Here is a 230,686-nt window from a genome sequence, read left to right on the forward strand (position 1 = left end):
GATCTGTCCGTACCAATACACAAAAAAATAATATCACGATAAGAGCTTACTGATTTAAGTTCAGAAGTAAGATAATTACTGAATTTGTATAAAATATTTTCATCATTAATGTTAAAAACTAATTTTTTTTCCATATATAAACCTCCCTAATGTGTAAGTATGGACAAATAAAAAAAAATTATGCATTTGAACCTATAATTTTATAAAATTTATTGAAATAAGTCGTAAAAATAATATATATTATAAGTACATTTATTTATTGGAGGAATATTAATGAATTTGCTAAAGAAAATTAATTTTGATGTGGAAACAGGTAAAGCACAAATACAAAGTTTAAAGTTTAATGTATACGATGGATTTGGAATAATTTTAAGGATTCTGATTGTAATAGTATTGATGTATATTATAGTAAAATTGGTCAATAAATTTATTGATAAAACATTAAAAAAGCAGGAAGATTTTAGATTTTCACTTGATAAAAAGAGAAGTAAAACAATAGGTGCAATACTTAAAAGCGTAGTTAAATATTGTGTGTACTTTTTTGGAATTACTATAATCTTGACATTAATGTTTGGAAGTAAGTTGTTTTCAACTGTTAGTTTAACTTTTGCCAGTATAGGTGGTGTAGCATTAGGTTTTGGATCTCAAAATTTAGTTAAGGATGTTGTAAACGGATTTTTTATATTATTTGAAGATCAATATTCGGTAGGTGACTACATAACAATAGATAAAAGTTCAGGTATTGTAGAAAGTATTGAGCTGAGGGTTACAAAAATAAGAAGTTTTAAAGGTGACTTACATATAATACCCAATGGAAAAATATCAGAGGTCACTAATCATTCAAGAGGGCCTATTTCAATAAATGTAAATGTTAGTATAGCATATGAAGAAAACATTGATAATGCAACAAAAGTTATAAACGATGCTTGCGAAAAATTTTCTAAGGATAATGAAGATGTGGTAGAGAGTCCTAAAGTTGTTGGAATAACTGAGCTTGCATCTAGTGGTGTAAATATAAGAGTATCTGGAAAAGTAAAGCCTATGAAACAATGGTCAAATGAAAATCAGTTAAGAAAGTATGTAAAAGAAGCTTTAGATAACGCTAAAATAGAGATACCTTATAACAAACTTCAATTTGTAGGAGGAGATAAAAATGAATAAGGAATTTGATTTGGGTTATATTGTTGAAATGAAGAAACAGCATCCTTGTGGAACAAATAGATGGGAAATAATAAGAGTTGGTGCTGATGTAAAAATAAAATGTGTAAATTGCGGTAGAATAATAATGCTTCCAAGAAGTAAATTTGAGAAAAGATTAAAAAAAGTTTTAGAAAAGAAAGAAGAAAATTGATTTTTTTAAAAATATGCGATATAATTATAAATTGTGAGTCCCTGCTGTGATGAAAAACTTTTCACAGCCGTCAAGACCATAGGGAGGAGGTGAATGGTAATGAATAAGTATGAAACTTTATTTATACTTAACCCATCATTAGATGAAGAAGGCATAAATACAAATGTAGAAAAATTTAAGTCTGTAATCACAAATGGTGGTGGAGAAGTTGAAAATGTAGATTTATGGGGCAGAAGAAAGCTCGCTTATGAAATTGACAAAGTTAATGAAGGAATCTACGTTTTAGTAAACTTTCAGTCTGATGCACAATTACCAAAAGAATTGGATAGAGTGTTCAGAATTACTGATAGTATAATAAGACATTTAATTATTAGTTTGGAAAAATAAGAGCCAAAGGTGATGTTTTAATATGAATAAGGTTGTTTTAATAGGAAGATTAACTAAGGATCCAGAGTTGAAATTTACTCCAGGTACAGGAACAGCCGTTGCATCATTTACCTTGGCTGTAGATAGAAGATTTAAAAAAGAAGGTCAGCAGGAAGCTGATTTTGTTCCCATAGTTGTATGGGGAAAACAAGCTGAATCTACAGCTAATTACATGAGTAAAGGAAAACTTATGGGAGTTAGCGGAAGAATACAGACTAGATCATATGATGCTAAAGATGGTACTAGAAGATATGTAACTGAAATTGTAGCTGAGGAAGTTCAATTTCTTGAGTGGGGATCTTCTAATAACAACACTATGGCGAATGATCAATTTAGTAATGGAAATGAAAATGGTTCAATTGGGTTACCAGACAACAATGATATAACACCAATAGATGATGGTGACATCCCATTTTAATTTCTTAAAGTAAGGAGGGAAAATGAAATGGCAAGAGATAACGGAAACAAGGAAAGAGACGGAAGAAGACCTGGTGGCAGAAACAGAAAAATGAAGAGAAAAATCTGTGCTTTCTGTATGGATAAAAGCGAAAGTATAGATTACAAAGATATAAACAAGCTTAGAAAGTACGTTACTGAAAGAGGAAAGATTCTTCCAAGACGTATTTCTGGAAATTGTGCTAAGCACCAAAGAGAGTTAACAATCGCAATAAAGAGAGCAAGAAATATTGCTTTACTACCTTTTACAACTGAGTAGTTTTAAAGGTAACTGTCCCAAGATATTTAAAGGTATCTTGGGACAGTTTTTTTTATTATTTACATATATTTTGAATTAAAAGTTAATAGATTTCACTAGTGTTGATTTATGTTAAGGTAATGTGTTAAAATAGAAAACAGTGATTTAAATAAATTATCTGAATGTAGGTGGGATAACAGATGAAAAAACTCTTTTCAGTTATAGCAGCGATAACAATAAGTGCATCGTTAGCTGGATGTGCAAGTAATAGTTCAAGTAGCAAGGCAGGTAGTAGTAAAAAGTTAGTTACTAAAGATAGCGGTTTAACAAAAATTATAGAAGATAAAACTAAAGCAATTAATGATGGCAAATTTGATGATTACATGAAAAACTATGATGATAAATCAGCAATATATAAAACTGTTAAAGATGATAAAAAAGATGATTTTTCAAAATATAAGGTAAAAACAACTATAGAAGATGTAAAAGTATTAAATAAAGGTTCTAAAACTGCACAAGTTCAAGTAGTAGAGAGTAATTCAAAAATAAAAGGACCAGGCTTTCTAGATAATAGAACTATGTATGTAGATTATCTAACAAATATAGATGGAACTTGGAAAATAACAAATGAAGATATAATGAGAGTAGAGTATAAAGAACCAGTTTATGATACATTATATAAGAATGTAAAAGAAGCCAATGATAAAAAGCTTGATGATTATATGGATACCATAGATCCTACAGATAATGATAATTACAATAAGACAAAGGATTCTATGCTTGATTCATTTAATAAGTACAATATAGTATATACTCTTGAACAAGCAGATATAAAGAGTAAATCGGATAAAGATACAACAGTTGAATTTGTAGAAACAGCAATAGATAAAAAGACTTCAGATTACAAGGACAATAGAACTACAGGTGTATATCATCTTAGGATTGTAAATGGTGCTTGGAAGATATTCAAAACTGAAATTAAGACTACAGAATCTATTGATAAAAGCGGAAATACTATAAAAACATCAGGAAAAACATCAGGAAAGAAATAAGTAAGGAAGTCCCTCTTGCAATTATACGCAAGAGGGTTTGCTTATTAGGCGACCTTTTAATAAAATATAATATAATAATGTTGTTTTAAGTAAGATTAGTTTAGAATATATAATTTTAATAAATATCAATTATTGTTTAAATTATATTGCATAAATAGGAAAAGATAACTAAAATATAGTTAAGATAGGGGGGAGTATATATGAAAAAAGAGGATTTTAAAATAATGTCTGATATAAAAACCATAGAAAGTTTGAAAGCAGATTTGTTATGCGTTGTTGGTGAATTTTTTAAAATTTTAACAAAGGGTACAAATGCAGCTCAAGATGCAATACTAAATTGTATCTCAAGTGCAATAATATTATTATATATACTTGGTGGAAGGTTAGGGTATTCTCATGTAGAAATAGATGAAACAATGAAGAAAAAATTGAAGCTAGGTATAGTTGAAGAGGATGATATAGAAAAGGACGGAAAAGATCTTACAAAGTTATACAGACATTTAAAAGATAGAATTTGATAGTATGTGGAGGAAATATTAGTGCAAAAGTATAATATAAAGGCTATAGGTGAAGTAATAGTAATGACTGTTAGTTTATTCGCTTTGGTGATGCTAGGAGTATATGGATATGGCTTAATTCAATTCTTAATGTTTCTTGTACCACTGCCAGCGGTAATAATATACTTAAAATACGGAATTAAGTATTCAGTGATAGGAATATTAATAGGGACATTATTAAGCTTCATTTTTATAGATCCGAGAGTAGCAGGATTAATTGTTATAATGTTTTTAATACCGACAATTGCATTTATGATTACACGTAAAAAAGAAATGAATTTTATAAGTACCTTCATTATAATGACTATAGCATATGTAGCAGCGACAATATTTGAATATACAGTGATATTAAAGATAGTAAGTAATACTAATTTTATCAGTATAATTGACACAATAGTAAATTCTTCAAAAGCTAGCATTGACAATGTTAGAAAAATGTATTTGGATGCTGGTATGAATAAAGATCAAGTAGATAATACTTTGAATGTTTTAAGGGAAAGCTTTACAAAGAGGAATATACTTATAGTTGTCCCAGGAATTCTTTCAATAATATCAATAATTTCATCATATCTAACTTGTTTTGTTTCAGAAAGGATGTTTAAAAGATTAAAGATAAAAACAAATTATGAAGTAAAGGTTTATAATATATATATCAATAATTTATTTTTAGCATTTTCAATAATTCTTGGATGTATAGGATTATTACTTTCAAATAGAAATATAATTTTAGGAGACTACATATATGAAACTGTAGTAATGGTGGTAGGTTTTTGGTTGATTGTAACTGCATTTTCATTAATAGTTCATTACTTAAAATACAAGCAAAAGTTTAAAAATTGGCTAATTGTATTAATTGTAATATTTGCACTCTTTTTAGTTCAACTTTTAAATTATTTATATGTTGCAGCAGCATTTATTGATTCATTTGTTGATTTTAGAAAAATTGGATTTAAAAAAAGTAATAAAAAACAGGGTGAAGAATAATGAAAAAAAAATATAAGGGTTTTTATAATCAAAATTCATCATATATTTTTATTAGCTTAGTTTTAATAGTATTAATGCTTGCGTATGGGCATTACAAGGAAGGTATAGTTGCAGCAATAATTTTGTTATTTTTTATTTTATATGATGTTGAAAAGGTTAGGCTAAAAAAAGATGAATGGAAAAACTTTATAGAAGACTTTTCATCAAGCTCAGATATAGCGGCAAGAAATATCCTTATAAACTTACCATTTCCAGTTATAATAGCAAGTGAAAAAGGTAATATTTTATGGTACAATCAAAGTATTTCTAATGTATTTAACGATGATATATTAGGAAATAATTTGGAATCATTAGTACAAGATAAAAATTTAAGTAATCTTTTAGAAAAGAACAGTAAACCCTGCAAAAATTTTAAAATAAAAGAAAAGTATTATGATATATACAGTAGTACAATGAAAATTTTTGAGAAAAATAAAGAAATATTTTTAATATACTTTTATGATGTAACGGATAAGCATGAATTTGAAGAGGAAGTATCAAATTGTAAGACTTCCGTACTATTAATAGAAGTAGATAATCTTGATGAGGTTATAAAAAGTACGCCGGAAGATAAGAAACCGTTACTTAAAGCACAAATTGAAACAGCTATAAATACTTATGCTAAAAATATAAGTGCTATGTTTAAAAAGTATTCTACAGGTAAATATGTTCTTGTACTTCAAAATAAAAGGCTTAAATTGGAAGCACAAAAGAAATTTGAAATATTAGACCAAATAAGAGAAATAGATATGGGAAACAGTTTAGCGGTTACATTAAGTATAGGTATTGGTAAATCAGGTAAAACACCTATTGAAAATTATAATTATGCTGTTTTGGCTAAAGAATTAGCACTTGGTCGTGGTGGAGATCAAGTTGTAATAAAAGACGGTGAGCAGTTACTGTTTTATGGTGGCAATACGAAAGAGGTTGAAAAGAGAACCAAGGTTAGAGCAAGAGTAATAGGTCAATCGTTAATGGAATTAGTGAAGGAAAGTAGCAATGTTTTTATAATGGGACATATAAATCCTGATATAGATTGTATAGGTGGTGCAATAGGATTATATAGTGTATTAAGTAGTAAGGTAGAGGGTAAAGTACACATAGTTCTTGATGAAGCTAATTCAAGTGTTAAGGGCATTGTAGATAGGCTTGTAGAAAATTATGATGAATACAAGGATGTTTTCGTAAAAAGTAGCGATTGCTTTGAGCTTATTGATACTAGTTCCTTATTAATTTTAGATGATGTTAATAGTAGAAATTATGTATTAAATGAAAAGATTTTAGAGGAAATTAATAAAATTGTTGTTATCGATCACCATAGGCGTGCTGTAAATTATATAAAAGACACTATTTTAAGTTATATTGAGTCATATGCATCGTCTACTTCTGAATTGGTTACAGAAATGATACAATATATGAATGAAAATCATAAATTGAAACCTATTGAGGCTGAAGCCTTGCTTGCAGGTATTGTAGTTGATACAAAGCATTTCTCATTTAAAACAGGGGTAAGAACCTTTGAAGCAGCGGCTTTTTTAAGAAAAAATGGAGCAGATACAATAGAAATAAAAAAGCTTTTTTCAAATGATTTGGAAAATTATATAAAGAAATCTGAAATAATTAAATCAGCTAGAATTGTTCATGATAATATTGCTATTGCTGTATGTCCCAAAGAAATAGATAGTAATATTATGGCGGCACAAGCTGCTGATGAACTTTTAAATATAACCGGAATGAAAGCATCATTTGTTCTTGTTAAGATAAAAAATAATATACTTATAAGCGGAAGATCCTTTGGAGATATAAATGTACAAATAGTACTTGAAGCTCTTGGTGGTGGGGGACATATTACTATGGCAGGAGCTAAGATAAAGGCTTCTTCTGTAGATGATGTTTTAAACAATCTGGTTAATGCGATAGACAAATATTTAGAGGAAGGTGAATAAATAATGAAGGTAATATTATTAAAGGATATAAAAAGCATAGGAAAAAAAGGTGAGGTTATAAACGTATCAGATGGATATGCAAGAAATTTTTTATTTCCTAAGAAATTAGCAGAAGAAGCAAACAATGCTAATATGAGAGTTTTAAATTTGAAAAAGGAAGCAGAAAGAAAGCAAAAGCTTGAAGAAACAGAGGCAGCACAAAAGCTTGCAAGTGAACTTAAAGGAAAAGAATTAAAGTTAACTGCAAAAGCAGGAGAAAACGGCAGATTATTTGGAGCAATAACAAGTAAGGATATAGCAGCCGAAATAAAAAAACAATTTAAAGTAGATATAGATAAGAAAAAAGTGAATACAGAAACTATAAGACAATTAGGAAATTATGAAGTTGAATTGAAGTTATATCCTGAAATTTCAACAAAAATAAAAGTATTGATTTTAGAAGGTTAGTGAGAGGGGTTAACAGGTGAAATTACAGAGTGATTCAGAACAGATAAGAAAAGAAGATAGAAAGACTATCCCTTTAGATGTTCAAATAGATGCATTATATGATACTATAAAGAATATTTTAGACGACAAAACAATTAGATCAAGAATCATTAAGTATAAGCTTAATAAATATTTATCTAGCAAAGATTTGGCAAAAAAAATATATGCAGTAAATAAAATTATAAGTGAAGGAAAGGGAATAGATGTTATTCCTTCAAATGAAAATGAAACTTATGAGGCAGTAGAGGATACTACTAATTGGATTGTTGAGAGCGTAGCTAAGAGATATGTTCAAAATGAAATTGAAAGTGATGTAGAGGATGCATTAGTTAAAAGACAAAATAAATATTTGGATGAAGTAAGACTTGGGATAATAAGAAAGAAGAAAGGTCCAGAAAATAAAAGTACTCTAAAGAAGTTTGATAAGCTAAAGAAACTTGAAAAAATCAAATTATCAAAGAGTATACAGAGTTTATTAAGACCACAGGCCTTTTCAGAGATAGTTGGACAAGAAAGAGCAATAAAAGCACTTGTGTCAAAATTAGCATCACCATATCCACAGCATATAATACTTTATGGTCCTCCAGGAGTAGGAAAAACTACAGCTGCTAGAATAGCACTAGAGGAAGTAAAGAAACTTAAGTATACTCCATTTAAAAAGGATGCAAACTTTGTTGAAGTGGATGGTGCGACTTTAAGATGGGATCCTAGAGAAATAACGAATCCTCTTTTGGGTTCAGTACATGATCCTATTTATCAAGGAAGTAAGAGAGATCTTGCAGAAACAGGAGTACCAGAACCTAAAAGTGGTCTTGTAACGGATGCACATGGAGGAGTTCTATTTATAGATGAAATAGGAGAACTTGATGTTATGCTTCAAAACAAGATGCTAAAGGTTCTTGAAGATAAAAAAGTAGAATTTTCATCGTCTTATTACGATCCAGATGATGAAAACGTACCTAAATATATTAAATACTTTTTTGAAAAGGGAGCTCCAGCAGATTTTGTTTTAATTGGAGCTACAACTAAGGAGCCATCTGAAATTAATTCAGCACTTAGATCAAGATGTACAGAAGTTTATTTTGAGCCGTTATCATCTTCAGATATTATGGATATAATTGATAATGCGGCAGAAAAACTTAACGTTACCCTTGAAGCTGGTGTCAAGGAATTAATAAGTCAGTATACTATACAAGGTAGAAGAGCTATAAATATATTAGCAGATGTTTATGGTTATGTACTTTATAGTCAAGAGCTAGAACCAAAAGATAAGATAGAAATTAAAGTTAAAGATGTTGAGACTATAATTGGGATAAGCAGATTAACACCATATGAAAAAAATAGCTTTGATACAGAGTACGAGGTTGGGCATGTTTTTGGACTTGGAGTTAGTGGCTTTATGGGTTCAACTATAGAAATAGAAGCAGCTGCCTTTGAAGCGAAAGAGAAGGGCAAAGGAACTATAAGGTTTAATGAAACTGCTGGAAGTATGGCAAAGGATTCTGTGTTTAATGCGGCATCAGTTATAAGAAGATTAACCGATAAAGATATTAAGGATTATGATATACATGTAAATATAGTTGGTGGAGGAAAGATAGATGGTCCTTCAGCTGGAAGTGCTATAACTATATGTATACTCAGCGCTATTTTAAATAAAGAAGTTAGACAGGATGTTGCTATGACAGGTGAAATTTCTTTAAGAGGAAAGGTAAAACCTGTAGGCGGTGTATTTGAAAAGATATATGGAGCAAGAAGAAGAGGAATAAAATTAGTAACAGTTCCTGAGGATAATGCTAAAGATGTTCCAGAAGGTCTTAAGGATATAGAAGTTAAAAGTGTAAAGACAATAGATGAACTTATGAATATAGTTTTTAAGAAGTAGGAGGAATGTAAAAAATGGAGGCACCTCTTAGGGTTATGCCGCAAAATTTAGAGGCAGAACAGAGTGTATTAGGTTCCATGATAAGCGATAAAAATTGTATAGCACAGGCTGCTGAAACCTTAAGAGGAGAAGATTTTTATCGTGAAAATCATCAAATCATTTTTAAAGCAATGTTGGAACTTTTTCAAAAGGATATACCGGTAGATTTGATAACTCTTCTAGAGCATTTAAAGTCTACTGATAAACTTGAAGCATCAGGTGGAATAACATATGTAACACAAATTAGAGATTCTATCGCATCGACTGCAAATATTCAATCCTATATAAAAATAGTTAGGGATAAAGCAATACTAAGAAGGCTTATAAAATCTTCAACAGATATAATAGAAGATAGTTATTCTAAACAAAATGATGTAGAAAAGGTATTAGATAGTGCAGAAAAAAGAATATTTGATATAGCAGAAAATAAAGTTACAAGTGATTTTGAAGCTATGAACGTGGTACTTGAGCGAGGCTTTGAACAAATAGAAAGACTTTATAATAATAAAGGGGAAATAACAGGTATTCCATCTGGTTTTCCTGAGCTTGATGATAAAACCTCTGGCTTTCAAAAGGGGGATATGGTTCTTATTGCAGCAAGACCATCAATGGGAAAAACTACATTTGCACTTAATATAGCAGAATATGCGGCGTTAAGGGCTGGAAAAAGTGTAGTAGTATTCTCTCTGGAAATGTCAAAGGAACAGCTTGCATACAAATTACTTTGTTCAGAAGCAAATGTGGATATGTTAAAGCTGAGAACAGGAAATCTTGAAGATGAAGACTGGGATAATATAGCTAGGGCATCAGGACCACTGGCAGATGCTAAGATTTTTATTGATGATACAGCAGGTGTTAGTGTAATGGAAATGAGATCTAAGTGCAGGAGATTAAAAATAGAGCATGGTATAGATCTTATAGTTATTGACTACTTGCAACTTATGTCAGGAAGCGGAGAGAGCAGACAACAAGAAGTATCAGAAATATCAAGATCCATAAAAGCACTTGCAAAGGAAATAGAGTGTCCAGTTATTGCTCTTTCACAGTTATCACGTGCGCCAGAGCAGAGAAATGATCACAGACCTATGCTTTCAGATTTAAGAGAATCTGGTTCTATCGAGCAGGATGCTGACCTTGTTATGTTTCTTTATAGAGATGAATATTACAATAAAGAAACAGAGCAAAAGAATGTTGCTGAATGTATTATAGCAAAACAGAGAAACGGTCCTACTGGAACTGTTAATCTTGCTTGGCTTGGTCAGTACAGTAAGTTTGGTAGGCTAGATGTAATTCATCAAGAATAAAAAAACAACTTGTGGATAACACAAGTTGTTTTTTTATATATTAAGTTATCAACAATGTTAATATGAAAACTATACTATTGTGGATAACGTAGGGGAGAAAGTTTATCCACAGTGTATAACTTTTTTTTATTAGTGTATATCAATTCGTTTTGTATCATTTTTCCCTTTGGACTTTTTAGGTAAAGTTACTTTAAGGACTCCATCAACAAAAGCTGCATCTATTTGAGTGTCATCAATGTTATCTACATAAAAGCTTCTTCTTAATTCTCCATAACTTCTTTCACGTCTTACAAAATTATTTTGTTCATCTTTTGTTTCGGTAACATCTTCTCTTTTAGCAGCAATAGTTAAATAATTATTTTCATATTCAAGTGAAATGTTATCTTTTTTTACACCAGGTAAATCAGCTGCTACAGTATATTTATCTTCATCTTCTTTAACGTCTACTTTAAAACTTTGATTACCTGTAAACATAGTTGATGGAAAAAAGCTATCTGAGAAAAAGTTATCAAACATCTTATCGAAAAAATCATCTCTTCTCATTAAACCACCGTTATTATTTCTTCTAAAAGGAACCATTCCAAACATAATTAAAACCTCCTAAAAAATATAATATAATTTTATTTTGCTTATACTAAAAGTTTTATTCATTTATAGTAAAGAGAAACAAAGAAAATATTTTTAGAAAATACTGAAAGTTTGACTTTCTCTTTCTTTCACCTTACAAATATATAATAATGCAAAAGTCAAAGAAAGTCAAAATCAAAATAATTTTAAAAATAAGAGGTTTCACGAGAAAAATAAAGGTAAAAAGAGTTAAATTAAAATTTTGAAAAAATACAAAAAAATTTAATGAGATTTGCTTGAAAAGTGGAAATACAATATATTAATTTCAATATTTTTCATAAAAAGTTGTGAAAAAGAAATTAATGTAGTAAAATATATTTCGTAGATATGCTCCTGTAGCGCAGTTGGTAGCGCAGCTGATTCGTAATCAGTTGGCCGTAGGTTCAAATCCTATCTGGAGCACCAGTAAAATCAAGGGTTTTAGGAATTTTGTATTTTAAAATAATTATAAATACACTTAAATGTATACCTATTGGTGAAAAAATAAGGCGTTTTATAAAAAAATTAAGGGGCTGTTGCAAAACTAAAAAAATAGTTTTGCAATAGCTCCTTTGTTGTATATAAAAAATGTGAGTTCCGAAGAACTCACATTGATTGTATAATTAAATTATGAACGTAACTAAATTATACACAAAAAATTATAATCAATTTAATGATAATTTGCAACTTATATTACCATTAAATTTAGAAAACTTAATACCAGAAGATGATTCGGTTCGTTTGCTAAGCTATTTGTTGGAGGGATTAAATTATAAAAAATTGTACAAGGCGTATTCTTCCGTAGGAAGAAAATCAGCAGTTGAACCCAAAATCATGTTCAAAATAATATCTTATGCTTATTCTCAAAATATTTATTCAAGTAGAAAGATAGAAAAAGCATGCAAAAGAGATATAAATTTCAAATGGCTACTTCAAGGCTTTAAAGCACCTGATCACGCTACTATAAGTAGATTTCGAAAAAAATATCTTTCAAATGAAGTGATTGAAGATTTATTTTATCAACAAGTTAACTATTTAGCTAAAGAAAAAGAATTATTATTTGAAAATGTATTTATCGATGGTACTAAAATTGAGGCAAATGCCAACCGATATACTTTTGTTTGGAAGAAAGCTATTTATAAAAATGAAGGTAAGATGTTTGATAAAATTATTGCTCTTGTTAAAACCATTAATCTTGAAAGATTAATGAAATTCACTATTGAGAGAGAAACTTTGATTGATGATATAAACAAAATTCTTCAATGGCTTTTATTTGAAAAAGAAAAAAGAAATATAGAGTTTGTTCATGGAATCGGTAAAAGAAAAACTGCAATTCAAAAGTGGATAGAACAACTATCACAATATAAAGAAAGACAAGAAAAATATAATTTAAGTAAGAAAATATTTTCAAAAAGAAATAGCTATTCTAAAACTGATACTGATGCAACTTTCATGCATATGAAAGATGATCATATGAGAAATGGTCAATTAAAACCTGCCTATAATGTACAAATAGCAGTTGATAGTGAATATGTAACTGGTGTTGGAGTATTTGATGATAGAAATGATATAGCAACATTAATACCAATGATTACTAATATGCAAGAAAAAATTGGTCATAAATATACTAATGTGATTGCAGATTCTGGTTACGAAAGTGAAGAAAACTATTTGTTTTTAGAGTCTAATAATCAAATACCATATATAAAACCTCAAACTTATGAGAAATGGAAAAAAAGAAGTTTTAAAAACGACATCAGTAAGCGTGAAAATATGAAATATGATGTTAAAACAGATACATATATTTGTCATAATAATAGAAAATTATTCCCATCATATATTATTCATAAAAAATCTGCAAGTGGGTATACGTCTGAGGTTACTGTTTATGAATGTGAAAATTGCGATAACTGCACTTTGAAATCAAAGTGCACAAAAGCAAAGAATAACCGAAAAATGCAGGTTTCAAAGACTTTTATTAAAAAGCGTCAAATTTCATACAACAATATCAAAACTGAATTGGGAACTAAATTGAGAATGAACAGATCTATTCAAGTTGAAGGTGCGTTTGGAATTTTAAAAAGCGACTATGAATTCAAAAGATTTTTAACACGTGGAAAAAATAGTGTAAAAACTGAATTTATTTTGCTTTGTTTTGGATATAACATTAACAAATTACATTTAAAAATCCAAAATGAAAGAACTCAAAAGTATCTTCACGAATTAAAAACTATTTCCTAATTATGGAATAATACAGTTAGGTTTATTTTAGTGCGTCAAAATCTCATGGAAATTCAAATAATTAATATAGTATTTAAAATATTAGGCAATTTTATAGCTTAAATAAAAAAAGAGCATCGCTCATGATTAATTTTAATCATTTTGCGACACTCCCTTGATTTTTTTATTTGGGAATGTAGATAGATTTGTGTAAACAAATCTACTGCATTCTTTTTTTTGAATGATTTAGTGGTAGATTTGGAATAATATACTTAACAAAGATTAAGGAGGATTCCCAATGAAAGTTCCAGATATTGATTATCAAAAAGAAATAAAAAAGTGTAAGACAATGGATGATGTTGTAGGTAAGAATGGGTTGATGCAGAAATTATTGAAAGACGTCATGCAACAATTACTTGAATCCGAGATGGATGAACACTTAGGGAGAAAAAAATACGAACGCACAGATGAGGATGAAGACGCAAACTATAGAAATGGTTATTCAAATAAGTCTGTTAGAAGTAGTTACGGAGAAGTGCCTTTAGATGTGCCAAGAGATAGAAATGCTCAGTTTGAACCTATAGCTATAAAAAAGTATGAAAAAGATTGTAATGAACTAGACAAAAAAATAATAGGACTGTACGCAAGAGGAATGTCTACAAGAGACATTCAATCAGAACTTGAAGAATTATATGGCATAGATGTGTCACCTTCAATGATTTCTAAAATAACAGATAAAGTTATGGATGCAGCGGCTGAATGGCAAAACAGAATGTTAGATCCAGTTTATCCTATTGTATATATGGATGCTGTTCATTTCAAAGTAAGAGATGAACATAGAATTGTTACAAAAGCTGCATATATTTGTATGGGAACCGACATGAAAGGATATAAAGATATTTTAGGAATTTGGATTGGTGAGGCTGAAGGCGCTAAATTTTGGCTTGGGGTATGTAATGATTTAAGCAATAGAGGTGTTAAAGATATACTTATTGCATGCATGGATGGCTTGAGAGGATTGCCTGATGCAATAAAATCTGTATTTGTATCTAGAATACCACAGGTTTTACCTGTGGTTCCGGAAAGCTTATAGCTATGAGTAGAAAAAAGAAAAACTCCAATATAAAATAGAAGTGGGTTTGCCAACCACAACTAAAATATATTGGAGGTGTGTCCAAAGTGGACAATAGTAGTTTAGCACATAGCAAGTGGAATTGTAAATATCATATAGTATTTGCACCAAAGTATAGAAGACAAATAATATATGGAAAGATAAAAGTGGATATAGGAATAATACTGAGAAAACTATGTGAGCAAAAAGGTGTAGAAATTATTGAAGCTAATGCATGTAAAGATCATATACATATGCTTGTAAGTATACCGCCTAAATTAAGTGTATCGCAGTTTATGGGATATTTAAAAGGGAAAAGTTCACTGATGATTTTTGATAGACATGCAAATTTAAAATATAGATATGGTAATAGGCAATTTTGGTGTAAAGGATACTATGTTGATACTGTAGGAAGGAACAAAAAAGTCATAGAAGAATATATAAAAAATCAAATACAAGAAGATTTGGCATATGAACAGATAAGTTTGAAAGAGTATATTGACCCGTTTACGGGTGAGACAGTAAAAAAAGGCAAAAAATAAGCACCTTTTAGGTGCAGCCTGTAAAGGTATGCGGTTGGCAGACCGTTCAGTGTGCGAGTAGCACTGCCAGTAACATGCCCTTATAGGGCTAGAGCAAACTACCCGTTTTACGGGTAGTTATGATTCCAATGGTATGTATTCAAAATTGTATAATACATCAGATAAGAAATTCTATTAAGTATATAGCTTCTAAAAATAAAAAAGAGTTTATGAGAAATCTGAAACTTGTTTATAAAGCTGATACAGAAGAAATAGCACTAGCTCAACTAGATGAATTAAAGAAAAAATGGGATAAAACCTATGAATCTGTTATAGATTCATGGTATGAAAATTGGGATAAATTATCTACTTATTTTTCTTATACAAAAGAAATTCGAAAAATTATTTATATTACAAACGCTTTAGAAGGCTTTAATAGACAGCTTAGAAAATTCACTAAGACAAGGACTGTTTTTCCTACTGATGATTCACTTCGTAAATCGCTTTATCTAGATACAGAACAGGTAATGAAAAAATGGATTTCTCCAATGCCTAATTGGGGAATAACGCTTTTAAAATTAGAAATAATGTTTAAAGAAAGAATTAATGAAGCTTTAGCAATTTAGTTTGTACAAATTTTAAAATTATAGTATAAAAGTCACTTTTTTGCACAAACTAAAAATATAATATTACTTATTTTTAGTATTTCTAGAAGTGTTAAAAAATATAACTGAAAGCTAAATTTCCCAGTTGAGCATGTGAAGAAAAGTCTGTAAATAAAAATAATAAGGCTTTCTATGGTAAAATAAAATCATAGGAGGCCTTTTATTATGGCAAGAAAAAAAGATATTTATAAGGTAAAACCAATGAATGAAGGAAAAAGAAATATTATATCAGCTCTTATAGACGAGTATGATATTCAGTCAGCTGAGGATATTCAGGAAGCTTTAAAAGATCTATTAGGTGGGAACTATTCAATCTATGCTTGAAGGTGAAATGGACGAGCATTTAGGCTATGAAACATATGAACGAGCCGAAACTATAAACTCAATAAATGGAAAAAAAGGATTCGAAGCAAATATGGGGAGATGAATATAGATGTACCACAGGATAGAGAAAGTTCTTTTGAACCTAAAATAGTACAAAAACACCACAAAGATATTTCTGGTATAGAAGAAAAAATTATTTCTATGTATGATAAAGGATTAAGTACCAGACAAATTTCAGAATAAATTGAAGATATATATGGGTTTGAGGTTAGTGAAGGAATGGTTTCAAATATAACCAATAAACTTCTTCCTGAAATAGAAGCATGGTAACATAGACCTTTATCTACAGTATATCCAATTGTTTTCATTGATGCAATTCATTTTTCCGTAAGGGAAAATAACGTTATACGTAAGCTTGCAGCTTACATTATTCTTGGTATAAATAATGAAGGCAGAAAAGAAGTACTTTCTATAAATATTGGAGAAAATGAAAGCAGTAAATATTGGCTTAGTGCTCTCAATGAATTAAAAAATAGAGGTGTTCAAGATATCCGTATCCTTTGTGCAGACGGTCTTACAGGGATAAAGGAATCTATATCAGTAGCTTTTCCAAATACTGAATATCAACGTTGTATAGTTCATCAAGTAAGAAATACATTAAAGTATGTTGCTGATAAAGATAAAAAAGAATTTGCAAAAGATTTAAAAACTATATATCATGCACCTTCTGAGGAAATTGCATATAAGCAATTAGAAGAAATTACTGAAAAATGGGAAAAACATTATCCTAACTCAATGAAAAGCGGGAAATCAAATTGGGATGCTATTAGCCCTATTTTTAAGTTCTCTGCTGATGTAAGAAAAGTTATTTATACTACAAATGCAATTGAAAGTCTCAACAGCACATACCGTAGATTAAATAGACAAAGAACTGTATTTCCAAGCGATACATCACTTTTAAAAGCTTTATACCTTGCTACTTTTGAAGCTACAAAAAAATGGCGTTTGCCACTAAGAAATTTGGGTAAAGTGTACGATGAATTATCCATTATGTATGAAGGACGACTTACTGAATAAAAAGCTTAATATGCCAGAAACGCCTGTTTTTAAAGGCGTTCTTGACATACATATTTTTAGAATGTATATTTAAAACAAGATAGAAAGTCACTTTTATGACAATCTTGTCTTTTAAAACTTACCATAGAAAGTTATTTTACAGAAAGAATTTTACACGCTCCTGATATCCCTTATATTATGCACAAAGTGTATATCATAAATTAGTTTATTTACTGAATAACTTATAAATTGTTCTAATGATAATGAAAGTTCATTACATATCGTAGTTACTTCTGATATAAGCTCAATATTATTTATAGTTATATTGATGGTTACAGATGTTTTAATATCATTCATTTTATATACCTCTCCAATTATTTTTTATAGCGTTCCATTTTCTTTTAAGCTATAGTATTTACATTCTGATCCAATTATAATATGATCAAGTAATTCTATTCCGATTAACTTGCCTGCTTCTTTTAATCTTTTAGTAATAGTTATATCTTCTTGGGAAGGTTCAGTATTTCCAGAAGGATGATTATGAAATATTAATATACTTGCTGCATTTGATAATATGGCTGCTTTAAATACTTCTCTTGGATGCACTATAGAACTATTTAATGGTCCAATACTTACTATATTAATAGATATAGGCTGATTTTTTGTATCCATGCAGCAAGCAATTAACTTTTCCCTATCGGCATCTTCAAGAAAATATTTTCCTAAGTTTACTGCGTCTGAAGGTGAAAGTATTTTTCTTGTATTATATAAAATACTACCTTCTCTTATCATTTTTATTGATACTATACTTACTCTTTTTGAGGGAGTAGTGCTATTGGGTTTATTACATATATCCATTACCAGTTGATGTTCTGTTTGTTTTCCTATACAGTATAGTGATTTTGACATGTTTAAATCATTCCTTTAAAATACATTTAATAATTTTATTGGTATTAAAGGATATAATATATATTTGAAATTTTTAATAAAGACGATTAATTTTAAGATACTGATAAGTGATAAAGAATTGATTATTCCACATCTAGGTGAATATAACTTTTGCTTTTAGTTTAATAATGAAGGTAATTGGGATATAATATATTATGGTATAATTTAAATAAATTTTATTATAAAAAGTACAGGTTGGTGATAAAATGGAGTATGGGAATAATTTGATTATAAAGAGATTATTTACTAGAAATATCATGAATGATCTTATAAAAAACAGAAAAAATGATACATTCACATATGCTATTAATCGCTATCTGAATGAAACTAAATCCAAAAAATACAATGATTTAATTTCTGAGATATATAAATTGGCAGGAAAGCAATATAGAATGGAATATTTTTATAAAAATACACTATTAAATAAGCTATTATTGGGAAAACACAGTTTGAAAACGACAACCGCATTAACAGAATTAGCTATATGCAAATCTAAAGCTGATTTTGTAATGATTAACGGAAAGGGTGTTGTTTATGAAATAAAGACAGAATTAGACACTTTAGAGCGACTTGAAAATCAAATACAAGATTATTATAAAGTTTTTAAATATGTATGTGTGGTTACATGTGAAGAGCATTATGAAAAATTAAGGGAAAAATTATTAAATACAAAAGTAGGAATTTATGTTTTAACGAAGAAAAATACAATTAGCGTAAAAAAAGAACCAGAAGAGGAAGATTCTTTTTTAGATAAAAAAGCAATTTTTAAAGTATTAAGAAAGAAAGAATATGAGGAGATCATTTTCGAAAATGTTGGATATTTGCCTGAAACGTCTCAATTTAAATACTATAATGAATGCTACAAGTTATTTCAAGAGATAAGTATAAATGTTATACATAAGAGTATGCTAGATAAGTTAAAAAAGAGAATGAATATTGAGATTCAAGAGTATAAAAATTGTGTACCATATGAATTGAAATTTTTAATTTATTTCTCACAATATAATAAGGAAGACTATGAAAATTTAGAAATATTTTTACAAAGTGAATTTGGAGGATGAGCTTATGTATTTACCATATTTAAGAGGAAGACAGTTTGAATTACTTGCGCTAAGAGAGCTTTTAGAAAAGAAACTAATTGGAACTAAAATTATACCTATTATTGAGCCTATAAAGCCTACATCAACATTGATAAAGACCCTTAAATTATATACAGTAAACCAAAGAAGTTTAGCAATAATTATGAATCCAAGGGTTGGTAAGTTTTCAGCAGAAGTAAGAAAAATGAGGGATACTAATAAAGATAATAATATTATTAAATCATTATATGATAGTATGAATCAAGAAAATGCTATTAAAGCATACATTATGACGGGGAAAATAGCAGAAAAAATAAAGTCTAAAGAGGATAATAATAAATTTATAATAATAAATGATAATAGAGATACTTTGGATTATTATTTAGATGTATATAACGAGGAATGTCCAATGTTTACTTTGATTCCAGACGATAGAATCTTTAGGATAAGTGTAGAGAATGGAAGAGTGCTATTTTCAGATAGATTTAAAAAGAAAGAAAGAAATGTAGATTATATAAAAAAAGACGATGAATTTTTTTCAGATGATCATTTGTTCTTTATGGAGGAAGGATATAAGGGATTCTCTGATTATTCAGTAGTTGGACAAGAATTTAATGATTCAGGATTTGCCCCTTTGGCTGTTGCCATTCATATAGCCTATTTTGATAATAAAAAAAATTTAAGAATAAAGCATTTTGTATCAGACTCTAATGAAGATATTAGTGATCCAGCAGGAAAGTTTGGAGAGGCATTAGAAAAACTAGTTTTTTGGGTAAGAGATAACGAAATTCCTTTAACAGAAGCTTTAAAAGAGTTTAATGAACTTTATTATACAGGTAAATATCCAGGATTGGGAACCGTAAAAAAATTATCAATAATGCATCATATTGAATTAATCAATAAATATTTAGAGGGAGAAGTATAAAAGATGATATGTTGTATTGAATGTTTTAGAGATACGGAGTTAAAATCAATGATTTCTTCTTATGAAAAAAAGGGAGATTGTGAAATTTGTGGAGCTAAAGATACATATATTTATGATACTGTAAATGATAATTATTTGGCGGAATATTTAGATGAATTATTAGATGTATATACTTATAAAGAGAGATTACCATGTGACTATCCTGTGAACTTATTAAATAATCTCAGTAAGGAACTTGTTGAAAAATGGAGAATGTTTAATATATCAGAAGAGAAAGTAAGAGAACTAATTATAAATATATGTAAAGAAAAATATGATTCAGAATCAAAATTATTTATTGAGCCTATAGGTATATTAGAGTTATATGATAAAGATTACTTAGAAAAAAATTGTATATTAAAAACTCATCAATGGGAAAGTTTCAAATATTCAATAACTAATATAAATAGATTTCATTCAGACCATATTAATACAGAAGTATTAGGCAAGCTATTTGGCAATATGTGTTCAGAATATAAAACAGGTACTATATTATATAGAGCAAGAATCTCAGATGAAAGTGGCTATAAATCAAAAGATATGGGGGCACCACCTCCTAGATTGATATCAGCAGGTCGAGCCAATTCAGAAGGGATAAGCTGTTTGTATTTAGCGGATAATATTGATACAACAATTCATGAAATAAGGGCACGTGATTTAGATTATATATCAGTGGGAAGCTTTGAACTAAAAAAGAATATTAAAGTTGTTGATTTAAGTTATATAGAAAACTTTAGTCCGTTTTCAACTGGATATGATCTTACATGGCTTGCAGTAAACATAGAACTTTTGAAGAAAATTGGAAAAGAGATATCCAAGCCACTGAGAAGGCAAGATAGTATTTTAGATTATTTACCAACTCAATATATAAGTGATTTTGTTAAACATTTAGGATATGATGGAATAAAATATAAAAGTACTCTTAGTTCTGATGGAAATAATTTTGCTATTTTTAGTGAGAAGAATTTTAAGTGCAATAAAGTTGAAGTATATCATATAAACGAATTGGAATATCATAAGAAAAAAGTAAAATAAGTTTAATTTAATAGGTTAAAGTATAATTACATGAGATGAGTGGATTTAAAGCTATTAAATTAGAATCAATAGCTTTGCCACTCTCTTTTATATGGATTTATATGGAGTTTTAGAACATTTTTCAATATGGCAACCATTATGGCTAAGAGATAGTATTGGAAAATATGAAAAAAGATTCAACTTCTTCTCCGATTGTATCAAAATCATCCATAGTAAATATCACCTACTTTCAATGTAATTAATATTAAATTCTATAATATTTTTTTAATTCCTTTTTTATAGGGGTAGAGTTTACCAATAAGGATAGATTTAATGATATATAAAATTGTTAAGAGAGTAACAAAAATAAAATTTATTATATAAACAGCAGAGAAATGTTTTAAAATAATATTTTGGTAAATAATAGTAAATATAAAATGGCAAAGAGATTAAAGTCGTATAGAAATGAGATGCCAAGTACTTGCAATAGGCTTAAAAATACGACATATAATCGAGAAAAATAAATATTAAATGATATTTGGATTTTTAATAATGTGATTTTATTAGAGATTTGTAAAAAAGTTTATGGTAAAATTAAGAAGAAATGATGAAATTCCACTATTATTATACATAAAAATTGTTGATTAAAATATGTAATATTTAATTAGGATTTTAAAATTGAGTAAGAAGGAGAAATTGTATATGTCAGATAGTTTATTTTATTGTGATATAAAAAATGGTAGTAAAATATCAGGATTTATTTCAGCATTCGAGGAATACTCTCAAAAGGAATCAAAACAAGCATATATAATAAAACAAGCATTAGGAACAACTAAGGATAATGATTATAATTATGATGATGAAGCAATTATTTTGGTTCCAAAGCATAAAATTATTGTAATGAATTATGGCATAATTGATAGTAAAGATTTTGAGCATTTTTTGGAAGATTTCACGGAGGATTTAGGCTATCTATCTGATAAGTTTAGTTACAAGAAAATATTGGGACGACCAAGAGAATGGCAAAAATTAATTACAAGTGAAGATTTTCATGAGGATATGGCTGATGATATTTCAGGTTTCTTAGAAGATAAGTCAGTACAATCTGATGATGAAAGAAAGATAGATCTTCTTATATCTTTATTAATAGGAAGTATAAATGACATAGAAAAATTAGGATTAGAAAATCCTGAAACTTTATTGGACAAAGTAAAAAAGAAAATTATACTATTTGATGGTATGCAAAGTAGATTTATTTATGAAAAAGTTGATAAACCACAAGTAGTAATACAGGGATTAGCAGGCACTGGAAAAACAGAATTGCTATTACATAAATTACGTGAAACATATATTGAAAATAAAAATAGTAGAATTGTATTTACTTGCTTTAATAAAGTTTTAGCAGATGATATGAAAAATAGAATTCCTAGATTTTTTAATTTTATGAAGGTTGAGGAGCAGATTGAATGGGATAGTCGCCTTTGGGTTTTTTCAAGTTGGGGATCACAGAGTGTACCAAATTCAGGATTATATAGTTATATATGTTCAAAATATGGTTTGCAATTCAAAAGATTTTCGTATATTAATACTTTTGACAAGGTATGTGAGGATGCCTGCGAGCAACTTAAATTGATAGAAAACCTTGAACCTTGTTTTGATTATATTTTTATTGATGAAAGTCAAGATTTCTCACAGAGCTTTTTTGATTTATGTAGCTTAGTAACAAAAGTAAGAATTTATATTGCAGGAGATATATTTCAAAATATTTTTGATATGAATATTGAAAATTCTGTAGAATGTGATTATTTACTTAATAAATGTTATCGTACAGATCCTAAAACTTTAATGTTTGCTCATTCCATAGGTATGGGATTGTATGAAAAACCTGTAATACGTTGGTTGGAAGATAGAGAATGGGAATCTTGTGGGTACGAATACGAAAGAAAGAATGGAAAATTTATACTTAACAGAACACCAATTAGGCGGTTTGAGGATGTTGAATCCATAAATAGTATACAACTTAGAGGTTGCTCCATTGATTATTTTACAGAAGAAATTTTAACATGCATTGATGAAATAAGACAAAATAATTCTACTGTTTCACCTGATGATATTGCCGTGGTTTTTGTAGGTAATACAAAAAATAATTATGAAATAGCAGATAGTTTGATGGTTGAAATAGATAAAAAATATAATTGGGAAATTAATAAGGGCTATATAACAAAGACTAAAGTAAAAGATCAATTATTTGTAAGTAATACTAATAATATAAAAGGTTTAGAATTTCCATTTGTAATTTGTGTAGAAACGAGTAAAATAACAGATCGTATACATCAAAGAAATTCCATATATATGATTCTAACTCGTTCATTTTTAACGTCATATTTTATTGTGAATAGTGATAATACTGAATTTATAGAAATATATAAAAATACAATTGATAATATTAATAAAGATGGCTTTATGAAGTTAAGGGAACCAGATAAGAAAGAAAAAGAGGAGCAGGAAGAAAAAATTAAAATTATGGCTCAAGCTAAAAAGAAATCTGTTGAAGATATAATAAATCAAGTATGTAAAGAAGATTATCCCAAACTATCACGTAAATATGTAATAATGTTGTATAACACTATACCAACTATTATTGAAAATGAATCCGAAGAAGAGGTTATAACTAAAACAAGAGGAATGATAAAAGTTATTTTGGGGGATTAATACTATGAAATCATATCAATTCAAAGTGAATGAGTATTTGATCGGTGGTAGTACAGCTATTAGAGAAAAAGTTGATGTTATAAAACTGTTGATAGGCACTATTAAATATATTAGCTCGGTAACACTAGATGATTTACACTCTAGGCTTGAAAATGATATTACAGTAATTATATATGTAAATAAAATGAGCAGAATATTTTATTGTCAGGATGAAAAAATGCATACAGTTCAATTTCCGTTTTCTATTTTAGAAGAAGATAAAAAATTAAAGGTATACTACGATAAATATGAATTAGACAGTAAAATTACTACAATTCTAGCTGATATATTTAATCATCAAATTGAATTTAATGAATCCTTAGAATCTATGGCAGAAGTATATTATAATACTATGAAGGAATATGAAGTTGAAAGTGGAATTTATAACGAATTGTGTTGGGAAATACTTTTGTATTTATTATCATTTGAACCTGGATATTTAAGGTATGATTATGATTTAGAAAGACAAGATCCAATAGTACATCCATTAAATCATCTGGATGTTTATTATTCAGGTAAAAATACGTTTAAAATAGGATTAGATAAAAAAATTAATAAAGAGGATTTAATTGATATATTAGATATTAATACTAATTGCAAATTTTTAAAGTGAAAATTAAGTATAAAACCAATTAATACAGGCATATTAAATCTATAAAAGTACACCTATTTATACACCTATACAATTAATAATAATATAATTGTATAGTATATAATATAATAAAAAAGTCTATGAATATAGATAAAATATAACACGATATAACCATAAATAACTACACAAAATCTATATGCACGGATTCGTAATCAGTTGGTCGTAGGTTCAAATCCTATCTGGAGCACCAAGGTAAATAATGCTAAAGCTTTTAGAGCTTTGGTATTTTTTTATGTAGTAAAATATATACTACCGTATTCTAGTAAAGATAAAGCAGGGAATTATAAAGTCAAAGGCATATATTAAGATATAGATAATTTTAATATTACTAATAGATTTAAAATTAAAGGTGTAGGAAATTCAGTAAAGGTTGTAACTGATTTTGGAACACTCTTTAAGGTTAGTTCAAATATATTAGTAGATAATGATATTAGATACATCCATATTTCAAGGGTAGATTAAAAGTATCATCCTATTTTTCTAAACGGAAATCTATACAATGATGAAATTAAAAGAAATTATTTTGAAAAGTGTTTAACTATTTAAGATAGGTATGTTGACATAAAAAGACAATATTAATGATTTCATTATAATTATCAATAAGCTGTAAACTGTTGAAAACCCTTGAAATAAATCATTGACAGTCGAAGACGAGAGTAATATAATAAATCTGCAATGGGAAAAGTTTGGTAATGAAGTACGAATAATATTAAATTTCGTATTTAACTGTAGCCAACAACACTAAAGATATATAAAAGGAGGAGTTATTATGGCTCAAATCTCTGTAACACCCGAAGAGTTAAAATCTCAGGCACAGGTTTACATTCAATCTAAAGAAGAAATCGATCAAGCAATTCAAAAAGTGAATTCAATGAATAGCACAATTGCTGAAGAATGGAAAGGTCAAGCCTTCCAAGCGTATTTGGAACAATACAATCAACTTCATCAAACTGTTGTTCAGTTTGAAAACCTTCTTGAGAGTATTAATCAACAATTGAACAAATACGCAGATACTGTTGCTGAACGTGATGCACAAGATGCTCAGAGCTTCGGTTTCTAATAAATCAAGATGCTACTTTTTGTGGCATCTTTTGTTAAAAAATAGACTATTACTATTCATCTGTATGGTTTTGGGGCTATTTTTTTTGGCGAACCCTCCATGTTTTGCAGATGATAATGGAAGCCTTCAGCTTAATCCTAATGTGATTACCAATTCAGATGGAGGTATTGGAACAACAAGCGACTTCTCAATACGAAACCAGCTTTTTACTCCTACAATTGACAAGCTTGCAAAAGAGCAGGCTCAGGATAATGTTCCAAAACAAAGAAAGACACTCGATTTCTCAAAGCAGACAACCAATACACTCTACAATGCAAATACAAAAAAGGTTGTAAAACAGCTATTTGTGGACTATAAGCCGCAAGTTATTGCAGCTAGTACGAGCACGAGTTATTCTAAAACAACGATTTGGTATTGGATCATTTCACTAGCTGCGGTTCCATTGATTGTTTTAGCTATTTTCTTAGGACGAAAAAATGCAAAAAGGAGATTAAGAAAGAAAAATGAGCGAACGCATTGATATAAGCATTGAGCTTAATGGGCAACAGTTGGATTTCTGTATTCCTACAGAAATAACTATGGGGCGTTTTATCGAACTCATGCATCAAGTGCTTAAGGGTGGAGTAATGCCCAAAAGTTGGACGCTTAAGCTGAAAGACAAATACATAAAAGTGGATGATACTGATTTGATAAAAGAACTGCCAATAGGCAGTGGGGACGTATTTTGCATTATTCCCACGAGAGAAAGACAGGAGAATTTGAATGAAAATATCTAACAGTAAGATGAGTCTTGAGTTTGAAAGAAATAAAAATTTTTTTCAAGTACGCTTAGAAAGTACGCAATTTAAGGAAGCAGTGCTCAAAGAACTTTCTGACAAAGTGACTGTTAATGAAGACAATGAGACATGGGTACTTTCTTACACTGTTCCTGAAGCGGCTAAAAGTCTGGCCTCTGCTACAAGGCTTACGAAAACGCGTCTTGAAAGATTAAAATTGGCACAAAAACTTGTTACACTTTCTGGTTTGGAAAATCAATTTAAAATTCCTTTTCTTCATCCAGAAAATATATTATTAATAGGAGAAAAAATATTTGTTGTTCATTTTGGTATGCATCAGCTCATTGCGCCATTTGATATCACTTCGATGGATTTTTTAAAGTCGTATAAAGCTCTTATTTTTTACATATTCAATTCTAAAGTACCATTTGAGTCACTTGTTTCTGGCTCACTAGCAATGAATGATAAGTTTAGTCAAAGGATTAATAGTTTTGAGAGCATACAAGAAATAGCTGAATTTATTGATCAGGAGTTACAAAACGAAACAGAAAAGATTAATCGAAATATCGCTTTTGTACCCAAAGGTCGCTATCGCTTCTTTAAATACTTTGGAACTTTGGCTATTATCCTTGCACTTATTTTAGGTTGGTTTACTTACTCTTATTACAGTAACAATAAGAAGCAAAATGCTATTATTACTGCACAGACTGATTTCTTGACCAATAACTATGACAAAACGCAGACTGACTTGCAAAACTATGCTCCTAATAAACTACCAAAGGCAGCACGTTATATACTAGCTGTAAGTTCTGTTAATTTGTCAGACTTAACAATGGCACAGAAACAAGCCATATTGAATAATATTTCCACTAAATCAGATGATAATACCTTAAATTATTGGGTTTATAGTGGTCGTGGTGACTTTAAGCAAGCCTTGAACCTTGCACAAAATTTGGGTGATGTTCAGTTGACTTTATTAGCATACACTAATCTTTACGAGACAACCAAGCTTAATACCACAATGGATGGTGCGAAGAAACAACAACTTTTGGATGAGTATAATAAGAAAATTCAAGAGCTAACAAAAAATCTTGGGAAATAGGAGGTACTTATGAGCAGTAAAGGTTTTGAAATCGGAGAAGAGATACAAGAACAAAATTTCTTTATTGATAATCGCTTGAATGGGAGTCAGCTTCTCTTTGTAATTTATCTTTTAGGAGAGAAGCTCCATACTATTAGTTTGTCAGAAGAGCGTCCGTCTATTAGGTATCAAGAGTCAATCTTTGGTGTTATTGGTGGAACACTGTTTATAAATGGTGCCACCGTTACTAAGGGATACTCTAAAGTGGGAGAGCTTGAAGTTTTGGTTGTTTCTCCGCAAACTGCTGAGACAATGTTCTTTTTAATTAATAAAGAGGAGTATTTTGTTCTGGGATCAGACGCAATTGCAAGTATCCAAACCCAAGGAAATGTACAAGTGGTTATTCATGAGGACACTTTTATAATTGATGACAATGGAGACTTTGTTTATTTCAACAATGATCCAATCAAAGGGCATCATTATGTTAAGGGCATTCAAACAGGTAATCAAATATTGACACATGATTTTTTGCTTGAAAAGCGTAAAGCTCAATGGAAGTTAACTACATTTTCAGATACTATTAATTTTGATAATGAGTGTTTTTTAAGGCAGCTTCCTGAAGTTGAATTCCCAAAAGATTTTCCTAAATACAGACGTAGTCCTAGGCTTCGATTAGAGCCTCCTTGTGGTAAATTTAAGATTCAGAAAATCGTGGAAGCACCAAAAGCAAGTAAAAATGGAGTTTTGAGGGCAATTGTTCCGCCTATCGGTATGCTTGCTGTCACAGGGATGACTAGTGTTCTTTCAGGACGTAATCCACTCATGATGTTAGGTATGGGCTTTATGAGTGTTATAACGGCTACTTTTACTGTCTCTCAGTATATAGGAGAGAAAAAAGAGCAGAAGATCGAGAATAAAAAGCGAAAGGAAAACTATGAGCAATATCTTATTAAGACAGTAGCTGAAATTTCTGATAAATATGATGAAGAAACAGAAGTATTGAATTTTAGAAATCCTTCGCCTAGAAGATTATTTGAAATGATCGAAACATACAATTCTCGAATCTATGAGCGAATGGCAAATGACAAAGATTTCTTAATGGTCACGCTAGGCATAGGAAATCAATCCTCTCATTTATCCATTGATTCAGATATTAATGACAGAGACACGGATGAGGATTCGCTGCGTGTAAAACGTTTAGTCGAGAGTTTTTCGATGCAACATGAAGTACCGATAACGCTTAAGTTGACAGAACAAACTTTAGGATTAGTTGGAACCTATCCTGTACTAAAAACTGCAGTTGCTAATTTATTATTGCAAGTGGCTTTCTTTCATTCTTATCGAGATGTCAATTTCTTGAGCCTTGTGCCAGAGAAGAGTTATCTAAAGGATTGGACACAATGGCGACTTCTTCCTCATTTTAAAATTCAAGAGTTGAATATGCGTGGTATTGTTCATAATGCTCACACACGCGATCTTCTCTTAAATTCGTTCTATCAGATTTTGAATAAACGTAAGCAAGTGCTAAAAGATGCGGGAAAAGAAAAACCGAAGTTTGCACCACATTATATTTTTACAATTTTCGATGATTCTTACCTATCAGGTCACGGTATTAACGAATTTTTGGCAGAGGATATGAGTGAACTGGGTGTAACAGTTATCTGGTGTAAGGAAGACCAAAAACTCCTTACTGAAACAGTTACCGCACTTGTGGAATACAAGAACCAAAGTGCAGGCGAAATTATTAATGATAATAAAGTCTATGTGGCTAAATCTTTTGAACCATATGGAGAGGTACCATTCCTTGAAAAGAGCCTTCGTAAGCTTACGAACTTGGAACACGTTGAAGTAGAGAAAAATGCGATTCCTGAAAGTTTGAGTTTGCTTGACCAATACGAAGTGAAAAAGGTTGAGGAATTGGATATAGAGAAGCGCTGGGTAAGTGCTGAGCCTAATAAGTCCATTAAATCCCTTATTGGTTGGCGTGGAAAATCAGAATATATGTATTGGGACTTACATGAAAGGGTGCATGGACCGCACGCTCTGGTCGGTGGTACTACAGGTTCAGGTAAGTCTGAATTCTTAACCACTTACCTTATTGGGCTTGCTATTAACTTCTCTCCAGAAGACATTGGAATGCTTATCATTGATTGGAAGGGTGGCGGTATTGCTAACACCTTGGATAAGCTACCACATTTTATGGGTTCTATTACCAACTTGGATGGAGCAGGAACTGCAAGAGCATTGGCAAGTATTAAGGCTGAAATGGATAAGCGTATGAAAGAATTTGCTAGGTTCGGAGTGAATAACATCAATGGCTATATGAGTCTTTATAAGAGTCGACTTAATCCTAAACCTGACACAAAATATCCTCAAAAACCCATTCCACATTTGATTCTAGTCTCTGATGAATTTGCAGAATTAAAATCAAATGTTCCTGAGTTTTTAGATGAATTGACTTCTGTAGCACGTATCGGACGTTCACTTGGAGTACATTTGATTCTAGCAACTCAAAAGCCAAGTGGCGTTGTCAATGATCAAATAGAAGCTAACTCAACAAGTAAAATTGCCCTTAAGATGGCAAGCGAGCAAGATTCTAATGAACTTTTAAAAACACATGATGCAGCACATATAACACAGCCGGGACGTGGATATATAAAGGTTGGTCAAAATGAGGTTTATGAGCTTTTTCAAAGTGGTTATGCAGGAATTCCTTATGATCCAGATGCTGAAACGGTAGAAACCGCGGATGAGCGTATTTATCAAATTAACGGTATTGGTCAAACGGAACTGGTTTATGATCCGGGCGAGGAAGTGGTTCAAGTGCATGACACAAGTGATCTACCTACACAACTTGAAGCGGTTATTTCAGAAGTAAATCGTGTGTTTGAGGAATCACAATTAACGCTTCCGGCTAAACCTTGGTTACCTAATTTAAAAAGTCAGCTTCCAACACCAGAGTTAACTCAAGCACCAGAACTCAATACAAAAATTCCATTGGGACTCCTTGATATTCCAAGTAGCCAGACTCAAGAGAACTACACTTTTGATATTACAGATGCTAGTCATACGATTATCTTCTCAAGTCCAGGTTATGGTAAATCAACAGTACTTCAAACCATTGTTATGAATTTGGCAAGGCAAAATACACCTGAAAGGATTCAATTCAATCTTATTGATTTTGGAAATAATGGATTATTGCCACTGAAGGGATTGCCACACGTGGCAGATATTGTGATGTTGGAAGAAGTAGAGAAACTTGAAAAAATGATGGAACGAATTTCTTCTGTATTATTCTATCGAAAGAGCTTGTTCAAAAAAGTAGGAGTTGCATCTCTTTCACAATATGAGTCAAAAACAAAAGAAAAGCTTCCAATCATTATAACTACGCTAGACAGTTATGATGGCTTAAGTCAACAAGACCGCAGGAAAGAAGCTATTGATAATTTACTCATTCAACTTTTGCGTGAAGGAGCAGCCTTAGGACTATATCTTATTATGACAGCAGGACGAGTAGGTGGAGTACGCATGAGCATGATGTCAAATATTAAAACCAAGATGGTACTTTATCTTAATGATGAGTCTGAAGTTGTAGCAGTTATGGGACGTGATCGAGTGACTCAAGAAGAAATTGTTGGACGAGGTCAAGTCATGCTGGATACCCCAACAGCGATTCAGTTTTATTTGCCAAGTCACGATGGAAATGTTCTTAAACTTCTTGAAGCTATTGAAAATGATGTGATCAAATTGGATAAAGCATGGACAGGCGAGAGACCTGAAAAAATTCCAATGACCCCTGAAGAATTAAGCTTAGAGGCTTTTGAGGAGCTTCCAAAAGTTATTCAGTGGAGAAAGTCACAAAGAATTCCAATGGGGATGTCTTATCAAACGACAGAAATCCTTGGAATTGTACCAAGTACCCAGCCGTATTTCTTGTTTGCGCCAATGGATGATGACCAGATGTTACTTTTCCAAAGTCTTTTATTGACTGAAATTGCTAAAATCAACACAGATGTCTTATTGGTTGATTTCAATGAAAGCTTTGAGGAAGTACTTATGCAGCACTCCTTAACAGAAAATGTTACACTCGTTACAGATAAAAATGATGCTAAAGATGTCATTGCAGGTATGGTTGGTTATGTGAAGCTTGCGAAAAAACATGAAAATGGTGAGCCAATGCTTCTTGTGATTAGCAACCTTCAAGATTTTATTCAAAAGACAAACCTTCCTGCCAATGATTTTGTTTTAGCTTTGAAAAATGTTTACAAGGCAGGTTTGGATATCTTGATTTTCACTCCGCATGAATACATTGCGAAGAGTTTTGACGAAGTGCCAAAAGCTATTAGGCAATTGAAATTTGCAGGAATGATTGGATCAAGAGCTTATGACACTCCTCTAATTAAGACCACAAGCACTTCTAGAGAACCTGAGCTTTCAATTCAAGATGCTTACTTTGTGTTAAGGGGTGGCTCTAGTTTTGATAAGATGAAATTGCCTCAAATCACGAAAGGAGAGAATAATGACTAAAAGTTCACCAGTATTATTACCTCTAGGGACAGCAGTAAGAATAAAAGATGATGATAGTATATATATTATTATTTCAAGGGGATTTCAAAAAAGGGGAGAGGAGACCATTGCAGGTTATCGTGGAGTTCCCCATCCCTTTGGAGAAAATAGCAAATATAAAACACTTGTGATTTCAAGCAAAGCTATTACAGAAGTGGTTCAACGGGGTTATGAGGACAAGCTAGATGAAAAATTTATAGATGAACAACTCTCAAAAGTCCTTGACGCTCCAGTAGGCTCCACAAAAAAAGAACCTGCCAAAGTTGTGGAGTCTGCTATGCCAAAGACAGAAGTAGAGGTAAAGACGGTGCCCCAAAGTACTCCAGTAAAGAAGGAGACTGAACATCCTTATGATCCATTTTATAAACTCAAACACAAAAGAAAGGAAGTTAAAAAATAATGGAAGAAAAAAGTTTTTTACCACTCGGAAGTATTGTAATTCTCAAAGGTGCAATCAAAAAATTGATGATTGTCAGCAGAGCTAATGTAGTTAATAATAATTATTTTGATTATGGTGCAATTCTTTATCCAGAAGGGATGGTTGATGAAAATGTAGCTTACTTCAATAGCAAAGATATTTTTAAGATAGTTTCAGAAGCATATACAGATGAAGATGATGCATTGATAGTGGAACAACTAGTACAAGCTAAAGAAGAATACTTAGCGTCTAGCGTTAAGGAAATTGAAGAAAATGTTTCAGCACAAGAAACAGTGTCAACAGAGGAAGCTGACCTTGAGGATGATCCTTTTGCAGCTGTGCGAGATATGGAGGATGAAGATGAGTGATTCAGAAAAATATGATCGAGTCATACGACTAAATGGTTATGTTAATCGACTGGAAGATTTATTAGATGCTACTTGTGAACTGGATTTTACACAATTCGAAACAGCAGGAACAACGAATTGGTCGGGTAAAGTAAAGAAAAGTAATTTTGACAATGAATATAAAAATGCCAGCGACCAATTAGCAAAGGCAGCACCAGAAATAGAAGAAGCGATTTCAACATGTAAGAGCAAGATGTACAGTTTGGCTTGGTCCATTAATGATAAATGGATGAAGACAAAAGCTCTTGCCATTACAACTTTCTAGGAGGGGCAAGATATGGGAAATAAAGTAGGTGTTAACACCCATAAACACAAGACTGAGATAATGAGTGTTGGAAAAATTGCGGCTAAGGTAGCAGGCGTTAGAAATGGTTTGGATACTAAAGATGATCATCTCAAAGTGGATAAAATCCAAACAATTTTTAAAATATATGATGATCTCACAAAGTTGGTAAGTTCTTATGGAGAAATGGCGGCACATGACTTAAAGGAGTTTAACCAAATTGGTATTAATATAGAGAAAACAGATGAGGAGTCAAAATAATGAGTAATACAGAACTATATTATGATGCGCTCACTGACCTTTCTGTTAGGATTGCAGCGGGAATAAAAAATCGTACACAGCCACTTGACGAATTGAATCAGGCAATGACTCAATTAAGCCAAACTGATGCCATAAAAGGTAACGCAGCTGATGCAATGAAAGCATATATTAATGAAGTACATATGACTTTAATTCAAACACTTGAGTTGCTCCTTAACAATTATGAAATGACACTTGGCAAGTATGTCAAAGGTTATTTAGAGGTAGATAGCAGCGAGAGCTTCAAGCTAGTTAAGGAAGACTTTGATGCTCATGTGCGTAATCTAAGCTCACACCGCTCTGATTTTACTTCTATTGGAGATAAATTAAAAGCTATTTCAGATGAAGCGGAGGATATTCTATCACTAGGAGGCGCAGGCAGCAAACGTCTCTTCAATGTTGTGAGTGAGATGGATTCCATGAAAAAAACGGTGAGTAATCTTGACGATAGCTGGAATAAATACGAAAATGGATACAAAGAGTTTGATCAAGTTCAAGATTTAATTGCACAAACAAAAGCTCTTTTAAAGAGTACACTTTCGGTTCCACGTGGCTATTCCTATAGTCCAGGAAGCTTTAGCAAGCTTATAAGTAAGGATTTTGTTAATGCTTTTGAGGCTAATGTCAAGTATGCACAAAATAAGGATAATCAGAAAGAGTTTAAGAAGGATTGGGATAGAATTTGTAAGGACTACACTACTGACCAGAAACGAATGGCTGAGGAGGAAAAGGAGAAAGCTCAGAAGGAGGGAATCATCGGACTTGTTTGGGATACACTGCAAATTGCTGCAGGAACAGTCCTTGTTGTGACAGGAGTTGGAACGGGTTTTGGTGTTGTTCTCATTGCAGGAGGAGTCAATGGTTTCATTAATCATGCATCAATGGCGACAACAGGAAAGAGTTTCAACATAGTCGGAAATTTGACAAATGAAGTAGGACAATGTTATAACAAGAGTATTGGAAAATCTCTAGGAAAAACTGGCGCTTATGGCCTTGTTAATGGGTTTATATCAGGAACAGGGGAAATGGTCTCAGGTATGGCTCAGTTTAGCGTGTATGACACAGGAAAAGCAGTTCATACTTTGTTGACAAACCCTCAAGCAGCAGCACAATTTAAGGCGGAAGCTAAAAATTGGTGGAACCAGGTTCGTAGTGGAAATACTTATGTGATAGGACAAACAACTGCGGTAGCTGCAAGTGTACTTGTGGCTCCAGAAGATATTGGTGCTGCAGCTAGTAAAGCAAGCAAGGCAGAAAGTTTACTTGGTAAAGTAGGTACGTTCTCAAAATATATCTCTATTTCAAGTGCAGAAAATGCGAAGAATATCCTTACATTACCAGGGAGAACGATTGGTAACCTTGGAAGTAAGGTTGCAGATTTGCGTACAGTGCTTAGTGAAGGTAAGGGGATTGTAGGTAATTTCACAAAATCTGTTGTTGTTTCAAGTGCAAAAAATGTGAAGAGTCTCGTTGCTTTGCAAGGGAAGATACTTGATGACCTTGGGAGTAAGTTTACAGATTTGCGTACAGCACTTAGTCAAGGTAATGGTATCAGATATGCATTTGCGGATGCAGGCGATGGACGATCAATTTTCAGCGAAATAAGTAAGGAAAATATAGAACATGTAGATGCAGACAAAATATGTCACGATAGGTATACACAGTGGATTAATGGTGAGTCGTCTGAGAGTATTGCTAATGTTGAAATTAAAATAGGTAATGCTGATTTAGATGCATATAGGGCTCAAATTGGAGTCCCTGAGAGGAATACAGTTTCCGTAGGAAAAACCGATGTAAAAGGATTAGAAGGTAAGAAATTTAATGGGGCATCACCAGAAGTTAGAAAAGAAGGAGGATTACAAGGGTTAGATGACATGTTTCCAAACCGCGGGATAACAGCTCCATATGATAAAAGTATACCTGGTCATAAACAATTTATGGAACATGCAGAAGAAGGCTCTATTGCTGAATTTGAGGATGCTGTTGAGAAAGCTGGACTAGAACCAGAAGACGTTAAAGGAACATTCTATATCCACCAATCTAATCCAAGAGGTGTTTGTGATAAATGTACTTTAGGGCTGTTTAAACCTGATATTTACGGAAGAAAGGGTATATTTAAGCAATTAACTGATAAGTACCCAAATTTAACAATAAAGGTTACAACACAAATGGATTATTCTATTGAATTTCCTAGAGGTACTTTGTCATTTGAAGTTAAAAATGGTGAAGTATTAAACGCTGTACAAGTAAGAAAAAATCCCAAAAATAAATTTCAATTTTCGCATTATCCAGAACAGGAGTGATAATTAATGACAACCTTCATAAAAAAAATTAATGAATATGCAAAAGTTACTATAGGATTAGTTATTGCCGAAAAAGTGTTTAATCTAATAGATAAAAATGATTATGGATATAATCTTGGTAGGGAAGCCTTAGATAATAGTTGGAAGTGGCTTGAAGGTCAAGAAATAGATGCTGATGAATTATGTGATTATATTGATAATATAGATGGTGAAGAGGACATATCAGGAATTGCTTATATTACAAAAAAAATGAAATATAAGCATATGTGGTATGTACTATACTATGCTGTAGCATATACATCTTGGATGGCATATATTAATGAAGACAGCTGTCCACCTGAAGAACTAGATAATGTTAGTGATGATACACTAATATATATCATTGAAAATGCAATTAAAACTGAATTATTTAAGATTGAAAGCATTAATAGAATAAAGGATTATTTATTAGAAAATTATCCTCTAAGTAATATGTCAAAAGAAAAAACTATTAATAAAAGAGAAATCATGAAAATGTTAGATGATAATTAATAGTTGGGCATAATAGTAAAGATAAAGTTATAGAACTGAGGAGACACATATATATTTATCAAATTCATCCTAACAATCTGTGTATTGAGTTAAATTTCGGTTTGTCAGGATGAATTTTATTTTTGGTGCAAGCAAGGCGGAAAGTTTACTGGGTAAAGCAGGTACGTTCTCAAAATCCGTGGCTGTTTCAAGCGTAGAAAATGTGAAGAGCCTATTGCCTAAAGTAAAAGGCGCATTAAGTGACGTTGGGACTGTTTCATCTGCATTTGCTAGGAGGCGCAGGCAGCAAACGTATTGATAATGTTGTTGAAGAGATGAAAAAAATGAAAGAAACGGTGAGTAATCTCAAGGACAAGTGGAATAAATACGAAGATGGATATAAAGAATTTGATCAAGTTCAAGATTTAATTGCACAGACAAAATCTCTCTTGAAGAGCACGCTTTCAGTTCCACGTGGATATTCTTATAGTCCGGGAAGTTTTAGAAATCTGATGAGTAAGGATTTTATAAGTGATTTTCTAGCGAATGCCAAATATGCACAAGATCCAAAGAATCAGAAAGCCTTAAAGTCTGGTGTGGATAGAATTATTAAAAACTACAAAGTTGACCAGGATCGAATGGTCGAGGAGGAAAAGGAGAAAGCTAAGAAAGGGCTTATTTGGGATACACTGCAAATTTGCGCAGGAGTAGTCCTTGTTGCTACGGGAGCTGGATCGGAATTTGGTGTTATGCTCATTGTTGGTGGTGTTAATGGTGCTATCAATCATGCTTCAATAGCAGAGACTGGCAAAGGTTTTAATATAATCGGAAGCTTGGCAGATGGGGCTGAGCAATGGTATAACAAGAATATTGCGGAGCCTTTAGTCAAAACAGGAAATCCTGTTGCACAGGTTGTGGCTGGTTTAGGCGATAGTGCTATTCAATTTGCGGGAGCAAAGTATCAGCTCGATGTATATGACATAGGAGATACAGTTCATACTTTGTGGACTAATCCTCAAGCACAAGCACAATTCAAAGCAGGAATTGGGAACTACTGGAATAGACTTAGTAGTGGAGATGCTTATACAATAGGACAAACAACAGGGACGGTCTTAAGTTTTATTGTGAATCCAGGAGATATTGGTGCTGCGGCTAGTAAGGCAAGCAAGGCAGAAAGTTTAATGGGTAAGATAGGTACGTTCTCAAAATCCATGGCTATTTCAAGTGCAGAAAATGCAAAAGTATCCTTAATTTGCCGGAGAGGATGGTTGATAACCTTGGAAATAAGCTTACAGATTTGCGTACAGTACTTAGCCAAAGTAATGGTGTCATAGGTGATTTCACAAAATCCGTTGTTGTTTCAAGTGCAAAAAATACAGAAAATTTAGGGATTAAAGTAAAAGGCGCATTAAGTGACATTGTAACTGCGTCAGCTACATTCGTAAAAACTTTTGGGAAAACTTTTGCGGAGGAAAGTGGCAAATATGCAAACACTTGTTTTTCTGTATCTGGTGCAATGGCAACTAGTGCAAAAGTTTCTGGTAAAGCAATTGTTAAAGTAGCGAAAGAAGCTAAAAGTGCTCTTGGAACGGTTAAAGCTGGTAAAAATGGTTTAGTTGATGGGCTAAGTAACCCTGAAGCACATAATTATGTTAATTATATAAAATATAAGGGTGAGTTAGCAAAATCTGAATTAAAAGAGATGTATCCTGATTTCGTTGCAAAGAAAAACAGTAGAATTGCTCAAACTAGCGATGCTTTACTGGATAAAGAGTTGGAATTTGCACCATATGGAAAATTGGAAAGGATACCATTTGATAATTTAACAGGTCATCATATGCCATCAAATTATTACATGAAAGAAAAATTTAATATAGATATGGATGATAGTTTAGCATTCAATTTAGAACAATTAAGTCCAGGAGTGGGAGGCAGACATAGAAGAACTTTCACTTATGGATTTAAGGGAAGAGGAAAAGAACTTTACTTAAATTTAATGCCTAGAGATGCACTTGCATTTGATATTAATGATATTAGAAGAATATTAAAAGAAGATGGTTTATATAATAGTGAGTCAAGAAAAGCTCTTTCCGAGTATATAAACTATTATAAGAAGATGGCACCAGGAGTATTTAAAAAATAGAAAGGATGAAAATCTTAATATGGGTTCAATAGCAGAGGATATTAAAATATTAAAGCAGATGAGATTATTAGGAGAAGATGATGATATAGATGTATTTGATGAGGCGGTATATAGGATATCATTAAATGGAGATAACAGTGTAATTAAGGAATTATGTCAAGTATTGGACGATTCAACATCAACTCCATCAGCAATGGATAATGTAATACAATGCATTTTTACAATAGCGAATAGATGTGGATTAGAGGATGGAATATATGAAATATTATGCAATGTAGATAAGATACTTATTAACGGTAAAAGGTGTTTTATACAAATTAACAGAATGATATTAAACTATGAACCATTTAATAATGCATATATTTCTGCCATAAAAAGGCTAGGAGATGAAGAATTAAGTTCACTAGTAGATATATTATATCAACTTAAAGATAAATATTCGGATAAATATGAGAAAAAAATAGATCTAATAATTAATCAGCTATAATGTTGATTCAAAATTAAGGAGTAACTAGCTACAAAATGAGAGTTTATTAATGAAATGCTATTAAGATTATAAAAACATAGTTAAAAATAGACTTCATAATATTAATAATGCAGTAAAAGTATGAAATGAATCAGCTGAAATTAAGTAGGCTGATTCAATTTTTTTAGTAGTTAACGTATATTATAATACATTCGTCCTCAAGCAAGGCAGAAAGTTTACTTGGTAAAGTAGGTACGTTCTCAAAATATATCTCTATTTCAAGTGCAGAAAATGCGAAGAATATCCTTACATTACCAGGAAGGACGATTGGTAACCTTGGAAGTAAGGTTGCAGATTTGCGTACAGTGCTTAGTGAAGGTAAGGGGATTGTAGGTAATTTCACAAAATCTGTTGTTGTTTCAAGTGCAAAAAATGTAAAGAATATTATTACTTTATCAGGAAGTACGCTTAATGACCTTAAAAAGGCAGCAGTATTTGTAAATGAAAAGTTGATACCAGCGTCAGGAAAAGCAGTAAAAGATTTTGGCAAGGTATTAAAAAATACAGGTGAGGATTTAAGGGGATTAACTCGTCAAGTAGAAGTTGAAATGTCTGGTGTAGGTCGAGTTGGTGTAGGATCTAATATAGAGTTTAGTAAAGTAATGGATAACATTAGGAGATGGTGAAAAAATAACAATTAAACGTCATGGATATCAGAAAAATGATGCTGAAGGACAATCGCATCATTTAAATCAAGATGCTTCATATAGGAAGGTTATTCCAAGAGAAGAAGGGCTAGCAATTGATTTAGATGGAAATGTTTTTATAGAGAAAGAAAGTAGCCATTATAAGGCACATGAAACAATGGAAAAGTTTTGGGATAGATACAGAAGAGGTGGAGAGTTCTGGAAAAGTAAACCAACAGTTGGAGAATATAATTCTGTATTAAAAGATTCCATGATTAATGCGGGATTTTCAGAAAGTGATGCTGATTTAATTACTGAAATAGCAGCAAATCAGCAAAGAGCATATGGAATTACAGAAGCGGATAAGGTGCCTAGAATACCAGGGAGAATAAATGCTATAGAAAGGCGATGATTTAATGGAGCAATTAGTTAAAAAATCAGTTGAAGATATGGTAAAAAGGTTAAAAAATATATCATGGTTTGAGAATTGTGAAAGTACGAATGCAACATCTAAATATGCAATAAGCTATGCAAAAGATGTAGATAGTGTGATTAAACATTGTTCAAGTACAAGATGGGAGAATTTACTACTGGATAAAGAGCAAGACGTAAGTTCCTATATTACAGTATATCGAGTAAAAACTAAATATCCCTGGGATGATGTTGTTACCATAATAAAAAAAGAAATATTACCAGAAATATTGGAGATTATAGAGGAGAAATGGAATAGTAAATACGGAGAATCAAAAGAAATCAAATTGGAAATATATTCAACTATATTTACATTTTTAGTATTATATGCATTCCGTGAATATAAGGAAGAACCATTTCATAATGAATTATTAAGTATTTATGAGCAAGGCTATTTTCCTTGTGGTTGGAAAGGAACTTATCCAAGAGGAAAAATAATTATTTTTTAGGAAAAAGGTGGGTAATAAAATGGAGAAAGGTGTTTTTATTAAAAATTGTGAAAGTATGTCTTTAAAATTATTTGAAGTAATGGAGATAGAATTTGAAGATTCCACAGAATTTGATAGGCAAATGTTAGCGATGTTTTCTTTTGGCATGATAAGTGCATATGGAATGGAAGAAAATGCTGAAGTTGATATAGTTAGTGTAGCATCTGAATATGTGTTAATAAAGGTTTTTAGGTATTCAAAGGAACAAGCAAGGGATTTTCTTAATTTATTAATCGATAGTACAAAAAAAGAAAAAAATCCAACATACTATAGAATAATCCATGAAGGAATAGATATGTATTATGAGTATGCAGAGGGTGAAAGTGATAAAATGTTTGATAGAATGATGAGGATGTATTTAGCTTTTAATAAAAAGTAATGAATACTATAAAGTATAGGAGTTAAGATAAATGGGAGAAGAAAAGTTTTTGTTAGAGAGTAAGGAATTGGTTGAAAATTTATTTGAGATTCTTGAGGTTGATTTAGAAGAATTAACGGAGCAGGAAAAGCAATTATTAATTGGTTATTCATTTGGAATGATAAGTATAATGGAGGAAGAAAATAAGATTTTATTAAGTAATAAATATGTTGCTATTGAAAAAGTTATAGTAGAAGTTTTTCAATATTCTAAAGAAAAAGCAATTAATACTGTAAAGGATATAGAAGATAGCACTGAAAAAGATGATAATGAGGTATTAAGGATTATGATACATCAAGGAAAGCAGATATATCCTGAATATAAAAAGAAAAATTATAATGAAGTATACGATAGACTTACAAATCTAATAGATGTTATTGTTACTGGTGAATATAAAAACTATTAAAATTAATATATTTCGGATAGAAGTAAATTAGGTGTAACAGGTGATTTGAGAATCATTCTACTACACCTAATTTTATCTTTATTGATTTTTAATAGTTAAATATAGATGTATGACAAGAATGTCATTGAACATCTTTAGTTCAATATAAAAATTACCCAAAATACTAGTTGATTATACATCAAAATCCTATTTCATTTTAAAATGAAAAAAGCTGACATTTGCCAACTCCTTAGGGTAAATACTTTTACATAATATCATGGATTTTCTTATAATTAAAATAAGCTGAAACATGCAAAGCTAATTACCGCTAATACAAGAAAAATATCTATAAATATTTGTGGAAGAATAATGGTTTAGGAATAGTTTTACTATAAAATAAAAAAACTACTTATTATAGCAATGGTTGGGAGTATTGATAATAGAAAATTTTTAAGCTATAATATTGTAACTAGTGAAACTTTTTGAAAAAGCAGTGTATAACAGACATTAAAGGAGAATACAAATGAGAAATAAAACAAAGATTAGAAACTCTAAGATTCTTTGGGGAGAATTTGATAAGAAAATGAAAAAGTTTCGTCTGATTGAATCAGGTGTTATCCTTTTTCTAATTGTTTGTGCGGCTGGTCTTATGTTTTTGCTGAGTAGGAATTTTCATAAACAAGTACAAACCACAAAGCCTATTATTGCTCTCGTTAATGAAGATCAGCCCCAAACGTTTAATGGAATAAATTATAACTTTGGTGAAACCTTCGTGAATCTTGTTTCCAATGACAATAAGTATAATTGGCAAGTCTTGTCACGTTCGGTTGCAAACAAAGCCTACGCTGATGGTTCTGTTGAAGCTGTCATTTATCTTCCACAAAATTTCACGCATAATATTTTGACACTTCAGGCGTTGAATCCTCAAAAAGCAGAGCTGGATTATAAAGTTCTTGCCTCTAAGTCACAGATAAACAGTAAACTCTTGCAAGATAAAATCGTGAATGTGCTTTATGATTTCAATACTTCCATTGTTAAGATGTATTATGCTTCTGTGGCAGGAAATGTCGCAAATGCACAAACGAAAATGGGGAATGTTGTAAAGAGCCAAGGAACACTTCTATCATCACTTAATGATAATGTGTATGGACCTGTTCAAACAACCAATGAGTCTTATAGTTCGGTTGTTTCCATTGCTAATGGCTTGAAATCTGAAAATGACAGTTGGATTCAAGCACAAAACAGCTTTACCAACTCAGTCGTTAATATGTTGAACGGAAGTAGTTCTTCATTCAACGGAATGTTACCAAGCCTTACTAATTATTTTGATACGCAAAAAAAGATTGTGGATACCAACCTTTTAAATGGAAATCAAGCCATTACCAATCAATCAAACTCAGATAGGAGCTACTATTATGATCAGTACACGGCAGCCTATAACAAAGCTGTGGAAGCCATGCAGCAGTTTCATAATACAGATGCTTCTGGTAATGAAACAGGTGTCTATGCAAACTTGAAAAATCAAATTTCAAGTTATAATACTTTGATTAGTGGGGTACATGATGACATTGGCACACAGATTGATAGCTTGAAAAGCAAACAAACAACACTATTAAACCTTGAAAAAGACCTGTATTCACAATTCTTTGGACAAGATATTAACCCAACACCAGATAACACTAATTTTACTAGTCTTGAAACAGCAGATAATGCGAGAAGCACAATGACTAAAATGCTTGAGACTTACTTTGATAAAAGGGACAATATCTCGGGAACGGCTTATCCTAAAACTATAAGCAATCTGTTAAATAATTTGTCCGTAAATATGAAGGACTATGATACTCTCTTAGCTACACTAGTGAGGAATAGTTCTTTGACGCAACAACAAAAGGATAACTACGAAGCTAAGCTTAATGTTCTTAAAAATTATGCAACAGCCTTTGGAATTAAAACAGCTACTACAGATTTCAGTGCTGCTCCAACAGTAAATAATGGAGATCAAAATTTTACAAAGAAAATTACGATTACAGTACCCAAAGCTGCTGAATATACGTTAAGACTCCAGGCTTCAAATGGACTTTCTAACTCGGCGATTTCTATCGTTGGGCAACCTACTGGGAAAGGTGCAGTAGTTAACCCAGATAATTCTGTGACTTTGGATAATCGAACTACAAGTACCACCGATAGTAATGGCAATGTTGCAGCTTCTCCTACTACTAGTCCCATGACTTACGTTGTTACGTATAAAGTGGATCTAGGTCAAGCAGCAAGTGGAACGGTAACAGCAAGCGTTGATAATGGTTCAGGTGGAACAGATTCATCTGTTGAGAATTTTGGGCTTATTCCTGGAAATACTATTTCTGAATATGCAGGAGGCAGTCAGTTTGGTTATATCTCAACCTTACTTAATAACATTGATACTGCAAGTAGTATGATTACTTTCCTCTATGGAGCACCAGGGGCGACTTATTCTGATATGGAAAACTGTACTAAGGTTTCTGATTTTCAAGAAGCAAGTCAAAAATCTATTTTCAAGATGTATGGGAATATAGACGTTACGCAAATTTCTAATCGATTGAGCAAAGATGATGTGAATCAGTTCATGAGTTACGGAAAAACAAACATAAAAAATGTTGTGGATACCATAACAACTTTGAATTCAAGTATCGCAAGGCTCCAAGCTAACCAAGCAACCTTGAGCAATAATTTGCCAAGTGATTACTTTAGTCAAGTGTCAAGTAATTTGCAGGCTTGGTACGATCAAACCATGGATACACTGAACGCAGAATACAAAGCGTGGACAACAAATAATACAACATTACTTCAAGAAAAACCTTGGGAGGAATATAATCAGAACGATATTGCACTTTGGTATGATAAGGCAGGTGGTGATTCACTTTATAGCACTATTTCTAGCATGGTGACTTCAACAGCTAAACAAGCTAATGAGACAGCATCAAGTGCGCAAATAATCAAGAGTAATGCGTCCGAGTTCGATGAAATGGTGAATACGGTCACCAAGACACAGGATGATGCAAAGAAAGTCATTGATAATACGAATAATTTGTTAAGTACAGGTAACGGTGACTTTAAAAATAGCCAAGATTACTATAAAAACTTTGCAACCATTTTAGCTAACACTCGTACAGATGGTGTAAATGCAAATAATATCTTTAATTTCTTTGCTAAGCCATTGTCCACAAAGGATATTACACCAAAAGTAAGAAGTGTTGCTCAGAGCTTTGATTGGCGATGGGTTATTATCTTCGTAATAGGAATTCTTATTGGCGTTTTGGGTAAAACTTGGATAAGGCGTAAGCCAAAGGTTGAAGAAAAATAATAAGAGGATGGGAAAATGACTCCCATCCTCTTATTTTGCAACCAGTATTCATGATATTTCACCAATATAATATTATTTAAAACTTAGTTATATTTCTAGGTTTTATTTTTAATACATTGAATAAAAATACATAATAAGAATTGAATTATAAGTTTTATATAGTAAGTATGTGGTATATTAAAGATAATTAAAAATTACTAAACGTGGGGGAATAAAATGAACCAGAGTAAAATCAAATTGGTTTGTATTAGTATTGTTATATTATTGATTATAATTACTGGAGTATATGCATATAAATACAATCAATATAAAATCGGTTTTAACAAAGCTATGAGTCAATTAGAAAACGAGAAATATGATAATTCAATAAATTTATTAGGGGATATTATCAATACTTATTTTGGAAAAAGCAATTCAGGTGAAATAAAAAAGGAGATTGAAAAAGCTAAAAAATTCAAGGCAAATAAGAAAGTTTATGATGAAGCGTTAAAATTATTTAATAATAAAAAATATTTGGAGGCTATTGATAGCTTTAAGAAAATTCCTAAGTATGATAAAAAAAGATATGAATTGGCGCAAAAGAAAATTAACAAATGTAAAAGTTCATACGTATCATTAAATATTGAAAATGCAAAGTATGAGGCTAAGTGTTATGATTATGATTCGGCTCTAAATTCTATAGCTTTAGTGTTGACGTTGGACGCTGCTAACAGGGATGCTAGTATTCTTAAAGATGAATATATAAAGAAAAAGAAATTAGGTTTTGACTATGTTATTAAAGATGATTCTATAAAAATAATTAAATGCTTAAATTATGGAACGGATATAACAATACCCGAGGAGATTGAGGGTAAAAGCGTTAATAATATTGGTGAAGAATCTTTTTTTCAACATAAAGATATGATATCTGTGACTGTTCCACAAAGTATAACATCTATAGAAGGAAGTGCCTTTTACCGTTGTTATGCATTAGAAAAGATAACGATACCTAAAAATGTTAAACAAATGGGCAATAATCCATTTTTTCGCTGTAGTTCGTTAACCCACATTTCTGTCGCACTAGATAATAAAAACTTTTCGGAATTAGATGGAGTTTTATATAATAATGATAAATCAGTTTTGCTTGCATATCCTGAGGGAAAAACAAATGAAAGTTTTACAGTTCCAAGTTCTGTAATAAAGATAGATGGTCCAGCATTTGGATATCACTGTGAAAAGCTTAAGACTATAATTATTCCTTCAAATGTGATCGATTTTCCAGATTATAATATGTTTGTTTATCCTGATCAAATAACTTTAAAAGTTAAATCAGGATCGGCAGCTGAACAGTATGCCAAAACAAACAATTTGAAGTTCGAAAATTATTAATTTATTTATACACCATAAAGTGAGTACAATAAAAACAAGGCAATTTTCAGCCTTGTTTTTTTATTATATATAAGATTGGAGCGATTTATTATAGTAGCTTAGCTGCATTTTCATCTAAAATAATAGTTACATTTTGATGCAACTGTAAAATTGATGAAGGAACTTCTGGTGAAATTTTACCTTTCACGGTATTATATATAGCTTCTGCTTTAGATTCTCCATAAGCCAATAAAATAATCTTTCTTGATTGAAGTATAGTCTTTATTCCCATGCTTATAGCTTGTTTTGGAACTTCATCAATTGAATTAAAAAATCTCGCATTTGATTTAATAGTTTTTTCATCTAGATTTACAAGGTGAGTTTGTGCTTCAAAATTTACATTAGGTTCATTAAAACCTATATGCCCATTCACACCTATTCCGAGGACTTGTACATCTATTCCGCCAGCAGCTTTTATTTTTCTTTCATAATTTAAACAATTCTCTTTAATATTGTTAGAAGTACCATTTGGTATGTTTACATTATTGCTATCTATATTTATAAATTTAAAAAAGTTGTTCATCATATAAAAGTGATAACTTTGAATATTATCTTTTGTAAGTCCATAATATTCATCTAAATTAAAGGTTTTTACTTTTGAAAAATCCACTTCATTTTCTTTATATTTATTTATTAATTCCTTATACATACCTAATGGTGTATCTCCAGTGGCTAAACCTAAAACGCTGTTTGGTTTTATAATCATCTGACTTGCTATAATTGCTGCGGCCTTTTTACTCATTTCTTCATAATCTTTTACAACTAATAATTCCATAATAACACCCCTTAACTCTTTTTATTTTTCATATGCTGTTTGCCCGTCAATAATAGTTCTTTTTATATCAAAAGCATCATCAAATATTGTAATATCTGCAGTTTTTCCTATTTCGATGCTTCCAGTTTTGTCATCAATTTTAAGATATTTTGCAGGGTTTAAAGAAGCCATATTAACTGCTTCGTATATTTTTATATCAGTATGTTCCTTAAAGTTTCTTACCGCTCTATTTAAAGTTAAAATACTTCCTGCCAGTGTTCCATCTTCTAATCTTGCAGAATTATTCTGCACAATAACTTTTTGTCCACCCAGTTCAGAAACACCATCTTTTAAACAACCAGCTCTCATGGAATCTGTTATTAAAATTAATTTGTCTAATCCTTTTATTCTAACAAGTATTTGATAAATTGCTGGATTAATATGAATAGTATCAGCTATAAGCTCACAATAGATATCGCTATTAAAAACAGCACTTATGATGCCTGGTTTTCTATGATGAAGAGGACTCATAGCATTAAATAAATGAGTTGCACTATCTAATCCTGCATTTATTGCGTCTATAGCTTCCTCGTAGGTTGCATCAGAATGACCAATAGATAAATTAATATCTGTTTTTGCTTTTATTTCCTTAACAAAGCTTAAATTAAAATCTTTTTCTGGTGCCAATGTAATTACATTGATAATATCCTTGTACTTTTCAATAAAATTATACTCAGGTTTTATTATATAATCCTCTTTTTGAGCACCTTTATATTTTTCATTTATAAAAGGACCTTCTAGATGAGCACCAAGTATTCTTGAACCTTTATGCTTTAATTTCATACATTGTTTTACATTATCCAATGCTTTATAAATCTTTTCTTTAGACATTGTCATAGTAGTAGGTAAAAAAGAGGTTACTCCATTTTTTACTATAACTTCACTAATTCCAGTTAGTGCTTTTATTTCTGAATCCATAGTATCGTATCCGCCAGATCCATGAATATGTACATCGATAAATCCTGGTGAAACATAATTTCCCTTTGCATCAATTATTTCTATATTTGAATTTTTATCATAATTAAAGTTTTTCATAAAGTCGTTTTTATCAATTATCTCCTCAATTGTTTCATTGAAAAGTACTATTTTATTTTCAAGTACATTGCTCGGAGTAATAATTTTTCCATTAATTATAGCTTTCATTTATAATCACCTTCTTAATATTTATTATAGTTTTGTAGAACCGTAGCTATTCTTCCGTGATATTTTTCTAGCATTGATTTAGCTTCTTTTATATTTAGTCCTGTTTCGATAATAATTATTGCAATTTTAGGGTCGTAATTACACCTTTTTAGTATTTCATCGATTGTAGCTGCATTAGCATCTGTGGCTAAATGAACTATCTGTTTTACTCTCTCTTGAAGTTTTTTATTAATAGGCTTAACATTTACCATCAGATTTAAGTACGTTTTTCCAAGCTTTATCATAGATGTGGTACTAAGCATATTTAAAATCATTTTTTGCGCAGTCCCAGCTTTCATTCTTGTAGATCCCATTATAATTTCAGGACCAACATCTACAGCTATTGTTAAATCACAAATATCTTTTATTTTTCCTTCAAGGCAGCACATTATTCCAATTGTTTTACATTGAAGTTCTTTTCCATATTCTATAGCCCTTCTTACATAGGGGGTATTACCACTTGCAGTTATTCCAACTAAAACATCATTTTTATTCAAATTTATAGATTTTAGATCGTTAATTGCTAAAGCTTCATCATCTTCAGTATGTTCAAGCCACCCGCTTAAAGCGTTAGTACCACCAGAAATAATTCCTTGTACCATAGAATCATCAACACCAAAAGTTGGAGGGCATTCTGAAGCATCCATTACAGCAAGCTTTCCACTAGTACCGCTGCCTACATATATTAATCTTCCTCCAAGTTCAAAACCTTCTACAATTAGGTCAACTGCTTTTGATATTTGCTCTAACTCCTTTTCTACTAAGTAAGCTATTTTTTTATCTTCATCATTTATTTTCTTTATAACTTCTAAAGTACTTAAATCATCCAAATTATTTTGTGTATTCATATTTATCATCTCTCTTATAAATTTATACTAGAAGTATATATGTATAGTTGTATATACAAGAATTTGTTAAGATAAACTGAATAAAAACTTAATACAGTAATCATTAAATATTTATTCAGCAACTTATTTATTCTAAAATAACTTCATATTTATACTTATCACTTCTGTAAATTGCATTAGTGTATTCTAAATGAATTCCATCTTTTGTGTAAGTACTTCTTTTAAATAGTAGTGCCAAGGAAGTACTCGGTTGATTTAAAAGTGTACGCTCATACTCGTTTAACATAATAGGTTCTATAGTTTGCTTAGCCTTATCAGGATAATATTTATATTTATCTCTAAAGATATTGTATAGTGATTTACCTTCTATCATTTCTTTAGTCATATCTGGACATAAGTTATGGGGAATATATGCAGTTTCTATAGCAACTGGTTCGTTATTACTTATTCTTAGTCTTTTGATTTCTATAACTTTATTATCTTCTTCTGCCATGTTAAGCATTATTTTAACTTGTTTTGTTGCTTGCTTAACTTGAAAAGATAGAATTTTTACCTCTACATCTAATCCCTTTTCTTTCATTTCTTCTGTAAAACTCTTTAAATATTTTAATTCTTTCATTTCTTTTGGTTTAGCAACAAAGGTACCTTTCCCCTGTTCTCTATACAATATACCCTGATTTACAAGTTCAAGAATTGCCTTATTAACAGTCATTCTACTTACACCTTGAAATTCACATATCTCTCTTTCTGTTGGTATTGTATCGCCATATTTTAATTCTTCATTTTCTATCATTTCCAAAAGTATTTCTTTAATTTGATAATAAATAGGTACTGGATTATCTTTTGAAATCTTTCTCAAATTGAGAACCTCCCTCTATATTAAACAAGTTGTAATTATCAATAATATTAGATTGAAAAATATTTATACTGTATAATACAATTATAATATATAGTTGACATGTTGTATATACCAATATGTATTAAAGTTAATAAAAATATATATGAAATTTTAAGATGAAAAATGCTCTATAAAAAATAAATAAAGGAGATTTTTAAAAATGTATTGCATAATAAAAAATAGTATGTTAATATGAAAACGTAATCAAGATGGGGATGTATAAGTGAGGGTTCCCAGTGAGATTCAAATAAAATATTATATCTAGCGTGTTACTGATTCGATCAGGCATAAGCATAGGTAAATAAAATAACTTAATATGTGTTTACTATATCACAGGCTTTGTGCACTCTTACAAGGTATTATTAATATTTCGTTTTTTATCATTTAATTTAATGTGCCAGTGGTGTGATGAAATTTAAACATATATTATTAAGTTTTATTTCCAATGCTCATGCCTTTTGTTTTTGTAACAAATAAAGGATAGGAGGTATAAAGATGGTAGGAATTATTCTTGCTAGTCACGGAGAATTTGCTAAAGGTATCTTGCAATCTGGTAAGATGATTTTTGGAGAACAAGAAAATGTGCAAGCGGTTACATTAATGCCTAGTGAAGGACCTAACGATATTAAAGCAAAAATGAAAGACGCAATCGCATCCTTTGACAACCAAGAAGAGGTTTTATTCTTAGTTGATCTTTGGGGTGGTACGCCATTCAACCAAGCGAATGGTCTATTTGAAGAACACAAAGATAAATGGGCAATAGTAGCTGGGTTAAATCTACCAATGCTGCTTGAAGCTTATGGTGCACGTTTTTCAATGGAATCTGCACAAGAAATAGCAGCTAATATTATAAAATCTGCTAAGGAAGGCGTTAAAGTTAAGCCTGAAGAATTGGAACCAGAAGATACTAGTAAAGCATCTGAGGCACCAATGAACCAATCCAATATGGGAGCACCAGGATCCTTCGAATATGTTTTGGCACGTATAGATTCCCGTTTACTTCACGGTCAAGTAGCTACTGCTTGGACAAAAACTGTTCAACCTACAAGAATTATTGTTGTATCAGATGCAGTAGCTAAAGATGAACTTCGTAAGAAATTAATTCAACAAGCAGCTCCTCCGGGCGTTAAAGCTCATGTTGTTCCAATTAATCACATGATTAAACTTGCAAAAGATAATGAGCATTTTGGAGGACAACGTGCAATGCTTCTTTTTGAAAATCCAGAAGACGTACTTAGAGCAGTAGAGGGTGGAGTACCTTTAAAGACAATTAATGTTGGTTCTATGGCTCACTCTATAGGTAAAGTTCAACCAAATAAAGTACTTGCTTTCAATCAAAAGGATATTGATACTTTCAATAAGCTTAAATCATCAGGATTAAATTTTGATGTTCGTAAGGTTCCAAATGATTCAAAAGGAAATATGGACGAAATATTAAAGAGAGCACAAGAGGAATTAAATAAATTAAAATAATCTAACTATTTATAAAGAAAAGGAGGATTAATAATCGTGAGTTTAAATATAATTCAAATGATATTAGTAGTTATCGTGGCATTTTTAGCTGGTACTGAAGGTATTTTGGATGAATTTCATTTTCACCAACCAGTAATTGCGTGTACGTTAATCGGCTTAGTTACAGGTAACTTAGTACCATGCCTAATATTAGGCGGTACGCTTCAAATGATTGCCTTAGGTTGGGCAAATATAGGTGCTGCTGTAGCGCCTGATGCAGCATTAGCATCTGTTGCATCTGCAATTATTCTAGTTCTTGGAGGTCAAGGTAAAGCAGGAGTTTCTTCAGCTATTGCTATTGCTGTGCCATTAGCTGTTGCAGGACTATTATTAACAATTATTTGTCGTACTATTGCTACAGCGTTCGTACATTTCATGGATGCTGCTGCTAAAGAAGGAAATATAAGAAAAGTTGAAATGTGGCATATTATTGCTATTTGCATGCAGGGTGTTCGTATTGCAATCCCAGCAGCTTTAATTTTAGCAATTGGTGCTGGTCCTATTCGTACATTACTTCAATCTATGCCTACTTGGTTAACAGACGGTTTATCAATCGGTGGTGGAATGGTTGTTGCTGTTGGTTACGCAATGGTAATAAACATGATGGCAACAAAAGAAGTATGGCCATTCTTTGCAGTTGGATTTGTATTGGCAACTGTTTCACAAATTACACTTATCGGATTAGGTGCAATTGGTGTAGCTATAGCTCTTATTTACTTGGCACTTGGTAAACAAGGCGGATCAGGTCATGGTGGAGGATCAAATACTGGTGATCCATTAGGTGATCTTATTGATAAATATTAGGAAGGGAGAGAACACGAATATGTCACAAGAATTAAAATTAACAAAAAAAGATCGTATTTCTGTTTGGTTTCGTTCATTTTTCCTTCAAGGTTCTTGGAATTATGAAAGAATGCAAAATGGTGGTTGGGCATTTGCTTTGATTCCCGCAATCAAAAAATTGTATAAGACTAAAGAAGAACGTGCAGCTGCATTGGAACGTCATCTGGAGTTCTTTAATACTCATCCATATGTAGCTTCACCAATCATAGGTGTAACTTTAGCCTTAGAAGAAGAACGTGCAAATGGTGCACCAATCGATGATGTAACTGTTCAGGGTGTTAAGATTGGTATGATGGGACCTTTAGCTGGTATCGGAGATCCAGTTTTCTGGTTTACTGTTAAACCAATTCTAGGAGCATTAGCTGCGTCTCTTGCTATGAGTGGTAATATACTTGGACCATTTATATATTTCTTTGCTTGGAATATTATTCGTATGTCATTTATGTGGTATACACAAGAGTTTGGATATAAAGCAGGTTCTCGTATTACTGATGATTTATCAGGTGGTTTATTACAAGATATTACAAAGGGAGCATCCATCCTTGGTATGTTCATATTGGGATCATTAGTTAATAGATGGGTATCTGTTAAATTTACACCGATAGTATCATCTGTTAAACTAAGTGATGGTGCGTTTATTGATTGGAGCAAGCTTCCTGCTGGAGCGAAGGGTATTCAACAAGCGTTGACACAACAGGCAGGCGGAATGTCATTAACTGATCATAAGATTACAACGCTTCAAAATAACTTGGATTCATTGATTCCTGGACTGGCAGGATTAGTAGTAACACTTATTTGTATGTGGCTGCTTAAGAAGAAAGTATCACCAATTATAATTATTCTTGGATTATTCGTACTTGGTATTGTTTTCCACTTAATCGGTCTAATGTAGTATTTTATTAAGCCGGGGTTCTGTTAAAACACATTAATTGATTTAATATGTTTTACTGAGCTCTGGCTTTTCTTAAAACGTAAGGTATCATCTGATTGATATGGACAAATAAAAAATATATAATATAAATAAATGTGTGTATAAGTAGAAAAGAGGTAGATCCGATGGTTCAATCGCTCAATACAAAAGTGGATTTAGTAATGGATGCAACAGCTTTTACGGGTTTTTCAGATTATGGGAAAATTATGATCGGTGACAAAGGTTTTGAATTTTATAATTCTCGTGATTCTCATAAATTTATTCAAATTCCTTGGGAAGAGGTTGACTATGTTATTGCATCTGTACTTTTTAAAGGAAAGTGGATTCCACGATATGCAATTAAAACGAAGAAAAATGGTACCTATACGTTTTCTTCTAAAGAAGCTAAAAAAGTACTTCGTGCTGTTAGAAAATATGTTGATCCAAGTCGTATGGTTCAATCGTTAAGTTTTTTTGACGTTATAAAAAGAGCAGTAAAATCCAAATTTAAAAAGAGCTAATTATGGGTGGGAAGCTTTTATATAAAGATAAATAAGTGTTTATAACTTTTTAAGCAAAGTTGTAAACACTTATTTTTATAAGGATAATTCAATTTAATAAAGGATATATTAACAGAGGAAATATTTTATTAAGGAAAGAGGCAAAGGAATGGCTATACAAGCGTATGTAAATTTTAATGGTAATTGTCGTGAAGCTGTTGAATTTTATGCAAAGGTTTTTAGAACAGATAAGCCTAAAATTATGCTTTACGGTGATATGCCACAAAGAGAAGGCTTTAAACTTGATGATAAAACAAAAAGCCTAATACTTAATGCAGAACTTGAGGTAAAGGGTAGTAAAATTATGTTTTCTGATATTACGCAAGGTATGGAGCTAGTTGTTGGAAATAATATAACTCTTGTGGTTACAATTAATAACATAGAAGAGACTAAATCAATTTTTAATAAACTTAAAGAAGAAGGTACTGTAGTAATGGAACTCCAAGAAACCTTTTGGAGTAAAAGCTACGGATATGTAATAGATAAGTTTGGAATAGGTTGGCAAATCAGTTATGAAGATAAATAATGGTAGTGAAAAGGTAAGGAAAGACTATACTCAAAAGATAGTTCCTCATTTATGGTTTAATAATGAGGCAGAAGAAGCAGCGAATTTTTATGTGTCAATTTTTAAGAATTCAAAGATATTAAATATAAGTTATTATGGTGAAGCAGGAGCAGAGGTTTCTAGTATGTCAAAAGGTAATGTTATGACAGTACAGTATGAAATTGAAGGGCAAAAATTTATTGCTTTGAATGGAGGTCCAGTATTTAATTTTACACCAGCAATATCGTTTTTTGTTAACTGTGATAATCAAGATGAGATAGATGAGTTATGGAATAAGCTTTCAGATGGTGGAGAAGAAGTACAATGTGGGTGGCTTAAGGATAAGTATGGTATATCATGGCAGATAGTTCCTACTGAACTTGAGAGGATATTAGAAAGGTGCAATAGTGAGGATAGTGAGAAAGTTATGAAGGAATTATTCAAAATGAAAAAAATAGATGTAAAAAAGTTAAAGCAAGTATATTTAAGGTAATTATATACATTTGGAGCTATAAAAGGGCTCTTTTTTTATTTATAAAACATACAAGAATTCACATATAAACCCAGTAAAATTGTTAAGTTAAGCCAATTCATTAATACATATTAGCTGAGTTAAATAATGAACGATAAATATTCTACAGGTGATTTGAGAGAGAAGGAGGATAAGTCTATAGTTCATTAACAAAAGAAAAATAAACCAAGGAGGAAAATTTATGAACAAGCTTTTTGATCCCGGAATCAAGCTTATGAATAAATTAAAATATTCTAAAAAGTTTTTATTGATTTTTATGATATTTTTACTACCACTTATAGCTATCCTAAGCTTTTTCCTTAATAAGCTGAATAATGATGTTGCAGTTAGTAATAATCAAATTAAGGGATTAAAGTATATTAATGAAACCACTATATTATTGAAGCATGTACAACAGCATAGAGGTTTTACTTTGATGTTTATAAACGGTAATTTAACTGTAAAAGAACAAATAATTAAAAAGGAATCAGAAATAAAAAATGATATATCAGCTATTGATAAAATAAATGAAGAATATAAAAGTAAAATTGATGTTACTGATGAATGGAATAGTATAAAAAAAGACTGGTCATTGTTAGGAATACAAGATACAAATTATAAAGGAAAGGAACTTATAGACAAGCATAATGCTTTAATAAGCAAGGTAATGAATTTCGATTATAGTATTTCAGATAAATCAAACTTAATATTAGAGCAAAAGGTAGATAAGTTTTATTTGGTGGATACTATAGTGAATAAATTGCCTATTGTAGCTGAAAATGTTGCATTAGCAAGAGGTACAGGTTCAGGAGTGGCAGCTAAAAAGTCCATAACAAGTGAGGAAAAATTCAAGCTGTTATATTTAACTCAAGTAGCAACCAGTAATCTTAATTCATCTATAAGGGGTATGGATATAGTATATAAAACTATGCCTGAAATGAAGGGAAAATTAAGTTCACAGACAACAGAGGTATTTGGAAGTACAAAGGATCTTATAAGTTTAATCAATAATGAATTATTAAACAAGAGTCAAATAACTATCGATTCAGGAGAATATTTTAATACAGCAACTACAACTGTAGATAAAATATATACATTGATAGGAAATGAATCTACTCAGTTAATGACTATGCTAAATAAGGATAATATTTCAGTGAAAAATTTAAGAGTATTTGTTTTATTAATTTCCCTGTTAACGATGCTTGTTTTGATTTATATATTTATATCTTTTTATCAGGCAATAAAAGGAACAATGCAAATAATCGAGAGCAGTACAAGTGCTATTTCTAAAGGAAAATTAGATGAAGAAATAGTACACGAGATAAATGATGAAACGGGTCTTATAATTAAGGCATTAAATAATATGTTAAGGTCTTTTTCATCTATGATAAGGGCAAGTAAAAATGTTTCTAGTGAGGTTATTAACTCAACGCAGGTTTTAGCAAAAACAACAGAAGAAACAGCTAATGCCGCAAATGATATTGCAAATTCAATTCAAAATATAGCAGCAGGTGCAGAATCACAGGTTCAAATTACAAAGGATGCATCGCTTGAAATGGAAAAAGTGTCAAAAGATATAGAGCATATTAAAGAGAAGTCAAATAAAGTTTTACAGTCATCAAACCAAATGGATGAGTTTGCTAAAAAGGGTAATCAATCTGTAATGGAAACAATTAATATGATGAACAATATAAATGATTCGGTTATAGAGTCTAATTCTACTATTTATAAGCTAGGGGAAAGATCAAAGAATATAGGAGAAATTATAACTAAAATTACAGACATAGCAAATGAAAGCGATTTATTGGCGTTAAATGCATCCATAGAAGCTGCTAGAGCAGGAGAAGCAGGTAAAGGATTTGCAGTTGTTGCAGATGAAGTAAGAAAACTTGCTGAACAATCAGCTTCTTCAGCAAATGAGATTTCAGATATAATACATTTAATACAAAAAGAAAGTAACGATTCAATAAATAAAATGGAAGCTGTCACTAAAAATGTAGATGATGGATTAAAAATAGTAAGTGAAGCAGGAGAGGATTTTAAAAGAATACTAGAGTCTGTAAAAGATATTACAAAGCAGGTTGAAAGTGTAACGTCAGTAACAGAGGCTATATTTAATAATTCAAGGAAGGTAACAGTTAAAGTTAATGATGTAAGGCAAATAGCTTCAGATTTTTCAACTAGTGTTCAAGAGGTTGCAGCAGCTTCTGAAGAAGAATTGGCTGCTATGGAACAAGTATTTGCCTTAGCAGCAGGACTTAATAAAAAAGCTAATGAACTTGAGGGACTTATAGAAAGGTTTAAGGTTTAAGAACAGGTTTATGAACACATCTTAACATAAACTTAACTCATTTAAATCATTTCTTAAAGTTTATATAACATTTCACTTATATAATAATAAGTGAAATGAGCCTAGTTAATTTTGTTGATTTATAAGTGTAAAGTTATTGTTGTTTCTCCTTTTGAATTTACGAAAAAACATTTAGTAATTTCCATTTCGTAAATTCTGACAGCATAAATTAGAGAAAAGTTAAATTCTCTAATTTTATAGCTGTTTTTTTTATACACTAATATATTTTTTTATCATAGTTATAAGTTCATCAATTAGAACTGTTTTGTTTACAGTAGTTTGCGAAAAGGCAATTATATGTACAGTGTTTTCAATAGTATTATAAATAAGAAATAGAGCTTCTTCTAAATTATCAAACTTAAAAATATCTTTGTAAGGTTCAACTAATTCTTTAAAAGATTCAAATTTGATTTTTTCATGCTCAAGTACTAAATTACATATATCATTATCAGAAAGCTCCATTATACTTACTTCTCTATGAAATCTAGGATAATATTCATGAGCTTTAAGTGCAAGGTGTATAGAAGAATATATAAAATCATCAAAATTATTAATATCATCAATGGTTCTTGAAAATGATATTTTTGAGATATTATCATAATAGTTATTTAAAACTTCTATAAAAAGTTGCTTTTTATCTTTAAAATATGAATAAAAGCTTCCAATAGCAACTCCCGCCTTTGAAGCAATTTCATTAGAACTTGTGCCATTGTAGCCTTTTTCTGAAAAGAGTTCGAAAGCAGCAGTTATTATTTTTTCTTTTGTTTGTTTTCCACGAGCTTGTTTAGGTGTCCTCAATTTTTAGCCCCCCGATTTTATAGGTTTCATTAAAATAGTTTATCATTAGTGATTAAAGTAGTCAATAAAACATGAGCAATAACTCATGTTTTTGTTGACTACTTTACGATATAATAGTATATTTAAAATATGAGTATTAGCTCATATTTTAAAATAAAGGGGAGTATAATATGAACGTATTGAAGCTGAAGTTAAGTGTAACAAACGATTATTTATTAAAAATAGAAAATGAAAAATATGTACTTATAGATACAGGATATAAGGAAGACTGGGAACTTTTCAATAAAAGACTTGAAGAAAGTGGTATTAAAGTAGGTCAAATTTCATATGTAATACTAACACATCATCATGATGATCATGCAGGATTTCTGAGTTTATTAGTAAATAAAAATAAGGCTATTAAAGTTGTTATGTCAGATAAAACAAATGAACTTATTAAAGTAGGAGAAAATGATCAAACTCATGGTGGAGGTCTTTTAAACAAAAGAATAGAGTTTTTAATTAAATACAAAAATCTTTATGTTTCGAAGGTTTTAGGAGTAAAAAAGGAAAACAATTTTAAATTTCCTCCATATGAAAGTAGAGAAAATGATATTATTTTTAATAAAGAAGTTACGCTAAAAGAATTAGGCATAAATCTACCAGGCAAAATAATAGAAACTCCAGGACATACTATTGATTCGGTTTCCATATTGTTTGAAGATGGAGATTGTTTTGTTGGAGATGCAGCAGCTAGTATGCTTAGGTTCTGTGGAACTAAGAATTGTGTTATTTTTATTATGGATAAAAAGGAGTATTATGAGAGTTGGAATAAGATAATAAAATTAGGAAGTAAAAAAATATATCCTGCTCATGGCAAAGAGTTTTATATAGATAAGCTCAAGAAAAATATTTGGAAAAATTTATAATGTTCTAGGTTTGGAGGAGTAATATGAATTTTGAGGGTATCATTATAGCAGCAATTTCATTTATTATAATAGGATTATTTCATCCTATTGTAATAAAAATGGAATATTATTTTACAAAGAGGGTATGGCCTTTATTCTTGGTGTTAGGGGTTATTTTTATAGGAATTTCTTTAGTTCAGAAGCAAACAATAGTAGCTACTATTATGGGAGTTATTGGAGCAACATGTTTATGGAGCATTAAAGAAATATTTGAACAAGAAAAGAGAGTGGAAAAAGGCTGGTTTCCATCAAATTCTAAAAGAAAGTAATAAAAATAACTTAACAAGTGAGAATGAATACGTATACTATAGCTAAGTAAGGGTTTTTGGGGAGTAATAAATCTAGATTATTTTTTAGCAAGTTGAAGTAATTTTTAAGGGTTAGTAAAATATATGTATAGTATAGTTATTAAAGGGGGATTTAAAAATGTTAGGGAAATATAAAATACAAGCAATACTAGCTACTGCTTTCTTGTTATTTAGCACTTCAATTGTTAACGTTAACGGAAATTCTGTTAAAGCTGACTCTATAAGTAATGTACCTCAAAATGTTATCGTTCCAACTTTAGGGTATACAGATAATTCTGTTACTGTTATATGGGACAAACCAACCGACTATTCAAAAGTTGCAAGTTATGATGTTTATGTAAATAATTCTTTGGTAGCAAATACAAAGAAACTAAATTATACAGTTACTAATTTAAATCCTAATTCAAGTTATACATTTAAAGTTAGAGCTAAATACTCTGACAATACTGAATCACAGGATAGTACAGTTGTCACTCAAAAGACTGCTCCAGCTTCTCAAATTTTTGATGTAACTAAATATGGAGCTGTAGGAGATGGAAAAACTTTAAATACTGACAAAATTCAAGCGGCGATAAATGCTTGCACAGATGGAGGTACAGTTGTAATTCCACAGGGAACATTTTTATCAGGCGCTATTTATTTAAAAAGTAACATGTCACTTAGGATAGATGGAACACTTCTTGGCAGTGATAATCCTAGTGATTATGCATTTACAAGTAAGAGATTCCCATACTATTCAACTAGTAATTACATGGGATTAATAAATGCATATACAAGTAATTATGGAAGCATTTCAAATGTAAAAATATTTGGAAATGGTACTGTAAATGGAGGAACTTATGCAAGCGGAAACCTTACAAAATTGGGACAAGCTGAAACCAAATTAGAGGGAGATAAGGGAAGAGGAGATTTAATTACAGCCAAGGGCGTAACTGGTCTTTATCTTGGCGGAGTTAATATCGTAAATCCAGCTGAACATGCTATATTTATAAGCTATAGTAAAAATGTAACGGTAGATGGTATATCTGTTAAGACTTACGGCATACACAATGCAGATGGTATTGATTTAGCTAATAGTGATACAGCAAATATATTCAACAGCTATTTTGATAATGGAGATGATTGTATAAATCTTAATTCAGGCTATGGTCAAGATGCAGTTAAAGAGAATATGCCTGATAATAATATAAGAATATTCAACTCAAACACTGGTCGTGGTCATGGCGGTGTAGTTTTTGGTAGTTACACTGGCTCATGGATTCAAAATGTTTCTGTTGAGGATTGTGATTTTAATGGAACAAATATAGGACTTAGATTTAAGACAAGCAAAAACATAGGTGGAGGAGCTAGATTTGTAAAGGTAAGAGATATTACTATGGAGAACATTGTTAATGATGCAATATCTTTTGATAGTAATTATGGATTAACTCCTGTTGATAATCCAGCACCAGTACCTGGATATTTCCATGATATAGATGTATCAAATGTTACTTGTCAAAAGGCTGGTGGTTATGGAATATGGGTTAATGCACTTCCATCACAATATAATTCAAACATAAACTTAAACAATATTACATTAAACAGTTGTAAAAAGGGTGCATCTATAAATTATCTTCAAAACAGTACATTTACTGGGGTTAATTTTGTTAATAGTGGAGCAGCACCATGGACAAGTTCAAATACTAATAATGTTAATTACGTTAATTGTACACCAAGTCCTCAAGCAGCTAAAAAAGGCAAATAAGGAGATAGTAAAATGAATAACAAAAGATTAAAAAGTATTTTAGCAGCATCAATGTTTCTTTTTAGCATGACAGCATTTACAAACATTAAAGCCAATGCAAGTGTATTAATGAATCAACCTCAAAGCTTAGAGGTTCCAACTTTAGGATATACAGATACACAGGTGACACTTATATGGGATAAACCTGCTGATTATTCAAATGTTGCAAGCTATAATGTTTATAAGGATGGACAATTTGTAGCTAATACAACTAATCTTAATTATACAGTTACAGGTTTAAATCCAAGTACTAAATACAAATTTACAATTAAAGCAAGGCTTAAGGATAATACAGAATCAAAGGAGAGTAAGATTGTAGAGCAAAGAACAGCTAAAGACGCTCAGATTTTTGATGTAACTAAATATGGAGCAGTAGGAGATGGCAAAACTTTAAATACAGATAAGATTCAGGCTGCAATAAATGCTTGTACAGATGGCGGAATTGTTGTTATTCCACAAGGAACCTTTTTATCAGGAGCACTTAATTTAAAAAGTAACATGTCACTTAGAATAGATGGAACACTTCTTGGAAGTGATAACCCTGATGATTATGCATTTACAAGCAAGAGATTTCCATACTATTCAACTAATAATTATATGGGACTTATAAATGCTTACACTGAAAATTATGGTAGTATATCGAATGTAAAAGTTTATGGGAGCGGTACTGTAAGTGGTGGAAGTTATAATGGAGGAAAGCTTACTACGCTTGGACAGATTCAAACAAATTTAAAGGGAGACAAGGGTAGAAGTGATTTAATTACAGCAAAAGGTGTAAATGGTTTTTATCTTGGAGGACTTACTTTAATAAATCCATCTGAACATACTATATTTGTAAGTTATAGTAAGAAGATAACTGTAGATGGAATTTCAGCAAAGACATATGGAATTCATAATGCAGATGGTATTGACATAGCTACAAGTCAGCACACTAACATATTTAACAGTTATTTCGATAATGGAGATGATTGTATAAATCTTAATGCAGGCTATGGACAAGATGCTGTAAATGATCCAAATTCAGCAGACAGTTATTTAAGAATATTCGATTGTACAACTAAAAGAGGACACGGTGGAGTAGTTTTCGGAAGTTATACTGGTGCGTGGATTAAAGATGTTTCTGTTGAAGATTGTGATTTTAATGGAACAAATATAGGTCTTCGTTTTAAAACCAGTAAAGAGATAGGCGGAGGAACTAAAAATGTTGTTGTAAGGGATGTTACTATGGAAAACATAGTTAATGATGCAATATCCTTTGATAGCAATTATGGATTAACACAGGTTGATAAACCAGCAGCTGTTCCAGGATATTTTAAAAATGTTAATATATCAAATGTTACATGTAAGGGTGCTGGTGGCTATGGAATATGGGCAAATGCTCTCCCAAGTCAGTACAACTCGAATATACAGCTAAATAACATAAATTTAGATTCATGTAAGAATGGCGCATCAATAAATTATTTGAAGAACAGTGTGTTTAATAACGTTACATTTACAAATAGTGGAGTTAATCCATGGACAAGTTCTAATACAACAAATGTTAAATACATTAACTGTTCACCACAAAATTAATAAATAGTATTTATATTTAAAGACAGCATTTATAACGAGTATAGATGCTGTCTTTTTGATGTGTAAATATTGTAGTCACTATAAATTTAAGCTGTAATCAGAGTAAATAAATTGATATAATCATATATAATATTAAAAGTTTTAGGTGAACAAGTAGAGGAGAGTGTATTTGTGAAAAAGCGGTGGATAGTTTACATTATAATAGGGATTGTATTTGGCATATTTGATTTTTTTTATCAAGAAGTTACTGTAGGGGCATTAAAAAATTCGCATTTATTACTTTTTATAATAGATTGGGCAGTTTGGTTAGTTCCAGCTATACCTATAGTTATATATGAAACTAAAATTTCTAATTCTAGAAAAGCAGCGGTGTTTTCTAATGTTCTAGTGTGGAGCTTAGCAATTGTATCATACTCTCTATACATGATTTTCAAGCTGGTTTTTATAGGACAAACATCTATGAAATTTTTATACATATCTAATTATAGAGATAAATTTTATATTAGCAATGTGGAGAGCTTTTTTGTGGGTAGTGTTTGGACTGAAATTTATAGCTGGCTTCCTGTGGCTATAATTGGAGGGGCTGTTACAGGTTTTTTGATAAATTATTTATATTTAAGAATAAGGAAGCAAAGAATATAAATCCTAATTTTTGTATTATAAATGAGAGGTGAATACTATGTCGGTAATAAAGAATAAGTATCCTATATTAGAGCGTGATACAGACAAATTAGCGGTGATAATGGCAAATAGCGCAGGTGAAAAGAACTTACCACAAAAATGTGTTTTTGCTTTTTTAGGTGAGACTATTGAAAATTATGCTAGTAAAATTCACGCAATAAAAATAGATGAATACGAATCTATTATAAGAAGGTATCCAGTCTATAAAACAATATATAAGGGAGAAAAGGTGTGTTTCTGTGAGTCTCCAGTTGGTGCGGCGGCTTCAGTTCAGATGTTAGAATTTTTAATATCAAGAGGAGTCAATGAAATTATAGCCTGTGGTAGTGCTGGTGCTCTTCTTGATTTTGATGAAAATGAAGTAATAATACCAGTAAAAGCACTAAGAGACGAAGGAACTTCTTATCATTATTTAGAGCCATCAAGGGAGATTGGACTTAATTCTAAAGCAATTGAAGCTATTAAAAAGGCAAGTAATAAACTAGGGCTTAAGTATGTAGAGGGAAAAACTTGGTCAACAGATGGATTTTTTCGTGAAACTAGAGAAATGGTTAAGTATAGGATAGAAGAAGGCTGTATAGTAGTTGAGATGGAATGTTCTGCTTTAGCTGCTTGTGCTAGTTTTAGAAATAGTGTATTTGGACAAATCCTTTTTACTGCGGATACTTTAGCAAATTTAGATAGCTATGATAGAAGAGCTTTTGGAATTTCAGCACATGAGATGGTTTTGAAATTGGCTTTTGAAGCTGTTACCATGTAGGAGTGGGTTACACAACTAATTAGTTGTACAATACCCATCCTTAGGAAGTTTAATTTTAGTCTTCATTAATAATTTCTATAATATCTCCTGCTTTGATTCTTCCACCAGTTATTACTCTGGTAAATATACCTTCTTTAGGCATTATGCATTGACCAACTTTATTTTTTATGGCACATCCAGTATGGCATTCTTTACCTATTTGAGTTACTTCATGAATAGTTCGTCCAATTTTTAATTTAGTTCCAACAGGAAGTGTGTATAATACTATACCTTCTGTAGTTATGTTCTCGGCAAATTTTCCAAAGCTTAAATCCATAACGCCCAGAGCTGTCATTTTATCTATACTTTCCTTTGCTAAAAGGCTCACCTGTCTATGCCATTTTCCAGCATGAGCATCATCCTTAAGCCCATAATCTTCAATAAATTCACCTTCATTAATGGGAGTTTTTACTACTCCTTTTTTGTCGCTAATGTTAATTGATACGACTTTTGCCATAATGCATTTCTCCTTATTTATATTCTTTATAAAAATCTCCGCTTCTTCCGCCAGTTTTTTTTACTAGAGTTATATTATCAATAATCATTTCCTTATCAACTGCTTTGCACATATCATAAATAGTTAGAGCAGCAGCTGATACTGCTGATAGTGCTTCCATTTCAATACCAGTCTTTCCTACAGTTGAAACTTCAGCTTCTATTTCAATATAGTTATCAAAAATTTTAAAGTTAATATCTGAACCTGTGATTATAATATTATGACACATAGGAATCAGATCAGCTGTTTTTTTTGCCCCCATTATTCCAGCAACTTGAGCGACAGCTAGAACATCTCCCTTTTTTATACCATTGTCTTTAATTAATTTAATAGTTTCTTTTTGTAATCGTATTTTTCCCTTTGCTACAGCAGTTCTAACAGTGTCTTTTTTTTCGCTTACGTTTACCATTCTAGCTCTGCCATTATCATTAAAATGTGTTAACTCCATAAAGTTATCCTCCTATTTCTGACATTTGCCTATATATATACCTGCCATCTTCCAAATAATGTTCTTTAGGTTTGTTAATTATTATATCCTGTATAAAATCATCAATATTTTTTCCTGCTAATATTAACTTTCTAATATCAAACTCTGTATTAGAATGAAGACAGGGTTTGAGTTTACCATCAGCTGTAAGCCTAATTCTATTACAGTTACTACAAAATTTACAGGATATAGGATTTATAAGTCCAATACGTCCTTTGGCACTAGGTAAACTATAGTATTTTGCTGGTGATGATATATCTAGTGGTGCTACTTCAATTAAGTTAGGAACCTTTTTAAAAACTATATGGTTATTAAGGTACTTTGAAAGTGACCAATCTTTAAGTGTTCCTATAGGCATAAGTTCAATAAATCGTACATCTATATCTTCATATTTAGTTAAATTAATAAAGCTTATAATGTCTTCTTCATTAAAGTTCTTCATTAATACTACATTTAGTTTTATAGGAGATAGACCAGCTTTTTTAGCAGCTTCGATTCCCTTTAAAACCATTTTTAGACTACCACCTTTTGTTATCTCAAAATACTTTTTTGAATCTAAGGTATCAAGACTTACGTTTACGCGATTAAGTCCAGCAGACTTTAAATCTTTAGCATATTTACTTAATAGCAGTCCATTAGTAGTCATAGCTAAATCTTTTATGCCATCTATTTCGTGAATTTTTTCAACTATTGTAAGAATATCATTTCTTACAAGCGGCTCACCGCCAGTTATACGTACTTTATCTACGCCAGTTTTAACAAAGCCCTTTACAATTGTACATATTTCTTCTAATGTAATATTATTATTTTTTTTATTTGAGATTGTATATGGTCTACAGTATTTACAATTTAGATTGCAATTGTCTGTAACAGATACTCTTAAATAATTTATTTTTCTACCATAAGAATCAAGCATACGTCCCTCTTTTCTCACAAAGTTTTACCTTTAGTATTTAAAAATCTATATAATTCTGCTTTTGTATTAATATTAGTGAACATCTCTAAATTATTAGAGTATGCCCTTGCTTCATATTCTTCAACATAAAAGGTATCTATACTGTCAACTAGAGACAGCATAGATTTCTTGTTCCCTTTTAATAGATTTTCTATTGTATTTATAATACTTATATTATAAAAAGCATTAAAGGGTTCAATACCTTTATTAGTTTTTGTAATACAAGCATTACTTTTCTTTTCAAGGAGTTTTTTTTTCATAAATCTTATATAAGGAAGACTTACGTTAGGCATATCACAAGCAATAAAATAAGCATATTCACTTTGACTACTTTTAAGAGCTGAATGAATACCAGATAAAGGTCCCATAGAGGGAAGTTCATCAGTTTTTATTCTAAATGGTGGATTGCTATATTTATAAGGTTTATTAGTAATAACTAAAACGTCATTAAATTCTTTTTTTAGGATTTCATAAAGAACATCTACAATAACGTTATTTTGTATTTCCATGAATTGCTTATCGAAGCCCATACGACTACTTTTACCACCGGCTAATATGACTGCAGTACCAAAATATTTCATTTTTTAAATTTACACCATTCTTCCTAAGCTTTCAGCAGTTTTATTTCTTTTTTCATCTATGATTTCCTTTAGTTTATCAGCTTCTATAAAATTAAGAGCTTTTGTTGGGCATACCTCTACGCAAGCAGGACCTCTTTCTCTACCATCACATAAATCACATTTGTTTGCAATAACTCGTCCTTTATTTTCGAGAGTTCCTTCATTTTTTTGTTTAAGTCCAGCTTGTAATACTATTTTACCATCTTTTTTATCTTCAATCATATCTATTGCACCAAAAGGACAGGCCACAACACAAGATTTACAGCCTATACAGGTATCTTCATTTATTAATATTTTTCCGTCCTTGTTATATATTGAACCATTTGGACATGCATTTGCACAAGGAGCATCTTCGCAATGTCTACATTGAATAGGTGCACTTACATTATCAGTTTTTATAACCTTAAGGCGAGGATTAAATTTTAAGAGATCTTTTTTCTTTACTAATATGTCACCATCAGAGTGTGCCATAACACAAGCAGCTTCACAGGTTCTACATCCTATACATTTTTTTGAATTTGCTATTACAAAACTATTCATTTTTTTTCCTCCTTAAACTATCTTTTTGTATATTGTGTGTGTAATAAATGATGAGATTTTTTGCCTAAAGGCGCTCCAAGAAATTCTTTATAAATCTTCTTTACATAAGGGTTTTCATGGGATTTCCTTATAGGTAGATTTTTATCATGTTCAAACATAGAGGTTCTTCTACTTATATAAGCTTTTTCTCTATCCTCTACGGTAAAGAATTTAGGCTGTCCACCACCACTAATACAGCCTTTTGGGCAAGTCATTACTTCTATAAAATGATATTTACACATACCATTTTTAACACTTTCTAAAATTTGAACTATATTCTTAAGACCACATACAACAGCCACTTTAAGAGTAATATTTCCAATTGTAATAGAGGCATCTATAATCCCTTCTGTTCCTCTAACCTCCTCTAGATCAAGTTTTGGAATTTCTTCTTTTGTGATTAGGGAATACCCCGTTCTTAATGCTGCTTCCATAACACCGCCTGTGACTCCGAAGATATTACCAGCACCACTATATTTTCCAAGGGGAGTATCAAAATTTTCATCTTTTAAGTTTTTAAAATCTATTCCTTTTGCCTTTATTAATTGGGCAAGTTCTCTTGTTGTAATAATAGCATCTACATCTTTATAGCCGCTTGCTATCATTTCTGGTCTGTCACACTCAAACTGTTTGCAGGTACAGGGCATTACTGCAACGCTGTATATTTTTTCACTTTTAACACTATCAAGTTTAGCGCCATAGGTTTTAAATATTGAACCTGCCATTTGTTGAGGTGATCTGCAACTTGAAAGGTGGTTTAAAAGTTCTGGATAAGTTTGTTCTATATATTTTACCCATGCAGGACAACAGGAAGTAAACATTGGAAGATTTTCTCCTGAGGTAACTCTACGTACAAGTTCACTTCCCTCTTCCATAATAGTTAAATCTGCTGCAAAATTTGTATCATATACTTTGTCAAAGTTAAGTAGACGAAGAGCAGCGGCAAGTTTCCCTGGAGTTAGACTTCCAGAGGGAAAACCAAATTCTTCTGCTAAAGAGACTCTAACAGCTGGTGCACATTGAACTATTTTATAAAGTTCTTTATCTTTTAGTTTTACTTCAACATCTGTTATTTTTCCTTCATAAAAAGCTGCGAACATTGGCTCATTAACTGTTTTAAGTATTTTTCTTTCATTTTTTTTCTGTTCTGTATACATGGAGTAAGATGAACAAATTTGTACACATTGTCCACAGGAAACGCAAATATCACTATCAATATTTTGAGGCTCTCCCTTTTTTCCTTTTATAGCATTTACAGGACAAACTATTTTGCATTGCTCACATCCTGTACATAAATTTTTATCTATTTTAACCAATGTGAAGCCTCTTTCTATTTAATTAAAGTTTTAGTGTATAACCTAGATAGCAGGTAAGTTTTCTACTGCTATACTGTTTTTGGATTTCTTATCTTCATCAACATTAAAAACTCTCAATGCTTTTTTAGGACAGGCTTTTACACAAGCTTGTTCATCTTTTGCTTTACACATATCACATTTTAAAGCTACATTTTTTCCTTGTTCATTTTTGCCTATTTCAATTGCACCAAAAGGGCATGCAACGGTACAAAGTTTACACCCAACGCACTTGCTTTCATCAACTACAATTATATTATCTTCTTCTCTAATTGCACCTAAGGCACATGCTTTTGCACAAGGTGCGTCTTCACAATGTCTGCATTGCACAGGGGCTTTTCCTTCATTAGTTTTTATAACATGAATTCTTGATACTAAATTTTTTCTCATATTGCCGATAGTAGTTTCTTGGCTATTGTGTGCCTTATGACATGCCATTTCACACATTTTACACCCAACACATTTTTTAGCGTCTGCTATTACAAAAGAATTACATTTCATAGTTTTTCACCACCTAATTATTTTCAATTCTAAAATTATTAGCATATATATTCATTTTATTTCCACGTACAAAGCCCACTAAAGTTATATTAAGCTGATTAGCTAATGCCACAGAAAGACTTGTGGGTGCAGACTTTGAGATTATTATTGGAATTTCAAGCTTTGCTGCCTTTAATATCATTTCAAGGGAGACTCGTCCGCTTAATATTACTATTTTATCTTTTAAATAAAGTTTTTTAACAATAGCTTCACCAATTACTTTATCAAGGGCATTATGTCTTGCTACGTCCTCATATACTATAAGCATATCTTTATTACTACAAAGAGCAACGCAATGAACTCCTCCAGTTTTTTTAAATACTTCTGAATAATCAAGATCTTTCTTCATAAACTCGAAGATTTTAGAAACGGAAATAGTAGTATTACTTTCTACAGGGTTACAGTTTAATGACTTTAAAAAATTTTGAATTCCTGTTGTATTGTTGGATTTTATATTTTCTAAATCTATTTTTTTAGAAAAGAACCTTTCTTCGCTAACTCCATTTTGTGTAGATACATAAGCCATGCCTTTTTCTTCGTTTAAATCTATAGAACTGATATCATCAATACTTTTTATTAAACCTTCTGTTCTTAAAAAACCTATAGCTAATGATTTTAAGTTTTCGGGGCTGCAAAGAAGGGTTGCAAGTTTTTTCTTATTCAAAAATATGGTCAATGGATATTCACGAACTAAAAGCTCATCTATTTGGGATTCTCTTCTATCTTCTATTTTATAAACTTTACATGTTTGTGTTTTATTCATTTTGAAAACTTCTCTCTTTTATAAATTTTTCTTCTATAAAGCCTGCTATTTTTTCTATGTCGTTTATATCTAACTGAATTAAATTAATATCTAGAGCCTCATTTGTAGCGATTGCTACAAATGAGTTCTTATTTTTTGCAGTACTATAAATTAATTCGGAATTTACTTCTTTTCTATAGACTTCTATTTTAGGATAATCATTATTTTTATAGCCTTCTATTATTATTAAATCTTGGTAGCCAAACATTGAAATAATATCTTTAAGTTCTTTTTCTTCTTTTAAGTTTTCAATTAGTGCTAATTTGTCCTTTGAAGACACTATTGTTACATCTGCACCTGCTTTTGAAAATCTATAGCTATCTTTTCCTTCTTTATCAATTTCAAATTTATGAGCATCATGTTTTAGAACACCAATACTATAATTTCTAGTTTTTAGAACTTTAATAATACCTTCTATAAGAGTTGTTTTACCTGTATTTGATTGCTTAGCGATTATTGAAACTATAGGGACAGTTCCTTTTTTAAAATAAATACTTTCCATATAAAAATTCTCCTACATTAGCTTTATTACTTTCTTTTGGCAGTATTACTACACCATTGGCCTTTGTTGAAGTCATTAATGCATTAGAACTTTGAGAGCCAATTTTGTAGGCAATATTTTTTCCGTTTTTATTTTCAATTCTTACAAGTATGTATTTATCTCTTCCGGTTTTTCCTTTGAAACAATCACCTAACATTACAGGAAAAAGTTCTTTTTTATTGTATTTATTCATTATTTTTTCTATAGCAGGTTTTATAAATTCCTCAAAGGTTATTAATGCTGATAATGGGTTGCCAGGTAGACTAAAAATGTATTTATTATTAAATTTCCAAAAGCTTATTGGTTTTCCTGGTTTAATTGCTACTGAGGAAAATAGTTCTTCACAATTAAGTTCTCCTAAGACCTGAGAAGTAAAATCATAATCTCCAACAGAAGCGCCACCTGAAGTTATTATAATATCTGAAGCTTCAAGAGCGTTTTTTATACTATTTTTTAGTACTTCTTTTTCATCCTTAATAATCCCATAGGATAAGCTTTTAGCACCTGTTTTTGCTATTAGTGCTTTTAAAGTATGTTCGTTACTATTTCTTATTTTTCCTAAGGTAAGATTGTTAGTTATATCAACTAATTCATCACCAGTTATAATAAGGCATACTACGGGCTTTTTATATACATTTACTGAGCTATAACCTAAAGATGCAAGCATTCCAATTTCCATTGGCCTAATACATTGATTTTTCTTTAAAGCAATTTGTCCTACTTCTATTTCCTCACCTTTTTTTATTATGTTTAGACCTTCTGATAAATTTTCAGGTACAGTAAGTTTAGAACCATTTACTTTAACCTTTTCGATTTGTATAACACAATCTGCGCCTGCTGGAACAGGGGCACCTGTCATGATTTTATAGGCTTCACCATTATGGACAACTCCATTAAAAAAATCGCCAGCCTTTATTGTTTTAATTATATTAAAGGTTAAATTCTCTTTTGTAGTGTCAGAACTTTTTATTGCGTATCCATCCATGGCTGATTTATTAAAGGGAGGCAAATAATCCTTTGAATATATATCATCTGCTAAAACCATATCTAATGAGTTTTCTAAAGAGACAGTTTCTGTTCCTATAGGTTTTACAGTATTTAAAATTAAGTTTAAAGCTTCTTCTTTTGAAATCATTTTATATCAATCCCCATATCTTTTCTTAGCTTAGAATACTTGTTTATTAATTCTTCTTCTGCTTTCTTTTGATTATCTATTCTTTCAACTCTAACAGCACAATATTTAAATTCTGGAGTTTTAGAAATTGGATCTAGGCTTCCTATTGTAAGTTCATTGCATGCACCAATCCACCATTGGTAAGTCATATAAGTTGCGCCTTTTTTAGTTCGTCCACTAATCCAAGCTCTGCTTATTACTTTACCCCTTTTTGATGAAACTGTTACTAATTCCTGATCTTTTATTCCAAGTTCTTTTGCATCTTCTATACTCATTTGAATATATCCTGGCTCATCAGCTAAATTTTGAAGCGCACGACAATTTCCTGTCATAGTTCTTACAGAATAATGACCTACTTCTCTAACTGTTGAAAGTACTAATGGATAGTCTTTACTAATTTTTTCAGCAGGTTCTCTCCACTCAGTTGCAAATAATTTACCCTTTCCATTTTCAGTGGCAAATTTGTTTTCAGCATATAGATAAGGAGTACCGTTATCCGCTTGTGATGTACAAGGCCATAAAACAGTTCCTTGCTTTTCCATTTTTTCATAACTTGCACCAGCGAATTTAGGTGAAAGACTTCTCATTTCATCCCAAATTTCTTTTGTATCCTTATATTTCATTGGATATCCCATAGCTGTTGAGATTAAAGAAATTATTTCCCAATCTGGTTTTGCATCGCCAATTGGATCTACTGCTTTTCTTATTCTTTGAAAGCCTCTATCAGCAGAGCTATAAACACCATCATGTTCACCCCAAGAGGTTGCTGGAAGTACAACATCAGCATGAAGGGCTGTTTTATTCATAAATATGTCTTGCACAATTACGAATTCCATCTTGTCTAATGCCTCACGAATTTCTTCTGCATCAGGATCACTCTGTACAGGATCTTCACCAAATATATAGTATGCTTTTAATTTGTCTTCCTCTAAAACTAGCTTTGGCACTTCAGTTAAAACATAACCATTTTCCTTTGGTAGTTTAACACCCCAAGCTTTTTCAAACTTTTCTCTAATTTTTTTATCTATAACCTTTTGATAGCCGGGGAAATAGTTTGGGAGAACTCCCATGTCACAAGTTCCTTGAACATTATTTTGACCTCTTACTGGTCCAATACCAACGCTTTCACGTCCAAAGTTTCCTGTTAGTAAAGCTATGGAGGCAAGACCTTTTACAACATCAACAGCTTGTGAAAATTGACACACTCCCATTCCGTAGAGAATCATAGCATTTTTTGCTTTAGCATAACTTCGCATAGCACGTCTTATATCTTCAGCTTTAACTCCTGTTATTTTTTCTGCATATTCTGGAGTGTATTTTGCTACTGTTTTTTTATATTCTTCAAAACCTTCAGTATAGTTTTTCACATACTCTTCATCATATAAGTTTTCTTCAATAAGTACATTTCCAAAAGAATTAACTATTGCCATATTAGTTCCATTGTTTAGTTGAAGCCATTGGTCTGAAAGTCTTACAGTATCTGTTTTTCTTGGATCTGTTACAATTACCTTTGCGCCATTAGATTTAGCTTCTACAATTCTTTTTGCAACAATCGGATGAGTTTCTGTAGGATTATAGCCAAATACAAATATTAAATCTGCATTGTTTATTTCAGGAATTGAGTTAGACATAGCACCATCACCTAAAGAATAACTAAGTCCTGCAACAGAGGGGCCGTGACAAACTCTTGCGCAATGGTCTATGTTATTTGTTCCTATAGCAGCTCTCATAAATTTTTGCATTACATAATTAGATTCATTTCCTGGTCCTCTTGCAGAACCTGTTCCCATTATTGCATCTGGTCCATATTTTGCTTTTATTTTTATTAGGTTTTCTGCTGTGAACTTTACAGCTTCATCCCAACTCACTTCTTCTAATTCACCATTTTTTCTGATCATTGGTTTCTTTATTCTTTTTGTTAAAAGCTGAGGATCATTTAAGAAGTCCCAACCATAGTATCCTTTTAAACATAAACTTCCTTTATTATTTGTTCCATCAGCTGGTTCTGCTCTTACAATTTCACCATCTTTAACAACTAGGTATAGGTTACATCCTGTGCCACAATAAGGACAGACTGTTAATACTTTTTTCTCCATGTCATTTATCTCCTTTTTCAATTTTATTAAAAACAAAAAACCAGCATAAACATACTTTCTCTGTGAAATAGCACGTTCATACTGGTTTATTTATAAGCTAAGATAAATCTTTCTTAAAAAATCTAACCATTTTAACTTTTATATTAACTTTATATTAATTTCTATTGTTCTTTCTTTATTTTTGAAATTATATATTTTCCAAGCATACTGAAAGCCTTGTCCTAATTCCGCTTTTACATCATCATAAAAGCTTTTTTCCAAATGAGGCTTCATAACCTTCCAGTAGTTAGTAACTAAATCTGTTGCTCCCTCATCTACCAATATTTCAGATAAGTTTGAAAGAATACCTTTTATTTCTATGTTGAAGTTGTTATCATCTATGATTTTTACTTTAACATAGTCTGGTCCTTTGCCTCTATAATGTTTTACTATTTTGACCACAAGTCTCTTTATTCTTTCTTGAAATTCAGTTTTTTCATATTTTTGTAACATAAATAACACTTCTTTTTACGTTAATAGCTATAAAAATTTCATTTTATAGTTTACTTCATTTTAATATTTTAGTCTGGATTAGTCAATTAGTATAAATCTAAAATTTACTCATAAAGTTTTATATAATTCTAAATTAATCCAAAAATTTATGATATTTTCTCATTTTCTCTAAAAATCGAAAGCTTTCTGTATTTTTTTGTTTATTGCAATTTTGATAAAATAAGCATAATATAATATTAAAGTTTTAAATATAGGAGGAAAAAATGATTAAAACGGCAATCTTGACTATTAGTGATAAGGGATATTCTAAGGAAAGAGAAGATTTAACAGGACCGTCAATAGCAAAAATTCTTCCTGAAGATTCCTATACAGTAGAATATTTTAAAATAATTCCCGATGAAAAGGATATTATTATAAAAGAATTAAAGCATTTATGTGATGATGTTAAAATCAATCTGATTTTGACTAATGGTGGTACTGGCTTTTCAAAACGAGATATTACTCCAGAAGCAACTCTTGAAGTGGTAGAAAAATTAACCCCAGGTTTTAATGAGGTTATGAGAGCCGAGTCATTAAAAATTACACCACATGCTATGCTTTCTAGAGCGGTAAGTGGTATACGCAAATCCAGTATAATAATAAATTTGCCGGGAAGTCCTAAAGGAGCTGTGGAAAATTTGCAAGCAATATTAAGTGCTATTCCTCATGGCGTGAAGATTTTGACAGGAGAAGCCTCTGAATGTGCTAAACTAAGAGAGTAATAAGAGTCTATTTTAAGTTGATTTATAATAAAAGCTTTATACATTTTTCAAATTTATTTAGTTGTAATACATTAAAGAAAGGATTTATAGTTTTGAGAAATTGTTTTAAAAAACATGTTAATTTTGCTTTGATACTTTTAGTTTTATTACTGCTTTTTATATTTTTGATTTCTTTTAAAATGGGAAGATATTCTATTAAAATTTCTGATGTATTATATGCTTTTTATACAAGTTTAATGGGACATCCTAACAGTATATCCACAACAATGAGTACTGTGATTTTTAATATTCGTCTCCCAAGAATACTAGCTGCTCTTTTAATTGGAGCTTCCCTTGCACTGGCTGGAGTAACTTATCAAGGATTATTCAGAAATCCAATGGCATCTTCTGATATACTTGGGGCTTCTGCAGGAGCAAGTTTTGGCGCAGCTGTTGCGCTTTTACTTTCTTTAAATTTATTTGCAGTTCAAATATCAGCTTTTATTTTTGGAATGCTAGCTGTTATCATTGTTTTTTTTATCAGTAGATTTATAAGTCATAATAACAATATGATTCTGATTTTAGTATTAATTGGACTTGTTGTTTCATCTTTATTCCAATCTTTTGTATCTATAATAAAGTATGTTGCTGATCCAGACAGCAAACTTCCAGCTATAACTTTTTGGCTTATGGGAGGACTTTCAAACATAACTTTTAAAAATATAGTGATGATTTTACCAGCATTTATTATTGGAACTGTGCCCATATTTATGCTTAGATGGCGTCTTAACGCGTTAACCTTTGGAGAAGAAGAGGCTAAAGCCCTTGGCGTTAATGTAGAAAAAATAAGAATTATTTTAATATTTTGTTCTACAATACTAACTACTTCGTCTGTAGCAATTGGAGGTATTATTGGTTGGGTTGGACTTGTGATTCCACATGTTGCAAGGATACTTGTGGGATCAAACTATAAGAAACTTGTACCTTGTTCAATTTTACTTGGAGCAAGTTATCTTTTGTTAATTGATGATTTAGCAAGAAGCATGTTTTCTATGGAAATACCAATTGGTATACTAACGTCACTTATAGGTGCTCCATTTTTTATTATTATTTTGCTAAAAAGAAAGGATAAATTTATATGAAATTAGAGCTTAAAACTTTATCCTGTGGATATAAAGAAAATTTAATAGTTAACCAAATTTCTTTGAAAATAATTTCTGGGGAAATAGTTTGCTTACTTGGACCTAATGGCGTTGGAAAAACAACTTTATTTAAAACCATTCTTGGTTTTTTGAAATCCAAGAATGGAGAGATCTTATTGGATGGTGAGGATATTACTAAGTTTTCTAGAGAAAAACTGGCTAAATTAATAGCATATGTCCCACAAGCGCATACTCCTCCTTTTTCTTTTAAGGTAATAGATGTTGTAATAATGGGGAGAACAGCACACTTAAAAACCTTTGAAGCTCCAAAGAAAATTGATTATGAAATAGCTGAAAAAGCATTAGAGGATTTAAATATTGGATACTTAAAGGATAAGTCATATACAAATATAAGTGGCGGTGAAAGGCAGCTAGTTTTAATTGCAAGAGCTCTTACTCAAGAACCTAAACTTTTGGTTATGGATGAGCCTACTTCAAATTTAGATTTTGGAAATCAAATAAGAGTGCTTGCCCAAATAAAAAGGCTCTCAGAAAAAGGATTAGGGGTATTAATGACCTCACATTCTCCAGATCATGTATTCTTGTGTTCATCAAAGGTAGTATTACTCCAAAGAGATAATAAGTTTACAGTTGGAACAATTGATGAAGTTATGACAGAAGAAAATTTATCGTCGTGTTATGGTGTTAAGATTAAAATTATTTCCACAAATATTAATGGTGCTGTTGTAAAATCTTGTATTCCAATGTTAAATACCGACGAAGGAAAAGGAGTTTTTAAATGAAAAAAATTAAAATTTTATCCAGTGTAATGGTTACATTACTTTTATTTACTGGTTGTAGCAATACTTCAAATAGTACAGATTCAACAAAAAAAAGTACAAAAAAAAATGCTTTTCAAACAATAACTGATAGTTCAGGGAAAAAAGTTAAAGTGCCTACTAAGATATCAAAAGTAGCTGATTCTTGGAAAGCTCATAATGAAATATTACCTGTATTAGGCGCAGGTGATAAAATAATTTCAACGTCTTTAACAAAGAAAAATCAACCCTGGTTATACAAAGTAAATCCAACTATGAATAAAGCAACATCAACTTTCGGTACAACCTTTAATGCAGAGGAATTATTAAAAAATAAGCCTGATATAGTTTTTTCAGCTGATTCAGATACCTTTAAGGATAAAATCTCCAGCATTGGATTACCAGTAGTTACAGTATCGTTTAAGGATTTTGATTCAATGAAAAAATGTATCTCTTTAACTGGAAAAATTCTTGGAGGGAATGCCGTTCTTCGTGCAAATAAATACAATACATATTTAGATAAGAAATTAAAAATAGTAAAAGGTATTACTTCTCAAATACCAGATAACAGTAAACCGAAAGTACTGCATCTTCAATCATTGACGCCACTAAAAGTTGATGGGAGCAATACTATAATTAATGATTGGATTGAAGCCGCTGGTGGAATAAACTCTGCGAAGGAAATAAATGGGAACATGAAGGAAATTTCTACAGAACAAATTTTAAAATGGAATCCTGATGTTATTATAGTTGGTGCAAATGGAACTCCAGCGGATTTAAATATACTTTTAAAAGATTCTAGGTTACGAAATGTACCTGCTATAAAAAATAATAGAGTGTATCAAAATCCAGCAGGTGCTTTCGATTGGGATCGTTACGGATGTGAAGAGGCATTACAAGTTCAATGGGCAGCTAAAATGTTATATCCTTCAAAGTTTAAATCTTTAGATATGGTTTCTGAAACTAAGTATTTTTATAAAACATTCCTAAATTATAATCTTACTACTGATCAGGCAAATAGAATATTAAAAGCTGAAACACCTGAAAATTAAAGTAAAAAGAGCATTACGAAACTAATTAAGTTTTCGTAATGCTTTTTTTTATTTACCAAAGTTTTGGAATATAGTTTTTACATTAGGTACAACGTAAGCGCTGCCGCCTTTGCCTTTTACATTTTCGTACATTTCAAGTACAAGAAGTTTTGGATTACTTGGATTTACAGCTATAAACCATCCATTTTCTGTTCCATTAGTATCTGTCTGAGATTTTTTTATTTCAGCGGTACCAGTTTTGCCAGCCAGAGGTAAGTCAGCCATATACGCACCATGCCCTGTGCCTTCTGGACTAGAAACTACTTGTGTAAGGTCATTTAATATAGTATTTACAGTATCAGACTTAAAGGCACCTTGTACCAGAACTTTTCCTTGCGCTGCTTTACTGGAATCTAAATATGGAGCAATTATGTTTCCGTTATTCACAAAAGCTGTATAAATTGAAGCAAGCTGAACGGGATTCATAAGAACTTCACCTTGTCCGTAACCTGAATCTGCAAGTTGAATATCATCTTTAATGGAACCGTTAGAAGTTATTTTTGAAGGTTCAAGTCCATATTCAAATGGGAAATTATCACCTATTGAAAGTTTCTTTGTTTCTGATAAAAAGTTATCTTTTCCAATGCTAAGAGCTGTTTTAGCAAAATATATATTATCTGAATGTACAAGGGCGTTTACAAGATTAGCAGGTTCAGAGTAAGCTTCATCACGAGTAACGGAATAATTTCCCCAGCTGCTGTTTTCTTGCCACTTAAGTCCTGAAATCTTTTTATCTTCATCTATATTTAATTTTCCTAAATCAAGTGCCATAGCAGCAGTTATTGGTTTAAAGGTTGAACCAGGAGCAAAGGTTGTCTTAAAACGATTTAAAAGCGGTTTATTTGCATCGTTCTGAAGTGAGTTCCACTTATCGCTAGACATACCTAAAATAAAATCATTAGGATTATAAGAAGGAGCACTTACAAGAGCAAGCACAGCACCCGTTTTTGGATTTAGTGCAACAGAAGCACCAGAATCAGATTTATATTCGTCGTATAAAGCACCTTGCAGATTAGTGTCTATAGTTAAGTTAATATCTTTTCCGTTTTTAGGAGCTTTCTTAGCTATGGTTTTTACTTTTTTGTTATAATTATTGTCTATATAGATTTCAGCTCCATCAGTAGCTTTTAACTGATTTTCATATATTTTTTCAAGACCGGCTTTTCCAATTACACTGTCTCTGCTGTAGCCTTTTGTTTTTAACTTCTTTAGTTCATCAGCACTTATATTTTGAACATAACCTGTTAACATTGCAGCTTTTTCTTTTAGAGGATAAACTCTAGCTGGTGTTTTGGTAATCATAATTCCTGGTATTTTTAAAAGATTTGACATTTTATCAGTATCGTCAGCGGATAGTTTAGCTATAGATATAAACATATCAGGTTGAACGTAGGAAGCTGAAAGTTTTTTTGTAATGTCATTGGCATCAATATTTAAAATGCTGGCAATTTGCTTTTTTGAATTTTCAACGTCACCAGTAAACTTTTGAGGTACAATACCAACGTTTTCTATGTAGCTATTTTGAGCAAGGAAGGCTCCATTTATTCCTTTTATTTCACCACGTTTAGCAGGAGTCTTTTCAATTCTTATCTTATAATCTTTTTTTAAATCAGGATAAATCATTTTGCTTGACCAATTTAAAGACCAAGTTTTATCACTTTCTTTAAAGGAAGCAGTATCATTAAAGGTTACGTTCCCAGCTATTGTAGACATAGTAACCTTAAAAGGTACATCTACGTTCCCAGCTGAATCTTTTTTATAGGAACTTGGATACTCTGGAGTGACAGTGACTTTATTTAATTCAATGCCGTCGTAAATTTTTTCGTATCTAGTTAAAAAGTCCTTTTTGGAAATAGATTTTTTACTATCAGAACTTAGAATACTGTACATAGATGCATAATCATTTTTACTCCAAGCATTTATGTATTTGTCAAAGGATGCCTTTGGATTGTCAGAAGAACTGCATCCGAAGGCAAGAGGAATAAGTAGAAGAATAATAGAAAGTGATAAATATCTTTTTTTCATGTTGTATCTCCTTAATATATACGTTGTAATAAAGTTAGAACTTTCACAACTTATTTCTTTAAATATTTTTTCGGCTTTCGTCAGTATTAAAGGTTTTTCTGAAGTGTTTTTCATTAATAAAAAGCAGTATTTCAATTCCAACGAAATATAACATTGCATCGTTTCTTGTAGCACATATACATTAATTATAATATTATATTTAAGCTTTGAAAATACAAAGTTGCTTTATTATTTAATAAATGTAAAAAAGTTGTTAAAGAAACATTTTAATTAGAATAGTATATTTGTTGATAATACACACAGAAAACATAAAATATATTGATAATACATCAAAAATATATTAAAATTGATAATAAAATTATAATAAGATGAGGAGGACAAGGCATGAAGATTAATGTTTCTTGTGTCCAAATGAAGCCAGTATTAATGGATATTCAAGCTAACGTAAGAAAGATGGAGAAATTTATTAAGGAAATAGCAGAAGAAAATAAAAATGTTAATTTGATAATATTCCCTGAACTCATCACATCCGGATACGAATGTGATGAGGGGTTTTATAATTTAGCAGAAAGAATATATGATGGATTTAGTATAGAGAAAATAAGTAAGCTTGCAAAAAAATATAAGGTAAGTATAATTTATGGATTTCCAGAGAGAGATGAACAAAGGGATAATGTTATTTATAATTCTTCTGTTTATATTGACAATAAAGGTGTTGTATTAGGAACATATAGGAAAGTTCATTTGTTTGATTCAGAAAAGAAATATTTTACTCCAGGAAGTGAGTTTCCTATTTTTAATACTGATTTTGGTAAAGTTGCAATGATGATATGTTGGGATACAGCATTTCCAGAAGTTGCGAGAATATATGCCTTAAATGGAGCAGAGCTTATTGCGATAAGTACTAATTGGGAAAAGCCATATTCTGAAGATTGGGATCTGGTTACAAGTGCAAGAGCTTTTGATAATTGCATATATATAGCGGCAGCCAATAGAATAGGACAAGATAAAAAGTTAAGCTTTTTTGGACATAGCAGAATTGTAAGTCCACTGGGGAAACCTATTAAAGAATTAAACGAAGAAGTTGAAGGTGTGATTTCTTCCCAACTTGATTTAGAAACAGCCAAAAAGTTAAAAAGAGATTATTATACCTTGTTTGAGGATAGAAGACCGGAGCTTTATAAAAGAATATTGGAGTAGAGGAAAAAGGGGCTGTTGCAAAACTAAAAAATAGTTTTGCAATAGCTCCTTTGTTGTATATAAAAAATGTGAGTTCCGAAGAACTCACATTGATTGTATAATTAAATTATGAACGTAACTAAATTATACACAAAAAATTATAATCAATTTAATGATAATTTGCAACTTATATTACCATTAAATTTAGAAAACTTAATACCAGAAGATGATTCGGTTCGTTTGCTAAGCTATTTGTTGGAGGGATTAAATTATAAAAAATTGTACAAGGCGTATTCTTCCGTAGGAAGAAAATCAGCAGTTGAACCCAAAATCATGTTCAAAATAATATCTTATGCTTATTCTCAAAATATTTATTCAAGTAGAAAGATAGAAAAAGCATGCAAAAGAGATATAAATTTCAAATGGCTACTTCAAGGCTTTAAAGCACCTGATCACGCTACTATAAGTAGATTTCGAAAAAAATATCTTTCAAATGAAGTGATTGAAGATTTATTTTATCAACAAGTTAACTATTTAGCTAAAGAAAAAGAATTATTATTTGAAAATGTATTTATCGATGGTACTAAAATTGAGGCAAATGCCAACCGATATACTTTTGTTTGGAAGAAAGCTATTTATAAAAATGAAGGTAAGATGTTTGATAAAATTATTGCTCTTGTTAAAACCATTAATCTTGAAAGATTAATGAAATTCACTATTGAGAGAGAAACTTTGATTGATGATATAAACAAAATTCTTCAATGGCTTTTATTTGAAAAAGAAAAAAGAAATATAGAGTTTGTTCATGGAATCGGTAAAAGAAAAACTGCAATTCAAAAGTGGATAGAACAACTATCACAATATAAAGAAAGACAAGAAAAATATAATTTAAGTAAGAAAATATTTTCAAAAAGAAATAGCTATTCTAAAACTGATACTGATGCAACTTTCATGCATATGAAAGATGATCATATGAGAAATGGTCAATTAAAACCTGCCTATAATGTACAAATAGCAGTTGATAGTGAATATGTAACTGGTGTTGGAGTATTTGATGATAGAAATGATATAGCAACATTAATACCAATGATTACTAATATGCAAGAAAAAATTGGTCATAAATATACTAATGTGATTGCAGATTCTGGTTACGAAAGTGAAGAAAACTATTTGTTTTTAGAGTCTAATAATCAAATACCATATATAAAACCTCAAACTTATGAGAAATGGAAAAAAAGAAGTTTTAAAAACGACATCAGTAAGCGTGAAAATATGAAATATGATGTTAAAACAGATACATATATTTGTCATAATAATAGAAAATTATTCCCATCATATATTATTCATAAAAAATCTGCAAGTGGGTATACGTCTGAGGTTACTGTTTATGAATGTGAAAATTGCGATAACTGCACTTTGAAATCAAAGTGCACAAAAGCAAAGAATAACCGAAAAATGCAGGTTTCAAAGACTTTTATTAAAAAGCGTCAAATTTCATACAACAATATCAAAACTGAATTGGGAACTAAATTGAGAATGAACAGATCTATTCAAGTTGAAGGTGCGTTTGGAATTTTAAAAAGCGACTATGAATTCAAAAGATTTTTAACACGTGGAAAAAATAGTGTAAAAACTGAATTTATTTTGCTTTGTTTTGGATATAACATTAACAAATTACATTTAAAAATCCAAAATGAAAGAACTCAAAAGTATCTTCACGAATTAAAAACTATTTCCTAATTATGGAATAATATAGTTAGGTTTATTTTAGTGCGTCAAAATCTCATGGAAATTCAAATAATTAATATAGTATTTAAAATATTAGGCAATTTTATAGCTTAAACAAAAAAAGAGCATCGCTCATGATTAATTTTAATCATTTTGCGACACTCCCTTTTTTTAAATAAATCTTTGAAAACATTATCATTTCAAATCTTTATACTATCTTAACACCTACCATTAAAATCTTAACTCAAATTTTATATTTATGATGCTAATATGAAAACAGAAACAAGTACCAGGGGGGAGAGAGTATGCTTGATGTTATTTTTTTAGCAGTCATAGTTTTAGGATTTATATTTTTAAAATATTTTACCGTTTGGTGTGAAAATACCATAAATAAAAAGTAGTTTAAGGGGGATTTAAAATGATACTTTTAGCAATTATAATCATATTTTTGTTTATTTATTTGTGCTATGAATTATTTAATCCTGAAAAATTTTAGGTAACGGAGGCCTTAATATGGAAATATTACAAATTGCAATCATTATTATTGTGTTTGTGCTTCTTTGTATACCCACAGGAAAATATATGTACAAGGTTGCAGAACACAAAAAAACTTTTTTAGATCCAGTATTAGATAAAGTTGATGCTTTAATCTACAAGATTTCGGGGATACACAAAGAAGAGGAAATGAACTGGAAACAATATATTTTTGCACTTTTAATGTGTAATGCCATTCCAGCAATTATTGGATATATAATTTTAAGAATCCAGTCTATAGGAATTTTTAATCCTAATCATATAAAGGGAATGGAGCAGTCACTTAGCTTTAACACAATAATAAGTTTTTTGACTAACACTAACCTTCAAGATTATTCAGGTGAAGGTGGAGCATCCTATTTATCACAAATGATAGTATTCACTTTCTTTATGTTTTTTGCAGCAGCAACGGGAATAGCAGTAGCGCTTGCGTTTATAAGAGCGCTTGCAGGGAAAAAGAAGCTAGGGAACTTTTATGTTGATCTTGTAAGAATCATAACAAGAGTACTACTTCCACTATCAATAATAGTAGCTGTATTTTATATTACTCAGGGAGTACCACAAACACTTTCAGCAAATAAAACAGTTATAACAATAGAAGGAAAAATCCAAAATATACCCTTAGGGCCAGTGGCTAGTCTTGAAGCAATAAAGCTGATTGGAACTAACGGAGGAGGATTTTTTGGTGCTAACTCAGCGCACCCATTTGAAAATCCAACACCGCTTACTAATGCAGTGCAGATGATAACCTTGCTTTTGCTTGCGGGTTCACTAGTAGTATGCTTTGGACACATGATAAAGAAGAAAAAACAAGCGGTAGCTATATTTTCAGCAATGCTTGTATTACTTTTAATAGGAACGGCAATATGTTATAACGCTGAAAAGGCAGGAAATCCTGTGCTTAGTCGTATAGGCTTAAATCAGAGTATGGGAAACATGGAAGGGAAGGAAGATAGATTTGGAGTAGCCGCTTCAAGTTTGTTTACAACCGTAACAACAGATACCTCCTGTGGCGCAGTTAACAATATGCATGATTCACTAACGCCCCTTGGAGGAACAGTACCTCTTATTAATATGATGCTAAACGTGATTTTTGGCGGTGTTGGAGTAGGCTTCATGAACATGATAATGTATGCTATATTAACAGTTTTTTTATGTGGACTTATGGTAGGAAGAACTCCAGAGTTTTTAACTAAGAAAATTGAAGGTAAGGAAATAAAATTAGTAGCCTTTGCTATAATAATTCATCCGTTTTTAATATTGATGTCCTCTGCTATAGCTCTTTCAACTAAACAAGGACTAGCAGGGATATCTAATCCCGGTTTTCATGGACTTACACAAATTTTATATCAGTTTACTAGTTCAGCAGCAAACAATGGTTCTGGCTTTGAGGGTTTAGGAGATAATACCATGTTTTGGAATGCTTCTGCAGGAGTAGTTATGTTTCTAGGAAGATATTTATCCATAATAATACTTTTAGCAGTGGCAAGTTCTTTTGCATCAAAAAGAGCAGTACCTGTATCCCAAGGAACCTTTAAAACAGATAATAGTGTTTTCACCGTTACACTAATAGTCATTATAGTTATAATTGGAGCACTTACATTTCTTCCGGCAATTGCGCTAGGACCTATTTCAGAATATTTGACGTTATAGAGAGGGGGAAGCTATTATGGAAAATAAAAAATCAAAGTTTATTACCAAGGAAATATTAAAAGAAGCTATAATTGAATCCTTTAAAAAGTTGAATCCCAAATATATGATGAAAAATCCAGTTATGTTTGTGGTGGAAGTTGGATTTTTGGTTACAATTCTCTTAACTATTTTTCCAAGTATTTTTGGCGACAAGGGAAATAATTTAAGAATATATAATTTAATTGTTACAGTGATCTTATTTATAACAGTGTTATTTGCTAATTTTGCAGAATCTGTAGCTGAGGGTCGTGGAAAAGCTCAGGCAGATGCGTTAAAAAAGACACGTAAAGATACTCTAGCAAAGCTTATAGGAAAAGATGGCAGTACGAAAACTATAAATGCGACCGAACTTAAAAAAGGTGATATAGTTCTTGTGGAAAATGGAGATGTAATACCAAATGATGGTGAAGTTATTGATGGAATTGCATCTGTAGATGAATCAGCTATAACTGGAGAATCAGCCCCTGTTATGAAAGAACCAGGAGGGGATTTTGCATCAGTAACAGGAGGAACAAAGGTTGTAAGTGATTGGTTAAAGGTAGAGATAACAGCAACTCCAGGAGAATCCTTCTTAGATAAGATGATTAATCTTGTAGAAGGGGCATCAAGACAAAAAACTCCTAATGAAATCGCACTTAACACCATACTTGTAAGTCTTACTTTAATATTCTTAATCGTTTTAGTTGCTCTTTACCCTATGGCAACATACACAGGAGTAAAGATTCCCATGTCAACTTTAATAGCGCTTTTAGTATGTCTTATTCCAACAACTATAGGAGGACTTTTATCTGCAATAGGTATAGCTGGAATGGACAGAGTTACAAGATTTAATGTAATAGCAATGTCAGGAAAAGCGGTAGAGGCTTGTGGCGATGTTGATACAATGATTCTTGATAAAACAGGAACGATAACTTATGGAAACAGATTGGCAGCTGACTTTATAACAGTTGGAAGAGAAGATAGACAACAATTAATAGATTACGCAGTTATGTGTTCTTTAAAGGATGATACTCCTGAGGGTAAATCAATAGTTGAGCTAGGTAAAAAAATAGGAATTACAATAGATACTGAAAAGTATAAAGACATAGAATTTGAAGAATTCACAGCCCAAACAAGGATGAGTGGAGTGAATTTAGACAATGGTTCAAAGGTTAGAAAAGGAGCATATGATGCCATAAAGAAAAGAGTACAAGAATTAAAAGGCGTTATTCCAAAGGATTTAGAGGAGAATGTAAATAAGGTGGCAAAGCTTGGGGGAACTCCACTAGTAGTGTGTGTTGATAATAAGATATATGGAGTTATATACCTTAAGGATACAGTAAAACCGGGTTTAGTTGAAAGATTTGAAAGGTTACGAGAAATCGGAATAAAGACAATAATGTGTACAGGAGATAATCCTTTAACAGCGGCAACAATAGCCAAAGAAGCCGGTGTTGATGGATTTATTGCGGAATGTAAACCAGAAGATAAGATAAAAGCTATAAAAAAAGAACAGGATGAGGGAAAACTTGTTGCAATGACGGGAGATGGAACTAACGATGCACCAGCACTTGCTCAGGCAGATGTTGGTCTTGCAATGAATAGTGGAACAACAGCTGCAAAGGAAGCGGCTAATATGGTGGATTTAGATTCTGATCCGACTAAAGTACTTGAAGTTGTAGAAATAGGAAAACAGTTATTAATAACAAGAGGAGCACTTACAACCTTCAGTATAGCTAATGATGTAGCTAAGTATTTCGCTATAATACCGGCTATATTTACAATTGCAATACCTAAGATGCAGCTTATGAATATAATGCAGTTATCTACACCATATAGTGCAATACTATCAGCGCTAATATTTAATGCAATAATAATACCAGCCTTGATACCTATTGCAATGAGAGGTGTAAAATATAAACCTATGAAATCAGAAGCACTTCTTTTAAGAAATATGCTTGTGTTTGGACTTGGAGGAATAATAGTTCCTTTTGTTGGGATTAAGATAATTGATATGTTAATAACACCTATAGTTAGAATCCTTAACTTAGGATAGAGGAGGTATGATTTAAGTGATGAAATATTTAAAAAATGCTCTTAGATTAAGTGTTGTTTTGATAATTGTATGTGGACTTATATATCCACTTTTTATAACAGCAGTAGGTCAAACAATTTTTCATAATAAGGCAAACGGAAGTATAGTTACCTTTAAAGGAAAAGAGGTTGGTTCTTCGCTTTTGGGCCAAAACTTTACAGATAAAAGATTCTTTAGGGGGAGAGTTTCATCTGTAAATTATAATACCTACGCTGCAAATGATCCTAATAAAGATTCTGTTAGCTCGGGTTCACAAAATTTAGCACCATCTAATAAGGATTTAAAAAGCAGGGTAAAGAAGGATATTAGTGACTTTTTGAAAACCCATCCAGGAGTAAAAAAGGAGGATATACCAACAGATCTTTTAACTAGTTCTGGTTCTGGTTTAGATCCTGATATAAGTCCCAAAGCAGCTGAAATTCAAATCCAAGCCGTATCAAAAGCAACAGGTATAAGTGTAAGAGAGCTTAAAACAATAGTTAAGAAAAATACAGAGGGAAAAACCTTTGGAGTATTTGGAGAGGAAAGAGTAAATGTACTTAAGGTTAATTTAGAAGTTTATTCAAGGCTAAAAAAATAGTAAATTATATAACGCTAAAATTCTATTACAGTCTAACTTGTAAAAGATTCTGAGCAAGAATTTTAGTGCGTTATATAGAGGTGAGATTATGAAGAAAATGGCTCTTAAAGTGACCTTACTATTTATAATTGGTGCAATTGTATATAGTATATTTATAGTGGTTAAGCATGGAAAAGATAATCCTTATTCGGGTAAATATACATCAAAAAGAGGAAATATTGTTTTGATATTGAATAATAACAATGACGATTGTACTATTATAGATAGTGAGTATAGAGATGTTTTTTCTACAAAAGCAAAATATTCTATAAGGGATAATAAAATAAAAATAAATATAAAAGATAAATATAATTATACAGGAAAAAGAGTTTTTAAGGGAATAGTTCAAGGTAATACAATAAAGTTGGAGAAGGATATTTACTATAGAAAATAAAATATATTTTAAGGGTAAACTTAACTAAAATAAAGAAGTTTACCCTTAATTAAAATGGGGTGATTTATATAGATACCAATTATGAAAGGCCTGATCCATATTATCTTTTAAATAAAATAGATAAAGAAGAGAAGAGCAAAAATAGAGGCAAATTAAAGATATTTTTTGGTTATGCAGCAGGGGTTGGTAAAACTTATGCCATGCTTAGAGCAGCCCATGAGATGAGAAGGTTAGGTAAAGATATAGTTGTAGGATATATAGAACCACATGCAAGAGTTGATACTATGGAGCTTGCAGAAGGGCTTGACCAGATACCTGTAAAAAATATTGACTATAAAGGAGTTACCTTAAGAGAATTTGATATAGACAAGGCACTTATTAGGAAACCAGAAATAATATTAGTAGATGAATTAGCTCATACCAATGCCAAAAGTCAAAGGCACATAAAAAGATGGCAGGATATAGATGAGCTTTTACAAGCAGGAATTGATGTATACACTACTTTAAATGTACAGCATATTGAAAGTTTAAATGATATAGTCTTTAATATAACGCATGTTTCTGTAAGGGAAACCATACCAGATAAGGTATTTGATGATGCAGATAAGGTTGAATTAATAGATATTGAACCAGATGAACTTTTAAAAAGATTTGTAGATGGGAAAATATATAAGAAAGAACAGGTTAAAAGAGCATTTAATAACTTTTTTAATAAAAATAACTTATACGCTTTAAGAGAAATTGCACTTAGAAGGACTGCAGATAGAGTTAATTTTGAAATAGAAATTGCAAGATTATCAAAGGGACAAATTACAGTACTAGCTACATCTGACCAAATACTTGCCTGTATAGGTACGTCTCCATCATCAGCCAGGATAATAAGAACTGCGGCTAGAATGGCAGAATCCTATCATTCAAAGTGGATAGCACTTTATGTTGATACAGGAAGAAGCTTAAGTAAAACTGACAGAGAAAATCTTAATTCAAACTTCAGACTAGCAGAGGGGTTAGGAGGAGAACTGGTTACAGTTCAAGGGGAAAATATAGCAGATCAAATAATACGATATGCAGAACTTAGAAATACAACAAAGATAATAATAGGAAAAAATCATAAAAAAACAGAGACACTTCTACATTTTTATGCTAAGGATGTAGTTGATAAACTTATGGATTCAAATTCATATATAGATGTATATATGATACCTAATTCATCATATTACAAAAATCAAAAGAAGAGTTTTCTATCAAAAATAAAAATAGAGACTAAGGTAACACCTAAAGATATATTAAAAACCATAATGATTATGATAATAACTATTTTAATAGCAATAATTTTTGATAAAATGGGTTTTACAAATGTTAATGTTATAATGATATTTATACTTGGAGTTATAATCGTTTATATGGCAACAAAAGGTCAAATTACGGGAATAATATCTTCAATAGTAGGTGTGCTTATATTCAATTTCATGTTTACTGAGCCTAAGGATTCCTTCAGAGTTTATGATAAGAGTTATTTTATTACCTTTCCTATGATGATGCTAGTGGCATTTATAGTAGGAAGTCTCACTAACAAAGTTCAAAAGGAAGCTCAAAATTCTAATATGAGAGAAAGAAGGACACAAACTCTTTATCTTGTAAGTGGTAAGCTATTAAGTGCAGTGGGGACTTATGAGGTTGTGTCTATAGGTATAAAGTATATATCGAGGCTTGTAAATAGAAATGTGATATGTTATGTTGCGGAAGATAATAAGCTTTCTACCCCTTTCGTATATAAAAAGGATAAAGGTGACAAGGAAGAAATTATTCTAAGTAAGGATGAGAATGCAGCCGCATATTGGACATTTCTAAATGGAAAGGAATCTGGATGTGGGACGAGTACATTTTACAGAGCAAAAGGCTATTATATTCCAATTAAAAGTAAAAATAAAATACTAGGGGTAATAGGAGTATCTTGTCCAAGTGGAGAACTTAGGCCTCAAAAGAAGACTTTGGTAGAAACTGTAACGGGACAAATATCTATTGCGCTTGATAGAGAAATTCTAGCGCGTGAGCAGGAGAAGTCTAAGGTTGAAATAGAAAGAGAAAGGCTTAGAAGTAATCTCTTAAGATCAATTTCCCATGATTTAAGAAGCCCTCTTGCAGGGATAAAAGGAGCAGCAAGTACTATTTTAGAAAATGGTGAACTTATAGATGAGGCTACCAAGAATAAGCTCTTAAATGGCATATACGAAGATACTGAATGGCTCATCAGATTAGTTGAAAATTTACTTAGTATGACAAAATTTGATGAGGGTAATACAAAAATAAAAAAGAATGTGGAACTAGTTGAAGAGGTTGTTTCTGAAGCTGTACAAAGAAGTTCAAAGTATTTTAAAAACCATAAAATAAGGGTCAGTGTACCAGAACAAGTTATAATGGTATCAATGGATGGAAGTCTAATAGAGCAGGTTATAATAAATCTTTTAGATAATGCATCAAAGTTTTCACCTAAAGGGTCAATTATAGAAATAAAGGTGTATGAAAAGAAAAATGATGTTGTCTTTGAAATAATTGATAATGGTCAGGGAGTAGCAGAAGATATACTACCTAATATATTTGATAGATTTTTTACAAATGGGAGTAAAATATCGGATTCAAGAAGGGGAGTGGGACTTGGGCTTGCTATATGTAAGTCAATAGTAGAAGCTCATGGTGGTAAAATAGAGGCTATTAATAAAAAAAGCGGAGGAGCTATTTTTAAATTTAATATACCTAAAGACTGATTTATGGAGGGGTTAAAATGGATAATAAACCTTATATTCTTGTGGTAGAGGATGATAAACCTATACGAAATTTTATAACTACAGCACTTAGAACACAAGGCTATAGATATACTGAAACAGAGAAAGGTAATGAGGCAGTTGCACTTGCTATGTCTAATAGCCCGGATATTATAGTTTTGGATTTGGGGCTTCCAGATGTTGATGGAATTGAAGTTGTAGAAAAGATAAGAGAATGGTCTAAAATCCCTATAATAATTGTTTCAGCTAGAGATAATGAACGCCAGAAGGTTGAAGCACTAGACAAGGGAGCGGATGATTATATTACAAAACCATTTTCAATAGGTGAACTTCTTGCAAGAATAAGAGTATCCCTAAGACATGCAAATATTAATAGAACAGAAGATAAAACTGTAGATTTTTTTAAGGTTAAAAATTTATCTGTAGATTTTAATAAAAGGCGTGTTACTATTAATAATAAGGAAGTTCATTTAACTCCAATAGAATATAAGATAATGTTTTTACTATGTAAATACTCAGGTAGGGTTTTAACTCATAATTTTATAATAAAAGAAATATGGGGGGCTTCTGTGGGCAATGAAAATCAGTCACTTAGAGTTTTTATGGCAAACTTAAGAAGGAAAATAGAAAAAGATCCTGCTCAGCCAGAGTATATTTATACTGAAGTTGGAGTAGGATATAGATTAGTTGATGAATAAATAGAATATGCTGCAAAATAGATTAACTATCTTGCAGCATATTTTTATTTGCAAAAAAGAGAGTGCAAATTAAAAGGTATCAAAGTATGCTGGAGTTCCGATTGCTATTTTAGGTGCTTTATTTGGATTCATCCATTTTAAAATTTGTACTAAAGGAGCTTCAGGAATAGCTATACATCCAGCAGTACCATTACCACTAGCTGATTCTATGTGAAAGAATATTGCAGAACCATTTCCGATAACCTTGTTAACACCATAATCATAATCTAGTGCAGCAGCATACTTGTATACAGAAGTTGTGTAGAGATTTTCATAGTTACCATGTCCAAATCTAATTTCAGGATCACCGTTATATGTAACCCAAGTATTGTATTCTTCTTGAGTTGGTACAGAAGACCAGTAGTCACCTGGATGAGTTTGTCTGTACTCCATTTTAGTACCAGGACTTGGAGCACTTCCAAATTCAAATAAAAAGCCGAATATGCCTTCGGGAGTCTTTAAATCGCCCTCCTTTTTATTTAGGCTTATACCTTTTAGACCAACAACACCATTTGTAGTGAACTTTAAATGCCAAGTGTGACCTGTTTTTTCATAAGCATTGAGTACCATATTTACACTTGACTCTGTAGGTGTAGTAACTATTATAGCTTGTTTACTATTTCCTAAAGGTAGCTTATCAGGTATTTTGTTTTGGTGTTTTGAAGAATGATTAAGATCAAGAGATGTAGATTTAATTTCAGCAGCTAAAGTAGTATTACCCAAATATGATACAAAGTAAATAAAGCATGTACATATAAAGCAAAGGGCTGTAAAAGTAGAAATTGGGGTCATAAATTTACTTTTCAAAATACTTCACCTCGATACTATTATTTATGTATAAATATTAACACTTTGTGAATAAAAATACAATGCATAATTGTAAAAAAAAGAATTGTAAGTATTTAAATGTAAAAGGAATAATAATTTTTAAAGTGCTTAGAATAATATATAACAAAATAAGAGCTTACTAAAATATAATAAGTAAGCTCTTCAAAAATTCAGAAGGTAGATAAATAGTGGGTACTACCAATTACTATTCTTGGGTTTTTGCTTGGATTCATCCATTGTAAAATTTGTACTAGGGTATTTTCAGGTATTCCAACACAACCAGGAGTACCACCGCCATTAGGTGGCTGTATATGAAGAAATACTGCAGAACCATTTCCTATGGTTTTGTTAGGGCCATAATTGTAATTAATTGCAGCAGCATATTTATAACATTTGTTTGTATAAAGATTTTGGTAGTTTCCGTGCCCGAAGTATGAGTCCGGTGAAGATTTACCTTTATATGTTACCAATGTATTATATTCTTTAGCATTAGGTACAGAGCACCAGTAATCACCTTTGTGGATTTGTCTATATTCCATTTTAGTACCTGGACTTGGAGCACTTCCAAATTCGAATAAAAAGCTAAATATTCCTTCAGGGGTTTTAAGATCTCCTTCTTTTTTATTTAAACTAATACCTTTAACACCAACAACACCATTTGTTATAAATTTTAGGTGCCAGGCATTGGAATTATCCTTTTCATAAGCTTTCAATTTCATAATAGTACTAGCTTCAGAAGGAGTTTCCACAATAACAGCTTGGCTACTATTTTTTAAGGGTAACTTGTTTATAAAATTTATTTTATTCGAATATAACTTAGTGCTTTGCTTTTTTTCTTTAGGTTCTACTGAAGGTTGAATTTGTTCTTTTAATGAAGCTTTGGTAATTTGAGTTTTTAATTTTTTGTTTTCTGAAGATTTGTTAAGTTTTGAATTAGGTTTAGGCTTTGCTGACAAACTGTTTGCTGTAATGTGGCTATTTTTGTGGTAAGATGAAATAAGTATTGAGCCTATAGATATAATGCAAAGAACCATAACAATAGAAATAGCTTTTTTATTGAAAGATAATGTTCTTATAATGGACTTCATAAAATTATTTTTCAAAACATATCACCTCGATAATTGATTTCATTAGTTGATATTAACATAAAAAGTAATAAATTACAATATTTAACATAAAATAATTAAGGAGGGGTTTTACGACTATGAAAAAACTAAGAATAAATATTCCAATTATTATAATTATTTTAATAATAGTAGGGGGAATATTTGCATTAAGACCAATAAAAGATATATCACTTCCTAAAAGTAAGGGTAGTATAAATCAACAAATTACTAGATTGAATCCTAAAATGAGTATTACAAGCGATAGAATAAATACAAGTATATCAATAAGTGAGGATGATCTTAATAATATTTTGTATACATATATAAAGGATAAGGTCAATTTGACGGGATTAGAAACAACAGTTGATAGCAATAGAATAAAGATATATGCGAATACAGACATATTGCAAGTTTTGCCAACTCAAGCTATATTTGAATTTGTTCCATATATGAAAAATGATACTGTGAATTTTAAGTTAGAAAAGGTTTCTTTAGGTAGAATAACCATTCCTAAAAGTTATTATCCAGATATATTGAAGAAAATTAATTCAGATTATATAAGTGTTAGTGACGATAGCATAACCGTTAAAAAGGAAGCAATATCACCCTTAGTAATAAGTAATTGCAAGGCTAATAATGGAAGAGTTGATTTAAGTGTATATTACTTAACAAAATAGTGTTAACAAATGTGATTAGTAATAAAAGGGCTAAAGTTATGGTTGGTATCAAGTGATAAAAGAATAAAAATATCAAAGTATAATTTAATACAACTAAGTGGTGATAAATCATTAAAAAAGTTGAATAAAAATTGATAATGTGTTAAAATATCATTAGGGCTATTCGTACATAAATAATGATATACTGAAGTTTTATAAGTTTACATTATTTTTTTATTTTTGTTTTAAGTAGTTTAAACGAACGTAAGTTATTAGTTTAAAAAGCCCCTATTTTTATGAATAGCCCCTGATTTTTTAACAGGATAAGCTAAGCGTATATTATAAGGCAAAATTCTGTTGTAAATCTGTTATTTGTATGCAAGACTTACTAGTTATGTCTTGGTTTTAAATAGCAGATTATTTTTTTGAAATTAAGCTTGGACTTTTGATATAACTATGATAACATAAAGTTGAAATTTGAAATTTTGAACTGTATATGGTAAATTAAAACAAATATAGTGATTCAAAAATAATAATAAAGACTTTATAAAGAATGAAGATAAGTACTTCAGCAGTATATACAAATATAAAGTTAATATTCATATAAAGTTAAAAAATAGTTTATGAAAATTAAAAAAAGAACTAGTATGATGTATATATAATACAGTAAAATTCTAACATTGTGGCTCATAAAATATTCCTGCCAAAAAGGTTCGACCACAGAATCTTTTATTGGGCAGAATGTAATAGAATTATAGTATTATATAAGAGATGCAGTAAAATTGTAACATTGTAAATTATAAAGTATTCATGCAAAAGAGGTTTAATTATAGAAACGTTTACAGAACACAATGTAGCGATATAGGGGGGGAATATACTAACATTAGGATATTATATCAGCGAAGAATTAAAATATATATGTTATGTGGTAAGGCAATTAAAAAGAAAAGAGGTTAAAGTCTATGAATATAGCATTTTTTTTAACTCCTAAGAATGAGGTTATATGCGAACAAATAACTTCTACTATGAGACAAGCACTTGAAAGGATGGAATATCATAGATACACGGCAATTCCTATATTAGATGAAAAGGGAAGATATATTGGAACATTAACAGAGGGAGATTTATTATGGAAACTGAAAAACACTCCAGAACTTGACTTTCAAACAACAAATAAAGTTTCCATTAGCGAAATACCAAGGCATATGAATAATAAACCAGTGCATATAGATTCTGATATAGAAGATCTGATATCAAAATCTGTAAGTCAAAATTTTGTTCCAGTAGTAGATGATAATAATGTGTTTATAGGGATAATAAAGAGAAGTGATATTATGAATTATTGCTATTCAGAAATGTTTAAAAAAGCTAAAAAAGAAGCTTAAATAAATAGTAAGAAGGGAAATCACGTATATTATAATTTCCCTTTCTTTTGTTTTTTGAAATATTTTACTTAATAAAGTAGCTTTATAAAATGGCTTTATAAAGCTGTAAATATGTGGTATAATATAAATATAAAACATCTGATACAGATAAAATATACAAGGTTGGTGTAATATGTTTGATATAGACCAAAATTCGAATAAAGGTAAGATACTAAATTTGTTATATAGAAAAAGGGAACTAACTAAACTCGATATATCAAATGAGATTGGGGTAAGTGTTCCGACGGTAATATCTAATGTAAATGAATTAATACGAGAAGGGTTTGTAGAAGAATCGGGAGTTGCAATTTCTACAGGAGGAAGAAAACCTATAATTGTAAGTTTTCTTCCTAATAGTAGGTATGCTTTTGGAGTAGATATAAATCCAGATAAGGCAAGAGTAATTTTGACTAATTTAGATTTGGATATTAAATATGATGCTGAATTTTTAATTAATGAAGTTAGAGATATAGAGTCAGCTATGAAGAAGATTTCAGAGATAATTAAAGAAGCGTTAGAGTTTACAAAAGTCGATGAAAAAAAAGTACTTGGTATTGGATTTTCACTTCAAGGAACAGTAGATGAGAAGGAACTTGTACTTAAAAGCGCAATCAATATAGGAATAAAGGATTGGAATTTTAGAAAATTTGAAAACCTCTTTGAATTCCCTATGTTTATTGAAAATGAAGCTAATGCTGCAGCGCTTGCAGAGCTTAAAATAGGAATAGCAAAAGAAGAAAGAAATTTAGTATATATATCAGTTTCCAGCGGTTTAGGTACGGGTATAGTAATAGAAGGACAGCTTTATAAAGGAAAAAACAAAAGGGCAGGAGAAATAGGGCATATGACAATAGTACCACATGGGAAATTGTGTAGATGTGGAAGAAAAGGCTGCTGGGAAATGTATGCATCCCAAAAAGCGCTTTTAAACGAATTTAATGAATTAAGTGATACAAAGATTGAGAAATTGGAAGACTTTTTTAAACTTTTAGATGCAAGAAATGAAGTTGCAGAAAAATGTATGGAGAATTATTTAGATGCACTTGCAACAGGGATACAAAATATAGTTCTTATTTTTGATCCGCATTATATAGTTTTGGGTGGAGAAATAAGTGGATATTCAGATGTTTATTTAGACAGACTTAAGGATAAAATTTTTATCAAAAATGAATTTTATAGTAGAGAAGATTTTAAGTTACTTCCATCTAGACTTAAAAGTAATTCTTCGATTTTAGGAGCATCATTATTACCTATACAAAAGGCCTTTTTAATAGAAGAGCAAGTAATATAGAGTTAAAATACAATATCTTAAATTTATTAGGTATTGTATTTTAATAGCTCACCACAAGAGAAAACGATACCATCTTATGTAAACGATTAAATTAAATTCATGGGGGAATGTTATAATGAGTAAATTGCTAAAAAGACTGTGTTTATTTTGCATTGTAACGTGTTTGGTCACCACTACTGTAGGATGCAATTTCATAAAAAGTGATGATTATGATGTAGACTTCTTTGTTGAAAAATTTGAAATGTTGGATACTTTTAAAGCTATAGCGGCAGATTTTGAAAAAGAAACAGGGTATAAGGTAAAGGTTGAATCACCTTCAAAGGCAGCAACAATAATAAATGATCGTGTTAGAAATGATGTTGCACCTGATATATTTCAAGTTTATCCTGGACAAACAGCTTATAATATATTTCAAAAAGAAGGTAAATTAATGGATGTAACTAATTTATCATGCAATAAAAATATAGATAAAGGTGCATTAGATATGTATGCTGTTAAAGATAATAGAGAAAAAAATCATTACTATACATTACCTTTAAGCTTCTCTTGTGAAACTTTATATTACAATGAGACATTACTTCATAAGTATGGATATGACAAGCCAGGGCTTTATGGAAAAACAGAAAATGAGGCGGATAAAAATGGTCAGTATCTACCAAAAACTTGGGAGGATATGAGAAGGCTAGCTGATAAAGTAAACTCAGATAGAAAAGCAGGGATTAATAAACTTTCATTATTTGCTTTAAGTGGCTCTGATCCATATCTAATCCATGGTATGCACGAAGCTCTATGGCAGCAAGTTCTTACTAGCACAGAAGATACAAATAAGTATTTTTTAAATTCACCTAAAGGAAAGGTAGGTAAATACGAACTTGAGGTATCTGGAAAGAAGCTATCAAATATTGAGTCAAATGGGTACGATTCAGCCTTTAATAAGGTATCTGATATATTAACTTTTGTTGCAGATAATTCACAAAATAATTATGGAACAGCAAAGGCAGCGGATGCAATAACAGCATTAATAAAGGAAGAAGGACTTATATTTCCAGCAGGAACTTTTTCTCTTCCACTGATAAGACAGGCTAAGCCTAAGGATGAGATAAGAACTATGCCATTTCCAGGGACTACAGATAATAATGCAACCATAATTTCTACAGCCGATTTAGCCTTGTCTGTTAGTAAACAAGCTAAAAACATAAAAGCAGTTAAGGCATTTTTAAATTATCTAACTAGTGCTAAGGTATTCCAGAAATATTATGATGTAGATGGAAATAAGACGTCTGTAAAGGGAGTTAACACCAAAGGGAAAACACCTGAGCTTGAAGGCATAGAAAAATTGTACACAGATCCAAAACACCATGTACCATGGATACACCAATACTGGAAACAAGGTGAATCTCAAATACAAACTTTAACAATAAATTTTATGATAACTAAAAATAAAAAAGATTTATACAACAGTTTAAATCAGTATTTTGATGTAGAAAAAAGAATGGCAGATGAGAATTAAAATTGGGAGGGGTAATTATGAAATTGGCAAATAAATATTGGAAGTATGCATTTGTATTACCTATGGTTGTATTATATTTGATATTCTTCATGTATCCTCTAGTACAAGGCATAATTGTAAGTTTTACTAGTTGGGATGGATTATCTAGTGTAAAGCATTTTATAGGATTAAAGAACTATATGAACTTATTTAGTGATAACGATTTCGTAAAAAGTATATCTTTTACCTTAGAACTTACAATTGTGCTTATAGTGATTGAAATTGTTGTTGGACTTGGTATTGCAGTTTTATTAGAAAGAAAAATAAAATTTAACAGCTTTTTTAGGACAGCATATTTTTTCCCAGCAGTACTAAGTGGTATGACGGTAAGTCTTATATTCAGTCAAATATTTCAATATGGGATTCCCGAGGTAGGAAATGGACTTAATATAGCAGCATTAAAATTAAATCCATTATCAAATCATACGGGAGCTTTTATTGCAATTGCATTTGTAATGTTATGGCAAGGGGTAGCGCTTCCTATATTATTGTTCCTAGCAGGACTCATGAGTGTACCAAAAGACATAATAGAGGCTGCATCTGTTGATGGGGCTACATCAAAGCAGATCTTCTTTAAAATAAAATTACCATTTCTTTTGCCAACACTTAGTATTGTGTTTATATTAGCATTAAAGGCTGGACTACTTGCCTTTGATCAAATAGTAGCTTTAACTTATGGTAGTGTAGATACACAATCGATTGGATTATTATTATATAATGATGCAGTAAGTAGTTTTAGATTTGGATATGCAAATTCAATGGGAACACTTTTATTTATTGTAATAATAATTCTCTCATTAATTCAAATAAAAGTTTCAAGTAGATATGAGGTGAGACAATAATGAAAAGTATGGTGGAAAATAAAAAGACAAATATATTAGCCTATAGTATATTGACATTAGGCGCACTACTATTAATATTTTTACCTATATATTTGACCTTGATAGGTTCATTTAAGACAGGTGCAGATACTATTGCAGATTTTTTTAGTTTCCCAAAATCCCTTTTCATTAAAAATTATTCGGATGTCTTTAGTTCAGGATTTTCAGGATATTTTTTAAATACAGTGGAAATAACGGTTTTTTCGGTTATATTAATATTATTAATTGTTCCGTTAGGTTCCTATGCAATAGTTAGAAGTAAAAATAGTAAATTGTTTAAGTGTATATATATTGGCTGCTTGCTGGGATTATTTGTGCCTTTTCAAGTATTTATGTTACCACTTACAACTGTTGCAGCTCACCTTCATGCTATGAATAAAATAGGTCTTATATTTATATATGCAGCTTTAGCAATTCCTCAAACTATGTTTTTATATATAGGATACATGAAAGCAAATCTTCCTATGGAACTTGAGGAAGCAGCATCAATAGACGGGTGTGGTAGATTAAAGACATATATAAAAGTTGTGTTTCCACTTCTAAGACCTATAAACGCTACCATAATAATTTTAAATGCACTTTGGATATGGAATGACTTTTTACTGCCATTCTTAATACTTGGCGGGGATAATGGAAATTGGACTCTTACACTTTTCCAATATAATTATGTAGCTGCGAATCAGATGAATTATGGCCCAATGTTTGCGCTGTATATATCATCTATAGTACCAATAATAATTGTTTATATATTATTCCAAAGGCATATTATTGGTGGGATGGTAGAAGGGTCTATAAAATAGTTAATATAAATATAAAGTGTTCATAACAGCTAGTAAAAAGTTCTAGCTGTTTATTTTTTGTAGATGTTTTCATATGGTTGACTAATCAACTATTTTATGATAATTTATATTATGGAAGGAGAAATTATGGATATAAATAACTTAGTTAAATTAATTAATTGCATATATAGATGCAATCAAGTTCATCTTGATAAAAAACTCAAGGATTTAGATCTTACAGTTGGAACATACCCATATCTACTTAGGTTAAGCCACGTGGAAGGGATAAGTCAAAATGATATAAGTAGGGAACTTAGTGTTGACAAAGCTATGTCAGCTAGAAGTATAAAGAAGCTTATAGAGCTAGGATATATCACAAAGAAGGAAAACGAGGATGATATACGAGCATATAAGCTTTATTTGACGGATAAAGGTAAAGAAGTAATTCCTAAAATTCTTAATATAATAGGAGAATTGCTTGATATTTTGCTTCAAGGAAGTGATGAAAATGAAGTAGAAATGTCTATGGAGTTTTTGCAAAAGGTTTTAAATAATGCTAAGGAAAATAGGAAAAATTGTTGTGAAAGGGTGAAAAAGACTTGAATAAGGAGCAGAATGAATTATATAAAAAAAGATGGATAATTTTAGTTACAGTATTGTCAGCAACGCTTATGTCAACCCTTGATGGAAGTATTGTAAATGTAGCACTTCCAAGTATGGCATCAAGGCTTAATGTTAGTACAGCCTCAGTTCAGTGGGTTGTTACAAGCTTTCTTATAACTGTGGCAGCAACTATATTGATATTTGGAAGACTTGGAGATATAAAAGGGAAAACGAAAATATTTAAATTTGGAGTTGTTCTTTTTACTCTAGGTTCTCTTTTATGCGGACTTACAAACTCGCTTTTAATACTTGTTATAGCTAGAGTAATACAGGCAATAGGAGCAGCAGCTACAATGGCAACTAATCAGGGTATAATAACTCAAACTTTTCCTGCAAATGAAAGAGGAAGAGCACTTGGACTTTTAGGAACATTTGTAGCATTAGGAGCAATGATAGGACCTCCACTTGGTGGTTTCATAGTTTCTCTTGCAAGTTGGGAATATATATTTTTAATTAACATACCAATAGGAATAATTGTTTTTATATTATGTATTAAAGTATTTCCTAAGACAAATGAAAGAATGAATGAAAAAGTAGATGGAGTAGGAGCAGTTTTATTTACTATATTTACAGTACTATTATTCGGAGCGTTAGTTCAAGGAGAAACTATAGGCTATAGCAATATATATATAATTTTGGCATTTGTTATTTCAGCAGTAGCACTTATATCATTTTTAATTATTGAAATGAAAAGGAAGCAGCCTTTATTGGATTTAAGTATATTTAAAAATAGTTTGTTTTCTGTTAGTGTTATATGTGCATTTACATCATTTACAGCAATTAGTGCTTCAAATATAATACTTCCGTTTTATTTCCAAGATACCTTAAAGTTTTCGGCAGCTATAACTGGAATATTCATGGTGGTTTCACCAATAGTTTTAGCTATAGTGGCACCATTTAGCGGATATCTTTCAGATAAAATTGGGTCTGAAATCTTAACACTTATAGGATTATTTTTGACAAGTGTAGGTTTATTTCTTATAAGTACATTAACAGCAGCATCACCAGTAGCACTTTTAATGACTTATATAGTAGTGATGACAATAGGAAATGGAATGTTCCAAGCACCTAACAATAGTTTAGTTATGTCTACAGTGGATAAAAGTAAGCTTGGAATTGCAGGAAGTGTTAATGCCCTTATAAGAAATTTAGGCTTTGTTGTTGGTACGTCTTTTGCAACACTTCTTTTATATAACAGAATGAGCAGCAAAATGGGTTATAGAGTTGTAGATTATATAAAAGGTAGAGACGATGTTTTCATGTATGGAATGAAATGGGTATATATTGCCGCAGGAGTTTTTTGTATGATGGGAGTAATAATGACAGCTGTTAGATTTTTTAATAGTAAAAAAAAATCTAAAGATAATTTAGAGAAGTTAAGAGATAAGGCGGTATAGTAGATTTTTTATAGTATAAATGATAAAATAGTTAAAGATATTTAATTAAATGTCTTTAACTATTTTTGCTTTAAGGGGGTGAAGGTTATGGAAAAGAAGATAGCATTTATAGCTAATTATATGTGGGGACAGTCTATTAAAAACATTAAGGATGTATTATCAGAAGCTGAGATAAGTAATTTTAATATAAATGATTATTATTATTTAACTATGATTTATGAACTTAAAAATCCTAAAATGAGTGAGGTTGCAGAGAAACTTAAATTAACAAAGCCTGCAATATCAGCTTTGGTTAAAAGACTCTCAAAGAATGAATTAATTACAAAAGTACAATCGGAAAAAGACAAGAGGATCTACTATCTAAAATTAACAGGTAAAGCATTAGAAATAATCGAAGGTGATAATAGGATATATGAACAGATATTCAATACCTTAGTAGGAAAATTAGATAATAGTGAAATTGAAAAGTTAGATAGCTTTCTTGAAGAAATAATTAAGAATATAAAAACTGTTTAAGGGAGATGTTTTGATGAGTTGGATCTATTTACTTTTAGCTATAATATTTGAGGTTTCAGGAACAACATTTATGAAACAATCTAATGGTTTTAGTGATTTTAAATATGCTATTGTTATGCTAATTTTTTATGTTTTAAGTTTAAGTATGCTAACCTTAGCGTTAAAGAAAATAGATATAGGAGTAGCTTATGCTATATGGTCCGCTGTTGGTATAGTTTTAATAGTAACAATAGGTACAGTGGTATTTAAAGAGACTATTAATTTGTATAAGATAATATTTATTGGATTAATAGTAGTAGGAGTAATAGGACTTAATTTAACCTCAAAGATTCATTAATAAAAATATAAAAGTATGGATACTATTTCAACGCATTGACAAAAACTCTCTCTAATCGTATACTAAATATATATGATTACTAGGTAAAAGCTCAGGGGGGATTAAAATGCAGAAGACAGTTGAAATAGAGAGTGAAAATTTAACGTTAAGGGGAGTAATCCATATACCCAATAATATAGAAGAAAAAATGCCAATTGTTATAATATATCATGGATTTTGCGGAAATAAGATGGGACCTCATTTTATATTTGTTAAACTAGCACGGACACTGGAAAAATTAGGTATAGCAAGTATTAGATTTGATTTTGCTGGAACGGGTGAAAGTGATGGAGATTTTGTAGATATGACTTTTAGCAAGGAGGTATATGATGCTAATGTCATATTGGATTATGTTAAGACTTTAGATTTCATCGATAAAGAAAGAATTGCTATACTTGGTTTTAGTATGGGGGGTGCTATAGCAAGTGTTGTTGCGGGAGATAGAGGAGATGAAATAAAAACCTTATGCCTATGGGCACCTGCAGGAAATATGGAAGAGGTTATATTATCAGATGCTTATATTGGAGATAGTTACAATAAAGTTATTGAAACTGGGACTTTTGATGTAGAGGGATTATTGCTAGGAAAAGAATTTTTAGAGGATATTCATACGATAGATATATTTGATAGAGCAGCAGCTTACAATAAGGAATCTATAATCATTCATGGAAGTAAAGATGAAATAGTACCACTAAGTACATCGGAGAAATATTTAACATTATATAAAGAAAAATCTTCACTAGAATTAGTAAAAGGGGCAAATCATATATTTGAGAAAAATAGTTGGGAAAATAGGGTTATTGATATTACAAAACAATATTTAAAGGATAAGTTATGATATTTAAAATACTATAATTACACATAAACTATTGAATGTACACTACATATATTCATTAGTTTATTTTTTTATAAAAATTAAGATAAAAGTTAGTTCAAATTCACATATTTTTCACATGGGTTTTTAAAATATATGTGATAAAATTTTATTTAGCGATATAAAATAGGGGTGATAATTTTGGGAAAGAGAATATATTTAGTTGAAGACGAACAAAGCTTGAATATTCTACTTGATAAATATCTTACCAAAGAAGGATACAGTGTAACTACTTTCTCAGACGGTAATTCTGCAAGAGAAAAAATAAAAGACATGCCAGATTTATGGATACTTGATATAATGCTTCCAGATATAGATGGATATGAGCTTATTAAAAACATTAAACAAAATGATAAAAATACACCTGTAATATTTATGTCTGCAAGGAATGAGGAATTAGATAGAGTGGTTGGATTAGAACTTGGAAGTGATGATTATTTATCTAAACCCTTCCTTCCAAGGGAGCTTGTCATAAGAACAAATAAGCTTATGGAGAGGTTATACGGAGATTTCAAGGAGAAAAATGCAGATGATATAAAGATAGGAGAATATACAATAAGTAAAAAACAAAGATTGGTGCTTTTTAAAGAAGAAGAGTTGCAGCTTACTAATAAAGAATTTGAATTATTAAGCTACCTTGGAGATAATAAAAATAATGTTATATCAAGGGAACAAATCCTAATAAACGTTTGGGGTAATGATTATTTTGGATCTGACAGAGTTGTTGATGATACCATAAGGAGACTTAGAAAAAAAGTAAGTAAGATAACAATAGAGACAGTTTATGGCTTTGGTTACAAGTTGGTGATTAGATAATGAAAATATTTAAAATAAAGACTATAACAATGAGGATATGGATAACATTTACCATAATGATTTTGATAATAGTTTGTAGTATTTCATTATTGTATATATCAGCGTTTAGAGCCTTTGATGAAAGCCAAAAAATGCAGGATTTAAAGACCGCTCATGATACAATAATTAAAAATCCTAGTACGGATAAACCCTTAAGATTTGATAAAATAAAAAACTTGGAGAGAAGTAAAAGTTTCTTAGTAACAGTAAAGTCTGATGAATATGAAATACAAGATGTAAATAAGTCTCCAAACGGTGGACCAATGATGCCAGACAACAATATGAGAAAATGGATAATTGGATATTTAGATAAGGCAGGAAATTCAGAAAAACAGTTTAAAGACTACTATAATGGAATGAAGGTTCTTTTTATAATAAGTCCTGCAAGTAGTTATGGGAAGGATTCATATTTTGTAACCTACATGCCTTATTTTGTTGATAATAGAATACTGTATCAGGTGTGCTTAGTTGGACTTGTTTTTATAATAATAGGTTTTTTTACAGCTAAAATTGTAGCTGGACATATATCAAAGCCACTTAAGGAGTTAGAAAATTACACTAAAAGGATAGCTAATAAGGAGTGGAAAGAGCCTATAGAGGTAAGTAGTGACGATGAAATAGGGAGTTTAGCTAATTCGATGAATATTATGCAAAAACAATTAAAGTATGCAGATGAAAATGAAAAAATGTTTTTACAGAGCATATCACATGATTTGAAAACTCCTGTTATGGTTATAATGAGTCACGCAGAAGCAATTATTGATGGCATTTATATTGATTCAGTAGAAAAAACAGCAGAAATAATAAAAGATGAGGCTATTAGACTTGAAAAAAAAATCAAGCAAATGCTGTATCTAAATACACTTGACTATATATTAGAAAATGATGTGGAAAATAAGATTATAAATTTAAATAATTTACTATATAATATGGTGGACAGATTTGAGATATTCAATTTTGATATTAAAACGGATATAAGTGAGGATGCAATTAATTTTTTGGGGAACGAAGAAAAAATTAAAATAGCTATAGAAAATATATTGGATAATGCTTTAAGATATGCCAGAAAGGAAATAGTATTACGATTAAAAAGGTATAAAGAAAATTTAGCTGAAATAGAAATATATAATGACGGAGAGAATATTTCAGAAAAGAGTATAGAAAAAATATTTGATAATTTATACAAGGACAAAAAAGGCAAGTTCGGACTTGGACTTGCAATATCCAAGAAGATAGTAGATTTTTATGGAGGAGAAATTAAGGCAATTAATAGGAAAGTAGGGGTTAGTTTTTTAATAAAATGTCCAATATATAAAGGAGAGGCTTAATTTACTAATTAAAAATATATAAATCACACAAAGTTCACATAGATATTTGACATTGTAACTGTATTTTTCTAGTATAATTTAGTCAAGAAAATAGGAGAGGTGAAGTGCTATGGGATACAGAGTAGTTTATAGTGTGGTTGTGCCCATATTTAATGAGGAACTTGTTATTCTTGAAAGTTATAAAAGACTCAAAGAGGTTATGGATAAAACGAATGAAGAATATGAGTTAGTGTTTGTCAATGATGGAAGTAGAGATTCCACAAAGAAAAAAACAGAGCTAATTTGTGAAAAGGACGATAGAGTCAAACTTGTTAATTTCTCAAGAAATTTTGGACATCAAGCAGCAATAACAGCTGGAATGGATGTAGCAGTTGGAGATGCAATAGTAGTAATTGATGCAGATCTTCAAGATCCACCAGAAGTAATATTACAAATGATTGAAAAATGGAAACAAGGATACGAGGTTGTTTATGGAAAAAGAGCTAAAAGAGAGGGAGAAACTTTTTTTAAGAAAATTACTTCAAGCATGTACTATAGAATATTAAAGAGTATGACCAATGTGGATGTACCAGTAGATGTTGGGGATTTTAGACTTATTGATAGAAAAGTTTGCGATGCGTTAGCTTCGCTTCCTGAAAAAAGTAGATATGTTAGAGGACTTGTTAGTTGGGTTGGCTTTAAACAAACTTATGTAGAGTTTGTAAGACACGAAAGATTTGCAGGTGAAACAAAATACCCATTAAAGAAAATGGTTAAGTTAGCACTAGATGGTATAACATCACTTTCATACAAACCGCTTGCATTTTCAAGTTATATGGGTGTGATTTTTTCAATTATAGGTGTAATTGCTGCTATTAGTATAATTATAAGAAATGTAGTGTTAAAGGCACATGTTTTAAGTTTAGGTTTACTACTATCATTAATTGTAATTATGTTTGGTATGTTATTTGTTACTAATGGTATTATGGGGCAGTATATTGCAAGAATATTTGAGGAAAGTAAGGAGAGGCCTGTCTATATAATAGATAACATAGTAAACTATAAAGAGCAGGATATGCAACGAAAAAAAGTAAATTAACTTATAATATGCACTAATATGGCAGGATAATTATTAGACTGTCTTATTAGTGCATATTATGGTTTTAATTATGTTTTTCAGCAGTTAAGGTAAAGGTTTTTGGAATACCCTTATCAAAGTTATCACAGGATAGGTTTGGTTCCTCATTAAGTGATTTGATTTTAAAACTGCCTTCTGCAACAGCTGTTACAATTTCACCAAGGGTCCATTTTCTTAGAAGTACTTTTTCAGGGGTACTGTTATCAAGAAGATATTTTGAAAAAGCGGCATCTTTTTCTTCTAGAGATGTATCAAAATAATCTCCAGTAACTTTATGCTTTCTAATTTTTGCAGTAGAGCCCCTAGAAGTAATTAATTTAGTAGATATAGGATGAAAGTCTCTAAGTACAAATAATCCATTAGTTTTAAGCAGTTTATTTATTATTTCTATAAATGGTTTCAAGTCAATAAAATAGTGTAGTATACCCATTTCAGCAAATACTATATCATAATCCTCTGTTAATTTATCTTTAGGTAGTTTTAATATATCACTTAGAATATAATTTATATTAGCATTAGCTTCTCTTGCTAAATCAAGAGCGTAATGCATATTCCCTTTTGAAAAATCCACAACAGTAACATCAGCACCAAGTAAAGCTAAAGCAACAGCTTTACTGCCATTTGACCCCATAATATTCATTATTTTTTTGCCTTTTACATCTCCAAACTTTTCATGCAAAACTGATAAGATTTTATAAGGGTTTTTAGTTATTCTTTCTGCTGCATTTTTGGGAGTTCCAAAGCGCTGAACCCATGCTGAGTATGTTTCTTTATTCCATGCATCTTCGTTTATATTAGAAGTTATTTGCTTATTAATATCGTCTTTCATATAAGTTTAAGCCTCCATAATGATTTAAGTGTTTTAAATAGGTTATCATTAAAATCTACAATAAGCTTATTATATAATAAAAATAATCTCCTTGAAAACAGGAGACTATTAAAATTCTATGCATTTTATAAATGGATAGTCCTGAATTAGTAAAAGAAAATCAGAAGTATCGTAAGAGTAAGGTACTTTTAGAATAAGATTCATAGTTATAAGTTTTTGTTTTTCACAATTACCTTCAGTAGTATTTTTTATTTTAAAGCTTAAAATAAAAATGTCATTCTGGTCAAATATATTACGAAGTTTACTTATTACATCAGGTTCATTTAATACTTTAATGCTTAATTCTTCAGTCTTTGGCGTTGAAAGCCAAGAAAAATTACTATGAAGAAAAGTTTGACCTAATAGTATTATGAAAGAAGAAAGTAAACCTATAATATAAAGACCTGAACCAATAGCAAGGCCAACTCCAGCAGTGGCCCAAACTCCAGCAGCAGTAGTTAGACCTTTAACAGATTGCCGCCTCATAAATATCATTCCAGCACCTAAAAAACCAATACCACTTACAACTTGAGCAGCAACACGTGATGGGTCTATTGAGATATTTAGTACACCAACTTGATCCTGAAAGCCGTATTTAGATACTATCATTATTAGAGCTGAACTCAAACAAACGATAAAGTGAGTACGTATGCCAGCCTCTTTCATTCTATTTTTTCTTTCATATCCAATAAGACCACCACATACACCTGCAATTAATATTCTAATAAAATAAGTTAATTCGGTATTATAACTAAACATAATAAAGCATCTCCAGTAAATTAATATACAATTACTATGTTTATTATAGTTATAGTAAAAATGTGAATAGTTTTTAAAAAATTAGGGAAATAAAGTTCACATGTGTGGATTTATTTCCCTGGAAGGTTATATATTTAAAACTATGGATTTATGTCTTGTCATAGCTTCTATACTGTATCTAACACCTTGAGTTCCCATACCAGAAGATTTTGTGCCAAGGAATGGAAAGTGATCAGGACCTCTTTCAGGTTTATTATTTACTTGGACGGTTCCGACCTCTAGTTTGTTTGCAATATAAAAGGCATCATGCATATTTTCAGTAAATACTGCTGCTTGAAGACCATATTCAGACCTGTTTGAAAGGTCTATTGCCTCATCTATACTTTTTACACGGATGATAGGAAGTACTGGACCAAAAGGCTCTTCCCAAGCTATTCTCATATCTTCAGTTACATTATCAAATAGTGTTGGATATATTAAGTTTTTTTCACGCTTATTTCCCACAACTAAAGTTGCACCTTTATTTATGGCATCATCAATAAGAGTTTGAACATAGTCAGCAGCTTTGTTATCTATAAGGGGAGTTATAGTTACATTTTCAGAAGGTTTACCAACCTTTAATTCTTTTACTTTCTCCTTGACTAGGCTAACTAGTTTATCAGCAACAGAATCCATTACAAGAACTCTTTTTACAGCAGTACATCTTTGACCGGAGTATCCATAAGCTCCAGAGACTATACTGTTTGCAGCAGCACTTAAATTAGCATCTTCAAGAACAATAGCAGCATCTTTTCCACCTAATTCTAAAACCACAGGTATCATACCTGCTATTTTAGAGATGTGTTTACCTACGGCAGAGCTTCCAGTGAAATTAATTAGGTTTACAGCTTCATGAGTGATAAGGTAGTCGCCTATTTCAGAACCTCTTCCAGTTATGGTATTTAAAACACCTGCAGGTAGACCTGCGGCATTAAAAACTTCCGCAAGATGAAGTGCGCTTATAGCACCAACTGTAGGTGGTTTTAATACAACACTGTTACCAGCTATAAGTGCTGGAGCAACTTTAGAGGCTGATAGATTTACAGGGTAGTTAAAAGGAGATATTGCTAAAACTACACCTAAAGGAACTCTTTCTACTAAAGAAATTTTACCTTTTTTTGAACCTGGAAAATTATCAGAGCTAATAGCTTCACCTTCCATGTGAGTGCCTTCATTAGCAGTATATCTTATAAAGTCAGCTGTTCTTTTAACTTCTGAGAGAGCAGAGTTAATATCTTTTGCTATTTCATTTGATAGAACTTTAGCTAGATATTCTGCATTATCATCTAATATGTCAGCAGCTTTACGCATAATGCTAGCACGTTCATTTATTGGAGTATCACTCCATTTTTTTTGAGCAGCCCTTGAATTCTTAAAAATCTCATCAACTTCATCTTTTGATACAGCTTGAATTTTTCCAATTAAACTTTCATCATATGGAGAGTGAGTTTCTATAGTATTTTTTGTTTTACTTTCAATCCAGTTTCCATCAAATAAATTTTTATAAATTCTATTTGATGATATATTTTCAAACATAAAGTACACCACCTTTAAATAGATAATTCATTTTTAGTATCACAATTTATAAGAAAAATACTCAAACTATTGATAATTGTTAATTTATACAAGTTAAGTATATTTATAATATACTCCATAACAGAAAAATAGTCAATAATAATTATTAAAAAATAATAATTGTTTAAATTACTTTACTTGACAAAAAATGATTGTGGTGCTATTTTATAAGAAAAGGACACTATAGGGGGGAGGGGTATACTTGAATAAAGAAAAAGAAAATGCAGTTAGAGCTTTAAAGACATCAAAGGGACAAATTGAGGGAATAATAAAGATGATAGAAGATGGTAGGTATTGTATTGATGTATCTAATCAAATAGTTGCTGCTTCTGCGCTTTTAAAAAAAGCTAATATGCTTATATTGAAACAACATCTTAATAATTGTGTTAAAGAAGCATTTCTTCATAATAACGGAGAAGAAAAAGTCAATGAAATTATGGAGCTTCTTTCTAGAATAAATAATAAATAAAGAAGGGATTTTAGATGGCAAAGGAGACTTTAAGAATAGAAGGAATGACATGTGCTGCGTGTGCAAGAGCAGTTGAGAAGGCCTCAAGTAAGTTGGAAGGCGTTTCTGAAGCAAATGTAAATCTTGCATCGGAAAAGTTAAGTATAAGTTTTGAGGAAGCTAAGGTAAATATATCAGATATTCAAAATGCAATAGAGAAAGCAGGGTATAAAGCATTAACGGAAACTGTAAATAAAACAATCTCCATTGGAGGAATGACATGTGCTGCTTGTGCGAGAACGGTTGAAAGAGTAACGGGTAAATTAGATGGTGTAACTAGTTCTAATGTGAATTTAGCAACAGAGAAGTTAAATATAAGCTTTGAAGAGTCTAAGATAAATCTTAATGGTATAAAACAGGCAATAGAAAAAGCAGGATATAAGGCATTAGACGAAGGTTCAGATATAGATGTTGATAAAGAAAGAAAAGAAAAGGCAATAAAAAGCTTATGGAATAGATTTAAAATATCAGCCATATTTGCAGTTCCACTGCTTATAATAGCAATGGGACCTATGATATTTAAAGCAATGGGTTTAATGCTACCTTCCATTATTGACCCAATGGAACATGCAAAAATTTATGGTGTTTTAGAACTTATACTAGTTATGCCGATTATATTTGAAGGAAGAAAATTTTTCAAGGTAGGATTTAAAACGCTTATAAAAAGAAGTCCTAATATGGATTCTTTAGTAGCTATTGGTTCGGGAGCTGCATTTTTATATAGTTTATTTGGATTGTATCAAATATTTAGTGGTAATCATAATGCAGAACTTTATTTTGAATCAGCAGGAATAATATTAACCTTAATAACTCTTGGTAAATATATGGAGGCTGTATCAAAGGGAAAAACCTCAGAGGCAATAAAGAAACTTATAGGATTAACACCTAAAACTGCGCTTATTGTAAAGGATGGAATTGAAAAGGAAGTAGCAATAGATGAAGTTAAACCTGGTGATATAGTAATTGTTAAACCAGGAAGCAGATTGCCAGTGGATGGAATAGTTGTAGAAGGAAGTACAGCTATTGATGAATCTATGCTTACAGGAGAGAGTATTCCTGTTTTAAAGAAGCCAGGAGATAAAGTTATAGGAGCAAGTATAAATAAAAATGGGTCTATAAGGTATAAGGTAACTAAAGTTGGTAAGGATACAGTGCTTTCACAAATTGTAAAACTTGTTGAGGATGCACAGGGCTCAAAAGCACCTATTGCTAAATTGGCAGATGTGGTATCAGGTTACTTTGTTCCAGTGGTAATAGTTCTTGCAATAATAGCAGCATTGGCTTGGTTTATATCAGGTAAGGATCTAACTTTTACATTAACAATATTTATATCAGTTCTTGTTATAGCTTGTCCTTGCGCACTAGGATTAGCTACACCAACAGCTATTATGGTAGGAACAGGAAAAGGTGCAGAGTATGGAGTACTGATTAAGAACGGTACAGCACTTGAAAATACTCATAAAATACAAACTATAGTATTTGATAAAACAGGTACTATAACTGAAGGAAAGCCTGAGTTAACAGACATAAAGGTAGTTGGAGGAATTTCTGAAGAGGAATTACTTAAAATAGCAGCTTCTGTTGAAAAGACATCTGAACATCCACTGGGAGAGGCAATTGTAAAAGAAGCAGAAAGCAGGAAGCTAGAACTTATAAAGATTAATGATTTTAAATCAATTACTGGTCATGGTATTGAAGCCATTGTAAATGGCAAAAAAGTATTTTTGGGAAATAAAAAATTGATGGAAGATAATGATATAAACATAAAAAATATATATGATTATGTAGACAATTTAGCAGAGCTTGGAAAAACACCAATGTATATTGCTATAGAAAAAGAAATAAAAGGAATAATAGCAGTTGCAGATAGCATAAAAGAAAATAGCTATAAAGCAATAAAAAAACTTCATGAAATGAATATAGAAGTGGCAATGATAACTGGAGATAATAAGAAATCTGCGAGTGCAATAGCGAAGAAACTTGGAATAGACAAAGTACTTGCAGAAGTTCTTCCAGAGGATAAGGCCAATGAAGTAAAAAAGCTTCAAGAGAGTGGTAAAAAAGTTGCTATGGTAGGTGATGGAATTAATGATGCGCCAGCACTAGCTCAAGCAGATATAGGGATGGCAATAGGTAAGGGAACTGATATTGCCATGGAATCAGCAGATATCGTGCTTATGAAAAGTGATCTTATGGATGTTATTACCGCTATAGAATTAAGTAAAAAAACTATAAAGAATATAAAAGAAAATTTGTTTTGGGCATTTGGATACAATGTAGTAGGAATTCCTGTGGCTATGGGAATTTTGTATTTATTTAATGGACCGCTGTTAAATCCAATGATAGCAGCAGCAGCTATGAGCTTAAGTTCAGTTTCCGTGTTAACTAATGCATTAAGATTAAAAAGGTTTAAAATATAATTTAAATATATAGGAGGAGATTAAAATGGCAAAGAAAATATTAATAGAAGGAATGAGTTGTGAGCATTGTGTAGCACATGTAAAGGAGGCTTTAGAGGAAATTGGTGGAGAAAACATCAATGTAAATTTAAAGAAAAAGTTAGCATTAATAAGTAACGACATAGAGGATAAGAAAATAAAAGCAGCCATTGAGAATGCAGGCTATGAGGTTATAAAAGTAGAGGAAACATCTGATAGTGGCGAATCCAAATTAAAGGGCTTCTTTAAAAAGATTACCAAATAGCAATAAAAAATCCACTTTAAATAAGCTTTAATATATACGAAAAAATAAATAAGGAAACTGAAGATGAAATTAATTCACGCTTTGGTTTCCTTATATTTATTGTATAATAAGTATATATAGGCTTTAATTATAATATTCAGTAAAGTAAGGAGAGTATAATGGAAAATGAAGTAATACTTGTAGAAGTATTTGGAGTCAAGGAAGAGGTCTCTTGTGGCGGATGTCCAAGTAAAAGTGAGAATAGTTCTTGTTCAAACTGTAATACTTGCACTAAAACTTGTAGTGGTGGATGTTCGTCAGGATGTGGCAATAATAAATCAATGTATGATTTATACAAAGATTTTAAAAAATATATAGAAAAAACAGATGTAGGGCAAAGTGTTGAGGTTCAATTTATAGATGTAAAGACAATGGATGCTGAACAATATGAATATGTTAAAAAAGCTACTGAAAAAAAATATATGCTACCAGTAATTGCTATAAATGAATATATAAGATTTTATGGAGGAATGAAGGATAAACTTATATATGATGCAATTAAAAAAGAATTGAATAATCAGTATATGTAAAATTCAAAAAAACATAAATTGGAAATAACTAGTATGGATTTTTTTATAGTTTTTTGTGTTGATAAATCTATATATTTTCAGTATTTATTTTGAAAAAAAGTAATTTAATGGGTAAAAATTCCTGATAACTTGATTAATTTAAAAAAAACATTGACAAAAGATAACAGCAATTATATATTTAAATATTGTCAATTAGAGGTATTTTTTTAAAAAATAATTTAGATATAGAATAAGGGGTTAATATCTATGAGTGAAAATTTAAAGCAAGATAAGGATTCTGAAATTTCAAAAATTGGGGATGACGAAAAAATCATGACTACAGCTGAATTGGTTGTAAAGTGTTTAGAAAATGAAAATGTGGAGTATATATTTGGTATACCAGGAGAAGAAAATTTAGCACTTATAAAGGCGCTTACGAAATCGTCTATAAAATTTATAACTACACGTCATGAGCAGGGTGCAGCTTTTATGGCAGATGTATATGGAAGATTAACAGGGAAACCTGGAGTATGTCTTTCAACGCTGGGACCTGGAGCTACAAATCTTATGACAGGAGTTGCGGATGCAAATCTTGATGGAGCACCTGTAGTTGCTATAACTGGACAAGTTGGAACAGATAGAATGCATATAGAATCACATCAACACCTTGATTTAGTTGCTATGTTTGCTCCTGTGACTAAATGGAACAAACAGATAGTGAGACCCGATACTGCACCTGAAATAATAAGAAAAGCATTTAAGACAGCAGTAAGTGAAAAACCAGGAGCATGCCATATAGATATTCCTCAAAATATTGCAGAGATGCCAGTAGAAGGAAGACCGTTAAGACATACAGTTACGGATAAAAGTTTTGCAGCCTATAGCAGCATAGAAAAGGCAGCTATAGCTATCTCAAGGGCAAAGAATCCATTAATACTTGCAGGTAATGGTGCAATACGTTCAAAAGCAAGTAAAGCTGTTTTAGACATGGCAGAGGCACTAAATATTCCGGTTGCAAACACTTTTATGGGTAAGGGAATAATACCTTTCGATCATCCTCTTTCATTATGGAGTATGGGACTTGCACAAAAGGACTTTATAAATAGAATTTTTGAAAAAACGGATCTTGTTATTGCTATAGGATATGATATAGTTGAGTATTCACCTAAAAAGTGGAATCCAAAAGGACAAATTAAGATAATTCACATAGGTGAAAAATTAGCAGAGGTTAATAATAGCTATCTTCCAGAGGTCGAAGTTATAGGAGATATTTCAGATTCTATTCATGAGATAGTTAGACGTTCAAATAGAATAGATACACCTAAACAGGCTCTCAAGGTAAAAGAAGACATGCACAAAAATTATGAAGAATACAGTGAAGATGATGGTTTCCCAATAAAGCCACAAAAAATACTATATGATTTACGCAGGGTTATGGGAAAAGATGATATAGTAATATCTGATGTAGGAGCTCATAAAATGTGGATAGCTAGAAATTATCACTGTTATAAGCCTAATACATGTATAATTTCAAATGGATTTGCATCAATGGGAATAGCTATTCCAGGAGCATTGGCAGCTAAGCTTGTGAATCCAGATAAAAAGGTAGTTGCAGTCACAGGTGATGGAGGTTTCATGATGAATTCGCAAGAACTTGAAACTGCGCTTAGAATAGGAACACCTTTTGTAACACTAATATTTAATGATAGCAACTATGGACTTATAAAGTGGAAGCAAGAAGAGAGATACGGAGAATCTGCTTATATAAACTTCACTAATCCTGATTTTAAAATGTATGCGGAAAGTATGGGACTTAAAGGTTATAGAATAACTAAGGCTGAGGAGTTAATACCTACACTAGAAGAAGCCTTTAGTCAGAAGGTTCCAGCAGTAATTGATTGTGCTGTAGACTATAGTGAAAATCTTAAATTATCACATAAATTAGAAGAGCTAAAATAGTTAATTAGAGTATATATAATGCGTTTATGTATTATATATACTCTAATTTATTTTTTAAATTTGAAATAATTTCACCCATTATTTGAAAACCCATCTTAATTTGAGCTTCATTAACACGTGAGAAGCCAATTCTAAAAGTATCTTTACCTTGATTATCAGTGTAAAAAATATCACCAGGGGTAAAGGCTATGCCTTTTTTATAACATTCACTAAGTAGTTCTCTTGAGTTTATACCTGTTACTTTAATAAATATGTGTAGTCCGCCTTCACCCCATATTTTTGCATATGGTAAATACTTATTTGCATATTTTATTGTTAGTTCATACTTATTTTTGTAGTATCGTTTAGCCTTTTTTACATACTTACTAAAATTTTTGCCACGTAAATATTCATAAAGTATAGCTTGGTCTAAAAAAGAGGTATGTATATTTGTGCTGCGTTTTATACTTTCTAAATAATTAATTAGTTCTGTGTCAGCCATAACCCAACCTATGCGCATGCCAGGGAATAAAATTTTAGATAGGCTGCCTATGTATATTACATTATTATTATTTGAATTTAAGGCTGCTAGGGAGGTTATATTTGAATTTGAATACCTAAGTTCTTCATTAAAACCATCTTCGATTATAGGAACATTAAAAGAATTAATTAGTTCTATGACTTTTAAACGTTTTTCTGATGACATAACAATTCCTGTGGGATTATGGTATGTTGGAATTAAAAACACTGCCTTTGGAACTTCCTTTTCTAACTCGTTTTTTAGAGAAGAGATGTTTATTCCATCATCATCCATATCAATGCCCTTTATATTTAGATTATGAAGCTTCATAATTTTTAAAGAAGTATTGTGTGTAGGATTTTCGCAGAGTATTCTATCACCTTTTTCGGTTATAGAGGATAAAACTATATTAAAACCTTCTGTAAAACCGTTGGTTATAAGAATATCTTTGTTATCAAGGTTAATACCTTTATGGGACATATAAGTTTTTAGATATTCAATTAAAGGCTTGTAACCTTTAGCATAACCATAATTTAATATATTGTTACCTTCAATAGATATTATATTTAAAAAATCTCTTTTAATTTCATCAATATCAAATAAACTTTTGTTAGGAGAAATACTATCAAAAGGAATAATATCATCTGTCCCTCTCAGTTCATGTTTAGTCGTATCAAGCTTTTCTGCCATTATAGCATGTGCACTTATAAAGTTATTCCAATTTAGGTTTTTGGATATTTTAGAGATAACTTTTTTGCTTGAAATGAAAGTGCCTTTTCCTTTAATAGTGTCAGTAAAACCTTCATTTGTTAAATTCTCATAAACATCTATTATGGTATTTCTGCTTACATTAAGCATTAAACTCATTTCCCGAGTAGACGGTAGTTTTTCGTTTTTTTGAAGTATTCCTGTTTCAATTAAATTTTTTATGTAAGTCTCTATTTGAAGTTTTTTATGAGTTTTTGATGTGAATTTTAAATTAAAAATCATATTTTCACCTCTAATTTACTATTAAAAAATACTAAAGCATTCTGCTCCATAAAAGATTCTAAGGTCGAACCTTTTAAGTAGGAATATTTTATGAATCACAATGTAAGTATTTTATTGCATTATATACTATTCTTACATAAATGCAAAGTTTAATAAAGAGTTAGTTGCATAGTTTTTTTGTGTGGAAGAAGCTTGAGCTTTAATGTTTATTAATTCGCATACTATTAAGATTATGGAAAATAATACGATTATATTAAAATAAAATAAAAAAACATATATAAAAGTTAAGTGTTAAATGTTGATATTTGTTGTAAAAATGAGAAATTTAAAAATGCTCAATGATTTTTGTAAATGGTCGAAATTAAAGTTAAAGAATCGGGTACAGGTCATGGTAATACTAGGTAAGAAAACAATTATTTATTGTAAATATTAAAAATTAAATTGTAATTATATTAGGGAAAGCAACGATTTTGTTAATTTGATTAAATATAATTATTGAAAAATCTAAATAATAAAAAAATTCTAATAAATTATATCAAAAAATGTTGAATTGTTGTATAATAAAAAACAATACAGTATAATAATTTAAAAGTATTTTTGAATTATTTATAACTTAAAATACGGTGGGAATGCGAATAACAAAATTATTTTCCAATATTTTAGGATAGGGTGAGAGAATTGAATAAGTTCAAAGTAAATACCATTGATTGCGACAATAGTTATATTCTCGCAGAAGATATATATTCGTACAATGATGTCAAATTTATTAGCAAAGATACACCGATTAATAGTTATATAAAAAGTAAGCTTTTAACTAGTGGTATAGGTAAGGTTAATGTTTATAAAAAAAATGAGGCAAAGCAGAAAATTCCTAAAAAGAGAGAGTACGAGGAATTCAAAGCAGAGTACGAAGAAAACGTATTAAAGCTCAAGGATCTTATTGTAGGGGCTTGTAATGGTAAGAAAATTGATCAAGAAGCAATACAAAATATGACACAAAATATTTATGATGATATTGTTAATACAGATTGCTTAATTAAGTATGCAGGTAATATAAAAGATAAAGACGAGTATACTTTTTATCATAGCATGAATGTAGCTTTCTATGGAATGTTAATAGCTAAGTGGATGAATTTATCTGAAGAGCAAATTAAAGAGGTAATATCTGCAGGACTTCTTCATGATCTTGGAAAAATAAAGATTAAAGATAGCATTTTAAACAAGCCTGGAAGGCTTACTGATGAAGAATTTGAGGAAATGAAGAAACATCCACTTTATGGGTATGAAACAGTTAAGGATGATCCTACTATTAAGGATGATATAAAGAATGTTATATTACAACATCATGAAAGAATAAATGGTACAGGATATCCATATGGAATCAAAGCTGATCAAATGGGATTATATTCTAGAATTATATCAATAGCAGATGTATATGATGCAATGACTTCTGATAGGGTTTATAAAAAGAGAAAACCTCCATTTAGAGCTTTTGAAATGTTTGGTTCTGAAGGTATATCTATTTTTGATACGGACATACTCAGAGTGTTTTTGAGTAACATAAATGTTTATTTTATAGGTGCGGAAGTGCTTCTTAATGACGGAAGAAAAGGGGAAATAGTTTATATACCACCTAATAACCTTCTTCAGGCAATAGTTAAAATAAATAATGATTACATTGAGGTTTCCAGAGGGAGCGGTAGTTATATAAGTGAAGTTATTAGAATGAACGTTCCGTAAATTTAAAATACGATGAAAAGGAATCTATTATCTTTTTCATCGTATTTTTAATTATATAAAGATATTTATTTTGCTGTGGTTTGAAGTTCTTCTTTGCATTGCTTACATACACGTACGCCCTTAAAGTAGCTTATATCACTTAAAGAATTACAGAAAGTGCATCCTGGTGCATATTTTCTTAGAACTATATGGCTTTCAACTTCGTCGATGAAAATTTCAAGAGAATCTCCTTCGTTTATATTGAGCTGAGATCTAGTTTCTTTTGGTATAACTATTCTTCCAAGTTCATCTACTTTTCTAACAATTCCAATTGAATTCATTTTATTCACTCCTATTAATTTATACTATATTACAATTTTATAAAAAAAATTCAAAATATCAAGGTACAAATTTTCATTATATGGGAACTATTATGAAAAAACGTAGAAAAATTAATAAAATTTATAAAATTTTTTTAAATTAAGTTTAAATCAATGTTAAAATAAGTAAAACAATAAAATAATATTATAATCTTGACTATATAGTTTATATTTGCTATCATGAGTTTAAAATATATGTTAAAAGCTTTGATAAGAAGGAGTATATGTATCTTTGAAATAAAGAGAGGAAATAAAAGGTGAGAGATTTCCATGATGGATATGTAGAAGGTAGTCTTGGAGCTTTGATATGAACGTCAAATTGATTATTAAGTATCAACGAAATTCCATCGTTAAAGGGAAGTAGTATCGGCTAAGGCCCGTACTATATTAAGAGCGTATATATACGAATATAGGTGGTACCGCGGAAAGTAATCTTCGTCCTAATTAAGAAACCAGTATGAAGCTTTGTTCTTTGAGTAGAACATAGGTTAGTAGGTTTTTAAACTAGGAGGGAGTTTTTTTTATATAAAAAATTAGGGGTGAAAAAAATGAAATTAAGTGGGGCAGAAATTATAATTAAGTTATTAGAAAAGGAGGGAATAGAGGTTATTGCTGGAATACCAGGAGGTTCAAGCCTTCCAATGTATAATGCACTTAGTAAGAGCAGTATAAAGCATATTCTCGCAAGACATGAGCAAGGTGCAGGATTTATAAGTCAAGGTATAGCAAGGACAACAGGGAAAGCAGCAGTATGTTTTGCAACGTCAGGTCCAGGAGTTACTAATTTATTAACAGCAATTGCAGATGCTAAATTAGATTCAGTACCAATAATAGTTATAACTGGCCAAGTTCCATATAAATCAATGGGAACAGATGCATTTCAGGAAGTAGATACCTATGGTCTTACAGTACCAATAACTAAGCACAATTTTCTCGTAAGATCAGTAGAAGAATTGACTTATATAATTCCAAAAGCATTTGAAATAGCGGAGACAGGGAGGCCAGGACCTGTGGTTATAGATGTGCCTAAGGACATACAGAATGAAATAATAGAAATTGAAATTTCAGAAAATATAGACAATAAAGATAAAGCGATAAATATTGATATATATGAAATTGAAAAAATTGCTCATGCTGTAAATAAAGCTAAAAAACCGTTGTTTATCATAGGGGGTGGTGTTACAAATTCGGATTCAGGTTATTTGGTTAGAGACATTTCACAGAAAAATGATATTCCAGTAGCAGCTACCCTTATGGGATTAGGCAATTATCCAAGTGAAAGTAGTTTGTTTATTGGAATGCTTGGGATGCATGGAGAAGTTGCAACTAACCTCATAGTAAATGAAGCAGATTTGGTTTTAGCATTTGGTATAAGATTTGATGATAGAGCTACTGGAGATATAAAAAAGTTTTGTCCTAATGCAACTATTGTTCATGTAGATATAGATTCTGCAGAAATAGACAAATTAAAGAAGAGTAAGTATTCTATTGCAGGAGATGTAAAAGAGGTTCTATTAAAGTTAAAACCATTTATAAAGGTAAATAAACGTGAAGCTTGGAAGAAAGAAATAAAAGAAATAAAGACAAAACATTTAATGCCAGGGGTAACCTTAAGTGATGATATAAATAATCCTATTAATTTAATTAAAGTACTTAATGGTTTGCTTGATGATGATACCATAATAACTACAGATGTAGGTCAACATCAAATGTGGGTAGCTCAGCATTATAATTTTAGAAGACCAAGAAAATTTATTACCTCTGGGGGTCTTGGTACTATGGGATTTGGGCTACCAGCAGCTATAGGAGCAGCAGTTGCAAATCCGGATAAAAAGGTTGTATGCATAAGTGGAGATGGGTCTTTTATGATGAACTTGCAGGAGCTTTCAACACTTCAAGAATTAAATTTAAATGTTACAGTTATTATATTAAATAATGGATGTTTAGGACTTGTAAGGCAGCAGCAGGAACTTTTTTATGAAGGCAGATATATTGCATGTAAGTTTAAGAGTAAGCAAGATTTCTCACTTATAGCGGCTGGGTTTGGAATTAAAAGTTATTGTTTAAAAAATGAAAAAGATCCCATATGTACATTAAAGAAGGCTTTGCTTAATAAGGAACCTTGCGTTATAGATGTACTTATTAATGAAAATGAAAATGTTTTGCCTATGGTGCCACCAGGAGGTGGAAATTGTGAAATGGTAGGAGGTAAATAGATATGGAAAATACAAAACATGTTATTGTTGAGTTACTTGTAAGAAATCACCCTGGGGTTATGTCACATATTACAGGCTTATTTGCTAGAAGAGCATTTAATTTGGAGGGCATATTGTGTTCTAGAATAGATGTGGGGGAAAAAAGCCGTATGTATCTTCTTGTTCAAAGAGATGATAATCTGGATCAAATTACTAAACAGCTTGAAAAGTTGTATGATGTTGTCAATGTTAATGTGTATGAAGAATATAATGAGAATGTGTTTGATGAAGTACAAAAGCTTATATTTTTACAATAAGTTAACAAAATTTCCTTGTAATATAACAGGGATATAGGTATAATTAAACTATGATTGTAAGAAGGAGGTCGTTAATATGAAAAGTGTATGTTTATCAAAATTAAAGAAATCATTTGCGACCTTAACGGTAATAGTAAGAAAGTAACTAATTTATTCATTGATAGTGAAGCCATGGGGGGAGTTAACCTGTGGTTTTATTTTTGAAAAAAAGTTTTACATCTATGCCAATAGCCTTAAGGTTGCAAAAATCTTAGGCTATTTATTTTTGGTTTGTAAAAATAGGAGGATGTAGAATTGATAATTAAAGAATTAAATTGTTTAAGTAGTAAATTAATCAAAGATATAGAGAAGTTGATTAGTGATTGTAATAAATTTGATGGAGTAGAGCATGAAATTAATTTAGATGAAGGTTTTAATTTTAATAAGTATATGAATTGGTTATTTGTTATTTATGAAGGAGATATAGCTGTAAGTGTTTTAAGTATATTTGCACCAAGAAAAGAAGAAGGAGAAATATCTGCTTGTACATTACCTAGTTATAGAGAAAAGGGATATTTCAAAAAGCTTTACACTAGGGCAATAGAAGAATTAAGAAAATATAACATACCCAAGAAGTTGTTTATATGTCCTAAAGAATCTAAAACAGGTAAAGCGGTAATTAAGAAAAATAATGGTATATACAAATTTGCAGAATATACAATGAAATTTAATAAAAATGAATTTGTAAGGTTAAGTAAATATACATCAAAATTGATTGAAATAAATATTAATGAACTTGATAAAATATCTAAAGTAGCATCAGTTATATATAATGAATCATTAGAAGAAGCTAGATCAACTATGAAAAATGCAATAGAGGCTAAAGAAAGAATTCAGTTTAAATTAATGTTTCAAAAAAACGATATTGGAATGGTAGCAGTACATTTTTATAATAATAAAGTATCAATCTTTTCTGTTGGAATATTACCTGAATATAGAGGATTTGGATTAGGTAGAGAAATGATGTGTATGGTTTTAGAATATCTGGTTAAAAATAATTATGGGCAGATATTTCTTGAAGTGAACAGTGATAACAATATAGCATTTAAACTATACAAAAGTTTAGGTTTTGAAGTTACAACAGAAATAGATTATTATGAAAAGTAAAAAAAATATTGTACATTAATATTACCTAATATGACATGAAAAAAGTATTGTATTCGATAAAATGTTACAATAATTTTTTAAAAAATATGATTTAAATAATTATTACAAAAAAAATTAAATTATATTAATAACTATGTTGACTTATAATGTAAATAATGCTATAATTTAAACAAGACAAAGTCGAATGTTGTAATAGGAGGTAGTTATTATGAAATCAACAGGTGTAGTAAGAAGAGTGGATGAGTTAGGAAGAATAGTAATTCCTATAGAATTAAGAAGAACATTGGAAATAGCAGAAAAAGATGCTTTAGAGATATATGTTGATGGTGAGCAAATTATACTTAAGAAATATCAACCAGCATGTATTTTCTGTGGTGATGCAAGAGATGTAGTTAACTATAAAGGAAAAAATATTTGTCAAAGTTGTTTACAACAATTAAGAGAAGAAAAATAATATAATATATGTAAGAAGAACACCAGTTTTATGGTGTTCTTCTTATTTTAATAGATAATAATGAAAGATTATATTTTATAATTTTTTTATATCGGTAACTTCTTGATCACTTACAGAGTTTAACATATCCATTATTAATTTTTTATTTTTACTATTTAAATTTTTAAAGAATAGAAGTAATTCCATTTCATCATAAGTACATTGCAATAATTTTTGTTCTTCATAGTATGAGAAGCTGTTATTCTTTTGCATTGCACTTAAATAAGCTTGAGCTAACTTGAAATCTGATTTAAAGTTTGAAACTTTGCCATCAAATATCCAATCCATACTTACGTTAAAGTAATTAGAAATTTTAAGCAAATCTAATGCACAAACATTTTTACCCATGCATATTTCCTTGAATGTAATTTTTGAAATATTTAGTTTTAAACATAGTCCATCGATAGTTTCATGAAAATATTTTATTGTAAATAATAGTCGTTTTGAGAAATCAACTTTAGCTCCAATACTACAGTAACAATTATTAGTAGAATTTAAACAAGTTGTTTTTTTGTGTATGGATTCAGGTATAGCCCCTTTACCGTAAACTATCCAATCGTAGTTTGTTTTAAAAAAGTTAGCTAGAGATATTAAAGCCACTTTCGATGGTAAAAAATCATTTTTTTCATAATGACTTAAATTACCTCTTTGAACTCCTGTTTTTTCGGCAACTTGCTTTTGAGTAAGCTTATTAAGCTTTCTCAAATACAGAAGCCTTTCCCCAATAGTATTCATAATAAAAACCTCCAAAAAAAGCGTTTATTACGTAGGATTTTAAAGATAATAAGTATTTTCTTAATAAAAACGCAAAAAAAACGCAGAAAACATGCTATATCTATATTTGTAAAATGCGTTTATAACGCATAAAATAAATATTAGTTTGATAGAATAATACATCAAATTAATAATTTAATAAATTACAACGCATTTTTTTATAAATAACTAAAATTTGTTTGTCATATCATTATAAAAATCAATTCGCACATACTTTATTTTAACAAAATTTTTTGATAAATTCGATAGAAAGGGATAAAAATAATTTGTTTTTATGAATATTTATGCATTTTTTTCTTTTCAATATAAAAATCAGGGGGCTTTTTTATGGGAGAAAAACGAGCTCTTACTCCACTTGGTATAGCATGTAAAAAAATGATGGTTGAAAAAAGCATGTCTCAAACGGAATTAGCCAAAAGAGTAGGAACAAGCACTAAATATTTAGATCTGATATTTCATGGTGAGAGAACTGGTAAGAAATACATATCAAGAATCGTTAAAGAGTTAGGTATAAATCTTGAAAGTATAGGTAAAATTATAATTTAAAAAGGTATAGATAATATTAGGTAATACAGCTAGCTTAAAGTATAGCTTTTACAGTATAAATTAATTAAGGGGGAATTTTTCTATGAAAAGTAAAAAATTAATATCAGTGCTGTTGTCAGCCATTGTTGTATCATCAATAGCATTAACTGGCTGCGGTAGTTCATCAAACTCAACAACAGCAGATAAGGATCAGCATTTAAACCTAGAAATAAATGTAGCAGATGTTAAAACACTTGATCCATCAAAAGGAACAGATGGATATTCTGCATATGTACTTCAAGAGACAATGGAAGCTATTGCAAGAGATGAAGTTAAGAATGGTAAGGAAGTAGTAGTACCAGCTGGGGCTAAGAGTTGGTCACAATCATCAGATGGTCTTACTTGGACTTTCAAATTGAGAGATAATAAATGGTCAGATGGAAAAGCAGTTACAGCAGACCAATATGTATATGCGCTTAGAAGAAGTTTAGATGCAAAAACAGCTTCCGAGTATGCATATTTACTAGTAAATGCGGGAATTAAGAATGGAGATGCAGTAAATAAAGGTACTATGTCACCAGATCAATTAGGAGTAAGTGCTCCCGATTCAAAAACACTTGTAATAAATTTATCGCATCCATGTGCATATTTTGAAAAGTTACTTAATTTTAAATTCTTTATACCACAAAGACAAGATATGGTTGATAAAGCAGGATCAAAATATGGTTCAGCTGCGGATACTTTAGTTTATAATGGACCATTTAAAATAACTTCAATGGTTAGTGGAAGTAAGATGGAACTTGTTAAAAATGATCAATATTGGGATAAGAAAAATGTAAAGCTTGATAAAGTAACAATGAATTTCATGGATGATGCAAACACAATGTTAAATGCATTACAAAGTGGTCAAATTGATGTTGCGGATACATCTAGACCTGAATGGACTAATAAATTAAAATCAAGCGGAAAATTTGATCAAATCACTGGTAATGTTCCAGCAAATTCATATTTGAATTTCAATGTTCAAGATAAAAATAAATTACTTACAAACGCAAAGATAAGAAAAGCAATTTCACTTGCACTTAACAGAGAAGATTATCTTAAAACTATAGGTCATAGTATTGGAACAGTTTCATACGCATGGGTGCCAAAAGCTGTTCAAATAGGAACTGACGCATACAGAGATAAAGCTAGTGATGTAACTTTAAAAAATAGTAAAGAGAATCCTAAGGAATTATTCAAAGAAGGTTTAAAAGAATTAGGAATGGATACAGATTTAAGCAAGGTAGTATTGACTGATGAAGAAGCAGGAACAGATGAAAGACATAAACAAGAAGGAGATTACCTAATAAATGCCTTCAAAAAGAATCTTGGAGTTACTTTAAAGGTTGATTACAAAGAGTGGAAACAATTCCTACAAGATGAGCAAGATTTAAATTATGAAATGCAAAGTGGTCAAATGTGGTCAGCAGATTACAATGATCCTATGACATTTATGGATATGTGGGAAACAGATGCAGCAAAAACTGTAAACGGATATTCAAGCAAAGAATACGATGCATTAATAGAAGATGCAAAGATTCAAAAAGATGAAAGTAAGAGATTAGATGACTTTAAGAAAGCTGAAGATATTCTTATCAATAAGGATGCAGCTATAGCACCAACTTATAGTCAAGGAATGAGTATATTTGCATATAAATACGTTAAAGGCCTTCAAACACCAGTATTTGCAGCAAGTGGATCAAGAAATGTAGAATTTAAATATGCATATATTTCAGGAAAGAAATAAATAATATTTATCTATTACAGAACTTTTATAATCAAAATTATTTAATTGCATTGCGGCAGAGGTGTGTATTTATCTCTGCCGCATAAAATATTATTTTAGGAGGAATAAAGATGCTGAAATATACGCTTAAAAGATTTGTGTATATGATAGTAACTATTTGGATAGTTATTACATTAACGTTTGTAATGATGCACTCTATACCAGGTAATCCATTTTCAACAGGAAGAAGCTTACCTAAGCAAACTAAAATCAATTTAAATAAAAAATATGGACTAGATAAACCACTTACTACGCAATATGGATTGTTTATAAAGAATCTAGTTGTTCATGGTAGTTTAGGAGAATCTTATACTTATCCTGGTTTAACTGTTAACAGTGTAATAGCAGAGAGAGCGCCAGTTTCTGCAGCGCTAGGAGCTGAAGCACTTATATTTGCTTTAGTTGTTGGTATGATATTTGGAATTATAGCTGCATTTAAAAGAAATCACTGGCAGGATTACTTAGTAATGATAATAGCAATCTTAGGTATAGCAATACCGTCATTTGTTTTAGCAGCTTTATTACAGTATTTTTTAACAGTAAAAATAGAAGTATTACCAACTTCAGGTTGGGGTGGAATAAAATATACAATTTTACCTGCAATTTCATTAAGTTTAGGAATAATAGCTGTTTACGCAAGATATATGAGAAGTAGTTGTATAGATGTTTTGGGACAAGACTATATTATGACAGCAAAGGCTAAAGGTGTTTCTAAAATACCACTTGTATGGAAACACGTTATAAGAAATGCCATTTTACCTGCTATTACTATATTAGGACAGCAGATTGCAGCTGTTTTAACTGGAACCTTTGTTATAGAATCAGTGTTTTCTATACCAGGAATAGGAAGATATTTTGTTACTTCAATAACAAATAGAGATTATCCAATTATACTTGGAACCACTATATTTGTTGCAGTGGTATATATAATATCAGTTTACTTAGTAGACATAATATATAGTTTAGTAGATCCGAGAATAAGGTTAAGTAGTAACAAAAAGTAGGAGGGAAAGAGATGGCTGAAACTTCAAATAAAAAGTTTGAAATTATTGGGTGTGAAAATAACAATTCAGAAGAAATAGTCAGAAAAAATGTGACCTATTGGCAAGATGCGTGGAGAAGACTTAAACAAAATAAAGTCGCAGTTATTTCGTTAGTGTTATTAATAATAATAGTATTATTATCTATAATAGGACCAATGCTTAGGCCATTTACAACTAATGATGTAAATGACTCTATAAAGAATATTGGTTCAAATTCAACTCATTGGTTAGGAACTGACGATCTTGGAAGAGATTTGTGGGTTAGACTTTGGGTTGGAACAAGATCTTCTATAATAATAGGTATAGTTGGAGCAGCAATAGAGCTCGTTATAGGTGCTTTATACGGAGGAATTTCTGGATATTTTGGTGGAATTGTTGATGATATAATGATGAGAATTATAGAAATTTTAAATAGTATACCATATTTAATTTTGGTATTGATAGTTATAATTGTTTTAAATAGTACAGGAATAGTACCTCTAATCATCGCAATGACGTTAACTGGTTGGGTTGGTATGGCGAGAATTGTAAGAGGACAAGTTCTTTCTATAAAAGAACAAGAATATGTACTTGCAGCTAAGACTTTAGGAGCAGGCTCCTTTAGAATAATAATGAAACATTTACTTCCAAACGTTATTGGAGTAATGATAGTTGATGTAACCTTTGCAGTTCCAAGTTACATTTTTGCAGAAGCATTTTTAAGTTATATAGGACTAGGAGTTAAACCGCCAAGTACAAGCCTTGGAGCATTATGTTCTAGTGGTCAAGCGAACTTAATGTTCTATCCAGCACAATTGTTCTGGCCTTCACTAATAATATGTCTTATAATGCTTACGTTTAATCTTTTAGGTGATGGTTTAGCTGAAGCCCTTGATCCTAAGCAGAGACAGTAGGAGGTAACTATTATGGAAAAAATATTAGATGTTAAAAATCTAAAGGTATCTTACCATACTTATGCAGGAGAAGTTCAGTCTGTAAGAGGTATAAGCTTTCATTTAAATAAAAGTGAAACTTTAGCAATAGTTGGAGAATCAGGCTGTGGAAAATCAGTTACATCTAAGTCAATAATGAGATTAATAGATTGTCCACCAGGAGAGATAAAAAAGGAATCTGAAATTTATTTCGGAGAAAAAGATATATTAAAAATGGGAGAAAAGGAGCTTGGTAAGCTTAGAGGTGGAGATATAAGTATGATCTTCCAAGATCCTATGACATCTCTAAATCCTACAATGAAGGTTGGAAAGCAGATAGCAGAAAGCATAATGATTCATAGAGGACTTAAGGAAAAAGAAGCTTTTGCGGAAGCTATAAAAATGCTTGAAGCGGTTAACATACCAAATGCGGACAAAAGAGCTAACCAATATCCTCATCAATTTTCAGGAGGAATGAGACAAAGAGCTATGATAGCTATAGCTTTAGCTTGTAATCCTAAAATATTAATAGCAGATGAACCAACAACAGCATTAGATGTTACAATTCAAGCTCAGATAATGGATCTTATGAAGGACCTTCAAGAAAAGCTTGGAACTGCTATTATACTTATAACACATGATTTGGGGGTAGTTGCCAGTGTAGCACATAGAATACAAGTAATGTATTCTGGACTTATAGTGGAAAGAGGAACTACAGACGAAATCTTTGGAAATCCACAGCATCCATACACTTGGGCACTGCTTCAATCAGTACCAAGGCTCGATACAGCAAATAAAGGAGAATTATATTCCTTAAATGGAACACCACCAGACTTACTTAAACCACCAGCAGGATGTCCATTTGCAGCAAGATGTAAGTACTGCATGCAAATTTGTAAGGAAGAAATGCCAAAGGAAACTAAGGTGACGGATACACATTCAGTTAGCTGCTGGCTTAAAGACGAAAGAGCACCAAAAGTAGAATCACCTATTAAAACAGGAGGTGCAGAGTAATGGCTAAAAATGATGAAGTATTAATTGAGGTTAAGAACCTAAAGAAATATTTTAATGTTGGTCAAGGAGCAATACTTAAAGCGGTAGACGATGTGAGTTTTAATATAAAAAAAGGTGAAACCTTAGGACTTGTTGGAGAATCAGGTTGTGGTAAAACAACCTGTGGAAGAACAGTATTAGGTTTATATGAAGCTACAGAAGGTGAAGTAAACTATGATGGAGTAAACATACATAGTTTAAAAGGAAGATCTAAGAAGGAATTTAGTAAGAAAGCTCAGATGATTTTCCAGGATCCGTATGCATGTTTAAATCCAAGAATGACAGTAGGAGACATAATAGCAGAAGGAATAGATATTCATGGTTTATATAAAGGTGAAGAAAGAACTAAGAAAATATATGAAATGTTAGATCATGTTGGACTTAATAGAGAGCATGCATCAAGATTTCCTCATGAATTTTCCGGAGGACAAAGACAGAGAATAGGAATTGCAAGAGCACTAGCTATAAATCCAGAATTTATAGTATGTGACGAACCAATATCCGCACTTGATGTTTCTATACAAGCACAAATAGTAAATCTTCTTATTAAGCTTCAGAGGGAAATGGGCTTTACATATCTTTTTATAGCTCATGACTTATCAATGGTAAAACATATTTCGGATAGAGTTGGAGTAATGTATTTAGGGACAATGGTAGAGTTTGCAGCAAGTCATGATTTATATGAAAATCCGCTGCATCCATATACAAAGGCATTGATGTCAGCAATACCAATACCAGATCCTAAGGTTGAGAAAACGAGACAAAGGATAAAGCTTGAGGGAGAAGTACCAAGCCCGATAAATCCTAAACCAGGCTGTAGATTTGCAGCAAGATGCAAACAAGCAAAGCCTGAGTGTTTTAAAATAAAACCAGAGTTTAAAGAAATTGAAAAGGGACACTTTGTAAGCTGTCATTTATATTAAAAAAATTCCTGCATAAAAGCAGGAATTTTTTTTTTGCATATTTATGTAATAAAGCTGTGTAACTTATGTCAAAAATGCAATATATAAGTACATTAACAAAAATGTGTTTATTACGCATGTTTTTAAAGAAAAACAATGTTTTTTTAATAAAAACTCAATAAAAACATAAAAAATATAATACATTCGCATTTGCAAATTAAAGTAATAACTAATAATATATTTATATAACAATACATTAATTCAATTATTTTTAATTAATAGATAATTAAGGAAAATAAATATAAAATTTGAACTGAAACTATGATAAGGGATTATTAAATGAAGGGAGAAGATATATGTTTAAGTATATTATAAAAAGATTTATTGCAAGTATAGTTACGTTGTGGTTAGTTGTAACATTTACATTCCTTTTAGCGCATGCAATACCTGGAGGACCATTCACAAGTGAAAAGAAATTACCTCCAGCTATAGAGGCAAATTTAAAAGCTAAATTTGGTTTAGATAAGCCACTAAGTAAGCAATATACAACATATCTTGCCAATATGGTAAAAGGTGATTTGGGTATGTCAATGCAATATGAAGGAAGAATGGTTAGAGATATAATAACATATTCATTTCCTAATTCAGCTAAACTTGGTGGAGTCGCTATTTTATTTGCAATTATAGTCGGATTATATTTAGGAGCGATGAGCGCACTTCATCAAAATAAATGGCAGGACGGTTTAAGTACAGTAATTTCAACATTTGGAGTAACGATACCTAGTTTTGTACTTGCTACATTACTTATTTACTTATTCTCGTTAAAGCTTAAGATTTTACCAGCTGTCGGATTTACAACACCGTCTAATTATGTAATGCCAGCACTTGCACTTGGGATATTTCCTATGGCATTTGTAACAAGGTATACACGTTCAATGCTTATTGATGTTTTGAATCAAGATTATATAAGAACAGCAAAGGCAAAGGGTTTATCTAAAACAATAATAACTTATAAACATGCTCTTAAAAATTCTTTGATTCCAGTAGTTACATACTTGGGACCACTTATAGCAGGTGTTTTAACAGGCAGCTTTGTTGTTGAATCCATATTTGGTATACCAGGGCTTGGAAGAGAGTTTGTTCTTAGCATTGATAATAGAGATTATACGACGATAATAGGCGTTACTGTTTTCTTTAGTGCAATCCTCATATTTTGTAATTTAATAGTGGATATATTGTATGTGATAATTGATCCTAGGATAAAATTCCAAAATTAATGAGGAGGTAGAAAATATGGAGAGTATAAATAAGGATTTATTTAAAACAGTAAGTGAAGACAGAAAAAAAACGCATGAAAAAGCAAGACCAAGTTTCACTTACTGGCAAGATGTTTGGAGAAGGTTTAAATCAAATAAATTATCTATTGTAGGGCTCGTTATTATAATAATTATTGTGTTATTTGCTGTTGTAGGTCCAATTTTCTCAAAATTCAATTATTATACTAATGATTATTCATCAGCTAATTTAGCACCTAATGGTACACATATCTTTGGAACTGATAATTTGGGAAGAGATCTTTTAACAAGAGTTATGTGGGGTGGGAGAATTTCGCTTACTATTGCTCTTGTAGCTAGTATTATTAGTTTTGTAATAGGAATTATATATGGTGGAATATCAGGATATTTTGGTGGAACTGTTGATAACATAATGATGAGGATAGTTGAAGGTGTTGCTTCATTGCCGCTTATGATATATGTAATATTGATAATGGTAATAGTGGGACAGGGAATGGCAAGTCTTATAATTGCTATAGCATTAACATATTGGGTTGATATGGCACGTATAGTAAGAGGCCAAATTTTGCAATTAAAGCAAGAGGAATTTGTACTTGCAGCAAAAACCTTAGGAGCATCATCTAAAAGAATACTCCTTAAGCATTTATTACCCAACACCATGGGACCAATTATTGTTAACTTGACACTAAATATACCTAATGCCATATTTACAGAAGCATTTTTAAGCTTTGTAGGACTAGGAGTTCCAGCACCTCAAGCGTCATGGGGAACTTTATGTTCTAACGCTCTTGGCTCATATCAAATGTATCCATATCAACTTTTGTTTCCAGCTTTAGCACTTTGCGTAACAATGTTTGGTTTTAACTTTTTAGGTGATGGTTTAAGTACAGCACTGGACCCTAAAATGAGAAAGTAGGAGATAATAATGGAAAAATTACTTGAAGTAAAGAATTTAAAAACCTCATTTTTTACTCATCTTGGTGAAGTGAAATCAGTAAGAGGAATCTCATTTGAAATCAATAAGGGAGAAGCGCTTGGAATTGTTGGAGAGTCTGGTAGTGGAAAGAGCGTAACTATGATGTCTGTTATGAGATTACTTGAGGAAAATGGCAAAATAGTTGATGGAGAAATTATTTTTAATGGAATAGATATAGCAAAGGCTTCTGATAAAGAAATGGAGAAGATACGTGGAAACAAAATCGGAATGATATTTCAAGATCCTATGACATCTTTAAATCCTGTATTAACAGTAGGTAATCAAATTGTAGAAGGTATAAAAAAGCATTTAAAAATGAGTACAAGTGAAGCAACTAAACATGCTGTTGAAATGCTTAAATTAGTTGGCATACCAAGTCCGGAAAAGAGAATGAAGCAGTATCCACATGAATTTTCAGGGGGAATGAGACAGAGAGTTATGATTGCTATGGCAATTTCCTGCAAACCGGAACTACTAATTGCAGATGAGCCTACAACTGCCCTTGATGTAACAATACAAGCCCAAATATTAGACTTAATGAAGAATTTAAAAAATAAAATGAATACATCAATAATACTTATAACTCATGATTTGGGAGTGGTTGCTAATTTATGTAGCAAGATAAATGTTATGTACGGTGGTGTAATTATAGAAAAAGGTGATGCAAGAGAAATTTTCTATAATCCTAAACATCCTTATACTTGGGGACTTTTAAGAAGTATTCCTGATCCTACAAAGGATACTAAAGAAAGGTTAATTCCCATTGATGGTTATCCTCCAGATTTATTAAATCCACCAAAAGGATGCCCTTTTGCAGCAAGATGTCCATACACAATGGAAATTTGTATGGAAAATCCTGTTTTATCATTTAAAATAGGAGAAAATCATGAAGTAGCATGTTGGCTGAATCATCCAGATGCACCTAAGGTTAATTATAGAAAGGAGCAAAGCTAATGCCACAGAATAATGTATTACTTGAAATAAAAGATTTAAAAAAGTGGTTTCCAATAAAGAAAGGTTTCTTTGGAGGAAAGGTTAGTAATGTTAAAGCTGTAGATGGTGTGTCTTTTCAGATAAATGGAGGAGAAACCTTAGGTTTAGTTGGAGAATCTGGATGTGGAAAAACAACAACAGGAAGAACTATATTAAAGCTTTACGAGCCAACTTCTGGAGAAATAATATACAAAGGCAAGGATATTTCAAAGTTAAATTATAAAGAAATGCTTCCATACAGAAGAAAAATGCAAATGATATTTCAGGATCCCTATGCATCTTTAAATTCAAGAATGACAGTAGGAGATATAATCGGAGAATCAATTGATATTCATAAATTATGTACAGGAAGTGAAAGAAAAGATAGAATAGAATATTTACTTAAAAAGGTAGGGTTAAATAGCGATCACATAAATAGGTATCCTCATGAATTCTCGGGAGGACAAAGACAGAGAATAGGAATAGCTAGAGCATTAGCGGTAGAGCCAGAATTTATAGTATGCGATGAGCCTATATCAGCGCTTGATGTATCAATACAAGCACAAGTTGTAAATATGCTTGAAGAACTTCAAGAAGAACTTGGACTTACTTATCTATTCATAGCACATGACTTGTCCATGGTTAAGCATATTTCAACTAAAATAGGAGTTATGTATTTAGGAAATTTAATAGAGATTGGTGAAAGTAGAGAACTTTATAACAATCCACTTCATCCATATACGAAAGCGCTTTTATCAGCAGTTCCAGTACCAGATCCAGATGAGTCTGAAAAGAGACAAAGAATAATACTTGAAGGTGAAATTCCATCACCTATAGATCCACCAAAAGGATGTAAATTTAAAGGTAGATGTAAGTATGCTAAGAAAGAATGTGGCGATGTAGCTCCAGAGTTTAAAGATATGGGAAATGATCATTTTGTAGCTTGTTATTTATATAAATAGCTTATTTGGTGTATTAAACTGCCAAATCATATAAAAATTATTCGGGGAGGAATAAAAATATGTTGAATAGAAAGTTAACAAAATTAGGTGCTATTTTAGTATCAGCATTATTAATAAGCAGTGTGTTAGTTGGCTGCGGTGGCAATTCAGGAGAAAGCTCTAGCACAGAACAAAAGGTAAGTTACAATTTGGGGGCAGATCCACAAACAATTGATCCAGGCTTAAACAACTCTGTTGAAGGTGGTACAGTTGTTTCAAATGCTTTTGAAGGACTTGTAGATATTGATAAAAATGAAAAAGTAATTCCTGGTGTAGCTTCCTCGTGGGACATATCAGCAGATAAACTCACTTATACATTTCACCTAAGAAAAAATGCTAAATGGTCAGATGGAAAACCTGTAAAATCAAAGGATTTCGAATTTGCGTGGAAAAGAGCATTAGCACCTGAAACAGCTTCAGATTATGCATATCAGTTATATTATCTTAAAAATGGTGAAGATTACAACGAGGGAAAAGCAAGTAAAGATAGTGTAGGAGTTAAGGCAGTAGATGATTATACGCTTAAAGTTGAATTAGCAGCACCTACCCCATATTTTTTAAGTTTAACTGCATTTCCAACATATATGCCTTTAAGAGAGGAAATTGTTACTAAGGACAATAAAGGCTGGGCAGCTAAAAAAGAAAATTATATTAGTAATGGACCATTTTATATGACGGATTGGAAGTTAAAATCAACAATGACTTTTAAAAAGAATCCAAACTATTGGAATAAAAGTACTGTAAAACTAGATATAATTACGTACTACATGTTAGCACAGGAATCCAGTGCTACAGCAGCATATACAAGTGGTCAGATTGATATAAATGATAATAATTTAGTACCATCAGTTCAAAAGCAAGACTTAATTAAAAAAGGTGAAGCTAAAGTATATCCTTATTATGGAACATACTTTTATGATATTAATGTAGGTGACAAAGACAGTTCTAATGGCGCAGAAATAACAAAGGCACTTAAAAATCCAAAAGTAAGGGAAGCTTTAACGCTTGCGATAGATAGAGAATCAATTGTGAAAAATATTACAAAAGGCGGAGAGAAACCTGCAACATCATTTGTGCCTAGTTCAATAAAGCTTAGCGATGGGAAAGCCTTCAAGAATAAAGAATACTATTCTGCAAAAGGTGATGTTAAAAAGGCTAAAGCGTTATTAGCTGAAGCAGGGTATCCGGATGGTAAGGGATTTCCTACAATACAGATTATGTATAATGAAGGATCAAATAATCAAGATGTTACTCAAGCACTCCAAGATATGTATAAAAAGAATTTAAATATAAATGTTACACTTCAAAGTGTTGAAAGAAAAGTTCAACTTGATAATTTAACTAAACAGCAGTATCAAATTTGTAGAGCTTCATGGATAGCAGATTATAATGATCCTATGACCTTTATGGATATGTATGTAACTGGTGGAGGAAATAATAATCCTGGTTATAGTAATTCAGAATATGATGCTTTAATTAAAGATGCTAAATCAACTCCAGATACAACTAAGAGAATTGATGATATGCATAAAGCAGAAGATATTCTTATGAGGGATTTACCTATAATTCCTGTATATGAATATACAAATGTAGTTGAAATTAAATCCTATGTGAAAGATTTTCACAAATCACCACTTGGATTTGTATATTTTAATAATACTTATATAAAAAAATAATATAGTGAAAAATTAATTTATAAACATGTATAAAGTACCGCAGACAAGTGTCAGTAAGCTACGGTACTTTATTTTTTTAGATTATAATATTTAAGTTACTGTAATAAAAAGGACTTAAATTATGAGTTTAATAAAAATGTGTTTATTACGCATAATTTTAAAGAAAAACGGTGGGTTTTTAATAAAAACTTAATAAAAGCGTTAAAATTATGCCATATTCATATTTGCAAAATCAACATATAAATAATAAAATAAAGCTATAATTGATAGAAGCATACATCATTCTTATAATTTTACAATAGGACATAAAAAAGGTAACTGCTTAAGTAGTAAGGGTGGGGAGATTTTATGAATAAAAAAAGATGTCTTACTCCGTTTGCTATAGCGTGTAAAAAGGTGATGCTTGAGAAGGGTATGTCACAGACGGAATTGGCAAAAAAGGTAGGTACAAGTACTAAGTATTTAGATTTGGTGTTTCACGGAGAGAGAGCGGGTAAGAAGTATATGGTAGCAATTGTTAAAGAATTAAATATTAATATTGATACAAAAATTTTAAATGGTTAACACATATGAAATTCAAACTTATTAACTAAATGATACATTAAATTATACTCAGAGTATAAATAAGTGCTCATATCGTACCATTTTAAAGCAAATATAAGCTTTTTTGACAAAAATACAAAAAACGCTCAGAAATTGTGCTATATTAATACTTGAAAACAAAATTCATAATGAATACAATAAAGTATAATTAACTAAGTTAAGTAAAATAATGTTTTAAGAGTAAAGAATTTATTAATATTAAGGAAATATTTATCATATCATCATAGTAATAATCATTTTTTAGAATAGGCTTAATGTAATTTATTATAAATGTTTTTTAAAATTTTATAGGTTATTGGTAATACAGCTAGCTTAAAGCATAGCTTTTACAGTATAAATCGATTAAGGGGGAAATTTTCTATGAAAAGTAAAAAATTATTGTCAGTACTATTAGCAGCTGCAGTTGTTTCAACAGTAGCTTTAACTGGCTGTGGAGGCTCTTCTTCAGCAACGTCAGCAGCAGATAAGGATCAGCACTTAAATGTTGAGGTTCCAGCATCAGATGTAAAAACGCTTGATCCATCAAAAGGATCAGATGGATATTCTGCATATATACTACAGGAGACAATGGAGGCTCTTGGCAGAAATGAAGTTAAAAATGGTAAACAGGTAATGACGGCAGCAGGCGCTAAGAGTTGGTCACAATCATCAGATGGACTTACATGGACTTTCAAGTTAAGAGATAATAAATGGTCAGACGGAAAACCTGTTACAGCAGATCAATATGTATATGCACTTAAAAGAAGCTTGGATGCTAAAACAGCTTCAGAATATGCATATTTATTAATAGGAGCAGGAATTAAAAATGCAGATGACGTAAATCATGGCAAAATGTCAACAGATCAATTAGGAGTAAGTGCTCCAGATTCAAAGACCCTTGTAATAAATTTATCACATCCATGTGCATATTTTGAAAAATTACTTAGTTTCAAGTTCTTTATACCACAAAGAGAAGATATGGTTGAAAAAGCAGGATCAAAATATGGTTCAGCTGCGAATACTTTAGTTTATAATGGACCATTTAAAATGACTTCTATGGTTAGTGGAAATAAAATGGAACTCGTTAAGAATGATCAATATTGGGATAAAAATAGCGTAAAGCTTGATAAAGTAACAGTGTATTTTATGGATGATTCAAATACAATGATGAACTCACTTCAAAGTGGTCAAATTGACATTGCAGATACATCTAGACCTGAATGGACTGATAGGCTTAAGAAAACTGGAAAGTTTAATAATATAACAGGAGATGTTCCAGTTGATTCATATATAGCATTTAACAATCAAGACAAAAATAAGTTACTTACAAATGCTAAAATAAGAAAAGCAATATCTCTTGCCATTAATAGAGAAGATTACCTTAAAACTATTGGACATGGGTTAGGAAAAGTTTCATATGCGTGGGTTCCAGAGGCTGTTCAATTAGGAAATGATAATTATAGAGATAAGGCAAATGTATCATTAAAAGATAGTAAAGAAGATCCTAAGGAATTATTTAAACAAGGATTAAAAGAACTTGGAATGGATACTGATTTAAGTAAAGTAGTATTGACAGATGAAGAAGCAGGAACAGATGAGAAACACAAACAAGAAGGAGACTATTTTATAAATCAATTTAAAAAGACGCTTGGAATTACTTTAAAGGTTGATTATAAAGAGTGGAAGCAATTCTTACAAGATGAAGAAGATTTAAATTACGAAATGCAGAGTGGAGAAATGTGGTCTGCAGATTATGATGACCCTATGACATTTATGGATATGTGGGAAACTGATGCAGCAAAAACTACAAATGGATATTCCAATAAAGAATACGATGCATTAATAGAAGCTGCAAAGACTGAAAAGGATCAAAGTAAAAGATTAGACGACTTTAAGAAAGCAGAAGATTTGCTTATCAATAAAGATGCCTCAATTGCACCAACTTACAGCCAAGGAATGAACATATTTGCATATAAATATGTTAAGGGTCTTCAAACACCAGCATTTGCAGCAAGCGGATCAAGAGATGTAGAGTTCAAATATGCATATATTTCAGGAAAAAATAAATAATCTCACTGTATTGTAATGAGATTGCGGCAGAGATTTTATCTTTATCTCTGCCGTAATAATATATATTTTTAGGAGGAATAAAGATGCTGAAATATACGCTTAAAAGATTTGTGTATATGATAGTAACTATTTGGATAGTTATTACATTAACGTTTGTAATGATGCACTCTATACCAGGTAATCCATTTTCAACAGGAAGAAGCTTACCTAAGCAAACTAAAATCAATTTAAACAAAAAATATGGTTTAGATAAGCCGTTAACTGCACAATATGGAATATTCCTAGAAAACTTAGTTTTTCATGGGAGTTTAGGAGAATCATATACATATCCTGGTTTAACTGTTAACAGTGTAATAGCAGAGAGAGCGCCAGTTTCTGCAGCGCTAGGAGCTGAAGCACTTATATTTGCTTTGGTTGTTGGTATGATATTTGGAATTATAGCAGCTTTTAGGAGAAACCACTGGCAGGATTACTTAGTAATGATAATAGCAATTTTAGGTATAGCAATACCATCCTTTGTTTTAGCAGCTTTGCTACAGTATTTTTTAACAGTAAAAATAGAAGTATTACCAACCTCAGGTTGGGGAAGCTTCAATTATACAATATTACCAGCACTTTCCTTAAGCTTAGGAATAATAGCCGTTTACGCAAGATATATGAGAAGTAGTTGTATAGATGTTTTGGGACAAGATTATATTATGACAGCGAAAGCTAAAGGTGTTTCCAAAGTACCACTTGTATGGAAACATGTTATAAGAAATGCCATTTTACCTGCTATTACTATATTAGGACAGCAGATTGCAGCTGTTTTAACTGGAACCTTTGTTATAGAATCAGTGTTTTCTATACCAGGAATAGGAAGATATTTTGTTACTTCAATAACAAATAGAGATTATCCAATTATACTTGGAACCACTATATTTGTTGCAGTGGTATATATAATATCAGTTTACTTAGTAGACATAATATATAGTTTAGTAGATCCAAGAATAAGATTGAGCAGTAACAAAAAATAGGGGGAGAAAAAATGGCTGAGAATTCAAGTGAAAAGTTTAAAATTATTGGATGTGAAAATAACAATTCAGAAGAAATAGTCAGAAAAAACGTAACCTATTGGCAAGATGCATGGAGGAGACTTAGACAAAATAAAGTTGCAGTAATCTCTTTAGCATTATTAATTGTAATAATACTTTTGGCAATAATAGGACCAATGATTAGACCATTTACAACTAATGATGTAAATGACTCTATAAAGAATATTGGCTCAAATTCAACTCATTGGTTAGGAACTGATGATCTTGGAAGAGATTTGTGGGTTAGACTTTGGGTTGGAACAAGATCTTCTATAATAATAGGTATAGTTGGAGCAGCAATAGAGCTCGTTATAGGTGCTTTATACGGAGGAATTTCTGGATATTTTGGTGGAATTGTTGATGATATAATGATGAGAATTATAGAAATACTAAATAGTATACCATATTTAATTTTAGTATTGATAGTTATAATTGTTTTAAATAGTACAGGAATAATACCTTTAATAATTGGTATGACCTTAACTGGTTGGGTTGGTATGGCGAGAATTGTAAGAGGACAAGTTCTTTCTATAAAAGAACAAGAATATGTACTTGCAGCTAAGACTTTAGGAGCAGGCTCCTTTAGAATAATAATGAAACATTTACTTCCAAACGTTATTGGAGTAATGATAGTTGATGTAACCTTTGCAGTTCCAAGTTACATTTTTGCAGAAGCATTTTTAAGTTATATAGGACTAGGAGTTAAACCCCCAAGTACAAGCCTTGGAGCATTATGTTCTAGTGGTCAATCTAATCTAATGTTCTATCCATATCAATTATTTTGGCCTTCACTAATAATATGTCTTATAATGCTTACGTTTAATCTTTTAGGTGATGGTTTATCTGAAGCCCTTGATCCTAAGCAGAGACAGTAGGAGGTAACTATTATGGAAAAAATATTAGATGTTAAAAATCTAAAGGTATCGTATCACACTTATGCAGGAGAAGTTCAATCTGTAAGAGGTATAAGCTTTTATTTAAATAAAAGTGAAACTTTAGCAATAGTTGGAGAATCAGGCTGTGGAAAATCAGTTACATCTAAGTCAATAATGAGATTAATAGATTGTCCGCCAGGAGAGATAAAAAAGGGATCCGAAATTTATTTCGGAGAAAAAGATATATTAAAAATGGGAGAAAAGGAGCTTGGTAAGCTTAGAGGTGGAGATATAAGTATGATCTTCCAAGATCCTATGACATCTTTAAATCCTACAATGAAGGTTGGAAAACAAATAGCAGAAAGTATAATGATTCATAGAGGACTTAAGGAAAAAGAAGCTTTTGCGGAAGCTATAAAAATGCTTGAAGCGGTTAACATACCAAATGCGGACAGAAGAGCTAATCAATATCCTCATCAATTTTCAGGAGGAATGAGACAAAGAGCTATGATAGCTATAGCCTTAGCTTGTAATCCTAAGATATTAATAGCAGACGAGCCAACAACAGCATTAGATGTTACAATTCAAGCTCAGATAATGGATCTTATGAAGGAGCTTCAAGAAAAGCTTGGAACGGCTATTATACTTATAACACATGATTTAGGAGTAGTTGCTAGTGTAGCACATAGAATACAAGTAATGTATTCTGGACTTATAGTAGAAAGAGGAACTACAGACGAAATCTTTGGAAATCCACAGCATCCATACACTTGGGCATTGCTTCAATCAGTACCAAGACTTGATACAGCAAATAAAGGAGAATTATATTCCTTAAATGGAACACCACCAGACTTACTTAAACCACCAGCAGGATGTCCATTTGCAGCAAGATGTAAGTACTGCATGCAAATTTGTAAGGAAGAAATGCCAAAGGAAACTAAGGTGACGGATACACATTCAGTTAGCTGCTGGCTTAAGGATGCAAGGGCACCAAAAGTGGAATCACCTATTAAAACAGGAGGTGCAGAGTAATGGCTAAAAATGATGAAGTATTAATTGAGGTTAAGAACCTAAAGAAATATTTTAATGTTGGTCACGGAGCAATACTTAAAGCTGTAGATGATGTTAGTTTCACAATCAATAAAGGTGAAACCTTAGGGCTTGTTGGAGAATCAGGTTGTGGTAAAACAACCTGTGGAAGAACAGTATTGGGTTTATATGAAGCTACAGAAGGTGAAGTAAACTATGATGGAGTAAACATACATAGTTTAAAAGGAAGATCTAAGAAGGAATTTAGTAAGAAAGCTCAGATGATTTTCCAGGATCCGTATGCATGTTTAAATCCAAGAATGACAGTAGGAGACATAATAGCAGAAGGAATAGATATTCATGGTTTATATAAAGGTGAAGAAAGAACTAAGAAAATATATGAAATGTTAGATCATGTTGGACTTAATAGAGAGCATGCATCAAGATTTCCTCATGAATTTTCCGGAGGACAAAGACAGAGAATAGGAATTGCAAGAGCACTAGCTATAAATCCAGAATTTATAGTATGTGACGAACCAATATCCGCACTTGATGTTTCTATACAAGCACAAATAGTAAATCTTCTTATTAAGCTTCAGAGGGAAATGGGCTTTACATATCTTTTTATAGCTCATGACTTATCAATGGTAAAACATATTTCGGATAGAGTTGGAGTAATGTATTTAGGGACAATGGTAGAGTTTGCAGCAAGTCATGATTTATATGAAAATCCGCTGCATCCATATACAAAGGCACTTATGTCAGCAATACCGATACCAGATCCTAAGGTTGAGAAAACGAGACAAAGGATAAAGCTTGAGGGAGAAGTACCAAGCCCGATAAATCCTAAACCAGGCTGTAGATTTGCAGCAAGATGCAAACAAGCAAAACCGGAATGTAGTACTACAAGACCAGAATTTAAAGAAATTGAAAAGGGACACTTTGTAAGCTGTCATTTATATTAAAAAAATTCCTGCATAAAAGCAGGAATTTTTTATTTATACAATTTCTTGAATTCTACATATCCATGTTTTCTAAGTTTGCAAGCTGGGCAATTTCCACAGCCATTACCTTTAATTCCATTATAACAAGTTAAGGTTTCATTTTTTACTATGTCTAAAACTCCTAAATCGTCAGCTAATTTCCAAGTTTCAGCTTTGTCTATCCACATAAGTGGCGTTATTAAAACAAATTGATAATCCATAGCTAAATTAAGAGTAACATTTAAGGATTTTATAAAAACATCTCTACAATCAGGATAACCACTAAAATCACTTTGAGATACTCCTGTTATTATGTTATTTATACCTCTTTGTTTCGCAAATACAGCTGCAAAGGTTAAAAATAATAAATTTCTTCCATCTACAAAAGTGTTAGGAGTTCCTTCTTTAGGAGCATTTTCATCTACTTTTATGTCAGTTCTAGTTAATGAATTAGGAGCCAATTGATTTAGAAGCTTCATATCTAAAATATGATGTTCAACTCCGTATTTTTTACATATATCCTTTGCGCATTCAAGCTCAAGTTTATGTTTTTGATTATAATCGAAGGATACAGCTATAACTTCTTTATATTTTTTCTTTGCTAAAAATAAACAAGTAGTGCTGTCCTGACCTCCACTAAATACTACAAGAGCTTTTTCTTTATTTATACTTATTTCCATGCAAATCACCTTTCATATTACGCTTAGGCTTTATATAATGCCATAAGTTTATTTACTAAAGAATCATCAGTCTTAAATTTACCTTTAAGTGTCATTGTTGTAGTTTTTGTTCCTGGTCTTTTTATTCCTCTTGACGTCATGCAACCATGTTCACCCTGTATAATAACGGCTACATCTCTTGAGTTTGTTATTTTCTCCATTATTTCAGCGATATCTTTTCCTATTCTTTCTTGAAGCTGAAGTCTTTTTGAAACCATATCTGCTATTCTAGCTATTTTGCTAAGGCCAATTAGACGTTTATTTGGTATATATGCTACTGCAACCTTCATGTTATACATAAGTGTCATATGGTGTTCGCAGTGGCTAAATATCTCAATGTCTTTTACAAGAACTATATTATCTTCTTCGTTTTCCTTTAAATCTTCCTCGAAGGTTTTGTTAAACATTTCGGCGATAGCCTCATTTGAATAATTCATTCCTTCAAAAACTTCTTCGTACATTTTAGCTACTCTTTTTGGTGTCTCTTTAAGACCTTCTCTATCAGGATCATCTCCTAAGGCTAAAAGAATTCCTCTTATGTGCTTTTCAATTGCTTTTGTATCAATAGACATATTTATACACCTCTTTTATTGGGATTCCATATGATTTTATGGATTTGTATTTGTAGTGTTACATCGTTAAGCTTGTTATTTTTCATAAATTCCACAATAGTCTCAGGAGAAATTTTTCCAAAAACAGGACTAATGTATACATTTGTTTTATGTGTAAGCTTAAATTCTTTTATCAATTCTGTGACTTTTTCTAAATCCTTTAAAGAACTTACTACAAATTTTATCACATCTTTCATAGTAAGAAACTTAAAATTTGAGGTTTTCATAAAAGTTTCCATACCGCTATCTGGTAATTTGTAATCCATAGTGAAGGAAGGCATGTTTTTATAGTCTAAAAACGCTTCTAAATTTATACTTCCATTAGTTTCTATTTCCACATTTAAGTCATTATTTGAAGAAAGTAGACTTAAAAGTTCCTTAATATTATTTTGGAGAAGTGGTTCTCCTCCGGTCAAAGTTACATTTTTAACGCCAGTTTCTTTTATATACGAGTATATTTCATTTTCCGTCATCAAGGTATATTTTACATTTTCTTCGTTAGCCCATTTTGTATCACAGTAAACACAGTTTAGATTACAGCCTGCGAAACGTATAAAGGTAGAAAGTTTGCCGGCTTTTAAACCTTCCCCATTTATGCTTATAAATTTTTCAACTACTTTATAGTTCATTTTCTATACCTCTTTTACATACGAAGCACTATTATTTGGTGTTTCATATACTGTTATTTTTCGTACATCATAGTTTAATCTTTCTATTTCATCAAAAAAGAATTTTGAAAAATTTTCTGCTGTTGGTCTAAAGGGTAATTCTATAATTCTAAAACCATCTTCTATAAGACAATTATAAGTCAATTCTCTAAGAGTATTTTTCTCTATTATTAGAGCATGGTCGTAGAAATCTATAACTTCTTTAATTTTCTTCTTTAAAATAGTGAAGTCCTCAACCATATCATTAATTAAGGTTTTAGCTTGAATTTCCACTTCGATTTTCCATCTGTGTCCATGAATATTTGCACATTTACCATCGTAATTACTAAGAAAATGTGCGCTGTCAAAACTATTTTCTATTTTTACAATATACATATATAACTCCTTATTAATTAAGCTTTTTCTAAATTTAATTTACTACCATAATAACAACAGCCAATTGCGCCATTGAATTGAGGGCTATTAGGCACTACTATATTTTCATAATCATTAGAAAGATATTTTCTAATTGCATAATTATTTGCAACACCGCCTGTTAACACCAGTGTTTTTGCTGGAAATTTTGTAAGTAGAGGCTTTATCTTATTATACATAGAGTAGTTAACTCCGGCACAAAGTCTTTCAATAGTAGTTCCCTCAGCTATTTTTCCTATGAGCTCGGATTCAGAAAAAACGGCACAGGTTGAGTTTAATTTTACTGGATTTTCATAAAACGAATTCATTCTGTCTAGAGGTATTTCGAGAACATTTGCCATGTTTTCAAGATAACGTCCAGAGGAAGCCGCACATTTTTCATTGAGTTCTAAATCTTTTATAAAACCATCTTCTACTTTTGCTACTTTAACATCTTGACCACCAATATCAAGAAGTATGAAATCTTTAAGTTTTGTTTGGTACATAACTCCATATACATGAGCTTTGATCTCATTTATAGGTTTGAAAAGAGATAAATTTGTATTATTCCTTCCATATCCAGTTGAAATACCATTATTAATATAGGTTAAATTCAATTTGTTTAAATCTACTTGAATTTTTGCATCCTTATAAGAACAATAATTTTTGTAAAAGCTTATAGTACTTATTTTAAAAGTATCATATATTTGATTATTTTCCATAATAGCCAGTTTTACTTCTCTACTTCCAAGATCAATACCTAAAGTTCTCAAAAGATTCCCTCCTTAGCATCAAGAAGCATGTCCAAGAAAGCTTCAAGTCTTAGTTTGGTTCTAGCATCTAATTGATTTAGCCTGTCACCTTCTATATTTATAACAGGTGCGTTAAGCTTCTCCTTTATTACAATATCTTGGATAGTTCTGTAGCAAAATGCTTGTGTATAATGAATTATGCCATCGATCTCACGATTTTTAATTTGTTTGTTTATTTCATCTATTCTAAAATAAACATCATAAGGATAGGTGTAGTCTAAATATTGCTCATATATATTTTTGGCTTTTAAAGCACGAGGAAAGGCAAATTCTCTTTGAACCTCATTGTATACGATTTTTGCATCAAAGTTGGTAACAAAATCATATATATCAGTTGTCATAGGAGGTACACCTATATAACCTAAACGAAGCTTTGAATAATGTGGTTCTCTTTTTTTGATAGTTTCTATGACGGATGTTAGATCGTTACTAAAATTATCAATATTACCATTTAAATCGCTAAAGGATATTTGCCATATATGATTTTCAAGTGCAGTGGCTTTATTATCTTCAAAGGTTAGTCTATCTATTTCTATACCTAGTTTTCTTAATTTATTTAGTTTGTCTTTTGTTTTTTCAACTTCTTCTAAAGTTACATGAAATAAATCCATAAAAGTATTAAGCTCACGTTTAACATCCTTTAGGCTATGACTTGAAGGATATGAAAAGGGATATACTTTTATACCTTTCATGGAAAGAACTTCTGTTAATGCTTTTGTATTTGAACAATCACCATCATGAACGCCAACAATTTCTTTTATGTTATTACTAATACAAGCTCCGTATATCCCCTTTATCCAAGCACAAAGGCTTTTAGGAAATCCATCTTTTTCGGCTAAATCAATGTATTTAGAATAATCAGTTGAGCCTACAAAAACGTTGTTTAAATCAATAGGAGTGTATCCGGCCGTTAGTAATACTTCGATTGGAACTGTTGTAGTTAGACCTATTTTTTTCATATATACCTCCATATTTGTAATAAAAAAAGAGCGGAATCCGCCCTATAAACAAAAAAACCTACCTCACCCGGTAGATAATGCCCTGGTTTTGTTTATAGACAGGATGGATTTCGAACTGTCTTTATTTAAAGAAAAAAATTCTTTTTAATATATCATAAATATTTTAAACTTAAATTTATTATCAGTCAAGAGTAGTATATTGGGATAGTAAAGGCTTAACAATGCTTTGCTTTAAATAAGTGGGAGTGTTTAAAGCAAAGCATTTATTAATATGAATTTACAGGTTAAGGGGTATGATTAAGTGTGGGAATTATCTTATTTCAATAGCGTCAACAGGACATGATTCAGCTGCTTCTTTCGCAGAGTCTTTTAAATCATCTGCGACTTCTGCTTCATCAGCAACAGCTTTACCATCATCATCCATTTGGAATATTTCTGGACATACTGCAGGACATGTTCCGCAGCCAATACAGGTTTCTTTGTCTACAAATGCTTTCATAAATAATCGCCTCCAAGTTTAGAATAACCCAAACATACCTATTTTATGTAAGTTTTTTTTGAAAAAATATTATGCATAAATATTAATTTTGTTGTAATTTTGTCTTAGGTGTGTTAACATATTGTTAATGAAAAACTGAATACAATATAAATATTATTAAAAAATACCAATGAATAATATTAAAGTGTTATAAAAGCATTAATAATTATTCATTGACAAATCAAAAAAATTACAATAAAATTCAATTATTGAGGCAGAGGTGGTTTTATGTTAAAGAAGATTTTTTCACTATCAGTTGGTCTATGTCTAACACTAGCTATGTTTACAGGTTGTACGTCGTCAACAACAGCAAGTAAGGATGATTCTCTTGCAAGGATTCAGAAAGCTAAAGAGATTGTAATTGGAATAGATGATACTTATCCCCCAATGGAATTTAAAGACAAGGCTTCGGGTAAAGTTTCTGGATTTGATATAGACATGGCAAATGCTATAGCAAAGAAGCTTGGTGTTAAAACTAAATTTGTTCCCAATTCTTTTGACGGTATATTTCTTGCTTTAAAATCTAAAAAGTTTGATGTTGTACATTCAAGCATAAGCATAACCAATGAGAGAAAGAAATCTATGATATTCTCTGACCCATATATATATGGTGGAAATGCTATATTTGTTAAGGCTGACAATACCACAATTAAAAATGAAAAAGATTTTAAAAGTCAGGTTGTAGGTTGTGAAGTTGGAACTACTGCTCAGGACGTTTTAGGTAAAATGTCAGATATAAAGGAAGTTAAAAAGTACAATGCAATGACAGACGCATTTTTAGATTTACAGAATGGAAGAATAGCAGCGGTTGTTAGTGATCCTATGGTTGGAGATTACTACAACGTTACAGATCCTGGTAAATTCAAAAAACTGAAATCTTCTCTTACACAGGAACCAATAGGAGTTGCATTTAGAAAAGAAGATAAATCTTTAAGAGATGCTTACAATAAAGCTATAAAAGAACTTAAGAAGGACGGAACTATGTCAAAACTATCAGAGAAATGGTTTGGTATAGATGTTTATGCAAATCAGAAATAAAGTGGGGATTTAATTTTTAGATATTAAAGTTCAACCTTAAAGCACTCGTAAAGAAACACTAATTGGAGGAATTTTTAATGGATATTAGCTCTTTAAACAAAGTAATTCCGGTACTATTAGATGGTACCCGTATTACTTTATTACTAACTTGTTCTTCGATAATTATAGGATGCATTATTGGAACTATTATAGCAATGTTTAAAACTTCATCTATAGGCGTATTAAAAGTTATAGGTAAGTTTTACACATGGATTTTAAGAGGAACGCCTCTTTTATTACAATTATATGTTTACTATTATGGTCTTCCATTTTTAAGCGATAAACTTACAATGACACCAATGAAAGCTGCAATATTAGGTCTAAGCTTAAATTCAGGAGCCTATATTGCAGAGATAATTAGGGGTGGAATACTTGCTATCGATAATGGACAATTTGAGGCTGCAAAAGCTTTAGGTTTAACATATGGACAAACAATGAAAAGAATTATATTGCCACAAGCAATTAGAGTTGTAATTCCACCTTGTGGTAATGAGTTTATAGCAATGATAAAAGATACTTCTTTGGTTTCTGTAATAACAATGGAGGAACTATTAAGAAAAGCTCAACTTTTAGTTTCAGCATCTGGAGATGCAGTTACTCCATATTTATTCGCAGGAATATTTTATTTGATTTTAACAACTATATTTACAGGAATATTCTCCAAGATAGAGAAAAAATTATCCGTATATTAAGAGGTGTTTTCGTATGTTAATGATTGAAGCTAAAAATTTGACAAAGACTTTTGGAAAGTTAACGGTTTTTAAAGATTTAAATGTTAGTATTTCAAAAGGAGAAGTTCTTGTTATAATAGGACCATCAGGTTCAGGCAAAAGTACGTTTTTAAGATGTTTAAATCATCTAGAAGAGCCAAATGGAGGACAGGTTATTATTGAAGGAGAGCTGTTAGACCATAGAGATAAAAAGAAGTATAGAGGGATAATAGAAAAGACAGGGATGGTTTTTCAAAATTATAATTTATTTCCGCACATGACTGTACTTCAAAATGTTATGGAAGCTCCTATTACTGTTAAAAAAGAAGATAAAAAGTTAGTACGTGAAAGAGCAGAGGCTTTAATTAAAAAGGTTGGACTTAGTGAAAAAATGGATGTATATCCTTCAAAATTGTCAGGAGGTCAAAAGCAAAGGGTCGCAATTGCAAGAGCACTTTGTATGCAGCCAGATATAATGCTTTTTGATGAACCAACATCTGCATTAGATCCAGAACTTGTAGGGGAAGTTTTAAGTGTAATGAAGGGACTTGCAGAAGAAGGAATGACAATGGTAGTTGTAACTCATGAAATGGGTTTTGCTCGTGAAGTGGCGGATAGAGTAATATTTATGGATGGTGGAAAGATAGTGGAGGAAAGTACTCCAGAAGATATATTCACAAATCCAAAGGAAGAAAGAACTAAGGAATTTTTAAATAAAATATTATAAAAAAATAGAGCTACTATACTTGATTAGTATAATAGCTCTATTTTTATGATTTATATTATTAGTTTTGAGACTTATATTAAGAAGTTGGAACTAAGTATATATAGTATGATGTTAAGAGCAATATATTTAAATTTTGCCTAAGTACAACATATTACATTTAATATTTATATTTGAATTATATTTACTTATTATCATTTATGTAATATAATGTATGTATTAAAGCTTTAATATTTAAGTGTCAAGTTTATCAAGAATTGTTAACGTTAACATTAGCTATTTATATATTTTAAAACAAATTATTATAAAAGGAGATATTATTATCCCAAAATTTGATGATTTTGATTTAGATGTAAAAATTAATAAAGGTAAAGGTGTTAAACCTCAAATTGCTACTAGTGCTGTTGCTTGCACACCAGGAAGTTGTTGGGGTTGCCCTGAGACATCAACTTTTGCATCAGCTTGTTGCAATGTCTCAGACAACTGTGGTGACTAGATTTAAAATAAATGTTTAACATACGTATGTTTCGCGAAATTTGTATGATTAAAAAATCACGTTAACTAGAAAATGTACTTGCTAGTAATAGTGAGTACATTTTTTACTATGGTTTTGGATACAAAATAATTAGATTTTTAAGTTACTAGGCAAAGGGAGAGGTCTATTAATGAGTACGGATGATAGAATAATAACCAAAAGAGTATACAAGCCGCTAGATTTTTTCATGATAAGAACACCGCTACTACCAATAAATTCATACGATAATATTTTTAATAATGATTTGGATGAAGAAAGTATTATAAAAGAACTTATAAAAATTTCAAAGGATCCAATTATTAGAGAGAGTATTGCGGTAGCAAGCTTGGATTTATTAAATTCACTAGACAAACTGGAAACATGTAAAAATAAAAAAGAAAAAAATCAAATAATTAGTTCTCTTTTAAAATATTTTATAAGAATGACTACAAGAACGACACCATTTGGAGAGTTTTCAGGAGTAACATTGGGGAAATTCTCAGAAAAAACTGACATTGGATTGGAAAGTATACATAATTTCATTAAAAGAGCACGACCTGATATGGAGTGGATATATAAATTAATAAATGTTCTAGAAAAAGACAAAGAGATATTAAATAATTTGATAATTTGTTGGAATTCTATAGTTTCATTTGTAGGTTCTAGAATTGAAATACCATATTTAAGTATCTATACTCAAGAAAACAGTGAAGATAATGAAGAAGAATTTCTAAAGAGCATATTTAGCTGGAAAGCGGAATGGAATGTACCTAAATATGTATATCAGGTAGAGGCAGATAATAGGCTTATGTTTAATTTGGAAAATAAAGTTCATATAAAAGAACTATTAAATATATTGAAGAAAAAAAAGAACATTATGATACAGGCTGTAGAATGTGATTTTGATAATTGCTTTGTTTATAATGAAAAAGGAAAATATGTTTCTGAAATAGTAGTACCAATAATAAAAAACAACATTAAAACAAGTAGTAATAAATTTAATTTTAATATAAAAGAATGTAATATAGACACTCTAGATAGCAGAAGAATTTTTTCCCAGGATCAGAATGGTTGTTTTTAAAATTATATGGTAACTATTCGCGTGAAAATGAATTAATAGGGTTTGAACTTAACGAAATTACAAAAGAATTAATGGATGAAAATTTAATTCAACAATTTTTCTTTATGAGATATAAGGATACATATAATCATATAAGGCTAAGGTTTAAAGGAAATCCAGAAATATTATATGGTAAAGTCTTAAGAAAATTAAATAATTGGTTTGATAGTTTAAAAGAAAATGGGTTATTAACAAAGGTTGAAATAGGAACATATGAAAGAGAAGTAGAAAGGTATGGTGGAATTCAGTTAATTGATTATGCTGAGAAGGTTTTCTTTTATGATAGTCAAGTGGTTTCTAACATATTATATCTAAAAGGTATACATGAGTTAGATATGGATTATGAACAAATAGCAATTTGTAGTATTATAAGCTATTTAGAAGATTTTAATATTCCATATATGAATCAAATTGAACTTTTAAATATGGTAACTAATCAATCTGAGTATAGAGAAGGCTTTAAGAAAAAAAGAGAACAATATACGTTTATAGGAAACTCAAATAATAACTTTGAAAATCTAAGGAAAACAGAAGAAGGTAGAATGCTTTACGGTATATTGAAAAAAAGAACTTCAGCAGTTAGAGAATATACATTGAAAATTGAAGAGGAGAGTAAAAATGGCAACTTAGCTAATAGCAAATTAGGAATTTATCTTAGTATTTTACATCTTCATTGCAATAGATTGTTTGGAATAAATAGAGAAAAGGAGAAAGAAGTTATTTCATATGCAAGACATACATTATATGCTTTGAAGTTTTTAAAAACTAAAAAGGATAAGTAGATAGTGAACTTAATAATGCGGGGGGCTAGTTTGTTATGAAGGATAAAGTATTAGATAAAAAAGTTATAGATATTGTTCATAAAATAGCTAATAAAATGAAGGAACCAGAGTATGTAAGAGACGTATGTAATCAAAAGCGAAATTATATATCTGTGAATACAGGAATTAGTAGTCAGTGGAGCGAACTATCTTTAATTAATGGATATCCAGCACTAGGTATTTTATTTGGAGAACTGCATGAGGTATTTCCACAGGAAGAGTGGGATTTAGTAGGTCATAAATATATGATAAAAATTCAAGAAATTATAAAAGAGAAGGGTATAGAACAATTTACTTTTTTTAGTGGAGCAGGCAGTGTTGGTATGGCAGCTTATGCTTTGTCCTGTAATGGTAAAAGATATAAAAATTTTTTAAAGAGTATTAATGATTTCATTCTTGAAGAGTATCCGATAATCTTAAATGGTATAACTTTGCAGCATAAAGATGTCTATATGTGGAATTATGATGTAATAAGAGGTATGAGTGGGATGGGAAGATATTTACTACTTTTCAAGCAGGATATTAGAGTAAAAAGCATTATAGAAAAAATATTAAAGTATTTAATAACACTAGCTGATGATATTGAGGTATTTGGTAATATGGTTCCTAGATTTTATATATCTAGAGAAAATCAATTTCTTCAAAGTGATAAAGATTTTTATACTAAAGGAAACTTTAATTTCGGTTTATCTCATGGAATATCAGGACCTTTAGCGTTTATGTCCATAGCGTTAATTAATGGAATTGAAGTAGAAGGACAAAGAAATGCCATTAGAAAAATTGTATCCATTCTTAATAATCTTAGATATACCGAAAATAAGGCTACATATTGGCCAGGAAGAGTTAGCTTTGAGGATTTTATAGAAAAGAAAGTTTATGAAAAGAATAGAAGGGCTAGTTGGTGTTATGGAGTGCTGGGGATTGGAAGAACTATATATTTAGCGGGAAAAGCTTTAGACGATGAAGGATATAAAAATATGGGAATAGATGCCTTTAGTAAGTTGTGTTTGCTAAAAGAAGATGAATTAAAGCTTATTTCCCCTACATTTTGTCATGGATATGCAGGTTTACTTCAAGTATTAAATCTTATGTACAATGATACTGGTCTAGAAAACTTAAGAGAGTATAGAGATAAAATTTTAAATAAGATTTTAAGCTTTTACTGTGAGGATTCTGCTTTTGGTTTTTATGATATTGATATTTCAGATTATGCAAACATGTCAGATATAAAAAAATTTGATAATTCTGGTTTGCTAAATGGAAGCACAGGAGTAGTTTTATCTATTTTAGGAGCTATAAGACCAAATAAAGCTCAGTGGGATAGTATTTTTATGATAAATTAAATTTTACAGAGTTAATCAAAAGGGGTGTGAATATGCAAAATAAAGTTTTATCAGTAAAGAAGCTAACTAAAAGATTGGGTAAAAGAACAATTATAAACGATATGACCTTTAGTGTAAATGCAGGAGGTATTTGTGGGTTCATAGGCCCAAATGGTGCTGGAAAAACTACAATGTTACGCCTCCTTACAGGTTTAATTTCTCCAACTGCTGGTAGTGTTATGGTAAATGATACTGATGTAACAAAAGATAGAGAAAAAGCTTTAAAATATTTAGGAGCCATAGTTGAAAATCCCATATTCTTTCAATATTTAACTGGAGAAAAGGCACTTTTGAATTTAGCAATGCTGAATGAAGGAATGACTAGGACTCAAAGAAAGGAAAAAGTTAAAGAAGTGATAGAAATTGTTGGGCTTTCAGGAAGGGAAAAAGATACAATAAATACCTATTCGTTAGGAATGAAACAAAGACTAGGAATAGCACAAGCGTTATTAAACAATCCTCAGATAGTATTTTTAGACGAACCCCTTAATGGTCTTGATCCTTTAGGAATAATTGAACTTAGAAATTTAATATTAAAGCTTAATAAGGAAAAGAATATAACTTTTTTTATTTCTAGTCATATTTTAGACGAGCTTCAGAAAATCTGTACAGAATTAGTAATAATTAAAGAAGGAAAATTAATGTGGAGTGGTAAAACAGAGGAACTACTTAGTAAGGTAGACAAGAAAAGTAGTTTAGAAGATGTATTTGTAAGATTAATGACATCAAAGTGAATTACAACGGTATATGTAGGTGGCTTATTTAGTTAAGAAAACAAGGAGATTTTTAATATGATTAATCTGTTTAAGAGCGAATGGACAAGATTGTATAGCAAAAAAAGTACTTGGATTTGCTTTATATCAATCCCAATTATGTTGATAGTATTTACAAATCATTATTTAAAAGTAAATACTACTTTAAAAGTTAGTAATCCTCAATTTGTTCAAAGTTATAAGTTTCCTATAGAGGTCTTTCAAAGTTATTCTATGGTCATATTCGATATAATTTCTATTATGTTAATTGTATTATGTGTAACAGATGAGTTTAGAAGTGGTGCTATAAGAATGGTACTTATTAGACCAGTAAAAAAGATAAATTTATTTTATGCTAAATTTTTAGTTATAATTATAACTTTGACTGTAATGTTAACAGCATATTTTTTATTAGCTTATATAATTGGATTTATTGCATTTAAGGGCACATCAAATATATCTCTTAATTATTTCAAACATAGCTTAACTCGAAATGAAGTAGTTATGTATTCATTAAAAGTCTATTTATTAGAACTATTATCATTAATAGCAATATGTTCTTTAATATTCTTTGTTAGTACTATTAGTAAAACAATGACTATAGCTTTTGGAGCTAACCTAGGAATAATTGTTATTGGTTTTATATTTTCTCCAATGCTAAGCTTACTAACACATAAAAACAATGGAAACTTAATTAAATTACAATGGCTTATATCAATTCCCAAAATGCAAATGGATGGAATTGAAGCTATACTTGGAGAAACGTCACATTTGTTTTTTTATGGCATAGGAGTTTTACTTAGCTATGGTATTTTATTCTTTTTAATAAATTATTTTATCTATAAAAAAAGTGATATTTTAATTTAGGAGGGCACAGGTATGAAAAGGTTAATTCATAGTGAATTATATAGAATGCTTCATAGCACAAAAATTATAGCTATAGTTGTTATTACTATCTTGATTTTTATGCTGGATGCTTTATTTATAAAGATGTATCATTTTGGATTCTATAATCCCAAACACACGGTAGTATTAAATGCTTTGAATTTCTCACCATTTATATTAAGGGATACGGATTTTTTTATATTTCTTATCTTCTGTCCTATAGTTTTTTGTGATAGTTTAAATTATGAAAGCACAAGCGGTATGTACAGGTTAATTATGATACGTGGATATAGTAAAGCCAAATGTATATTAAGTAAAGTTGCTAGTTGCGCTATAGTATGTTTCATGCTTACTATTTTAATGTTTATTGTTGGCGTTATATTTGGTTTTATGTTTGAAAATTCAGTAAGAATTACTAGTTTCTTTAATGGCCAACATCTAAATAGTACTCAGGCTTTACTATATGATTTTAAATTTTATATCATCAATTACTTACTTATTTTGATGTTTCTTGGGATATGTGCAGTTATTAGTGTTTTATCACCACAAGTAGTTATAGCATATATCATATGTTGTGCAGTGTGGTTAATTATGTCACCATTAGCTAATTTAGTTATTTCATCTTTAAAATTAGATATATTTGATACAAAAATAGTTTTTGACGTTTTGGATGGTAGAAACACTATATTTTGGTTAATAGCTTTATGCATGACTTTAGGACTTTTTACTTTATCGTCTTTAATATTTAAGAAAAAGGATTATCTATATTAGAAAAACTCATATTATCTTCTAAATACTACCTTCATAGATTTTTTTACAGCTATAAATATAAGAGTACCAACTATTGCATTTATAATTGTTGCAGGAAGAACTACTGTCATAAATAGTGCTTTAAAGCTAGCTGGTAAACCTACAATTACTAAAGCTGAACCTAAGAATACTGAACCACTTATAATAGTTCCAACAAGACTTGTCAATATTATGCTTATTTTATCATTCATTTTATTTTTAAGAGGTTGTACTGCTATAAACACTAAACTTGTAGTTACAATTCTATCTATTATGTTAGGAAGCTGCCCACCTGGGAAGGTAGTTACTGCTGCTGCAAGTAAACCAGCCACAACGCCTGTTAATATACATGTTTTGAAATCATCATTTAATAATATTATTATGAATAGCATTGCCAACGAAAAATCAGGTTTCATTCCAAATAATATTGGTGGTGTAATTTGGTTTAAAACCACACCGATAGCTAGAAACAACGAATTAATAATTAATTTTTTTAAGTCCATTTTCATAATGAATCTCTCCTTGTATTTTTAATATTCGAAAATTTCAGACTAAATCAGCTTTGACAATCAGGGTTATAGGTTATTAATTTTGTTAAAATTGCAAATAAAAAACTCCGTCCTAATTCTGTTATAATTAGGACGGAGATACTTCCGCGGTACCACCTAAATTATGCTTAAAAAGCATCGCTCTTTTCAAGTACTAACATACTCTATCCGTTGTAACGTACGGCAAACGTTAACCACTACTTTCCCTTTGGATTTCGATTTACTCCTCAAAGGTCCATTCACCATCAATTATCGTACTGAGATCACACCAGCCTCAGCTCTCTTTGACTAAATTATATGGTTACTCTTCCTCATCAAAGGATTTATTCTTAAATTAATCTAATTGTAGCAAGATTTTTTTAGCTTGTCAATAAACTTATACGAATTTTCTTTATATTTATACAAGTTTTCTTTTCACAATCTCTGTAACTGAAAAACTTGCTACATCTTCAGCAAATTTTCCAGGTCCAAAGCCAGCATCATATCCAAGTTCCTTTGCAAGTTCATGGGTAATTCTAGCCCCTCCGCAAGCCAATATAAATTTATCCCTTATTCCTTCAGCTTCTAGTATTTCAACTAAATTTGTAAGATTTTTAATGTGAATATTTTTTTGAGTTACAGTTTGAGAAACCAAAAGTACATCAGCTTCAAGTTCTATTGCTTTTTTTACAAAATCCTCATTTTCGACTTGACTCCCAAGATTATAGGCTTCAATCATTTCATATCTTTCAAGACCATAATGACCAGCATATCCCTTCATATTCATTACAGCATCTATTCCAACAGTATGAGCATCACTGCCGGTACTTGCACCAACAACAACGATTTTTCTTTTTATATTATCTTTAATGTATTTATTAATCTCATCCATAGACATGGTATTTACATCTACAGTTTGGACAACGATAGAAGTATAATCAACAGAATGTGTGATATTTCCATAAACTACATAGAAGGTGAAGCCATTATCAAGTTTTTTATGGCAGACTACATCAGGTTCATGAAGCCCCATTTTTTTAGCCATAATTCTTGCAGCTTCTGTAGATTTTTCAGAGTCTTCAAGAGGAAGAGTAAAACTAACCTGGACTTTGCCATCGTTCATTGTATCACCGTAAGGTCTTACACTTTTTAAATCTAAGGTTTTATCAAACTCTTTTTTTTCAAGAGAGTACAATCCTCCACTCATAGCTATTCTCCTTTCATTAAGTCTAAAAATGGATTGAAATATTCTATGTCTTTTTCTACTACACCATCAAGACCTTTTCCCATAGTTCTATTTCTTTTTATACCTGCAAAAGCTCCTTTTTCAAGAGTATTGAACATACCGTCTCTTTCGATGTTCTTTAAGAGTTTGTAGGCATTTTTTAGTACAAAATCAGCTCTCTTTTGTATGATTCCGTCTTTTTTAAACTCTATTTCATCACCTAGAGATTTCATAGTGTTTGCTATATAAGATGCGTTTTCAATAGCAAGAGCTCTGTCAGACATAAAGGGAGTGTGAATAGCTTCCGTAAGCATACCTAAAAGATGAATTCTTTGATTTGTAAGAACCGTTACTACATTGAACAAGGTGTCTTGAACATGACCTTTAAATATATTTCCTGTCATATATTTTGTTGGTGGCATGTATTTAAGCGGCGCTTTATCAAAAATTTCTCTTGCCATTTGCGCCTGAGCAAGTTCATATACAAAACCATTCTCTAAATCTGGATTCATCTCAAAAGCATGTCCTAGCCCCATTTGTTCTTCTTTTAAGCCTGCCATAAGTGCAAATTGCTCGTTTATAAATTGTGAAGATAGTACTGTATGAGCCTCTTCATAAGCATCTGCTGTAGTTAGGTAGTTGTCTTCACCGGTATTTATAATAACTCCAGCATAACCATTGATAACTCTTGAAAAATATTGATCAATAAGAGTTCGTTTCATGTTGATATCTCTAAAAAGTATTCCATATAGAGCATCATTAAGCATTACATCTAATCTTTCAAGTGCTCCCATTGCTGCAATTTCAGGCATACATAAGCCTGAACAATAATTACATAGTCTTATATACCTATGAAGCTCAGAGCCAACATCATCTAGTGCTTTTCTCATAAGCTTAAAGTTTTCTTGAGTAGCATAGGTTCCCCCAAAGCCTTCCGTTGTAGCACCATAAGGTACATAATCTAAAAGGCTTTGTCCTGTAGTTCTTATAACAGCAATTATGTCTGCACCTTGTTTTGCAGCTGCGACTGCTTGAGTTATATCTTCATATATATTTCCAGTTGCAACTATTACATAAAGGAGAGGTCCTGTTTTATCACCGTAAGCACTTAAAAACTCTTTTCTTTTTTCTCTATTTTTTTTTATGGTCTCTACAGTTTTGGCAGCCGTATTTATTGCATTATCTATAGTTAAGAAGATGTCCTTTGAAGTATATTCTGTAAGGTCTATCGTGCCTTTTGAAACTTCATTAGCTATTTCTTGAATGGAAAGTTCAGTTTGAAGCATTGCATTACTTAAATAGTAAGCAGCACCTTTGCTGAGTCCATTACCTTGTTTTATATTTTCTACTACAATATTTGGGAGAGGAATTCCTTCCTCATTAACACCATCTATTCCCATAAGTCTACATACAGTTCTTTCTACTGAAACAGTTGTATGTTTATCTATAAAATTTTGAACATCTACTGCTATATTATGAGCAGCTTCTCTTGCTTTTTTTACAGTTTGAAAATCAAGATTAAGTTTACTCTTCATCTTTTTCCCCCATCTCAATAATTTCTGTGTCTATTCCCATAAGCCGTAATATGTTCATAGCATCTTTTGGAATAGGTGCACTTCCAGTAACTTTTTCTAAAGAATAATCCATATATTTATTTATAAGATTAAAAAAATCTGTATCTTTTTCAATTTTATCTATTGAATTAAAATCAAAATTTGAAAGACCCTTAACTTGATAGTGACTATTTGAAATATTTGATACACCATTATAGTGGGTAGATATTAAACTAATTGAAGCAAAATTCCCTAAATATTTTACAAGACCTTTAGTAATTTTGCTACCTTCTTCTGGATTAGTGCCTCTAGCAAATTCATCAAGAAGTATAAGACCATGCTTTTTCTTTATATCCTTTAGAATTTGTTTTAATTTCATTACTTCACCACCGAAGGTACTTAAACCGTTTCGAAGAGACTCTGCATCTTCACTTAGAAAGTACATAAAGTCTAAGGGAACAAATTCAAATTTCTCTGCAAATACATAAAAACCCATGTAAGCTAATATATAATTCAATGCAACTATACTGAGAACTACGGTTTTTCCACCCATATTGGCACCTGTAATAACTGTAGTTCCGAATGAAAGGTCTATATCAATAGGTTGAAAAATCCCTCCAGCTTGCGCAACTTTTTCTTTTACCATAGGATTAAAGCCTTTTTTAATTTTAATTTTATCTGTGAGTATTGGTTTTGAAAGACAATACTCAATGGCATATTTTGCCTTTGCAATTGTAATATCTAGTTTTCCAACATTAAAACTATTTTCTAAAAGCATATCTGCATATTTTGATATTTCAAGACTTAAAGTTTTTCTTATTATAAATTCTTCTTCCTTTTCAGCATAAGTTATATCAGCTCTATTTTTTAAAAGTTTCTTTCGTTTTTCACTATCTTTTTCTTTATAAATAAGTTTCTCCACATTTCTTTTAGCTTTTCTTAAGCTTGAAAGTTTAGGAGAGTAATCATCATAAATTGCAAAGCTCAAAGTTCTGGTGTTACCTTTATTTAAAAGAGTATAAATTTCATTAAAGTCATTAAAAGATATGCTGTTAAGTTTTAAGTTGTTATTTTTTAAGCTCTGCTTTAATTCTGAGATTAGTATTGTGTAATTTTTAATTTCAAAAAGTTCAATTTGGTCTAATACTTCTTCGTTTTTAAGGCGCTTAAAGGTATTTCTTATGTCTTTGAACCTCATAAGTAAACTTTGCAACTCATTAAAACATTTACTATCTTTAATGATTAGACTACAGCTTTCAATATTTTCATATTCTCTTAAAAGTTCATAATTATTTGTTAGCATATGAAGCTTTGAAAATTGGTATTTACCAAAAACACTTCCTATGAAGAGCTTATCCAGGACAAAATCAAAACCTATTTTTTTTCGAGTAGTTTCATCTAAAAAAATCATTCTATCACGCCCACATCATATTCTTTAACATTTAAAACAGGAAGATTAGTTCTAATTTTAAACATATTGTATAATTCAATATAATTTAATTCATATCCAGAAGGTGACCAAGGATTTATAGTTATTCCAATTACATTTATGTTTTCAACAACTTTAATTTTTCCACCTTTTAAAATAAACCTATCATAGGTACTTTTTTTAATAAAAATTTTCGTCCCATCTTCAACTACGAAAGTGATTTTTTTAAAATTCATATTTGTATTTAAAAGTTTTAATATGAAATTATCTGTTAGTACACCTTTTATGAATATATATCTTAAGCTATCTGAATAACTAGAAATAACTTCCTCATGTGAATTTAAAGAAGTCTCTATACTACTTTTTTTAATAAAGTCAGTATAAACAAAAGAAAGTCTACAATTTATCATTAAACTTTTATATAGTTCTAAAATATTCCTTGGGGCTGTTGGGAAGATTAGAAAGTTTATGAAGCTTAGGGTTTTCTCACAAAGCACATTAGCATTTTCTGAGAAAGCAGAGCCTGTAGAGATAATTACCGCTTCTGTAACCTCTGGTGCTCCCAAGCTTTTTCTAGATAAAGCCCCATCTACAAGAATAAAATCAGAGCCATAAAATTTAAGTTTAGATATAACCTTTTTAATTTGATTTTTGGTAGCTGGCCCTGCAATTTCTACAAAACCAGCTGTAGTGCTTTTGGCAATTACTACATCACCCATAGAGGTTCCTATATTTAAAACTTCAAGTATTTCAAAACATACATCGCTTTTTAAAAGAAGAGTTTTGGCCGTGGCAACTAAGATGTCCTTACGTATATATATTCTTGGCTTGTGAGTAAAAGTGACAATATCTGTAGCTTCACCATCTCTTCCAATAGAGGTGATGGCCATTTTTCGCTCTTTAATGGCATTTATTATGAAATTAAGAGTTGTAGTTTTACCTGTGTTTTTCTCCATACCTATAATTGATATAGAGGTATATTTTAAAATATTTGTTATAAATTCATTAAAATCGTTATACATCTATATCGTTCTTTTCAATTTTCTCTGGAAGCTTTTTTGATCGAAGCTTTCTTTCCATTCCACCGGTTTCTATGGTGATTTTTTCTCCACTTAAAAGCCCAGATATACCTATTTCATGAACCTTTTTATTACCACGGCAATATTCACAATGACACTCGGAAATGTATCTTTCAGGCTCTTTGTAGGTGGTTATAACGCCTTCAAAGTTTCTGAGTATAACTTTGTCATTACTTTGGCTTATAACATAGTTTGGCATTACGGGTATTTTGCCACCGCCGCCAGGAGCATCAACAACAAAAGTTGGTACGCAATAGCCCGAAGTATGGCCACGTAGGCCCTCAATAATCTCAATTCCTTTAGATACAGGTGTTCTAAAATGGCTTAGTCCTATTGAGAGATCGCATTGATATATATAGTAAGGTCTTACTCTAATTCTAACAAGTTCATTTACAAGTTTTCTCATAACATGGACACAATCATTTACTCCTCTTAAAAGCACCGACTGATTTCCAAGAGGTATACCAGCGTCAGCTATCATTTCACAAGCTTTTTTAGATTCTTTAGTAATTTCATTTGGATGGTTGAAATGTGTATTGATCCATATTGGGTGATACTTTTTAAGCATCGATAAAAGCTCTGGAGTTATTCTTTGAGGCATAACAACAGGTACCCTTGAGCCTATCCTTATTATTTCAACATGTTTTATTGCTCTTAATTTTTTTATAATATACTCTAGCACATCATCATTAACTAGAAGTGCATCTCCACCAGATAAAAGTACATCACGGATGGCAGGGGTTTTAGCTACATAGTCAATGCATTTATCAATTTGGGACATAGAAAGACATTTATCTGTATGTCCAGCAAAACGTCTTCTAGTACAGTGTCTACAGTACATAGAACATTGGTTTGTTATAAGCATAAGAACTCTATCGGGATATCTGTGAGTAAGTCCGGGAACTGGAGAATCACCATCCTCGTGAAGTGGATCAGTGAGATCACCCTCCACCACATGAAGTTCATCTATAGTTGGAATTGCTTGTTTCCTTATAGGATCAAATTCATCCTTTGGATCTATTAATGAAAGATAATAAGGGGTTATTGCCATCTTAAGTTTTTTAAGACATCTTTTTGCGCCCTCTTCTTCTTCAGTAGTGAGGTTTATATATTTTTTTAGCTTTTCTATTGTCTCAATTCTATTTTTTAGTTGCCAACTCCAATCATTCCAATCACTATCTGGTACATCTTTAAAAAGTTCTTGTCTCCTGCTTTTATTCATTCTAAACTCCCCTTTTAAATACTTCGTTAAGCATATCTTTTTTCAAAAATTTCTCTAAGAACTTTAGATTCTCTGAGTTCGTTAATTGCAATTTCTGCATGACCCTTTGTATACCCATTTCCAATATAAAGAGAAACGTCTTTGCTTACACCTTCTGCTCCAAGTGCAGCCTTAGTAAAGCTCGTTGCCATGGAAAAAAAGTAAGCAGTACCCTCATCCTTTACGGGAAGTATTGTAGACATTTCTGTATTTTCAACATTTACACAATTAATTGATATATCATATTCGCTGCCATTATTAGCGTTAAGTGCTTTTTCTAAAACCTCCGTAGGATTAACTGCATTGGCCACAATCACTTCGTCACAAAAGCCTGTTTTTATAAGTTCTTCCTTATCTTTTTGAAGTGCTACAAGGCCTACTACACGTCCGGTAGGTCCAACTCTTTTTTTGGCTTCATAACAGCACAGTGTACCTGATTTTCCAAAGGCACCTAATATAAGAACACTATCTCCGCTTTTTACCATTTTTGAAGTTTGAGCTGGGGCGCCTGCTACATCTAAAACTGCAAGTGCAAGATTTTCAGTTAAGTCATCTGGGAGCTTTACATATATACCACTTTCAAATAATATTGCTTTGCCTTCAATTTCTACTCGATCAATTTCTTTATGGATTTTAGTAATTTTATCTATTCTAAGAGGTGTTAAAGAAAGTGATACCAAGGTAGCAATTTTATCTTCAACTTTTAGGTTATTTGAAGGTACAAGATCAGACCCTATTTTTTCTACAGTTCCAATTAACATTCCACCTGAACCTGTTACTGGATTTTGCATTTTTCCTTTTTCATTGACTATTGTGAGAATTTTATTTTTGATTTTTTCTATATCTCCATTTTGTTCTTTTTCTATTTGAGTAAAGCTTGCGGAATCTATATTGAGAGCTTTGACATTTATCAAAATTTCATTGTCGTATATATTCATATCATTTGAAATTTTTTTTGCGCCTTGTGGAAGTATTCCTTTTGGTTCTATAACTCTGTGTATTCCATATTTTGATCCTTTCAAATTGATTACCTCCTTTTATAAGTTCAAAATTTTTCTTGCTTCCTTAGGTGTTGCTATTTCTCTACCTATTTCTTTTGATAAGTTAGCTGTCTTTTCAACCAGTTCACCATTTGACTTTGCAAGAATACCTTTTTCTATGTAAATGTTGTCTTCGAGACCAACACGTACATGTCCACCAGAAGCTATAGCCATTGCGGCCATTTTAAATTGATATTTTCCAATACCAGTTACAGTGTAGGTGGAATTAGAAGGGATACTATGAGACATAAAGGCTAAGTTAAGTAAACTAGCATCTATTGCACCGCGCACACCCATTACAAAATTAAAATGCAAATTATCTTTTAAAAGACCTTCTGAGTAGAGTTTTAAAGCAGTATCAATCATGCCCTTATCAAACACTTCTATTTCTGGTTTAACGTTAGCTTCTATCATTTTTTTTGCAAAGTATCTTATGGTGGCTTCTGTATTCACAAAAATGTCATTCATGCCGAAATTACAAGTACCACAGTCTAAACTGGCTATTTCAGGTTTTAAGAAGACAGGACTTAGTCTTTCATCTTTAGACATATAAGTAGCTCCACCAGTAGAAGGCTCTATTATAACTTCAGGACACAGCTTTTTTATAGCTGAAATTGAAGCTCTAAATCTTTCTATATTTTGAGTTGGAGTACCATCGTCTTCTCTCACATGGAGGTGTATAATGCTTGCTCCAGCGTCATAAGCTAGTTTTGCTTCTTTTGCAATTTCATCTATAGAATACGGAATATTGGGATTTTGCTTTTTTGTTACCTCAGCGCCACATATTGCAGCAGTAATTATTAACTTTTCCATAATAAATCACCTATTTTCTTTGTTTATCCTTTGGAACTATACAAGTACCAACGGCTTTGCAAACAATTACTGGTTTATCTAAAGCGTCAGCTGCAGATTCCCTTATATCACTTCTTTGAGCTACTACCTTTTTTGCTTCAAACTCCATTTTTCTTGAAGTATTACCAGTCTGGGTAATTCTACCTGTAGCTTCTATATAATCTCCAGCATAGACAGGAGCTAAAAAATCAATACTTTCATAAGCTCTAAATAAGCCTTCATCACCATCATGACGAATTAACAATTCTGTTGCTACATCGCCAAATAGAGCCAGCATTCTAGCACCATCAACAAGATTTCCTCCATAATGAGCATCACTAAAACTCATTCTAAGTCTTATGGTCACTTCTTCCATAAAAAAAACCTCCTAATTTAGTATATTTAAAAATTAATGTGGAATTTAAATTGTACTTTTGTTAATATAATATTAGTTTAACAGATGTATGTTGATATATTATAAAATAAAACAAGATATTTTTGATAAAGTATTAATTGATTTAATTATAGGATATTTGAACTTATTGAACAATAAACTTAGTGTACCTATTTTTTAGATAATATTGGACATTGTGTACAGTGTAGTATGAAAATTGTGTTAGGGGGAAAAGCTTTGGCATTAACAATTAAAAACTTATTTAGTCTTGGGACACTTAAAGGAATAGAGCTTTTGACAGATGAAGGAGGTGCAAATAATGAAATAACCTGGGTGAATATAATGGAAATACTGGACGAGCTTAGTTACTTGCAAAAAGGAGAGCTTCTATTAACGACTGGGTATAGGCTAGAGGATAGAAACTTAAACAATGATTTAATAAAGATGCTTAAGTCTAAAGGTCTTGCGGGAATAGGTATACAAACAGGATATTATCTAGATGATATACCCAAGTATATAATAGAAGATGGAAAAAAGTATAAGTTTCCTGTATTTAAAATTCCATCAGATTTAAGCTTTTCGGTGATAATGCATGTGGTACTTAGAAATGCCTATAACATAGATATAAAATATGAGGGATATTCTAAACAGAATATATTAGACAGTTTAAGGAAGGGAGAAGATATAAAAAGTGAAAGTAGTATTCAGCTTGCAAAAAAGCTGCAGTTAAGTCTTACCTCTAAGTTGTGTTTGTTATTATTATCTATTGTAAATATATATGATATGGTTATAACTGAAAGTACAATGATAAGCATAGTAAATAGAATTAGAAGCTATTTTCACGATAATAGAAATTCAACGTTAATAGAAGTATCAGGAGACAAGGTTATGTTTATAGTAGCTTGTGAGGAGGAATTTTCTGCACATGATTTGAGTGTAGATTTAATGGAGATTTTAAAAGACATATATAAAGAGAATAAAAATTATATTTTGACAATAGGTGCAAGTAATATATTTGGTGATGTTAATAATTTAGATAGGGCGTATCAAGAAGCAATCTCAAGTCTTTCAACTTTAGGTAAAATAAAAGTGAAAAGAGGAGTGTGTTTTTACAATCATATTGGAATATTTAAAACACTTGGATTAATTAATTCAGATAAGTATGTTTTAAACTTACTTCAAGAAAAAATAGAAGCGCTTGTAGAATATGATAAGGTGCATAATACGAATTACTATAATACACTAAAAGCCTTTGTAGATAAGGAATTTAATATTAATTATGCAGCACAAAAGCTATATATTCACAGACATACGCTTAAAAATAGATTAGAAAAAATAAATAAGTTATGCGGTATAGATTTTAATGATTATTACTATAGATTAAGTTTGTCCTTAGCTATATATTGCCATGATCTGTTTTCATGAATATAGGACAAAGATAATCGTAGTGTTCTAAGATTATCTTTGCAAAAGGTTAAGTTCTTTAGCCTTTTCTACAGCTTGAACTCTGTTTGATACCTGCAGCTTTGAATATATATTTATCATATGTGTTTTTACAGTAGAAAGAGAAATATTTAGAATGCTGGCAATTTCTTTATTGGAACTTCCATTACAAAGAACTTTAAGAACCTCAAGTTCACGTTGGCTTAAGAGGCAATCCGTGCTAGGAGCTATAAAACTGTATATTTTATCAATGAAGTTTTTCTCCTTTTTTGTTAGAGTTATAGCTGCATCGTTTTGAAGAAGTTTAATTATTTTTAAGATTTTTTCTCCTTCAACAACAAAAGCTCTTAAATACTCACTTTCAATACCGTAATAAAGAGCTTCTCTTAAAACATTAAACAATTCTCTTTTATCGGTTTTGGGGTTCTCTTTTAAAATTAGAGCTTTAATTATAAGACCTTCTACAAGGTGAATTAATATTGAGAAGTGTCTACAATATTCTAGTGTTTTATCTAGAATAATAAGTGCCTTTTCTTTTTCACCAAGAATAAAGAGTGCTCTTGCATAAACAACGTTATCTTCTGGTGTTAAATAAGTATGTGATTCACTTAATTTTTTTTCAACTAAAAGCCTATATTCACTTAATTCATCTAACTCATATTTGTCTTGTGGTAAAATGTATTTAAGTTTGGCAGAGTGAATTTGACAAGGTAAAAGAGAGTGGGAATTCAAATGATTATCTACCAAATTTTTTTTAGTTATGTTACCTTCCTTAAGGTCTCCTTTTAAAAAATGCAATTCCATTAAGTTGTAAAGTATGGCTCTACTTATAAAAGAATAGTTTAGATTAAGGCCACTTAAAGAGAGATTTAAAAATTTTTCGGTGTTTTCTAGATCATATTTTTTCATATGAATTCCGGCGACACCTAAGTACACCATGAATTTAAAACCACTCATAAATTTATTTTCAACTATTAAGGTATTTAAATCATTATATACCTTTAAGGTATCAGAAAGCTTACCCTGTTCTTCTAGTATAGAAGCTATTAGACATTTAGAAAATACACTTAAAAATACAATGTTATATTTTGTAGCTATTTTATCACTTTCCTTAGCATAATATAAAATCTTGTCATATTCTCCTTGAATCATAAAGGCTGGTGAGATATTTAAATATAATATTGCTTTTGTAATATCACTTAGCTTAAAGTTTTTAACGATATTTAAATCTTCAAGGGTCATAGAATTACAAAAATCATATACATATAGTTTAAATACATTTGCAAGGGCCTTGAGTTCAGTGCTTTCTAAATTCTCTAAATAACTTATAATATTCTTACACTCATCAATTTGCATGTTGGAATAATGATAAAACATCTTTTGGATAATAAGCTCATTGCTATTAATTAAAGTATTTAGTGGCAGTAGCCTAATTAGGGACGTGCAGCTGGCATCTTCAATATTTTTTTCTATTTCAGAAGAGGCTTTTTCGTAGTCTTTTATTTTAATTAGCTGAAGAATAGCTTCACTAATATCACCGCTGTTTTTTAAAGAAGTATAAGCCTTTAAGTGAAATTCTTTTCTTATATTTTGGGGTAGCTTATTGAAATTAGTATTCAAGAATTCTTTAAAAAGGTGATGATATCTAAATAGACCTTCTTCCTCGTCTAAAGTTATTATAAACAGATTTTTATTTAAAAGAGATTCTATTATTTCGCTAGAATGTTCTATTTGTAGAAGTTCATTACAGAGAGTGGAGTTAAAATAATTCAAAATAGAAGTTTTTATTAAAAAGTCTTTTTCGGGTTTACTAAGACTTTTTAAGATTTCTTCTGTAAGATAATCAACTACGTATTTGTTCAATACCTTTATGGAAAGATTTTTACTATTTTTGAAGGCCAAGGAGGTTAGCTGTATTCCTCCAATCCAGCCTTCTGAAATATTGAAAATTTTAGAGATATCAGAAGGATCAAGAGAGCTATTTAGTGTACTGTTTATAAAATCTGAGCATTCTATTTCTGAAAATTTCAACTTATTCTCATCTATTTCTAAAATTTCATTTTTAATCCGGAGATCTCCTAGATACATGGGTAGACTTTCTCTTGTAATGAAAATATAGTGAATATTGACTGGAGAGTATTTTATAAGTCTCTCTAGGGTAGAGTTTAAAAAATGGTCTTTGATATAGTGATAATCATCAAATACAAGGGTAATAGATTTTTTATAAGAAGAAATTTCATTTACTAAGAAAGATATTACTTCAAAGATATCCTCCTGTTTAGTCATACAGCTTAATGAACTTATTAAAGTATTTGCTTTAGCTTCAAGATATGGAGACAGGGCTGAAATAAGATAACTAAAAAAGGAATAAAGTTCATTATTGCTTTCATCTAGGTTTATCCATTTTACATCAGTAATTTTCTTTTCTTTTATAAAAGAGGATACTAGTGTAGATTTACCACTTCCAGCAGGACCCTTTATAACTATAAGCTTGTAATCATATAAATTACTTAATTCATTTGTAAGGTCTGTTCTTCTTATATAGTTTTTTCTAGGAGAAGGTATAACAAATTTTGTTTTTATTAAACTTAAATTACTATTCATTTAATCACCCTTGAATCTAATTTTGTTACTTATATTCTATAATTTAAAAATTAATAATACAAGCTAGTATTTGCCATCTTGTAAATTTTTTCTTGTAACTAGAGTTCCGATAATAAAGAAAATAAAAGTAATTAATAGGATGTATAAAATTTCACTAGAATAGTTAGAGATACTTTTGCCGCTTTCAATGCCCTGAGATAAGGTCAAGTACTGTTTATAAGGGATTGCGTTAACTATGGTAGATAGAATTTTATTATCATCGGTGAAAGCATAAAAGCTTCCAGATAAAATAGAGCATAAAAGTACAGTAAAGGTTCCAAGCATAGCTGCATTGTCAACATCATCTATAATAGAGGTTATAAATAAGGCAAAGGAAGTACCGAAAATCAACAATAAGGAAAGTAAGGCAGCTAACTCCAGGTAATTAAAACCTATATTAACCTTAAATATTTCCTTGGTAATTAATATAGCTAAGTAAGAAGGAACAAAGGCTAATACAAAATTGAAGATACCTTCACTAAATAAATATTTAATAAAGGAGGTAGGGGAGATTAAAATCCTTTTAAAGGTGCCTAGATCTCTGTCTTCTGGATAAAATAGCATAAACTGAATTTGCTGCATTGCAAGTATCAAAATTAGAAAACCGAGTATATTAGTTCCTACTCCTCGAGTGCTTGCATTAGCTTCTTTAAAATTAGTTTTTGCTTTTGGGTTTTTTAAAAATGAAGTAATTTCATTTTTAAATTTATCGCTTTTTATTGTTGTGATTTTAAAACTGCCATTATCGGAATAAGTGACTACAGCATCGTATTTATTTAAAACAAGCTCTGATAAATCTGGTTTTTCACTTAAGGTTGTTATTTTAACATATTTGTTATTAAAATTAATATTTTTATTCTTAATAACTATGGCTATATTAGCTTTTGTATCCATTTTTGAAGTGAAGTATACTCCGCCTATTATCATAAGAGGAATAAAAATAATAGCGGTTAAAAGTATAGCTTTTTTACATAGTAGTCTAGATAAATTATTTTTAAAAATATTCAACATAATCATTATATATATTCCTCCGGTTTAAAAGTTATTTTGCATAAGAGAATAAAAATCAAAGAAATTACTATACAAGCTAATATAAATGGTATAAATAGAGAAAAATTGTTATCATAAATTATCTTAAATATACATTCAGTAACCCATTTTGCAGGGGAGAGGTAGGAGAGAAATTTTACGGCACTACCAAGGCTATCTACAGGAAAAAACATACCTCCAAATATAGAGAACAAAGTTATAATAGGTGACATTATTTTATTTGCGGCTTCTTCACTTTTAAAAATGCAGCACATTAAGGCACCAAAACAGCATAGGGCAAAGGTAAAGAATATAACAATTAAGATTATATATATAAAATTATTTCCGCCAACATTTATGCCTAAGAGACTATTTTCAAGTATTAGCAAACAGATAAAACATGAAATTGCAAATAAAAAGGATGCTAGTATCTTTGATAAAAAAATGTTAGAGGTACGAGTAGGAGAGTAGATAAGCCTTACGTTACCTGGCTTTATCTTTTTCTCCATAAAGGTGTTTGAAGTGGTTAATGGAATCATAAAAATAAAATACACTAGCATAGTTATTCCATAATAATCGTAAGAGGTTACATTTCTTCCATAACTACTCTTTGTTATAAAGCCGAAGATTCCTATTAAAAGAATTGCAAAAGCTGTATTGCAAAGAAGTAGTGTAGGATTCTTGGCTGTATTAATAAAATCTCTTTTGGTTATTTTTAATAAATTCATAAAAATCCTCCTAGTCTCTTAAGCTTTTCCCTGTAAGATTTAAAAATACTCTTTCCAGTGATGCGGTGTTGGTAGTTATATTACTTACCTTACAGTTCTTGTTTATCATAGTGATGATAATTTTGTCTAAATTTTCTACAGTATTTAAACAGATTACTTCTACAGAATTCTTAGATATTGTTACCTTTTTAACTCCTTCAATTTGAAAAAAGTCAGTATTTTTAAGGTTGTCGGTGTTAGTAGCAGCTATTACATATACTTTTTCATCCTCAATAGCCTCTTTAAGCTTTTCTTTTGTGCCTTCAGCGATTATATTGCCATGATCCATTATGATTATACGATCAGATATTTCCTCAACTTCCTCCATATAGTGAGTGGTGTATATTATAGTTGCTCCCATTTTTTGAAGCTTTTTTATAGAGGTCAGAATGTGATTTCTTGATTGAGGGTCTATTCCAACAGTTGGCTCATCCATTATTATTAGTTTTGGATTATGGGCTATAGCACAAGCAATATTAAGCCTTCTTTTCATACCACCAGAAAAGGTTTTAGGTTTATCATCCTTTCTATCATACAGACCAACGAATTCAAGTGCTTGCTTAGTTTTTTCTTTTAAAGCTTCACCTTTTAAAGAATATAGACTTGCAAAGAATCTTACATTTTTTTCTGCACTTACATCCTCATATATAGCTAGATCTTGAGGTACAATACCTATATTTTTTTTAATATTTATCATGTCAGTTTTAATTGGTCTTCCCATAAAATTTATTTGGCCACTATCATATTTTAATGCTGTTGAAAGAATGTTTATTGTAGTGCTTTTACCAGCTCCATTAGGTCCTAAAAAACCTAGGATTTCACCTTCCTTTACGTAAAAGCTTATTTCATTAACAGCAGTTAAGTTCTTATAACTCTTTTTTAAATTTTTAACTTCAATTATATTCTCCATGTTTTATCTCCCTTCGGTTTCAGTGTGATTTTATAGTACCATTCAGGAGAAAAAAACAAATCAACCAAAAGAATGATTCTATAGGTTGATTTTAAAAAAATAAAAGTAAAGTCTAAGCCATACTTTTATTTTTATCTGTGGTTTGAAATTCAAAATGTAGTAGAATGAATTGTAATAATATGTGTTAAATTGATCTATTGACTATAATATTTTTCCAATATATAATTAAACCAACGGTCGGTTTAATTATGTAGGAGGGAAGAATATGAAAATATTAATATTAGGTACAGGTGTTATTGGAACACTGTATGCACATGCACTTTCAAAACATCATGACATTACTCATTTTGTTAGAGAGAATAAGCTGAAGGCTATGGATGGGAGGGCTATAGCTTATGACATTATAGATGAACGCAAGGATAAAAAGCATATTAATACTGAAGGAGAATATACCTACAAATGCGTTACAGAGATAACTGAAAGCTATGATTTTATAATGCTTCCAGTGAATTCTTATCAATTAAATGAGGCAATTGAAACATTAGTTAGAAAGTCACCTAACGCAAAATTTTTAATTTTTACTTTGAATTGGAAGGGAACCTCTGAGATAGATAAATTATTAAGGAAAGATCAATATATCATGGGATACGCAGGAGGAGGTGGAACCTTCAAGGGTGATTTGCTTTGGGGTAATATAGGAAATGATGTATGCCTTGGAAGTGTATATGAAGTTCAAAAGACATTGTTAGATACAGTAGTAAAGGCTTTTAGGGACTGCAGTATTGAGCCTGAGGTTCCATCAAATATAATGTATTGGTTATGGGTTCATAATGTTGGGTCCGCGCCGCTTGGTGTTGGACTTTCAAAATATAGTAGTCTAAACGAAGTTTTAAAGGACAAAAAGTTAGTAAAAACATGTTTTAAAGCTATGATAGAAGGCTACAAAATTTGTAAAAAAAGAGGAGCTAATTTAAAAGAATATCCAGAGGTAAAAATGATGTCTATACCATTTTTTGTACTTTATCCAATGTTTAAGCGTAATTTTGAGAAGAACCCAATAATGCAGCGATATACTGCACATGCTTTCAAAGCAATTGATGAAATGAAAGATAACTTTAAACAGATACTTCAAACTGGAAGAGAGTTAAACATGAGTATTCCTAATATGGATAAGCTTAGTGAATTGCTTTGATAATTGACTATAAATTTAATTTTTAATACAATCGAAGACAGATGGTTTATAAAGGTGGAGGTAAAAAACGTAATGTCTAGAACAAATATAAATTTTAATAATAAAAAAAATGAACTAGCAGATAAAATATGGGATATATTTATTGAAAATGGTTATGAAAATACCACACTTGCATTTATAATCAATAAGTTAGATATATCTAAAGGTGCATTTTATCATTATTTTTCTTCTAAAGAGGAGTGTGCGGATGCCGCAATAGAAAATAGAGTGACACTTTTTAGTAAAGAAGTTGTAAATGAAAATATCGAAGGTTTAAATGCAATAGATAGATTAAAGCGAATACTTTTGTCAGGAATAAAAATTAATAGAGTTAATGAACAAAATGAAGAAATTAATAGCCCATCAAATAAAATATTTCATCAAAAATTGATGGTGGCACTTATAAAGCACTTTGCTCCTATTTATGCAGATATAATATCACAGGGTAATGAAGAAGGGATTTTTAGGGTAAAGTATCCACTGGAAACAGCAGAAATTATATTAACTCTTTCACATTTTTATATGGATGAGGATTTATTTAAATGGGAAAAGGACACTATGACTTTAAAGTTGATTGCATTTAAGGAAGTACTTATGAAGATTTTGGATGCAGATGAAAATACTTTGAATTTTATAAAGTAACTATGATAGAGAATATAACTAAAAATGAGATAATAATAGTATTAGTAAGTTTATCTCGTTTACTTGGATATAAGAAGAATATTTTAAGACTAAAGCCTTATTTTTCCGAAATTGACTTGTATTTAAAATGTGGTATTATATAACTCATATCTCAAATATTTATGAAGGCGGGGGTTCATTATGAATCAAGGTTATATTCTCTTAATAGTTTCTATAGTGCTTGTGATAGTAGTATTATTAGTAATACTAAAGCTTATAGGAATAGTAGTAATAAAAAGCAGCGAAGTCGGAATTGTTGAGAAATGGTGGTCACCAAAAGGATCATTAAACAAACAGATTATTGCATTAAATGGAGAAGCAGGTTTTCAGCCAACGCTTTTAAGAGCAGGTATACATCTTAAGACTCCACTTATGTATAAGATCCACAGAGCATCACTTATAACTATTCCACAAGGTAAAATAGGTTATGTATTCTCAAGAGATGGTGAAACACTTGAGGTTTCTCAGACACTTGGTAGAGTAGTTACTGAATCAGATAACTTTCAAGATGTACTTGGCTTCTTAAAAAATGGAGGACAGAAAGGTCCACAAAGAGCCATATTAAGAGAAGGTACTTATGCTTTTAACCTTGCTCAGTTTATAATTATAACTGAAAACGGAGTATATTCATTAACAACAACTAAAACAGAAAATCAGCAAGTTCAGGCTATGGCAGAAAAAATTAGAAAGCTTGATGGATTTAATCCAGTAATAATCAACGGAAAAGATGACAGTATAGGCATAGTTACAGTAAATGATGGACCAGGTCTTCAAAATGAAGTGTTAATAGCACCAATTGTAGGAGATAAAGCAGATAGAGAAAATTATCATAATAACTTCCAAGATCCTGAGAAATTCCTTAAAGCAGGTGGTTTTAAAGGAAGACAAATGCAAGTTTTAGTAGATGGAACTTATTTTGTGAATAGATTATTTGCAACTGTTGAATATTTACCTAAAACAACAATAAATATAGGTGAGGTTGGAGTTGTAGTTTCCTATTATGGTGATAAGGGTAAAGATGTAACAGGAGATACGTACAAGCATGGCGAGTTAGTGCCAGAAGGTTCTAAGGGTATATGGGAAGCAGCATTGGCACCAGGAAAGTATGCGTTTAATACGTATGCTGGAAAAGTAGTAAAGGTACCTACAACAAATGTAATATTAAAATGGATTTCAGGTCAAAATGGTAATCATAAACTTGATGAAAATTTAAAAGAAATAAGTTTAATAACTAAGGACGCTTTTGAACCAAGCCTCCCATTAACAGTTGTAATGCACATAGATTATAAAAAGGCATCAAGGGTTATTCAAAGATTTGGAGATGTAAAGCTTCTTATTGAACAATCATTAGACCCTATGATAGCAGGATATTTTAAAAACATTGGGCAGACTATGACTTTGGTAGAATTAATACAAAATAGAAGTGAAATCCAAAATAAAGCCTCAGAAGAGATGAAGGAAAAGTTTATAAAATACGATTTAGAATTAGAAGAAGTTTTAATTGGTACTCCGGTTGCTTCTAAAAATGATAATAGGATTGATACTATTCTTGCACAGTTAAGAGATAGACAGCTAGCTACAGAGCAAATAGCTACCTTTGAAGCAGAGCAAAAAGCAGCAGAGAAAGAGATAGAACTTAACAAAGCAAAAGCAGCATCATCAAGGCAAGCAGATCTTACTGCATCTTCTGTAGAAATACAAATTAAAGAAAATGAAGGTAAAGCTCAGTTACTTGTAGCTAAACAAATTGCAGAAAAAACTAAAGCAGAGGCAGAAGCTAACCTATATAAACAGCAGAAGGAAGCAGAGGCTAAGGCATATACAACAAAACAAGAGGCAGAAGCTAAAGCCTATGCTATTGAAAAAGAAGCCAATGCAAACTCAAAACAAATAAGCCTAATTGGTTCAGCAGAAGCATCAAAGATAAAATCTATTGGTGAAGCACAAGCTGATAAGGAAGCTAAGATAGGTATATCAAGAGCTATAGCAGCAAAAGAGCAAGTAAATGCTTATGGTGGACCACAATATCAAGTAATTCAAGATGTTATGTCAAAACTTGCGGAAGCATTAAAGGAATCAAAAATTGATTTGGTACCTAAGACTTATATTAGTAATAGTAATAGTGGAAAAACACCTAATGCATTAGAAGGAATATTAGACTTACTTTTGGTAAAAATGAGTAATGAAGATTATGTTCAAAAAGAATTATCACCTAAAGCTAAAGAAATAGAACAAGAAATAAGAAAATCTCTAAAATAAAATGAAAAGGGGCTGTTGCAAAACTAAAAAATAGTTTTGCAATAGCTCCTTTGTTGTATATAAAAAATGTGAGTTCCGAAGAACTCACATTGATTGTATAATTAAATTATGAACGTAACTAAATTATACACAAAAAATTATAATCAATTTAATGATAATTTGCAACTTATATTACCATTAAATTTAGAAAACTTAATACCAGAAGATGATTCGGTTCGTTTGCTAAGCTATTTGTTGGAGGGATTAAATTATAAAAAATTGTACAAGGCGTATTCTTCCGTAGGAAGAAAATCAGCAGTTGAACCCAAAATCATGTTCAAAATAATATCTTATGCTTATTCTCAAAATATTTATTCAAGTAGAAAGATAGAAAAAGCATGCAAAAGAGATATAAATTTCAAATGGCTACTTCAAGGCTTTAAAGCACCTGATCACGCTACTATAAGTAGATTTCGAAAAAAATATCTTTCAAATGAAGTGATTGAAGATTTATTTTATCAACAAGTTAACTATTTAGCTAAAGAAAAAGAATTATTATTTGAAAATGTATTTATCGATGGTACTAAAATTGAGGCAAATGCCAACCGATATACTTTTGTTTGGAAGAAAGCTATTTATAAAAATGAAGGTAAGATGTTTGATAAAATTATTGCTCTTGTTAAAACCATTAATCTTGAAAGATTAATGAAATTCACTATTGAGAGAGAAACTTTGATTGATGATATAAACAAAATTCTTCAATGGCTTTTATTTGAAAAAGAAAAAAGAAATATAGAGTTTGTTCATGGAATCGGTAAAAGAAAAACTGCAATTCAAAAGTGGATAGAACAACTATCACAATATAAAGAAAGACAAGAAAAATATAATTTAAGTAAGAAAATATTTTCAAAAAGAAATAGCTATTCTAAAACTGATACTGATGCAACTTTCATGCATATGAAAGATGATCATATGAGAAATGGTCAATTAAAACCTGCCTATAATGTACAAATAGCAGTTGATAGTGAATATGTAACTGGTGTTGGAGTATTTGATGATAGAAATGATATAGCAACATTAATACCAATGATTACTAATATGCAAGAAAAAATTGGTCATAAATATACTAATGTGATTGCAGATTCTGGTTACGAAAGTGAAGAAAACTATTTGTTTTTAGAGTCTAATAATCAAATACCATATATAAAACCTCAAACTTATGAGAAATGGAAAAAAAGAAGTTTTAAAAACGACATCAGTAAGCGTGAAAATATGAAATATGATGTTAAAACAGATACATATATTTGTCATAATAATAGAAAATTATTCCCATCATATATTATTCATAAAAAATCTGCAAGTGGGTATACGTCTGAGGTTACTGTTTATGAATGTGAAAATTGCGATAACTGCACTTTGAAATCAAAGTGCACAAAAGCAAAGAATAACCGAAAAATGCAGGTTTCAAAGACTTTTATTAAAAAGCGTCAAATTTCATACAACAATATCAAAACTGAATTGGGAACTAAATTGAGAATGAACAGATCTATTCAAGTTGAAGGTGCGTTTGGAATTTTAAAAAGCGACTATGAATTCAAAAGATTTTTAACACGTGGAAAAAATAGTGTAAAAACTGAATTTATTTTGCTTTGTTTTGGATATAACATTAACAAATTACATTTAAAAATCCAAAATGAAAGAACTCAAAAGTATCTTCACGAATTAAAAACTATTTCCTAATTATGGAATAATATAGTTAGGTTTATTTTAGTGCGTCAAAATCTCATGGAAATTCAAATAATTAATATAGTATTTAAAATATTAGGCAATTTTATAGCTTAAACAAAAAAAGAGCATCGCTCATGATTAATTTTAATCATTTTGCGACACTCCCTTTTACTAATTATACATACTATCAAGAAGAGTTAAACCAGTAGAGGTTTTAAAATATTTTTCTTTAATTATATTTATAGCGTTTTTATCCATTGAATCTTCAAATATGTTTACAATAAAATCAGCCTCTACTAAGATTTGATAGTCTAAACCATCGATTTTGGTATAGGTGTGGTGATGACCTATAAGGTAACAAACTCTATCAACAAATGAAGAATTAAGGTTAAACTTATCTAAAAGTTTTTTAGCAACAGGAGGGCCTTCTAGTTCTTGATAGTTTCCAGCTGAAGAATTGTATTTTTTTTCACTTTCCTTAATGCCAATGTCGTGCAGAATAGCAGCAACCTCAAGGATTTTAAAATCATCAGCAGGTAGTTTTTCCAATTCACTTATAGTTTTTGAAAAGCTATAAACCTTTAAAGCATGGTTTATACGGCGTACATCTCCATCAAAATATAAAATCATCTCTTTAATAACATCACTTACAATATCAATCATTCTCTAAAGTCTCCTTTATTAATCAAATAACTTACTGCCAAGTTCAGCAAAGGCTTGAAGAGTTATAAAAGCTCTCATATCCATTTTTATATCGTCTTTTAAAAGCTTCTTTGCATCTTCTTTAGAGAGTAAAACAACTTCTATATCTTCATCATCCTCAAGATAATTTTGAGATACGGTTCCTGTACAAGTACAAAATACCATTGCAGCAGACTCATCAGTCATGCCTGCAGATGCATATACCTTACTTTTACTTTTATCATAATTTATATCTAAAAGTGTAAGACCAGTTTCTTCTTTAAGTTCACGTTTTGCAGCCTCTTTGAAGTCTTCTCCGTTATCTATAAGACCGGCAGGAAGTTCATATACATAATCATTAAGAGGTACTCTAAATTGTTTTATGCAAACTATTTTTTCTGTATCTTTATGAAAAGCTGCAAGAATAGCTGCATCTGCTTTTTCGGATAGATTATCAAAGTATTGAGTTTTAAGAGTATTATAATTTTTTCTAGAAGCTACAGCCCAATGCCTTGTATCGTGTTTTTTATTTTCATATTCAATATCATAAAGACTTAAAAACTTTGTTTCTGAGAGTGGGGTTAATTTTTTTATTCTGTTTTCTGACATGTAATAATCACCTTCAATTAAAATATTAAAAAGTTATCCACCTTTACATAAAAGTATCCACATTTATATTTTTTATTTTAGCATAAATGTGGATAACTATATATGAAATGTTATTTATTTTTTACAGTATATTTTATGAAAGATAATAAAACATTAATTTAATATTGTATCATATACCTGAAAATTATCTAAATCGAAGGTTCCGCTACCTAAAGTAAAGTTCTCACTTTGTCCATTTGTTTCGTTTGCTTGTTCAGTTCCTATAGCTACTGGATTTACTAAGTCATCAATATACATTTTTACTCCATTTAATGCATAATTTCCAGCATAACTAAGTACAATTGTATGCCACTTTCCGTCTAAGTACTTTGAAGCATCAGCAGTTAAGTTAATTGTGCTTTGTATACGATTCATATTTGTATTATGGTATGCGATATAAAAGTTTAAGGAATTATTCTCTAGCTTTAGATTAATTCCATCTGATGTAGATATTATAGTATTTGTTTCTGTATTATTTTGAGAGAATCTAACATCAAACTTCATGCTTACATTTTTAGCTGGAATAGAAGAGGCAAAAATATCGGCTGTACTACTGTCACCATTAAATCTTCTGAAGATCCTTCCATCTTCTTTTATTATGGTTGTATTATGTGCATATCCATAACTTGAAGGAATCTTATTCTTGTTATAATTACCTGTATCGACTAAATGATCACCACCTAGTTGAACAGTATCATCATCAAAGGTAAATTCATCAATTGGTTTTATGAGATCTGGTGCATTTGTTACAGTAACGGTGCAAGATGCACTCACGTTACTATCAGCTTCTGATGAGGCTGTTATTTGAACAGTTCCCTTTCCAATTGCAGTAATTTTACCATTGCTATCTACTGTTGCTACACTTGTGTCACTGGATTTCCATTTTATATTTTTATTTGTAGTATTGTCAGGTGCAATTATAGCTTGTAGTGTATCTGTTTCTCCACCTTTTAATTCATCTGTTTCCTTATTTAAAGAAATCCCTGTTATTTTAGTGGTATAATCTAATATTTTATCATATACCTGAAAATTATCTAAATCAAAGGTTCCACCGCCTAAAGTAAAGTCCTCACCCTGTCCATTTGTTTCGTTTGCTTGTTCAGTGCCTACTGCTATTGGATTTACTAAGTCGTCAACATACATTTTTACCCCATTTAATGCATAATCCCCAGCATAACTAAGTACAATTGTATGCCATTTACCATCTAAATATTTTGATGCATCAGCAGTTAAGTTAATTGTGCTTTGTATACGATTTATATTTGCATTGTGGTATGTGATATAAAAGTTTAGGAAGTTATTCTGTAACTTTAAATTAACTCCATCTGATGAAGATATTATAGTACTTGTTCCTGTATTATTTTGAGGAAATCTAACATCAAACTTCATGCTTACATTCTTGGTTGGCATAGAAGAGGCAGAAATATTTACTTGACTATTGTCACTATTAAATCTTCTAAATATTTTACCATCTTCATTTACCAAACCTGTATTATTAACATTTGCAAAACTGTAGCTACTAGCTTCACTTCCTGTATCAGTTGTGAAATAAGCATTTGGTTCATCATTATCAAAAGTATATTGATGTATTGGTTTAGTCTCTTCTGATTTATATGTATTTACGTTTTTTACTGAATTAGCACTTAAATTATTTTTTTCTCTATGATTAATATTTGCTGTGGCTTTTGCCAAAACGCTTGATGCGCTTCCCAAAACGAGTAACATAGAAGCAATACATGTGTTTCGTAATTTTTTATTCATAGATCCTCCTAATTTATATATTATTTTAGTTTACCTATTATAATTTATCGGGTATAAATTTACATCATTTATAATTATATATTGTAATTATGTAAAATAGTTATATAAATGAAAAGTGCTGTAAAACTAAAAAATAGTTTTACAGCACTTTGTAAAATTCAACTTATAGGATTAATAACTTATCTAATGTTAGTGATAGTTCTTTTGATATACTAACTAAAGGTAATCTAACATCATCGGACTTTATTACTCCAAGCTTATGAAGGCAGTATTTAATTGGTGATGGATTAGGTTCTTTAAATAACATTGGTATTATATCTACGACTTCTTTCCAAAGCTTAAATGCACCCACATGATCATTTTGCTTTGCCTTATTATATACTTCAACGTATTTTTCTGTATTTAAATGAGCTGATGCCATTATACCACCATCTCCACCAAGCATTAGAGTACTATAAAAGAAAGCATCTTCGCCAGTTAGTATTGAAAAGTCTTCTGGTCTATTTAATAAAAGTTCTGTGGTTTGATTAAAATCTCCACAAGCATCTTTTATACCTACTATATTTTTAAGTTCTGAAAGCTTTCTTATTGTATCATTTTCAATATTTCGTCCAGTTCTATATGGTATATTGTAAAGAACTATATCTAAAGAAGTGGATTCTGATATTCTTTTAAAATGTTCATATATTCCTCTTTGATCAGGTCTATTGTAATAAGGGCATACAGATAAAATACCTTGAATATTGTATTTTTCAAGTTTTTTAATATCTTTAGTCATTTTTTCAGTGTTGTTTCCACCAAAGCCAACATATATAGGAAGATTAAGCTTGTTTGCTTCAAGAGTTTTGTCCAAAATACTTTCATATTCATAATCTGATAAAGTAGGAGTTTCTCCAGTTGTTGCAAGAGGCATAAAACCTGCTGCGCCTTTTTCAGAATATGTTTTTATAAGCTTTTCATATGAAACTAAATCTACCTTCCCATCCTTGAAAGGAGTAACTAATGGTACTAAAACGCCTTCTAATTTCATTTAATCCCTCTTTCCCTTACCAGGGGTTTTATTGGTACAAAAAAATTAACAGCAAAGGAACACCTTTACTGTTAATATCAACATATCACGTGCACCTTGTAGCTCTCCACTATAGAAATAGTGACAGTTTTGCATATATTCTATACAAAACCAGAAAGAGTTCCTGCGAGAATTCTTTCTTCGGCTGAAATTCCTTTCCTCATTCCTCACAGCCTGCCAGCTAAGAAGGAGTAATAATAACTACAGCACCTCTACCCTAGGTAAGAATTAATTTTATAAACAGTTTATCATATAAATAATATTAATGCAAAAGTAATGATATATTTTAGTACACAATCTTTCATAAAAAATATTTTTTGTGGTGGTAAAGCTTGGAATACCAGGGCATTACAAATAGTGAAGAAAAAAATTACAAGAAAAATTTTAAAAAACTATTGCAAACGGATAATAACTATTATATAATAATAATTGTCAGAAGGACGTAGCAAAAATATAAAGAGATAATAAATTTAATATAAAAATCAAATAAGCTTAGCTTAATTATATGAGAGAGATAAAGGGAGGAAGTTAAAAATGAAAAAATTTAAATGTGTAGTTTGTGGATATATTTATACAGGAGAGGATGCTCCAGAAAAATGCCCAGTATGTAATGCAGGAAAAGACAAATTTGTTGAAGTTAAAGATGAGGGAGAAGGATGGGCAGATGAACACAAAATAGGAGTAGCTAAAGGTATAGATAAGGAAGTTTTAGAAGGCTTAAGAGCTAACTTTACAGGGGAGTGTACAGAGGTTGGAATGTACCTTGCAATGTCAAGACAGGCAGATAGAGAAGGATTCCCAGAAGTTGCAGAAGCATATAAAAGAATAGCATTTGAAGAAGCAGAGCATGCAGCAAAATTTGCAGAACTTTTAGGAGAAGTGGTAGTAGCAGATACTAAAACAAATCTCCAAATGAGAGTTGATGCAGAAAAGGGAGCTTGTGAAGGAAAGAAGGAACTTGCAACATTAGCTAAAAAGCTTAATTATGATGCTATACACGATACAGTACATGAAATGTGCAAGGATGAAGCAAGACACGGATCTGCTTTTAGAGGCTTATTAAATAGATATTTTAAATAGAATATAGATATTACTTGAAATAAATTAATAAAAATATAAATAGAATAGAAGAGGCTAAGTGTAGTCTTAAAATAGATTGATGGAGGAAACGAAAATGAAAAAATTTAAATGTGTGGTTTGTGGATATATTTATACAGGAGAGGATGCTCCAGAAAAATGCCCAGTATGTAATGCAGGAAAAGATAAATTTGTTGAAGTTAAAGATGAGGCAGAAGGATGGGCAGATGAACACAAAATAGGAGTAGCTAAAGGTGTAGATAAGGAAGTTCTAGAAGGCTTAAGAGCTAACTTTACAGGGGAGTGTACAGAGGTTGGAATGTACCTTGCAATGTCAAGACAGGCAGATAGAGAAGGATTTCCAGAAGTTGCAGAAGCATATAAAAGAATAGCATTTGAAGAAGCAGAGCATGCAGCAAAATTTGCAGAACTTTTAGGAGAAGTGGTAGTAGCAGATACTAAAACAAATCTTCAAATGAGAGTTGATGCAGAAAAGGGAGCTTGTGAAGGAAAGAAGGAACTTGCAACATTAGCTAAAAAGCTTAATTATGATGCTATACACGATACAGTACATGAAATGTGCAAGGACGAAGCAAGACATGGATCTGCATTTAAGGGCTTATTAAACAGATATTTTAAATAAAAATCATATAATTAAAGATAAAAGGTTTCTCCTTAAAGTCAATATTGGTTTTAAGGAGAACCCTTTTTATTTAGTAACCTTCTCATTATATTTAGATAAAAAAATGAAAAAATAGTTTATATATGCAATAACCGCACCTAAAAGAGCTAAATATAATATATATGTTCCAAAGGTTTTATCAAAAACAAAGAATAGAATAGCAACATAGAAAATTAGTGTTGATATTTTACCCCATATATTAGCGGGAATTACTATGTTTTTCCCATAAAGAAAAATACCTATGATTATCATAGAAAATTCTTTAGCTAACATTATAATTAATATTAATATTGGTATGTAACCTTTTATACTTAAACAAGTTAAAACTGTTAAGAGCATGAGTTTGTCGGCAAGTGGATCAAGTACAGTTCCATATTTAGTTATTTCATTAAATTTTCTTGCTATATATCCATCTAATATATCTGTAAAACCGGCCGTAAAAAAAATAATTGCCGAGTTAATTAAACAATTATTTGAATTTGAAAAAAAAGCAAATATAAAGCAAGGAATTAAAAAAAGCCTAAAAAGGGTGAGTAAGTTAGGTATATTCATATTCATCACCTCTTTATAATATTTCTTTTAGAATATTATTTGCACATACATATTAAAATATGAGGCTAAATACTTTTTATCATGAAATGAGTAAAAATTCAATAGTTTATTACAAATAATAAAGATTAAATGTAATAAAAGTTTATTTGACTACAAAAGAGTGCTTTGTTAAGATGAAAGAGTAAGTGCTTAAAAGCATATAAGTTTGCATAAAATATAGTATGTGTAATATTATAAGTAATTAGGGTATATGATTTTATAAAATAATTTGGGAAAAATAATTATGTTGACATTGTCTTACGCATTAATTGTAGATAATATATATTTGACTGAAAATTCTAAATTAAAGTTGAAATATTATAAGTTTATGGGATGGTTCAGGGGTTACCCACTCATTATCTTGAGAAGCTATAAGTGGAGTTTATTAGTGAGAATACTAGCAGAAAATATAAGCATAAGAATTAATAATTTTATACTAAATGAGGAAAAATAAAAAGGAAATGTATCTATAGTGTATAATTCTTAAAGTAGTATTCCTAAAGCATACCACTTCATATACAAAAAATAAAATGGAGGGTAAAATGAAAATTTTAATAACAACAGATACCTATTACCCCATGGTAAATGGAGTTGTAATATCAACTAATAATTTATATAAGCAATTAAAAAAGGCAGGACATGAGGTTAGAATTCTTACGCTGTCTTATAACGGAAGAGAATATATAGAAGGTGATATTTACTATTTAAATTCCCACTTTGTTAAGGTGTATCCAGATGCTAGAATAATGAAGCCATTTGGAAATACAGTAATAAGCAAAATAGTAGAATGGGCACCCGAAATTATACACTCGCAGACGGAATTTTCTACAATGTTAGTTGCTAAATATATAAAAAGAAAGCTCAATATACCTCAAGTGCATACTTATCACACAATGTATGAAGATTATCTTCAGTACTTTTTGGGCGGTAAAGTTCTACGTAAAGGTACAATGGCTAGATTGTTGAAAATTTTATTAAATACCTTCGATGAAATTATAGTTCCAACACAAAAGGTTAGAGATGTTCTTATTGATTATGATGTTTATAAGGATATAAAGATTATTCCTACAGGAATTGATATTAAATCATTTCAAAAGGATGTATCTAATGAGGAAAAGAGAAAAATTTTAAGTGAGTATGGATGGAAAACGGAAGATAATATCTTAGTTTATGTTGGAAGAATTGCTGAAGAAAAAAATATAGATGAGATAATAAATTTAGTTAGAGAAAATAGTAATAAGTTAAATGATATTAAGCTTTTAATAGTTGGTGGAGGACCATATCTTGTAAAATTAAAAGAAATGGTTTCTAAGTATAATATGGAGAACACCATAAAATTTACGGGAATGATTGATAGTAGAGAAGTATACAAATATTATAAATTAGGAATAGCTTTTGTAACGGCATCTCAAAGTGAGACTCAAGGATTAACTTATATTGAAGCACTAGCAAGTGGATGCCCAGTTATATGTAAGTGGGATTTGTGTGTTAAAAATTTAATTGTAAATGGAATTACTGGATTTACGTATAATGATAAAAATGAATTTGTAGAGGCAGTAGAAAATTTAAAAAACAATGAGGTATTAAGGCAAAAGATAATTTTCAACGCTAGAGAAAAATCACATGCATATTCAGAAGAAAGTTTTGGTAAAAAGGTTATCAAAATTTACAATAACGCTTTGATAAGTAGGAACATAAAAAGAAGAAATTTAGTTCAGATTATACGAACAATATTTTGAATATAAGTGACAATATTCGAATTTTTACCTCAAAAATAAAGACAAATTGCTTTTTTTATGGTATATTAGTTTTGGTAATTTTATATAGCAATTTTTAAATTATGAAAGTGAGGAGTTTTTATGTCAGCATTTATTGTTTTAGGCGCCCAGTGGGGAGATGAAGGAAAAGGTAAGATGACAGATTATCTTGCACAAGGAGCTGACGTGGTTGTTAGATTTCAAGGTGGTAATAATGCAGGGCATACAGTTGAAGTAGGAGATAAGAAATATAAGCTTCACTTAATACCATCAGGAATATTATATAAAAATAAAGTTAATGTTATTGGAAATGGTGTTGTTTTAGATCCAAAAGCTATGTTTGAAGAAATAGATTATCTTAAGGATTTAGGAGTAGAGGTTTCTTCTAAGAATCTAATAGTAAGCGATAGAGCACATTTAATAATGCCTTATCATAGAGCTATTGATGGAGCAAGTGAAAAAAGAAGAGGCAAAAATGATATAGGAACAACAGGTAAGGGTATAGGCCCTTGTTATACAGATAAAGCTGAAAGATCAGGAATAAGAGTATGTGATTTACTTCATCCTGAGGTCTTTAAAGAAAAGTTAAAATCAAATTTAGAAATAAAGAACGCTATAATTACTAAAGTATATGGTATGGATGCATTTGATTACGATGCAATATGTGAAGAGTATCTTGCTTTTGGTGAAAGATTAAAGCCATTTGTTAGAGATACCTCTGTTGTTGTTTATAATGAAATAAAAGGTGGTAAGAAGGTTTTATTTGAAGGAGCTCAAGGAAATCTTCTTGATATAGATTACGGAACTTATCCATATGTTACTTCATCAAATACTATAGGAGGGGGAGTTTGCCCAGGAGTAGCAATAGGACCTACTATGATAACTAGTGCAGTTGGAATAGCAAAAGCTTATACAACTAGAGTTGGTAAAGGACCTTTCCCTACAGAACTTCTTGATGAAATGGGAGATAGGATAAGAGAAGCAGGTTTTGAATATGGAGTAACTACAGGAAGAGCAAGAAGATGTGGATGGCTTGATACTGTTATATTGAAGCAGGCAGCTAGAGTTTCAGGACTTACAAGCTTTGCAATGACAAAAATAGATACCCTTGCAGGAATAGATAAAGTAAAAATGTGTGTAGGTTATGATTTTAATGGTAAAATTATAGATTATATTCCAGCTAGTCTTGAAGATTTAGCTTTATGTAAGCCTATATATGAAGAGTTTGATGGTTGGGATGAAAGTGTAGCACAGGCAAGAAGTTATGATGAACTTCCAGCTAATGCAAAGAAATACTTAAAGAGAATAGAAGAACTTACAGAAACTAAAATATCTATAATTTCTGTTGGACCAGAAAGAAGTCATACTATAGAAGTTTCAGACATATAAATATCTTAACTCATTATTTGAAGTGCTGAATGAAAAAACTTTTGACAACGGGGAAAACTTATGTATAATTAAAACATAGATAATTAATAATAATAATCAATTAGAATTATTTATCTATATAATTATAGAACGAAAAGAGGTAGATACAAGTGGTAACTAAAAATATGACTATTGCCGAAGTTCTACAAAAAAGACCCGGTGCAGCTGAAATATTAATGAGTTTTGGAATGGGATGCATTTCTTGTCCATCAGCTCTTGGTGAAACAATCGAAGAGGCTGCAATGGTTCATGGCATAGATGCGGATGAAATAATAAAAACTTTAAATGACGATAAATAAGAAAATATTACTTATTAAAAAAGTACCATCATATAATTTTGATGGTGCTTTTTAATATAAATGAGGTGATGTTAGTGAGTAAGATTGTTACTAAAAAGAATTATGGTATCCATATTTATGAAGTGGATTCTAATGGTGATGCAACTATTACATCAATAATGCATTATTTGGAAGATATTGCAACACATCAAACAAATGAACTTGGAATGAGTATGGAATATTTGATGGATAATAAAATTGCATGGGTTGTGTATAAGTGGGAAATACATATGGACAAGTATCCAAAGTATGGGGATACTATAGAGGTTGCAACTATACCATATTCCATAAGAAAGTATTATGCATACAGAAAATATGAGATATTTAATAATGGAGAAAAGATAGGGTACGCTAATTCTCTATGGTTTTTAATTGATACAGAAAAAAGAAAGCCATGCAGGGTAATAGATGAAATATATAAAAGATATAATCTTACAAAGGAGGATACGGATCAAATTCCGTTTGAAAAGCTTAGATGTCCTAAAGATGTAAATTTTAAAAATAGCTTTAAGGTAAGATACAGTGACATAGATACAAATCAACATGTAAACAATGTAAAATATGTATCATGGGTACTTGAAAATGTACCATTACAAGTACTTAAGGATTATAAAATTTCAGACTTAAAAGTTATGTATCAAAAGGAGACAGCCTATGGAGAAACCATTGATATAATAACGGAAAGCGAAGAAAGCGAAGACAAGTTATCATATAATCATTTAATAACTAATTCTCAAGGTGAAAAATTAACTTTAATAAAGACGGACTTTATTAAATAAATGATTAATAAAACTAATAACTTATGCATATAAGGATAAGTTATTAGTTTTATTGTAGTTTATAAGCATTTTCCAGCAATATAGCCAGAACTCCAGGCCCATTGTAGATTAAATCCACCACAATCGCCATCAACGTCAAGTATTTCGCCACAAAAATATAAATTAGGTGTGATTTTTGATTCTAAGGTTGTGTTATTTACTTCAAGTGTGTTAATGCCACCAGCGGTTACTTGAGAATTGGTGTAAGAATTTGTACCAGAGACTTTAAAAATCCAATGTTTTAGATATTTAAATATATTTTGCTTTTCTTCCCAGGTCAAATCAAAACAGCATTTATGAATATCAACAATTCCACATTGTTTTAATAAAATTGGAATCATTTTTTTGTTTATTACACCAATGAAAGAATCATAAACGCTCCTATAGGAAAACATTCCCCAATGATTTTCAAGAAAAGCTTTTAAATCATCTTCAGAATAATTTGGAAGCATATCAATTTTAATTGTTACAGTTCTTTTTTCTTCAATTCCATAAGAAGCTATTCTACTAAGTTGAAGTATTGGAGGTCCAGAAACTCCATAGTCAGTAAATAAAATTTCACCAAATTCTTGTCTTTTTTCAATATCATCAACTAATATTTTGATATTACCATCAAATTTTATCCCAGATAAAGCTCTAAGGTTTTTAAAGTCCAATTTGAGCTGTACAAGGGCAGGTGCTGTTTTTATAATGCTGTGACCTAAAGAAGAAGCTAAAGCTAATCCTAAGCCATCTGAACCTGATTTAGGAGCAGATTTACCACCAGTAGCGAGTATGATTTTATCACAGAAGTAATCAGTACCATTGGAAACTATTTTGAAGGAATTCTTGTTTTTTATTATTTCAGTTACCTTTGAAGATGTTATAATCTCAATACCTCTTTCATCTAATGCAAGTCTTAGAATGTCTAAAACAGAGGATGCTTGAAGAGATAAAGGATACATTTTTCCATCATCAAGAGAGATTATAGGAAGTCCTAAGGTTTCAAAAAATTCCAAGGTGTTTTCTTTGGTAAATTCATTAAGAGTATGTTCAAAAAAATTAGGATTACTACTGTGATATCTTGAAGTAGTTATATTTTTATTAGTTATATTACAGCGTCCATTGCCTGTGGTTAGTATTTTTTTACCAATCCTATCGTTTCTCTCTAATATTAAAACATCATAGCCTAAATCTTTAGCAGAAATTGCAGCAGTTATACCAGATGCACCACCGCCAATTATGATAACCTTCATAAAAATCTCTCCTTAAAAGTTTTATTAATATTTTACCTATACATTTTACAGTAAAATCAAGATTAATGCATTATCATTTTAATTTAGGGTAAATAAAAAAAGAGGAAGTTAATCCCTCTTTTTAAGCTGCATTTTCAGCATTTTCATTAGCTATTCCATTTTTTATACTTGATCTTAATGTCTTTATTCCAAAGCCACCTAATAAGAAGATTACTATAAAGGATAAAAGAACTAACAGGTTATGAGATAAATCAGGGTAATTTATTCCACTAAGAACCATTCTTATAACTTTAACTGTATATGTCATAGGAATAACCTTATTAACAACTCTATAGAATACAGGAGCTGTTTCTATAGGGAAGGTTCCAGCACAAGAAGATAACTGCAAAATAAGAAGTACAAAGGATATAGGTGTTGCCATTACTCCGAATGCTGTGGATAATCCATACATAATGCTGAAGAATACTATTGATGTAAATACATTATTAAGATAGAAGTAAGCATTATTTACACTAGTCATACCTAAAACAAGTTGTAATGATAGAGTCAGCATTATAGATTGAATTGTTACTAAGCCTATTCCTACAATAAGTTTTCCAACAAAGCTGTTTAAAAATTTATTTTTTGTTAAATTAAGCATAGAAACTACAGAGATAATAAGATTTATGAACATTGCACCTAACCACAATGAAAGTGATATGAAATAAGGGGCAAGACCTTCTCCGTAAGAATTAACTTTATTTATCGATTTATCACTTAAACTAATAGGATTTGATACGAAATTAGCCATACCAGTTGAAGTGAATTTTAAATTGTTATTAATTGTGTTGTATCCATCATTCAAGCCATCCTTTAATTGAATAGCACCATTATTTAATGTGCCAAGACCACTATTCAAAGTTTTTGAACCATCGTTTAAAGTCCCTAAACCACTTGATAATTCACCTGTTTTTGATGCTGCAGTATTAAGTCCTGTTGTTAAGTTCTGACTTCCAGTATAAGCTGAATTTAAACCAGTTTGTATTTTGTTTGAACCATCATAAAGCTTTGATAATCCAGATGAAAGTGAATTTGCGCCAGTAGCTGCTGAGTTTAATCCATTATAAACTTGAGTGCTTCCTTGATTAATTTTATTTGCACCATCTATAAATTTATCAATAGCAGAACCCATTGTTTTTTGAGTTTGTGCTAACGTAGATTGAACCTGTCCGGAAACAGCAGAAACAGCTGTGTCTATAGTGGTGATAGAAGTAATATTATCTGTAGATGCTTGGGATGGTGCATTTAAAGCAGCTATAGCAGTAGTAGAACTTTTAGCTTTTTGAAGTTCACTTAATGCAGTTGCACTATCGCCTTTGTTTAAAGCAGCTATAGCGCTGTCTATTTCAGAGTTAGCTGAGGTAGCGTTTGTTATAGTAGCTTTAGAATTATTTATAATATTGTTAGAGTTCTGAGCAATTGTACTTGTTGCTTTTTTCAATTCACTCATATCAGTTCCCTTAGAAAGTTGGGTTTTAAAAGCAGTTAAACCTGCTAATAAGTCACCAGAACCTTTAACAATTTGAGCTTGACCATTTGATAATTGGTTTAAGCCATTTTGAAGATCAGAAGATCCTTTTAAAGCAGAACCTAATCCATTTGTAATAGTAGTGTTTCCATTTGATATTTGTAAAATTCCATTACCTAAGGTATTAGAACCAGTGGCTGCAGTATCCAATCCTGTTTTTAATGCTTGTGAACCTGTATAAGCTGTGTTTAAGCCATTTGAAAGATCTCCACTGCCATTAACTAGTTTTTGTGTACCATCTTGAATTTTGTTTTGGGCATTACTAGCATCTTTAATAGAATTTTTTACATCATATAGTTTATCAACAAGAACTTCAGATGTTTGTTTTGCAATTTTGGTTGAAATTTGATTTTGCATACTCTCAGCTGCCTTTGAGGATAGTTGAGAGAATATAAAGTTTCTACCTTTGTTTGCTATATACTCTAGTTTTGGCTTTTTAAAATCACCAGTAGATGAATTTGCAATTTTTTCAGAGAAGTCCTTAGGGATAACTATCATAGCATAATAATCAGTTCCAGTAACACCCTCTTTTGCTTTGTTATAATTTACAAATTCCCATTTCATTGAGGGATCGTCTTTAAGCTTTTTTACTAGATCCTTACCTAAAGTATAAGATTTACCGTCTTTTGAATAAGATTTATCTTGGTTAACAATAGCAACTGGTACTTGTTTTAAGCTTCCATATGGATCCCAAAATGCTTTAAGATAAAATAGCGAATACATCATAGGAATAAACATAATTGCAATAGTAGTTATAGCAAGGATTTTCCATATAAAACTTTTATTTGATTTGAGTTCTTTTAATTTCATAAATTTATCCCCTTTCTTAGTTTTTGTACTTACCGGTCAGTATAAAAATAACACAAAAATTTATTTTTTGCACTACTCAATAATAGGCAAGAAAACGTTTCTTTTACTGATAATCAATAATTTTAATGAATTATCAGTAATTCTTAATTTTTTATACCTATATATGCAAAATATGAGGGCAAAATATTTATAGATTATTGCAGGATATATAATAAAGGTATAATTTAGATAGGAAAAAATAGAAATGAGAAAAAAGTTGTAAAAAATATAAATTTAATAGTTTTTTTTAGTAGTAATATAAAAAATCATTATAAAAAAAGCTTTTTTCAAAGTTTATAAGAGTGATAAAAGATAACAGTTTCAAAGGTTTACGCTATTATAAGAAAATAAAAGTTGATAAAATAAAAAAAATATGTTGACACATGGTGATTTTTTTTGTATTATATTACTTGTTGGATCGTGAGGCAATGCGATTGATGTAATAAGGCCCGTTGGTCAAGCGGTTAAGACACCACCCTTTCACGGTGGTAACATGGGTTCAAGTCCCGTACGGGTCACCAATATTCAAATATAATTTGTGGGCGCTTAGCTCAGCTGGGAGAGCATCTGCCTTACAAGCAGAGGGTCACAGGTTCGAGCCCTGTAGTGCCCACCACAAATTGCGGCTTGGTAGCTCAGCTGGTTAGAGTGCTGGCCTGTCACGCCAGAGGTCGAGGGTTCGATCCCCTTCCAAGTCGCCAATATTACAAGCTGGCATAGCTCAATTGGTAGAGCAACTGACTTGTAATCAGTAGGTTATGGGTTCAATTCCTATTGCCAGCACCAACAAAACATAATAAGGCCCGTTGGTCAAGCGGTTAAGACACCACCCTTTCACGGTGGTAACATGGGTTCAAGTCCCGTACGGGTCACCAATATTCAAATATAATTTGTGGGCGCTTAGCTCAGCTGGGAGAGCATCTGCCTTACAAGCAGAGGGTCACAGGTTCGAGCCCTGTAGTGCCCACCACAAATTGCGGCTTGGTAGCTCAGCTGGTTAGAGTGCTGGCCTGTCACGCCAGAGGTCGAGGGTTCGATCCCCTTCCAAGTCGCCAATATACAAGCTGGCATAGCTCAATTGGTAGAGCAACTGACTTGTAATCAGTAGGTTATGGGTTCAATTCCTATTGCCAGCACCAATAAAACATATAATAAGGCCCGTTGGTCAAGCGGTTAAGACACCACCCTTTCACGGTGGTAACATGGGTTCAAGTCCCGTACGGGTCACTAATATTTAAATATAATTTGTGGGCGCTTAGCTCAGCTGGGAGAGCATCTGCCTTACAAGCAGAGGGTCACAGGTTCGAGCCCTGTAGTGCCCACCATAAATTATGGCTTGGTAGCTCAGCTGGTTAGAGTGCTGGCCTGTCACGCCAGAGGTCGAGGGTTCGATCCCCTTCCAAGTCGCCAATATACACAAGCTGGCATAGCTCAATTGGTAGAGCAACTGACTTGTAATCAGTAGGTTATGGGTTCAATTCCTATTGCCAGCACCAATAAAACTGTTTCGAATTAATCGAAACAGTTTTATTTTTATATTTTTCTATTTTTTAAATTTCTATTTATTCTTATATCATCACCATAAAATTTACATAAGGTAAATTCACCAAATAATCTAGAAGTAATCCTTTCCGAATATAATCTTGTTAATTCTTCTAAATTGTAGTTTGAAGATATAAGCATTTTCTTTTGTAAAAGTAGTTTTTTGTTTAATAAGTTAAATAAGCAAGTTTTTGAAAAAGCACTTATTTGTTCTGTTCCTAAATCATCAATTATTAATAAATCACAATTCAATAACAAATCTTCTAAAGTAGGATTAGGCTCGAATTGAAGTTGTTTAAGGTCATGCGCTAAATCAGATGAAGTTTTGTAAATAACTAGATATCCCTTATTTAATAAGTCTTTTGCAATACAGTGTGATAAGAAGGTTTTACCAGTACCAGAATTACCATAAAATAAAAGATTTTCATTTAAATCTTTAAAGTTTTTAATATAATTTATTGATAGAGATAAAATCTTTTCTATGTTTTTTCTAGGACTTCTTGGATCACTCTCTGATTTTCGACTAGAATAATAATTTATATTAAAGTTATCAAAGTTGTTTTTCTCTAAAAGAACTTTAAGATCTGAATTATCATAATAAAGTTTAACTAAATAATTTTTATAGCAGGAGCATTTCTCGGCGCCTATATATCCAGTATCCTTGCATTTAGTGCAGTTATAATGAAGTTGAAGATAATCCATAGGATAACCGTTAGATACAAGAAGTTCTGATCTTTTCATTCTTAAATTTGTTATTTCGTTTTTTAAAGCTTTAATATATTCATCACGATTGTCTATTTTCTTAAATATATTTGTGGATAATTTAATACATAGTTTACTTATTTCAGAATCTATTTCTATTACCCTCGGAAGTTTTGCTTTAATTTCTTCTTTTTTGCTTTTTAAGCTATCCTCCTCAGATTTTCTTAGATTAGAATAAATTTTTTCTATTTTTTTAGCATATCCTTTAATCATCGTCACTATCCCATCCTAATAATTTTTTTTCTAAATCGTCATAATCATATTTCCTTTGCTCGTAATTGTTGAAATTATCTTTGCTTTTAAAGCTGTTATTTTGATTTTTCTTAAATGAAGGTTTTTTTAGATCTTTTGTATCAACATCCTTCAATGTTTTGATTCCTGCTTTAAACCAATTAGTTAATATTGCATCTATATATTTGAAATCAGCTTTATTGATTCTCTCAAAGCATATATCACAGGCTCTAAAGATAACATCTAGAGGAAAACTAAATGACTCTAACCATTTTGTTAGAAGCTGTTCTTGAGGTTTCATAATTTCCGCATCCTTAACACCTAAATACTCTAAAACTTTTCGGATTTTTATCCATTTATCTTCATGCTTTGTTATATATGTTTGAGCGTCCTCTATAGATTTTATTTTTGAGTCATGCCAGGAAAGAGCTATTTTTTCAATATACCTATAATTTGTTTTACCTTTTGATACAGCATATTGTATTAATAAAAGGATAAGTTCTGGAGAAAAATCAAATTCTTTTTGCCAACCTATGTATGTTGACATCTCTTTTGGTGAAAGAGTTCTTCCTAGTAATTTTTCTATGTCTTGAAGCATTCCTTTTATGGAGTTGTTATTTAATTCACTTAATAAATCTACCTTTTCATCTTCAGGAGATTCTTCGGATAAATCAAGGAATTGAATATTAAAATTACCTTTGTTATCTATAGGGATAAGTTTTACTACATTTTCATCATTCCAGTAATTCCAAGCATTAATTATATCTGTTTCTAAAAGATGAAGCTTTGAAGCCATCATTGAAGAATTGACACCTGGTTCGCCTGAAGTGCAGTATTTTAAACCTAATAGATATACCTTTACATATTCGCCTCTGGCTTTTGTCATATAGTTTTCTATAAATATATTACTAACAGGTGTTACTTCGTTTGTCTTTGTTTTAAACATGAAAGTGCTCATGATGGTGCCGCCTTTCGTAATGGTATTATATAATTAAATTATAACATTAATCTTAAAAATACGATAATAATATTATATAGGACATAAATAAACATTACAATTGGACGAATTAGGCAAAATTTGAAACAACCTGAAGATTCTTATATAGATAAGCGCATTAAAATTTGCCTACTGAGATTACATTAATAGCGGTAAGGATTAAAATGAATTATCAACTGAATAAATTTAAAATACTAATAAAAATAGAAAAATTAAATGAATGTAGTATAATAAATATGAATTTTATAAAAGTAGAAGGGTGGTGAAGTACCAGTTATATAGAAAGTTATCTTATGAGAAAAATTTTCTGTATTAATCTGGATTTAATATGAAAGTTGAAATATTATGTGTTGGAACAGAACTATTACTAGGAGATATTTTAAATACTAATGCCCAATTTTTATCTAAAGAATTTAGTTCAATGGGATTTTCTATGTATCATCAGACAGTAGTAGGAGATAATGTAGAAAGATTGAAGAAAGAATTTGAACTTGCACTTGGCAGGGCAGATATTATTGTAACAACAGGAGGACTTGGACCAACAAAAGATGATTTGACAAAGGAAACAGCAGCTGAATTTTTTAATAAAAAGCTTATTTTTGATAAAAATTCTTATGATAAGATAGTTGATTATTTTAATAGAGTCGGAAGAACTATAAGTGAAAACAACAAAAAGCAGGCATATTTTCCTGAAGGATGTACAATTTTAAAGAATGATCATGGTACAGCACCAGGTTGTATAATTGATGAAAATGGAAAGATAGTTATTTTACTTCCAGGACCTCCAAGAGAAATTGTACCTATGTTTAAAAATTATGTAGCACCTTATCTTAAAAAATATCAAGAAGGAACTATTATATCAAAAGTTTTAAGGGTTTCTGGAGTTGGAGAAGGAAGAGCAGCTGAGATGCTTGAAGGTTTAATAGACAATCAAACTAACCCTACTATTGCACCATATGCTAAGGATAATGAGGTTACATTTAGAATAACAGCAAAGGCAGAAAGTGAAGGGAGAGCAGAAAAGCTTATAGAACCTATAGAAAAAAAGGTAAGAGAAATACTTAAGGATAGCGTGTATGGAGAAGGTGATACTTCCTTAGAGAATGTTCTTGGTACTATGCTTATAGATAAGAAGCTTACCATAGCTACTGCTGAATCTTGCACGGGAGGACTTTTAGCAGGAAAACTCATAAATTACCCTGGAATATCTGAAGTATTTATGGAAGGTGCGGTTACATATACTAATGAAGCGAAAATAAAGAGACTTGGAGTGAAAAAGGAAACATTAGACAAACATGGAGCTGTAAGCAGTGAAACAGCTGCAGAGATGGCAGAGGGGATAGCAAAAACAGCAGGAACAGATATAGGGATAGCAACAACCGGAATAGCAGGACCTGGAGGGGGAACAGAAGAAAAACCTGTAGGACTTGTGTATGTTGGTTTATATATAAAAGGAAAAGTTATGACAAAGAAATTAAATGTACCAGGGGATAGACAAAGAGTTAGGAATACTGTTGTAAATAATGCTATTGATTGGATTAGAAGAAGTATAATGTAATTATAATTAAAAGATATATATAACGCACTAAAATTTTTATATTGTGGATTATAAAATATTCTAGCTAAGCAGGCTTGAAAAAAGAATCTTTTATTAGTCAGAATGTAATATAATTTATGCGTTATATATTTTTATGTAATAAATTAATATTATATAAAAATATAAAAATATAAATGCAATAAACATGTTGGGATTTACATGTTTATTGCTAAATGACAACGTATTTATTTGATAAATTATTAAAAAAATATTGACTTTTTTGATAATTTAATATAAGATGATATTTGTAATTGCTAGCAAGCTACTTATGACATTTATCCTTCTTATTTAAATTATGAGGAAAACAGGGTTTAGTTAATTTGTTGAAAATAAGTGGAGATGGTTATTTCCATTAATATAAGGGAATTATTTATTATATAAAATAACAAGGGAAATGTTAAAAAAATTAATTTTGTATAAGTGGTGGAATCACCATGGTGAATAAAAAGTCACCTAAAAATGCGAGTAAACTTTTTATAACTTTTGGGGGAAATATAGTATTATTTACTATAATAGAAGTTTAAATTTTGCAGACAAACAATATAAGCTTAATAAGGCTTGTGTTGTTTTTTTGTCTTTGTAGTATGATAAGATAAAAAAGTAGGAATAAGAAATTATAACATTTATTAATTGTTACAATTTCTTATTCCTATTTTTTGTAATGTTTTATTAAAGAATTGTAAGATTATTTTTCATTTAAATGTAAGATTGAATCGTTAGAATTGAGAATGTAGGATTTACTATAAATATTGAAATATATAACTTGGAGGTTTAAGTATTATGATAGAAGTAAAAAACGTTTCTAAAACTTATAAAATGGGAAAGGAAATAGTGACAGCCTTAAATAATGTAAACCTAAAAATAGATGATGGGGAATTCGTTGCAATAGTTGGACCTTCTGGTTCTGGAAAATCTACGCTCATGCATCTTGTTGGGGGGTTAGATACCCCTACAATTGGAAGCATATGTGTAGACAATAAAGATATAAGTAAATTAAAAGACAAAGAAATGTCAAAGTATAGAAATAGGAAAATAGGATTTGTATTCCAAGCCTTTAATCTTGAAAATACTCAAACAGCATTAGAAAATGTAATGATGCCACTTATTTTTGCTGGAGTTAACGGAGGTTTAAGACGTGAAAAAGCTAAAAAAGCACTCGAAATGGTGGGCTTAAAAGATAAAGAAAAGCACAGACCAAGCGAAATGTCTGGAGGGCAAAGGCAGAGAGTTAGTATTGCAAGAGCGCTTGTAAATGAACCACAAATAATCTTCGCTGATGAACCTACAGGAAATCTTGATTCTAAAAATGGGGCGCTTATAATGAAGCTTTTGGAAGATTTGAACGAAAAAGGCTATACCATAATAATGGTAACACATAATATGGAAGAAGCTAAGAAGGCAAAAAGAGTTATTAGAATAAAAGATGGACAGGTTGAGGAGGTTGAGGAAAGTGAAATTTAGGGATGGTTTTAGAATGGCGAGAAAAGACCTTGCTAGAAGAAAAGGAAGAACTTTTTGGACATCTCTTGCCATAGCGGTAGGAACTATGCTTATAGTAACTTTAGTTAGCCTTGGAGTCTCAGGTGAAAAGATGGCAATGGGCAAAGTTGAAGATAGTCCATCATTAAAGCTCATAAATGTATTGAATCAAAAATACTTTGATGTGGAAAATTATGACTCAGAAAGCTATAATGCAGATGATATGCACAAAAAGATAGATGTGAATACAATAAGAAAAATAAAAAAATTGCCAGGAATAGATAATGTTACAGCAAGTATAATGGTCAATGTTGACAATATAAAAATAGATGGAAAAGAAAATAAAAATATAAATCAGGTTATGGGAGTATACAACAATGATAATTCATTCTCAAATGCAACAATAGAATCAGTTAGAAAAAATAACAACAATAACAAGCTTGTACCAATAGCTTTTGGAAGAAGCTTAAGCGCATCAGATAAGGATGCTGTAGTTGTTGGTGAAAAGTTTCTTAAGGCAATGGGAATAAGTGATTATAAATCTGTTATTGGAAAAGAAATAGATTTAACTGAGAGTAAAACTGAAAATCAAAATATAAAAATAGCACCACTTACAGTTAAAGGTAAAGTTGTTGGAGTTATAAGTGATAAATTTGAATCAGATAATCAAATAATAGGCTCACTAGAGCTTACAAATAAAATAAAAAGTTACTATTCTTTGCAGAACGCTTATGTAGAAAATAATGGTTATGAATCAATAGATGTGATGGCTAAAAATACTGTAGACACATTTGGAATATCTAAATCAATAAAGAACATGGGATATTATTATGTAAGCTATCAGGATATTGTTAAGAGAAGTCAAAACTCATTTAAGATAATGGAAGCAATACTTGCAGTTTTAGGTATTATAGTACTTTTTGTTGCAGCTATAGGAATTGTTAATACTATGACTATGGTTATATATGAAAGAACTAAATCAATAGGAATAATGAAATCTATGGGAGCAAATAGAAGTGAAATTAGAAGCATATTTATAATTCAGGCTGGAGTAATGGGAGTTTTAGGAGGAATAATGGGACTTTTATTTAGTGCTATAAATGTTAAGATAGTTCAGTTGGCGTTGAATGCCTATTTTACAAGTAAGAATATAAAGGAATCATTAGAAGTGGTAATGCCTTTGTGGCTTCTTGTTGGAACTTTTGCTTTTTCTATTGTTATAGCAGTGATATCTGGAATGTATCCATCAGGAAAAGCTTCGAAAATGGATCCAGTAACTGCTTTGAATTCTTAAAGGAGGATAAAATTAATGAAACTATCAGATTGCATAAAAATGGCGTTTAGTGATTTAAATAAAAGAAAATTTCGTACAGTGCTTACTTCGCTTGGAATATCAATAGGAACTCTTTTGGTAATACTTCTAGGAGGATTCGGACAAGGGGTTCAAAAAATAAGTATGGATCAAATGAAGCAAATGGATACTATGAGATTAATACGAGTTGAGCCTTTCGAACATGTTAATCAAAAAGCTAACAGTAATTCTGCACCAAGTGCAAAGAATAAAAAAATAGATCAAAGTACCCTTAATAAATTAAAAAAAATAAGGAATGTTTCTGGAGTGCAGGCATATATAAATACACAGGTATCACAAATTAAAGTAGGAAATAAAACTGCACAAAAGGTAAGTTTTGAAGGATATAATTTGGATTTTAATGTATTCAGCAATGCTAATGAAAATCAAATTAAAATGGATAAGGAAAAATCAAAAAAATTCGGATACAAACCGATTATAGCAGGAGAAAATTTGAAGAAATCTGAAGAAAATTCAGTGCTAGTTGGTAAGGGACTTGTAAAAAAATTAGGCATAGAAAATGATAAAAATATAGTCGGAAAAGAAATTGAAATTACAGTCGAATTGCCTAAAATGGAAGGAATTCAGGAAAAAGCTCCTCTTGTAATTAAAGCTAAAGTTGCAGGGGTTGTAAATAAGCTTTATGAAAATGGAGGTATTGAAGTTACAGGAAGCGATAGTATGGCTGCTAAAGTTCAAGAATACTATATGGATAGTAAGGATTATATAAATGAAAAAGGTTATGATATGGCAATTGTAGAAGCAAAAGATATGAATTCAGTGTCAGGTGTATCGGGTCAAATAAAAAAACTAAATTATACGTATAATTCAAATGATAATTATGCAAATCAGATGAATAATATGTACTTAATATTTAAAATGCTTCTCATTGCAGCAGGGGTAGTTGTTCTTTTAGTGGCATCTATTGGAGTTATAAATACCATGACAATGGCAGTACATGAAAAAACTAAGATGATCGGAATAATGAAGGCAGAAGGAGCATCAAGAAAAAACATAAAAAGAATGTTTATAGTACAATCAGGAAGTTTGGGATTTTTGGGAGCAATTTTAGGAACGGTGGTTGCTGTAATTGCAGGCGAAATTATAAATAAATTACTGATTTTATACAAAGTAAAAGGAATCGAAGAAGGTATGAAAATGGTAGATATAAGAGCATCTATAATAATATTTACGATTTTATTTACTGTTATTGTTTCAATGCTAGCAGGATTTGTGCCTGCAAGAAAGGCTGCTAAACTAGATCCTATAGAATCTTTAAGATTTGAGTAGGTGAGATGTATTTTGAAGGTAGGAAATAAAAAGCTTGTTTTATTTATAATTGGTATATTAGTATTGACAAGTTATTTAAGTTTTAATGTTTTTAGGCATTTGAGAAATGCTAAAATTATAAATAGAACCGTAGATTATTTGAGGGATGATAATGATAGACAAGAAAATCTAAAAGCAGCTATAGAACTTAATGGAGGTAATGCAAAGAATACATGTGTTTTCTTTGCATCTGGAGCACTTAGGCATGGTGGACTAAAAGTGCCATTGGATACTGCAAACACAACACAGCTAACGAAATATTTAATAAGCAAAGGATTTAAAAAATACTATAATTTAAAAGAACTTAAAGTAGGGGATATATGCTTTACTGCCCCGAATGGTGATAAAGACGAGGTTCCTGACCATACATATATATTTATGGGATGGGTAGATTTAAAGTGTAAAGATGGATATGTGTGTGATAATCAAAAAAAGGATATGGAAATTCATATCATAAAAGAAATATAACCTACGAAACTACAATTAATAATGAAAAGAAAAGTATAGCCATATATTATATGAGATGATACATATAATATATGGTCTTTCTCATTTTATAGAGTGGTCTGAAAGATTTTGAATAGGATTTTACTAGAATGTTATTATGACGATATAGTTATATTGATTGGTGATTTAATTTGTAGATTTATGTGCTTTTCAGGAAAAAGTCTGTTGCTGAGAATTGTTGACTTTTAGGAGAGTGGCTTTGAGGTTAAAAAAGCATGAAGGACTTCGTCAAAAACCTGGGATTAAAGTAAGATTTCTGCTAATGGTTTTTTAGGAAAGAGGTTTTACTGAGTTAAAGAAGGATAATGGGCTGAAGCCCAAGCCCCCTGTAAGTTTAGAAGGATAATGGGCTTACGCCCAAACCCCAGGTAGGTGTATAATTGTTTTATGATTTGAAAATTGGGAGGTATTTTAGGTGATTAAAAATGTGGTGTTTGATATTGGAAATGTTCTTTTGAAGTTTACGCCTTTAGAGTTTTTAAGGAGTAAGTATAGTGATGAAAAGATTATTGAGAGTTTATATGAAAATATATTTAATAGTAATGAGTGGATAGAACTTGATAGAGGTACTATTACGGATGAAGAGGCAACTATTAGGTTTTGCACTAGAGATCCAAATAATGCTGAGAAGATAAAGGAAGTTATGAGAACATGGAATGAAATGCATATTCCTGTTGAAGGTACATCAGAGCTTATGAAAAAATTAAAAATGAAAGGATATAAAATATATCTTCTTTCTAATTATCATTTAAAGGCTTTTAAGCTTATAAGTGAAAAGTATGATTTTATAAGGGATGTAGATGGTAAAATTATATCTTCTAAAGTAAAGTTACTAAAACCAGAGGCAGAAATATATGAAGCATTAACTCATAACTGTGGTATAAAACCAGAAGAAAGCATATTTATAGATGATAGGGTGGAAAATATTAATGCAGCAATCAAGTTGGGTTTTAATGGAATTGTTTTTAGTGATGCAGATGCTCTTTTAAAGGAACTTGATAAGGTAGGTATAGCAATATAAGGTCATGTTAATAATTGTTAATGGAGATTATATATAACGCTCTCAGTTTTTTAAGCTAAAAAGCGATATTATTGACATTATTTAAGTTTTTATATATACTTTGATTATCAAAATATTTGATAATCAATATAAAAAAGGAGAGGTTACAATGAAATTACCTCCTTTAAAAATAGGAGATTTAATAGCTGATGTCCCAATAATCCAAGGTGGAATGGGAGTTGGAATTTCAAGATCCAGTCTTGCCTCAGCAGTTGCTAATTGTGGAGGCGTGGGTACAATCTCAGGAGTGCAAATTGGGTTTGATGAACCAGATTTTGAAACGAATACTTTTAATGCAAACATAAGAACTTTAAATAAGCACATAAAGAAGGCAAAAGAGTCTAGCAAAAGAGGAATTATTGCTGTTAATTTTATGGTAGCAATGAACGATTACGATAAATATGTTAAGAATGCTGTAGAAGCGGGAGTTGACCTTATAGTATCAGGAGCAGGTCTTCCAACTGCTTTGCCTAAAATAGTAGAGGGAAGTAGTGTGAAGATTGCACCGGTGGTATCCTCGCCTAAGGCTGCAGCTGTAATATGTAAAATGTGGGATAAGCATCATGGAAGAATCCCAGATTTAATTGTAGTTGAAGGACCAGAAGCAGGAGGACATTTGGGCTTTAAGAAGGAAGAAGTCGGAAATGGTGAACAAGAAAAACTAGAGAATATACTTGTAGGTGTGTTAGAAGCTATAAAACCTTTTGAAGAAAAGCACAAGGTTAAAATACCTGTAGTTTGTGGTGGAGGAGTATTTTATGGTAAGGATATTGCAAAATACATAAAGCTCGGAGCATCAGGGGTTCAAATGGCAACTAGATTTATAGCAACGGAAGAATGTGATGCAGATATAAAATATAAGAACATGTATGTAAACTGCGAAGAAGGAGACATAAAAATTGTTAAAAGTCCTGTTGGAATGCCTGGAAGAGCAATAAGTAACAGATTTGTAGATGAGAATAAGGGAAATGTTACTATAGATAAATGCTATAATTGTTTAAAGCCATGTAATCCTAAAAGCACACCTTATTGTATATCTAAAGCACTTATAAATGCGGTAAAAGGAAATATTGATGAGGCTCTTTTATTTACAGGTGCTAAATCATACAAAATAGATAAAATAGTTAAGGTAAAAGACCTTATTAACGAGTTAGTTAGTGATGCTGAAAAAGAATTTTAAAATATTAAAAGTTTAACAATGAAATGAATGGTGATGAATTTGAATAGAACGATTACTGTAATCAATGAAACTTTAGTTGAACTTTTTAATGATATTTTAACTATAGAACAAACGGCCTTAAGCCAAGGTGCTTTCAGTGATATTTCGGTTACCGAAGTACATACGATAGAGGCTATAGGCATGTATGTTCCTAGAACTATGTCTGAGGTTGCAGCAGCACTTGGAATTACCGTTGGAACGCTTACAACTGCTGTAGGTAATTTGGTTAAAAAAGGCTATGTGAAAAGAGAACGTTCAGAAGAAGATAGAAGAGTTGTTAAAATAGCTCTTACTAAAAGAGGAAAACTTGCCTATAGAATTCATGCAAAATTTCATTCGGATATGGTAAAGGAAACAGTAAGGGGATTGAGTAAGGAAGAAGAAAAAGTCCTAACTTCTGCACTTGAAAAATTGAATAAATTCTTTAGAGAGAAATATCATATTAAAAATTATAAAAAGGACTGATAAAGTGAATAGTGTCGAGATTATAGGAACAGGAAGTTATGCTCCAGAAAAAGTAGTTACTAATGAAGATATGTCAAAAGTAGTTGATACTAGTGATGAATGGATATCTTCAAGAACTGGAATAAAAGAAAGAAGAATATCTGTAAACGAAAATACATCAGATTTAGGTGCAAAGGCAGCTTTAAGAGCAATAGAGAATGCTAATATCAAAGTGGAAGATATAGATTTAATAATAACAGCCACTACAAGTCCAGATTCATATACTCCATCTGTGGCATGTATTATTCAAGAAAAAATAGGAGCAAAAAATGCAGTTTGTTTTGATGTAAACGCAGCCTGTACTGGATTTATATTTGCGCTTAATACAGCAGCGCAGTTTATAAAAACTGGAGAATATAATAATGCACTTGTAATAGGAGCAGAAGTTTTATCCAAAATACTTGATTGGGAAGATAGAAGTACTTGTGTACTATTTGGAGATGGTGCAGGTGCAGCGGTTATAAGAAAAGGGAATAAAGAGGGAATTTTAAAAGCGATTTTAGGTTCAGATGGAACGGGCGGAAAGTTTTTGCATTGTCCGGCAATAAATGTAGTAAACCCGTTTTCAGAAGAAAAGGAACTAGCAAATTCTAAAATTTCAATGAATGGACGAGAAGTTTTTAAGTTTGCAGTAAAAGTAATGGTAAGTTCCATTAAAAAAGTAGTAGAAGATAGCGGTTTAAAACTAGAAGATATTGATTACATAGTACCACATCAGGCGAATATAAGAATAATAGAAGCAGCAGCTAAAAAACTTGAATTAGGAATGAGTAAGTTTTTTGTTAATTTACAAAATTACGGAAATACATCTGGAGCCACAATACCTGTAGCAGTAGATGAAATGAATAGAAGAGGTTTACTTAAATCTGGTACAAAAATTGTTGTAGTTGGATTTGGTGGAGGGCTTACTTGGGGAGCAATGGTTTTACAATGGACTAAGGAATAATATATTGATTTTAATACTTTTGAGAATTTATGTATTGAGTTTGGAAATGTCATAGTTAATATGTAATTTTAGGAGGAATTATTTTATGTTACTTGATAAAGTAAGAGAAATCATAGCAAGCCAAATAAATGTTGATAAAGAAACTATAGATATGTCAACATCTTTTGAAAAAGATTTAAATGTTGATTCTTTAGATTTGTTTCAAATAATAATAGAATTAGAAGAAAAATTCGATATTCAAATAGAAGAAACAGAAAATATAAAGACAGTTGGAGATGCAGTTAAATTTATTGAAAAAAAATTAAAAAATAAAAAATTGCAATAAGCATATAATGTATATTTTGCGATTTTTTTGGGAGGTAAATCATGTTAAAAAGTCAAATATGTGATATAATTGGAATAAAGTACCCTATAATTCAAGGTGGAATGGCATGGGTTGCGGATAGCTCCATTGCAGCAGGAGTATCAAATGCAGGAGGATTAGGAATAATAGCAGCAGCAAATGCACCAGTTGATTATATAAGAGAAGAAATTAGAAAGGCTAAAAAGTTAACTGATAAGCCATTTGGAGTTAACATAATGATGCTAAGTGACAATGCAGATGAAATAGCGAAAATGGTTTGTGAAGAAGGAGTAAAAGTAGTTACTACAGGAGCAGGAAATCCAGGTAAGTATATTGATATGTGGAAAGAGCATAACATTAAGGTGATTCCTGTTATTGCATCTGTAGCACTTGCAAGAAGGATGGAAAGATATGGAGTAGATGCAGTAGTGGCAGAAGGTTGTGAGTCAGGAGGACATGTAGGAGAATTAACTACAATGGCATTAGTACCACAAGTGGTTGATGCTGTAAATATTCCTGTTATTGCAGCTGGAGGAATAGGTGATGGTAGAGGTGTTGCAGCAGCATTTGCATTAGGAGCATTAGGCGTTCAAGTAGGAACAAGATTTTTAGTAGCTAAAGAATGTACTGTACATCAAAATTATAAAGATAAAGTTATAAAAGCTAAGGATATAGATACAGAAGTAACAGGAAGAATAACAGGACACCCTGTAAGAGTACTTAGAAATAAACTTGCCAGAAAATATAAGATAATGGAGAAAGAAGGAGCATCCATAGAAGAAATGGAGGCTTTAGGTAGAGGAGCACTTCCGAAAGCAGTAAAAGATGGAGACATAGATAATGGATCTGTAATGGCCGGACAAATTGCAGGACTTGTTAATAAAGAAGAAACTTGTGCTGAAATAGTTGAAAGTATGGTTAGAGAGGCATCAGAAGTTATAGAAAAAATCAAACAGGAGATGTATTAAGTGGGGAAAATTGCATTTGTTTTTTCGGGTCAAGGATCACAGTATGTAGGCATGGGAAAGGATTTATATGAAAATTTCCAAAGCTCAAAAGAAATTTTCAATAAGGCTGATGAAGTGCTTGGTTTCAAAATCAGTGAACTATGTTTTAATGGAAAATCTGAAGAATTAAACTTAACAGAAAATACTCAACCAGCTGTTTTAGTTACAAGTATAGCAGCATTAAGAGCTTTAGAGGAAAAAAAAGCAATAAAGCCTGATGTTGTTGCAGGATTAAGTTTAGGAGAATATTCTGCACATGTTTGCAGTGGTACATTTTCATTTGAAGATGCAGTAAAATTAGTTAAAAAAAGGGGAAAATATATGCAAGAAGCAGTACCAGAAGGAATTGGTACTATGGCAGCTATAATTGGACTCGAAGGTGCTGTTGTTAAAAGTGTATGTGACGAGATTTCTAAAACAGGAGTTGTAGAGGTAGCTAATTATAATTGCCCAGGGCAGATTGTTATAGCGGGAGAAGTTAAAGCAGTTGAAGAGGCATGTAGTAAACTTAAAGAAGCTGGAGCGAGAAGAACATTAATGCTTTCAGTAAGTGGACCTTTTCACACGTCTATGTTAAGAAATGCTGCTGAAAAATTAGAAGAAGAATTAAAGAATATAAATGTACAGGATATGAAAATACCTATAATAACCAATGTAACTGGAGAATATATAAGAAGTAAAGATGAAGTAAAAGATCTACTAAGGAAACAAGTTATGAGTTCTGTAAGATGGGAAGATACAATAAGGAAAATGATAGATGATGGAGTTGATACATTTATAGAACTTGGACCTGGTAAAACTTTAAGTTCATTCGTAAAGAAAATAAATAGGAAGATGACAGTTTTTAACATCGAAAAATTTCAAGATTTCAATAAAATTGAGGTTTAGGAGGAAATTATGGAAAAGTTATTATCTGGCAAGGTTGCTGTTGTCACAGGTGCAGGAAGAGGACTTGGAAGAGCAATAGCATTAAAATTAGCATCAGAAGGAGCTAAGCTTGTTGTAAATTATAGAAATAGTGAAGCAGAGACACAAAAACTTGTAAAGGAAATTGAAGAGTTAGGATCAGAAGCTATATCAGTAAAAGCAGATATAAGTAAATTTAATGAAGCAGAGACTATTATAAAAAAGGCTGTAGAAAAGTATGGGACTGTCGATGTTTTAGTTAATAATGCAGGTATAACTAAGGATAATCTTCTACTAAGAATGAAGGAAGAAGATTTTGATAACGTAATTAATGTAAATCTAAAGGGATCATTTAACTGCACAAAGCATGCAAGTCGAGTGATGCTTAAGAAAAAAAGTGGTAAAATAATAAATATATCTTCTGTTATAGGATTAGTAGGAAATGCAGGTCAAGTTAACTATGCAGCAGCAAAAGCTGGAATTATTGGAATGACAAAATCAGTAGCGAAAGAGCTTGCAAGTAGGGGAATTACAGTTAATGCTATTGCACCTGGAATAATAAAAAGTGATATGACAGACGCACTTAAAGAAGAGCAAAGACAACAGATATTAGAAACAGTGCCACTTAAAAGAGTAGGAACTCCAGAGGATGTTTCTAATCTTGTTTTATTCTTAGCTTCAGAGCTTTCTTCTTACATAACAGGTCAAGTTATAAATGTAGATGGCGGAATGGTGATGTAAAACATACTGTAAAGGAAGGTGCAAAGAATGAGTAGAAGAGTTGTTATAACAGGTATTGGAGCAGTGACACCAGTAGGAAATGATGCTAGTAGTTTTTGGAATTCAATTAAAGAGGGAAAATGCGGTATAGATTATATAAAAGCTTTTGATGCAACTGATTTTAAAGTTAAGTTGGCAGCGGAAGTTAAAGATTTTAACCCTGAAGAACTTATAGATAAAAGAGAAGCTAATAGAATGGATAGATTTTCTCAGTTTGCTATAGTAGCAGCAGATGAGGCGATAAAAGATTCAAAACTTGATTTAGAGAGTATAGATAGAAATAGGTTTGGAGTTATAGTAGGTTCTGGTATAGGTGGTATAGGAACAATAGAGAAACAAGATGAAAAGCTTATAACAAAAGGGCCTAATAGAGTATCGCCAATGACTATACCAATGATTATAGCTAATATGGCATCAGGAAATTTAGCAATAAGATATGGAGCTAAGGGAATATGCACAACTATAGTAACAGCATGTGCTTCTGCAAACAATTCTATAGGCGAAGCATATAGAAATATAAAATTTAATTATGCAGATGTCATGATAAGTGGTGGAACTGAGGCTGGAGTAACTCCCCTATCATTAGCAGGCTTTGCGTCTATGAAGGCTGTTACTAAAAGTGAAGATCCTAAAAGAGCATCTATTCCATTTGATAAAGATAGAAGTGGATTTGTAATGGGAGAAGGATCAGGAATACTTATTCTTGAGGAATTAGAGCATGCACTTAAAAGAGGTGCTAACATATACGCTGAAATAGTAGGATATGGGGCAACTTGTGATGCATATCATATAACTTCGCCAGCACCAAATGGTGAAGGGGGAGCTAGAGCAATGAAGCTTGCAATGGATGAGGAGAATGTTAATCCTGAAGATATTTCGTATATAAATGCACATGGAACTAGCACATCATATAATGATAGTTTTGAAACACAAGCAATAAAAACTGTATTAGGAGATTATGCATATAAAGTTCCTGTAAGTTCAACAAAATCAATGACAGGTCATTTACTAGGTGCAGCAGGAGCAATAGAGGCAATAATATGCGCAAAGGCAATAGAAGATGGATTTATTCCAGCAACTATTGGTTATAAGGAAGCAGATCCTGAATGTGATCTTGATTATGTACCAAACGAGGGAAGAAAGGCAGAAGTTAATTATGTATTGTCAAATTCTCTTGGCTTTGGAGGACATAATGCTACACTTTTGTTTAAAAAGTATAAATAAAGTAAATAATTAGTAATTGAGAAGGAAGTGTTGAATAGCATGGACTATAATGCGATAGAGCAACTTATAAATACCATTGATAGGTCTGGACTTACATATTTTGAAATAGAGTCAAATGGAACTAAAATAACAATGAAAAAAGGTAAAAATGAAGAAGAAAATATAAATGCACTTCAACAAAATGTTCAGACTCAGAGTAATCAAGTTGAGAGGGTTGTAGTTACTGAGAGCAGCGAAGATATTAAAAAAGTAGTAGAAGAACCTAAATTGGATGATGAAAATATAAAAATAATAACATCACCAATAGTAGGTACTTTTTATGAATCTTCAGGACCAGATTCTGATGCTTTTGCTAAAGTTGGAACTAAAGTAAACAAAGGTCAAACACTTTGTATAATTGAGGCAATGAAGCTTATGAATGAAATAGAATCTGAATTTGACGGTGAAATAGTAGAAGTTCTTGTTAAAAATGAAGAGATGGTAGAATATGGGCAAGGATTATTTAAAATAGCTTTGAATTAAATTGAAGGCAGGTGTTTTTGTGAGTTTAAATGTAGAACAAATTATGGAAATTATTCCCCATAGATATCCAATGTTGTTAGTAGATAAAGTTGAAGAAATTGAGCCTGGTAAAAAAGCAGTAGGATATAAGAATGTTACAATTAACGAACAAATATTTCAAGGACATTATCCAGGAAAGCCAATAATGCCAGGAGTTCTTATGATAGAAGCATTAGCACAATTAGGTGGCGTTGCAATTTTAAGTTTAGATAAGTATAAAGGAAAGAAGCCTATACTTGGAGCAGTAAAAAATGCTAAGTTTAGAAGAATGGTAGTTCCAGGTGATGTACTTAAATTGGAAATTGAAATAGTGAAAATTAAAGGACCAGCTGGAATTGGTAAGGGAATAGCAACAGTTAATGGAGAAAAAGCAGTTGAAGCTGAAATTACATTTATGATAGTGTGATTTTAAAAATATATTTGGAATCCTAGGATTACTAGACGCTTTTAGCAGAGTAATCCTTAAGTAACAAGAATGGAGAGAATAATATGATAAGTAAAATTTTAATTGCTAATAGGGGTGAGATAGCAGTTAGAATAATAAGAGCCTGTAGAGAAATGGGAATAGAAACAGTGGCTATTTATTCTGAGGCTGATAAAGAATCGATGCATGTATATCTTGCAGATGAAGCTGTTTGCGTTGGACCAGCCAAAACTCAAGATAGCTATCTCAACATAGGAAATATAATAAGCGCTACAGTTCTTACAAAGGCACAAGCCATACATCCAGGTTTTGGGTTTTTATCTGAAAACGGAAAGTTTGCAAAAATGTGCAATGAGTGCAATATAGCATTCATAGGACCAGATGCTAAAACTATTGACAATATGGGTAATAAGGCAAAGGCAAGAGAAATAATGATAAAAGCAGGTGTACCAGTAGTACCAGGATGTGATGGAACTATTGATAGCGAAGATCAAGCTTTAAAAGATGCGATTAAAATAGGATATCCTGTTATGCTTAAAGCTTCAGCAGGCGGCGGTGGTAGAGGTATTAGAATAGTAAGAGAAGAAAAAGACCTCATAAATTCTCTTAGAAATGCTAAAAGTGAAGCCAAAGCTGCTTTTGGTGATGATACTATGTACATGGAAAAATTTATAGAAGAGCCTAGACATGTTGAATTCCAAATAATGGGGGACTCTTCTGGAAATGTAGTTTATCTTGGTGAGAGAGATTGTTCAATTCAGAGAAGAAATCAAAAAGTTTTGGAAGAAGCACCATCACCAGTTATGACAGAAGAACTTAGACGTGAAATGGGAGAAGCAGCAGTAAAAGCGGCTAAAGCTGTAAATTATAAAAATGCGGGTACTATAGAGTTTCTATTGGATAAGCATGGGAAATACTACTTTATGGAAATGAATACAAGAATTCAGGTTGAGCATGGTATTACTGAAATGGTTACGGGAATTGATTTGATTAAGGAACAAATAAGAGTTGCATCAGGAGAAAAGTTATCATTTAGTCAAGAAGATATAAAAATTAAAGGTCATGCAATAGAATGTAGAATAAATGCAGAAAATCCTGACAAAAACTTTATGCCATCTCCTGGAGAAATTAAGTATTTTCATGTTCCTGGCGGGCCAGGAGTTAGATTAGATAGTGCAGCATATACTGGATATAATATACCACCTAATTATGATTCTATGATTGGAAAATTAATATCTTATGGTAAAGATAGAAATGAAGCTATAAACATAATGGAAAGAGCTCTTGGTGAATTTATAATTGATGGTGTTGATACAAATGTAGATTTTCAATATGATTTAATAAATAATGAGAAGTTTATTAAAGGAAAGTATAATACAAGTTTTATAGAAAAAGAGTTAAAGCGTTAAAAATCATTTAGAGAGGGGGCATAAGTATGGGATTATTTAAAAAAAGAAAGTATATTACTGTAAGTAGCAAAAACTTAGAAGAAAATGATAGTGTTGAAAATCAACCTACCATACCTGATGGAATGTGGATGAAGTGCGGTAAGTGCGGTAAAATTCTATACAAAAGTGATGTTGACGATAATTTTAAAGTATGTCCTAAGTGTAATGCGCATTTTAGAATGAATGCTAGAGAAAGAATAGCATTTGTAATTGATGAAGGAACTTTTATAGAATTTGACAAGAATATGATGGCTGCTAACCCTTTAGATTTTCCGGAGTATGAAACAAAGATAAAGAAAATGCAAGAAAAGACAGGATTAAAGGATGGAGTAGTTACGGGAATTGGAAATGTAAATGGATATAAGACTGTTATAGCTGTAATGGATAGTAATTTTATGATGGGAAGTATGGGTTCTGTAGTAGGCGAAAAGATTACAAGGGCAATTGAAGAAGCAACTAAAAGGAAACTTCCGATAATAATTTTTACAACTTCAGGTGGTGCAAGAATGCAAGAGGGAATGTTTTCTTTAATGCAGATGGCAAAAACCAGTGCAGCACTTGCAAAACATAATGAAGAGGGACTTTTATATATATCATTTCTAACAGATCCAACAACAGGTGGGGTTACTGCAAGCTTTGCAATGTTAGGCGATATAATATTATCTGAACCTAAAACACTTATTGGTTTTGCTGGAAGAAGGGTTATAGAACAGACAATAAACCAAAAGCTTCCTTCAGATTTTCAAACTTCAGAGTTTTTATTTAAGCACGGTTTTATTGACATGATAGTAGAACGAAAAGAATTAAAGATTACTTTAGGAAATATATTAAGAATGCATAGTTAGGAGGTGCTCTAGTATAATGGAAAATTCAAAGGAATTGACTCCTTGGCAAAGGCTTACAATAGCGAGAATGTTAGAACGTCCAACCTCGCTTGATTATATAGACTTAATATTTGATTCATTTATGGAATTCCATGGTGATAGAGCATTTGGTGATGATGCTGCAATCGTTGGTGGAGTTGCAGAATTTGATGGAATGCCAGTTACTGTAATAGGACAGCAAAAGGGAAGAAATACTAATGAAAATATTAAGAGAAACTTTGGAATGCCTAGTCCTGAAGGTTATAGAAAAGCTTTAAGATTAATGAAGCAAGCAGAAAAGTTCAATAGACCTTTAATATGCTTTGTAGATACATCGGGAGCTTATTGTGGTGTTGAAGCAGAAGAGAGAGGTCAAGGAGAAGCAATAGCTAAGAACTTACTTAGTATGGCTAATCTAAAGGTTCCGATAATTACCATTGTAATTGGCGAAGGTGGAAGTGGCGGTGCACTTGCAATGGCAGTAGCAGATGAAGTTTGGATGCTAGAAAATTCAGTATACTCTCTTTTATCACCAGAAGGGTTTGCAAGTATATTGTGGAAGGATTCAAGTAGAGCTAAAGAGGCAGCAGAGGTTATGAAAATAACAGCAGCGGATCTTAAAGGTTATGGTATTATAGATAAAGTTATAAACGAGCCAGAAGGCGGAGCACAAAATGATATAAATATTGTTGGAAGTGAAATTAAAGAGAATCTTAAAGAAACAATAAAGAAGCTTTTAAGTAATGATATTAATGAATTACTGCAAAATAGATATGATAAGTTTAGGCAAATAGGGAAATTCATAGAGAATGAAGATAACTAGTGTGAAAGAATTATACTGGCAAGAGAATGAATAAATATTCTATGCCAGTTTTTTATATTTACGAAATCAAGTATTAATATTTAGTTATATGTTAAATTTTATTGTTGAAAAAAAAAATTTATAAGTTGTATAATATATAACGTACTGGTTATAATTTATAAGACTTTTAAATAATTTTCAACAAATTAATTTAAAGCACAACGTAGTAGAAGCTAAACATTAAGTAAATACAATTTAGAAATGAGTGATTGATCTTATGGGAAAAATATTGGTTATTTCCGAAAAACCATCTGTCGGTAGGGATATAGCTAATGTACTTGGATGTAAAACAAGAGGAGATGGTTGTCTTGTTGGAGCTAAGTATATTGTAACTTGGGCGGTAGGTCATTTGGTGACTTTATGGGAGCCTGAGGAATATAATTCGATTTATAAAAAGTGGAGATTTGATACCTTACCGATTATACCAGAGATTATGAAAATAAAACCTATTAGCACAACAAAAAAGCAGTTTGATATAATAAAAAAATTAATGAATGATAATAACATAGAGTCACTTATATGTGCAACTGATGCAGGAAGAGAAGGAGAACTTATTTTCAGATATACATACGAAGCTGCAGAATGTAAAAAGCCATTTTCTAGACTTTGGATATCAAGTATGACAGACGAGGCTATAAAAGAGGGCTTTTCAGCAATAAAGTCAGGAAAGGAATACGATAACTTATATTATTCGGCAAAGTCTAGGTCAGAAGCGGATTGGCTTGTTGGAATGAATGCAAGTAGAGCGTATACATTAAAATATAATGTGCTACTTAGTGTGGGTAGAGTTCAGACACCTACACTTGCGATAATTGTTAATAGGCAAAAGGAAATAGATGATTTTAAACCTAAAGATTATTGGGAAGTAGTTTCTAAATATGAAGATTTTAAAGGAACTTGGTTTAATAAAGAAACTAAAGAGTCAAAAATAATGGATAAAAAAAATGCTGATGAGTTAGCAACAAAGATTTTAGGACAAACAGGCAAAGTTGTGAGTATTGAAAATAAAAAGAAAAAGCAAATTCCTCCACTCTTATATGATTTAACAGAACTTCAGAGAGACTGTAATAAAAAATTTGGCTTTTCAGCACAAAAGACCTTAGATTTAGTTCAGAGTTTATATGAAAAAAGGAAAATGGTAACATATCCAAGAACCGATAGTAGATATCTTAGTCATGATATGGTAGGTAAAATAAAGAAGACCATAGGAAAATTAAATATTGAGCCATATACTAAATATGTAGGTGAAATACTTAAAAATCAGAAGCTTACAATGGGAAAAAGAATTATAGATGATTCTAAGGTAACAGACCATCATGCAATAATACCAACTGATGTGAAACCTAATTTAAACACTTTAACAAAGGATGAACTTAAGGTATATGATGCTATAGTAAAAAGATTTATATGTGTTTTCTATCCTAATTATGAATATACTATAACTAAAATAGTTACAGAAGTTATGGACGAACATTTTTTGACTCAAGGAAAAACTATATTAAAACTTGGATGGATGGAACTATATAAACAGGATAAAAAGGATAAGGAAGAAGATAGCGAAGAGTCAGACGAACTTCCAAAATTAAAAAAGAACGAAAGTGTTAAGGTAACAGATAGTGAAATAAAAGCAAAAAAAACTAAAGCACCTAGTTCATATACTGAAGCATCACTACTTTCAGCAATGGAAAATGCGGGAAGATTTGTTGAAGATGAAGAGCTTAAAGAACAACTTAAAGATGGTGGACTTGGAACACCAGCTACAAGAGCAGCTATAATAGAAAGGTTAATACAAGTAGGGTACATAGAACGTAAGGGAAAGAGTCTTCATCCTACAGATAAAGGGATGAAGCTTATAGAAATAGTACCATATGAATTAAGATCACCTGAAACCACAGGAAAATGGGAAAAAGGACTATCTTCAATTGCCAAGGGTAAGATGGGATCAGAGAGATTCATGCAGAGCATAAAAAGATATGTTAGATATATAATACAAGAAGCTGTAAAGGTAAATAGAAGTATAATCTTCGAAAATAATAATAGTAAATTTCCAGATAAAAATAAAAAGCTTCAAGAATCTTTTGGAGAATGTCCACTTTGTAAAAGAGGCAAGGTATATGAGAATACAAAAGCATTTTATTGTAGTGAGTGGAAGGGTGGATGTAAGTTCACAACCTGGAAGGATTCACTTAAAAATTATGGAATACAAATAGATAAGGAATTAGAAAAGAAGCTTCTTAAGGAAAGAACATTATATAATGTTTTTGGAGTAGAGCCTAAAAGTGGAGAGAAAACAGTATATACATTGAAAATGAATAATTATGGTGCAGTTATAGTAAAAGTACAATAACCAGAGGAAAATTATTCCTCTGGTTATTCTTATCATTTAGAAACGGTAATATCAATAGTTTTTGTAATATTATCTGTTGTTGTAGCAGTAATTGTAGCATGCCCAGAATTAATACCTTTTACAGTTCCATCAACGCAAACCTTTGCGACAGAATCATTAGAAGACTTCCACATCAAAATTTTATTAGTAGCATTTTCAGGAGCTATATCTGATTTTATTGCTTCATATTCTCCAGGTTTGATTGTAGTCTTATCAGCGCTAAGTGATAAATCATTTACTGGGAAATAGTTTGTATTATCTACCTGTTTTTGATAAATATCATCACTTGTATCAGTAGTTGCATTTCCACCAATTTGAACCCAATGATAGTTTGGACCCATCATTTCTGCGATTCTAGAAGTAGGAGTAGATGCAGATGCAGCTATATTTCCAGTTGGATTATTATTAAAATATTCTAGTGGAGAATTAGTAACAAACGAAGAGAAGTAATTATATTTTGCAGCATAATGTCTTTCAATCTGTTGAACATCATTATAAAAAGTAGGCTTCATATATGAAGTTGCACACATTCTTTGTAACCCAATATTATCGTCACCTGCTATTCCTTTTGTTAAATCTGATGAAGTGTATAACTCAAATGGGATGTTTTTGGTATTTATTAAGTTTTGAACATAGCCACGACAAACTTCACCTGTCCACTTAAAATTCAAATAGTATTTTCCAAGGTTTGAGAAGTAAGGATCTAATAGAGATACCCTTTTTGGTAGAAGTTCGTGAGGGATATTTCCGGAGTCTACATTATCGCTGATTTGTTTTGTAAGTAATATAGCCATTTGGCTTCCTAGAGAATGACCTGCAATCCTTATTTCATTTCCTTTATATCCCTGCATAGCTTGTATATATTGCTGGTACAATAGTTGAGAAGCAGAAACATTTATATTATTGGAAGTGTCATATGAACCGTTGCCTTTTCTCCAACGCATTTTTTGAGGACCGTTTGGTGTCCAAATTTTAGCTTCTGCATCTAAAACACTTGCTTCGTCGGAAAATTGATTCCAGTAGAATACACCTACATTCCAACCCTTTTTAATCCAATCATCTGCGGTATCTTTTCCATAAATATAAAAAGATTCTCTGTGCTTTATAAGATAATATTCAGGTTGCCAACCATGTATGTATATAATGGTTGGTTTAGAAGGGTCAAAAGCTGGATTAGCTTCACCAGGTACAAATTTGTAAGGCTTATTATTTAACCCGTACCAATAAATACTAGAATCCAAGTTGTTCCAATGAGAAATGTCCCAATTAACCTCACTAGCTTGTACACTAAAAGTGAGTCCTAAAATAAGAGCAAAAAAAAGAGTGATAGAAATCATAAGTTTTTTCATAAAAATACCTCCTAAATAAAAATGTTAATAATATTATTTACATACAAATAATACAATATAAATTAAAATAATACAAACTAATTGACAATAAAATAGTTTGGGTATATAATTCTATACAAATAAAAATATGTAGATGCGTAGAAGAGAAAAGTAGTTTTGATGGAGTTTATAAGCGAATCAGGAAATGGTGTGAGCCTGAGTAAAATCACAAAATGAAAGACATCTTGGAGCATATTATCTGAAGTTTATTAGGATAATACGGTTTCTACCGTTAAAATGATAGAGAGAATCAATTTATTTGTTTTAAATAAAAGGATGGCACCGTGGAAAGCCTTCACTCCTTAATGGAGTGAAGGCTTTTTGGTTACCAATAAATTGATTAATCAGGGTGGTACCGCGTTTAAAATCGTCCCTTTTGAGGACGATTTTTTTATTTTTTGAATTTAGGAGGGAAAACAATGGAAAGATGTTTAGTAAGTGAAGCTTATAAAAATTTAGAAAGTGTAGTTAAGCTTCAAGGATGGATTCACAAGGTAAGAAAATTAGGTAGAATAGCTTTTGTATTATTAAGAGATAGAACAGGTATTATTCAATGTGTTGTGGATACAAAAAAATTTGATATTAAGGATTTTAAGTTAGAAAGTGTAGTTGAAATTAAAGGGATAGTTAAGCAGAATAAAGAAAAATTTGAAATTCAAGTAGGGGATATTAAAATCATATCTAAAGCATTAGATGAAAGTCCAATTGAATTAAATAAAGAGGACATGGAACTCAATATAGATACTTTAATAGATAATAGAGTTATTAGTATGAGGAATAAAAAAGTAAGTTCTATATTTAAGATTGAAACTGAAATAGCCCACGGATTTTCAGAATTTCTAATAAAAAAGGATTTTACTGAAATATATACTCCTAAAATAGTTTCAGAAGGAGCTGAAGGCGGGACTGAATTGTTCAAGGTAAAATATTTTGATATGGATGCATACTTAGCTCAAAGTCCTCAATTTTATAAACAGATGATGGTTTCAGCGGGATATGAAAGGGTGTTTGAAATAGGGCATGTATATAGGGCTGAGAGTCATGATACAAAAAGACATTTAAATGAATATATAAGTATGGATTTGGAAATGGGATTCATAGAAGATGAGATGGACTTAATAAAACTTGAAATTCAGCTTTTAAATTATATATTTGAAAATTTGAAGAAAAGATGTAGTGAAAGTATTGAAGTTTTAAAGGTAGATATTCCAACAGTGGAAAATATACCGATTATGGCACTTAGTGAAGCTATAAGTATATTAAGAGAAAAGTACAATAAAACAGAGTTTACTGAAGATATAGACCATGAAGGAGAAGAACTTATAGGAAAGTTTGTTAAGGAAAAATACAATTCTGATTTTGTATTTCTAACCCATTATTCAAAAGAAAAAAGACCTATGTACACTATGCCCTGTAAAGAAAAATTAACTCATAGCTTTGACTTGATATTTAGAGGAATGGAAATTACAACAGGAGGACAAAGAATAAACAATTATAATATGCTAAAACAAAATATGATTGATAAGGAATTAAATCCAGAGAGTTTTAAAAATTATCTTGATATATTTAAGCTTGGAATGCCGCCTCATGGTGGTTTGGCTATAGGACTTGAGAGAATAACAATGAAGCTATTAAATTTAGATAATATAAGAGAAGCTGCATTTTTTGTTAGAGATAAAAAAAGAATTTTACCATAATAGTTGACGTACAAACCTTCAGGTAATATAATTTCATTAACTTAAGGTAAGGAAGTGAAAAATTTATGGATGAAGATAAATTATATATGTATAGTGCTATATTGACATTTATACTTGGTATTTCAGCGTTTGTTTTCTTTCAATTAGCAATGGGATATAAGAACTATTTTTATTTACTTGGGACAATTCTTAGCATAGCACTAATTTTCTTTATTTTCCATGTTAAGGCGAAGATAATTTATAAACTTAACTATGAAAGATTTAAAAAACATTGGGGACAATATGAAAAGAGAAAAATAAACGTAAAAAACATTCAAAGGTTTTTTAAATTTCACAAAGAAGAAAATCAAGATGAGTTCAATATAGATGATCAAACTTGGGTGGATCTCAATATGAACAAGGTATTTGAAATTGCAGATAGAACACTTACATCACCTGGTGAAGAAATGCTTTATAAAATATTTAAGACACCTGAATTTTCAGAAGAAAAGCTTATTGAAAGAAATTCTACAATAAGGATATTTCAAGAGAATAAAGAAGTTAGAGAAGAAGTGGGCTTAGAGCTTACTAGGCTTGGTAGAAAAAAGGAAAATGGAGTTATAGATATAATATGGAAGGACATAGAGGTTAATTATAAATATAAATACTTGTTTAATTTCTTGTTTTGGGCCACCTTAGCTTCTGTATTAACAATACCAATATTTAAGTTCAAGTATATAATTATATTGGCTATGTTCATATTAGTTAATACTGTTGCTCATAATAAGTTTAAGAACAAGGTTGAATTGTATGTACAATCACTAGGTTATTTAAATGGTGTCATAAATACTGCTAATAGAATCTCAAAGATTGATTGTTTTGAACTTAAATATTTTACAGATGTACTAAATAAAACCTCATCTAAACTTATGAAAGTAGCAAAAAAGACTGCGGGCATAGAGAGGGTAGAGGGTGCAGATGTAATTGGAGATGCTATTTATAATATGCTTCCAATAGAAGAAAGAAAATTTTTTAATGCAATAAATGATATAAAGAAATTACGTGGAGAATTAAAGGTATTATATAAAACACTAGGTGAAATCGATGCACTTATGTCCACAGCATCTTTTAGAGAGGGTTTAGAGTACTATTGTGAGCCTGAATTTAAAGGTTATGGTAGAACCTTAAATGCTGAAAATATATATCATCCTTTAGTTAAAAATGCAGTATCGAATTCTATAAAATTAGATGAAAAGGGAATAATACTTACTGGTACAAATATGTCTGGTAAATCAACTTTCTTAAGAACCATAGGTTTAAATTCTCTTTTAGCGCAAACAATATATACATGTGCAGCTAAGACTTATACAACAAGTTTCTTTAAAATAATGACATCGATAAGTCCAGAGGATAATATTTCTTCGGGTAAAAGCTATTATTTTAGAGAAGCAGAGGCACTTAAGAGAATAATAAATCAATGCGGTGACAAAGAGCCAGTTTTGTGCATAATAGATGAAATATTTAGAGGAACAAATCCAGTTGAAAGAGTAAATGCTTCGGCAGAAATTTTAAATTATATAGGAAAACACAATACATTAACTCTAGTTGCAACACATGATTTAGAATTAACAGAAATGTTAAAAGAAGATTATTTATGTTTTTATTTTAGTGAGGATATAGATGATACAGGGCTGAGCTTTGACTATAAATTAAAAGATGGAATATGCAAAACAAGAAATGCCGTAAAGCTTTTAAAGTATCTTGAATATCCAAATGAAATAATACAAAAAACCAATGAAAGGCTAGCGAAAATATCACAAACTTAGGAGAAGTATATGGAAGATAGAAAGGAAATTTTTAAAGAAATAGAAAAACATTTACTCAATGATTCAAAGCCGTCTGAATACTTAAATAAAAAATTAAATAGTGGTGAGTTAGATGAGTACCCGCTTACTATGGTAAGTGAACTTAGGAATACAGAACAAAATAAGGAACATCATCCTGAAGGTAATGTATGGAACCACACAATGCTTGTAATTGATAATGCTGCAAAGAATAGAGATAAAAGCAGTGATAAACGTGCATTTATGTGGGGAAGTCTTTTACATGATATAGGAAAAGCTAAAACTACAAAAATTAGAAAAGGAAAGATAACCTCCTATGATCATGATAAAGTTGGAGAAAACATGGCAAGAGAGTTTTTAGAGTTTTTTATTGAAGATGAGGACTTTATATACAAGGTAATTAAACTTGTAAGATGGCATATGCAGACATTGTTTGTGGTAAAGAATATGTCTTTTGCAGATTCAAAAACTATGTTAAAGGAAACTTCTCTTAATGAAATAGCTTTGTTATCTTTGAGTGATAGATTAGGAAGAAAACCTTTATCTAGCGGTAAAATTCAAGAAGAAAAAGAAAACGTGAAAAAATTTGTACAAAAGGTAAAAGCCTTAGATAAATATAATAAAATATAGTAATAAAATTTTGGTATAAAATAGTTCTATTCAAGATTTTAATTTTACTGTTTTTGTGAGACTCAGATATTGTAAGAATTTTTTATGGGTGCATATATTTGAAAGAGAAATCAATATGTTGGTTTCTCTTTTAGTTTTAAAATTTATATATAAAAGTGAAATTGGATATAAGATAAAGAAAAAACTCATAAATATTAATCAGTACCTTGTAATGTTCAGTACTAAATGATATATTATACGTAGTAATTATAAATTGTGACTTTTGTCAGTATTTATAATTAGATAAATGGTATATAATTATATAATTAAAATTTAAGTAAAAAAATAAACTAAAGGAGGAACAAAATAATATTAAAGCCATAAGTGTTATAAGATTTAAAGACATGGAGATAATTACAATATGAAAGTAGTTAGTATTGACTAAAATAACTTAATAGTGTACTATTTAACTAGTACATAAACCTAGCATTTATAATAAACCTAAAATAAGAATTGGGGTGAAATTTTTAATGGCAATAATTCTTAAGTTTATGATTAAAAATATAAAGGAAAAGAAGCTAAGAACTTTTTTAGTTGTATTTTCAATCATGGCATCAGCTGCATTATACTTCGCTTCAAGTGGTATAAGCACAAGTGTAAAAGCGACTTATATTGACATTGTTAAACAGTTCGCAGGAAGTTCTGACATAATGATAACAGCAAATGATAAATCTCCAACACCATATGTTACTTTAGATAAAGCAGAGGTAGTGAGGAACAAAACTGATTACATAGTTGGAGAAATGGATGCAAATGCTGTGTATAAAAATAAGGACAAAGATATAAGAGTATCACTTAGTGGATTTGACTATTCAGATGTACAAACTATGGGAATTGTAACTGTAAATGAAAGTCAAGGGCTTAAGCCTTTTAGTGGAAATAAAGTTATAATAAGCAAAAAGGCATCAGACAAATATGGATTATCATTAGGACAAAGGTTATCACTTAGGGTAGGAATGAATGGTGATAAAAAGAACTTTACTGTAGTTGGTATAGCAGATAGTAAAGGATTGTTCAGCAGCGAAAAAGGAGATTCAATTACAGCAATAACACCGCAAAGTGTAACTGAAAATATTAATGGGATAAATAATCAGTACTCAATTATTTATGTTAAAGTCAACAATTCAAGTAATATAGATACTGTAATTGGAAAGTTAAGTAATTCATATAAGCATTATTCAGTTACTAAAATAGTTGATGAAAAACTTATAGATCAAGCTATGGGACAAATTACTATGGTATTTAGACTTATGATGGTAGTAGTTTTGATGATGAGTGCATTTATAATATATACTGTGTTTAAAGTAATTGTTGCAGAAAGAATGCCGGTTATAGGAACTTTTAGAAGTATTGGAGCTACAAGGACATCCACAAGTCTCGTGCTTATAGGAGAAAGTATTATATACGGAATAATCGGTGGTATTATAGGTGATATTGCGGGAATTGGAATTTTGAAATTACTTATGTCTATACTTTCAAGTCAAGCATCTAGTGGAATGAGTATTACAGCTTCTGTTAATTACACACCAAGTCAACTTATAACTGCATTTATATTTGCTATAATTGTATCGGTTTTAAGTTCAATTTTGCCAATAGTTAAAACTTCTAAACTATCGGTTAAAGATGTTGTACTTAACACTGTGGATACAGTAGAAAAAGAAAAATTATGGGTACTTGTTTTAGGGATGGTATTTATATTAAGTGATTTTTTCGTACCATTTATCACCAAAAATTATTCTTTAGGTAAAAGCATATCGCTCATTTTGCTCGGAATAAGTATGGTTATTTCTGTTATAGGAATTGTAATGATAATTCCGTTTATGACAGAAATTCTGGTAAAAATATTTGATAAGGTATATAGCGTTATATTTGGAAACGAAGGAAGTCTTGCTGCAAAGAATCTTAAGAAAAATAGAAGTTTAATAAATAATATTGCACTATTAACTATTGGAATATCAACTTTATTTATGCTTAATGTAATTAGTACAAGTGCTGTAAAAGCTGTTAATGGAGCGTATAATATATTTAATTATGATTTCCACATATATAATAACGATGGTAATTCAATAGATAAACAGACAATTAATGTTATTAACAATACTAATGGAGTTCAAGAAATACAGGAAGAGTATGATGGAAGAAATATAGATGTAGAAGGAAGTAAAGATAAGATTTCCTATATAATGTTCATGGACCAATATTATATTAAAAACTTTTTCGATGTAAAATTGCTTCAGGATCAAAGTAAAGTTTTTAAAGCTTATAAAGATGGAAGAACTGTAATAATGTCAAGCAATAATCTAAAGAGATTTGACAAAGAGATTGGAGATTATATAAAAATAAAAACATCTAGGGGAAGTAAAGATTATAAGATAGTAGGGTCGTATAATAGCATGATGTATAATGGTAATTCAGCTATTGTTCCAAGTAAATATGCAAAGGGAGATTTTAATTTATATCAATGTTCTAAAGTTAACATTAAAACAGATAAATCACCTGATAATATGGCAAAACTATTTGCTGAAAAATTTAAAACAAGGCAGGTTACAGTGGAGACAGTAGCTCAAATGGAAAAAGAAAATCAGCAGCAAAATGACGCTATGTTTTCGCTAATAAAAGCATTTCCTATAATAGCACTTATAATTGGAGCTTTTGGTGTGGTTAATAATTTCTTTATAAGCTTTATAGAGAGGAAAAGATATCTTGCAATATATGCATCAGTTGGTATGAACAGACGTCAAACAAGAAAGATGCTTTTTATAGAGTCTGTTTCCATAGGGTTAATAGGAAGCATAGGAGGAATTATCGGAGGAAGTTTAATGATTCATGTTATACCAGCCATGCTTGATATAGCTAATTTTCCAATGGATATATATTATTCTCCAAGCAATTTTGTAACTAGTATAGTACTTGGAGTAATAATAGCGGTTATATCTTCAATTGTTCCATCTCTAAAATCATCTAAGCTTAACATAATAGAAGCTATCAAATATGAATAAGTAGGAGGCAATAAAGTGGAAGAATTACTTAAAGAAGAAGCTAGAAGTGTAATAGAAGCTAGAAATCTTAATAAAAACTTTAAACTTGGGAAAATGAATGTAGAAATTCTTAAAAATATAAATATAGACATAAAAGAGGGAGAGTTTGTATCTATAATGGGTCCCTCTGGTTCAGGAAAAAGTACTCTTTTATACTTACTTGGAGGACTTGATAAACCCACATCAGGTAGTGTTAAGATAGCAGGCAAAGAGCTTTCAACAATGAACGACAAAGAACAGAGTATAATGAGAAGGCGTGATGTTGGATTTGTGTTTCAATTTTATAATTTAATCCCTAATCTTAATGTGGAAGAGAATATAATGCTTCCAATATTGTTAGATGGAAAGAAAATAAAGAATTATAGAGATAAGTTAGAAAACATACTTAAAATAGTAGGGCTTGAAGATAGAAGAAAACATACACCAAGAGAACTTTCAGGGGGACAGCAGCAAAGGGTTGCTATTGCAAGAGCGCTTATAAATGAGCCGGATGTAATACTTGCAGATGAACCGATAGGAAATTTGGATAGTAAAACAGGAACAGAAGTAATGGAGTTGCTTAGAAAAATTAATATAGAAGAAGGAAAGACTATAGTACAGGTTACGCACTCAAAAGAGGCAGCAGAATATGGTCAAAGGATAATTTATGTTAAGGATGGAAAGGTGGTAGAGCAATAAATGAAAAAATTTAAATTAGCGACTATAACAGTGATTACAGGTATTATGATATTTTCAGTAGGATGTAGTCAAAGCAAAACTAAAGAAACAACAAAAAAGGCTACAGCAAAGGTAAAAACAACAGTGGATGCATCAGGGACCATAGCATCATCAAATGTAGAAAATATAGTAATAGATAGCTCATCTATGCAATCTGTAATAAAGGTAAATAAAGTTGATGTAAAAGAAGGACAAATGGTAAAAAAGAATGATACGCTTGTAGAGATGGACGGGTATAATTCAAATAAGACAGAAAATTATATAAGTGGACAAAATGTAATATCAGATATGGATAATGCAGTTGTTACAGATATAGGATATGAAAAAGGTGATATATTATCGGCACAGAAAAAAGTTTTACAATTACAGGATTTAAATAGTCTTTATGTACAAGCAAAAGTAGGAGAAGAATTTATAAAAGATGTACAGGTTGGAAAAACAGTAACAATAATTCCAACATCAGATCCATCAGTAAAATTAACGGGTAAAGTAACAAGGATAGGAAACGAAGTGCTTTCAAATACAACTACTACTCAAGGAACTTCTAGTTCAGAAGCTAATGTACCTGTAGATATATCAATAGATAATAATAATGGAAAGCTATTTCCAAATTATAATGTGGACGTAGAGATACAAAAATAAGTTATAAAAAACACACTCCAAAACACTATATTTATTAAGTGTTTTGGGGTGTGTTTTTTACTGTAGATATATAATTTTATATTTTATTTAATTACATCATAACTGAAATAATAGTATTTTTTTTTGAAATTCTGATTACAAATAAGTAAATTTATGAGAGAATTATAATATAAGTGAAATTATAAAAATTATGTTTTACTTACATTTATATTGGATAGGAGGAATAAAAATGAAAAAACTTAAAATGTACGTTTTTAATGTAGGGTTGATTTTATTTACGGCTTTAATAATAATGGGAATAGGAAACCAAAGGTTAAAAGCGGCACAGCAGGTTGATAGCACATGGACTATAATCAATCCGTCAATCTGTGCAGGTAGACCTCTGAATGAAGTGATAAATAGAGAGATATGGCCAGAAAGAAAGTTCTATATTACAGATGGAGTGTATAATTTAACAGGAAATATACAAGCTAATGATGATAATGTAATTATTCAAGGACAATCAAAGGAGAATACAAAATTAGTTCAAAATAATCCAGCAAGTAATAGTATAGACGTTACTGCAAATGGAGTACAGATTTCCAACCTTAACATCAATAATAAATTAGGAGGGGTTGCTGTATCCGTTCAAAACTCAAATAATGTTACTGTGGACAGTTGCATAATTTATGGAGCACAAAATGATAATGCAGTAGTTTTTATTAAAGGCAGCAAAAATGAAATACAAAATGTTGAAAGTGGAAATTTAAATATGTGTAATGTTTTGTCCAATAATGATATTTTTTCTAGCTATCCATGGGATGGAGTTTTATTTTCAAAACAAAATCATGGGTCAGTTCAAAATAACATTATTAATGGGAGTAGAATAGCATTTTATTTATCTAGAAACTCAGATGTAACTAATAATAGAATAGAGAATTCGCCAACTAATGGAATTAGGTATGCGGTTCCTGCTTATGATAATAAGATTGTTGGTAACACAATAGAAAATAGTACAGGCTCAGCTATTTTAGCTACAAGATATAATCCATCAATTACACCTGAAAGTTATAGAGCTAATGATGTTAAAATTAAAAATAATACTATAATTGGTTCAAGGTATTTTGGAATCGAAGTAAATAATCTAAAGAATTCAGATATATCAGGTAATAATATACAAGATGCTGATTTTTATGGAATATATATGCTATCATCAGATGCTTTATCAGTAGTTAAAAATCAAATACAAGATTCGAACTATCTTTCAATAGATGGACAAGTTCAACATTGGGATGGAAGATATAATGCGGGAATAATGTTGGACTCAACTGTTACTGGTTCAAGCATGGATGGTAATACAATAGTAAATTCTGCAACAAATTGTCCATATGGAATAAGAATACAACCCAATGTGTCTAACAACTCGAACATTATAATCAATAACATAGTTAATGGAGATTTTGGAGATGGTATATCAGCAAGAGTTGATGCGCCATTTAACAATATTATTGGAGATGGAAATGTAGTAACTTTAAAGTCATCTAAAGCACAAAGTGCTGTTACAAAATAGATTATATAATTTAGGAGGGATATACATGAAAATTGGTAAATTAAAATTACAAATGGTTTTTTGTTTGGCATTTATTATGATTATTGCAGGTTCAGCAAAATTAAAGGCACAACAAATTGATAGTACTTGGACAGTAATAAATTCAACTAATTATTCAGGAACATCTTTAAATAATGCTTTGAATGCACTTATAGCACAAGGCAAAACTAAATTTTATATTTCAGACGGAGTATATAATTTAGACGGTAACATAGTAATAAATCAACCCAATATAATTATACAAGGACAATCAAAAGATAATACAAAATTAGTACAAACTAATGCATCAAGAAATACTATAGAGATTAGCAGTGATAATGTTCAAGTATCGAATTTGAATATTAATAATCAGGCCGGAGGTATTTCAGTATCATGTCATAATTCAAATAATGTTAGCGTTGAAAACTGTGCAATTTATGGAGCAAAAAACAATCACGCAGTAGTTTTTGTAAAGGATGGAACAGATGATATAGCAGATGTAGAAAACAATAACTTAAATTTAAATAACATCGTAGAAAAAAATCAAATTTATTCAAACTATGCAGGAGATGGAGTTTTCTTTTCAAAGCAAGGATATGGAACTTTAGATAACAATGTTATCATTGGTACTAGAGTAGCATTTTACCTATCAAGAAATTCTGAAGTTTCATATAATGTAATAGAAAATTCACCAACTAACGGAATCAGATATGCTGTTCCTGCTTATGATAATAAAATAGTTGGAAATACAATAGAAAACTCAAATTACTCAGGTATTTCAGTTGCAAGAGAAAATACAGCAGCTACTCCTACAAATTATAGAGCAAATAACTTAAAAATTGATAATAATACTATAATTGGAGCAAGGTACTTTGGAATTGAAGCAAGTAATTTAAAGGGTTCTGAAATGGTAGGAAACAATATAGATTCACCAGATTATAATGGTATATATGCTCTTTATTCGGATGCATTAACAATTTCACAAAATCATATAAGTAACTCAAACTATAATTTAAAGGGCGGAAAGCTTAACTCATGGGATACCACATATGATTCTGGAATAATGATAGACTATATGGTAACTAATTCAAACATAGATAGTAATACAATTATTAATTTAACTAATAGTTGTCCATTTGGAGTAAGGATACAGCCAGACCCATCCAATACTTATAACAATATCACAAACAATACGATA

Annotated in this window: 214 protein-coding genes, 13 tRNA genes, 4 pseudogenes, 1 riboswitch and 3 other annotated features (2 of these 235 cut by a window edge); of the genes and pseudogenes, 172 read left to right on the top strand and 59 right to left on the bottom strand. The window is 30.8% G+C overall.

Features of this window, described 5'->3' with window-relative positions:
- Nucleotides 1–134: the 5' portion of a spore protease YyaC gene (gene yyaC / locus CLFE_RS00595; RefSeq protein ID WP_077895337.1), read on the bottom strand. Its footprint begins 427 nt before the window's first position; the window shows 134 of its 561 coding nt (coding positions 1–134); it begins with the start codon at nt 132–134; its stop codon lies beyond the left edge, outside the window.
- Between the two features lie 139 nt (nt 135–273).
- Here yyaC and CLFE_RS00600 point away from each other — a divergent pair, with 139 nt between their 5' ends.
- The 12 genes from CLFE_RS00600 to CLFE_RS00655 all read left to right on the top strand — a co-directional run bounded on the left by CLFE_RS00600 (nt 274) and on the right by CLFE_RS00655 (nt 10,760).
- Nucleotides 274–1,161 (top strand): mechanosensitive ion channel family protein, encoded by an 888-nt coding sequence (locus CLFE_RS00600; RefSeq protein ID WP_077895336.1) that lies wholly within the window; start codon nt 274–276, stop codon nt 1,159–1,161.
- Nucleotides 1,154–1,351: a DUF951 domain-containing protein gene (locus CLFE_RS00605; protein WP_077834865.1), complete on the top strand. Its 198-nt coding sequence runs from the start codon at nt 1,154–1,156 to the stop codon at nt 1,349–1,351. Before CLFE_RS00600 ends, CLFE_RS00605 begins: the two co-directional genes overlap by 8 nt.
- A 99-nt stretch (nt 1,352–1,450) precedes the next feature.
- Nucleotides 1,451–1,738: a 30S ribosomal protein S6 gene (gene rpsF / locus CLFE_RS00610; protein WP_077834864.1), complete on the top strand. Its 288-nt coding sequence runs from the start codon at nt 1,451–1,453 to the stop codon at nt 1,736–1,738.
- Between the two features lie 22 nt (nt 1,739–1,760).
- Entirely contained in the window at nt 1,761–2,195 is a 435-nt protein-coding gene (locus CLFE_RS00615) for a single-stranded DNA-binding protein (protein WP_077834863.1), read from the top strand.
- A 27-nt stretch (nt 2,196–2,222) separates the two neighbouring features.
- On the top strand, nt 2,223–2,492 hold the full coding sequence (gene rpsR / locus CLFE_RS00620; protein WP_077834862.1) for a 30S ribosomal protein S18: 270 nt from the start codon (nt 2,223–2,225) through the stop codon (nt 2,490–2,492).
- Between the two features lie 179 nt (nt 2,493–2,671).
- The gene (locus CLFE_RS00625; protein ID WP_077834861.1) at nt 2,672–3,523 is read left to right on the top strand and encodes a hypothetical protein; all 852 of its coding nucleotides are present in this window, start codon (nt 2,672–2,674) and stop codon (nt 3,521–3,523) included.
- A 200-nt stretch (nt 3,524–3,723) separates the two neighbouring features.
- Entirely contained in the window at nt 3,724–4,041 is a 318-nt protein-coding gene (locus CLFE_RS00630; RefSeq protein WP_077834860.1) for a MazG-like family protein, read from the top strand.
- Between the two features lie 21 nt (nt 4,042–4,062).
- Nucleotides 4,063–5,064, top strand: a complete 1,002-nt coding sequence (locus CLFE_RS00635) for a DUF2232 domain-containing protein (protein WP_077834859.1) — start codon at nt 4,063–4,065, stop codon at nt 5,062–5,064.
- Nucleotides 5,064–7,049, top strand: coding sequence for a DHH family phosphoesterase (locus CLFE_RS00640; RefSeq protein ID WP_077895335.1), 1,986 nt, complete (start codon nt 5,064–5,066; stop codon nt 7,047–7,049). The genes CLFE_RS00635 and CLFE_RS00640 overlap by 1 nt, the downstream gene beginning before the upstream one ends.
- Nucleotides 7,050–7,052: 3 nt before the next feature.
- On the top strand, nt 7,053–7,496 hold the full coding sequence (gene rplI, locus CLFE_RS00645) for a 50S ribosomal protein L9 (protein WP_077834857.1): 444 nt from the start codon (nt 7,053–7,055) through the stop codon (nt 7,494–7,496).
- Nucleotides 7,497–7,512: 16 nt separating this feature from the next.
- On the top strand, nt 7,513–9,417 hold the full coding sequence (gene lonC, locus CLFE_RS00650) for a Lon family ATP-dependent protease (RefSeq protein ID WP_077834856.1): 1,905 nt from the start codon (nt 7,513–7,515) through the stop codon (nt 9,415–9,417).
- Between the two features lie 14 nt (nt 9,418–9,431).
- Nucleotides 9,432–10,760 carry a replicative DNA helicase gene (locus CLFE_RS00655; RefSeq protein ID WP_077834855.1) on the top strand — a complete coding sequence of 443 codons (1,329 nt, stop codon included), beginning with the start codon at nt 9,432–9,434 and terminating at the stop codon, nt 10,758–10,760.
- Nucleotides 10,761–10,889: 129 nt separating this feature from the next.
- Here CLFE_RS00655 and hsp18 read toward each other — a convergent pair whose 3' ends face one another.
- Nucleotides 10,890–11,348 (bottom strand): heat shock protein Hsp18, encoded by a 459-nt coding sequence (hsp18, locus tag CLFE_RS00660; RefSeq protein ID WP_077834854.1) that lies wholly within the window; start codon nt 11,346–11,348, stop codon nt 10,890–10,892.
- Nucleotides 11,349–11,716: 368 nt separating this feature from the next.
- Between hsp18 and CLFE_RS00665 the strand changes: the two genes are divergently transcribed.
- The 6 genes and pseudogenes from CLFE_RS00665 (at nt 11,717) to CLFE_RS00690 (ending at nt 17,284) form a co-directional block, all read left to right on the top strand.
- A tRNA-Thr gene (locus CLFE_RS00665) sits at nt 11,717–11,792 on the top strand.
- A gap of 204 nt (nt 11,793–11,996) precedes the next feature.
- Complete coding sequence (locus tag CLFE_RS00670) at nt 11,997–13,607, top strand: IS1182 family transposase (RefSeq protein WP_250944600.1); 1,611 nt, start codon at nt 11,997–11,999, stop codon at nt 13,605–13,607.
- A gap of 277 nt (nt 13,608–13,884) precedes the next feature.
- Nucleotides 13,885–14,631, top strand: a pseudogene (locus CLFE_RS00675) (IS256 family transposase); the annotation flags it as partial.
- A gap of 134 nt (nt 14,632–14,765) precedes the next feature.
- Nucleotides 14,766–15,239, top strand: a complete 474-nt coding sequence (gene tnpA / locus CLFE_RS00680) for an IS200/IS605 family transposase (protein ID WP_077836276.1) — start codon at nt 14,766–14,768, stop codon at nt 15,237–15,239.
- Nucleotides 15,240–15,364: 125 nt separating this feature from the next.
- Nucleotides 15,365–15,844: pseudogene (locus CLFE_RS00685) on the top strand (transposase); the annotation flags it as partial.
- Between the two features lie 240 nt (nt 15,845–16,084).
- Nucleotides 16,085–17,284, top strand: a pseudogene (locus tag CLFE_RS00690) (IS256 family transposase).
- Between the two features lie 360 nt (nt 17,285–17,644).
- On the opposite strand, the gene CLFE_RS00695 reads toward CLFE_RS00690, so the two are convergent.
- Complete coding sequence (locus CLFE_RS00695; protein WP_242951735.1) at nt 17,645–18,121, bottom strand: JAB domain-containing protein; 477 nt, start codon at nt 18,119–18,121, stop codon at nt 17,645–17,647.
- Nucleotides 18,122–18,417: 296 nt separating this feature from the next.
- Between CLFE_RS00695 and CLFE_RS00700 the strand changes: the two genes are divergently transcribed.
- The 26 genes from CLFE_RS00700 to CLFE_RS00820 all read left to right on the top strand — a co-directional run bounded on the left by CLFE_RS00700 (nt 18,418) and on the right by CLFE_RS00820 (nt 46,140).
- On the top strand, nt 18,418–19,272 hold the full coding sequence (locus tag CLFE_RS00700) for a sce7726 family protein (protein ID WP_077895489.1): 855 nt from the start codon (nt 18,418–18,420) through the stop codon (nt 19,270–19,272).
- A 4-nt stretch (nt 19,273–19,276) separates the two neighbouring features.
- A complete protein-coding gene (locus CLFE_RS00705) occupies nt 19,277–20,215 on the top strand; it encodes a sce7725 family protein (RefSeq protein WP_077895490.1) in 939 nt (312 codons plus the stop codon).
- A 3-nt stretch (nt 20,216–20,218) separates the two neighbouring features.
- Complete coding sequence (locus CLFE_RS00710; protein WP_077895491.1) at nt 20,219–21,289, top strand: RES family NAD+ phosphorylase; 1,071 nt, start codon at nt 20,219–20,221, stop codon at nt 21,287–21,289.
- A 681-nt stretch (nt 21,290–21,970) separates the two neighbouring features.
- Complete coding sequence (locus tag CLFE_RS00715; RefSeq protein WP_077895492.1) at nt 21,971–23,980, top strand: STM2767 family DEAD/DEAH box helicase; 2,010 nt, start codon at nt 21,971–21,973, stop codon at nt 23,978–23,980.
- Between the two features lie 4 nt (nt 23,981–23,984).
- Nucleotides 23,985–24,632: an STM2766 family helicase-associated protein gene (locus CLFE_RS00720; protein ID WP_077895493.1), complete on the top strand. Its 648-nt coding sequence runs from the start codon at nt 23,985–23,987 to the stop codon at nt 24,630–24,632.
- Between the two features lie 808 nt (nt 24,633–25,440).
- The gene (locus tag CLFE_RS00725) at nt 25,441–25,731 is read left to right on the top strand and encodes a WXG100 family type VII secretion target (protein ID WP_077836130.1); all 291 of its coding nucleotides are present in this window, start codon (nt 25,441–25,443) and stop codon (nt 25,729–25,731) included.
- Nucleotides 25,709–26,251, top strand: a complete 543-nt coding sequence (gene essA / locus CLFE_RS00730) for a type VII secretion protein EssA (RefSeq protein WP_077853008.1) — start codon at nt 25,709–25,711, stop codon at nt 26,249–26,251. Before CLFE_RS00725 ends, essA begins: the two co-directional genes overlap by 23 nt.
- Nucleotides 26,235–26,507 (top strand): EsaB/YukD family protein, encoded by a 273-nt coding sequence (locus CLFE_RS00735; RefSeq protein ID WP_077853007.1) that lies wholly within the window; start codon nt 26,235–26,237, stop codon nt 26,505–26,507. The genes essA and CLFE_RS00735 overlap by 17 nt, the downstream gene beginning before the upstream one ends.
- Nucleotides 26,494–27,609, top strand: coding sequence for a type VII secretion protein EssB (gene essB, locus CLFE_RS00740; RefSeq protein ID WP_077895494.1), 1,116 nt, complete (start codon nt 26,494–26,496; stop codon nt 27,607–27,609). The genes CLFE_RS00735 and essB overlap by 14 nt, the downstream gene beginning before the upstream one ends.
- A gap of 9 nt (nt 27,610–27,618) precedes the next feature.
- A complete protein-coding gene (essC, locus tag CLFE_RS00745; protein ID WP_077895495.1) occupies nt 27,619–32,115 on the top strand; it encodes a type VII secretion protein EssC in 4,497 nt (1,498 codons plus the stop codon).
- Nucleotides 32,108–32,554 (top strand): DUF4176 domain-containing protein, encoded by a 447-nt coding sequence (locus CLFE_RS00750; protein ID WP_077895496.1) that lies wholly within the window; start codon nt 32,108–32,110, stop codon nt 32,552–32,554. The genes essC and CLFE_RS00750 overlap by 8 nt, the downstream gene beginning before the upstream one ends.
- The gene (locus CLFE_RS00755) at nt 32,554–32,940 is read left to right on the top strand and encodes a DUF4176 domain-containing protein (RefSeq protein ID WP_242951733.1); all 387 of its coding nucleotides are present in this window, start codon (nt 32,554–32,556) and stop codon (nt 32,938–32,940) included. Before CLFE_RS00750 ends, CLFE_RS00755 begins: the two co-directional genes overlap by 1 nt.
- Nucleotides 32,933–33,244, top strand: coding sequence for a hypothetical protein (locus tag CLFE_RS00760; RefSeq protein WP_077853002.1), 312 nt, complete (start codon nt 32,933–32,935; stop codon nt 33,242–33,244). The genes CLFE_RS00755 and CLFE_RS00760 overlap by 8 nt, the downstream gene beginning before the upstream one ends.
- A gap of 12 nt (nt 33,245–33,256) precedes the next feature.
- Complete coding sequence (locus CLFE_RS00765; RefSeq protein ID WP_077853001.1) at nt 33,257–33,523, top strand: hypothetical protein; 267 nt, start codon at nt 33,257–33,259, stop codon at nt 33,521–33,523.
- The gene (locus CLFE_RS00770) at nt 33,523–35,865 is read left to right on the top strand and encodes a T7SS effector LXG polymorphic toxin (RefSeq protein ID WP_250944699.1); all 2,343 of its coding nucleotides are present in this window, start codon (nt 33,523–33,525) and stop codon (nt 35,863–35,865) included. The genes CLFE_RS00765 and CLFE_RS00770 overlap by 1 nt, the downstream gene beginning before the upstream one ends.
- A 6-nt stretch (nt 35,866–35,871) precedes the next feature.
- Nucleotides 35,872–36,396, top strand: a complete 525-nt coding sequence (locus CLFE_RS00775) for an Imm6 family immunity protein (RefSeq protein WP_077895154.1) — start codon at nt 35,872–35,874, stop codon at nt 36,394–36,396.
- Between the two features lie 428 nt (nt 36,397–36,824).
- Nucleotides 36,825–37,709 (top strand): hypothetical protein, encoded by an 885-nt coding sequence (locus CLFE_RS24420; protein WP_432706053.1) that lies wholly within the window; start codon nt 36,825–36,827, stop codon nt 37,707–37,709.
- The gene (locus CLFE_RS00780) at nt 37,628–38,518 is read left to right on the top strand and encodes a hypothetical protein (protein ID WP_432706054.1); all 891 of its coding nucleotides are present in this window, start codon (nt 37,628–37,630) and stop codon (nt 38,516–38,518) included. Before CLFE_RS24420 ends, CLFE_RS00780 begins: the two co-directional genes overlap by 82 nt.
- A 19-nt stretch (nt 38,519–38,537) precedes the next feature.
- A complete protein-coding gene (locus CLFE_RS00785) occupies nt 38,538–39,005 on the top strand; it encodes an Imm30 family immunity protein (protein WP_077895152.1) in 468 nt (155 codons plus the stop codon).
- A 335-nt stretch (nt 39,006–39,340) separates the two neighbouring features.
- Nucleotides 39,341–39,670 carry a hypothetical protein gene (locus tag CLFE_RS00790; RefSeq protein WP_242951717.1) on the top strand — a complete coding sequence of 110 codons (330 nt, stop codon included), beginning with the start codon at nt 39,341–39,343 and terminating at the stop codon, nt 39,668–39,670.
- A gap of 178 nt (nt 39,671–39,848) precedes the next feature.
- Nucleotides 39,849–40,082 (top strand): hypothetical protein, encoded by a 234-nt coding sequence (locus CLFE_RS00795; protein WP_077895151.1) that lies wholly within the window; start codon nt 39,849–39,851, stop codon nt 40,080–40,082.
- Between the two features lie 4 nt (nt 40,083–40,086).
- Nucleotides 40,087–40,590 carry a hypothetical protein gene (locus CLFE_RS00800; RefSeq protein WP_077895150.1) on the top strand — a complete coding sequence of 168 codons (504 nt, stop codon included), beginning with the start codon at nt 40,087–40,089 and terminating at the stop codon, nt 40,588–40,590.
- 19 nt (nt 40,591–40,609) lie between these two features.
- Nucleotides 40,610–41,008 (top strand): Imm48 family immunity protein, encoded by a 399-nt coding sequence (imm48, locus tag CLFE_RS00805; RefSeq protein ID WP_077895149.1) that lies wholly within the window; start codon nt 40,610–40,612, stop codon nt 41,006–41,008.
- 31 nt (nt 41,009–41,039) lie between these two features.
- Nucleotides 41,040–41,453: an Imm48 family immunity protein gene (gene imm48, locus CLFE_RS00810; RefSeq protein WP_077895148.1), complete on the top strand. Its 414-nt coding sequence runs from the start codon at nt 41,040–41,042 to the stop codon at nt 41,451–41,453.
- A gap of 502 nt (nt 41,454–41,955) precedes the next feature.
- The gene (esaA, locus tag CLFE_RS00815; protein ID WP_077895147.1) at nt 41,956–44,772 is read left to right on the top strand and encodes a type VII secretion protein EsaA; all 2,817 of its coding nucleotides are present in this window, start codon (nt 41,956–41,958) and stop codon (nt 44,770–44,772) included.
- A 216-nt stretch (nt 44,773–44,988) separates the two neighbouring features.
- Nucleotides 44,989–46,140 carry a leucine-rich repeat domain-containing protein gene (locus CLFE_RS00820; RefSeq protein WP_077895146.1) on the top strand — a complete coding sequence of 384 codons (1,152 nt, stop codon included), beginning with the start codon at nt 44,989–44,991 and terminating at the stop codon, nt 46,138–46,140.
- Between the two features lie 88 nt (nt 46,141–46,228).
- Here the strand turns inward: CLFE_RS00820 and nagB are convergent, their stop codons facing one another.
- From nagB to CLFE_RS00840, 4 genes are all read right to left on the bottom strand, one after another.
- Complete coding sequence (gene nagB / locus CLFE_RS00825; protein WP_077895145.1) at nt 46,229–46,954, bottom strand: glucosamine-6-phosphate deaminase; 726 nt, start codon at nt 46,952–46,954, stop codon at nt 46,229–46,231.
- 21 nt (nt 46,955–46,975) lie between these two features.
- Complete coding sequence (gene nagA / locus CLFE_RS00830) at nt 46,976–48,136, bottom strand: N-acetylglucosamine-6-phosphate deacetylase (RefSeq protein WP_077895144.1); 1,161 nt, start codon at nt 48,134–48,136, stop codon at nt 46,976–46,978.
- Between the two features lie 14 nt (nt 48,137–48,150).
- Nucleotides 48,151–49,023 carry an N-acetylmuramic acid 6-phosphate etherase gene (gene murQ, locus CLFE_RS00835; protein WP_432706055.1) on the bottom strand — a complete coding sequence of 291 codons (873 nt, stop codon included), beginning with the start codon at nt 49,021–49,023 and terminating at the stop codon, nt 48,151–48,153.
- Between the two features lie 127 nt (nt 49,024–49,150).
- On the bottom strand, nt 49,151–49,882 hold the full coding sequence (locus CLFE_RS00840) for a GntR family transcriptional regulator (protein WP_077833570.1): 732 nt from the start codon (nt 49,880–49,882) through the stop codon (nt 49,151–49,153).
- 534 nt (nt 49,883–50,416) lie between these two features.
- Between CLFE_RS00840 and CLFE_RS00845 the strand changes: the two genes are divergently transcribed.
- The 7 genes from CLFE_RS00845 (at nt 50,417) to CLFE_RS00875 (ending at nt 57,112) form a co-directional block, all read left to right on the top strand.
- Nucleotides 50,417–51,394 (top strand): mannose/fructose/sorbose PTS transporter subunit IIA, encoded by a 978-nt coding sequence (locus CLFE_RS00845; protein WP_077850987.1) that lies wholly within the window; start codon nt 50,417–50,419, stop codon nt 51,392–51,394.
- Between the two features lie 36 nt (nt 51,395–51,430).
- Nucleotides 51,431–52,237, top strand: a complete 807-nt coding sequence (locus CLFE_RS00850; protein ID WP_077833568.1) for a PTS mannose/fructose/sorbose transporter subunit IIC — start codon at nt 51,431–51,433, stop codon at nt 52,235–52,237.
- Nucleotides 52,238–52,256: 19 nt separating this feature from the next.
- Complete coding sequence (locus CLFE_RS00855) at nt 52,257–53,168, top strand: PTS system mannose/fructose/sorbose family transporter subunit IID (protein WP_077833589.1); 912 nt, start codon at nt 52,257–52,259, stop codon at nt 53,166–53,168.
- A gap of 164 nt (nt 53,169–53,332) precedes the next feature.
- Nucleotides 53,333–53,707 (top strand): DUF956 family protein, encoded by a 375-nt coding sequence (locus CLFE_RS00860; protein WP_077850986.1) that lies wholly within the window; start codon nt 53,333–53,335, stop codon nt 53,705–53,707.
- A gap of 148 nt (nt 53,708–53,855) precedes the next feature.
- Nucleotides 53,856–54,272 carry a VOC family protein gene (locus tag CLFE_RS00865; RefSeq protein WP_077895142.1) on the top strand — a complete coding sequence of 139 codons (417 nt, stop codon included), beginning with the start codon at nt 53,856–53,858 and terminating at the stop codon, nt 54,270–54,272.
- The gene (locus tag CLFE_RS00870) at nt 54,259–54,783 is read left to right on the top strand and encodes a VOC family protein (protein WP_077895141.1); all 525 of its coding nucleotides are present in this window, start codon (nt 54,259–54,261) and stop codon (nt 54,781–54,783) included. Before CLFE_RS00865 ends, CLFE_RS00870 begins: the two co-directional genes overlap by 14 nt.
- Nucleotides 54,784–55,003: 220 nt before the next feature.
- A complete protein-coding gene (locus tag CLFE_RS00875; protein ID WP_077895140.1) occupies nt 55,004–57,112 on the top strand; it encodes a methyl-accepting chemotaxis protein in 2,109 nt (702 codons plus the stop codon).
- A 249-nt stretch (nt 57,113–57,361) separates the two neighbouring features.
- Here the strand turns inward: CLFE_RS00875 and CLFE_RS00880 are convergent, their stop codons facing one another.
- On the bottom strand, nt 57,362–57,949 hold the full coding sequence (locus CLFE_RS00880) for a TetR/AcrR family transcriptional regulator (protein ID WP_077833563.1): 588 nt from the start codon (nt 57,947–57,949) through the stop codon (nt 57,362–57,364).
- Between the two features lie 170 nt (nt 57,950–58,119).
- Here CLFE_RS00880 and CLFE_RS00885 point away from each other — a divergent pair, with 170 nt between their 5' ends.
- From CLFE_RS00885 to CLFE_RS00910, 6 genes are all read left to right on the top strand, one after another.
- A complete protein-coding gene (locus CLFE_RS00885) occupies nt 58,120–58,857 on the top strand; it encodes an MBL fold metallo-hydrolase (RefSeq protein WP_077850982.1) in 738 nt (245 codons plus the stop codon).
- Nucleotides 58,858–58,880: 23 nt separating this feature from the next.
- Nucleotides 58,881–59,165, top strand: coding sequence for a DUF4491 family protein (locus CLFE_RS00890; protein ID WP_077833561.1), 285 nt, complete (start codon nt 58,881–58,883; stop codon nt 59,163–59,165).
- 157 nt (nt 59,166–59,322) lie between these two features.
- Entirely contained in the window at nt 59,323–60,948 is a 1,626-nt protein-coding gene (locus CLFE_RS00895; RefSeq protein ID WP_077895139.1) for a glycosyl hydrolase family 28 protein, read from the top strand.
- A gap of 12 nt (nt 60,949–60,960) precedes the next feature.
- Complete coding sequence (locus CLFE_RS00900; RefSeq protein ID WP_077895138.1) at nt 60,961–62,559, top strand: glycosyl hydrolase family 28 protein; 1,599 nt, start codon at nt 60,961–60,963, stop codon at nt 62,557–62,559.
- A gap of 171 nt (nt 62,560–62,730) precedes the next feature.
- Nucleotides 62,731–63,201 carry a hypothetical protein gene (locus CLFE_RS00905; RefSeq protein ID WP_077895137.1) on the top strand — a complete coding sequence of 157 codons (471 nt, stop codon included), beginning with the start codon at nt 62,731–62,733 and terminating at the stop codon, nt 63,199–63,201.
- Nucleotides 63,202–63,238: 37 nt separating this feature from the next.
- Nucleotides 63,239–64,000 carry a nucleoside phosphorylase gene (locus tag CLFE_RS00910; protein WP_077833557.1) on the top strand — a complete coding sequence of 254 codons (762 nt, stop codon included), beginning with the start codon at nt 63,239–63,241 and terminating at the stop codon, nt 63,998–64,000.
- Between the two features lie 55 nt (nt 64,001–64,055).
- Here the strand turns inward: CLFE_RS00910 and CLFE_RS00915 are convergent, their stop codons facing one another.
- The 12 genes from CLFE_RS00915 to CLFE_RS00970 form a co-directional block, all read right to left on the bottom strand.
- On the bottom strand, nt 64,056–64,496 hold the full coding sequence (locus CLFE_RS00915; protein WP_077833556.1) for an MOSC domain-containing protein: 441 nt from the start codon (nt 64,494–64,496) through the stop codon (nt 64,056–64,058).
- 13 nt (nt 64,497–64,509) lie between these two features.
- Nucleotides 64,510–64,983, bottom strand: a complete 474-nt coding sequence (moaC, locus tag CLFE_RS00920) for a cyclic pyranopterin monophosphate synthase MoaC (protein WP_077895136.1) — start codon at nt 64,981–64,983, stop codon at nt 64,510–64,512.
- A 4-nt stretch (nt 64,984–64,987) separates the two neighbouring features.
- Nucleotides 64,988–65,938, bottom strand: coding sequence for a GTP 3',8-cyclase MoaA (gene moaA / locus CLFE_RS00925; RefSeq protein WP_077895135.1), 951 nt, complete (start codon nt 65,936–65,938; stop codon nt 64,988–64,990).
- Between the two features lie 14 nt (nt 65,939–65,952).
- Nucleotides 65,953–66,558 carry a molybdenum cofactor guanylyltransferase gene (locus tag CLFE_RS00930; protein WP_077895134.1) on the bottom strand — a complete coding sequence of 202 codons (606 nt, stop codon included), beginning with the start codon at nt 66,556–66,558 and terminating at the stop codon, nt 65,953–65,955.
- Nucleotides 66,559–66,567: 9 nt separating this feature from the next.
- Complete coding sequence (locus CLFE_RS00935; protein WP_077895133.1) at nt 66,568–67,137, bottom strand: 4Fe-4S dicluster domain-containing protein; 570 nt, start codon at nt 67,135–67,137, stop codon at nt 66,568–66,570.
- Nucleotides 67,138–67,154: 17 nt separating this feature from the next.
- Entirely contained in the window at nt 67,155–68,510 is a 1,356-nt protein-coding gene (locus CLFE_RS00940) for a [FeFe] hydrogenase, group A (protein WP_077895132.1), read from the bottom strand.
- Nucleotides 68,511–68,534: 24 nt separating this feature from the next.
- A complete protein-coding gene (locus CLFE_RS00945) occupies nt 68,535–69,029 on the bottom strand; it encodes a 4Fe-4S dicluster domain-containing protein (RefSeq protein WP_077895131.1) in 495 nt (164 codons plus the stop codon).
- Between the two features lie 13 nt (nt 69,030–69,042).
- Nucleotides 69,043–69,831: a formate dehydrogenase accessory sulfurtransferase FdhD gene (gene fdhD, locus CLFE_RS00950; RefSeq protein WP_077895130.1), complete on the bottom strand. Its 789-nt coding sequence runs from the start codon at nt 69,829–69,831 to the stop codon at nt 69,043–69,045.
- Nucleotides 69,824–70,372: a molybdopterin-guanine dinucleotide biosynthesis protein B gene (gene mobB, locus CLFE_RS00955; RefSeq protein WP_077833548.1), complete on the bottom strand. Its 549-nt coding sequence runs from the start codon at nt 70,370–70,372 to the stop codon at nt 69,824–69,826. Before mobB ends, fdhD begins: the two co-directional genes overlap by 8 nt.
- Nucleotides 70,353–71,546 (bottom strand): molybdopterin molybdotransferase MoeA, encoded by a 1,194-nt coding sequence (locus CLFE_RS00960; protein ID WP_077895129.1) that lies wholly within the window; start codon nt 71,544–71,546, stop codon nt 70,353–70,355. The genes mobB and CLFE_RS00960 overlap by 20 nt, the downstream gene beginning before the upstream one ends.
- Nucleotides 71,543–73,681 (bottom strand): formate dehydrogenase subunit alpha, encoded by a 2,139-nt coding sequence (gene fdhF, locus CLFE_RS00965; RefSeq protein WP_077895128.1) that lies wholly within the window; start codon nt 73,679–73,681, stop codon nt 71,543–71,545. Before fdhF ends, CLFE_RS00960 begins: the two co-directional genes overlap by 4 nt.
- A 138-nt stretch (nt 73,682–73,819) precedes the next feature.
- Nucleotides 73,820–74,173: a Na-translocating system protein MpsC family protein gene (locus CLFE_RS00970; RefSeq protein ID WP_077833545.1), complete on the bottom strand. Its 354-nt coding sequence runs from the start codon at nt 74,171–74,173 to the stop codon at nt 73,820–73,822.
- Nucleotides 74,174–74,436: 263 nt separating this feature from the next.
- Here CLFE_RS00970 and CLFE_RS00975 point away from each other — a divergent pair, with 263 nt between their 5' ends.
- The 4 genes from CLFE_RS00975 (at nt 74,437) to CLFE_RS00990 (ending at nt 77,925) form a co-directional block, all read left to right on the top strand.
- On the top strand, nt 74,437–74,934 hold the full coding sequence (locus CLFE_RS00975) for a MogA/MoaB family molybdenum cofactor biosynthesis protein (protein WP_077833544.1): 498 nt from the start codon (nt 74,437–74,439) through the stop codon (nt 74,932–74,934).
- Between the two features lie 179 nt (nt 74,935–75,113).
- The gene (locus tag CLFE_RS00980) at nt 75,114–76,055 is read left to right on the top strand and encodes a FecCD family ABC transporter permease (RefSeq protein WP_139356229.1); all 942 of its coding nucleotides are present in this window, start codon (nt 75,114–75,116) and stop codon (nt 76,053–76,055) included.
- Entirely contained in the window at nt 76,052–76,858 is an 807-nt protein-coding gene (locus tag CLFE_RS00985) for an ABC transporter ATP-binding protein (protein ID WP_077895127.1), read from the top strand. Before CLFE_RS00980 ends, CLFE_RS00985 begins: the two co-directional genes overlap by 4 nt.
- A complete protein-coding gene (locus CLFE_RS00990) occupies nt 76,855–77,925 on the top strand; it encodes an ABC transporter substrate-binding protein (RefSeq protein WP_077895126.1) in 1,071 nt (356 codons plus the stop codon). Before CLFE_RS00985 ends, CLFE_RS00990 begins: the two co-directional genes overlap by 4 nt.
- 48 nt (nt 77,926–77,973) lie before the next feature.
- Here CLFE_RS00990 and CLFE_RS00995 read toward each other — a convergent pair whose 3' ends face one another.
- Entirely contained in the window at nt 77,974–79,989 is a 2,016-nt protein-coding gene (locus tag CLFE_RS00995; RefSeq protein ID WP_077895125.1) for a penicillin-binding transpeptidase domain-containing protein, read from the bottom strand.
- Nucleotides 79,990–80,373: 384 nt separating this feature from the next.
- Between CLFE_RS00995 and CLFE_RS01000 the strand changes: the two genes are divergently transcribed.
- The 9 genes from CLFE_RS01000 to CLFE_RS01035 all read left to right on the top strand — a co-directional run bounded on the left by CLFE_RS01000 (nt 80,374) and on the right by CLFE_RS01035 (nt 91,690).
- Nucleotides 80,374–81,189, top strand: coding sequence for a carbon-nitrogen hydrolase family protein (locus CLFE_RS01000; RefSeq protein WP_077833540.1), 816 nt, complete (start codon nt 80,374–80,376; stop codon nt 81,187–81,189).
- Between the two features lie 108 nt (nt 81,190–81,297).
- The gene (locus tag CLFE_RS01005; protein ID WP_250944600.1) at nt 81,298–82,908 is read left to right on the top strand and encodes an IS1182 family transposase; all 1,611 of its coding nucleotides are present in this window, start codon (nt 81,298–81,300) and stop codon (nt 82,906–82,908) included.
- 406 nt (nt 82,909–83,314) lie between these two features.
- Nucleotides 83,315–83,392 (top strand): K(+)-transporting ATPase subunit F, encoded by a 78-nt coding sequence (kdpF, locus tag CLFE_RS24425; RefSeq protein WP_077895182.1) that lies wholly within the window; start codon nt 83,315–83,317, stop codon nt 83,390–83,392.
- A 17-nt stretch (nt 83,393–83,409) separates the two neighbouring features.
- Nucleotides 83,410–85,083 carry a potassium-transporting ATPase subunit KdpA gene (kdpA, locus tag CLFE_RS01010; protein WP_077895180.1) on the top strand — a complete coding sequence of 558 codons (1,674 nt, stop codon included), beginning with the start codon at nt 83,410–83,412 and terminating at the stop codon, nt 85,081–85,083.
- 16 nt (nt 85,084–85,099) lie between these two features.
- Entirely contained in the window at nt 85,100–87,157 is a 2,058-nt protein-coding gene (gene kdpB, locus CLFE_RS01015; protein WP_077895179.1) for a potassium-transporting ATPase subunit KdpB, read from the top strand.
- A 19-nt stretch (nt 87,158–87,176) separates the two neighbouring features.
- On the top strand, nt 87,177–87,776 hold the full coding sequence (locus tag CLFE_RS01020) for a K(+)-transporting ATPase subunit C (protein ID WP_077895181.1): 600 nt from the start codon (nt 87,177–87,179) through the stop codon (nt 87,774–87,776).
- A gap of 88 nt (nt 87,777–87,864) precedes the next feature.
- Nucleotides 87,865–88,209 carry a hypothetical protein gene (locus CLFE_RS01025; RefSeq protein ID WP_077895178.1) on the top strand — a complete coding sequence of 115 codons (345 nt, stop codon included), beginning with the start codon at nt 87,865–87,867 and terminating at the stop codon, nt 88,207–88,209.
- A 68-nt stretch (nt 88,210–88,277) separates the two neighbouring features.
- The gene (locus CLFE_RS01030; protein ID WP_077852989.1) at nt 88,278–90,974 is read left to right on the top strand and encodes a sensor histidine kinase; all 2,697 of its coding nucleotides are present in this window, start codon (nt 88,278–88,280) and stop codon (nt 90,972–90,974) included.
- Nucleotides 90,975–90,991: 17 nt separating this feature from the next.
- Entirely contained in the window at nt 90,992–91,690 is a 699-nt protein-coding gene (locus tag CLFE_RS01035) for a response regulator (protein WP_077895177.1), read from the top strand.
- 69 nt (nt 91,691–91,759) lie between these two features.
- Here CLFE_RS01035 and CLFE_RS01040 read toward each other — a convergent pair whose 3' ends face one another.
- Nucleotides 91,760–92,536, bottom strand: a complete 777-nt coding sequence (locus CLFE_RS01040; protein ID WP_242950832.1) for a L,D-transpeptidase family protein — start codon at nt 92,534–92,536, stop codon at nt 91,760–91,762.
- A gap of 191 nt (nt 92,537–92,727) precedes the next feature.
- Nucleotides 92,728–93,660 (bottom strand): L,D-transpeptidase family protein, encoded by a 933-nt coding sequence (locus CLFE_RS01045; protein ID WP_077895176.1) that lies wholly within the window; start codon nt 93,658–93,660, stop codon nt 92,728–92,730.
- A gap of 101 nt (nt 93,661–93,761) precedes the next feature.
- Between CLFE_RS01045 and CLFE_RS01050 the strand changes: the two genes are divergently transcribed.
- The 14 genes from CLFE_RS01050 (at nt 93,762) to CLFE_RS01115 (ending at nt 107,330) form a co-directional block, all read left to right on the top strand.
- Nucleotides 93,762–94,340, top strand: coding sequence for a hypothetical protein (locus CLFE_RS01050; protein ID WP_077895175.1), 579 nt, complete (start codon nt 93,762–93,764; stop codon nt 94,338–94,340).
- Nucleotides 94,341–95,281: 941 nt separating this feature from the next.
- Entirely contained in the window at nt 95,282–95,704 is a 423-nt protein-coding gene (locus CLFE_RS01055) for a CBS domain-containing protein (protein ID WP_077833533.1), read from the top strand.
- 172 nt (nt 95,705–95,876) lie between these two features.
- Entirely contained in the window at nt 95,877–97,034 is a 1,158-nt protein-coding gene (locus CLFE_RS01060) for an ROK family transcriptional regulator (protein ID WP_077895173.1), read from the top strand.
- A 115-nt stretch (nt 97,035–97,149) separates the two neighbouring features.
- Entirely contained in the window at nt 97,150–98,544 is a 1,395-nt protein-coding gene (locus CLFE_RS01065) for an ABC transporter substrate-binding protein (protein ID WP_077895172.1), read from the top strand.
- 17 nt (nt 98,545–98,561) lie between these two features.
- Nucleotides 98,562–99,425: a carbohydrate ABC transporter permease gene (locus tag CLFE_RS01070; protein ID WP_077895171.1), complete on the top strand. Its 864-nt coding sequence runs from the start codon at nt 98,562–98,564 to the stop codon at nt 99,423–99,425.
- Nucleotides 99,425–100,264, top strand: coding sequence for a carbohydrate ABC transporter permease (locus tag CLFE_RS01075; protein WP_077895170.1), 840 nt, complete (start codon nt 99,425–99,427; stop codon nt 100,262–100,264). The genes CLFE_RS01070 and CLFE_RS01075 overlap by 1 nt, the downstream gene beginning before the upstream one ends.
- 126 nt (nt 100,265–100,390) lie before the next feature.
- Nucleotides 100,391–100,846: a MarR family winged helix-turn-helix transcriptional regulator gene (locus tag CLFE_RS01080; RefSeq protein WP_307875845.1), complete on the top strand. Its 456-nt coding sequence runs from the start codon at nt 100,391–100,393 to the stop codon at nt 100,844–100,846.
- Nucleotides 100,843–102,303: an MFS transporter gene (locus CLFE_RS01085; protein ID WP_077833528.1), complete on the top strand. Its 1,461-nt coding sequence runs from the start codon at nt 100,843–100,845 to the stop codon at nt 102,301–102,303. The genes CLFE_RS01080 and CLFE_RS01085 overlap by 4 nt, the downstream gene beginning before the upstream one ends.
- An 87-nt stretch (nt 102,304–102,390) precedes the next feature.
- Nucleotides 102,391–102,819 (top strand): MarR family winged helix-turn-helix transcriptional regulator, encoded by a 429-nt coding sequence (locus CLFE_RS01090; protein ID WP_077895168.1) that lies wholly within the window; start codon nt 102,391–102,393, stop codon nt 102,817–102,819.
- A gap of 13 nt (nt 102,820–102,832) precedes the next feature.
- Nucleotides 102,833–103,156 (top strand): DMT family transporter, encoded by a 324-nt coding sequence (locus CLFE_RS01095; protein ID WP_077833526.1) that lies wholly within the window; start codon nt 102,833–102,835, stop codon nt 103,154–103,156.
- A 106-nt stretch (nt 103,157–103,262) separates the two neighbouring features.
- Nucleotides 103,263–104,033, top strand: coding sequence for an alpha/beta hydrolase (locus tag CLFE_RS01100; protein WP_077833525.1), 771 nt, complete (start codon nt 103,263–103,265; stop codon nt 104,031–104,033).
- Nucleotides 104,034–104,210: 177 nt separating this feature from the next.
- Nucleotides 104,211–104,885 (top strand): response regulator transcription factor, encoded by a 675-nt coding sequence (locus CLFE_RS01105; RefSeq protein ID WP_077833524.1) that lies wholly within the window; start codon nt 104,211–104,213, stop codon nt 104,883–104,885.
- The gene (locus CLFE_RS01110; protein ID WP_077895167.1) at nt 104,885–106,252 is read left to right on the top strand and encodes a sensor histidine kinase; all 1,368 of its coding nucleotides are present in this window, start codon (nt 104,885–104,887) and stop codon (nt 106,250–106,252) included. The genes CLFE_RS01105 and CLFE_RS01110 overlap by 1 nt, the downstream gene beginning before the upstream one ends.
- A gap of 109 nt (nt 106,253–106,361) precedes the next feature.
- Nucleotides 106,362–107,330, top strand: a complete 969-nt coding sequence (locus CLFE_RS01115; RefSeq protein ID WP_077833522.1) for a glycosyltransferase family 2 protein — start codon at nt 106,362–106,364, stop codon at nt 107,328–107,330.
- 64 nt (nt 107,331–107,394) lie between these two features.
- Here the strand turns inward: CLFE_RS01115 and CLFE_RS01120 are convergent, their stop codons facing one another.
- From CLFE_RS01120 to CLFE_RS01130, 3 genes are all read right to left on the bottom strand, one after another.
- Nucleotides 107,395–108,198, bottom strand: a complete 804-nt coding sequence (locus CLFE_RS01120; protein ID WP_077895166.1) for a class I SAM-dependent methyltransferase — start codon at nt 108,196–108,198, stop codon at nt 107,395–107,397.
- Between the two features lie 108 nt (nt 108,199–108,306).
- A complete protein-coding gene (locus CLFE_RS01125) occupies nt 108,307–108,996 on the bottom strand; it encodes an MgtC/SapB family protein (protein ID WP_077833520.1) in 690 nt (229 codons plus the stop codon).
- A gap of 126 nt (nt 108,997–109,122) precedes the next feature.
- The gene (locus CLFE_RS01130) at nt 109,123–110,571 is read right to left on the bottom strand and encodes an NADP-dependent glyceraldehyde-3-phosphate dehydrogenase (RefSeq protein ID WP_077895165.1); all 1,449 of its coding nucleotides are present in this window, start codon (nt 110,569–110,571) and stop codon (nt 109,123–109,125) included.
- A 241-nt stretch (nt 110,572–110,812) separates the two neighbouring features.
- Between CLFE_RS01130 and CLFE_RS01135 the strand changes: the two genes are divergently transcribed.
- The 5 genes and pseudogenes from CLFE_RS01135 (at nt 110,813) to CLFE_RS01155 (ending at nt 116,328) form a co-directional block, all read left to right on the top strand.
- On the top strand, nt 110,813–111,079 hold the full coding sequence (locus CLFE_RS01135) for a metal-sensing transcriptional repressor (RefSeq protein ID WP_077833518.1): 267 nt from the start codon (nt 110,813–110,815) through the stop codon (nt 111,077–111,079).
- 14 nt (nt 111,080–111,093) lie between these two features.
- Complete coding sequence (locus tag CLFE_RS01140) at nt 111,094–113,538, top strand: heavy metal translocating P-type ATPase (RefSeq protein WP_077895164.1); 2,445 nt, start codon at nt 111,094–111,096, stop codon at nt 113,536–113,538.
- A gap of 25 nt (nt 113,539–113,563) precedes the next feature.
- Nucleotides 113,564–113,761 (top strand): annotated as a pseudogene (locus CLFE_RS01145) (heavy-metal-associated domain-containing protein); the annotation flags it as partial.
- 218 nt (nt 113,762–113,979) lie between these two features.
- A complete protein-coding gene (locus CLFE_RS01150) occupies nt 113,980–114,390 on the top strand; it encodes a hypothetical protein (protein ID WP_077895163.1) in 411 nt (136 codons plus the stop codon).
- 246 nt (nt 114,391–114,636) lie between these two features.
- A complete protein-coding gene (locus tag CLFE_RS01155) occupies nt 114,637–116,328 on the top strand; it encodes an acetolactate synthase large subunit (protein ID WP_077895162.1) in 1,692 nt (563 codons plus the stop codon).
- Between the two features lie 31 nt (nt 116,329–116,359).
- Here CLFE_RS01155 and CLFE_RS01160 read toward each other — a convergent pair whose 3' ends face one another.
- Nucleotides 116,360–117,817, bottom strand: coding sequence for an aminotransferase-like domain-containing protein (locus CLFE_RS01160; protein ID WP_077895161.1), 1,458 nt, complete (start codon nt 117,815–117,817; stop codon nt 116,360–116,362).
- Between the two features lie 678 nt (nt 117,818–118,495).
- On the opposite strand from CLFE_RS01160, the gene CLFE_RS01165 reads away from it, so the two are divergent.
- Nucleotides 118,496–119,557 (top strand): HD-GYP domain-containing protein, encoded by a 1,062-nt coding sequence (locus CLFE_RS01165; protein ID WP_077836070.1) that lies wholly within the window; start codon nt 118,496–118,498, stop codon nt 119,555–119,557.
- Between the two features lie 65 nt (nt 119,558–119,622).
- On the opposite strand, the gene CLFE_RS01170 is transcribed toward CLFE_RS01165, so the two are convergent.
- Nucleotides 119,623–119,877, bottom strand: coding sequence for an AbrB/MazE/SpoVT family DNA-binding domain-containing protein (locus CLFE_RS01170; RefSeq protein WP_077852479.1), 255 nt, complete (start codon nt 119,875–119,877; stop codon nt 119,623–119,625).
- A 237-nt stretch (nt 119,878–120,114) separates the two neighbouring features.
- Nucleotides 120,115–120,362, top strand: a binding site (T-box leader).
- Nucleotides 120,363–120,464: 102 nt separating this feature from the next.
- On the opposite strand from CLFE_RS01170, the gene ilvB reads away from it, so the two are divergent.
- The 4 genes from ilvB (at nt 120,465) to CLFE_RS01190 (ending at nt 124,028) form a co-directional block, all read left to right on the top strand.
- Nucleotides 120,465–122,132 carry a biosynthetic-type acetolactate synthase large subunit gene (ilvB, locus tag CLFE_RS01175; RefSeq protein WP_077895160.1) on the top strand — a complete coding sequence of 556 codons (1,668 nt, stop codon included), beginning with the start codon at nt 120,465–120,467 and terminating at the stop codon, nt 122,130–122,132.
- Nucleotides 122,133–122,134: 2 nt separating this feature from the next.
- Nucleotides 122,135–122,428 (top strand): acetolactate synthase small subunit, encoded by a 294-nt coding sequence (gene ilvN / locus CLFE_RS01180; RefSeq protein ID WP_077836073.1) that lies wholly within the window; start codon nt 122,135–122,137, stop codon nt 122,426–122,428.
- Between the two features lie 294 nt (nt 122,429–122,722).
- Entirely contained in the window at nt 122,723–123,574 is an 852-nt protein-coding gene (locus tag CLFE_RS01185; RefSeq protein ID WP_077895159.1) for a GNAT family N-acetyltransferase, read from the top strand.
- A 208-nt stretch (nt 123,575–123,782) separates the two neighbouring features.
- Nucleotides 123,783–124,028, top strand: a complete 246-nt coding sequence (locus CLFE_RS01190) for an AbrB/MazE/SpoVT family DNA-binding domain-containing protein (RefSeq protein WP_077836075.1) — start codon at nt 123,783–123,785, stop codon at nt 124,026–124,028.
- A 75-nt stretch (nt 124,029–124,103) separates the two neighbouring features.
- Here CLFE_RS01190 and CLFE_RS01195 read toward each other — a convergent pair whose 3' ends face one another.
- Nucleotides 124,104–124,802 carry a helix-turn-helix domain-containing protein gene (locus tag CLFE_RS01195; RefSeq protein WP_077895158.1) on the bottom strand — a complete coding sequence of 233 codons (699 nt, stop codon included), beginning with the start codon at nt 124,800–124,802 and terminating at the stop codon, nt 124,104–124,106.
- A 366-nt stretch (nt 124,803–125,168) separates the two neighbouring features.
- Here CLFE_RS01195 and CLFE_RS01200 point away from each other — a divergent pair, with 366 nt between their 5' ends.
- The 17 genes from CLFE_RS01200 (at nt 125,169) to CLFE_RS01280 (ending at nt 143,617) form a co-directional block, all read left to right on the top strand.
- Entirely contained in the window at nt 125,169–125,387 is a 219-nt protein-coding gene (locus CLFE_RS01200) for a helix-turn-helix domain-containing protein (protein WP_077853392.1), read from the top strand.
- An 82-nt stretch (nt 125,388–125,469) separates the two neighbouring features.
- A complete protein-coding gene (locus CLFE_RS01205; protein WP_077836078.1) occupies nt 125,470–127,155 on the top strand; it encodes a peptide ABC transporter substrate-binding protein in 1,686 nt (561 codons plus the stop codon).
- A gap of 110 nt (nt 127,156–127,265) precedes the next feature.
- Nucleotides 127,266–128,198, top strand: coding sequence for an ABC transporter permease (locus CLFE_RS01210; RefSeq protein WP_077850619.1), 933 nt, complete (start codon nt 127,266–127,268; stop codon nt 128,196–128,198).
- Between the two features lie 11 nt (nt 128,199–128,209).
- Entirely contained in the window at nt 128,210–129,130 is a 921-nt protein-coding gene (locus CLFE_RS01215; RefSeq protein ID WP_077850618.1) for an ABC transporter permease, read from the top strand.
- A gap of 12 nt (nt 129,131–129,142) precedes the next feature.
- Entirely contained in the window at nt 129,143–130,162 is a 1,020-nt protein-coding gene (locus CLFE_RS01220; protein ID WP_250944701.1) for an ABC transporter ATP-binding protein, read from the top strand.
- Entirely contained in the window at nt 130,162–131,124 is a 963-nt protein-coding gene (locus CLFE_RS01225; protein ID WP_250944703.1) for an ABC transporter ATP-binding protein, read from the top strand. The genes CLFE_RS01220 and CLFE_RS01225 overlap by 1 nt, the downstream gene beginning before the upstream one ends.
- A 335-nt stretch (nt 131,125–131,459) precedes the next feature.
- Nucleotides 131,460–132,380 (top strand): ABC transporter permease, encoded by a 921-nt coding sequence (locus CLFE_RS01230; RefSeq protein WP_077895552.1) that lies wholly within the window; start codon nt 131,460–131,462, stop codon nt 132,378–132,380.
- Between the two features lie 16 nt (nt 132,381–132,396).
- Entirely contained in the window at nt 132,397–133,314 is a 918-nt protein-coding gene (locus CLFE_RS01235) for an ABC transporter permease (RefSeq protein WP_077836124.1), read from the top strand.
- Nucleotides 133,315–133,323: 9 nt separating this feature from the next.
- The gene (locus tag CLFE_RS01240) at nt 133,324–134,328 is read left to right on the top strand and encodes an ABC transporter ATP-binding protein (protein ID WP_077836125.1); all 1,005 of its coding nucleotides are present in this window, start codon (nt 133,324–133,326) and stop codon (nt 134,326–134,328) included.
- Nucleotides 134,328–135,308, top strand: a complete 981-nt coding sequence (locus CLFE_RS01245; RefSeq protein ID WP_077895553.1) for an ABC transporter ATP-binding protein — start codon at nt 134,328–134,330, stop codon at nt 135,306–135,308. Before CLFE_RS01240 ends, CLFE_RS01245 begins: the two co-directional genes overlap by 1 nt.
- Before the next feature lie 59 nt (nt 135,309–135,367).
- Complete coding sequence (locus CLFE_RS01250; protein ID WP_077895554.1) at nt 135,368–137,023, top strand: peptide ABC transporter substrate-binding protein; 1,656 nt, start codon at nt 135,368–135,370, stop codon at nt 137,021–137,023.
- A gap of 348 nt (nt 137,024–137,371) precedes the next feature.
- A complete protein-coding gene (locus CLFE_RS01255; protein WP_077836128.1) occupies nt 137,372–137,587 on the top strand; it encodes a helix-turn-helix domain-containing protein in 216 nt (71 codons plus the stop codon).
- Between the two features lie 399 nt (nt 137,588–137,986).
- Nucleotides 137,987–139,675 carry a peptide ABC transporter substrate-binding protein gene (locus CLFE_RS01260; RefSeq protein ID WP_077895555.1) on the top strand — a complete coding sequence of 563 codons (1,689 nt, stop codon included), beginning with the start codon at nt 137,987–137,989 and terminating at the stop codon, nt 139,673–139,675.
- An 83-nt stretch (nt 139,676–139,758) separates the two neighbouring features.
- Nucleotides 139,759–140,691 carry an ABC transporter permease gene (locus CLFE_RS01265; RefSeq protein ID WP_077895556.1) on the top strand — a complete coding sequence of 311 codons (933 nt, stop codon included), beginning with the start codon at nt 139,759–139,761 and terminating at the stop codon, nt 140,689–140,691.
- An 11-nt stretch (nt 140,692–140,702) separates the two neighbouring features.
- A complete protein-coding gene (locus tag CLFE_RS01270) occupies nt 140,703–141,623 on the top strand; it encodes an ABC transporter permease (RefSeq protein ID WP_250944705.1) in 921 nt (306 codons plus the stop codon).
- A 12-nt stretch (nt 141,624–141,635) separates the two neighbouring features.
- Nucleotides 141,636–142,655, top strand: coding sequence for an ABC transporter ATP-binding protein (locus CLFE_RS01275; protein ID WP_250944707.1), 1,020 nt, complete (start codon nt 141,636–141,638; stop codon nt 142,653–142,655).
- On the top strand, nt 142,655–143,617 hold the full coding sequence (locus tag CLFE_RS01280; protein WP_077836260.1) for an ABC transporter ATP-binding protein: 963 nt from the start codon (nt 142,655–142,657) through the stop codon (nt 143,615–143,617). The genes CLFE_RS01275 and CLFE_RS01280 overlap by 1 nt, the downstream gene beginning before the upstream one ends.
- Before the next feature lie 29 nt (nt 143,618–143,646).
- Here CLFE_RS01280 and queC read toward each other — a convergent pair whose 3' ends face one another.
- From queC to CLFE_RS01315, 7 genes are all read right to left on the bottom strand, one after another.
- Entirely contained in the window at nt 143,647–144,315 is a 669-nt protein-coding gene (gene queC / locus CLFE_RS01285; RefSeq protein WP_077895305.1) for a 7-cyano-7-deazaguanine synthase QueC, read from the bottom strand.
- 23 nt (nt 144,316–144,338) lie between these two features.
- Nucleotides 144,339–144,926: a GTP cyclohydrolase I FolE gene (gene folE, locus CLFE_RS01290; protein WP_077834676.1), complete on the bottom strand. Its 588-nt coding sequence runs from the start codon at nt 144,924–144,926 to the stop codon at nt 144,339–144,341.
- A gap of 2 nt (nt 144,927–144,928) precedes the next feature.
- Complete coding sequence (gene queE, locus CLFE_RS01295; RefSeq protein WP_077895306.1) at nt 144,929–145,594, bottom strand: putative 7-carboxy-7-deazaguanine synthase QueE; 666 nt, start codon at nt 145,592–145,594, stop codon at nt 144,929–144,931.
- A 3-nt stretch (nt 145,595–145,597) separates the two neighbouring features.
- A complete protein-coding gene (queD, locus tag CLFE_RS01300; RefSeq protein WP_077895307.1) occupies nt 145,598–146,008 on the bottom strand; it encodes a 6-carboxytetrahydropterin synthase QueD in 411 nt (136 codons plus the stop codon).
- Nucleotides 146,009–146,025: 17 nt separating this feature from the next.
- Complete coding sequence (locus CLFE_RS01305) at nt 146,026–146,799, bottom strand: acyl-CoA dehydratase activase (protein ID WP_077895308.1); 774 nt, start codon at nt 146,797–146,799, stop codon at nt 146,026–146,028.
- Nucleotides 146,796–147,797, bottom strand: a complete 1,002-nt coding sequence (locus CLFE_RS01310) for a 2-hydroxyacyl-CoA dehydratase family protein (protein ID WP_077895309.1) — start codon at nt 147,795–147,797, stop codon at nt 146,796–146,798. The genes CLFE_RS01305 and CLFE_RS01310 overlap by 4 nt, the downstream gene beginning before the upstream one ends.
- 310 nt (nt 147,798–148,107) lie before the next feature.
- Nucleotides 148,108–148,296, bottom strand: coding sequence for a ferredoxin (locus CLFE_RS01315; RefSeq protein ID WP_077834671.1), 189 nt, complete (start codon nt 148,294–148,296; stop codon nt 148,108–148,110).
- Between the two features lie 267 nt (nt 148,297–148,563).
- Between CLFE_RS01315 and CLFE_RS01320 the strand changes: the two genes are divergently transcribed.
- The 10 genes from CLFE_RS01320 (at nt 148,564) to CLFE_RS01365 (ending at nt 157,091) form a co-directional block, all read left to right on the top strand.
- A complete protein-coding gene (locus CLFE_RS01320) occupies nt 148,564–149,373 on the top strand; it encodes an ABC transporter substrate-binding protein (RefSeq protein ID WP_077895310.1) in 810 nt (269 codons plus the stop codon).
- 77 nt (nt 149,374–149,450) lie between these two features.
- Nucleotides 149,451–150,104, top strand: a complete 654-nt coding sequence (locus CLFE_RS01325) for an amino acid ABC transporter permease (RefSeq protein ID WP_077834669.1) — start codon at nt 149,451–149,453, stop codon at nt 150,102–150,104.
- 13 nt (nt 150,105–150,117) lie between these two features.
- Complete coding sequence (locus CLFE_RS01330) at nt 150,118–150,849, top strand: amino acid ABC transporter ATP-binding protein (RefSeq protein WP_077895311.1); 732 nt, start codon at nt 150,118–150,120, stop codon at nt 150,847–150,849.
- 235 nt (nt 150,850–151,084) lie between these two features.
- Nucleotides 151,085–151,342 carry a gallidermin family lantibiotic gene (locus tag CLFE_RS01335; protein ID WP_077895312.1) on the top strand — a complete coding sequence of 86 codons (258 nt, stop codon included), beginning with the start codon at nt 151,085–151,087 and terminating at the stop codon, nt 151,340–151,342.
- Between the two features lie 169 nt (nt 151,343–151,511).
- The gene (locus tag CLFE_RS01340; protein ID WP_077895313.1) at nt 151,512–152,441 is read left to right on the top strand and encodes a lantibiotic dehydratase; all 930 of its coding nucleotides are present in this window, start codon (nt 151,512–151,514) and stop codon (nt 152,439–152,441) included.
- A complete protein-coding gene (locus CLFE_RS01345) occupies nt 152,432–153,262 on the top strand; it encodes a thiopeptide-type bacteriocin biosynthesis protein (RefSeq protein ID WP_077895314.1) in 831 nt (276 codons plus the stop codon). Before CLFE_RS01340 ends, CLFE_RS01345 begins: the two co-directional genes overlap by 10 nt.
- Before the next feature lie 35 nt (nt 153,263–153,297).
- A complete protein-coding gene (locus CLFE_RS01350; RefSeq protein ID WP_077895315.1) occupies nt 153,298–154,644 on the top strand; it encodes a lanthionine synthetase C family protein in 1,347 nt (448 codons plus the stop codon).
- Between the two features lie 32 nt (nt 154,645–154,676).
- Nucleotides 154,677–155,417 carry an ABC transporter ATP-binding protein gene (locus CLFE_RS01355; RefSeq protein WP_077895316.1) on the top strand — a complete coding sequence of 247 codons (741 nt, stop codon included), beginning with the start codon at nt 154,677–154,679 and terminating at the stop codon, nt 155,415–155,417.
- A gap of 57 nt (nt 155,418–155,474) precedes the next feature.
- The gene (locus CLFE_RS01360; protein ID WP_077895317.1) at nt 155,475–156,302 is read left to right on the top strand and encodes a DUF2705 family protein; all 828 of its coding nucleotides are present in this window, start codon (nt 155,475–155,477) and stop codon (nt 156,300–156,302) included.
- 12 nt (nt 156,303–156,314) lie between these two features.
- Nucleotides 156,315–157,091 (top strand): ABC transporter permease, encoded by a 777-nt coding sequence (locus tag CLFE_RS01365; RefSeq protein ID WP_077895318.1) that lies wholly within the window; start codon nt 156,315–156,317, stop codon nt 157,089–157,091.
- An 11-nt stretch (nt 157,092–157,102) separates the two neighbouring features.
- Here the strand turns inward: CLFE_RS01365 and CLFE_RS01370 are convergent, their stop codons facing one another.
- The 9 genes from CLFE_RS01370 to kal form a co-directional block, all read right to left on the bottom strand.
- Nucleotides 157,103–157,618 carry a tryptophan transporter gene (locus tag CLFE_RS01370; protein WP_077852913.1) on the bottom strand — a complete coding sequence of 172 codons (516 nt, stop codon included), beginning with the start codon at nt 157,616–157,618 and terminating at the stop codon, nt 157,103–157,105.
- A 125-nt stretch (nt 157,619–157,743) separates the two neighbouring features.
- Nucleotides 157,744–157,984: a binding site (T-box leader), on the bottom strand.
- Nucleotides 157,985–158,054: 70 nt separating this feature from the next.
- Entirely contained in the window at nt 158,055–158,843 is a 789-nt protein-coding gene (gene kamE / locus CLFE_RS01375; RefSeq protein ID WP_077895319.1) for a lysine 5,6-aminomutase subunit beta, read from the bottom strand.
- Nucleotides 158,844–158,845: 2 nt separating this feature from the next.
- Nucleotides 158,846–160,396: a lysine 5,6-aminomutase subunit alpha gene (gene kamD / locus CLFE_RS01380; RefSeq protein WP_077895320.1), complete on the bottom strand. Its 1,551-nt coding sequence runs from the start codon at nt 160,394–160,396 to the stop codon at nt 158,846–158,848.
- Nucleotides 160,386–161,825: a lysine 5,6-aminomutase reactivase ATPase KamC gene (kamC, locus tag CLFE_RS01385; RefSeq protein ID WP_077895321.1), complete on the bottom strand. Its 1,440-nt coding sequence runs from the start codon at nt 161,823–161,825 to the stop codon at nt 160,386–160,388. Before kamC ends, kamD begins: the two co-directional genes overlap by 11 nt.
- Nucleotides 161,822–162,865 (bottom strand): lysine 5,6-aminomutase reactivase subunit KamB, encoded by a 1,044-nt coding sequence (gene kamB, locus CLFE_RS01390; RefSeq protein ID WP_077895322.1) that lies wholly within the window; start codon nt 162,863–162,865, stop codon nt 161,822–161,824. The genes kamC and kamB overlap by 4 nt, the downstream gene beginning before the upstream one ends.
- The gene (gene kamA, locus CLFE_RS01395) at nt 162,858–164,144 is read right to left on the bottom strand and encodes a lysine 2,3-aminomutase (RefSeq protein ID WP_077895323.1); all 1,287 of its coding nucleotides are present in this window, start codon (nt 164,142–164,144) and stop codon (nt 162,858–162,860) included. The genes kamB and kamA overlap by 8 nt, the downstream gene beginning before the upstream one ends.
- A 26-nt stretch (nt 164,145–164,170) precedes the next feature.
- On the bottom strand, nt 164,171–165,211 hold the full coding sequence (gene kdd / locus CLFE_RS01400; protein WP_349497241.1) for an L-erythro-3,5-diaminohexanoate dehydrogenase: 1,041 nt from the start codon (nt 165,209–165,211) through the stop codon (nt 164,171–164,173).
- 9 nt (nt 165,212–165,220) lie between these two features.
- Complete coding sequence (kce, locus tag CLFE_RS01405; RefSeq protein ID WP_077895325.1) at nt 165,221–166,036, bottom strand: 3-keto-5-aminohexanoate cleavage enzyme; 816 nt, start codon at nt 166,034–166,036, stop codon at nt 165,221–165,223.
- A gap of 10 nt (nt 166,037–166,046) precedes the next feature.
- Entirely contained in the window at nt 166,047–166,430 is a 384-nt protein-coding gene (gene kal, locus CLFE_RS01410) for a 3-aminobutyryl-CoA ammonia lyase (protein ID WP_077895326.1), read from the bottom strand.
- Nucleotides 166,431–166,685: 255 nt separating this feature from the next.
- Between kal and CLFE_RS01415 the strand changes: the two genes are divergently transcribed.
- Nucleotides 166,686–167,873 (top strand): PucR family transcriptional regulator, encoded by a 1,188-nt coding sequence (locus tag CLFE_RS01415; RefSeq protein WP_169851029.1) that lies wholly within the window; start codon nt 166,686–166,688, stop codon nt 167,871–167,873.
- Between the two features lie 33 nt (nt 167,874–167,906).
- On the opposite strand, the gene CLFE_RS01420 is transcribed toward CLFE_RS01415, so the two are convergent.
- The 4 genes from CLFE_RS01420 to CLFE_RS01435 all read right to left on the bottom strand — a co-directional run bounded on the left by CLFE_RS01420 (nt 167,907) and on the right by CLFE_RS01435 (nt 173,240).
- A complete protein-coding gene (locus tag CLFE_RS01420; RefSeq protein WP_077895328.1) occupies nt 167,907–170,495 on the bottom strand; it encodes a winged helix-turn-helix domain-containing protein in 2,589 nt (862 codons plus the stop codon).
- 63 nt (nt 170,496–170,558) lie between these two features.
- Entirely contained in the window at nt 170,559–171,551 is a 993-nt protein-coding gene (locus tag CLFE_RS01425) for an ABC transporter permease (protein WP_077895329.1), read from the bottom strand.
- Entirely contained in the window at nt 171,551–172,291 is a 741-nt protein-coding gene (locus CLFE_RS01430; protein WP_077895330.1) for an ABC transporter permease, read from the bottom strand. Before CLFE_RS01430 ends, CLFE_RS01425 begins: the two co-directional genes overlap by 1 nt.
- Nucleotides 172,292–172,301: 10 nt before the next feature.
- On the bottom strand, nt 172,302–173,240 hold the full coding sequence (locus CLFE_RS01435) for an ABC transporter ATP-binding protein (RefSeq protein ID WP_077895331.1): 939 nt from the start codon (nt 173,238–173,240) through the stop codon (nt 172,302–172,304).
- Nucleotides 173,241–173,505: 265 nt separating this feature from the next.
- Between CLFE_RS01435 and CLFE_RS01440 the strand changes: the two genes are divergently transcribed.
- From CLFE_RS01440 to CLFE_RS01455, 4 genes are all read left to right on the top strand, one after another.
- On the top strand, nt 173,506–174,432 hold the full coding sequence (locus CLFE_RS01440; protein WP_077895332.1) for a ketopantoate reductase family protein: 927 nt from the start codon (nt 173,506–173,508) through the stop codon (nt 174,430–174,432).
- Nucleotides 174,433–174,504: 72 nt separating this feature from the next.
- On the top strand, nt 174,505–175,113 hold the full coding sequence (locus CLFE_RS01445) for a TetR/AcrR family transcriptional regulator (RefSeq protein ID WP_077895333.1): 609 nt from the start codon (nt 174,505–174,507) through the stop codon (nt 175,111–175,113).
- A 180-nt stretch (nt 175,114–175,293) separates the two neighbouring features.
- On the top strand, nt 175,294–177,411 hold the full coding sequence (locus CLFE_RS01450; protein WP_077895334.1) for an SPFH domain-containing protein: 2,118 nt from the start codon (nt 175,294–175,296) through the stop codon (nt 177,409–177,411).
- 108 nt (nt 177,412–177,519) lie between these two features.
- Nucleotides 177,520–179,130, top strand: coding sequence for an IS1182 family transposase (locus tag CLFE_RS01455; RefSeq protein ID WP_250944600.1), 1,611 nt, complete (start codon nt 177,520–177,522; stop codon nt 179,128–179,130).
- A gap of 159 nt (nt 179,131–179,289) precedes the next feature.
- Here CLFE_RS01455 and CLFE_RS01460 read toward each other — a convergent pair whose 3' ends face one another.
- From CLFE_RS01460 to dapA, 4 genes are all read right to left on the bottom strand, one after another.
- On the bottom strand, nt 179,290–179,781 hold the full coding sequence (locus tag CLFE_RS01460; protein WP_077894236.1) for an HD domain-containing protein: 492 nt from the start codon (nt 179,779–179,781) through the stop codon (nt 179,290–179,292).
- Between the two features lie 18 nt (nt 179,782–179,799).
- Nucleotides 179,800–180,408: an NUDIX hydrolase gene (locus tag CLFE_RS01465; RefSeq protein WP_077894235.1), complete on the bottom strand. Its 609-nt coding sequence runs from the start codon at nt 180,406–180,408 to the stop codon at nt 179,800–179,802.
- 153 nt (nt 180,409–180,561) lie between these two features.
- Nucleotides 180,562–182,208, bottom strand: a complete 1,647-nt coding sequence (locus tag CLFE_RS01470; RefSeq protein WP_077894234.1) for an Ig-like domain-containing protein — start codon at nt 182,206–182,208, stop codon at nt 180,562–180,564.
- A 163-nt stretch (nt 182,209–182,371) separates the two neighbouring features.
- On the bottom strand, nt 182,372–183,238 hold the full coding sequence (dapA, locus tag CLFE_RS01475; RefSeq protein WP_077853554.1) for a 4-hydroxy-tetrahydrodipicolinate synthase: 867 nt from the start codon (nt 183,236–183,238) through the stop codon (nt 182,372–182,374).
- A gap of 91 nt (nt 183,239–183,329) precedes the next feature.
- Nucleotides 183,330–183,500: riboswitch (Lysine riboswitch) on the bottom strand.
- A 311-nt stretch (nt 183,501–183,811) separates the two neighbouring features.
- On the opposite strand from dapA, the gene rbr3B (CLFE_RS01480) reads away from it, so the two are divergent.
- Both rbr3B (CLFE_RS01480) and rbr3B (CLFE_RS01485) read left to right on the top strand, forming a co-directional pair.
- Nucleotides 183,812–184,357, top strand: coding sequence for an NADH peroxidase (gene rbr3B / locus CLFE_RS01480; RefSeq protein WP_077894233.1), 546 nt, complete (start codon nt 183,812–183,814; stop codon nt 184,355–184,357).
- Nucleotides 184,358–184,451: 94 nt separating this feature from the next.
- Nucleotides 184,452–184,997 carry an NADH peroxidase gene (gene rbr3B, locus CLFE_RS01485; RefSeq protein WP_077850610.1) on the top strand — a complete coding sequence of 182 codons (546 nt, stop codon included), beginning with the start codon at nt 184,452–184,454 and terminating at the stop codon, nt 184,995–184,997.
- 66 nt (nt 184,998–185,063) lie between these two features.
- On the opposite strand, the gene pgsA is transcribed toward rbr3B (CLFE_RS01485), so the two are convergent.
- Nucleotides 185,064–185,588 (bottom strand): CDP-diacylglycerol--glycerol-3-phosphate 3-phosphatidyltransferase, encoded by a 525-nt coding sequence (gene pgsA / locus CLFE_RS01490; RefSeq protein WP_077894232.1) that lies wholly within the window; start codon nt 185,586–185,588, stop codon nt 185,064–185,066.
- 581 nt (nt 185,589–186,169) lie between these two features.
- Between pgsA and CLFE_RS01495 the strand changes: the two genes are divergently transcribed.
- The 4 genes from CLFE_RS01495 to CLFE_RS01510 all read left to right on the top strand — a co-directional run bounded on the left by CLFE_RS01495 (nt 186,170) and on the right by CLFE_RS01510 (nt 189,929).
- Nucleotides 186,170–187,366, top strand: a complete 1,197-nt coding sequence (locus CLFE_RS01495; protein ID WP_077853551.1) for a glycosyltransferase family 4 protein — start codon at nt 186,170–186,172, stop codon at nt 187,364–187,366.
- Nucleotides 187,367–187,486: 120 nt separating this feature from the next.
- Nucleotides 187,487–188,773 carry an adenylosuccinate synthase gene (locus CLFE_RS01500; RefSeq protein WP_077836065.1) on the top strand — a complete coding sequence of 429 codons (1,287 nt, stop codon included), beginning with the start codon at nt 187,487–187,489 and terminating at the stop codon, nt 188,771–188,773.
- A 149-nt stretch (nt 188,774–188,922) separates the two neighbouring features.
- Nucleotides 188,923–189,111 carry a DUF1858 domain-containing protein gene (locus CLFE_RS01505; protein WP_077836066.1) on the top strand — a complete coding sequence of 63 codons (189 nt, stop codon included), beginning with the start codon at nt 188,923–188,925 and terminating at the stop codon, nt 189,109–189,111.
- Between the two features lie 74 nt (nt 189,112–189,185).
- Complete coding sequence (locus tag CLFE_RS01510; protein WP_077894231.1) at nt 189,186–189,929, top strand: acyl-[acyl-carrier-protein] thioesterase; 744 nt, start codon at nt 189,186–189,188, stop codon at nt 189,927–189,929.
- A 59-nt stretch (nt 189,930–189,988) separates the two neighbouring features.
- Here CLFE_RS01510 and CLFE_RS01515 read toward each other — a convergent pair whose 3' ends face one another.
- Complete coding sequence (locus CLFE_RS01515) at nt 189,989–191,203, bottom strand: BaiN/RdsA family NAD(P)/FAD-dependent oxidoreductase (protein ID WP_077894230.1); 1,215 nt, start codon at nt 191,201–191,203, stop codon at nt 189,989–189,991.
- A 121-nt stretch (nt 191,204–191,324) separates the two neighbouring features.
- Complete coding sequence (locus CLFE_RS01520; protein WP_077894229.1) at nt 191,325–193,580, bottom strand: YhgE/Pip domain-containing protein; 2,256 nt, start codon at nt 193,578–193,580, stop codon at nt 191,325–191,327.
- Between the two features lie 485 nt (nt 193,581–194,065).
- Between CLFE_RS01520 and CLFE_RS01525 the strand changes: the two genes are divergently transcribed.
- The 12 genes from CLFE_RS01525 (at nt 194,066) to CLFE_RS01580 (ending at nt 195,115) form a co-directional block, all read left to right on the top strand.
- Nucleotides 194,066–194,140, top strand: a tRNA-Glu gene (locus CLFE_RS01525).
- A gap of 19 nt (nt 194,141–194,159) precedes the next feature.
- Nucleotides 194,160–194,235, top strand: a tRNA-Val gene (locus tag CLFE_RS01530).
- A gap of 8 nt (nt 194,236–194,243) precedes the next feature.
- Nucleotides 194,244–194,320: transfer RNA gene (locus CLFE_RS01535), tRNA-Asp, on the top strand.
- Nucleotides 194,321–194,329: 9 nt separating this feature from the next.
- A tRNA-Thr gene (locus CLFE_RS01540) sits at nt 194,330–194,405 on the top strand.
- 14 nt (nt 194,406–194,419) lie between these two features.
- Nucleotides 194,420–194,494: transfer RNA gene (locus tag CLFE_RS01545), tRNA-Glu, on the top strand.
- 19 nt (nt 194,495–194,513) lie between these two features.
- Nucleotides 194,514–194,589 (top strand) — tRNA-Val (locus CLFE_RS01550).
- An 8-nt stretch (nt 194,590–194,597) separates the two neighbouring features.
- A tRNA-Asp gene (locus CLFE_RS01555) sits at nt 194,598–194,674 on the top strand.
- Between the two features lie 8 nt (nt 194,675–194,682).
- A tRNA-Thr gene (locus tag CLFE_RS01560) sits at nt 194,683–194,758 on the top strand.
- 16 nt (nt 194,759–194,774) lie between these two features.
- A tRNA-Glu gene (locus CLFE_RS01565) sits at nt 194,775–194,846 on the top strand.
- A 22-nt stretch (nt 194,847–194,868) separates the two neighbouring features.
- A tRNA-Val gene (locus CLFE_RS01570) sits at nt 194,869–194,944 on the top strand.
- 8 nt (nt 194,945–194,952) lie between these two features.
- A tRNA-Asp gene (locus tag CLFE_RS01575) sits at nt 194,953–195,029 on the top strand.
- A gap of 10 nt (nt 195,030–195,039) precedes the next feature.
- Nucleotides 195,040–195,115, top strand: a tRNA-Thr gene (locus tag CLFE_RS01580).
- Between the two features lie 37 nt (nt 195,116–195,152).
- Here CLFE_RS01580 and CLFE_RS01585 read toward each other — a convergent pair.
- Nucleotides 195,153–196,136 carry an ATP-binding protein gene (locus CLFE_RS01585; protein WP_169850977.1) on the bottom strand — a complete coding sequence of 328 codons (984 nt, stop codon included), beginning with the start codon at nt 196,134–196,136 and terminating at the stop codon, nt 195,153–195,155.
- A complete protein-coding gene (locus CLFE_RS01590) occupies nt 196,129–197,112 on the bottom strand; it encodes a DnaD domain protein (protein WP_077833645.1) in 984 nt (327 codons plus the stop codon). The genes CLFE_RS01585 and CLFE_RS01590 overlap by 8 nt, the downstream gene beginning before the upstream one ends.
- A gap of 367 nt (nt 197,113–197,479) precedes the next feature.
- Between CLFE_RS01590 and CLFE_RS01595 the strand changes: the two genes are divergently transcribed.
- The 20 genes from CLFE_RS01595 (at nt 197,480) to CLFE_RS01690 (ending at nt 217,908) form a co-directional block, all read left to right on the top strand.
- Nucleotides 197,480–198,709 carry a competence/damage-inducible protein A gene (locus CLFE_RS01595; RefSeq protein WP_077894227.1) on the top strand — a complete coding sequence of 410 codons (1,230 nt, stop codon included), beginning with the start codon at nt 197,480–197,482 and terminating at the stop codon, nt 198,707–198,709.
- Between the two features lie 819 nt (nt 198,710–199,528).
- Nucleotides 199,529–200,209 carry an ABC transporter ATP-binding protein gene (locus CLFE_RS01600; protein WP_077833643.1) on the top strand — a complete coding sequence of 227 codons (681 nt, stop codon included), beginning with the start codon at nt 199,529–199,531 and terminating at the stop codon, nt 200,207–200,209.
- A complete protein-coding gene (locus CLFE_RS01605; protein ID WP_077894226.1) occupies nt 200,199–201,521 on the top strand; it encodes an ABC transporter permease in 1,323 nt (440 codons plus the stop codon). Before CLFE_RS01600 ends, CLFE_RS01605 begins: the two co-directional genes overlap by 11 nt.
- 15 nt (nt 201,522–201,536) lie before the next feature.
- Nucleotides 201,537–202,868 (top strand): ABC transporter permease, encoded by a 1,332-nt coding sequence (locus CLFE_RS01610; protein ID WP_077894225.1) that lies wholly within the window; start codon nt 201,537–201,539, stop codon nt 202,866–202,868.
- A 12-nt stretch (nt 202,869–202,880) separates the two neighbouring features.
- Nucleotides 202,881–203,375 (top strand): hypothetical protein, encoded by a 495-nt coding sequence (locus CLFE_RS01615; protein WP_242951660.1) that lies wholly within the window; start codon nt 202,881–202,883, stop codon nt 203,373–203,375.
- 454 nt (nt 203,376–203,829) lie between these two features.
- The gene (locus CLFE_RS01620; protein WP_077851430.1) at nt 203,830–204,435 is read left to right on the top strand and encodes an HAD family hydrolase; all 606 of its coding nucleotides are present in this window, start codon (nt 203,830–203,832) and stop codon (nt 204,433–204,435) included.
- Between the two features lie 148 nt (nt 204,436–204,583).
- A complete protein-coding gene (locus tag CLFE_RS01625; RefSeq protein WP_077894224.1) occupies nt 204,584–205,654 on the top strand; it encodes an NAD(P)H-dependent flavin oxidoreductase in 1,071 nt (356 codons plus the stop codon).
- A gap of 33 nt (nt 205,655–205,687) precedes the next feature.
- Nucleotides 205,688–206,158 (top strand): MarR family winged helix-turn-helix transcriptional regulator, encoded by a 471-nt coding sequence (locus tag CLFE_RS01630; protein WP_373370514.1) that lies wholly within the window; start codon nt 205,688–205,690, stop codon nt 206,156–206,158.
- A 4-nt stretch (nt 206,159–206,162) separates the two neighbouring features.
- Nucleotides 206,163–207,143: a beta-ketoacyl-ACP synthase III gene (locus CLFE_RS01635; protein WP_077851431.1), complete on the top strand. Its 981-nt coding sequence runs from the start codon at nt 206,163–206,165 to the stop codon at nt 207,141–207,143.
- Nucleotides 207,144–207,228: 85 nt separating this feature from the next.
- On the top strand, nt 207,229–207,468 hold the full coding sequence (gene acpP, locus CLFE_RS01640) for an acyl carrier protein (protein WP_077833635.1): 240 nt from the start codon (nt 207,229–207,231) through the stop codon (nt 207,466–207,468).
- A gap of 41 nt (nt 207,469–207,509) precedes the next feature.
- Nucleotides 207,510–208,454 (top strand): enoyl-[acyl-carrier-protein] reductase FabK, encoded by a 945-nt coding sequence (fabK, locus tag CLFE_RS01645; RefSeq protein WP_077894223.1) that lies wholly within the window; start codon nt 207,510–207,512, stop codon nt 208,452–208,454.
- Nucleotides 208,455–209,381: an ACP S-malonyltransferase gene (gene fabD, locus CLFE_RS01650; RefSeq protein WP_077894222.1), complete on the top strand. Its 927-nt coding sequence runs from the start codon at nt 208,455–208,457 to the stop codon at nt 209,379–209,381.
- Nucleotides 209,382–209,390: 9 nt separating this feature from the next.
- The gene (fabG, locus tag CLFE_RS01655; protein WP_077894221.1) at nt 209,391–210,140 is read left to right on the top strand and encodes a 3-oxoacyl-[acyl-carrier-protein] reductase; all 750 of its coding nucleotides are present in this window, start codon (nt 209,391–209,393) and stop codon (nt 210,138–210,140) included.
- 27 nt (nt 210,141–210,167) lie between these two features.
- A complete protein-coding gene (gene fabF / locus CLFE_RS01660) occupies nt 210,168–211,403 on the top strand; it encodes a beta-ketoacyl-ACP synthase II (protein ID WP_077833631.1) in 1,236 nt (411 codons plus the stop codon).
- A gap of 39 nt (nt 211,404–211,442) precedes the next feature.
- A complete protein-coding gene (gene accB / locus CLFE_RS01665; RefSeq protein ID WP_077894220.1) occupies nt 211,443–211,925 on the top strand; it encodes an acetyl-CoA carboxylase biotin carboxyl carrier protein in 483 nt (160 codons plus the stop codon).
- A gap of 19 nt (nt 211,926–211,944) precedes the next feature.
- On the top strand, nt 211,945–212,370 hold the full coding sequence (gene fabZ, locus CLFE_RS01670) for a 3-hydroxyacyl-ACP dehydratase FabZ (protein ID WP_077833629.1): 426 nt from the start codon (nt 211,945–211,947) through the stop codon (nt 212,368–212,370).
- Between the two features lie 83 nt (nt 212,371–212,453).
- Nucleotides 212,454–213,797 (top strand): acetyl-CoA carboxylase biotin carboxylase subunit, encoded by a 1,344-nt coding sequence (locus CLFE_RS01675; protein ID WP_077894219.1) that lies wholly within the window; start codon nt 212,454–212,456, stop codon nt 213,795–213,797.
- A gap of 26 nt (nt 213,798–213,823) precedes the next feature.
- A complete protein-coding gene (accD, locus tag CLFE_RS01680) occupies nt 213,824–214,681 on the top strand; it encodes an acetyl-CoA carboxylase, carboxyltransferase subunit beta (RefSeq protein WP_077833627.1) in 858 nt (285 codons plus the stop codon).
- Nucleotides 214,682–214,697: 16 nt separating this feature from the next.
- Nucleotides 214,698–215,522 (top strand): acetyl-CoA carboxylase carboxyltransferase subunit alpha, encoded by an 825-nt coding sequence (locus CLFE_RS01685; RefSeq protein WP_077833626.1) that lies wholly within the window; start codon nt 214,698–214,700, stop codon nt 215,520–215,522.
- A 256-nt stretch (nt 215,523–215,778) separates the two neighbouring features.
- A complete protein-coding gene (locus CLFE_RS01690) occupies nt 215,779–217,908 on the top strand; it encodes a DNA topoisomerase 3 (RefSeq protein ID WP_077833625.1) in 2,130 nt (709 codons plus the stop codon).
- A gap of 32 nt (nt 217,909–217,940) precedes the next feature.
- Here CLFE_RS01690 and CLFE_RS01695 read toward each other — a convergent pair whose 3' ends face one another.
- Entirely contained in the window at nt 217,941–219,296 is a 1,356-nt protein-coding gene (locus tag CLFE_RS01695; protein WP_077894218.1) for an Ig-like domain-containing protein, read from the bottom strand.
- A gap of 129 nt (nt 219,297–219,425) precedes the next feature.
- Nucleotides 219,426–219,713 (top strand) — a binding site (T-box leader).
- A gap of 41 nt (nt 219,714–219,754) precedes the next feature.
- Here CLFE_RS01695 and aspS point away from each other — a divergent pair.
- From aspS to CLFE_RS01735, 8 genes are all read left to right on the top strand, one after another.
- Entirely contained in the window at nt 219,755–221,032 is a 1,278-nt protein-coding gene (aspS, locus tag CLFE_RS01700) for an aspartate--tRNA(Asn) ligase (RefSeq protein ID WP_077894217.1), read from the top strand.
- A gap of 65 nt (nt 221,033–221,097) precedes the next feature.
- Complete coding sequence (locus CLFE_RS01705) at nt 221,098–222,837, top strand: MutS-related protein (RefSeq protein WP_077894216.1); 1,740 nt, start codon at nt 221,098–221,100, stop codon at nt 222,835–222,837.
- A gap of 9 nt (nt 222,838–222,846) precedes the next feature.
- Nucleotides 222,847–223,485, top strand: a complete 639-nt coding sequence (locus CLFE_RS01710; protein WP_077894215.1) for an HD domain-containing protein — start codon at nt 222,847–222,849, stop codon at nt 223,483–223,485.
- Between the two features lie 509 nt (nt 223,486–223,994).
- On the top strand, nt 223,995–226,523 hold the full coding sequence (locus CLFE_RS01715; protein WP_077894214.1) for an ABC transporter permease: 2,529 nt from the start codon (nt 223,995–223,997) through the stop codon (nt 226,521–226,523).
- Nucleotides 226,524–226,538: 15 nt separating this feature from the next.
- Complete coding sequence (locus CLFE_RS01720) at nt 226,539–227,240, top strand: ABC transporter ATP-binding protein (protein WP_077833619.1); 702 nt, start codon at nt 226,539–226,541, stop codon at nt 227,238–227,240.
- On the top strand, nt 227,241–227,921 hold the full coding sequence (locus CLFE_RS01725) for an HlyD family secretion protein (RefSeq protein WP_077894213.1): 681 nt from the start codon (nt 227,241–227,243) through the stop codon (nt 227,919–227,921).
- Between the two features lie 229 nt (nt 227,922–228,150).
- Nucleotides 228,151–229,470, top strand: a complete 1,320-nt coding sequence (locus CLFE_RS01730) for a right-handed parallel beta-helix repeat-containing protein (RefSeq protein WP_077894212.1) — start codon at nt 228,151–228,153, stop codon at nt 229,468–229,470.
- Nucleotides 229,471–229,495: 25 nt separating this feature from the next.
- On the top strand, nt 229,496–230,686 hold the 5' portion of the coding sequence (locus CLFE_RS01735) for a right-handed parallel beta-helix repeat-containing protein (RefSeq protein ID WP_077894211.1). It continues 114 nt past the right edge of the window; only the first 1,191 of its 1,305 coding nucleotides appear in the window; it begins with the start codon at nt 229,496–229,498; the stop codon falls past the right edge of the window.

Source organism: Clostridium felsineum DSM 794, from assembly GCF_002006355.2.
GTDB classification, from domain to species: domain Bacteria; phylum Bacillota; class Clostridia; order Clostridiales; family Clostridiaceae; genus Clostridium_S; species Clostridium_S felsineum.

Bases quoted from the DNA above. Each gene is read 5' to 3' on its own strand.
- kamB (WP_077895322.1), bottom strand. From the start codon at position 162,865: ATGTATAACGATTTTAATGAATTTATAACAAATATTTTAAAATATACC.
- CLFE_RS01110 (WP_077895167.1), top strand. From the start codon at position 104,885: ATGAAAATATTTAAAATAAAGACTATAACAATGAGGATATGGATAACA.
- CLFE_RS00855 (WP_077833589.1), top strand. From the start codon at position 52,257: ATGTCACAAGAATTAAAATTAACAAAAAAAGATCGTATTTCTGTTTGG.
- dapA (WP_077853554.1), bottom strand. From the start codon at position 183,238: ATGAAATTAGAAGGCGTTTTAGTACCATTAGTTACTCCTTTCAAGGAT.
- CLFE_RS00935 (WP_077895133.1), bottom strand. From the start codon at position 67,137: ATGAATAGTTTTGTAATAGCAAATTCAAAAAAATGTATAGGATGTAGA.
- CLFE_RS01315 (WP_077834671.1), bottom strand. From the start codon at position 148,296: ATGAAAGCATTTGTAGACAAAGAAACCTGTATTGGCTGCGGAACATGT.
- CLFE_RS01035 (WP_077895177.1), top strand. From the start codon at position 90,992: ATGGATAATAAACCTTATATTCTTGTGGTAGAGGATGATAAACCTATA.
- CLFE_RS01205 (WP_077836078.1), top strand. From the start codon at position 125,470: ATGAAAAGTAAAAAATTAATATCAGTGCTGTTGTCAGCCATTGTTGTA.
- kdpF (WP_077895182.1), top strand. From the start codon at position 83,315: ATGATACTTTTAGCAATTATAATCATATTTTTGTTTATTTATTTGTGC.
- CLFE_RS00990 (WP_077895126.1), top strand. From the start codon at position 76,855: ATGAAAAAAATTAAAATTTTATCCAGTGTAATGGTTACATTACTTTTA.
- CLFE_RS01325 (WP_077834669.1), top strand. From the start codon at position 149,451: ATGGATATTAGCTCTTTAAACAAAGTAATTCCGGTACTATTAGATGGT.
- moaA (WP_077895135.1), bottom strand. From the start codon at position 65,938: ATGCTTGATTCTTATGGTAGAAAAATAAATTATTTAAGAGTATCTGTT.
- CLFE_RS00625 (WP_077834861.1), top strand. From the start codon at position 2,672: ATGAAAAAACTCTTTTCAGTTATAGCAGCGATAACAATAAGTGCATCG.
- CLFE_RS01250 (WP_077895554.1), top strand. From the start codon at position 135,368: ATGTTGAATAGAAAGTTAACAAAATTAGGTGCTATTTTAGTATCAGCA.
- essC (WP_077895495.1), top strand. From the start codon at position 27,619: ATGAGCAGTAAAGGTTTTGAAATCGGAGAAGAGATACAAGAACAAAAT.
- CLFE_RS01155 (WP_077895162.1), top strand. From the start codon at position 114,637: ATGAGTGAAAATTTAAAGCAAGATAAGGATTCTGAAATTTCAAAAATT.
- CLFE_RS00945 (WP_077895131.1), bottom strand. From the start codon at position 69,029: ATGAAATGTAATTCTTTTGTAATAGCAGACGCTAAAAAATGTGTTGGG.
- CLFE_RS01625 (WP_077894224.1), top strand. From the start codon at position 204,584: ATGAAATTACCTCCTTTAAAAATAGGAGATTTAATAGCTGATGTCCCA.
- CLFE_RS01210 (WP_077850619.1), top strand. From the start codon at position 127,266: ATGCTGAAATATACGCTTAAAAGATTTGTGTATATGATAGTAACTATT.
- acpP (WP_077833635.1), top strand. From the start codon at position 207,229: ATGTTACTTGATAAAGTAAGAGAAATCATAGCAAGCCAAATAAATGTT.
- CLFE_RS01055 (WP_077833533.1), top strand. From the start codon at position 95,282: ATGAATATAGCATTTTTTTTAACTCCTAAGAATGAGGTTATATGCGAA.
- fdhF (WP_077895128.1), bottom strand. From the start codon at position 73,681: ATGGAGAAAAAAGTATTAACAGTCTGTCCTTATTGTGGCACAGGATGT.
- CLFE_RS00710 (WP_077895491.1), top strand. From the start codon at position 20,219: ATGATATGTTGTATTGAATGTTTTAGAGATACGGAGTTAAAATCAATG.
- CLFE_RS01360 (WP_077895317.1), top strand. From the start codon at position 155,475: ATGATTAATCTGTTTAAGAGCGAATGGACAAGATTGTATAGCAAAAAA.
- CLFE_RS01060 (WP_077895173.1), top strand. From the start codon at position 95,877: ATGTTTGATATAGACCAAAATTCGAATAAAGGTAAGATACTAAATTTG.
- CLFE_RS01000 (WP_077833540.1), top strand. From the start codon at position 80,374: ATGAAGATTAATGTTTCTTGTGTCCAAATGAAGCCAGTATTAATGGAT.
- hsp18 (WP_077834854.1), bottom strand. From the start codon at position 11,348: ATGTTTGGAATGGTTCCTTTTAGAAGAAATAATAACGGTGGTTTAATG.
- nagA (WP_077895144.1), bottom strand. From the start codon at position 48,136: ATGAAAGCTATAATTAATGGAAAAATTATTACTCCGAGCAATGTACTT.
- CLFE_RS00765 (WP_077853001.1), top strand. From the start codon at position 33,257: ATGGGAAATAAAGTAGGTGTTAACACCCATAAACACAAGACTGAGATA.
- queC (WP_077895305.1), bottom strand. From the start codon at position 144,315: ATGGAAATAAGTATAAATAAAGAAAAAGCTCTTGTAGTATTTAGTGGA.
- CLFE_RS00865 (WP_077895142.1), top strand. From the start codon at position 53,856: ATGGCTATACAAGCGTATGTAAATTTTAATGGTAATTGTCGTGAAGCT.
- fabK (WP_077894223.1), top strand. From the start codon at position 207,510: ATGTTAAAAAGTCAAATATGTGATATAATTGGAATAAAGTACCCTATA.
- CLFE_RS00895 (WP_077895139.1), top strand. From the start codon at position 59,323: ATGTTAGGGAAATATAAAATACAAGCAATACTAGCTACTGCTTTCTTG.
- CLFE_RS00980 (WP_139356229.1), top strand. From the start codon at position 75,114: ATGGGAAGATATTCTATTAAAATTTCTGATGTATTATATGCTTTTTAT.
- CLFE_RS01090 (WP_077895168.1), top strand. From the start codon at position 102,391: ATGGAAAAGAAGATAGCATTTATAGCTAATTATATGTGGGGACAGTCT.
- fdhD (WP_077895130.1), bottom strand. From the start codon at position 69,831: ATGAATAAAACACAAACATGTAAAGTTTATAAAATAGAAGATAGAAGA.
- CLFE_RS01340 (WP_077895313.1), top strand. From the start codon at position 151,512: ATGAGTACGGATGATAGAATAATAACCAAAAGAGTATACAAGCCGCTA.
- CLFE_RS01495 (WP_077853551.1), top strand. From the start codon at position 186,170: ATGAAAATTTTAATAACAACAGATACCTATTACCCCATGGTAAATGGA.
- CLFE_RS00695 (WP_242951735.1), bottom strand. From the start codon at position 18,121: ATGGATATATGTAATAAACCCAATAGCACTACTCCCTCAAAAAGAGTA.
- CLFE_RS01130 (WP_077895165.1), bottom strand. From the start codon at position 110,571: ATGTTTGAAAATATATCATCAAATAGAATTTATAAAAATTTATTTGAT.
- CLFE_RS01460 (WP_077894236.1), bottom strand. From the start codon at position 179,781: ATGATTGATATTGTAAGTGATGTTATTAAAGAGATGATTTTATATTTT.
- CLFE_RS00995 (WP_077895125.1), bottom strand. From the start codon at position 79,989: ATGAAAAAAAGATATTTATCACTTTCTATTATTCTTCTACTTATTCCT.
- essB (WP_077895494.1), top strand. From the start codon at position 26,494: ATGAAAATATCTAACAGTAAGATGAGTCTTGAGTTTGAAAGAAATAAA.
- CLFE_RS01465 (WP_077894235.1), bottom strand. From the start codon at position 180,408: ATGTCAGAAAACAGAATAAAAAAATTAACCCCACTCTCAGAAACAAAG.
- CLFE_RS00845 (WP_077850987.1), top strand. From the start codon at position 50,417: ATGGTAGGAATTATTCTTGCTAGTCACGGAGAATTTGCTAAAGGTATC.
- CLFE_RS01170 (WP_077852479.1), bottom strand. From the start codon at position 119,877: ATGAATTCAATTGGAATTGTTAGAAAAGTAGATGAACTTGGAAGAATA.
- CLFE_RS01020 (WP_077895181.1), top strand. From the start codon at position 87,177: ATGAAATATTTAAAAAATGCTCTTAGATTAAGTGTTGTTTTGATAATT.
- CLFE_RS01255 (WP_077836128.1), top strand. From the start codon at position 137,372: ATGAATAAAAAAAGATGTCTTACTCCGTTTGCTATAGCGTGTAAAAAG.
- CLFE_RS01150 (WP_077895163.1), top strand. From the start codon at position 113,980: ATGGAAAATGAAGTAATACTTGTAGAAGTATTTGGAGTCAAGGAAGAG.
- CLFE_RS01600 (WP_077833643.1), top strand. From the start codon at position 199,529: ATGATAGAAGTAAAAAACGTTTCTAAAACTTATAAAATGGGAAAGGAA.
- essA (WP_077853008.1), top strand. From the start codon at position 25,709: ATGCTCAGAGCTTCGGTTTCTAATAAATCAAGATGCTACTTTTTGTGG.
- CLFE_RS00755 (WP_242951733.1), top strand. From the start codon at position 32,554: ATGGAAGAAAAAAGTTTTTTACCACTCGGAAGTATTGTAATTCTCAAA.
- rbr3B (WP_077894233.1), top strand. From the start codon at position 183,812: ATGAAAAAATTTAAATGTGTAGTTTGTGGATATATTTATACAGGAGAG.
- CLFE_RS01095 (WP_077833526.1), top strand. From the start codon at position 102,833: ATGAGTTGGATCTATTTACTTTTAGCTATAATATTTGAGGTTTCAGGA.
- CLFE_RS01350 (WP_077895315.1), top strand. From the start codon at position 153,298: ATGAAGGATAAAGTATTAGATAAAAAAGTTATAGATATTGTTCATAAA.
- CLFE_RS00630 (WP_077834860.1), top strand. From the start codon at position 3,724: ATGAAAAAAGAGGATTTTAAAATAATGTCTGATATAAAAACCATAGAA.
- CLFE_RS01355 (WP_077895316.1), top strand. From the start codon at position 154,677: ATGCAAAATAAAGTTTTATCAGTAAAGAAGCTAACTAAAAGATTGGGT.
- rpsR (WP_077834862.1), top strand. From the start codon at position 2,223: ATGGCAAGAGATAACGGAAACAAGGAAAGAGACGGAAGAAGACCTGGT.
- mobB (WP_077833548.1), bottom strand. From the start codon at position 70,372: ATGGAAAGTATTTATTTTAAAAAAGGAACTGTCCCTATAGTTTCAATA.
- CLFE_RS00720 (WP_077895493.1), top strand. From the start codon at position 23,985: ATGAAATCATATCAATTCAAAGTGAATGAGTATTTGATCGGTGGTAGT.
- CLFE_RS01260 (WP_077895555.1), top strand. From the start codon at position 137,987: ATGAAAAGTAAAAAATTATTGTCAGTACTATTAGCAGCTGCAGTTGTT.
- accD (WP_077833627.1), top strand. From the start codon at position 213,824: ATGGGATTATTTAAAAAAAGAAAGTATATTACTGTAAGTAGCAAAAAC.
- CLFE_RS00770 (WP_250944699.1), top strand. From the start codon at position 33,523: ATGAGTAATACAGAACTATATTATGATGCGCTCACTGACCTTTCTGTT.
- pgsA (WP_077894232.1), bottom strand. From the start codon at position 185,588: ATGAATATACCTAACTTACTCACCCTTTTTAGGCTTTTTTTAATTCCT.
- CLFE_RS00735 (WP_077853007.1), top strand. From the start codon at position 26,235: ATGAGCGAACGCATTGATATAAGCATTGAGCTTAATGGGCAACAGTTG.
- CLFE_RS01610 (WP_077894225.1), top strand. From the start codon at position 201,537: ATGAAACTATCAGATTGCATAAAAATGGCGTTTAGTGATTTAAATAAA.
- CLFE_RS01420 (WP_077895328.1), bottom strand. From the start codon at position 170,495: ATGAATAGTAATTTAAGTTTAATAAAAACAAAATTTGTTATACCTTCT.
- CLFE_RS01230 (WP_077895552.1), top strand. From the start codon at position 131,460: ATGTTTAAGTATATTATAAAAAGATTTATTGCAAGTATAGTTACGTTG.
- CLFE_RS00785 (WP_077895152.1), top strand. From the start codon at position 38,538: ATGGGTTCAATAGCAGAGGATATTAAAATATTAAAGCAGATGAGATTA.
- kamD (WP_077895320.1), bottom strand. From the start codon at position 160,396: ATGAAGAGTAAACTTAATCTTGATTTTCAAACTGTAAAAAAAGCAAGA.
- CLFE_RS01075 (WP_077895170.1), top strand. From the start codon at position 99,425: ATGAAAAGTATGGTGGAAAATAAAAAGACAAATATATTAGCCTATAGT.
- CLFE_RS01280 (WP_077836260.1), top strand. From the start codon at position 142,655: ATGGCTAAAAATGATGAAGTATTAATTGAGGTTAAGAACCTAAAGAAA.
- CLFE_RS01215 (WP_077850618.1), top strand. From the start codon at position 128,210: ATGGCTGAAACTTCAAATAAAAAGTTTGAAATTATTGGGTGTGAAAAT.
- CLFE_RS01590 (WP_077833645.1), bottom strand. From the start codon at position 197,112: ATGAGCACTTTCATGTTTAAAACAAAGACAAACGAAGTAACACCTGTT.
- CLFE_RS01450 (WP_077895334.1), top strand. From the start codon at position 175,294: ATGAATCAAGGTTATATTCTCTTAATAGTTTCTATAGTGCTTGTGATA.
- CLFE_RS01080 (WP_307875845.1), top strand. From the start codon at position 100,391: ATGGATATAAATAACTTAGTTAAATTAATTAATTGCATATATAGATGC.
- CLFE_RS01435 (WP_077895331.1), bottom strand. From the start codon at position 173,240: ATGGAGAATATAATTGAAGTTAAAAATTTAAAAAAGAGTTATAAGAAC.
- CLFE_RS01430 (WP_077895330.1), bottom strand. From the start codon at position 172,291: ATGAATTTATTAAAAATAACCAAAAGAGATTTTATTAATACAGCCAAG.
- CLFE_RS01005 (WP_250944600.1), top strand. From the start codon at position 81,298: ATGAACGTAACTAAATTATACACAAAAAATTATAATCAATTTAATGAT.
- CLFE_RS01595 (WP_077894227.1), top strand. From the start codon at position 197,480: ATGAAAGTTGAAATATTATGTGTTGGAACAGAACTATTACTAGGAGAT.
- CLFE_RS01225 (WP_250944703.1), top strand. From the start codon at position 130,162: ATGGCTAAAAATGATGAAGTATTAATTGAGGTTAAGAACCTAAAGAAA.
- CLFE_RS01440 (WP_077895332.1), top strand. From the start codon at position 173,506: ATGAAAATATTAATATTAGGTACAGGTGTTATTGGAACACTGTATGCA.
- CLFE_RS00910 (WP_077833557.1), top strand. From the start codon at position 63,239: ATGTCGGTAATAAAGAATAAGTATCCTATATTAGAGCGTGATACAGAC.
- CLFE_RS00915 (WP_077833556.1), bottom strand. From the start codon at position 64,496: ATGGCAAAAGTCGTATCAATTAACATTAGCGACAAAAAAGGAGTAGTA.
- CLFE_RS01195 (WP_077895158.1), bottom strand. From the start codon at position 124,802: ATGAATACTATTGGGGAAAGGCTTCTGTATTTGAGAAAGCTTAATAAG.
- CLFE_RS00700 (WP_077895489.1), top strand. From the start codon at position 18,418: ATGGAGTATGGGAATAATTTGATTATAAAGAGATTATTTACTAGAAAT.
- CLFE_RS01235 (WP_077836124.1), top strand. From the start codon at position 132,397: ATGGAGAGTATAAATAAGGATTTATTTAAAACAGTAAGTGAAGACAGA.
- CLFE_RS00820 (WP_077895146.1), top strand. From the start codon at position 44,989: ATGAACCAGAGTAAAATCAAATTGGTTTGTATTAGTATTGTTATATTA.
- CLFE_RS00640 (WP_077895335.1), top strand. From the start codon at position 5,064: ATGAAAAAAAAATATAAGGGTTTTTATAATCAAAATTCATCATATATT.
- CLFE_RS00985 (WP_077895127.1), top strand. From the start codon at position 76,052: ATGAAATTAGAGCTTAAAACTTTATCCTGTGGATATAAAGAAAATTTA.
- CLFE_RS01275 (WP_250944707.1), top strand. From the start codon at position 141,636: ATGGAAAAAATATTAGATGTTAAAAATCTAAAGGTATCGTATCACACT.
- rbr3B (WP_077850610.1), top strand. From the start codon at position 184,452: ATGAAAAAATTTAAATGTGTGGTTTGTGGATATATTTATACAGGAGAG.
- CLFE_RS00800 (WP_077895150.1), top strand. From the start codon at position 40,087: ATGGAGCAATTAGTTAAAAAATCAGTTGAAGATATGGTAAAAAGGTTA.
- CLFE_RS01125 (WP_077833520.1), bottom strand. From the start codon at position 108,996: ATGTTTAGTTATAATACCGAATTAACTTATTTTATTAGAATATTAATT.
- CLFE_RS00705 (WP_077895490.1), top strand. From the start codon at position 19,277: ATGTATTTACCATATTTAAGAGGAAGACAGTTTGAATTACTTGCGCTA.
- CLFE_RS01675 (WP_077894219.1), top strand. From the start codon at position 212,454: ATGATAAGTAAAATTTTAATTGCTAATAGGGGTGAGATAGCAGTTAGA.
- CLFE_RS01365 (WP_077895318.1), top strand. From the start codon at position 156,315: ATGAAAAGGTTAATTCATAGTGAATTATATAGAATGCTTCATAGCACA.
- CLFE_RS00885 (WP_077850982.1), top strand. From the start codon at position 58,120: ATGAACGTATTGAAGCTGAAGTTAAGTGTAACAAACGATTATTTATTA.
- kce (WP_077895325.1), bottom strand. From the start codon at position 166,036: ATGGAAAAGTTAATAATTACTGCTGCAATATGTGGCGCTGAGGTAACA.
- CLFE_RS00870 (WP_077895141.1), top strand. From the start codon at position 54,259: ATGAAGATAAATAATGGTAGTGAAAAGGTAAGGAAAGACTATACTCAA.
- CLFE_RS01270 (WP_250944705.1), top strand. From the start codon at position 140,703: ATGGCTGAGAATTCAAGTGAAAAGTTTAAAATTATTGGATGTGAAAAT.
- rpsF (WP_077834864.1), top strand. From the start codon at position 1,451: ATGAATAAGTATGAAACTTTATTTATACTTAACCCATCATTAGATGAA.
- CLFE_RS01025 (WP_077895178.1), top strand. From the start codon at position 87,865: ATGAAGAAAATGGCTCTTAAAGTGACCTTACTATTTATAATTGGTGCA.
- kdpB (WP_077895179.1), top strand. From the start codon at position 85,100: ATGGAAAATAAAAAATCAAAGTTTATTACCAAGGAAATATTAAAAGAA.
- CLFE_RS00670 (WP_250944600.1), top strand. From the start codon at position 11,997: ATGAACGTAACTAAATTATACACAAAAAATTATAATCAATTTAATGAT.
- CLFE_RS01515 (WP_077894230.1), bottom strand. From the start codon at position 191,203: ATGAAGGTTATCATAATTGGCGGTGGTGCATCTGGTATAACTGCTGCA.
- CLFE_RS01710 (WP_077894215.1), top strand. From the start codon at position 222,847: ATGGAAGATAGAAAGGAAATTTTTAAAGAAATAGAAAAACATTTACTC.
- CLFE_RS00960 (WP_077895129.1), bottom strand. From the start codon at position 71,546: ATGATTTCAAAAGAAGAAGCTTTAAACTTAATTTTAAATACTGTAAAA.
- CLFE_RS00890 (WP_077833561.1), top strand. From the start codon at position 58,881: ATGAATTTTGAGGGTATCATTATAGCAGCAATTTCATTTATTATAATA.
- rplI (WP_077834857.1), top strand. From the start codon at position 7,053: ATGAAGGTAATATTATTAAAGGATATAAAAAGCATAGGAAAAAAAGGT.
- CLFE_RS00715 (WP_077895492.1), top strand. From the start codon at position 21,971: ATGTCAGATAGTTTATTTTATTGTGATATAAAAAATGGTAGTAAAATA.
- CLFE_RS01425 (WP_077895329.1), bottom strand. From the start codon at position 171,551: ATGATTATGTTGAATATTTTTAAAAATAATTTATCTAGACTACTATGT.
- kamA (WP_077895323.1), bottom strand. From the start codon at position 164,144: ATGAATAAAAGCAGGAGACAAGAACTTTTTAAAGATGTACCAGATAGT.
- kal (WP_077895326.1), bottom strand. From the start codon at position 166,430: ATGGAAGAAGTGACCATAAGACTTAGAATGAGTTTTAGTGATGCTCAT.
- CLFE_RS01585 (WP_169850977.1), bottom strand. From the start codon at position 196,136: ATGATTAAAGGATATGCTAAAAAAATAGAAAAAATTTATTCTAATCTA.
- CLFE_RS01520 (WP_077894229.1), bottom strand. From the start codon at position 193,580: ATGAAATTAAAAGAACTCAAATCAAATAAAAGTTTTATATGGAAAATC.
- CLFE_RS00795 (WP_077895151.1), top strand. From the start codon at position 39,849: ATGGAAAAGTTTTGGGATAGATACAGAAGAGGTGGAGAGTTCTGGAAA.
- CLFE_RS01500 (WP_077836065.1), top strand. From the start codon at position 187,487: ATGTCAGCATTTATTGTTTTAGGCGCCCAGTGGGGAGATGAAGGAAAA.
- CLFE_RS00605 (WP_077834865.1), top strand. From the start codon at position 1,154: ATGAATAAGGAATTTGATTTGGGTTATATTGTTGAAATGAAGAAACAG.
- CLFE_RS01100 (WP_077833525.1), top strand. From the start codon at position 103,263: ATGCAGAAGACAGTTGAAATAGAGAGTGAAAATTTAACGTTAAGGGGA.
- CLFE_RS01070 (WP_077895171.1), top strand. From the start codon at position 98,562: ATGAAATTGGCAAATAAATATTGGAAGTATGCATTTGTATTACCTATG.
- murQ (WP_432706055.1), bottom strand. From the start codon at position 49,023: ATGAATACACAAAATAATTTGGATGATTTAAGTACTTTAGAAGTTATA.
- CLFE_RS00970 (WP_077833545.1), bottom strand. From the start codon at position 74,173: ATGTTACAAAAATATGAAAAAACTGAATTTCAAGAAAGAATAAAGAGA.
- fabG (WP_077894221.1), top strand. From the start codon at position 209,391: ATGGAAAAGTTATTATCTGGCAAGGTTGCTGTTGTCACAGGTGCAGGA.
- CLFE_RS00750 (WP_077895496.1), top strand. From the start codon at position 32,108: ATGACTAAAAGTTCACCAGTATTATTACCTCTAGGGACAGCAGTAAGA.
- folE (WP_077834676.1), bottom strand. From the start codon at position 144,926: ATGTCTATTGATACAAAAGCAATTGAAAAGCACATAAGAGGAATTCTT.
- fabF (WP_077833631.1), top strand. From the start codon at position 210,168: ATGAGTAGAAGAGTTGTTATAACAGGTATTGGAGCAGTGACACCAGTA.
- CLFE_RS00900 (WP_077895138.1), top strand. From the start codon at position 60,961: ATGAATAACAAAAGATTAAAAAGTATTTTAGCAGCATCAATGTTTCTT.
- nagB (WP_077895145.1), bottom strand. From the start codon at position 46,954: ATGGAATTATTAGTTGTAAAAGATTATGAAGAAATGAGTAAAAAGGCC.
- CLFE_RS01630 (WP_373370514.1), top strand. From the start codon at position 205,688: ATGAATTTGAATAGAACGATTACTGTAATCAATGAAACTTTAGTTGAA.
- CLFE_RS01190 (WP_077836075.1), top strand. From the start codon at position 123,783: ATGAAATCAACAGGTGTAGTAAGAAGAGTGGATGAGTTAGGAAGAATA.
- CLFE_RS00875 (WP_077895140.1), top strand. From the start codon at position 55,004: ATGAACAAGCTTTTTGATCCCGGAATCAAGCTTATGAATAAATTAAAA.
- CLFE_RS01470 (WP_077894234.1), bottom strand. From the start codon at position 182,208: ATGAATAAAAAATTACGAAACACATGTATTGCTTCTATGTTACTCGTT.
- CLFE_RS00760 (WP_077853002.1), top strand. From the start codon at position 32,933: ATGAGTGATTCAGAAAAATATGATCGAGTCATACGACTAAATGGTTAT.
- CLFE_RS01200 (WP_077853392.1), top strand. From the start codon at position 125,169: ATGGGAGAAAAACGAGCTCTTACTCCACTTGGTATAGCATGTAAAAAA.
- CLFE_RS01065 (WP_077895172.1), top strand. From the start codon at position 97,150: ATGAGTAAATTGCTAAAAAGACTGTGTTTATTTTGCATTGTAACGTGT.
- CLFE_RS01695 (WP_077894218.1), bottom strand. From the start codon at position 219,296: ATGAAAAAACTTATGATTTCTATCACTCTTTTTTTTGCTCTTATTTTA.
- CLFE_RS00775 (WP_077895154.1), top strand. From the start codon at position 35,872: ATGACAACCTTCATAAAAAAAATTAATGAATATGCAAAAGTTACTATA.
- kdpA (WP_077895180.1), top strand. From the start codon at position 83,410: ATGGAAATATTACAAATTGCAATCATTATTATTGTGTTTGTGCTTCTT.
- ilvN (WP_077836073.1), top strand. From the start codon at position 122,135: ATGGAAAATACAAAACATGTTATTGTTGAGTTACTTGTAAGAAATCAC.
- CLFE_RS01705 (WP_077894216.1), top strand. From the start codon at position 221,098: ATGGATGAAGATAAATTATATATGTATAGTGCTATATTGACATTTATA.
- CLFE_RS01265 (WP_077895556.1), top strand. From the start codon at position 139,759: ATGCTGAAATATACGCTTAAAAGATTTGTGTATATGATAGTAACTATT.
- CLFE_RS01240 (WP_077836125.1), top strand. From the start codon at position 133,324: ATGGAAAAATTACTTGAAGTAAAGAATTTAAAAACCTCATTTTTTACT.
- CLFE_RS01245 (WP_077895553.1), top strand. From the start codon at position 134,328: ATGCCACAGAATAATGTATTACTTGAAATAAAAGATTTAAAAAAGTGG.
- CLFE_RS01310 (WP_077895309.1), bottom strand. From the start codon at position 147,797: ATGAAAAAAATAGGTCTAACTACAACAGTTCCAATCGAAGTATTACTA.
- moaC (WP_077895136.1), bottom strand. From the start codon at position 64,983: ATGGAGTTAACACATTTTAATGATAATGGCAGAGCTAGAATGGTAAAC.
- imm48 (WP_077895149.1), top strand. From the start codon at position 40,610: ATGGAGAAAGGTGTTTTTATTAAAAATTGTGAAAGTATGTCTTTAAAA.
- CLFE_RS00860 (WP_077850986.1), top strand. From the start codon at position 53,333: ATGGTTCAATCGCTCAATACAAAAGTGGATTTAGTAATGGATGCAACA.
- CLFE_RS00975 (WP_077833544.1), top strand. From the start codon at position 74,437: ATGATTAAAACGGCAATCTTGACTATTAGTGATAAGGGATATTCTAAG.
- CLFE_RS00600 (WP_077895336.1), top strand. From the start codon at position 274: ATGAATTTGCTAAAGAAAATTAATTTTGATGTGGAAACAGGTAAAGCA.
- CLFE_RS01370 (WP_077852913.1), bottom strand. From the start codon at position 157,618: ATGAAAATGGACTTAAAAAAATTAATTATTAATTCGTTGTTTCTAGCT.
- esaA (WP_077895147.1), top strand. From the start codon at position 41,956: ATGAGAAATAAAACAAAGATTAGAAACTCTAAGATTCTTTGGGGAGAA.
- CLFE_RS01140 (WP_077895164.1), top strand. From the start codon at position 111,094: ATGGCAAAGGAGACTTTAAGAATAGAAGGAATGACATGTGCTGCGTGT.
- CLFE_RS01455 (WP_250944600.1), top strand. From the start codon at position 177,520: ATGAACGTAACTAAATTATACACAAAAAATTATAATCAATTTAATGAT.
- CLFE_RS01730 (WP_077894212.1), top strand. From the start codon at position 228,151: ATGAAAAAACTTAAAATGTACGTTTTTAATGTAGGGTTGATTTTATTT.
- queE (WP_077895306.1), bottom strand. From the start codon at position 145,594: ATGAACTATAAAGTAGTTGAAAAATTTATAAGCATAAATGGGGAAGGT.
- CLFE_RS01220 (WP_250944701.1), top strand. From the start codon at position 129,143: ATGGAAAAAATATTAGATGTTAAAAATCTAAAGGTATCTTACCATACT.
- CLFE_RS01685 (WP_077833626.1), top strand. From the start codon at position 214,698: ATGGAAAATTCAAAGGAATTGACTCCTTGGCAAAGGCTTACAATAGCG.
- CLFE_RS01690 (WP_077833625.1), top strand. From the start codon at position 215,779: ATGGGAAAAATATTGGTTATTTCCGAAAAACCATCTGTCGGTAGGGAT.
- queD (WP_077895307.1), bottom strand. From the start codon at position 146,008: ATGTATATTGTAAAAATAGAAAATAGTTTTGACAGCGCACATTTTCTT.
- ilvB (WP_077895160.1), top strand. From the start codon at position 120,465: ATGAAATTAAGTGGGGCAGAAATTATAATTAAGTTATTAGAAAAGGAG.
- imm48 (WP_077895148.1), top strand. From the start codon at position 41,040: ATGGGAGAAGAAAAGTTTTTGTTAGAGAGTAAGGAATTGGTTGAAAAT.
- kamC (WP_077895321.1), bottom strand. From the start codon at position 161,825: ATGATTTTTTTAGATGAAACTACTCGAAAAAAAATAGGTTTTGATTTT.
- CLFE_RS00655 (WP_077834855.1), top strand. From the start codon at position 9,432: ATGGAGGCACCTCTTAGGGTTATGCCGCAAAATTTAGAGGCAGAACAG.
- CLFE_RS01725 (WP_077894213.1), top strand. From the start codon at position 227,241: ATGAAAAAATTTAAATTAGCGACTATAACAGTGATTACAGGTATTATG.
- CLFE_RS01330 (WP_077895311.1), top strand. From the start codon at position 150,118: ATGTTAATGATTGAAGCTAAAAATTTGACAAAGACTTTTGGAAAGTTA.
- CLFE_RS01115 (WP_077833522.1), top strand. From the start codon at position 106,362: ATGGGATACAGAGTAGTTTATAGTGTGGTTGTGCCCATATTTAATGAG.
- CLFE_RS00930 (WP_077895134.1), bottom strand. From the start codon at position 66,558: ATGAAATATTTTGGTACTGCAGTCATATTAGCCGGTGGTAAAAGTAGT.
- accB (WP_077894220.1), top strand. From the start codon at position 211,443: ATGGACTATAATGCGATAGAGCAACTTATAAATACCATTGATAGGTCT.
- CLFE_RS00615 (WP_077834863.1), top strand. From the start codon at position 1,761: ATGAATAAGGTTGTTTTAATAGGAAGATTAACTAAGGATCCAGAGTTG.
- CLFE_RS01050 (WP_077895175.1), top strand. From the start codon at position 93,762: ATGAAAAAACTAAGAATAAATATTCCAATTATTATAATTATTTTAATA.
- CLFE_RS01160 (WP_077895161.1), bottom strand. From the start codon at position 117,817: ATGATTTTTAATTTAAAATTCACATCAAAAACTCATAAAAAACTTCAA.
- CLFE_RS01445 (WP_077895333.1), top strand. From the start codon at position 174,505: ATGTCTAGAACAAATATAAATTTTAATAATAAAAAAAATGAACTAGCA.
- kamE (WP_077895319.1), bottom strand. From the start codon at position 158,843: ATGAGTGGAGGATTGTACTCTCTTGAAAAAAAAGAGTTTGATAAAACC.
- aspS (WP_077894217.1), top strand. From the start codon at position 219,755: ATGGAAAGATGTTTAGTAAGTGAAGCTTATAAAAATTTAGAAAGTGTA.
- CLFE_RS01320 (WP_077895310.1), top strand. From the start codon at position 148,564: ATGTTAAAGAAGATTTTTTCACTATCAGTTGGTCTATGTCTAACACTA.
- CLFE_RS01715 (WP_077894214.1), top strand. From the start codon at position 223,995: ATGGCAATAATTCTTAAGTTTATGATTAAAAATATAAAGGAAAAGAAG.
- CLFE_RS00725 (WP_077836130.1), top strand. From the start codon at position 25,441: ATGGCTCAAATCTCTGTAACACCCGAAGAGTTAAAATCTCAGGCACAG.
- CLFE_RS01120 (WP_077895166.1), bottom strand. From the start codon at position 108,198: ATGAAAGACGATATTAATAAGCAAATAACTTCTAATATAAACGAAGAT.